196 protein-coding genes, 4 tRNA genes, 1 other RNA gene and 17 pseudogenes (1 of these 218 running past the window's edge) are annotated in these 230,686 nt (G+C 36.5%); 70 read left to right on the forward strand and 148 right to left on the reverse strand.

Features of this window, described 5'->3' with window-relative positions; genetic code table 11:
- The 3 genes and pseudogenes from JO40_RS10860 to JO40_RS10870 all read left to right on the forward strand — a co-directional run.
- Positions 1-97: pseudogene (locus JO40_RS10860) on the forward strand (uracil-DNA glycosylase family protein) (its annotated part extends 110 nt beyond the left edge of the window); the annotation flags it as partial.
- 492 nt (positions 98-589) lie between these two features.
- Positions 590-1,468: pseudogene (locus tag JO40_RS10865) on the forward strand (uracil phosphoribosyltransferase); the annotation flags it as partial.
- A gap of 57 nt (positions 1,469-1,525) precedes the next feature.
- Positions 1,526-2,137, forward strand: a complete 612-nt coding sequence (locus JO40_RS10870; RefSeq protein ID WP_245608863.1) for a tetratricopeptide repeat protein — start codon at positions 1,526-1,528, stop codon at positions 2,135-2,137.
- On the opposite strand, the pseudogene JO40_RS10875 reads toward JO40_RS10870, so the two are convergent.
- The 18 genes and pseudogenes from JO40_RS10875 to JO40_RS15375 form a co-directional block, all read right to left on the reverse strand.
- Positions 2,134-3,119, reverse strand: a pseudogene (locus JO40_RS10875) (SPOR domain-containing protein). The gene JO40_RS10870 and the pseudogene JO40_RS10875 overlap by 4 nt on opposite strands.
- A gap of 20 nt (positions 3,120-3,139) precedes the next feature.
- Positions 3,140-3,493 carry a hypothetical protein gene (locus JO40_RS10880; protein WP_044979814.1) on the reverse strand — a complete coding sequence of 118 codons (354 nt, stop codon included), beginning with the start codon at positions 3,491-3,493 and terminating at the stop codon, positions 3,140-3,142.
- A gap of 94 nt (positions 3,494-3,587) precedes the next feature.
- The gene (locus JO40_RS10885) at positions 3,588-4,556 is read right to left on the reverse strand and encodes a D-2-hydroxyacid dehydrogenase (protein WP_044979353.1); all 969 of its coding nucleotides are present in this window, start codon (positions 4,554-4,556) and stop codon (positions 3,588-3,590) included.
- 106 nt (positions 4,557-4,662) lie between these two features.
- Positions 4,663-5,625, reverse strand: a complete 963-nt coding sequence (locus tag JO40_RS10890; RefSeq protein WP_044979354.1) for a COG2958 family protein — start codon at positions 5,623-5,625, stop codon at positions 4,663-4,665.
- Between the two features lie 81 nt (positions 5,626-5,706).
- Positions 5,707-7,155: an aminomethyl-transferring glycine dehydrogenase subunit GcvPB gene (gene gcvPB / locus JO40_RS10895; protein WP_044979355.1), complete on the reverse strand. Its 1,449-nt coding sequence runs from the start codon at positions 7,153-7,155 to the stop codon at positions 5,707-5,709.
- Positions 7,155-8,459 carry an aminomethyl-transferring glycine dehydrogenase subunit GcvPA gene (gene gcvPA, locus JO40_RS10900; protein WP_044979356.1) on the reverse strand — a complete coding sequence of 435 codons (1,305 nt, stop codon included), beginning with the start codon at positions 8,457-8,459 and terminating at the stop codon, positions 7,155-7,157. Before gcvPA ends, gcvPB begins: the two co-directional genes overlap by 1 nt.
- A 251-nt stretch (positions 8,460-8,710) precedes the next feature.
- Positions 8,711-9,079: a glycine cleavage system protein GcvH gene (gcvH, locus tag JO40_RS10905; RefSeq protein WP_044979357.1), complete on the reverse strand. Its 369-nt coding sequence runs from the start codon at positions 9,077-9,079 to the stop codon at positions 8,711-8,713.
- 52 nt (positions 9,080-9,131) lie between these two features.
- Positions 9,132-10,208: a glycine cleavage system aminomethyltransferase GcvT gene (gene gcvT, locus JO40_RS10910; protein WP_044979358.1), complete on the reverse strand. Its 1,077-nt coding sequence runs from the start codon at positions 10,206-10,208 to the stop codon at positions 9,132-9,134.
- Between the two features lie 67 nt (positions 10,209-10,275).
- The gene (locus JO40_RS10915; RefSeq protein ID WP_044979359.1) at positions 10,276-10,680 is read right to left on the reverse strand and encodes a PH domain-containing protein; all 405 of its coding nucleotides are present in this window, start codon (positions 10,678-10,680) and stop codon (positions 10,276-10,278) included.
- Positions 10,681-10,828: 148 nt separating this feature from the next.
- Entirely contained in the window at positions 10,829-12,190 is a 1,362-nt protein-coding gene (gene lpdA / locus JO40_RS10920) for a dihydrolipoyl dehydrogenase (RefSeq protein ID WP_044979360.1), read from the reverse strand.
- 100 nt (positions 12,191-12,290) lie between these two features.
- Entirely contained in the window at positions 12,291-14,156 is a 1,866-nt protein-coding gene (locus JO40_RS10925) for a site-specific DNA-methyltransferase (protein ID WP_044979361.1), read from the reverse strand.
- A 3-nt stretch (positions 14,157-14,159) separates the two neighbouring features.
- Positions 14,160-17,084: a restriction endonuclease gene (locus tag JO40_RS10930; protein WP_044979362.1), complete on the reverse strand. Its 2,925-nt coding sequence runs from the start codon at positions 17,082-17,084 to the stop codon at positions 14,160-14,162.
- A gap of 72 nt (positions 17,085-17,156) precedes the next feature.
- Positions 17,157-17,229, reverse strand: a tRNA-Thr gene (locus JO40_RS10935).
- 65 nt (positions 17,230-17,294) lie between these two features.
- Positions 17,295-18,791, reverse strand: coding sequence for a citrate lyase subunit alpha (citF, locus tag JO40_RS10940; RefSeq protein ID WP_044979363.1), 1,497 nt, complete (start codon positions 18,789-18,791; stop codon positions 17,295-17,297).
- A 14-nt stretch (positions 18,792-18,805) separates the two neighbouring features.
- Complete coding sequence (locus JO40_RS10945) at positions 18,806-19,675, reverse strand: HpcH/HpaI aldolase/citrate lyase family protein (RefSeq protein WP_044979364.1); 870 nt, start codon at positions 19,673-19,675, stop codon at positions 18,806-18,808.
- Entirely contained in the window at positions 19,665-19,940 is a 276-nt protein-coding gene (citD, locus tag JO40_RS10950; protein WP_044979365.1) for a citrate lyase acyl carrier protein, read from the reverse strand. The genes JO40_RS10945 and citD overlap by 11 nt, the downstream gene beginning before the upstream one ends.
- Before the next feature lie 90 nt (positions 19,941-20,030).
- Positions 20,031-20,075, reverse strand: a pseudogene (locus JO40_RS15370) (hypothetical protein); the annotation flags it as partial.
- A gap of 14 nt (positions 20,076-20,089) precedes the next feature.
- Positions 20,090-20,179 (reverse strand): annotated as a pseudogene (locus tag JO40_RS15375) (BrnT family toxin); the annotation flags it as partial.
- Between the two features lie 180 nt (positions 20,180-20,359).
- Here JO40_RS15375 and polA point away from each other — a divergent pair.
- From polA to rpiA, 5 genes are read left to right on the forward strand one after another with little or no spacing between them, the layout of a single operon-like run.
- Positions 20,360-23,191, forward strand: a complete 2,832-nt coding sequence (gene polA / locus JO40_RS10955) for a DNA polymerase I (protein WP_044979366.1) — start codon at positions 20,360-20,362, stop codon at positions 23,189-23,191.
- The gene (coaE, locus tag JO40_RS10960) at positions 23,191-23,862 is read left to right on the forward strand and encodes a dephospho-CoA kinase (RefSeq protein ID WP_044979367.1); all 672 of its coding nucleotides are present in this window, start codon (positions 23,191-23,193) and stop codon (positions 23,860-23,862) included. Before polA ends, coaE begins: the two co-directional genes overlap by 1 nt.
- A 9-nt stretch (positions 23,863-23,871) precedes the next feature.
- The gene (locus JO40_RS10965; RefSeq protein ID WP_044979368.1) at positions 23,872-24,720 is read left to right on the forward strand and encodes an SPOR domain-containing protein; all 849 of its coding nucleotides are present in this window, start codon (positions 23,872-23,874) and stop codon (positions 24,718-24,720) included.
- A 2-nt stretch (positions 24,721-24,722) separates the two neighbouring features.
- Positions 24,723-26,204, forward strand: coding sequence for a type I 3-dehydroquinate dehydratase (locus JO40_RS10970; RefSeq protein WP_044979369.1), 1,482 nt, complete (start codon positions 24,723-24,725; stop codon positions 26,202-26,204).
- Positions 26,204-26,923: a ribose-5-phosphate isomerase RpiA gene (rpiA, locus tag JO40_RS10975; protein ID WP_044979370.1), complete on the forward strand. Its 720-nt coding sequence runs from the start codon at positions 26,204-26,206 to the stop codon at positions 26,921-26,923. The genes JO40_RS10970 and rpiA overlap by 1 nt, the downstream gene beginning before the upstream one ends.
- 41 nt (positions 26,924-26,964) lie before the next feature.
- On the opposite strand, the gene JO40_RS10980 is transcribed toward rpiA, so the two are convergent.
- From JO40_RS10980 to JO40_RS11010, 7 genes and pseudogenes are all read right to left on the reverse strand, one after another.
- Positions 26,965-27,681, reverse strand: a complete 717-nt coding sequence (locus JO40_RS10980; protein WP_044979371.1) for a hypothetical protein — start codon at positions 27,679-27,681, stop codon at positions 26,965-26,967.
- 227 nt (positions 27,682-27,908) lie between these two features.
- Entirely contained in the window at positions 27,909-28,901 is a 993-nt protein-coding gene (locus JO40_RS10985; RefSeq protein ID WP_044979372.1) for a PASTA domain-containing protein, read from the reverse strand.
- A gap of 26 nt (positions 28,902-28,927) precedes the next feature.
- A complete protein-coding gene (fmt, locus tag JO40_RS10990) occupies positions 28,928-29,896 on the reverse strand; it encodes a methionyl-tRNA formyltransferase (protein ID WP_044979373.1) in 969 nt (322 codons plus the stop codon).
- Entirely contained in the window at positions 29,893-30,402 is a 510-nt protein-coding gene (gene def, locus JO40_RS10995) for a peptide deformylase (RefSeq protein WP_044979374.1), read from the reverse strand. Before def ends, fmt begins: the two co-directional genes overlap by 4 nt.
- Before the next feature lie 92 nt (positions 30,403-30,494).
- Positions 30,495-31,050, reverse strand: a pseudogene (locus tag JO40_RS11000) (hypothetical protein).
- 44 nt (positions 31,051-31,094) lie between these two features.
- Positions 31,095-31,835, reverse strand: coding sequence for an energy-coupling factor ABC transporter ATP-binding protein (locus tag JO40_RS11005; RefSeq protein WP_044979375.1), 741 nt, complete (start codon positions 31,833-31,835; stop codon positions 31,095-31,097).
- A gap of 3 nt (positions 31,836-31,838) precedes the next feature.
- Positions 31,839-32,450: a biotin transporter BioY gene (locus JO40_RS11010; RefSeq protein ID WP_044979377.1), complete on the reverse strand. Its 612-nt coding sequence runs from the start codon at positions 32,448-32,450 to the stop codon at positions 31,839-31,841.
- Between the two features lie 150 nt (positions 32,451-32,600).
- On the opposite strand from JO40_RS11010, the gene JO40_RS11015 reads away from it, so the two are divergent.
- Positions 32,601-33,032: a bacteriohemerythrin gene (locus JO40_RS11015; RefSeq protein WP_044979378.1), complete on the forward strand. Its 432-nt coding sequence runs from the start codon at positions 32,601-32,603 to the stop codon at positions 33,030-33,032.
- Positions 33,033-33,054: 22 nt separating this feature from the next.
- Here JO40_RS11015 and JO40_RS14140 read toward each other — a convergent pair whose 3' ends face one another.
- From JO40_RS14140 to JO40_RS11035, 4 genes are read right to left on the reverse strand one after another with little or no spacing between them, the layout of a single operon-like run.
- Positions 33,055-34,332 carry a hypothetical protein gene (locus JO40_RS14140; RefSeq protein WP_175575940.1) on the reverse strand — a complete coding sequence of 426 codons (1,278 nt, stop codon included), beginning with the start codon at positions 34,330-34,332 and terminating at the stop codon, positions 33,055-33,057.
- Between the two features lie 59 nt (positions 34,333-34,391).
- Positions 34,392-35,012, reverse strand: a complete 621-nt coding sequence (locus JO40_RS14145; protein ID WP_175575941.1) for a hypothetical protein — start codon at positions 35,010-35,012, stop codon at positions 34,392-34,394.
- A 54-nt stretch (positions 35,013-35,066) separates the two neighbouring features.
- Positions 35,067-35,672, reverse strand: coding sequence for a hypothetical protein (locus JO40_RS11030; protein ID WP_175575942.1), 606 nt, complete (start codon positions 35,670-35,672; stop codon positions 35,067-35,069).
- 42 nt (positions 35,673-35,714) lie between these two features.
- Entirely contained in the window at positions 35,715-36,008 is a 294-nt protein-coding gene (locus tag JO40_RS11035) for an RpnC/YadD family protein (protein ID WP_049992362.1), read from the reverse strand.
- 242 nt (positions 36,009-36,250) lie between these two features.
- Here JO40_RS11035 and JO40_RS11040 point away from each other — a divergent pair, with 242 nt between their 5' ends.
- Positions 36,251-37,027, forward strand: a complete 777-nt coding sequence (locus tag JO40_RS11040) for a hypothetical protein (RefSeq protein ID WP_044979379.1) — start codon at positions 36,251-36,253, stop codon at positions 37,025-37,027.
- Positions 37,028-37,122: 95 nt separating this feature from the next.
- Here the strand turns inward: JO40_RS11040 and JO40_RS11045 are convergent, their stop codons facing one another.
- Both JO40_RS11045 and JO40_RS11050 read right to left on the reverse strand, forming a co-directional pair.
- Entirely contained in the window at positions 37,123-37,644 is a 522-nt protein-coding gene (locus tag JO40_RS11045) for a PIN domain-containing protein (protein WP_044979381.1), read from the reverse strand.
- A complete protein-coding gene (locus tag JO40_RS11050; protein ID WP_049992363.1) occupies positions 37,641-37,931 on the reverse strand; it encodes a hypothetical protein in 291 nt (96 codons plus the stop codon). Before JO40_RS11050 ends, JO40_RS11045 begins: the two co-directional genes overlap by 4 nt.
- A 749-nt stretch (positions 37,932-38,680) precedes the next feature.
- On the opposite strand from JO40_RS11050, the gene JO40_RS11055 reads away from it, so the two are divergent.
- Positions 38,681-39,457 carry a hypothetical protein gene (locus JO40_RS11055; RefSeq protein ID WP_044979382.1) on the forward strand — a complete coding sequence of 259 codons (777 nt, stop codon included), beginning with the start codon at positions 38,681-38,683 and terminating at the stop codon, positions 39,455-39,457.
- Between the two features lie 83 nt (positions 39,458-39,540).
- Here the strand turns inward: JO40_RS11055 and JO40_RS11060 are convergent, their stop codons facing one another.
- The 8 genes from JO40_RS11060 to JO40_RS13200 all read right to left on the reverse strand — a co-directional run bounded on the left by JO40_RS11060 (position 39,541) and on the right by JO40_RS13200 (position 46,414).
- Positions 39,541-40,407: an FRG domain-containing protein gene (locus tag JO40_RS11060; protein WP_044979383.1), complete on the reverse strand. Its 867-nt coding sequence runs from the start codon at positions 40,405-40,407 to the stop codon at positions 39,541-39,543.
- A gap of 39 nt (positions 40,408-40,446) precedes the next feature.
- Positions 40,447-40,899, reverse strand: a complete 453-nt coding sequence (locus tag JO40_RS11065; protein WP_044979384.1) for a hypothetical protein — start codon at positions 40,897-40,899, stop codon at positions 40,447-40,449.
- A 266-nt stretch (positions 40,900-41,165) separates the two neighbouring features.
- A complete protein-coding gene (locus tag JO40_RS11070; RefSeq protein WP_044979385.1) occupies positions 41,166-41,564 on the reverse strand; it encodes a hypothetical protein in 399 nt (132 codons plus the stop codon).
- A gap of 23 nt (positions 41,565-41,587) precedes the next feature.
- A complete protein-coding gene (locus tag JO40_RS11075; RefSeq protein ID WP_276324836.1) occupies positions 41,588-42,322 on the reverse strand; it encodes a protein phosphatase 2C domain-containing protein in 735 nt (244 codons plus the stop codon).
- 41 nt (positions 42,323-42,363) lie between these two features.
- Complete coding sequence (locus JO40_RS15100; protein WP_201771184.1) at positions 42,364-42,612, reverse strand: protein phosphatase 2C domain-containing protein; 249 nt, start codon at positions 42,610-42,612, stop codon at positions 42,364-42,366.
- 41 nt (positions 42,613-42,653) lie between these two features.
- Complete coding sequence (locus tag JO40_RS11080; protein WP_044979386.1) at positions 42,654-43,418, reverse strand: vWA domain-containing protein; 765 nt, start codon at positions 43,416-43,418, stop codon at positions 42,654-42,656.
- A gap of 28 nt (positions 43,419-43,446) precedes the next feature.
- Positions 43,447-45,066 (reverse strand): protein kinase domain-containing protein, encoded by a 1,620-nt coding sequence (locus tag JO40_RS11085; RefSeq protein WP_049992364.1) that lies wholly within the window; start codon positions 45,064-45,066, stop codon positions 43,447-43,449.
- Positions 45,067-45,244: 178 nt separating this feature from the next.
- Positions 45,245-46,414, reverse strand: a complete 1,170-nt coding sequence (locus JO40_RS13200) for an ISAs1 family transposase (protein ID WP_245608866.1) — start codon at positions 46,412-46,414, stop codon at positions 45,245-45,247.
- 308 nt (positions 46,415-46,722) lie between these two features.
- Here JO40_RS13200 and JO40_RS11095 point away from each other — a divergent pair, with 308 nt between their 5' ends.
- On the forward strand, positions 46,723-46,977 hold the full coding sequence (locus JO40_RS11095; RefSeq protein WP_044979387.1) for a hypothetical protein: 255 nt from the start codon (positions 46,723-46,725) through the stop codon (positions 46,975-46,977).
- A 540-nt stretch (positions 46,978-47,517) separates the two neighbouring features.
- Here JO40_RS11095 and JO40_RS13910 read toward each other — a convergent pair.
- The 14 genes from JO40_RS13910 to JO40_RS11165 all read right to left on the reverse strand — a co-directional run bounded on the left by JO40_RS13910 (position 47,518) and on the right by JO40_RS11165 (position 61,107).
- A complete protein-coding gene (locus JO40_RS13910) occupies positions 47,518-47,691 on the reverse strand; it encodes a hypothetical protein (protein WP_158506578.1) in 174 nt (57 codons plus the stop codon).
- A 243-nt stretch (positions 47,692-47,934) separates the two neighbouring features.
- The gene (gene citX, locus JO40_RS11100) at positions 47,935-49,374 is read right to left on the reverse strand and encodes a citrate lyase holo-[acyl-carrier protein] synthase (protein ID WP_044979388.1); all 1,440 of its coding nucleotides are present in this window, start codon (positions 49,372-49,374) and stop codon (positions 47,935-47,937) included.
- A 13-nt stretch (positions 49,375-49,387) separates the two neighbouring features.
- Positions 49,388-50,419: a nucleotidyl transferase family protein gene (locus JO40_RS11105; RefSeq protein ID WP_044979389.1), complete on the reverse strand. Its 1,032-nt coding sequence runs from the start codon at positions 50,417-50,419 to the stop codon at positions 49,388-49,390.
- Positions 50,420-50,425: 6 nt separating this feature from the next.
- Positions 50,426-50,989, reverse strand: a complete 564-nt coding sequence (locus JO40_RS11110) for a Fe-S-containing hydro-lyase (RefSeq protein ID WP_002669045.1) — start codon at positions 50,987-50,989, stop codon at positions 50,426-50,428.
- A gap of 14 nt (positions 50,990-51,003) precedes the next feature.
- Positions 51,004-51,849 (reverse strand): fumarate hydratase, encoded by an 846-nt coding sequence (locus JO40_RS11115; protein WP_044979390.1) that lies wholly within the window; start codon positions 51,847-51,849, stop codon positions 51,004-51,006.
- An 80-nt stretch (positions 51,850-51,929) separates the two neighbouring features.
- Complete coding sequence (locus JO40_RS11120; RefSeq protein ID WP_044979391.1) at positions 51,930-52,601, reverse strand: DUF2259 domain-containing protein; 672 nt, start codon at positions 52,599-52,601, stop codon at positions 51,930-51,932.
- A 123-nt stretch (positions 52,602-52,724) separates the two neighbouring features.
- Complete coding sequence (locus tag JO40_RS11125) at positions 52,725-53,936, reverse strand: ABC transporter permease (protein WP_044979392.1); 1,212 nt, start codon at positions 53,934-53,936, stop codon at positions 52,725-52,727.
- Positions 53,937-53,954: 18 nt separating this feature from the next.
- On the reverse strand, positions 53,955-54,416 hold the full coding sequence (locus tag JO40_RS11130; RefSeq protein ID WP_044979393.1) for an FMN-binding protein: 462 nt from the start codon (positions 54,414-54,416) through the stop codon (positions 53,955-53,957).
- Positions 54,413-55,105, reverse strand: coding sequence for an ABC transporter ATP-binding protein (locus JO40_RS11135; RefSeq protein ID WP_044979394.1), 693 nt, complete (start codon positions 55,103-55,105; stop codon positions 54,413-54,415). Before JO40_RS11135 ends, JO40_RS11130 begins: the two co-directional genes overlap by 4 nt.
- 27 nt (positions 55,106-55,132) lie before the next feature.
- Entirely contained in the window at positions 55,133-56,269 is a 1,137-nt protein-coding gene (locus JO40_RS11140; RefSeq protein WP_044979395.1) for an ABC transporter permease, read from the reverse strand.
- A 33-nt stretch (positions 56,270-56,302) separates the two neighbouring features.
- Positions 56,303-57,580, reverse strand: coding sequence for an ABC transporter permease (locus JO40_RS11145; RefSeq protein WP_044979396.1), 1,278 nt, complete (start codon positions 57,578-57,580; stop codon positions 56,303-56,305).
- A gap of 242 nt (positions 57,581-57,822) precedes the next feature.
- Positions 57,823-58,782: a Fe-S-containing protein gene (locus tag JO40_RS11155; RefSeq protein WP_245608867.1), complete on the reverse strand. Its 960-nt coding sequence runs from the start codon at positions 58,780-58,782 to the stop codon at positions 57,823-57,825.
- 392 nt (positions 58,783-59,174) lie between these two features.
- The gene (locus JO40_RS11160; protein WP_044979398.1) at positions 59,175-59,798 is read right to left on the reverse strand and encodes an iron transporter; all 624 of its coding nucleotides are present in this window, start codon (positions 59,796-59,798) and stop codon (positions 59,175-59,177) included.
- A gap of 40 nt (positions 59,799-59,838) precedes the next feature.
- Positions 59,839-61,107 carry an FTR1 family iron permease gene (locus tag JO40_RS11165; RefSeq protein WP_044979399.1) on the reverse strand — a complete coding sequence of 423 codons (1,269 nt, stop codon included), beginning with the start codon at positions 61,105-61,107 and terminating at the stop codon, positions 59,839-59,841.
- Positions 61,108-61,334: 227 nt separating this feature from the next.
- Here JO40_RS11165 and JO40_RS11170 point away from each other — a divergent pair, with 227 nt between their 5' ends.
- Entirely contained in the window at positions 61,335-62,999 is a 1,665-nt protein-coding gene (locus JO40_RS11170; RefSeq protein ID WP_044979400.1) for an ATP-binding cassette domain-containing protein, read from the forward strand.
- Positions 63,000-63,101: 102 nt separating this feature from the next.
- Here the strand turns inward: JO40_RS11170 and JO40_RS11175 are convergent, their stop codons facing one another.
- On the reverse strand, positions 63,102-63,773 hold the full coding sequence (locus JO40_RS11175; RefSeq protein ID WP_044979401.1) for an ABC transporter ATP-binding protein: 672 nt from the start codon (positions 63,771-63,773) through the stop codon (positions 63,102-63,104).
- An 8-nt stretch (positions 63,774-63,781) separates the two neighbouring features.
- Positions 63,782-64,177, reverse strand: a complete 396-nt coding sequence (locus JO40_RS11180; protein WP_044979402.1) for a DUF4418 family protein — start codon at positions 64,175-64,177, stop codon at positions 63,782-63,784.
- Positions 64,178-64,349: 172 nt separating this feature from the next.
- Here JO40_RS11180 and sdaAB point away from each other — a divergent pair, with 172 nt between their 5' ends.
- Positions 64,350-65,012, forward strand: coding sequence for an L-serine ammonia-lyase, iron-sulfur-dependent subunit beta (sdaAB, locus tag JO40_RS11185; RefSeq protein WP_044979403.1), 663 nt, complete (start codon positions 64,350-64,352; stop codon positions 65,010-65,012).
- A gap of 18 nt (positions 65,013-65,030) precedes the next feature.
- Positions 65,031-65,927, forward strand: a complete 897-nt coding sequence (sdaAA, locus tag JO40_RS11190) for an L-serine ammonia-lyase, iron-sulfur-dependent, subunit alpha (RefSeq protein WP_044979404.1) — start codon at positions 65,031-65,033, stop codon at positions 65,925-65,927.
- Between the two features lie 59 nt (positions 65,928-65,986).
- Here the strand turns inward: sdaAA and JO40_RS11195 are convergent, their stop codons facing one another.
- From JO40_RS11195 to ppdK, 6 genes and pseudogenes are all read right to left on the reverse strand, one after another.
- Positions 65,987-66,430, reverse strand: coding sequence for an NfeD family protein (locus JO40_RS11195; protein ID WP_044979405.1), 444 nt, complete (start codon positions 66,428-66,430; stop codon positions 65,987-65,989).
- Between the two features lie 60 nt (positions 66,431-66,490).
- On the reverse strand, positions 66,491-66,694 hold the full coding sequence (gene rpmE, locus JO40_RS11200) for a 50S ribosomal protein L31 (RefSeq protein WP_044979406.1): 204 nt from the start codon (positions 66,692-66,694) through the stop codon (positions 66,491-66,493).
- A 36-nt stretch (positions 66,695-66,730) separates the two neighbouring features.
- Positions 66,731-67,996: pseudogene (rho, locus tag JO40_RS11205) on the reverse strand (transcription termination factor Rho); the annotation flags it as partial.
- 584 nt (positions 67,997-68,580) lie between these two features.
- A tRNA-Glu gene (locus tag JO40_RS11210) sits at positions 68,581-68,652 on the reverse strand.
- A gap of 113 nt (positions 68,653-68,765) precedes the next feature.
- Complete coding sequence (aroH, locus tag JO40_RS11215) at positions 68,766-69,140, reverse strand: chorismate mutase (protein WP_044979409.1); 375 nt, start codon at positions 69,138-69,140, stop codon at positions 68,766-68,768.
- A 103-nt stretch (positions 69,141-69,243) separates the two neighbouring features.
- Positions 69,244-72,033, reverse strand: a complete 2,790-nt coding sequence (gene ppdK / locus JO40_RS11220) for a pyruvate, phosphate dikinase (protein ID WP_044979410.1) — start codon at positions 72,031-72,033, stop codon at positions 69,244-69,246.
- Between the two features lie 95 nt (positions 72,034-72,128).
- Here ppdK and JO40_RS11225 point away from each other — a divergent pair.
- Positions 72,129-73,362 (forward strand): annotated as a pseudogene (locus JO40_RS11225) (CapA family protein).
- Between the two features lie 16 nt (positions 73,363-73,378).
- Here JO40_RS11225 and JO40_RS11230 read toward each other — a convergent pair.
- From JO40_RS11230 to JO40_RS11250, 5 genes are all read right to left on the reverse strand, one after another.
- Positions 73,379-74,821 (reverse strand): lyase family protein, encoded by a 1,443-nt coding sequence (locus tag JO40_RS11230; protein ID WP_044979411.1) that lies wholly within the window; start codon positions 74,819-74,821, stop codon positions 73,379-73,381.
- A 135-nt stretch (positions 74,822-74,956) separates the two neighbouring features.
- A complete protein-coding gene (locus JO40_RS12920; protein ID WP_049992365.1) occupies positions 74,957-76,594 on the reverse strand; it encodes a leucine-rich repeat protein in 1,638 nt (545 codons plus the stop codon).
- Between the two features lie 64 nt (positions 76,595-76,658).
- Positions 76,659-78,248 (reverse strand): outer membrane protein assembly factor BamD, encoded by a 1,590-nt coding sequence (gene bamD / locus JO40_RS11240; protein ID WP_245608870.1) that lies wholly within the window; start codon positions 78,246-78,248, stop codon positions 76,659-76,661.
- Complete coding sequence (locus tag JO40_RS11245) at positions 78,238-78,690, reverse strand: hypothetical protein (RefSeq protein WP_044979412.1); 453 nt, start codon at positions 78,688-78,690, stop codon at positions 78,238-78,240. The genes bamD and JO40_RS11245 overlap by 11 nt, the downstream gene beginning before the upstream one ends.
- The gene (locus JO40_RS11250) at positions 78,671-81,616 is read right to left on the reverse strand and encodes an AAA family ATPase (RefSeq protein WP_044979413.1); all 2,946 of its coding nucleotides are present in this window, start codon (positions 81,614-81,616) and stop codon (positions 78,671-78,673) included. The genes JO40_RS11245 and JO40_RS11250 overlap by 20 nt, the downstream gene beginning before the upstream one ends.
- Before the next feature lie 119 nt (positions 81,617-81,735).
- Here JO40_RS11250 and JO40_RS11255 point away from each other — a divergent pair, with 119 nt between their 5' ends.
- The gene (locus tag JO40_RS11255; RefSeq protein ID WP_044979414.1) at positions 81,736-82,356 is read left to right on the forward strand and encodes a helix-turn-helix domain-containing protein; all 621 of its coding nucleotides are present in this window, start codon (positions 81,736-81,738) and stop codon (positions 82,354-82,356) included.
- Positions 82,357-82,388: 32 nt separating this feature from the next.
- On the opposite strand, the gene JO40_RS11260 is transcribed toward JO40_RS11255, so the two are convergent.
- Genes JO40_RS11260 through JO40_RS11275 form a run of 4 tightly spaced genes read right to left on the reverse strand, consistent with a single transcriptional unit; the run spans position 82,389 to position 87,099 of the window.
- On the reverse strand, positions 82,389-82,829 hold the full coding sequence (locus tag JO40_RS11260) for a response regulator (protein ID WP_044979415.1): 441 nt from the start codon (positions 82,827-82,829) through the stop codon (positions 82,389-82,391).
- 21 nt (positions 82,830-82,850) lie between these two features.
- Positions 82,851-83,315 carry a chemotaxis protein CheX gene (locus JO40_RS11265; protein WP_044979416.1) on the reverse strand — a complete coding sequence of 155 codons (465 nt, stop codon included), beginning with the start codon at positions 83,313-83,315 and terminating at the stop codon, positions 82,851-82,853.
- 23 nt (positions 83,316-83,338) lie between these two features.
- Complete coding sequence (locus JO40_RS11270) at positions 83,339-84,679, reverse strand: CheR family methyltransferase (RefSeq protein WP_044979417.1); 1,341 nt, start codon at positions 84,677-84,679, stop codon at positions 83,339-83,341.
- Positions 84,680-84,696: 17 nt separating this feature from the next.
- Positions 84,697-87,099 carry a chemotaxis protein CheA gene (locus JO40_RS11275; protein WP_044979418.1) on the reverse strand — a complete coding sequence of 801 codons (2,403 nt, stop codon included), beginning with the start codon at positions 87,097-87,099 and terminating at the stop codon, positions 84,697-84,699.
- Between the two features lie 163 nt (positions 87,100-87,262).
- Here JO40_RS11275 and JO40_RS14855 point away from each other — a divergent pair, with 163 nt between their 5' ends.
- From JO40_RS14855 to gap, 4 genes are all read left to right on the forward strand, one after another.
- The gene (locus JO40_RS14855; protein WP_245608871.1) at positions 87,263-87,847 is read left to right on the forward strand and encodes a hypothetical protein; all 585 of its coding nucleotides are present in this window, start codon (positions 87,263-87,265) and stop codon (positions 87,845-87,847) included.
- A gap of 26 nt (positions 87,848-87,873) precedes the next feature.
- Positions 87,874-88,389, forward strand: a complete 516-nt coding sequence (locus JO40_RS14860) for a hypothetical protein (protein ID WP_245608872.1) — start codon at positions 87,874-87,876, stop codon at positions 88,387-88,389.
- Positions 88,389-89,240 carry a hypothetical protein gene (locus JO40_RS11285; RefSeq protein ID WP_044979419.1) on the forward strand — a complete coding sequence of 284 codons (852 nt, stop codon included), beginning with the start codon at positions 88,389-88,391 and terminating at the stop codon, positions 89,238-89,240. Before JO40_RS14860 ends, JO40_RS11285 begins: the two co-directional genes overlap by 1 nt.
- Before the next feature lie 121 nt (positions 89,241-89,361).
- Positions 89,362-90,411, forward strand: coding sequence for a type I glyceraldehyde-3-phosphate dehydrogenase (gene gap / locus JO40_RS11290; RefSeq protein WP_044979420.1), 1,050 nt, complete (start codon positions 89,362-89,364; stop codon positions 90,409-90,411).
- Positions 90,412-90,521: 110 nt separating this feature from the next.
- Here gap and JO40_RS11295 read toward each other — a convergent pair whose 3' ends face one another.
- The 7 genes from JO40_RS11295 to JO40_RS11325 form a co-directional block, all read right to left on the reverse strand.
- On the reverse strand, positions 90,522-91,265 hold the full coding sequence (locus JO40_RS11295) for a YebC/PmpR family DNA-binding transcriptional regulator (protein ID WP_044979421.1): 744 nt from the start codon (positions 91,263-91,265) through the stop codon (positions 90,522-90,524).
- A gap of 92 nt (positions 91,266-91,357) precedes the next feature.
- Entirely contained in the window at positions 91,358-91,672 is a 315-nt protein-coding gene (locus JO40_RS11300; RefSeq protein WP_002668966.1) for a winged helix-turn-helix domain-containing protein, read from the reverse strand.
- A complete protein-coding gene (locus JO40_RS11305) occupies positions 91,669-92,274 on the reverse strand; it encodes a hypothetical protein (protein ID WP_002668964.1) in 606 nt (201 codons plus the stop codon). Before JO40_RS11305 ends, JO40_RS11300 begins: the two co-directional genes overlap by 4 nt.
- A gap of 32 nt (positions 92,275-92,306) precedes the next feature.
- A complete protein-coding gene (locus JO40_RS11310; RefSeq protein ID WP_002668963.1) occupies positions 92,307-92,816 on the reverse strand; it encodes a hypothetical protein in 510 nt (169 codons plus the stop codon).
- Positions 92,817-92,983: 167 nt separating this feature from the next.
- Positions 92,984-93,208 (reverse strand): hypothetical protein, encoded by a 225-nt coding sequence (locus JO40_RS11315; protein ID WP_002668962.1) that lies wholly within the window; start codon positions 93,206-93,208, stop codon positions 92,984-92,986.
- Between the two features lie 109 nt (positions 93,209-93,317).
- Entirely contained in the window at positions 93,318-95,075 is a 1,758-nt protein-coding gene (locus JO40_RS11320) for an aminopeptidase P family protein (RefSeq protein WP_044979422.1), read from the reverse strand.
- Positions 95,076-95,175: 100 nt separating this feature from the next.
- The gene (locus JO40_RS11325) at positions 95,176-96,312 is read right to left on the reverse strand and encodes a hypothetical protein (RefSeq protein ID WP_044979423.1); all 1,137 of its coding nucleotides are present in this window, start codon (positions 96,310-96,312) and stop codon (positions 95,176-95,178) included.
- A gap of 125 nt (positions 96,313-96,437) precedes the next feature.
- Here JO40_RS11325 and JO40_RS11330 point away from each other — a divergent pair, with 125 nt between their 5' ends.
- From JO40_RS11330 to JO40_RS11385, 12 genes are all read left to right on the forward strand, one after another.
- Positions 96,438-96,857: a hypothetical protein gene (locus JO40_RS11330; RefSeq protein WP_044979424.1), complete on the forward strand. Its 420-nt coding sequence runs from the start codon at positions 96,438-96,440 to the stop codon at positions 96,855-96,857.
- 61 nt (positions 96,858-96,918) lie between these two features.
- Positions 96,919-97,920 (forward strand): DHH family phosphoesterase, encoded by a 1,002-nt coding sequence (locus tag JO40_RS11335; RefSeq protein WP_044979425.1) that lies wholly within the window; start codon positions 96,919-96,921, stop codon positions 97,918-97,920.
- 70 nt (positions 97,921-97,990) lie between these two features.
- Positions 97,991-98,533: a hypothetical protein gene (locus JO40_RS11340; protein WP_044979426.1), complete on the forward strand. Its 543-nt coding sequence runs from the start codon at positions 97,991-97,993 to the stop codon at positions 98,531-98,533.
- A 138-nt stretch (positions 98,534-98,671) separates the two neighbouring features.
- Positions 98,672-99,532 carry a flagellin N-terminal helical domain-containing protein gene (locus JO40_RS11345; protein WP_044979427.1) on the forward strand — a complete coding sequence of 287 codons (861 nt, stop codon included), beginning with the start codon at positions 98,672-98,674 and terminating at the stop codon, positions 99,530-99,532.
- Between the two features lie 307 nt (positions 99,533-99,839).
- Positions 99,840-100,697 (forward strand): flagellin N-terminal helical domain-containing protein, encoded by an 858-nt coding sequence (locus JO40_RS11350; protein ID WP_044979428.1) that lies wholly within the window; start codon positions 99,840-99,842, stop codon positions 100,695-100,697.
- A gap of 200 nt (positions 100,698-100,897) precedes the next feature.
- The gene (locus tag JO40_RS11355) at positions 100,898-101,266 is read left to right on the forward strand and encodes a flagellar protein FlaG (RefSeq protein ID WP_044979429.1); all 369 of its coding nucleotides are present in this window, start codon (positions 100,898-100,900) and stop codon (positions 101,264-101,266) included.
- Positions 101,267-101,311: 45 nt separating this feature from the next.
- Positions 101,312-103,273, forward strand: coding sequence for a flagellar filament capping protein FliD (gene fliD / locus JO40_RS11360; RefSeq protein WP_044979430.1), 1,962 nt, complete (start codon positions 101,312-101,314; stop codon positions 103,271-103,273).
- 3 nt (positions 103,274-103,276) lie between these two features.
- The gene (locus JO40_RS11365; protein ID WP_044979431.1) at positions 103,277-103,870 is read left to right on the forward strand and encodes a hypothetical protein; all 594 of its coding nucleotides are present in this window, start codon (positions 103,277-103,279) and stop codon (positions 103,868-103,870) included.
- 14 nt (positions 103,871-103,884) lie between these two features.
- Entirely contained in the window at positions 103,885-104,145 is a 261-nt protein-coding gene (locus JO40_RS11370; RefSeq protein WP_044979432.1) for a hypothetical protein, read from the forward strand.
- Between the two features lies 1 nt (position 104,146).
- Complete coding sequence (tsaE, locus tag JO40_RS11375; RefSeq protein ID WP_044979433.1) at positions 104,147-104,578, forward strand: tRNA (adenosine(37)-N6)-threonylcarbamoyltransferase complex ATPase subunit type 1 TsaE; 432 nt, start codon at positions 104,147-104,149, stop codon at positions 104,576-104,578.
- Positions 104,575-105,240: a tRNA (adenosine(37)-N6)-threonylcarbamoyltransferase complex dimerization subunit type 1 TsaB gene (gene tsaB, locus JO40_RS11380; protein ID WP_044979434.1), complete on the forward strand. Its 666-nt coding sequence runs from the start codon at positions 104,575-104,577 to the stop codon at positions 105,238-105,240. The genes tsaE and tsaB overlap by 4 nt, the downstream gene beginning before the upstream one ends.
- A gap of 19 nt (positions 105,241-105,259) precedes the next feature.
- Positions 105,260-106,444 (forward strand): HD-GYP domain-containing protein, encoded by a 1,185-nt coding sequence (locus JO40_RS11385; RefSeq protein ID WP_044979435.1) that lies wholly within the window; start codon positions 105,260-105,262, stop codon positions 106,442-106,444.
- Between the two features lie 3 nt (positions 106,445-106,447).
- Here the strand turns inward: JO40_RS11385 and hemW are convergent, their stop codons facing one another.
- Entirely contained in the window at positions 106,448-107,623 is a 1,176-nt protein-coding gene (hemW, locus tag JO40_RS11390; protein ID WP_044979436.1) for a radical SAM family heme chaperone HemW, read from the reverse strand.
- Complete coding sequence (gene lepB / locus JO40_RS11395; protein ID WP_245608873.1) at positions 107,623-108,207, reverse strand: signal peptidase I; 585 nt, start codon at positions 108,205-108,207, stop codon at positions 107,623-107,625. Before lepB (JO40_RS11395) ends, hemW begins: the two co-directional genes overlap by 1 nt.
- Before the next feature lie 194 nt (positions 108,208-108,401).
- Here lepB (JO40_RS11395) and smpB point away from each other — a divergent pair.
- Positions 108,402-108,867 (forward strand): annotated as a pseudogene (gene smpB, locus JO40_RS11400) (SsrA-binding protein SmpB).
- On the forward strand, positions 108,867-109,730 hold the full coding sequence (locus tag JO40_RS11405; protein ID WP_044979438.1) for a TP0183 family DNA metabolism protein: 864 nt from the start codon (positions 108,867-108,869) through the stop codon (positions 109,728-109,730). The pseudogene smpB and the gene JO40_RS11405 overlap by 1 nt, the downstream one beginning before the upstream one ends.
- A gap of 54 nt (positions 109,731-109,784) precedes the next feature.
- Here the strand turns inward: JO40_RS11405 and JO40_RS11410 are convergent, their stop codons facing one another.
- From JO40_RS11410 to JO40_RS11445, 9 genes are all read right to left on the reverse strand, one after another.
- On the reverse strand, positions 109,785-111,008 hold the full coding sequence (locus JO40_RS11410) for a DUF459 domain-containing protein (protein ID WP_245608874.1): 1,224 nt from the start codon (positions 111,006-111,008) through the stop codon (positions 109,785-109,787).
- A 144-nt stretch (positions 111,009-111,152) separates the two neighbouring features.
- Complete coding sequence (locus JO40_RS11415; protein ID WP_044979439.1) at positions 111,153-112,625, reverse strand: MBOAT family O-acyltransferase; 1,473 nt, start codon at positions 112,623-112,625, stop codon at positions 111,153-111,155.
- A gap of 28 nt (positions 112,626-112,653) precedes the next feature.
- Entirely contained in the window at positions 112,654-113,280 is a 627-nt protein-coding gene (locus JO40_RS11420; RefSeq protein WP_044979440.1) for a periplasmic-type flagellar collar protein FlbB, read from the reverse strand.
- 129 nt (positions 113,281-113,409) lie between these two features.
- Entirely contained in the window at positions 113,410-114,327 is a 918-nt protein-coding gene (gene hflC / locus JO40_RS11425) for a protease modulator HflC (protein ID WP_420864560.1), read from the reverse strand.
- Between the two features lie 14 nt (positions 114,328-114,341).
- Positions 114,342-114,473, reverse strand: coding sequence for a hypothetical protein (locus tag JO40_RS15105; RefSeq protein ID WP_276324837.1), 132 nt, complete (start codon positions 114,471-114,473; stop codon positions 114,342-114,344).
- Positions 114,474-114,477: 4 nt separating this feature from the next.
- A complete protein-coding gene (gene hflK, locus JO40_RS11430) occupies positions 114,478-115,434 on the reverse strand; it encodes an FtsH protease activity modulator HflK (protein WP_044979442.1) in 957 nt (318 codons plus the stop codon).
- A 48-nt stretch (positions 115,435-115,482) separates the two neighbouring features.
- Positions 115,483-117,609 (reverse strand): ribonucleoside triphosphate reductase, encoded by a 2,127-nt coding sequence (locus JO40_RS11435; RefSeq protein ID WP_044979443.1) that lies wholly within the window; start codon positions 117,607-117,609, stop codon positions 115,483-115,485.
- A gap of 33 nt (positions 117,610-117,642) precedes the next feature.
- Complete coding sequence (nrdR, locus tag JO40_RS11440; RefSeq protein ID WP_044979444.1) at positions 117,643-118,098, reverse strand: transcriptional regulator NrdR; 456 nt, start codon at positions 118,096-118,098, stop codon at positions 117,643-117,645.
- Positions 118,099-118,243: 145 nt separating this feature from the next.
- Entirely contained in the window at positions 118,244-120,007 is a 1,764-nt protein-coding gene (locus JO40_RS11445) for an ATP-binding protein (protein WP_044979445.1), read from the reverse strand.
- Positions 120,008-120,291: 284 nt separating this feature from the next.
- Between JO40_RS11445 and JO40_RS11450 the strand changes: the two genes are divergently transcribed.
- The 4 genes from JO40_RS11450 to JO40_RS11465 are packed head-to-tail and all read left to right on the forward strand — an operon-like array spanning position 120,292 to position 122,850.
- Complete coding sequence (locus tag JO40_RS11450; RefSeq protein WP_044979446.1) at positions 120,292-120,732, forward strand: hypothetical protein; 441 nt, start codon at positions 120,292-120,294, stop codon at positions 120,730-120,732.
- Between the two features lie 11 nt (positions 120,733-120,743).
- Positions 120,744-121,904, forward strand: coding sequence for a hypothetical protein (locus tag JO40_RS11455; protein ID WP_044979447.1), 1,161 nt, complete (start codon positions 120,744-120,746; stop codon positions 121,902-121,904).
- A 20-nt stretch (positions 121,905-121,924) separates the two neighbouring features.
- The gene (locus JO40_RS13980; RefSeq protein WP_044979448.1) at positions 121,925-122,143 is read left to right on the forward strand and encodes a hypothetical protein; all 219 of its coding nucleotides are present in this window, start codon (positions 121,925-121,927) and stop codon (positions 122,141-122,143) included.
- Between the two features lie 11 nt (positions 122,144-122,154).
- Positions 122,155-122,850, forward strand: coding sequence for a FecR family protein (locus JO40_RS11465; protein ID WP_044979449.1), 696 nt, complete (start codon positions 122,155-122,157; stop codon positions 122,848-122,850).
- Here the strand turns inward: JO40_RS11465 and JO40_RS11470 are convergent.
- From JO40_RS11470 to JO40_RS11485, 4 genes are read right to left on the reverse strand one after another with little or no spacing between them, the layout of a single operon-like run.
- The gene (locus tag JO40_RS11470; RefSeq protein ID WP_044979450.1) at positions 122,827-123,429 is read right to left on the reverse strand and encodes an IMPACT family protein; all 603 of its coding nucleotides are present in this window, start codon (positions 123,427-123,429) and stop codon (positions 122,827-122,829) included. The genes JO40_RS11465 and JO40_RS11470 overlap by 24 nt on opposite strands.
- Positions 123,426-125,045: a ComEC/Rec2 family competence protein gene (locus JO40_RS11475; protein WP_044979451.1), complete on the reverse strand. Its 1,620-nt coding sequence runs from the start codon at positions 125,043-125,045 to the stop codon at positions 123,426-123,428. Before JO40_RS11475 ends, JO40_RS11470 begins: the two co-directional genes overlap by 4 nt.
- Positions 125,039-126,211, reverse strand: coding sequence for a hypothetical protein (locus tag JO40_RS11480; protein WP_044979452.1), 1,173 nt, complete (start codon positions 126,209-126,211; stop codon positions 125,039-125,041). Before JO40_RS11480 ends, JO40_RS11475 begins: the two co-directional genes overlap by 7 nt.
- A 9-nt stretch (positions 126,212-126,220) precedes the next feature.
- Positions 126,221-127,330, reverse strand: coding sequence for a PilZ domain-containing protein (locus JO40_RS11485; RefSeq protein WP_044979453.1), 1,110 nt, complete (start codon positions 127,328-127,330; stop codon positions 126,221-126,223).
- 107 nt (positions 127,331-127,437) lie between these two features.
- Between JO40_RS11485 and JO40_RS11490 the strand changes: the two genes are divergently transcribed.
- Entirely contained in the window at positions 127,438-127,857 is a 420-nt protein-coding gene (locus JO40_RS11490; RefSeq protein ID WP_245608876.1) for a CPBP family glutamic-type intramembrane protease, read from the forward strand.
- Here the strand turns inward: JO40_RS11490 and JO40_RS11495 are convergent.
- The 8 genes and pseudogenes from JO40_RS11495 to JO40_RS11530 all read right to left on the reverse strand — a co-directional run bounded on the left by JO40_RS11495 (position 127,833) and on the right by JO40_RS11530 (position 136,812).
- Positions 127,833-129,766, reverse strand: a pseudogene (locus tag JO40_RS11495) (motility associated factor glycosyltransferase family protein). The gene JO40_RS11490 and the pseudogene JO40_RS11495 sit on opposite strands and share 25 nt — an antisense overlap.
- A complete protein-coding gene (locus JO40_RS11500) occupies positions 129,747-131,609 on the reverse strand; it encodes a penicillin-binding protein (protein WP_044979455.1) in 1,863 nt (620 codons plus the stop codon). The pseudogene JO40_RS11495 and the gene JO40_RS11500 overlap by 20 nt, the downstream one beginning before the upstream one ends.
- On the reverse strand, positions 131,597-132,133 hold the full coding sequence (gene lepB, locus JO40_RS11505) for a signal peptidase I (RefSeq protein ID WP_044979456.1): 537 nt from the start codon (positions 132,131-132,133) through the stop codon (positions 131,597-131,599). The genes JO40_RS11500 and lepB (JO40_RS11505) overlap by 13 nt, the downstream gene beginning before the upstream one ends.
- Positions 132,134-132,146: 13 nt before the next feature.
- A complete protein-coding gene (locus JO40_RS11510) occupies positions 132,147-133,694 on the reverse strand; it encodes a helicase HerA-like domain-containing protein (RefSeq protein ID WP_044979457.1) in 1,548 nt (515 codons plus the stop codon).
- Between the two features lie 166 nt (positions 133,695-133,860).
- On the reverse strand, positions 133,861-135,048 hold the full coding sequence (locus tag JO40_RS11515) for a DNA methyltransferase (protein WP_044979458.1): 1,188 nt from the start codon (positions 135,046-135,048) through the stop codon (positions 133,861-133,863).
- Entirely contained in the window at positions 135,038-135,676 is a 639-nt protein-coding gene (locus JO40_RS11520) for an ApaLI family restriction endonuclease (protein ID WP_084224544.1), read from the reverse strand. The genes JO40_RS11515 and JO40_RS11520 overlap by 11 nt, the downstream gene beginning before the upstream one ends.
- Before the next feature lie 130 nt (positions 135,677-135,806).
- Entirely contained in the window at positions 135,807-136,388 is a 582-nt protein-coding gene (locus JO40_RS11525) for an L-threonylcarbamoyladenylate synthase (protein ID WP_044979459.1), read from the reverse strand.
- Positions 136,363-136,812, reverse strand: coding sequence for a septum formation initiator family protein (locus JO40_RS11530; protein ID WP_044979460.1), 450 nt, complete (start codon positions 136,810-136,812; stop codon positions 136,363-136,365). Before JO40_RS11530 ends, JO40_RS11525 begins: the two co-directional genes overlap by 26 nt.
- Positions 136,813-136,951: 139 nt before the next feature.
- On the opposite strand from JO40_RS11530, the gene JO40_RS11535 reads away from it, so the two are divergent.
- From JO40_RS11535 to JO40_RS11555, 5 genes are all read left to right on the forward strand, one after another.
- Positions 136,952-139,564, forward strand: a complete 2,613-nt coding sequence (locus tag JO40_RS11535) for a midas domain-containing protein (RefSeq protein WP_044979461.1) — start codon at positions 136,952-136,954, stop codon at positions 139,562-139,564.
- Positions 139,564-140,487, forward strand: a complete 924-nt coding sequence (locus JO40_RS11540; protein WP_044979462.1) for a hypothetical protein — start codon at positions 139,564-139,566, stop codon at positions 140,485-140,487. The genes JO40_RS11535 and JO40_RS11540 overlap by 1 nt, the downstream gene beginning before the upstream one ends.
- Positions 140,471-142,015: a 6-hydroxymethylpterin diphosphokinase MptE-like protein gene (locus JO40_RS11545; protein ID WP_044979463.1), complete on the forward strand. Its 1,545-nt coding sequence runs from the start codon at positions 140,471-140,473 to the stop codon at positions 142,013-142,015. Before JO40_RS11540 ends, JO40_RS11545 begins: the two co-directional genes overlap by 17 nt.
- Positions 142,012-143,271, forward strand: coding sequence for a motility associated factor glycosyltransferase family protein (locus JO40_RS11550; protein ID WP_245608878.1), 1,260 nt, complete (start codon positions 142,012-142,014; stop codon positions 143,269-143,271). Before JO40_RS11545 ends, JO40_RS11550 begins: the two co-directional genes overlap by 4 nt.
- Positions 143,272-143,539: 268 nt before the next feature.
- Positions 143,540-144,988, forward strand: a complete 1,449-nt coding sequence (locus tag JO40_RS11555) for a diguanylate cyclase domain-containing protein (RefSeq protein ID WP_044979464.1) — start codon at positions 143,540-143,542, stop codon at positions 144,986-144,988.
- On the opposite strand, the gene JO40_RS11560 is transcribed toward JO40_RS11555, so the two are convergent.
- The 4 genes from JO40_RS11560 to JO40_RS11575 form a co-directional block, all read right to left on the reverse strand.
- Positions 144,972-145,211 carry a type II toxin-antitoxin system RelE/ParE family toxin gene (locus tag JO40_RS11560; protein ID WP_084224545.1) on the reverse strand — a complete coding sequence of 80 codons (240 nt, stop codon included), beginning with the start codon at positions 145,209-145,211 and terminating at the stop codon, positions 144,972-144,974. The genes JO40_RS11555 and JO40_RS11560 overlap by 17 nt on opposite strands.
- Positions 145,211-145,477: a type II toxin-antitoxin system Phd/YefM family antitoxin gene (locus tag JO40_RS11565; protein WP_002671306.1), complete on the reverse strand. Its 267-nt coding sequence runs from the start codon at positions 145,475-145,477 to the stop codon at positions 145,211-145,213. Before JO40_RS11565 ends, JO40_RS11560 begins: the two co-directional genes overlap by 1 nt.
- 62 nt (positions 145,478-145,539) lie before the next feature.
- Positions 145,540-146,904: a glycoside-pentoside-hexuronide (GPH):cation symporter gene (locus tag JO40_RS11570; RefSeq protein ID WP_044979465.1), complete on the reverse strand. Its 1,365-nt coding sequence runs from the start codon at positions 146,902-146,904 to the stop codon at positions 145,540-145,542.
- A gap of 1 nt (position 146,905) precedes the next feature.
- Positions 146,906-149,230, reverse strand: a complete 2,325-nt coding sequence (locus JO40_RS11575) for an alpha-galactosidase (RefSeq protein ID WP_044979466.1) — start codon at positions 149,228-149,230, stop codon at positions 146,906-146,908.
- A 150-nt stretch (positions 149,231-149,380) separates the two neighbouring features.
- On the opposite strand from JO40_RS11575, the pseudogene JO40_RS11580 reads away from it, so the two are divergent.
- Positions 149,381-150,581: pseudogene (locus JO40_RS11580) on the forward strand (transglutaminase domain-containing protein).
- Between the two features lie 31 nt (positions 150,582-150,612).
- Here the strand turns inward: JO40_RS11580 and JO40_RS11585 are convergent.
- The 5 genes and pseudogenes from JO40_RS11585 to JO40_RS11605 form a co-directional block, all read right to left on the reverse strand.
- Positions 150,613-153,065: pseudogene (locus JO40_RS11585) on the reverse strand (endonuclease MutS2).
- Between the two features lie 175 nt (positions 153,066-153,240).
- Positions 153,241-154,188 carry a ribosome small subunit-dependent GTPase A gene (rsgA, locus tag JO40_RS11590; RefSeq protein ID WP_044979467.1) on the reverse strand — a complete coding sequence of 316 codons (948 nt, stop codon included), beginning with the start codon at positions 154,186-154,188 and terminating at the stop codon, positions 153,241-153,243.
- A gap of 18 nt (positions 154,189-154,206) precedes the next feature.
- Positions 154,207-155,025: a glutamate racemase gene (gene murI / locus JO40_RS11595; protein WP_044979468.1), complete on the reverse strand. Its 819-nt coding sequence runs from the start codon at positions 155,023-155,025 to the stop codon at positions 154,207-154,209.
- A gap of 175 nt (positions 155,026-155,200) precedes the next feature.
- Complete coding sequence (gene miaA / locus JO40_RS11600; protein ID WP_044979469.1) at positions 155,201-156,097, reverse strand: tRNA (adenosine(37)-N6)-dimethylallyltransferase MiaA; 897 nt, start codon at positions 156,095-156,097, stop codon at positions 155,201-155,203.
- Between the two features lie 12 nt (positions 156,098-156,109).
- Positions 156,110-156,739, reverse strand: coding sequence for a hypothetical protein (locus JO40_RS11605; protein WP_044979470.1), 630 nt, complete (start codon positions 156,737-156,739; stop codon positions 156,110-156,112).
- 110 nt (positions 156,740-156,849) lie between these two features.
- Between JO40_RS11605 and JO40_RS11610 the strand changes: the two genes are divergently transcribed.
- The 4 genes from JO40_RS11610 (at position 156,850) to JO40_RS11625 (ending at position 161,016) form a co-directional block, all read left to right on the forward strand.
- Positions 156,850-158,253, forward strand: a complete 1,404-nt coding sequence (locus JO40_RS11610) for a TP0584 family protein (protein WP_044979471.1) — start codon at positions 156,850-156,852, stop codon at positions 158,251-158,253.
- Between the two features lie 175 nt (positions 158,254-158,428).
- Positions 158,429-159,931 carry a peptide ABC transporter substrate-binding protein gene (locus JO40_RS11615; protein WP_044979824.1) on the forward strand — a complete coding sequence of 501 codons (1,503 nt, stop codon included), beginning with the start codon at positions 158,429-158,431 and terminating at the stop codon, positions 159,929-159,931.
- A gap of 69 nt (positions 159,932-160,000) precedes the next feature.
- A tRNA-Val gene (locus JO40_RS11620) sits at positions 160,001-160,074 on the forward strand.
- Positions 160,075-160,422: 348 nt separating this feature from the next.
- Positions 160,423-161,016: a YqiA/YcfP family alpha/beta fold hydrolase gene (locus JO40_RS11625; protein ID WP_044979472.1), complete on the forward strand. Its 594-nt coding sequence runs from the start codon at positions 160,423-160,425 to the stop codon at positions 161,014-161,016.
- A 24-nt stretch (positions 161,017-161,040) separates the two neighbouring features.
- Here the strand turns inward: JO40_RS11625 and JO40_RS14870 are convergent.
- From JO40_RS14870 to JO40_RS11635, 3 genes and pseudogenes are all read right to left on the reverse strand, one after another.
- Positions 161,041-161,145: pseudogene (locus JO40_RS14870) on the reverse strand (type II toxin-antitoxin system HicB family antitoxin); the annotation flags it as partial.
- A gap of 50 nt (positions 161,146-161,195) precedes the next feature.
- Positions 161,196-163,925: a valine--tRNA ligase gene (locus tag JO40_RS11630; RefSeq protein ID WP_044979473.1), complete on the reverse strand. Its 2,730-nt coding sequence runs from the start codon at positions 163,923-163,925 to the stop codon at positions 161,196-161,198.
- 48 nt (positions 163,926-163,973) lie between these two features.
- Positions 163,974-165,278, reverse strand: a complete 1,305-nt coding sequence (locus JO40_RS11635; protein ID WP_044979474.1) for an NCS2 family permease — start codon at positions 165,276-165,278, stop codon at positions 163,974-163,976.
- A 189-nt stretch (positions 165,279-165,467) separates the two neighbouring features.
- Between JO40_RS11635 and JO40_RS13985 the strand changes: the two genes are divergently transcribed.
- Positions 165,468-166,829, forward strand: coding sequence for a hypothetical protein (locus JO40_RS13985; protein WP_420832877.1), 1,362 nt, complete (start codon positions 165,468-165,470; stop codon positions 166,827-166,829).
- On the opposite strand, the gene JO40_RS11645 is transcribed toward JO40_RS13985, so the two are convergent.
- Positions 166,826-167,881, reverse strand: coding sequence for an aldose epimerase family protein (locus tag JO40_RS11645; protein ID WP_044979476.1), 1,056 nt, complete (start codon positions 167,879-167,881; stop codon positions 166,826-166,828). The two genes, JO40_RS13985 and JO40_RS11645, sit on opposite strands and share 4 nt — an antisense overlap.
- A gap of 114 nt (positions 167,882-167,995) precedes the next feature.
- On the opposite strand from JO40_RS11645, the gene JO40_RS11650 reads away from it, so the two are divergent.
- Positions 167,996-168,991: a phosphate/phosphite/phosphonate ABC transporter substrate-binding protein gene (locus JO40_RS11650; protein ID WP_044979477.1), complete on the forward strand. Its 996-nt coding sequence runs from the start codon at positions 167,996-167,998 to the stop codon at positions 168,989-168,991.
- A gap of 75 nt (positions 168,992-169,066) precedes the next feature.
- A tRNA-Met gene (locus tag JO40_RS11655) sits at positions 169,067-169,139 on the forward strand.
- Between the two features lie 54 nt (positions 169,140-169,193).
- On the opposite strand, the gene rodA is transcribed toward JO40_RS11655, so the two are convergent.
- The 10 genes from rodA to dnaG all read right to left on the reverse strand — a co-directional run bounded on the left by rodA (position 169,194) and on the right by dnaG (position 180,596).
- A complete protein-coding gene (rodA, locus tag JO40_RS11660) occupies positions 169,194-170,495 on the reverse strand; it encodes a rod shape-determining protein RodA (protein ID WP_044979478.1) in 1,302 nt (433 codons plus the stop codon).
- Positions 170,492-172,345 carry a penicillin-binding protein 2 gene (gene mrdA / locus JO40_RS11665; RefSeq protein WP_044979479.1) on the reverse strand — a complete coding sequence of 618 codons (1,854 nt, stop codon included), beginning with the start codon at positions 172,343-172,345 and terminating at the stop codon, positions 170,492-170,494. Before mrdA ends, rodA begins: the two co-directional genes overlap by 4 nt.
- The gene (gene mreD / locus JO40_RS11670; protein ID WP_044979480.1) at positions 172,342-172,851 is read right to left on the reverse strand and encodes a rod shape-determining protein MreD; all 510 of its coding nucleotides are present in this window, start codon (positions 172,849-172,851) and stop codon (positions 172,342-172,344) included. The genes mrdA and mreD overlap by 4 nt, the downstream gene beginning before the upstream one ends.
- A 4-nt stretch (positions 172,852-172,855) precedes the next feature.
- The gene (mreC, locus tag JO40_RS11675) at positions 172,856-173,719 is read right to left on the reverse strand and encodes a rod shape-determining protein MreC (protein WP_044979481.1); all 864 of its coding nucleotides are present in this window, start codon (positions 173,717-173,719) and stop codon (positions 172,856-172,858) included.
- A 6-nt stretch (positions 173,720-173,725) separates the two neighbouring features.
- A complete protein-coding gene (locus tag JO40_RS11680; protein ID WP_044979482.1) occupies positions 173,726-174,760 on the reverse strand; it encodes a rod shape-determining protein in 1,035 nt (344 codons plus the stop codon).
- 16 nt (positions 174,761-174,776) lie between these two features.
- Positions 174,777-175,712: a tetratricopeptide repeat protein gene (locus JO40_RS11685; RefSeq protein ID WP_044979483.1), complete on the reverse strand. Its 936-nt coding sequence runs from the start codon at positions 175,710-175,712 to the stop codon at positions 174,777-174,779.
- Positions 175,713-175,727: 15 nt separating this feature from the next.
- Positions 175,728-176,073, reverse strand: an RNA gene (gene rnpB, locus JO40_RS12955) — RNase P RNA component class A.
- Positions 176,074-176,081: 8 nt separating this feature from the next.
- Positions 176,082-176,912 carry a zinc ribbon domain-containing protein gene (locus JO40_RS11690; protein ID WP_044979484.1) on the reverse strand — a complete coding sequence of 277 codons (831 nt, stop codon included), beginning with the start codon at positions 176,910-176,912 and terminating at the stop codon, positions 176,082-176,084.
- 46 nt (positions 176,913-176,958) lie between these two features.
- The gene (rpoD, locus tag JO40_RS11695; RefSeq protein WP_044979485.1) at positions 176,959-178,818 is read right to left on the reverse strand and encodes an RNA polymerase sigma factor RpoD; all 1,860 of its coding nucleotides are present in this window, start codon (positions 178,816-178,818) and stop codon (positions 176,959-176,961) included.
- Positions 178,819-178,838: 20 nt separating this feature from the next.
- Positions 178,839-180,596 (reverse strand): DNA primase, encoded by a 1,758-nt coding sequence (dnaG, locus tag JO40_RS11700; protein WP_044979486.1) that lies wholly within the window; start codon positions 180,594-180,596, stop codon positions 178,839-178,841.
- A 184-nt stretch (positions 180,597-180,780) separates the two neighbouring features.
- On the opposite strand from dnaG, the gene JO40_RS11705 reads away from it, so the two are divergent.
- From JO40_RS11705 to JO40_RS11730, 6 genes are all read left to right on the forward strand, one after another.
- A complete protein-coding gene (locus tag JO40_RS11705; RefSeq protein WP_044979487.1) occupies positions 180,781-182,529 on the forward strand; it encodes a YifB family Mg chelatase-like AAA ATPase in 1,749 nt (582 codons plus the stop codon).
- 195 nt (positions 182,530-182,724) lie between these two features.
- On the forward strand, positions 182,725-183,285 hold the full coding sequence (locus JO40_RS11710) for a Panacea domain-containing protein (protein ID WP_044979825.1): 561 nt from the start codon (positions 182,725-182,727) through the stop codon (positions 183,283-183,285).
- Positions 183,278-183,658, forward strand: coding sequence for a hypothetical protein (locus JO40_RS11715; protein ID WP_044979488.1), 381 nt, complete (start codon positions 183,278-183,280; stop codon positions 183,656-183,658). Before JO40_RS11710 ends, JO40_RS11715 begins: the two co-directional genes overlap by 8 nt.
- Before the next feature lie 125 nt (positions 183,659-183,783).
- Positions 183,784-185,547 (forward strand): phospho-sugar mutase, encoded by a 1,764-nt coding sequence (locus JO40_RS11720; protein WP_044979489.1) that lies wholly within the window; start codon positions 183,784-183,786, stop codon positions 185,545-185,547.
- The gene (locus JO40_RS11725) at positions 185,547-186,200 is read left to right on the forward strand and encodes a 3'-5' exonuclease (RefSeq protein WP_044979490.1); all 654 of its coding nucleotides are present in this window, start codon (positions 185,547-185,549) and stop codon (positions 186,198-186,200) included. The genes JO40_RS11720 and JO40_RS11725 overlap by 1 nt, the downstream gene beginning before the upstream one ends.
- Positions 186,201-186,228: 28 nt before the next feature.
- Complete coding sequence (locus JO40_RS11730) at positions 186,229-187,974, forward strand: ABC transporter ATP-binding protein (RefSeq protein WP_044979491.1); 1,746 nt, start codon at positions 186,229-186,231, stop codon at positions 187,972-187,974.
- A gap of 132 nt (positions 187,975-188,106) precedes the next feature.
- Here JO40_RS11730 and JO40_RS11735 read toward each other — a convergent pair whose 3' ends face one another.
- Positions 188,107-189,900: a M3 family oligoendopeptidase gene (locus JO40_RS11735; protein WP_044979492.1), complete on the reverse strand. Its 1,794-nt coding sequence runs from the start codon at positions 189,898-189,900 to the stop codon at positions 188,107-188,109.
- Between the two features lie 30 nt (positions 189,901-189,930).
- Positions 189,931-190,527 (reverse strand): carboxypeptidase-like regulatory domain-containing protein, encoded by a 597-nt coding sequence (locus JO40_RS11740; protein ID WP_044979493.1) that lies wholly within the window; start codon positions 190,525-190,527, stop codon positions 189,931-189,933.
- A 58-nt stretch (positions 190,528-190,585) separates the two neighbouring features.
- On the opposite strand from JO40_RS11740, the gene JO40_RS11745 reads away from it, so the two are divergent.
- The 3 genes from JO40_RS11745 to JO40_RS11755 all read left to right on the forward strand — a co-directional run bounded on the left by JO40_RS11745 (position 190,586) and on the right by JO40_RS11755 (position 198,756).
- Complete coding sequence (locus JO40_RS11745) at positions 190,586-194,377, forward strand: SNF2-related protein (RefSeq protein ID WP_245608884.1); 3,792 nt, start codon at positions 190,586-190,588, stop codon at positions 194,375-194,377.
- 16 nt (positions 194,378-194,393) lie between these two features.
- Positions 194,394-195,410: a virulence RhuM family protein gene (locus JO40_RS11750; RefSeq protein WP_044979494.1), complete on the forward strand. Its 1,017-nt coding sequence runs from the start codon at positions 194,394-194,396 to the stop codon at positions 195,408-195,410.
- A 139-nt stretch (positions 195,411-195,549) separates the two neighbouring features.
- Entirely contained in the window at positions 195,550-198,756 is a 3,207-nt protein-coding gene (locus JO40_RS11755; RefSeq protein WP_158506579.1) for an Eco57I restriction-modification methylase domain-containing protein, read from the forward strand.
- Here JO40_RS11755 and JO40_RS13210 read toward each other — a convergent pair.
- The gene (locus JO40_RS13210) at positions 198,746-199,639 is read right to left on the reverse strand and encodes a TaqI-like C-terminal specificity domain-containing protein (RefSeq protein WP_144242288.1); all 894 of its coding nucleotides are present in this window, start codon (positions 199,637-199,639) and stop codon (positions 198,746-198,748) included. The genes JO40_RS11755 and JO40_RS13210 overlap by 11 nt on opposite strands.
- 66 nt (positions 199,640-199,705) lie before the next feature.
- Positions 199,706-200,320 (reverse strand): master DNA invertase Mpi family serine-type recombinase, encoded by a 615-nt coding sequence (locus JO40_RS11765; protein WP_044979496.1) that lies wholly within the window; start codon positions 200,318-200,320, stop codon positions 199,706-199,708.
- A 197-nt stretch (positions 200,321-200,517) separates the two neighbouring features.
- On the opposite strand from JO40_RS11765, the gene JO40_RS11770 reads away from it, so the two are divergent.
- The 8 genes and pseudogenes from JO40_RS11770 (at position 200,518) to JO40_RS11805 (ending at position 211,000) form a co-directional block, all read left to right on the forward strand.
- Positions 200,518-201,168 (forward strand): TetR/AcrR family transcriptional regulator, encoded by a 651-nt coding sequence (locus JO40_RS11770; protein ID WP_044979497.1) that lies wholly within the window; start codon positions 200,518-200,520, stop codon positions 201,166-201,168.
- Positions 201,169-201,259: 91 nt separating this feature from the next.
- Positions 201,260-203,629: an efflux RND transporter permease subunit gene (locus tag JO40_RS11775; RefSeq protein WP_044979498.1), complete on the forward strand. Its 2,370-nt coding sequence runs from the start codon at positions 201,260-201,262 to the stop codon at positions 203,627-203,629.
- 21 nt (positions 203,630-203,650) lie between these two features.
- Positions 203,651-205,495 carry an ABC transporter ATP-binding protein gene (locus JO40_RS11780; RefSeq protein ID WP_044979499.1) on the forward strand — a complete coding sequence of 615 codons (1,845 nt, stop codon included), beginning with the start codon at positions 203,651-203,653 and terminating at the stop codon, positions 205,493-205,495.
- Between the two features lie 106 nt (positions 205,496-205,601).
- The gene (locus tag JO40_RS11785) at positions 205,602-206,033 is read left to right on the forward strand and encodes a GNAT family N-acetyltransferase (RefSeq protein ID WP_044979500.1); all 432 of its coding nucleotides are present in this window, start codon (positions 205,602-205,604) and stop codon (positions 206,031-206,033) included.
- Between the two features lie 3 nt (positions 206,034-206,036).
- Entirely contained in the window at positions 206,037-207,794 is a 1,758-nt protein-coding gene (locus JO40_RS11790) for an ABC transporter ATP-binding protein (RefSeq protein ID WP_044979501.1), read from the forward strand.
- Between the two features lie 95 nt (positions 207,795-207,889).
- A pseudogene (locus JO40_RS11795) lies at positions 207,890-208,676 on the forward strand (outer membrane lipoprotein-sorting protein).
- 39 nt (positions 208,677-208,715) lie between these two features.
- A complete protein-coding gene (locus JO40_RS11800; protein WP_044979502.1) occupies positions 208,716-209,231 on the forward strand; it encodes a hypothetical protein in 516 nt (171 codons plus the stop codon).
- 254 nt (positions 209,232-209,485) lie between these two features.
- Positions 209,486-211,000, forward strand: a complete 1,515-nt coding sequence (locus JO40_RS11805) for a hypothetical protein (protein ID WP_044979503.1) — start codon at positions 209,486-209,488, stop codon at positions 210,998-211,000.
- On the opposite strand, the gene JO40_RS12930 is transcribed toward JO40_RS11805, so the two are convergent.
- From JO40_RS12930 to JO40_RS11910, 21 genes and pseudogenes are all read right to left on the reverse strand, one after another.
- On the reverse strand, positions 210,990-211,445 hold the full coding sequence (locus JO40_RS12930) for a hypothetical protein (protein WP_049992367.1): 456 nt from the start codon (positions 211,443-211,445) through the stop codon (positions 210,990-210,992). The two genes, JO40_RS11805 and JO40_RS12930, sit on opposite strands and share 11 nt — an antisense overlap.
- A 113-nt stretch (positions 211,446-211,558) precedes the next feature.
- Positions 211,559-211,981, reverse strand: a complete 423-nt coding sequence (locus JO40_RS11815; protein ID WP_044979504.1) for a hypothetical protein — start codon at positions 211,979-211,981, stop codon at positions 211,559-211,561.
- Positions 211,982-212,101: 120 nt separating this feature from the next.
- Complete coding sequence (locus JO40_RS13915) at positions 212,102-212,263, reverse strand: hypothetical protein (protein ID WP_158506580.1); 162 nt, start codon at positions 212,261-212,263, stop codon at positions 212,102-212,104.
- 244 nt (positions 212,264-212,507) lie between these two features.
- Entirely contained in the window at positions 212,508-212,906 is a 399-nt protein-coding gene (locus JO40_RS11820) for a transposase (protein ID WP_338065269.1), read from the reverse strand.
- A gap of 231 nt (positions 212,907-213,137) precedes the next feature.
- A complete protein-coding gene (locus tag JO40_RS11825; RefSeq protein WP_049992368.1) occupies positions 213,138-213,998 on the reverse strand; it encodes a DMT family transporter in 861 nt (286 codons plus the stop codon).
- 519 nt (positions 213,999-214,517) lie between these two features.
- Positions 214,518-214,850 carry a hypothetical protein gene (locus tag JO40_RS11830; protein ID WP_044979506.1) on the reverse strand — a complete coding sequence of 111 codons (333 nt, stop codon included), beginning with the start codon at positions 214,848-214,850 and terminating at the stop codon, positions 214,518-214,520.
- 174 nt (positions 214,851-215,024) lie between these two features.
- Positions 215,025-215,453, reverse strand: coding sequence for a hypothetical protein (locus JO40_RS14875; protein ID WP_245608885.1), 429 nt, complete (start codon positions 215,451-215,453; stop codon positions 215,025-215,027).
- 305 nt (positions 215,454-215,758) lie between these two features.
- The gene (locus JO40_RS11840) at positions 215,759-216,367 is read right to left on the reverse strand and encodes a hypothetical protein (RefSeq protein ID WP_044979507.1); all 609 of its coding nucleotides are present in this window, start codon (positions 216,365-216,367) and stop codon (positions 215,759-215,761) included.
- Between the two features lie 3 nt (positions 216,368-216,370).
- Positions 216,371-216,679: a hypothetical protein gene (locus JO40_RS14085; RefSeq protein ID WP_245608886.1), complete on the reverse strand. Its 309-nt coding sequence runs from the start codon at positions 216,677-216,679 to the stop codon at positions 216,371-216,373.
- Between the two features lie 160 nt (positions 216,680-216,839).
- A complete protein-coding gene (locus JO40_RS11850; protein ID WP_044979835.1) occupies positions 216,840-217,157 on the reverse strand; it encodes a hypothetical protein in 318 nt (105 codons plus the stop codon).
- 12 nt (positions 217,158-217,169) lie between these two features.
- A complete protein-coding gene (locus JO40_RS11855; protein ID WP_044979509.1) occupies positions 217,170-217,757 on the reverse strand; it encodes a hypothetical protein in 588 nt (195 codons plus the stop codon).
- Positions 217,758-217,867: 110 nt separating this feature from the next.
- A complete protein-coding gene (locus tag JO40_RS14880; RefSeq protein ID WP_245608888.1) occupies positions 217,868-218,278 on the reverse strand; it encodes a DUF3997 domain-containing protein in 411 nt (136 codons plus the stop codon).
- Positions 218,279-218,336: 58 nt separating this feature from the next.
- Positions 218,337-219,384 (reverse strand): annotated as a pseudogene (locus JO40_RS11865) (hypothetical protein).
- 135 nt (positions 219,385-219,519) lie between these two features.
- Entirely contained in the window at positions 219,520-220,767 is a 1,248-nt protein-coding gene (locus JO40_RS11870; RefSeq protein WP_044979510.1) for a tetratricopeptide repeat protein, read from the reverse strand.
- 517 nt (positions 220,768-221,284) lie between these two features.
- Positions 221,285-222,268, reverse strand: a pseudogene (locus tag JO40_RS15270) (RHS repeat domain-containing protein); the annotation flags it as partial.
- A complete protein-coding gene (locus JO40_RS14090; protein WP_173402617.1) occupies positions 222,258-222,887 on the reverse strand; it encodes a hypothetical protein in 630 nt (209 codons plus the stop codon). The gene JO40_RS14090 and the pseudogene JO40_RS15270, both read right to left, overlap by 11 nt.
- Positions 222,888-223,642: 755 nt before the next feature.
- Positions 223,643-225,476, reverse strand: a pseudogene (locus JO40_RS13735) (RHS repeat domain-containing protein); the annotation flags it as partial.
- Positions 225,466-226,185 carry an SEL1-like repeat protein gene (locus tag JO40_RS11895; RefSeq protein ID WP_044979511.1) on the reverse strand — a complete coding sequence of 240 codons (720 nt, stop codon included), beginning with the start codon at positions 226,183-226,185 and terminating at the stop codon, positions 225,466-225,468. The pseudogene JO40_RS13735 and the gene JO40_RS11895, both read right to left, overlap by 11 nt.
- A 4-nt stretch (positions 226,186-226,189) precedes the next feature.
- Entirely contained in the window at positions 226,190-229,585 is a 3,396-nt protein-coding gene (locus JO40_RS11900; protein WP_245608891.1) for an RHS repeat domain-containing protein, read from the reverse strand.
- Positions 229,586-229,658: 73 nt separating this feature from the next.
- Positions 229,659-230,114, reverse strand: coding sequence for a hypothetical protein (locus tag JO40_RS11905; RefSeq protein WP_044979843.1), 456 nt, complete (start codon positions 230,112-230,114; stop codon positions 229,659-229,661).
- Positions 230,115-230,176: 62 nt separating this feature from the next.
- A complete protein-coding gene (locus JO40_RS11910) occupies positions 230,177-230,551 on the reverse strand; it encodes a hypothetical protein (RefSeq protein WP_144242289.1) in 375 nt (124 codons plus the stop codon).
- Positions 230,552-230,686: the final 135 nt, after the last annotated feature.

A 230,686-nucleotide genomic window follows, 5' to 3' on the forward strand; every position in this document is an offset into this window, starting at 1 on the left:
AATCCGTGTTATCCCATTGCATACTCCCGCAAGAAAAAATGTAGCAATAGATATAAAAAAAGCACTATATAAATATATACTAAAAAATAATAAGTAATCTTACCCCGCTACTCCGAGAGTTTGCGCTTGCCGCAAACTCTAAACTAAAAATCGGACACGGATGTCCGATTTTTAGCGAACTACTTGAATTTTTACCGATTTTCTTTTATACTTCTCTGATTTTAAATTAGGAGATGTGATAAACAGTTCGGCAGAAATTCAGCCTCCCTGTTTATCTGTCGAGTTTTGTACATTAAGTACAAAACATCGCAATATTATATATGCTTTTTCACTTCGTTGCAAAAGCATGAAAAAAACTTTTTTCGCAAATTGCTATTTGCTGCAAAAAGTTTTTATGGGAGCCGATATGGGTAAGGTAATTATGGGGGCGGAAGCTCTTGACGGGTATTTAACTGAAGACGATCTAAGGCATCTTAACGAAATGAATGTTCTTTATCAGGAAGCTATTGAAAATTTTACTGTTTTAGAAAAGGAAAACGGCGAAAAAAAGAAAAAGGCCAAAGATGAGATTATAAGGCTTTATACCGAGATGGGGCATCTTATGCAGAATATATGCAAAGAAATACCTCAACTTAAAGTTTTTTCTTTTGATACTGAACATGAAAATCATGCTGAGGCTTCAAGGGTTATTGCAAAACTCCGCTCCATAAAAACCGAGCACAGCGAATTTTTATACTATACACAGCGTTCTTTTGAAATGCTTTTTAAACTTGCTTATAAGGGGCACCAAAAAGACAAGAAAAACTATCTTGTAGTAAAAACTCCGGTAAAGGTTCCTGTTCAAAACTATGCGGTTCACAAGATAACCGACATTGATCATAAAATTGAAAATACCGTTATGTGTGTTATGTTGAGAGGAGCCCTCCTCCCATCTATGATTCTTTCAAAAGAAATTGAAGAGTATTCTTCACACGGCTATGTAACACCCTTTGCCCTCTTTAAGATTAAAAGAGATGATTCCCGCAAGGAAGACGATATGCAATACATCCTTGATTTGGATAAGTCTTATTTTAATCTAAAAGATTTGGACGGAAAGGACCTTATCTTTGCCGACCCGATGAATGCGACCGGAGGAAGCCTCGTAACCGTTGTAAAACACCTAAAAAAACTGGGCGTAAAGCCGAAATCGATAAGCTGTTTCCATGTAATTTCTGCCTTGAAGGGAGCCTTACGCATTGTGCGTGCCTTGGATAACTGCACACTTTACACCCTTTGGATGGACCCTGCCCTAAATGCTTCAGCCTATATCATGCCGGGCCTCGGCGATGCAGGAGACAGGATAAACGGAACCGATACCGATGAAACACCCCGAAACATCATTCAGCTCCTTGCAGACTACGGCTCAAATATTGCGGGGCTCTACCGCTCTCAGCTGCGGCAGATAGAAAAAACCGTTTTAGGAAATTAAAACTTTTTATGGGAGAAAAAAGGTGAGAAAAATATTTTTATAGTTTTTGTTGGAGTCTTGTTTTTTCTTTGTTTTACAAAAGCTTTTGCAAAAGGAGCTGTTGAAGAAGACCTTGCAGGAGAGTATTTTTCTATAGCTCAAGGCTATACAGAGTTAAAAAACTATTCTAAGGCTGCAGATTATTATCTTAAAGCCGAAAAGTCTGAAAAATATAAAAATGCAGCTCAATATAATTTGGCACAAGTTTATGCCCTTCAAAATGAATGGGAAAGCTGCCTAAAATATATTGAACCCCTCTATAAAAAAGCTCCCGAAAACATAAAAATATCTACAGCCTACGCCTATGCTCTGGCCTCATCCGGAAAAGAAGAAAAAGCTCTTTTAATTTATGAAAAGATTTATTTGGAAGATAAGGAAACTCCTGAATATTTCTTTAACTATGTTAGGATTTTAATTATAGTAAAAAAATACGAAAAAGCAAAAGAACTTCTTAACGAATCCAAGGAAAAATTTACACAAGAAGATGATAAAAAAACTATTAGTGAACTTGAAAAAGAAATAGAAAAACTTTTAAATCCGCCTGAACTAAAAAAAGAAGATAAAACAACAGAAAAAAAAGATTCAATGCAAGATGATAAAAAGTCTAAAGGAAAAAAGCAAGAAACCTAATCAAAGATCGGAACGGCTTCATAGCCCTCGCTTTTTAGCCGGATAACCATATCTCCCTTGCCGTCATCCTTTACTAAAACCGAAAAGAAAGCCTCCTCCCCTCGCTCTTCTTTTTTTATTGTTACAGTAAAGCCCTTTTTTTTAAGCTCATCTGCAAGGCTTTTTGCAAAATTTTCGGTTTTAAAAAAACCTGTTTGATAAAATTTTGCAGTTTCATTCTCATGATTCTGTGCTAATGTTCCGCCTTGGTTTAATAAAACCGATTCAGAGCCTAAGTCAGCAAAAGATTCTTTCAATCCTCTATTTTGAGGCATTAAATACCAAAATGTTTTAGGGCTCAAAAAAGCCTCACCCCGGACAACAGATGCCTCAATGCTGTTAGGGAATTTTTTTATGAGAGTGTTCTCAGCCTTCTTATCTCCATCAACCCACCAAAGAGTCAAAAGCATCGCAGGATGAAATTCTGCGAATTTTGAATCGGTAACATATTTTTTTATATTTTCAAGTGAAGCCTTTTCATCCGATTTTAATTTAAGCCATTCAAAAAAAACAAGAATTTTTATATCCTCTTTTGAAAATGGAGCCTCAATGACGGGCAGCAAGCGGTTACGACAAAGTTCTGAAGCCTCGGTTATGTTATCGGCTAAAAGGAATGCTCCAAAAGCCTTGGTTAAAAGAGTTTTTCTTCCGGTTTCGGGAGAAAGTTCCGCAGCTTCAAGATAGTGTCTTCCTGCTCTCAAAAATAAATCAAACCTCTCTTCATAGTCAGCCAGCACGGCAAGAGCAATAATTTTTTCAGTATTTAAAGACATCTTACTTATTTCGGCTTCCATAAACGAAGATGCCTCAAAAGGAGTCTTTTTTGTAAAGCCTGTCTTTATAATCTTTTGAACATTTTGAGGCAAGGAATTTTGAGCAGTCAGGCTATGCAAAAAAAAGAGAAACAATAAAAAAAATAGTATTTTTTTATCTTAAATTCCATAAACCTTTTTATCTCTTACCTCATTTGATCTCAGAATTACTTTCAGAAATTGAAGTCTTAGATTCTTTTTTACGTTTAAACCATGATTTTTTAGGCTTTTTTAAGTCCACAGTGTCTATTCCGACACCATCGCTTGCAGTAAATGTTTCTTTTTTTTCGTTTACAGGCTTATTTTTTTTCTTCTTATTTCCAAAGAAAAAAGGAATGGTTAAGATAAGTCCGATTAAAAACGAAAAAATATTGCTTACATAAACAGGTACGTTTTCAAATGTATAAAAAATTAAAGAAATATCGCAAGAATTTTTCATATTAAAACCTGCAAACAAGCCTAAAAACAATACTATCAATAAAAAATAAATCAGTTTCCAGTTCATATAGTTCCTTTTAAGAGCATTTCCAATGCTCAAAAGAATAGTATACATAAAATGTAAAAAAGAACAACAGGGGTAATAAAATCTACTTAACCGCCTAATTAACCCTGTTTATTTCTTTTCCGGCTATAAAGGCTTTTACATTAGCGGCGGCTATTTTTATAAGTCTCTCTCTGGCCTCAAAGGTTTGCCACGCTATGTGGGGCGTAATAATACAGTTAGGAGCTTTAAGCAAGGGATTATCCTTAGCCGGAGGCTCTACACTGAGAACATCGCAGGCAAGACCTGCAAGTCTTTTTTCCTTTAAAGCCTCTGCTGCATCCTTTTCGTTTATAAGAGGACCCCGTCCCGTATTGATTATAATAGAAGTTTTCTTTATTCTTTTTAAGGACTCGGCATTTATAATTTCTTTTGTTTCCGGCGTCAAAGGACAGTTTAAGCTTATTATATCGGAAGAAGAAAAAAGCTCATCTAAAGAAACTTGTTTTGCTTCTTCTAAGCCCTTAATATTTTTTTTAGAGCGGTTAAAATAGATTACCTTCATATTCATGGCAAGGGCAATTTTTGCAACGGCTTGGCCTATGCTCCCGAAGCCGACTATACCCATAGTCTTATCGGAAAGCTCCCTTATATCAAAACTGTGATAGCAAAAGTGAGGAGAAGCCGACCATTTTCCGCCCATAACCTCATCGCTATGCTCTTTTACATGCCAATAAAAATGAAAAATAAGGGCAAAAACGAGTTGAGCCACGCTGTCGGTGCTGTAAGAGGGAATATTCGTTACGCAAATATTTTTAGCTCTTGCAGCCTCAACATCGACAACATTATATCCCGTAGCTAAAACCCCTATATATTTAAGACGCGGCAAAGAATCCATTATTTCTTTAGAAAAAACCACCTTATTGGTAAGAACGGCATCTGCCTCCTTACACCTTTCAAGAAGTTCATCTGCACTTGTTTTATCGTATATTGTAAGATTTGAAACCGATTTTAACTCATCCCAAGAAAGGTCTCCGGGATTGGAAGTAAACCCGTCAAGAATAACCAAATTTAACTTTTCACTCATAAAAATACCTCTGTATGTTTATATTTATCAACATTAATCAATAAGATCAGCTTTGCTGATAATGTAATTTCTAAAAAATCAATACATTTTTAAAGATAGTTATTTATCAAATAATACTCTTTTCTTTTAAATAATTTTCAAATTTATCATCTGTAATTACTTTATCATAAGTACTTTTTACTTTTCCTAAAGCAATATCTTCAGTTAAGTCTGATATAAATTTATTAAAATCAGGATTATCTTCTGAAAGTCTTTCCAAAGTATCCCAATCTATATTTTCATTATATCTAGCATTACAAATTATTTCTGACTCACTTATACTTTCCGGATTCAGCTTTATAATTCCAATTCCAAAAGCATTAGATAATCTTTGAAGCTCATTTTTAAAATTAGGGTCTTCATCGATTTTCAAGCAAACTAAATATCCCTCATTAGCCCAGCTTGAATTTGAAACAGCCTGAAAAAAATACTGTCTTAAATTAGAATAATCTATATTCTTTTTCATTTCAAAGGAAAACAGTTTTATTGAATTGACATTCAATGAAGTTTGAAGTTTCATTGTTTCTTTTGAATAGTCTTTAAACGGAAAATATACACCTACTAAATCAGGATGCAGCCATTCATTAGCCCCTTTTACTCTTTTTACTGAATTTTCCTGATAAATAGTTTTTGTGTAACAATTAAAATGCGGGTTTGAATAAACATATTTTACTAAAAGCGGATGTAAATCTCTTTCATTAAAATTACTTTCATTATTTTGTTTTAATTCTGCATTTTCTTTTTTCTCGATTTCCCGTTTTATTTCACTTCCGCTTATATTTAAACTTCTTAAAATAAATCTTGAAGGACGTTTTGAAACTTGAATAAAAGTACTTTTTTCAGCCTTTTCTTTGGCATCTACATATAATCTTGCTCCTACTGTAGCGGCCGGAGTTTTACCTGAGCTTCCTAGTTTTTTATCAAAAGAAAACTCAACCGCTTTTTCCCAAACTTCTTCTGGAGTCATTGGCTTTTTTACTTTTTCAAAAACTTCTATAATCAAATCAAAAAAAGTATATTGTTTCTCCATCTTATTCCTTTTACATAACTAATAGCTTTCAAAAATCCCCCTCTAAAAACATCAGTCTTTAGAGGGGGCGTTTAAAGCTGTTTATTTACAGCAGCAGCAAGCCTTGTACCTTAAAACAGGTTCACGGGCAGCCTTTGTTTCGTCTACTCGTCCGATGGGGCGTGTATAGGGATAGCCGTGAAGCTTTTCGGGATTTGAATAAGCTTCTTTTTTGAGTTTGATCATAACTTCGGCAGTAAAGTCCAAGGTGGACTTGCTTTCCGTTTCCGTAGGCTCAAACATCAAGGCTTCGTGTACGATGAGCGGGAAGTACATCGTCGGCGGATGGATACCGTCATCGATTAAGCCCTTAGCTATGTCAAGGGCGCTTACACCGGTTTCTTCCTTAATCTTTTCAAGAGTAAGAACAAATTCGTGCATACAGGTTCTGTCAAATGCAACATCGAATTCTTTTTCAAGTTTTTTCTTTAGATAGTTTGCATTTAATACGGCATAGCCTGAGCTTTCCCTTATACCCTCGCTTCCGAGTGTAAGAATATAGGCATAGGCACGCAAGAAGACAAGGAAGTTTCCGTAAAAGTTTCTAACCCTTCCGATTGAATCCGGGCGGTTATAATCGAGCTTATAGCTTCCGTCCGATCCTGTAACTACGGGAACAGGTAAGAATTCTTCAAGGATTTTTTTACAACCGATTGGGCCGCTTCCGGGACCTCCGCCTCCGTGAGGAGTCGAAAAGGTCTTATGCAAGTTAAGGTGAACTATATCATAGCCCATATCTCCGGGTCTGAGTCTTCCCATAATTGCATTAAGGTTAGCACCGTCATAATACAATAAGCCGCCTGCTTTGTGAACGATTTCGGCAATTTCTTTGATATGGGTTTCAAAGAGACCGAGGGTGTTCGGGTTTGTAAGCATGAGGGCAGCAGTATCGTTTCCTACAGTCTTTTTTAATTCTTCGATATCTACGTTTCCGTCCTTATCGGAAGGAATGTTTACGATTTCGCATCCGACCATTGCGGCACTGGCAGGGTTTGTACCGTGTGCCGAATCGGGAACCAAAATCTTGTTTCGGGCATGGTCGCCGCGTTTTTCGTGATAGGCTCTGATTACCAAAAGGGCTGTGAACTCTCCGTGAGCACCTGCTGATGGCTGGAGGGAGAAAGCATCCATTCCGGTAATTTCACCGAGTTTTTTACCTAAATCGCCCATAGCCTCGATACAACCTTTCATTGTATGTTCAGGCTGCAATGGGTGAATATTGGTAAAGTTCGGAAGAGCCGCAACTTCTTCGTTGAGTTTGGGATTGTACTTCATCGTACAAGAACCTAAGGGATAGAAACCGTTATCTACACCGTGAGTACGCTTGCTCAATTCCATATAGTGGCGTACAAATTCAAGTTCCGAAACTTCAGGAAGTTTTGCATCGCTTGCTCTTAAATATTTTGAATCAAGCTTATATTCGGGTACTGTCAATTTTGCTTCGGCAAATTTATGACCCTTTACGGATTTTTCAAAAATCAATTCGCTCATTACAATACCTCCTTAATGATTTTTACGGCCTTATCAAGGTCGCATTTGCAAAGAACATCGGTTGCACACCAAAGAATGGCATCATCACAAATCTTTAAACCGCCTAAAATGCCGTTTTTTTCAAGATTTGAAAGAATTGCATCGGCCTTTCCTTTTCCGTCAGTTACGAATTCATGAAAGAATTCTCCGTTATTTTTTACGGTTAAGCCGATCTTTTTAAGCTCATCTGCAAGATAATGTGCATTGCTTACGGAAACATTTGCAACGGTTTTTAAACCTTCCTTTCCGTAGGCTGTCATAAACATAGAAGCTCTTAATGCACAAAGAGCCTGGTTAGAACAGATACTGGAGCTGGCTTTTTCGCGCCTGATATGCTGTTCACGGGCTTGAAGAGTTAGAACAAAGGCTCTTCTGCCGTCATGGTCTGTTGATTGACCGATGATTCTTCCCGGGATTTTTCGCATATTGGCTTCGATTGTAGAAAGGAAGCCGAGATAGGGGCCGCCTGCACCTAAAGGAAGTCCTAAAGCCTGACCTTCGCCTAAGGCTATCGAAGCACCGCATTCTTTCGGTGTTTTTAAGATTGCCAAAGAAATAGGATTGCAGCTCATTACAAACTGAGTTTTAGTGCCTTCTACAAGTTTACCGACAGCTTCGCAGTCTTCGATTGTACCGAAACGGTTCGGTTGCTGCATAACTACTGCTCCGACACTTTCATCCAAAAGGCCCTTAATCTTTGAAATATCGGTTTTATAGCCGTCTTTTGGAATCATTACGAATTCTACACCGCTGTGCTTTAGATAGGTTTTAGCAATTTGAATTGAACTTGGCTCAACACATTCCGAAATCAAAACCTTGTTTTGTTTTCGTCCTAAGGACATAACTATAGCATCTGCTACTGCCGTGCCTCCGTCATAAACGCTGGCATTGGAAACATCCATTCCGGTAAGCTCACAAATCATTGACTGATATTCAAAACCTGCCTGAAGTTCGCCCTGATTCATTTCGGGCTGATAAGGTGTATAGGCAGTCAAAAACTCTTCTCTGGAAGCCATGTGCCTTACAGCTGCAGGAGCATAGTGGTTATAAGCACCTGCACCTCGTAATATCGATTTAAAAACAGTGTTTTCACTGCTTAAATTTTGAAAAAACTTTTCAACTTCTGCTTGAGTTTTCCCCTCGCCTACATCGACTGTTTTACAGTCCTTGCTGTCAAAACCGTATAAATCATCAATCGATTTTACGCCGATGAGATCAAGCATCTCTTTTGTTTCCTCAGCGGAGTGAGGAATATAATTTGACATAAATTCTCCCATAAAAACTTTTTGCAGGAAACATCAGTTTCCGAAAAAAGTTTTTTCATGCAGTTTTGCTTGCAAAACTGCATATAATAATGCGATGTTTGCCTAAAAGGCAAACTCGGCAGATAAACGGTGAGGCTGAATTTCTGCCGAGCCGTTTATCGACCCTCCTAATTTAATTTTAACATCTGAAAGGCGGCAAATTAAATCGGTTCAACAATTTTTTTGCCGCTTTTACAAAGAAGAAAAATTACTTACTTGCAGAGGCCCTTGTATGCACCTGCATCCATTAATTTTGAAGATTCCCCTTTAAGTTCTACCTTAAAGAACCATGAACCGAAAGCGTCCTCATTGATTTTTTCGGGAGCATCCAAGAGCTCTTCGTTTATTTCAACGACTTTTCCTGTCATGGGGCTGATGATTTCAAAAACGGCTTTTACCGATTCTACTGTAGCACAGGCTTTATCGGCTGTAACTTCATCGCCTACTTCAGGAAGCTCAACGAATACGACATCTCCCATTTCACCTTGAGCATAATCGCTGATTCCGACAATACCGATGTTTCCTTCTTTCTTGAACCATTCGTGTGATTCCAAGTATTTTACATCTTCTTTAATTTCCATATCTAACTCCTATATTTTATTTTTAAGTTTTTTAAAAAACTTACAAAACTTTTTAATTGCCCTTAATTTCCTTTAAAAAGCTTGTGGGTACGACTTTAGCCTTGAGTTTTTTACCGCGTACTTCAATAAAGACTTCTTCGTCTTTAATGCCTCGGTCAATTCTCATGTGTCCGATACCGACCTTTAGTGAAGGAGATGAAGTTCCAGTTGTAACATAACCGATTTCCTTATCGCCCAAGAAAACCTTGTCATGATCTCGGGCAATACCCCTGTCAATCATCTTAAAGCCTTTTCTGATTTTTTTGGCTTCATTGGTTTCAAGAGCTTTTTTACCGATAAAGTCTTCTTTTTCGAGCTTGATAAAGGGTTTTAAGGTTACTTCGGTTGCCAAGGTGTCTTCGGTCATTTCATGGCCGTACAAGGGCATTCCGGCTTCAAGACGCAATGTATCCCGGCAGCCTAAACCGCAAAGCTCTATTCCGAATTCTTCTCCGGCTTTCATAACTTGATTGAAAAGCTCGAGAGCCCATTCTTTGGGACAGTAGATTTCGTATCCGTCTTCTCCTGTATAACCTGTCTGAGAAACTATTACCTCTCCCTTGGGGCACTGGAATGTCTTAAATGTGTAGTAAGCCGGAGGTATTGCTGAAGGATCAATAAACTTTTTTACCACAGCAGGAGCATTAGGCCCTTGAATTGCAAGCTGGGCAATTTCAGAAGAGCGGTCAGTAAAGGTAACACTCTTATCCAAGTGTTTTTTTACCCAGTCATAGTCCTTGTCGTGGTTTCCGGCATTTACAACCAAAAGGAATTTCTTTTGATTATAACGGTAAACAAGGAAGTCATCTACAATTCCGCCCTTTTCGTTACACATAAGGGTGTAGCGTACATCTCCGTCAGCCATTCCGCGAATGTCGTTTGTAATAAGGGCATTTACGGCAGCTTCGGCATTGTCGCCTTCAATATAAAACTCTCCCATGTGCGAAACATCGAAAAGTCCTACATTATTGCGAACTGCAAGATGCTCTTTTAAGATACCGGCAAACTGAATGGGCATTTCATATCCGCCGAACTCAACAAACTTGCCGCCCTTGGCGAGCAAAGTTTCATAATAGGGTGTTCTTTTCATCTCATCCTCCTAAATTTATTTTAATTTGTAATGGATAATGTGTAATTTTTTGATTACAAATTATTAATTATAAATTATCTTGCAGCTTATTATAAAGCTCTTCATTTTTTTCCTTGCCTAAGCCTATAAGAATTTTTTGTTCATCGGTTATAACCAATATATAGGGAGCTTCGTTTTTTAGTATACATAATTTTACAGGACCTAATTCCTTATATCTAAAATAGCCTATCTTAATCGGCCCCAGACCTATGCCGTTTACCCGACTTACTCCTAAAGAAGGCAGAGTTTCAAGTTTTTTGACCTCTCTGATTTCGGAAATCGGTATGCTGACACCATAAATTCCTTGAACTTTTAATAATCCTCTTTCTACAGATGCACCTGCAGTTTTTATAACAACAAATGCTGCTATAAAAATTAAGAGCAGCAATCCTATTGTAAAAAACATTTTAAAACTGCTTTTTTGTTCTTTCAAAACATGCCTCCCAATTAACCATATTGTACACCAGATGTAAAAGAAAAGCAATAGCAAATAGATAAAAAAATATTGCTTTAATTACAAAATCAAAGCTGTCATGGAAAGCCTTTACAAAACTGAAGTTTTGAAAGGCTCTCTCTTATAATTATTTTTTATAGATCATGTGGGTAGCCGATTTTTCGACGTCTTCTACAGCTTCATAAAAGGCTTCTACTACCGTGGGATGAGGATACATGGATTTTAAGATATTTTCCCTTTTAGCCTTGTTTGTTACAAGAGTTCCGATAGCTCCTATCATATCCGTAGCCGAATCGCACATCATCTGACAGCCTACAATCCTGTCTTCTTCATTAAATAGAACCTTAATAAAGCCTACATCCAAGCCTGAAAGCACCGACTTTCCGTTTGAGCCCATAGGAACTTTTCCGATTTTTACGGTAATTCCCTTGGCTTCAGCCTCTTTTTCCGAAAGGCCGACTCCTGCAATCTCAGGTGTGGAATATACACAGGAAGGAATAACATCTTGTTTTTCATGTTTTGTGTTATTTACAAGATTTTCTACAACCAGATGACCTTGATTTTCGGCATTGTGGGCGAGCATTACGTTTCCTTTTACTGCATCCCCTATAGCATAAATACCTTCAACATTTGTCTTCATACAGGCATCGGTAATTATACCCCGTTTATCGTATTCGATTCCGGCGGAATCAAGGCCGATATCCTTTATTTCGGCAATTCGGCCGATACAGACGATTACGGCATCGGCTGTAATGTGTTCTTCTTTTTCTTTAAGGGTAAAGGTACAGCCGGTTTTTTCTATTTTAGTTACCATGGCTCCGTTTATTATCTTTACTCCCCTCTTTTTTAGAACAAGGGCCTGCTGCATTGCAATATCCCTGTCAAAGGGAGGGAGGATTGTTTTTTCGAGTTCGACGATGGTTACTTCCTTACCTAAATTTGCATAGACTGTGGCAAACTCAATGCCTATAACGCCGCCGCCTATGATGATAACGCTCTTAAAATCGACAGGCTCTTTTCCTAAAATATCGTCAGAGGTCATAGCAGTTTCGATTCCGGCTATCGGAGGAGCAAAAACCGAAGAACCCGTTGCGATGATGAGGTTTTTAAATTCAAGCTCTTTTCCATTTACACTTACGGAAGATTTTGAAGTGATTTTGCCTTCCCCATTATAAAAATCAACTCCGGCGTTTTCAATGAGTTTTTCGATACCGCCTACAAGTTTATCCACAACAGCATTTTTTTTCTCGTAGATGGCCTTAATATCGTATTTTAAGTTTTCACCTGAAAGACCGAGATCGTTTTCGGCAAAGCTTCCGAAAACCTCGGCTGTGTGAAGAAGGTATTTTGTCGGAATACAGCCCTTGTTCAAACAAGTTCCTCCAAGCCTGTTTTTTTCGATAAGAGCGGTTTTTAGCCCTGCCCTTCCAGCTTTTATGGCAGCAACATAGCCGCCCGGGCCTCCGCCCAAAACGATTAAATCATACATACTAATCTCCCTAAAACAGCTTAAAATTTTAAGCATTATAATGTTTGTTTTCCAAAGTATACACGATGATCTTAATAAAAGCAAGGGGAGAATGATTGTATCAAAACACAATCTTAACATCTTCTTTATAGTTTTGCAGAGTTCCATTTAAACTTGCCGTCCAGCCGTCGATAAAGACTTTACCCCCTGTTGAGCCCTTTTTGACGGCATCAGCAAAGTCATCCTTTTTTATTTTATCACTGTTGGTAATGTAATAGTGATTGCCTATTTTGTAAATGCAATCTTTTACTACTTCTTGCGGAACTTGAGTCGGCTCATCTAAACCGACAGCGAAAATCATATTGTAGATACGGCTTAATGCGTCATTATCATTAAAAAGAATTGAAATCTGTCCTCTTTCGTCGAGTTTCAATTTCGGCGCTTCGACACTGTCAAAAACTTTAAAACCAACGTCAGGCACTTGTTTTTTGTCTCCTTCAAATAAACCTGATTTATCTTTCTCTGCTTCAGTTTTTTTTGCAATTTTTTCACCTGCCCGTTTCAAGCGTTCTATAGTAATGCTGGAAATAACAGTGGGCAGATTATTATCTTTACAAAACTTATAAGCAGGCTTGTCTTTTTTGATAGGTTCATCTATTTGACAGAGAATAAACTTGCGGTTACCCCCGTCTTCCGCATTGAGCTGCATAACGGCGTGTCCAGTGGTGCCTGAGCCGGCGAAGAAATCGAGGATGATAGTATCTTTTTGCATTAAAATATTTATAATATGAGCAATTAGCGTAACTGGTTTAGGATTATCAAAAATATTCTGCTTAGATTGCATACTAAATAATTTATTCAATGTGGTTTGTGCTGATAGGGTTGTACCGTAGTTATTCAGTAAGTTAGTCGGAATAATTTCATTTTCATCAAATGTAAATATCTTTTTCCGTGGGACATTTTTATAATCCGGAGCTGGTCCAAAATATATCCTATTATCTTTTAGTAATTCATCCATTTCTTCTTTTGTCTCTACTTGCCACTGCCTTGTCCATTTAACTCCTGAAGGAGATATTATAGTAAAATAAGTATCACGGGTTCCATTACTCCTTTTTTCATCAAAAGAAATACTGCCGGAAAACCAATCGCCGCGTGGATCATTATCAGGATTTGAGAATTTTCCTTGAGCTGATTGAATTTCTAAGAATGCAGGTAATAGTGATTTGTTTTTTGCATAACATAAAATATATTGTTCTGTAGTCCTTGACCATGTATCTTTTTTCCCTTTTCCCGTCAGCCAAATAAAATTATTGATAAAATTCTCTTCACCAAAAACATCATCACACAATAGTTTTAGATTCGCCTGTTCATTATCGTCAATACTTATAAAGATAACTCCGTCATTGCTTAATAAATCTCTTGCTAAAAGCAAACGGGGATATATAAAGCTCAGCCATCCGTTATGGCTCCTTTTAGTTTTAAAACTAAAATCCATACGGGCAAAGTCATCTTCGCTTAAATTTACCAACCCCAATACTTCAGCCTCTTCTTTGTCGAATTTGTCAGGATAAATGAATAGTTCCTCTGTTGAACTATTAGTATTATAAGGCGGGTCTATATAAATACATTTTATCTTACCGGTGTAATAACTTTTAAGTATTTTTAAGCTATCCAGATTATCACCTTTAAGCACTAAGTTTTGAGTCGTGTCGATATTTTTACTTAATTGTGTATTGAGATGTAATTCTTTTGTGGTCTTTTGTGCGTATTTTCCACGTGCAAAATTCCTGCCTACAAAGTTTAATCCGTAACCGTTTACCCTTTCGTCAATCGGCAAACAGGCAATAGCCTTTAGTTCGTTAAGGTCTATTTCATTGTCTTTTATAATACTCGGATAGTTTTCTTTTAGAAAACGCAATAACTTGTTCTCATTATTGTCTGTGCCGACAACCGTGAATCCTGCTTGTATAAAATCTTCTTTCTTCATTTTTTATTTCTCCATTATTAATGCGGCTAATTGCGTATTGTTTATCCGTTCTTTAAATGATACTTTAATTTTTTCGTTCTTATAGTGCTCAGCCAATGCTTCAAAATACTTTTTAGCAAAATCTATTTTAGCTTTTTCATCTATCGGTATTTCCGCTGACGTTTTATATCCTTTAGATTCCACAATAAGAAAGAGTTTTTGTCCTTCCTTACTTTTAATTGCATAACAAAAATCGGGATTATAGTCCCCCAAAGGTGTTTTGATTTTTAATCTAGGCAGCTTAGCGAATATTTCAATTTCTTCAATATCCGGGTCTTGTTCAACAATTTCCAATTCAAAATCACTGTCGTATTCTACTACTTTCTCAAAGACCCATTTGTTCTTTAAAGAAAAATCATTTGTAATATCTTTTTGGAATTTTCCGGTACTTCCTATATCTAAGTAAGTTTTTCCATAGCCTGAGCCTGTAGAAGTTTCAGTTTTAAATATATTCGGTAATCCTATGCCGTTAATACCGTCGTATTTTATATTTGCTTTCAGCATCGCGATTAAGTTTTTCTTAATTATTTCGGTAATTTCTTTTTGTGCCTGTTCCGGATTGTTGCAAAGCATTTTATTTTTAAAATCATCGCTTAACGCATTGAAAATTTTTACAACAAATGCAATAGGAGTTTTTGTGCTGTTTGACAAAGAGCGAACCAACTCCAAATAATCAACATTACTTTTGTACGAGACTGTATCGGCAAGTTTTTCCGTAATTGCACCTTGTTCTCCAATTTTATTTACATCAAACTCCGCCTTGAGTGTCTGTAGCAATATTTGTTCAATGTTTACAGTTTCAATTTGCACCTTAATGTTCCGTATCAGTTGATCTTCCTGTTCTTCAGTCAAGGTTTCCAAAACATAAAAAGCATTTTTATTGATAGTATTCCATAGCTTTTGAAATTCTTTAAGGTGTGTTTCTTTTATAAATATTTTCTTTTTCTCTTTTTTCTTTTCCGCTTTTTGAACATAGGAGTCTGTATCTGTTGCAAATAAATTCTTAAGGGCTTTTTCTTGTTCTTCGGGTAAATTTTGATCTTTCAGAATTGCAAAAAAATCAGGGGATTTTTCATAAACTCTATGCCCGTCAATAATTGCCTTGCGGACAATCATTTTCTTATCTTTCAAAACATCATCAACCAAAGTAACTATAGTATCATCATCAAATCCTAATTTTTCTTTGAGAACCTTAATGAGTTCTTGCTCTGTAAATGTTTCGGAAATAAGAAATGAATTACTTAAAATTTCATGTTGAATTGCTTCAACAAAACCGTGCTCTTGACCGGAAACCAGTACATCAAGATTATTGACTTTCCAAAAAGCTTCTTGGTCGTCATTCAGCTTTTTAAGTGTGGCTCTCTCTAACTTCTGATTGACACAAATGCGTAAACCGCGCCCAATCTGTTGAAGCTTTGATATTTCGCTTCCTTGATTGGAAAGTTTACAAATAGTAAAAACATTGGGGTTATCCCAACCTTCTTGCAAAGCCCATATAGAAAAAATAAAGCGGGTCGGACTATCAAAAGAAAGCAACTTCTTTTTATCTTTTAAGATTTCGTCCACTCCTGCTTTTATTTTTTCGTCAGCGTTACCTTTATCCCCCGAAAAATATCCCTTATGAACGAGCAGGTTATTGTCGCTGTCAAAATCATTTTGTAAGTATTTATAATACTCGCTTGATTGGTCAATATTGTTTATAATTTCCTTGCGTTGTTTTTTGTATTCTTCTTCAAAAAAGTTTCTGATTTTAGGATTTTCACCACGGAACAAACTGATATCACTTCCCATAAAAAAGAGTGTAAGCGCTTTTATGCCCTGCTCAAATAACATTTTTTCTTTTTCAAAATGTATTTTGATTGTTTCTTTAATCATTCCTTTCAATGACTCGTCCGATAAAGAATAATCAATTTTTTCGATAGTGCCATCTGCCAAAATTACAGTATCTTTGAGAATTTTTTTGATACTTTTACCGTTGAAAACCGCACCTATGCCTAATTCACGTCTAATTATAATTCCATTGATTAAAGTACTTACTATAGCTTTTTTATTATCAATGCCGATGAGTGTATCGGTATTCGTAACAACATCTTGTGTATAAACAACGATTTTCTTAACTAGATTCTGTCGAAATGAAGAAATACTGTCCAGCACATAAGCTACATTTGATAAAGGTAAATCATCTTTTTTCTTTGGAAATGTAGCACCAAAACGCAAATAGTAGTTGTTAAAACCATCAAAATAAGTCTTAAAGGCATTGCCTTGGAATCGATGAGGTTCATCCATTATCACGATTGGATTTAAGCGTTTTAAGCATTCCAAATACGATTTTGGCGGTTTGTCGGTATATAAAAATAATTCAGGTTGATTCATTTCGTTTTCGAGCAGACGATTTAAAATGTTATCCTCGCTGTTAAAGGAACTTGGTGTCATTACCAAAACCGACAAATGTACAGTACCGATAAACTGTTTAACGGCAGAAATATTTCCGCCTTCATAAACAAAGGTTTCAATTTCTTTTTCTTTCTCATTGGCATAAAAACTTTTGAAGTAATCTTTTGTGTCGTTTAAGTTGGTTTTAGTTCCTTCACGGATAGGCACACTAGGAACAAGAATAATAAATTTTTTGTATCCATAATGACGGTTCAGCTCAAAAATCGTTTTGATAAAAGTAAAGGTTTTCCCCGTTCCTGTTTCCATCATTATATCTATGTTTTTAGTATCTTGCACAGGAAAATTATATTTGTGTTTATTTTTGTGTTCTGTAAGCACTTCAACGAAGTTGTTATTCCATTGCAATGCTTCAAAAATATCAACAATATTATTTACGCACGTTTCTTGATAGTCTTGTATTTCATATTGAAACTGCTTCTTGTCTGAATTTACCATACCTTCTCCATTTAAATTCTTATCCCTACGTGAACGGCAAATATCATTATAAACTATTTAGAAATAAAAAAAAGCCAACTCTCGGACTTGAACCGAGTACCTGCACGTTACGAGGGTGCTGCTCTGCCGGGTGAGCTAAGTTGGCAAGTTGATTTTTGATAAAGAAACTTTACCAAAAATCAACAAAAAAGTCAATAGGAAGAATTTTGCTTAAACCTTATTTATGACATCCAAAACGGTGCCGTCACGGTAGGTGCTTATTCCCACCACTTCGCCGGAACGGGGCTTAACTTGGGGTTTTCCCGTAAAGGATTCTGCAATTTCCTTTAATTCTTCGATGGTTTTAATTTCAAGATTTGTTTCCGCCTTCAGCTTTTTAATTAAATCTGCATGGCGAGGATTAATTGCAATACCTCTGTCAGTAACAAAAACATCGATTGTTTCTCCCGGAGTGGTTACGGTGCGTACCTTATCGACGAGGCAAGAAATGCGGGCATTAAATAGCTTTGAAACGATTATCGAAAGTTTTGCTCCGGCTGCCGTATCGGCATGTCCTCCCGAACCTCCCAATATAATCCCATCGGAACCGGTGGTTACGTTTACGTTATAGTCCAAATCTATTTCGCTTGCACCGAGAATAACGACGTCAAGCTTTCCTGCAACATGGCCGGGATTGTTAGGGTTTGCATAAAGGTCGGCTGAAATCTTGTGATGGTTTGCATTTTTTTCGGTAGAATCTACGGCCGAAAGGTCAAAGCACTGAACATCATAAAGATCTTCAAAAAGACCTTCTTCAAGCATCTTTACAAAATAGCCTGTAATTCCGCCGCAGCCGAAACTTCCCTTTATGTTTTTTTCTTTCATTGCTCGGTGCATTTCATCTGCAACGGCAAGGGAAATGCCGCCGGCTCCCGTCTGCATACTAAAGCCGTTCTTAAAAAGACCTGAGTGTTCAATAAGAGTGCGGCAGTCGCGGGCTATCTTTAAGCCGATCGGATCTTTTGTAATCTGAGTTGTTCCGCTTACAATACCTGCAGGATCTCCTATTTTATCTACCTCTACCACCATGTCTACAAAACGGCCTTCAATGTCTGCTTTTTTAACCTTTGAAACCCTTGTATCGGTAATGGCTATAGTTTTTTTTGCCATTTGAGCATCGGCTACGGCATAACCTAAGGAACCGCAAAATGACCTTCCTTCGGAGCCCGAAATATTTCCTTGATCGTCTACACAAGGCGAGGCTAAAAAGGCAGCGTCTATCGTAACCTCTTTTTCTAAAATCATTCTGGGCCGTCCGCCGTGTGTCGTCATAATTACGGGCTTTTTACACTTACCGTAACTTACAGCCTTTGCAACAGGCCCTGACATATAGGAGGTCATAAGCTGAGTAACCGTTCCGTCTTCCATAAGTTCAACTAAAATCTCATGGCAGGGAAAAATAGAAGAAGCCATCACGGTCAAATCTTTGATTCCTCTTTTTTTAATTTCCCTCATTACCATGTCAAGAACATAGTCGCCGTTTCTAAGGTGATGATGGAAACTTATAACCATTCCGTCATGGAGTTTAAGCTCATCAAGGGCACCGGATAAGGTCTTTCCGAAGACGGGTTTTACATTTTTTGTAAGATCGTATTTTGCATTTTTTTTATTTACAAAGGCTCCCTTAAAAGGATTATCCAAGCCTTCTCTTCCAAGTATATTATTCATATCATTTTCCTCATTTATTTTATCAAGCCCCAGTTTTTAGCAGAATCATAAAGAGCTTGAGCCCTCTTGATAACCGGTAAGTCGACCATCTTTCCTTTAAAGCTGAATACGCCTAAGCCTTTTTGCTTGGCTTCTTCCGCCGCCTGCAAAATAGCTTGGGCTCTTTCAATTTCGGCAGCTGAAGGAGAAAATATTTTATGAATCTCTTCAACCTGACGGGGATTGATAACCAAGCGGCCGGAAAATCCTATGCTCTTACTAAAGGCCGTATCGAGCCTTAGTCCCTCAAAGTCTTCGACATCAGTAAAGGGGGTATCAAGAGAATCCAAGCCGTATGCATGGGCGGCTGTCGTCAAACTAAAGCGGGCATATTCCAGTTCTTTTGAAAGGCGGGTACGCTGAATTCCCATATCTACCGAATAATCTTCGCCGCCTAAAAGAAGACCTTGAATTAGCGATGAGGCCTTGGCTATCGAATTTACATCCATAATTCCGCGGGCGGATTCTACCAGCATAAGAAAGCTGAAATTCTTAGTGATATTATGTGCCTTTTTTATCTCGTTTATTTTTTGCTCGACAGAGTGAACTGCATCGACCGAAGCCTTAGGGATTACGATTCCGTCCGGAAGAACCGGAATAATAGCTTCCAAGTCCTTTTCCCAATAAGGGGAATCGATGGGATTTATTCTGACAGTAATTTCGGAATGGGTAAACTTTAAAAAGGAAAGAGCATTCCGTACCAGCGTACGGGCCGAATCTTTTTCATCGAGTGAGACGGCATCTTCCAAATCATAGATGATGGAATCAGCTCCTAAAATATCGGCCGATACCAACATTCCCGGGTTATTACCGGGCATAAAAAGCATACTTCTTCTATTTTTCATTTGCGCGCCTCAATGCTGTTTCTACACGGGCCTTGATCGTACAATCTAAAGCACCCTTGTCTTCGATAAAGAGTTTGGCATTTTTTACTTCAAACTCATCCAAAACTTCCTGCACAATTTTTTTTATTTGTGCACCGAATTCGTTTAAAACAGAGCTTTTTAAATCAAGCTCAATACCGTCCTCCGGTTTTAAGGACGGTTCAACACGGACAAGGCAATCATTTGATTGGAGTGTTCCGCAAACCGCTTCTCGTTTTATTTGCATAGATACCCCTTAAATTTTGATATGACAAGATTATATCAATATAAAAGGAATAAGTCAATCTTGGGAAAGGAAGACGGTTTTAATATAGAATCAGCCGAACGCGTAAGAGCGTAAAACAGCATTGATTTTTGTTTTATAACCTTTACCTTTTTTTCTATACGCTTACTGTCAAGAAACACACGAGCAGCTATTTTGAATGAAATACCGTCATGCTTTTTTATGTTAGCTTCATTTTTGATCTCACCTCATTCAAAAATCACTTCTAAACTCCCTTATAATTTATAGTATATATGCTATTGTACACATAGTCAAGAATTACAGGGCTTTTCTAATAAAAATAACAATATAGCCTGCATTTAATGCTTGCATTTAAAGGCTTTTACATAGTATAATTCTTTCCCGAACGGAGGTCTTAATTTATGAAAGATACAATCTATGTTTTGGATGCCTACGGGCTTATTTACCGCTCCTACTTTGCCTTTATTTCAAGACCTCTTACAAACTCTAAGGGCGAAAACGTTTCGGCCATTTTCGGCTTTTTTAAAAGCCTTCATTCCATATTTACCGAATATAATCCTAAACTTTTTGTTACCGCACTCGACTCGGTTACACCCACCTTTAGACATGAGATGTACAAAGAATACAAGGCCACGCGGGATAAAACGCCCGATGACCTACATGCTCAAATAGACAAAATAGAAGAAATTTTAAAAACATTTAAACTTCCTACAGTCCGCTGTAACGGTTTTGAAGCCGATGATGTAATCGCTTCCATAGCCGCCCTCGCCGAAAAGGAAGATCGGGAATGTGTGATTATTTCAGGCGATAAGGACTTGATGCAGCTTGTTTCAAAAACCACGACTATGTTGAAACCAGGGAAGATAAAGGCTTGGGAAGGCTTCGATGCCGAAAACGTAAAAGAAGAATGGGGCGTTTATCCTGCCGGAATGTTAGACCTTCTTTCCCTAATAGGCGACAGTGCCGACAATGTTCCCGGCATAAAGGGGGTCGGCCCGAAAACAGCCGTAAAGCTCCTTGAAGAGTATAAAACCCTCGACGGCATTTACTCAAATACGAAAAACTTAAAAGGGGCTTTAAAAACAAAAATAGAAGAAGGAAAGGAATCGGCTTATTTTTCTAAAGAGCTCATAAGGCTCCGTTTCGATGTTCCCGTCGAAAAAGACTTAAACGCCTACTCCACTTCGCAAATGGATTATGAGGCGGCCGCCCGTCTTTTTATCAGCGAAGAGCTTCCCAATATTGCAAAACTATATTCCGAAAAAATAATTGCCGAAAAAGCCCTGTCTAAACATGAAAAAAATGAGACTTCTTCAAAAGAAAACTTAAAACAAGAAACCGGTCTTTTTGAAAATTCTGAACAAACTTCTCCCGAAATGCTCCCGCAAGAATTAGGAACAGGAGAAGAAATTTCCCTTCCTCAAAACAAGGGTGATTACAAACTTGTAGACGAAGCGGAAGAACTTTTTAAAATAGTAGACGAGGCCTTAAAACAGGGGCTTGCAGCCTATGACTGTGAAACTACAAGTGAAGATCCTCTAAATGCAGAAGTCTGCGGATTCTCCATTGCCCTAAAAGAAGGAGTGGCCTATTATTTTCCTTTAAAGGCTCCCTGCCCTGAACTGGGAGAAGAAGCCCCAAAACTAATAGCCTTTAAGGATGCAAAAAAGGCGGTAACAAAACTATTTGACTCAAAGATGACCCTCATAATGCATAACGGTAAATTCGACATTCAAGCCGCCCTTTCGTCAAAACTTGCAAACTGCATTTCGGCAAATCTTTTTGACACAATGGTCGCCGCATGGCTTTTGGATCCCACCCGCTCTTCTTACGGTATGGATAAACTTGCAGAAAGCATTTTAAATGTAAAAACCATCCGGTTTAAGGAAGTCGTAAAGGACAGGCAAAACTTTTCGGATGTTCCTTTAAAAGAAGCCTGTCCCTATGCTGCCGAAGATGCCGACATAACATTCCGGTTTTATAAAAAATTTTTACCCCTCTTAAAAAAGAATAATTTGGAAAAGCTCTTCTTTGATCTTGAAATGCCCATAACAAAACTTTTAACCGAGATGGAAATAAAGGGTATCTTTTTAAAGGGTGAAGAACTTACTGCCTACTCAAAAGAATTGGGAATAGAACTTGAAGAATGTGAAAAGGATATTTACCGGCTTGTAGGCCATGAATTTAATATAGCCTCGCCTAAGCAGCTTCAAGAAGTCTTATTTGAAGAAAGAAAACTGCCCACCAGCAAAAAAACCAAAACGGGCTATTCTACGGATACTTCAGTCCTTGAAAACCTTGCTTCGGAGGATCCCGTACCTGCAAAAATCTTAGATTACAGAGCTCTTGCAAAGTTAAAATCCACATACACCGATACCCTTCCCAAGATGACGGACAAAAACGGAAGAATCCATACAAGTTTTATTCAAACAGGAACAGCCACAGGCCGCCTTTCAAGCCGAGACCCTAATTTACAAAATATCCCCATAAGAGGAAACGAGGGGCGGAAGATAAGGGAAGCCTTTCAGGCGGAAAAGGGGCGGGTTCTTATCTCTGCAGATTATTCGCAGATTGAGCTTGTAATCCTTGCCCATCTTTCAAAGGATCAAAACCTAGTAGAAGCCTTTAATAAAGGAATCGATGTTCACGCCAAGACTGCAAGCCTAATCTTTGCTGTAGACATAAAAGATGTAACTCAGGATATGAGGCGCATAGCAAAGACCATAAACTTCGGCGTAATGTACGGGATGAGTGCATTCCGCCTCGCTTCTTCTTTAAGAATTCCCCGAAAAAGAGCCGATGAGTTTATAAAGGCCTATTTTGCAACCTATTCGGGTGTATCCGGCTTTATGGCTAAAGTTTGTCAAGAAGCCGAACAAAGAGGCTATGTAGAAACCATAATGGGAAGAAGGCGATACCTTCCGGCTATAAACAGCAAAAACAAGGTGGAAAAGGCCGGAGCCGAACGAATCGCGGTAAACACCCCAATTCAGGGCACAGCCGCCGATATAGTAAAACTTGCAATGCTTGAAGTCGATAAGGCTTTAAAAAAACAAAAACTTGATGCTTCCATACTTTTACAGGTTCATGATGAGCTTATAATAGAGGCCGCCGAAACCGAAAGAGAAAAAGTTATGTCCCTCGTAAAAGAAAAAATGGAAGGCGTCATCAAACTTTCGGTGCCTTTAAGGGTAAGCATAGAATCGGGAATGAGCTGGGGAGAGTTCCACTAATGGATAGTGTTTCAAACAGCAGGCAAAGTCGGCAAAGCCTTGGTGTACCCTCAGAACCGATTTTAATAGGGCTTTCAGGCCCTTCTTGTTCGGGTAAAAACACGGCAAGTGCTATTTTAAAAGACTACGGCTTTTATTGTATTGATGCCGATGCCGTTTCAAGAAAAGTTTTTGCAGAAAATCAAAACGAAATTTTAAATCTCTTTCAGGCTGAGGCCGAAAAACGAGGCATAAATTTAAAAAATGAAAAAGGCATCGACAAAAAAGCCTTTGCCCTCTTGGTCTTTTCGGATGAAGACCTCTTAAAAAAACACGAAGCCTTTATTCTTCCGATAATTGAAGAAAAAATATGGGAAGAAATTAAAAAGGCCTTTAGTGAAAAACCTGAGCGTCCTATTCTTTTAAACGCTCCGACTCTTCACAAGACGAGCCTTATCAAAAAATGCCTTTTTATATTGTACATAGATGCTCCTTTTATTTTAAGGCTCATAAGGGCAAAAAAAAGGGACGGGCTTCCCTTAAAAAATATAAGGCTAAGATTTTCAAAACAAAAGAAATTCTTTTCTCAATACTTTTTTTTAAATGCCGATACAATAGTAGTAAAGAACTCTTGGTCTTCTTCAAGTTTAAAAAGAAAGCTATTGAAAGAAGTGAAAAAAAGAGGTTTTTGAGGTTGATTTATGGAACAGAAAAAAATTTTATGGATAGTACTTTTTATTTCATTGTTTGCTTTAATTATCTTCGGTGTAGGTTTATACCTGTATGCTCCATTCCGTAATAAAAGCACCATGACTGCGGCACAAGTATCCGATTTAGGCAGAATAGAAGCCGACAAAACGGATACAAATGTTGATCCTCTTCAATGGACACGAAATCCCGACTCAATTCCTCCGCTTGAATCGGAGTCTCCCACTCTTGTAAATATTGCAAACAATATAACCGTTGTAAACGGTGAGGGCCAACCGGGGAAAACTGAAACTTCAATAAATGTAAGCGACTTAACGAATCCTCAAAAAGATGAAAAAACGGCAAGTTTACCAGATAATCTCGCAGAAAATTTAAACATAAACCAAGACGCCGGCAAAAACCAAGAAAGCGGTAAACAAACTTCCGAAACCGAAACTCAGGCTTCTCCTGCCAAAACAGATAATAAAAATACAGGTGTAGCTTCGGTAAAAGGTCTTAGCTCAAATACAACTCAAAAGCCTAAAGCCGAAACCACGACGGCTAAAAAAGCAGAAAAACCGGTTGCCAAAAAAAGCCCTGAGCAAAAGACGGTTTCCACACTGTACTGGGTTCAAACAGCTTCTTTGACAAGCCGCTTAAATGCAGAGGCGGCAAGAGATACTCTCACTTCAAAGCATATGAAGGCGGAAATTTTCACCAAAGAAACAGCTACAGGACTTACTCACCGTGTAAGAGTCGGCCCCTTTAAGAACAAAACCGAGGCTGAATATTGGCTTAAAAAAATAAAAGAAATTAAGGGTTTTGAAGGCAGTTATGTAACACAAGACAGAAAAAAAAGCTGATTATGTCTACAAAGGTATGTCTTGTTTTAACTGAAAAAACTATCGAAAAAAATCTTTCTGCACTGGAAAAATATAAAAAATTTATCGATATTGCAGAACTTCGCGTAGATTATCTCAATCAAAGCGAAATACTCTCTTTAAGAAAATTTCCGGAGCGGGCCGGAATCCCCTGTATTTTAACCGTAAGGCGTAAGTCTGACGGAGGAAACTTTACAGGGGGAGAAGGATCCAGAATGACGATCTTTGCCCGCGGTCTTGCCTATGCAAACTCCGACCCGATAAAAAACTTTGCTTATATCGATTTGGAAAGCGATTTTAACTCATCGGGAATCGAAGAAGCGGCAAGAGCCTTTGATATTAAAATTATAAGAAGTTTACACTGCAAAACTCCGGTAAAGAATATAGTAAAAACTGTAGAGGGTCTAAGCCGCTTTGAAACAGACATTCCCAAGTTGGCATTTACTGCGAATTCCATAAGCGATGTTTCAGAACTTTTTAAAGCTTCAAAACTGATAAAAAATGAACAATATATCTTATCAGTAATGGGCCCTTACGGTTTAACTTCTCGTATTCTATCAAAGAAATTAAATTCCCAAATTGTTTATACATTTACTCCGGAATATATAAAGAAAAACAAACTTGAAAAAGAACTCATAGATCCTGAAACCTTAGAAGACTTATACGGCTTTTCAAAAATTAATAATAATACAAGCATCTATGGAGTTATAGGCAACGATGTAAACACAAGTTTAAGTCCGAAAATTCACAATAATGGTTTTAAAAGAAAAGGTATTGATTCGGTTTATATTCCCATATCGGCACTATCCTCTAAGGAAGCTCTGGACTTTGCAAATATTCTTAATATAAAAGGTCTTTCGGTTACGGCTCCTTTTAAAAGAGAAATTATATCCCAAATAAATTCCATATCCGATGATTCAAAATTTGTCGGCGCCGTAAATACCCTGATAAACGAAAACAAAAAATGGTTCGGCTATAATACCGATGTTGACGGCTTTCAGCAGGCTTTAATAGAGTTCTTAAATGAAAAAGACTTACGCAAATATAAGGTTGCTATTATAGGAGCCGGAGGAGCTGCCAGAGCTGTTGCAAAAGTAATAAGCTCTCTCCATGGAAAAGCCTGTATCTTTAACCGTACGGCCGAAAAAGCCAAAGATATAGCCGAAAAATATAAATTTAAATGGGCTCTATTGGACCCGATAAATATAAAACAGCTTTATGTTTTTTCGGAACTGATAATTCAAACCACAAATGCAGGTATGGAGCCTGACATAGATATAGACCCTCTTAATTTTTATACCTTTACAGGAAAAGAAAAAGTATTTGAGTTAATTTACAGACCCGAAACTACTAAGTTATTAAAAAGGGCAAGGACGGCCGGATGTCAGGTTTGTAACGGCTATAAAATGCTTGAGTATCAAGCCTATCATCAGTTTAAAGCCTTTGCAGGAAAGGAGTATTTATAATGGATATCTCGGAACTTAAAAAAAAGGTTGCCTATCATGCAATCGACACTCTTTTTTCCGAAGGGAAAATTTTTGACGGAATAAAAATAGGACTTGGAACAGGTTCGACGGCTTTGCCGGCTGTAAACCGTATAGCCCAATTATTGTCGTCAAAAAAAATAAGCACAATTTTTGCCGTACCGACAAGTTTTCAAACCTCAATCGAATGTGAAAAATTAGGCATTCCTGTCTATTCTTTAAGCTCAAAAAAAATAGGAGGTTCCTTAGACCTTGCTATAGACGGAGCAGATGAAATCGATCCCGATAAAAACTTAATCAAGGGAGGAGGAGCTGCCCTTCTTAGAGAAAAAATAATAGCATATAATTCAAAAGAATTTGTTGTTATTGCCGATGAAAGAAAAAAAGTTAAGTCCATTGGCAAAGGATTTGCCCTCCCTATAGAAATTATACCGGAAGCACGTTTAAGTATTACTAAGATTCTTGAAGCTCAAGGCATCGAAGTAGTATTACGTGAAGGTGTAAAGAAAATGGGCCCTGTTGTTACCGACAACGGAAACTTTATAATCGATGTAAGATGGCCGAAAGAAGCCGGCGTAGATCCCAAAGTCTTGGAAGAAAGTTTAAATAAAATTACCGGTATAGTAGAAAACGGATTTTTTACTAAAAATACTCCGCGAGTCTTTATCGTACATCAAGACGGAAAAATAGAAGATTTATAAAATAAGCCCTTGCGGTTTATATTCAGGTTTATTTTCGTTTATTAAAAACCGTCATAATTTACCTTATCCTCTTCAGAATTTTCAGTATTTTGGTTTTCAGTTTTTTGTGAAGGCTCAAAACGTTCAAAATCTTTTTGCATATCTTCTACAATTTTAACAAGATTTTCTTGTTTTAAAAGTTCAATAAAGTCCTCGCATTGAGCAGGGGAAAAAGCCAATCTTAAAGCAGGGCTGCTTGCATCATCCTTCTCTCCTACCGCTTTTGTACTGGCATTACCTAAGATAAAATAAGGCCGATTTTCCGATAACAATTGATATTCAGCCCTCAATGTAGGTTCTGCCTCATGTGCGCCTCCGCCGAAAAGTCCCCAAGTCATATAAACCTTTGTCTTCCCGAAAAAAGCTTTTTTCTTAGCGTTAGCGGCACTCAAATTTTTATCATTATAAGAAGACAGATAGGTTTCCATTGCCTTAATCAATATTTCCCTATCTCCCTGATCTAAAAATATTTCAACCTTATCAACCATAAATTTATGCTGAATCGATATAATATTTGTACGTGGAAAAAAAGTAAATTTAAATTCGGTAGGCTTTATCTCTTCCTTTATTCTTGTAACGGTTCCGGCCATAATGGTTCCCAATTCTACAGGGGAAAAATCTCCTAAAAAATTAGGATCATTTTTGGGTACTGTTTTACATGAACCCAAAATAAGCAAAAACATAATTAAACTTAAAATACTTAAAAATTTTCTATTCATTCTATACCTCTAATAAAAACTTTTTGCAGCAAATATCAATTTGCGAAAAAAGTTTTTTCACGCAGTTTGTTTACAAACTGCATACAATAATGCGACGTTTGCCTGAAAGGCAAACTCGGCAGATAAACAGAGAGGCACCATTTGTGCCGAACTGTTTATCTGACCTCTAATAATTTATTTTACAGAATACTCTTCATAAACAATATGAGCTATACCTTAGTTACAAGCTATTGTTTTACTTCAAACATTTGTACCTGTTTATTTAATACAGTCAGGACAAGAACCGTTCCTTGGGGAAGTCCATAAGGAATATCGCATTTTCCGCCCTGATGATTAAAACTTATAAGCTCTGCCCTTTTTCCGTCAGGATATACGGCATCTACCGTAACTTTTACAGGATAAGGGTACTTCGGCAAAATAGGAGAATATAGACCGTAAATCATTTTCTCAGTCGACTCAGGAAACTGTAAACCTAATTCTATTTGAGAATAAGCATCTACAGAAGAATCGGCAGGTTCACTTTGGCTTACAACTAATGGAGTTTCCAAAGCGGAATTTATTTCAGCTTTTATAGTAAACGAAATTTTATTTTGAGATATTGCAGAATAAATATCGTTAAGTTTAAAGCCTTCCATGTTAGGAACGGAAACTTTTTCATTTTCAGGCCCCTTGCTCACTATGAACTCTATTAAAATTTCTTCCGAAATCTCAGTGTCAGGAGAAGGATTTTGCTCCAAGATAGTGCCGGCAGGAATTGAACTTGCTTTATACATAATAGGTTCTTTTATGGAAATTAACTGTTTTCGCCCCGCAGTAAAAAGAGAAGCAAAATGCTGTTGTACATCAGATATGGTTTTTCCTACATAATTTTCTACCCTGTCAAGAACGGCACCGCTGCTTACAACGATATTTATTCTTTTACCTGCTTTAACGATAGTACCTGCCGGAGGACTTTGCTCTAAAACTTTTCCGGCATCCTCAGGATTATCTGAAAATCTTAGTTGAAGACGGGGATAGAGTTCTTTGACTTGAAGTTTAAGAACCGCATCTTCAAATTTTTCGCCTTCAATATTAGGAACCAAAACTTGATCGGCAGTTTTTACCGACATAAAAAACACTATTGTGGAAATAAGGATAAAAAACAAAACCATTACCAAAGAGGTAACAACTATTACTTTTCCGTTACCCTCTATACTGTCTGAAATATTATCGAGTCCCATTGATTACACCATCCATATCTTAAAATTTATGTTTCAAAACCGCCGTCCAAAAAATCGGATGAGCCGTTTAAAAAGTCTTTCCATTCAAGCTTTTTTTTAGCCTGTTTTTGCAATACCGAAACAGCAAGTATTCCATTCCCTGTTTGAACTAAAATACCCCGTTTTTTATCTGTTCCCAGTATTGTACCAAATTTTTTATTTTTTGTCATTTCATTTGAAGCCCCATCATATAAATCGGCTTCAATTATGTTTATTTTTTCACCCTTTTTAAAGGTAAAGCAGCCCGGCCATGGGGTAAAGGCTCTTATTTTTCTTTCAATTTCTTGGGCTGACTTTGACCAATCTATAAGCCCGTCTTCTTTTTTTAGCATTGAACAATAAAGAGCTTTCGCCTCTTCTTGAGGTTTTGCCGTTTTTAATTTATTTTCAAAATCAGAAAGCACATCACGCAAAAGCGGGCAGCACTTACCGGAACAATCAGCTAATAGGCTTTCGGTAGTTTCGGAATTGTTTAAAGGAATTTCAAGCTGTCCTAAAATATTTCCCGAATCCGTTTTTTGAGCAAGGGTTTGAATTGTTATCCCGGTAACTCTATCTCCCGCCAGTATAGCTGCAGGAACGGGAGCAGAGCCCCTCCACCTAGGTAAAAGAGAGGGATGAATATTTATTCCGCCCAGCGGAAAAACGGCCATAGTCTTAGGCCCGAAAATTTTACCGTAGGCAAAACAAACCAAAAGATCGGGCTTTAAAGTTATAAGCTCTTTTCTAAATTCTTCATCAAGTTTTTGGGGCATCAAAACAGGAAAATCTTCCGGTAAGGTCCCTTCTTTTATAAGCTCTTTTACTGCAGCCGCTATTTCGGAATCCCGTATCTTTTTGTTCCGCCCTGCCGGAGCCGGAGGATTTGTCAAGACTCCGCAAAGGTCAAATTCTCGAGCTATTAAATTTAAAGCCGGAACGGCACAGGAAGGGGTTCCTGCAAAAAAGATTTTCATCTCAGACGGATCCTCTTTTTTAAAGAAAGAGCCTTTTTATGTTCAAACCTTTCGATCGCCTCGGCTTTTTTTTCTTCACTTAGACGGTCTATAAAAAGGATTCCGTTTAAGTGATCATTTTCGTGTTGAATAACTCTGGCAAGAAGGCCTGATGCATCTATGGTTTTTATTTTGCCCTCAATATCCAAAAACTGAACTCTTACCGAAGACGGACGCATAACATTATCATAGACATTCGGTATGCTCAAACAGCCTTCTTCCATCAAACACATTTCCTGAGATGTTTCGATAATTTCAGGATTTATAAAAATATATTTTTGTTCGTTTATAAATACGATAAAAAGTCTTATGTTTTCTCCTACTTGAGGAGCGGCTAAACCTATTCCGTTTTCTTTTTTTACGGTAACAAACATTTCGTCCACAAGTTTTTTGATATTTTCATCTATTGTTTCAACAGGTTTGGATACTTCCCTTAAAGTTTCCACTCCTAAATATAACACTTTCATAGAGTATAATTATACAAAATAAGAGCTAAGCCGTCAACTATGCGGTAAATTTTTTATCGATGTAGAAATAACGCTTAAAATTTTCCAATCCTTCACTCAAACCCAAAACTCTGTTTCCTATTTTTTAGTGCATATAAAAGTTTTTTCCCCTTATAAAGGGCTTCGGAAATAAAAATCGGAAAAAGTTTAAAAATTTTTAAAAGGCTTTTTTTACCTCCCCTTGCCTTCCAAGAGTAATCCAGCTTTGTCCAAATAGAAAACAAAAGAGGAATGAAAAACAAGAAAAGAGAAAATAAAACCGACATCCTAAGGGGTAATTTTTTTTCCAGAGTTTCCTTTAATTGAAGAGAGCTTGTGGTATTAAAAAAAAGGGAACTTATCTGCATAAGGCAGATGAGTTTTAAGATAAGAAATGTCAAATCTTTTATGCTGCTTTCCGTTTTTATAAAAACTGAAAAAACATGGAGGCTTACAAGAAGCAGACAATAAGGCAGGATAGGTTTAAAATCCCGTAATTGCTCTAAAAACGTGAAGCCTATAAAACGGGCAAAAAAAACAAAAAAACCGAAAAAACGGAACATAATTAGGAAAAAAACAGATCAGGGCTGTAAACCCGAAAAGAAAAAACAGTTTTAAAAGAGGGGACATCTTATATAAAAAGCTCGTTCCCCTCCGGTAAGAAAATAAGGGTCTTATATCCAAATTAAATCCTCCCTCTTTGTATATGAAGTAAGCGGAGGTCTTATACTCCATTCTTTTAGGTTTTGCTTTAAGCCCTCTTCAGCAGTCCCGTCAAAAACCTTTTTCCCCTGATGGAGAACTAAAAACCTATCGGCAAGGGCATAGCATTTTTCAAGCTCGTGGCTTAAAAGAAGAAGGGTATAGTTTTCGGTCTTTAATTCTTTAATAAGGGTGTTGACCTGCACTACCCCTTCATAATCCAAATTTGCATAGGGCTCATCAAAGATGATTACGGGAAACTTCATAGCTAAAATTCCTGCAACACAAAGCCGCCTCTTTTCTCCTCCAGACAAGGAACGGGAAGAATAATAGCGCTTATCCTTTAAGCCGGTTTTTTCCAAGGCTTCTTCCAATCTTTTTTTCCTTTCTTCCTGCGGCAGTTTTATATTTTTTAGCCCGAACATAATATCTTCCTCAGGTGTTTCTCCCAATATCTGTAAGCCGGAGTCCTGAAAAACTATGCCGCATCTTTCTTTTACGTCTAAAATTCCTGATGAGGGTCTTATAAGTCCTGCAATAATCGACATAAGAAGAGTTTTCCCCGAACCGTTTGCCCCCGAAATAAGAAGGCACTCTCCCTTAAAGGCGCTCAAAGAAATTTCGTCCAAGGCCTTAAAATTAACCGTTCCGTCAAAAGAGCTTTGAACAAAGGTCTTGGTTATATTTTTTAAGCTTATAATTTCTTCTTTCATAGTTTAAGAAGATGCCTCTAAAAAATATCTTGCCGTTACGGGACGCAATTTATAAATTAAAGCGGAAACCAATATCATCTTGATAAAATCCCCCGGCAAATAAGGAAGGCAGGCAAGGCTCAAGGCTTCAAAAAGCCCCCTGTTTGTAAGCTGCATAAATCTTGCTATCCCAAAAACATAAATAAGAGCAAAGCCCGAAAAAGAGGCTGCAATTATTTTTAAATAGTTTATTAACTTAATGCTCTTACTTTTCCCTGAAGAAACTAAGGCAAGGTCTTTTGCCCCCGGCCTTCTAAAAAAAATAATCAAAAAAGCGGCTGCTGCGAGATAACCTATTAAAAAGCCTCCCGTAGGCCCTACAAGATGAGCTAGGCCTCCCCTGCCTCCAGAAAAAACTGGAAGGCCGATCAAACCGGCAGTCAAAAAAAGAGCTGTTGAAGCCGTCCCGTAAAGCCCTCCTAAAAGCCCCGATGCCAAAATAGGCATCATGTTTTGAAGCACTATGGGAACGGGAGTCCCGGGGAGCGGAAATGCTATAAAACCGCTTACGGCAATAAGGGCCGCAAAAAGCGGAACAAAAACCGGCATAATCGATAGTTTAAAATTTGAGCTCATATTTTCTCCAAATCAAATTGATAACCAAAATATATAACTAGGGTAACAATTTAAGAGGCCTATGTCAAGGCCATCTTAAGATTTTTATATACACGGAAATCAATATGATTCTTCCCTTGACTTTTTTTTGTAATAGGTTAAAATACCTTTATGAGTGAAATTAAAAATTTTGAATGGGAAGACTCCTTAAGCGTAGGTTATAACACAATCGATTTACATCATAAAAAACTTTTGTCCATAATGGGGCAGTTTAAAGATTTACTTGAGTTGCCGCAAGAAGAATATAAATTAAAAATCGGTAAAGTGATAAAAAATTTATCCGACTACACATATTATCATTTTACCGAAGAAGAAAAAATTATGAAAGAGTATGAGTATCCTGAACTAAAAGAACATACATCCATACATAATTCTTTTATAAAAAAAATAAAGGAAGCGATTGTGCCTCTAGCCTCAGGAAATATCGAAACAGGACGCCAATTCTATGATTTTTTAGGCAGGTGGCTTGTTGAGCACATCGCCGGAGCGGATCATAAGTGGTCGGAATACATCCACCGGAACAATCCTGAAGCCGAATTTTAATCATTTTTCTTGTATTTAAGCCCTACTTATACTCATCCTTTACATAAGAATCGGGTGAGTTTTTTCTTTGTTCCATTAAAGTTTTAAACCAGTCGGGGGCATTCGATAAATCGACCATGCCGGGTAGCTTTTTTTGATAGATATTTAAAAAATCTGCACAGTAAAGGAGCCATAGAACATTACCGTTTTCGCCGACTATTGAAGCATAGTAATGGTGATGTTTATTTTCTGTTTTTAACACCTTTTCCATTCTGGTCCAAAAAATTTCATCATACTCCATCTCTTCCTTGGTGTAGTCAAAAATATTTTCACCTTTTAAAAACTTATTGGGAACCAATATCATTGTACCGTCTTCAGAAAATAAAATTTTATTTACGCTCTTACCATAATAATAGTCTATCTTATAGGTTTCAGGAAGTAAAAGTTCATATTTTGCATTTACAAAGTCGGAAGTTCCTTTAATATAGTCCTTATTTTTATCCCCGCTTCTAGGTGTTGCCCTCAGCCAATATATTTCTTTTATAACTTCGCCGGAATTATCTGCAAAAGAAATTTTAAACTCATAAGATTGAAGGTTTTGTAAATCTTTAAACACATATTTTGTACTTCCATCTGTTATAGTAACTTTCTTAGGATTATTATAGTAACTATCATCAAAACGCTCAATAATAACACCCTTTAAATATTTATTTGTAGTCCATGAAACAACGACTTCCTTGTTTCCGGCTATTACCTTGGCATTTAATGTATTTATGTTAAGCTCTTTTTCGGTTTTACCGTAATTAGGAACGGTTTTGCGGTATGCCAATACTTCTTTAAACCAGTCCGGTGCATTTGTCATATCTACCACTGAAGGAGCCTTATCTTCATAAATATTGATAAAGTCTGCAAGGTATAAAATATAAAGAACATTGCCTCCCCAATCATTAGTCTCAGCAGCATCCCAAGGCCATGTTTTTTTATTTGTGTTTAAGACCTTATTCATTCTGATCCAAAGTTTATCATAAGAATCTGAATTTAGCGATTCAATTTCTTCTTCATCAAAGCCAAATATTTTTTCGGCTTCTTGATAAGACACGGGAAGCATAAGTCTTTTACCGTCTTTTGTAAATTGTATTTTCTCTGAAAGCCCCTCGGTTGTAAACCTTATTTGCTGCTCAGGTCTAAGAAACTTTTGCTCATTTTTTTCGCTAAAATAAGGTTGTTTTTCTCCCTTTCCGCTTTCAAGTGTCTCACATCCTGTAAACAAAGTACCTATAATAATTGTAAATACAGCCAAACTAAAAAAATATTTTTTCATATAAAAACTCCTTATCCTCCCCGCCTGTATTGACAGGCGGAAAGAAGCATTTTTAAAATCTATTTATACTCATCCTTTACATAAGAATCGGGTGAGTTTTTTCTTTGTTCCATTAAAGTTTTAAACCAGTCGGGGGCATTCGATAAATCGACCATGCCGGGGAGTTTTTTTTGATAGATATTTAAAAAATCGGCACAGTAAAGGAGCCATAGAACGTTACCGTTTTCGCCGGCTGATACAGCAAAGTAACTAGTCTGTTTGTCTTCAGTCTTTAACACTTTTTCCATTCTTGTCCAAAAAATATCTTTATACCCCATCACTTCCTTGGTGTAGTCAAAAATATTTTCAGCTTTTAAAAACTTGTTGGGAACCAATATCATTTTTCCGTCTTTAGAAAAGGCTATTTTATTAACATCCCTGCCCCAGTCATAACAACTTATATGATAATCTTCAGTAAGTAAAAGTTCATATTTTGCATTTACAAAGTCGGAAGTTCCTTTAATATAATCCTTATTTTTATCCCCGCTTCTGGGAGTAGCCCTCAGCCAATATGTTTCTTTTATTATCTCGCCGGAATTATCTGCAAAACTAACTTTAAACTTATAAGGTCTAAGATTTTGCAAATCCTTAAACACATATTTTGTACTTCCGTCAGTAATTGTTATTTTTTTACGATTCATATACTCATCATGATACCATTCAATAATAACACCCTTTAAATATTTATTTGTAGTCTATGAAACAACGACTTCCTTGTTTCCGGCTTTTATCTTTGCATTTAATGTATTAATGCTAAAATCTTTTTCGGTTTTACCGTAATTAGGAACGGTTTTGCGGTATGCCAATACTTCTTTAAACCAGTCCGGAGCATTTGTTATATCTACCATTGAAGGAGCCTTATCTTCGTAAACATTGATAAAATCTGCAAGGTATAAAATATAAAGAACATTTCCCGTTCCGTTGTTGGCCGAAGCAACATCCCAAGGCTTTTGTTTTTTATTTGCGTTTAAGACCTTATTCATACGATACCATAATGGATTTCCGGTCGAGGTGTCATTGAGGACTTCAATTTCTTTTTCATCAAAGCCGAAAACTTTTTCGGCTTCTTGATAAGACACGGGAAGCATAAGCCTTTTACCGTCTTTTGTAAATTGTATTTTCTTTGAAAGCCCCTCGATCGTAAACCTTATTTTTTGATCCGGTTTAAGAAACTTTTGCTCATTTTTTTCGCTAAAATAAGGTTGCTTTTCTCCCTTACCGCTTTCAAGTGTCTCACATCCTGTAAACAAAGTACTTACAATAATTGTAAATGCAGCCAAACAAAAAAAATATTTTTTCATCTAAAAACTCCTTTTTGCGGTAATTTTAACCGCAGACTAAACTTACTGCTTAATTTTAAGTCTTTCTATTTCGTTACAACTTAAACCTGTAGCTTTTGAGATATTTTCAACAGATAAACCTATATCAAGCAAGTTCTTTGCAGTTTGCATTACCCCTTCTGTAAAACCTTGTTCTCTTCCAACTTGCATTCCGGCTTGTCTACCTTCTTTCAAGCCCTCTTGTCTACCTTCTTCTAAACCTTCTTGTCTGCCATAATAGCGGGCATCCATTTCAAACCCTGAGATAAAGCGGTATTCGCTTCTCGCTTGTTCATTGCTTTTTAATTTTTCTATCATATTTTCTATCCTATTTTATCGGCTAGAGTCATTTCAAGAAAGGTTTTACACGTTTCTTCATCCTGCATGATTTTGCAAAACATAAAGTCGTCTGCGATGGTTAAATCATCAAACTTTTTCCGCATTTTTAATTACCCCTGTAAATTGATTATATCATAGAATAGGATATTTTTCAATTGTCAGGATAGACTTATTCTCATAGTATTAAACAATATGGTATAATATCGTCATTGGAGGTCTTTATGGCAACAGGAAAAGTACATGATGAACACATCGCAAATATCCTGGGAAAGGAATTTTCTTTAAAAAGACCGGAAGAATTAAGGCTGATTCAGGATGCGGTCTATGTTTTGATGGATGCAACAGTAAAGGATAAAAACGGAAAAAGGCTCAATGAGGCTTTGCAGCGTTTTAGGGATTGGAATATAGCCGACATAAATCCAGATGAAATTGTTGCTCCCGAAAGCTCTGCAAGTACCCACCAATACTATGCCCACAGGGGCTGGGATTATAATTACGAGGTTGAAGGGCTTGCCGAACAGCTAAATACTCAAGAATGGCAAATTTGGAATCTCAAACAAAAAGAGGAATTTAAAACTCATCTTTATAAGAGTCAGCTCCGGTTTAAGCTGGGTAAGGAAATTCTAATTAAAAGCATAAGAGAAATATTCCCGTCTTTTAATATGCAAAAAACAGAGGCTCTTGCCCGTATATTTTATTATACCCATATTTACGGAGACCTCCGCTGGAATTCCCGCTTGGATTATTTGATAGATGTTCCAGAATTTCGTGACGGCCTTATCGGCGGTTTAAGAGATTTTGCAAGTCCTAAGGATAAAGAAAAAATAAATAAGCTCATAAGTAAAATTATGCAGGAATTGCCTGACGGGCTAAAATTCACAATCCCTGCTGACGGCGACAATGCCCCAATCGAAGACTGGAAACATTGCCTGCCGCTGGATCGAGCTATGGAAGCGGTGTTTGAGTATTTTAGTCTGTGTCAAGTTTTTAAAAATTAACCGCAACGGACGCATGTCTTTGCCTATCGAATCGAAAAGACAAAAAAATATTATGTAGCTGTCATTTAGGCGGCATTTGCAGCTCGTACGCAATGTCAGGTTGAAGCGGGTGTTAGACGATTATTAGTTTCAATAAAATTTAACAATTGTTCATAAAGCCGTTTGCTAATATGCCGACCGGAGTCTCTCAAAATCTCTATAGCCTGCTTGATTTCTTCTTTTGAAATAAGAGAATCTTCATAGGCAAGTCCTAAAACTCCGATCGTTCCCATAATTTTAATACCCATGCGAATTGCAACCTCTCGCCCCCTTGCTTCATCCATTAAAAGTAAATCCGCCTTTTTATTATCGGAAAGATAAATCGCTTCACTTTCACCAAAATCAAGACCGGCAGAACGGCGAAGAAGTGAAACATAATTCTCATCTATATCGTCTATCACTTGAATAAAAGTAGTATTTTTTATTATTTCTGCTTCATCTCTATATTTAATATTTCCTGTAAGTTCTGCAAAAACACTTCTTGGAATTTGAACAATTCCAAAAAGTGTTTCAAGCAAATCCAACCGATCAATCTTTAAAAATGAAATAACCGGTGTAGTATCTGAAATTACTATCATACTAGTATCTTTTTAAGAGAACGAAATGTTTGAATATCTTTCATAATATCAGTTATATCCATATCAAAATAGGGAAATCCCATATCATCATATAAATCAATCAAATCAAGTTTTTTTATTCCCAAAATTTCAGCTGCACGACCATGAGAAATTACATTTTTGTAGACATAAGGATATAAAAGGAGTGCATTTCGCTTAAGTACTTCGTTTGATTCACAGCTATAATTGTCTGTAAAATAAATTTTCATATCCTTTGGAACTGTTATCTGAATTGTAGCATATTCCATAAAATCTTCCTCCAAGTAAAAATTACAATATAAAACACATAAGACTTTTTCATAAAATCGCTCAAGTAAGTTTACAATTGAAAAACATATTTTTCACCTTTTGCTTCTCTCCTTAGCGGTGTTTTGCACCGTCCGCCTAACTGTTATTTAGGCCTGCATAATTTTGCAAAACATAAAGTCGTCTGCAATGGTTAAATCATCAGAGTTTTTCCTCATTTTGTACCTTCCCACAGGTAGATTATAACATAAAGTATAGATTTTTTCAATTGTCAAGTTATTTATTCCTCCCCAAGTAGACAATGCCCCAATAGAAGAGCGGAAACACTGCCTCCCGCTGGATAGGACTATGGAGGCGGTGTTTGAGTATTTTAGGAGTTTGCCTCTTGCCGTTAATCAATTTGCCATACTATTTGACAAAAGGGTTCCTTTTTGTTAATATGTAATAACCATTTACACAGTTTTTTGGACAAGGCTTATAATTTTTTTTAATCCATTGACATTTTTTTAATTTTTTACTATACTATATCTAGTTAATATTTTTTAATAGACTACTAATACAGAAAAATCAAGCTTTTGATTTTTCGCCTTTAAATAATAAAAGCACCAATAGAATTATTCCCATAATATTAAACAATGTGTTATAATATTGAACTAATAGCGCTATGCAGGGTTTTCTACCTGCATAGCCTGATTTTAACACACTTGTTGTAGAAATTTTATGAAACAAGCAATTTTACTTGGAGGTATTTATGGCAACAGGAAAAGTACATGATGAACACATCGCAAATATACTGGGAAAAGAGTTTTCTTTAAAAAGACAGGAAGAATTAAAGCTGATTCAGGATGCTGTCTATGTTTTAATGGATGCAACCGTAAAGGATAAAAACGGAAAAAGACTCAATGAGGCTTTGCAGAGTTTTAGAGATTGGAATATAGCCGACATAAATCCAGATGAAATTGTTGCTCCCGAAAGCTCTGCAAGTACCCACCAATACTATGCCCACAGGGGCTGGGATTATAATTACGAGGTTGAAGGGCTTGCCGAACAGCTAAATACTCAAGAATGGCAAATCTGGGATCTCAAACAAAAAGAGGAATTTAAAACTCATCTTTATAAGAGTCAAGTCCGGTTTAAGCTGGGTAAGGAAATTTTAATTAAAAGCATAAGAGAAATATTCCCATATTTTAATATTCAAAAAACGGAGGCTCTTGCCCGTATATTTTATTATACCCATATTTACGGAGACTTGCGTTGGAATTCCCGCTTGGATTATTTGATAGATGTCCCAGTCTTCCGTGACGGCCTTATCGGCAGTTTAAGAGACTTTGCAGATCCTAAGGACAAGGAAAAAATAAATAAACTAATAGATAAAATTATGCAGGAGTTGCCTGACGGGCTAAAATTCACAATCCCTGCTGACGGCGACAATGCCCCAATCGAAGACTGGAAACATTGCCTGCCGCTGGATCGAGCTATGGAAGCGGTGTTTGAGTATTTTAGTCTGTGTCAAGTTTTTAAAAATTAACCGCAACGGACGCAAAGATGCTTGCCGCTTTTAGGTGGCAAGCTACGCAAAGGGGGATTGGAATGATATGTTTAAATTAAATTTTAGACACTATTAACCATGTCTTGATATTTTTTCACTGTTTTTTGTATATTTTCTTCTAATTCTTTAGATGATTTTTTATCAGGAAACATGGTATATTCATTAATCCCTTTTTTATATAATGCCTTTAAAATATTTTTTTTAGCATTTTTATCAATAATTATTTTGTAGTCTTTTATAAGCCAATCGTTATAAATCTTTTTTTTAGCGGTAAATAAAGATAAACCAAAAAGAAAAAAATACCCCTGTTGCTGAATTATTCTTTGATTATTTTGTTTTGCCTTAACACATAAGACAGTATTTAGGTCACTGTCTTCAATATCGTTGTCAAAAAAATTAGTTTTTTCTTCTTGTATTACATGAGTCAATTCATTTGTGTTAGATTTTCGATATGAAGGCATTTTACATAAATTACTTAAAATAGAGACTTTATCACTGTCATAATATTTTATCTCATCATACGGTATAGAAAAAATGAGAACTTCACCATCCTTATTATAATTACCACAACATGCAAAGTAAAGAGCAATTAAGGGATCCATAGTTATATCCATCAAACGGGTAGGTAAACCAAAATGTTGCATTTTGACAAGTTTTTCCAGAGCTGTTCTATCATTTACAAATTCATTGTGATTTTCAATGACAGTATCTTTAAAGAGTCTATCTTCCACATCCAATAAACCATTCTCACGCAAAAGACTTGGTACAATTTTATATTTTCGATCCCCATGTCCCCTGAAAAAGAGCTGATTAAAAGGATTACAATAGTTAAAATCTATCATGTTCAACTCAGCTTCAAACTGAAATAAGGATGAAACTCTATGCTCTTTTTTGCACAGAGCTTCTTTTTCTTTTATTAATTCAAACATACTTATACCTCAGTTAATAAAATATCAAATACATCTTTTTTATTCAATTTCAATATATACTATATTTACAATAGGAGAAAACCCTTTATTAGATCTTTTTATCTTTAATCCATTCATAACGCAATTTTTTATATCATCAAATGTATAATATGTTTTATCAGTTTGTTTCTTATATTTATTTGTTTCCATTTTTTTATTTTGCAAACAAAAAATTTTATCTTCATTAAATTGAGTTAAGAATATTTCCTCATACTTACGCGATATAGTAATGGATAATACAAGGATTTTTTTGTTAGTTATTTCCATCCAATCTATAAATAATTGTTCTCCGATATCCTGTGTCCAGCTTTTATATTCTTTTTCATTCACATCATTCATCAATATGCTCTGTGTTTCTTTATTTTCAAGTAATATTGTAAGTATGTCTATAGGAATATTAAATGAATTTTTTGCAGATAAAACAGTATTTTTATATAAATCACATACACGCAATATAGTATCTATGTACGTTTTATTAGCAAGCAAGATTTTTTTTTGATGTATTATTTTTTAATAAATTTCTAATTAGTGTCATATGTATATTATATTTTTCTATTAATGACAACTTATTATAATTATAACTCTCACATATTTCTAATATTTTTTTAACACAGATATCTGGAGTTTTCAAAGAACGATCAAGCATTTCATTTATTTTATTTTCAATAAATATTTCAAAATCAATTTCTGTAGATAAAATATTATTAATTATATTTTTTTTACAAATTTAAAAATGAACTTTCAGTTATTAAATTATCTGTAGGATTTTTTATAATATATTGTATCTTTTTTGGAACATGATTTATAATATTTGTTTCATCAAAGCTTGCATTTTTATTACATTTTGTATAGGCGGCTATAATTTTTTTTTCCTCAATATTTGAAAATCGGATGTCAAAAACCATGATTAATTGCATTGCCAAATATAGATCACACTGATTTATATCAATTTCTACGATTTTTTCCAAATAGTCCATAAAACCACCAGCGATAAGCCATTTTTCCAATTTTTTATTTTTGTATGCTTCAAGTATATAGTCTAAAGAAAAATTTTCTTTCAAAGTTGCTATATCAGTTATATTTTTACCATTAATTTGAAGATTGATATCTAATGTCATAAACACCTCAAAAATAATATAAATTATTCTTTTTCCAAAAAAATCAAAGTTTTATATTTAGAATTACTTATTTTTATAAAATTTAACATCAAAAGTTTATCAATATACTTTTTCTGTGTATATTTAGGTTTTAAATGTATGTGTTTTGAAATTTCTTTTAAATCCTTTTCTTGTATCATGAAGTTTAATATTGTATCAAACCGTTTTAATCTTTTTCTTACCCTTATATAATTAAATTTTCTATCATAGTTGATATTTAAATTAAGTAATTTACATTTTTCAGATTCCGTCAAATTTCTATATCCTTTAAATAAATCTAAGTCTTTTACTAGAAATACAATACTACAATCATCTATAGTTGCTTGACATATAATAGATTCAAATGTTTTTACAAGCATATTTTCTAATTCATTTTTTGGTATTAAAATTAATAAATTCATTATCTTCTTTATACTATTTGAAATCTTTTTTTCAGCCTTTTGATACAAAGAATTTTCACTTCCATCAGACATTAAAACAAAACCTTCTATATCATTAATTGAACCTTTTATTATTTTCATTGAGTCCATAACATTAATGGATGTTGTAAATACAGTAGTATTGATAAATTCACCATTTTTTGGCTCAGAGGCAACTTTTAGTTCTTCTTTTTTTAAATATCCTATGACACCATCACCTATATGACCAATTATATATAGCCCTTTCTTTATAGCAACAAATAATAAAGTTGATGCTAGATCATTTATATTACAATTCAATGTATCTGCCTTATGTTGTAATTTTATCAATATATCATTAACTAAGTTTTTTTTACTAGCATACCATTTGATTCAGAAAAATACTTGTCAAATTTATCGCATAAATTATTACAAATATATTCTGTTATAAATTCGGCACCATAGTGAGAAAGTCTAGCAGAACCAGATCCATCTGCTAAAGCAATAACATATGTATCTTTATCATACAATGAGAAGATTTTATCTTGACAAGGTATATTATTTTTTATATGACCTTTACCTTGCACAGCACATGACAATGAATTCCACATAATTATACTCCATAAATAAATGTTTATTTATATGATCTTTGTTAATCTAATATACCCCAACCATCAGTAGGATCAAGCTTTACACTCTCACCCGGGATTGATTGTGAAACTTTTGAAATGCTCATACTTAGCCATAAAAAAAATTCTTCGAATTTAAGAGTTTTTAATTTTAAAGCAGAACGTTTTGGCGAGAATTTATTAAGAATTTGCCTATCAACCTCATTTCCTATGGCAATTGGAAAAACCGTAAGCTTTCCTTGATTAACCATTAAGGATGTTCGTTCTATAGCACTATTTAACTCATTTTCATCTCCATTAGGCACACCATCTGTCATCAAAACAAGCCATGGTTTATAGGAGTCAATACCTTTATCTTTATACTCACGTTTTCTTAACTCCAACAAGTCAAGAGCTAAATTTACTCCTTCCCCCATTGCTGTATTCCCAGATGCTTCAAGTTCCAATATATCATTTTGCCTCTCAATGTTTTCAAAATCTAAAATACATTTTGCCGTATCATTAAAAGTAACAATACAAATTTCTGCAGAATATAAAGCGATTTCATCATTACGAATAGAAGAAAAAAAACACTTAATTCCATCTAACAATGCAGATATTCTAGTTTCACCACCATCTACCACACTCCATTCTCGACCATCCTTATATATTGTTTCTCCTGTTTCAATATACGAACCACCTTCTACAGCATTCATAGAATCACTTGTATCCAAACATAAACATATAGGAATACGTGCTGTTGGATTATCCACTAAATCATCAATAATTACCATTCCATCATTTTTCATATAAATCTCCTATTTTATTAAAAAATATTTATAAATTTTGTATTTTTTTATATCTTGTTGGAAAAAGTTCTTCTGACATTTTATCTTGTTCTCCATATTTACCACTATCAAGCAATGATAAATAATATTTAAAAAGAGATAACCACTTATCTACAGAGAGCCTATTATACTCTGATGAATAGTCTCCATTTTTTCTAAAAGTATTATAAAATGCATATTTTAAATCATATGTTAAATGGCTCCATATAAATCGCCATGCTCCATCCGGAGTTTTTTTGTTTGAATTATCTCCAAGAGGGTAGGAAAAATCCATATTCATTATATTCGTTATAGGATCATCTCCTCCTTGTTGTGAATATGGTGGTTTACCTGGAAGCATAATCATAAATAATAGTGTTGCTACAGCAAAATTTTCATTTCCTATAGTTCTTAAAAAATCCGGAAAATGTTTTCGCTGTATTTCAGGAGCCGTATAATTAATAGTACCTACAGGACATGGAAAATTTGCAACTTGATAACTATCCACATCTACAAAATATACTTGAGTAGGTGAAACAACTAAAATATTATTTGGGTTAATATCTCCTATAATTACATTTCTATCATGAAGATACTTAATTTTTTCTAATATAGTAATACATAATTGTACCGTATCTCTCTTTCTCCAATTAGGAAAATATTTAAAAAAAAGAGGCTTTATAAATATAGACTTTTGCAATTCTTTCCCTTTTGCATATGGCATTAAGTATCCTACAAACTCTACACTTAAATTTAAAATCATGCATATCGGATAACATATCCCATCATATTTTATTTTCTTAGTTAACATCAATTTAATTTTTTCAAATTTTCTTATTGTAATTGCCTCTTTTCGATATATTTTAGCAACATACCTATCATCATTTACAGTATAAATGGCCCCTTCTCCTCCATAAGCTATTTTTTCTTTTAACGTCAGTATCACATTTGAGTTTTCTAAATAAATATTATCATTTTCCTTTGGAATATAAGATATATCTAGCTGCGTTGATGGTAAATTTGTCACACTATCAAATGCTGTAATATTGTCATATTTATTATTTTTTTTTCGCTTTGCATGATCTTTTTGGATATTGTTACCTCTGCTATTATTTTGCCATTTAAACGAATCCAATAAGCCATCACTTCTTATTCGTTTTACAAGCACCTTATATGCATTCACCGATCTATCTTCATTACGACGCTCAATATCTTTTGCAAGATTATTATCTTGTGTAATTAATAATAATGGATATTGTATACGATGTTGCGTAAGGCGTGTCAAGAATAAGTTATCAGCAAAACCATCTCCTTTATCATACCGTATACTAATTAATTGTTTTTTCTTTAGCACACCAAGTAATTTTTTAGTTTCTTTGGCTTTTTTTGCAAGAGATTGGTTGTCTAAATTTTTTTCATGTCTTTCTATTTCTTCAATGCATTTATACGGTATTGTTATTTTTTTATTATACTTCTCAAGAAACTCCATCGCATAACTCCAAAATATATATGATGAAGGTTCTAATAAACTACATGTATCTATAAATATATATTTAGTTTTAATATAATTTTCAAGTTTTCTGATAGCTTTTTTTCTTTTACTATCATCTACAGAATTAGAATTTATCATAAAAATAGTCTCCTCATAAATTTACCCCTAAATATAAATAAAATTTCTCAATATGAATAAAAATACTCTTTTTTTTATTATTTTGAAGTAATAATTACCTATATAACTAATATAATACGACACTAATCACCAATCCTATAGACTACCTAAATACCATATTACCACACCGCCATGGAAATCAATTTTGTAATATTTTTTTGATAAAAGATATATCCATGAGAGCTTTAAACATAATGTGTGACAAAGAAGATTTAGGTGCATTTTTTTGTTTGTATCGCGAGACCAAATTTAACGCCACTTTCCGTCCTATGTTCAAGGCTTGTTGTAGATTTTTATCTAAAAGCCGACAAAAGTCTTCTCTAAAATGAACATCTAATAACCAATGCATGGTTTCTACAACCCATTCTTTTCTTGCTATATCCAATAGCTGTTGAGCTGTAAGTTTTCTGCTCGAAATATAATAATGCCATTCATCACTCTTTCCTTTCTTACTCTTAAACTCTGAATGAATAGCTCCAATACAGCTTAACCCCTCCCATTCATCTGTATTATCCATCCAACCTAAATTAGTTGTGCAGAAGGCTGTTCGCTTTTCAACTCTTTCACGATTTTTTTCACTTTTACAAGCTGTTTCCATTTGTTTTCTTAAAATTTCATCTTGAACATATTCTTCAATATCCGTTTTTAGTAAAGGCTGGTTCCTTTTTACCGACAGTAAATAGTCCCCTTTTCCCTCTTTTATGATTTTTGCCGTTTCTTTTTGACAATTTAAGGCATCTGCAACGATTATATGCCCTTTTATATTAAGAGTTTTTATAAGAGCTTGAACCGTAGGTATCTCGTTTGTCTTTCCTTTAACACATTTTTGTGCCAATGTTATACCAAATTCTGCAACTTGTGCAGAGACTATGTGCAGCGGACTTTCATAGCTGCTCATTTTATCTGTTGAACGGATAGTTTTTCCGTCTATCGCTATTGTAAGAGGCTTTTCTGTACCGTATTCTTTGATAAGAGCTTCAGCCATATTCATAAAACATTCGTTTAATGAGTCTATGTTTATCAATTTAAGTAGACAGGTTAGCCAATAATAGCAAGGTATTTTCTCTATTCCGAATTCTTTACGAAGTTTTTCTTTTATAATATCTTCAGTTGCCCACTCGTGTATCTCTCTAATATTTTTACGTCCACAAAGAAGTCCAAGTAGTAATATTTTTAAAGCTTCCTTTACGCTGTAAAAATATCCGTCGTGATTGCTAATTATTTTGATGTCGTTAAAGTAATCAAATATATTTTCTATTTCCATACCTTCATTATCGGCAGTTTTTAGCAAAATTGATTTCCGTGCCACACCGCTTACTGTAATAGACACAGCATTTACTAACATATTTTGATAAATTTTACCTTAAATTGTATAATAAATCAAATTATATTCATTTTTGTAAATTCTGTCAAGCAAAAATCTCTGATTGTCAAGAACTGTATAAATTATAAGAGGTATTGCCCAAAAATACCATTTTTTATTAAATTCAGGTATATATTTGATTGTCTGTTTTATAGCCAAATATCCCGTATAGGATAATGATTTATCCAATCCTTTAATTGACTTTTACCTAAAAATATAGTAACATATCAGATATACATACAGGAGGCTGAAATATGAGCTTTTTGAGTTATAATTTCCCTTTGAATGATAATGAGTTGGTTTATTGTAGCGAATGTGGTTGCCATATTCCGCCTGAATATTTTGAAGACGAGGGATGTTGCGATTGTTGTGATAAGACACTATGCGATGATTGCTATAACGAATTATACGGAAGATATAATGGCCGGACTATTTGTAAAAGTTGTTTTTATGATATGAATGGACGTAACCCCACGGAAGAAGATTATGATGACGATGATGATGATTAGGATTGATGTTAGGTATATGTATAACTATAACAACTTTGAAGATTTGTCTATTCTTTAGAATGTAAACGCCACTCTTCTAGTGTTTTTTAGCAAATAATATTATATATGATTTATAAACATAATATTTGTAATAATTAAATAATACTACAGGGATTAAAACTTAAATATTGAAGTATAAATAAAAATAACATATGAAATGGATCAGATTAAAAAAAATTATAAAAAAAAGCCATAGTTGATTATAAATCAACTATGGCAAAGTATTATTTTATAATAAATTACAAGGTATTACCATGACCTATCACTTTTCTCAGTTGGAGCCCCCCTTCTTCGCTTCTCTTCATCAGAAAACTCATATGGCATCCAAGTTTTTTTGCTTTATGACCAATAATCATAACCAAATGGCCTTTCTGTAGCATTACGATTTTTTGGATTAAAAATCTCTTTTTCTCCAAATGAATTTATAAATTCTATTAAATCCATAACGCAAATCCCTCCTAAAACTTTTCTAGCAACTTTTAAAGTAAATTAGACAAACCATCAGATGTTGGTCTTTTTGGGGGTTCGTTTATATATATTCCCTCTACCAAACATAGGCTCCCAAAGTTTATTAATCTCATCAAGAGGTTTTGTTCCATTTAACTTAGCTTTTTTCCATCCTGTATCAATAATCCGATTACCGATGTCATTAAGGCACTCAGTATACTTAGCCATTATAGACTCCTAAAATATTATATAGATATTACTATCAATATTATAAAAAAGTATTAATACGACTATTATATATATTACATTATATGTAAATAAACGAATTTTGTCAATAGAAAATTATAAAATTTCTCCAAAATAATTTAAATTTTAAAATTTATTGTCTATGCGGATAGAAGTTTTTCTCAAAATATATTATACTCATACTGTCTATACTTCATATTTTTTATAAATTCTTCAGGAGTCTTATCAGTATATATAGCTTATACTTTCTAAATCACTTTCATTTATAATACCGGTTAATTCTTTAACAAGAGGAGAAATTTCCGGTATTTTGACGGTTTTACTTATTAAATCTTGAAAAATCTCCCTTATCAGTGCCAGATTGTACAAAATGATAATCTTATCGGCGGTGCCGCCTGTCGAGATATTGTTTTTTTCGCACCATTCGGAAAATTCTTTTATAGCTCTTTCTTGAGCCGGTTTATCCTCTATGCAAAGGAGACTGTAAGCTTTTTTTTGTACCTCAAGTAGGGCTTTTTCGCCCTTGCGCTTTATAATTGTAGTATCGCAGGTAGTTTCAATCATCTTAACAATAATTTTTACAAAGTCCCCGCCTTCTGAAAAAGTTTTTTTATAGAGGGGTAGCCAATTTTGAAAGTGTTCTGCAAAGCCTGAAAGGGCTAAGCCCCTCACTCCCCCGCTCCCTAAATTATTAAAGGCTTGTAAAGAAGCCGGGGAGCAGGCTTTAAGCTCAAAATCTTTTTTTAAGGGACGAGAAAAATCTGCAATTTCTTTGCTTAAATCGGTGAAGGCTTTTTTTTCTTTTATTATACGGAAGGTGCAGGCATTTAAGATAAGAAGCAAAAATAAGGCACCCTTATAGGTGTTTACCCCGCCCGTTAAATCGAAAAGTTTTTTTTCTTGTTTTTTTCCGTATTCACGCAGGGCTTCAAAGGATTCGCAATCTTTTTCACTTAAATTTTTAATTGCACTCCCTATTAGGGGAATACATTTTAGCATGAGTAAAAAATCCATATCCTTGTGGGAGCCTTGAGAATTAGCTGTAACACAGCCGAAGCCTAATGGACGGCAAAGCTCTGCAAGGAGGGAGCTTTCGGTTAAATTACCCAAAAGCTCAAAAATATCCCCGTCGTAAGACTGGTCGTTAGACAGGTCGTCGTCCGATTTTTTGAAAGACCAATCTTCATGAACTTTTTTTAAGATAAAATTCATTATTTCTTTTTGGGAATGAGCACGGCTCCTCGCACAGATCACGGCATCTTTTTCGCATAAAAAACATTTCCGCCTCTTATTATTTTGGGGGAAATCATTACGCGAAAAAAGTTTTTCCGCAGTTAAAACATCGATATCGGCAAGACGGCCAAGGGATTCATCATCTTCAATTTTTATGCTCAAAGCTTTCACTTCCAAGGGCGGAGCATCTACAATCAAAAAAAAGATTAAGCCTTCTTCATCGGTGTAGGAATGAAAAATTTTTATAGGGGCCATCTTTTTTTTACATTCCAAAAAAATGCGGTATACAATCCAATTCGATTCGATTGAGCCCTTTTTTCCGCCCGGAATATTGGCCCTGATTACTACAAGTGTTTTAAAAGGAAAACGGCTTAAAAGTTCTTTTTCAAAGGAGTCGGTTTTTTCTCTTTTTTCCAATAAAGATAAACTCATCTTTTCTCCGGTATCAATTAGTCTTTTGTTTTAAAGACCTTAAAAAATTATAAGTCGTTTCGGGTAAAAAGGATCGGACATCTTCAAGACTATTATTTTGAAATGCCTTTCGAACTTGCGTTGCGGAAATAATTTGCTGATTTTGAGTTTTTTTACGCTCAATTATTTTTACCTCACATTGAGGAGGAAGCTCATTCAATAAAGTTTGATTATATATTTCGGTACTCGGGTCTAAGGGTTCTTCTCCCAAAAAGCGAATTTTAATATTAAAAAGAGGTACAAAGTATTTTAAAAATATCCTTGCATCAAGCTGGGTTTGATTTTTACTTATTAAACTTTTTTCTTTTAAAAAATAGGACGGAAATGTCGCCCCGCTTATTAAAAATTGAGATGAGGGAAGCACTACTACATTTTTTAAGTCTTCCGTATTTTTTTTGATAAGCATAAAACGGTCATTAAAAGAAAAAAAACTTTTGTCGGTCTCAACGGCAAAAACAAAAAGGAGGCTCTGGCTTCCGCAATAGTCTAAGGCTTTTTCTATTAAATATCTGTGGCCGAGGGTAAAGGGATTTGCATTCATAACTATGGCTGCATTTCCCTCATCGCTTATACCGTAAGGTATACCGTCAGGGCAATAAGGAAAAAGCTCATTCTTTAAAACCTCCTCTACGGTTTTTTCTCCCCTGTATAATAAGGAAGAATCATCCGATGAGGCTAAGTTTATAAAACCTGCCCCCGTAAAAAAAGAAACGCTTGATCTTTTTGTAAATATAAAAAAGAACTTATAACCTTCTCCGTAAGCGTCTTTTAAGAGGGCAGAAAGAATCTCATCGGTAAGACCGAGGCCTTTAAATTCATCTTTTACGGCAAAGCATTTTAAGATATTTTTTTCCCGCCCTCCGCAGGCGGCCAAATTGTCGGCTTCATCAAAAATGCCGTAAACACTTTCAAGGGAGTCCGCAATAAGGCCGTTTTCTTTTAAAAGAGCTGTAAATTTTTCTTTTTGACTTTTAAGCTCTAGGTTAATTTTTTGTAAATTAGTCATCTACCTTTAGTTTAGGCTTTTTAGGTATTCTTCACGTCCCAGTTTATAAAGGTTGTTCCCCTTGGAATCGATTATGCAGGTTACGGGAAAGTCTTCAACATAGAGCTTACGGACAGCTTCAGCTCCCAAATCTTCATAGCAGATAACTTCGGCCGATTTAATTCGGCTTTTAATCAAGGCAGCGGCTCCTCCGATGGCGGCAAAATAACAAGCTCCATGTTCTATTATTTTTGCAACTACCTCATCGTTTCTCTTTCCTTTTCCGACCATAGCCATAAGCCCCTCATCTAAAAGCTGAGGTGTATAGGCATCCATTCGGTAACTGGTTGTAGGCCCTGCAGAACCTATGGGCTCTCCGGGCTTTGCAGGACTCGGACCTACATAGTACATGACAGCCCCCTTTACATCTATGGGGAGTTTTTCTCCCTTTTCTAAAAGTTCGCATAGGCGTTTGTGAGCTGCATCTCTTCCCGTATAAATATAGCCGTTCAATAAAACAATATCTCCGGCCTTAACATCTTTTAAATCTTCCCTTGTAAATGGTGTTGTAAGTTTTTTCATCTCAGACATTTTTCCTTCCTCCCTTATAAAGTAACTTCCTTATGGCGTGTTGCATGACAGTTTATATTTACACAAATAGGAAGACCTGCAATATGTGTGGGATAGGTTTCGATTAAAACCCTTAAAGCCGTAGTCTTACCTCCGTAACCTTGGGGGCCTATACCTAAGGCGTTGACTTTCTCAAGCATTTCTTTTTCGAGGTTAGCATAGAAAGGATCGGGATTATAACTATCCATCGGTCTCATCAAGGCTTTTTTTGCTATTAAGGTTACCTTATCTACGGTACCGCCTATTCCGACACCTACAACTATGGGAGGACAGGGGTTAGGCCCTGCAAGTTCTACAGTTTCCAATATGAATTTTTTTACCCCCTCAAGGCCGTCGGAGGGCTTAAGCATTGCAAGGCGGGACATATTTTCGGAGCCGAAACCCTTGCCTGCAAACATAATATGAAGTTTATCGCCGGGTACAATATTATAGTGGATTACTGCCGGTGTATTATCCTTTGTGTTTACCCTATTGTAAACTGGATCGGCAACAACGGATTTTCTTAAATAACCTTCCGTGTAGCCCTGTCTTACACCCTCATTTATAGCATCTTCAATGTATCCGCCTTCAATGTGAACATCTTGCCCAATCGTAACGAAAATTACAGCCATTCCCGTATCCTGGCACATGGGCGAATTCGTATTTTTTGCAATATCGGCATTTTCTATAATTTGATCGAGTGTATCACGGGCTAAGCTCCACTTTTCGGCTTCCCGCGACATCTTTAAACTTGTCAATACATCTTGCGGAAGATAATAGGCGGCCTCAATAGCCATCCTCTTAACTTCTTCCGTAATTTTTTTTGCTTCTACAATGTGCATACTCAAAAATACCCCCAAAAGTTATTCTTGGGGGTAATTATAGAACATTAAAAGTTTACTGTCAATTGATGCGGAAATACTTATAGCTTAATTGTTTCTACCATGTAGCGGATGGAGTTTCCCATTTTATCATATTGATGTTTTTCTATTACAAAGATGAGGCTTGTGTTTGTGTTATCGATAATTACCTTTTTTATTGCGTAGTCCCGTACACCTGATCTGGTTTTTCCTTTTAGGCCGGCTTCTTTTTTTATCTTATTACCGTTAGGTTTTATGATTTCAACTTCAATATAAAAAGATGCTTCTAAATTGGATTTTTTATCCTTGTACAGCATGACCTTATACTCATCATTGGTTTCAAAGTCCTTAAAAATCAAGGTTGTTTCGTTTATTGTAGAGTCTGTAGCCGAATAAATAGCCCTACCCTCATTTTTATCGCTTATCTTCCATTTTAAAAGGGAAGGATTAGCCCTATCCAAAAGGCTTAAAAATATATTTTTACTGTCTTTATCGGCAGTCTCAGATGTCGGACTTGTTATAAAGCGTCCTGAAGGCAAAAAGTTGTTTGCTTCTACATCAATGCAATATATTTCTGCATAAGCACGATAGGTTTCATCGGTCAAGCCGTATTGGCCGAAAGCAAATTTACTTCCATCAGGTGAAAAACCTAAATTCGAAAAGGTTGCAATATCGCCTGCAAACAGAAAAAAAGAACAAAGAATAAAACAAAAAGAAATCAGAGCTTTACGCATAATACACCTCTCATCTATTCTAAAATATCGGCTTAAAAAAAAAGAACTTAAGAAATCATTTGGATAAAGCGGCTTTTAAAATTGAGATAAAGCCGGCTTTCAAAATTTGGATAAAGCCGGCTTTTAAGATTTTGATAAAGCCGGTTCTTTTTTTGTAAAGCTGTACATAGTTTTAAGGGCTGCGAGGGGGCCGATTACCGAAATAAGGGCAAAGGTCAAAAGAAAGCAAACAAATGTCCAAAGAAAAGAAGGGTTTAAAAAAGGCATCTTCATTCCTGTAACAATTGCCTGATTAAATAAAAACATAATCAAACATGAAAGAACCGTTCCTATAATTGCTCCCGACATACTTATCATAAGAGATTCTAAAACCGCAAGTTCAAATAACTTCTTTTTGGTACTTCCTATTATCCTCAACATTCCGAATTCTTCTTTACGCTCATTAAAAATCGAAGAAAAAGAAACAGCCAACACGATAAATGAAAGAAGCCATAAGATCGCAATAAGGATATAAACATAGACATTTAAGCTTGAAATACTTGAAGATATATTCGTCATCATCCTCTTTGATATTAAAGGATAAATTTCTTCTCCCTTAAATTCTTCTCTTATCTTTTTAGCTACCTCACCTGCATCGTATCTCGGATTAATCCTTACCATGACACTTGAAATCAAATTTTCATTTTTTGCAACAGGATGCTGCATAATTCTTTCGTACTCTTTTGCAAGCTTCCTTGCATTTTCTATTGTCATAAAAATGGAATTATCAAAGCCCATTCCTGTTTTGCTCAAACGTCCGGCAATTACAAAAGGCTGATTAAAAAATTTTACTTGGGAATTATAATCACCTGACACATTACTTCCGGCTACAATTTGATTATCTAAAAGGGGTAGTTTTATCTGTTTTTTAAGCCAAGGCTTTACATTAAAATCGGAATCAAAATCGATACCGATAATCTGCAAAGGAAATGAACAGCAGCCTGCAGAGAGGGTTGCAATAAAAAGCTGAGGAGATGCAAGTTCGACTCCTTCAATTTTTTTTACTCGTTCTACAACTTCAGTATCAAAATAAAAACTATTAGGCTCCCCCCTCAATAAGGCATTTTCAATCTTTGAATCATAGCCTTGGGGGACGACAATAATATCCGCACCAAGGCGGTTTGATAGAGACACCATTCCGCCCTTTAAACTTTTTACCAAAAAACTGCCTGCAAAAAGGCTAAAGGCTAAAACAGCAGTAAGAATAATTAGGCTTGCAGTTCTAAAAGGTTTTCTTTTGATATTCAATTTTGCAAGCTCATAGGCGGTCAGTTTTTTTGTTTGTAAATTCTCCATAGTTTTTTAGAGGTTTCCTTAATTTTCTTTTGCATTTTGCATTGCATTTTGCATTGCACCCCGTAATGCATTTTCAACTGCGTCCTTAAATAGTTTATAAGAAATTGAAGCACCGGCTATTACATCAACTTCATCGATATTTTGAGTTTCAACCAATTTTTGACCGTACTCCGCCGATCTTAAAACAGAGGCTTGAGCAATTTTATAAAGGCCTATATTTTTTATAACTCCGTCAACTTTTCCGTATTCAGGCCCTTTTAGATTTCCGTTTTTTTCATAAGACAAAAACGTACACTCAACAATCTTACCCTCTTCAATTTTTATTTTAACTTCGGCTGTTCCGCCCCAATCGTCTTTAATACTTGAAAGAGCCGTATAAACACCGTCTTTATATTTTATGCTTTTCTTTGTTTCCGTTTTTGAACAGGAAAAAATACAGATAACACATAGTGCAAAAAAAATAATTTTATAATTTTTCATACATTATCTCCTCTTGACGACCTTACCCTGCTCATCTTTTCAATTCTTGCTATTTTACCGTGCTCAAGAACAACCATCCTTTCAGCCTGATCTGCAACCTCAGGATCGTGGGTTACAACTATGATTGTACTTCCTGCATTATGGAGTTTTTCAAAAATTTCCATTACAAGTTTTTCATTTTTTTCGTCTAAGTTCCCCGTAGGTTCATCGGCAAGCAGGAGCTTTGGATGATTTATTAAAGCACGAGCAATGCAGACACGCTGCTGTTCTCCTCCCGATAATTGATTGGGCAGATGCTTGGCTCTTTCTTTTAAGCCCACACTTTCAAGGGCTTCAAGAGCTTCCTTTTCATCGGGAATACTGTGATAGTACTGAGCCATCATTACATTTTCAAGGGCTGTAAGATAGTTTACAAGATGAAATTGTTGAAAAACCAAACCTATCATATCCCGCCTGACTATCGTCAATTCTTTAGAAGAAAGTTTTGAAATGTCTTGACCTGCCAAATCAATTTTTCCTAAAGAAGGCTTATCCATACAGCCGATTATGTTCATCAATGTGGTTTTACCTGAACCCGAAGGCCCCATTATCGAAAGCCACTCTCCTTCTTCAACCGTCAAATTTATTTTATCAAGTGCTTTAAGATCTCCATATATTTTAGAAATTTCGGTTAAGGTTAAAATATTCATAAATTCAAATTCTCCTTAAAATTAAGATTACTCTCCGCGTAAAACAAGAGCAGGATCAACATCCACAGTCGCCCTTACCGGAAAGAGGGATGCAATAATAGTGATAACTATGGAAGAAATTACGGTAAAAGGAGCCAGCCTTACGGGAAAGGAAACCTCTCTTGCAAAAACGCTTATACTTACATTATTTGCAAATAAGTAGCCGAGGCCTATTCCTAAAATACCGCCCATAAGCCCAAGCATAACCGCTTCTCCCAAAAAATCTATAACAACACTTTTATTGGAAGCACCTAAAGCTTTTTTTAAACCTATTTCTTTTCTGCGTTCCACCACTACTGCCATCATAGTAGTGGTTACACATATCATAGTCAAAAACAAAACAATAATGGTAACAATCCAAACAAGGGCCTGTAGTTTACTTAAAACCGTATCCTGAGATTCGGTAACACGCTTAACAAGACGGGGAGTAATACCTTCCGCATTTTTTAAAACTTTTTCGGCAACCGAATTAAGATAGTCCCTATTTCCGTCAATACTGCACTCAATTACATCGAAGGCATCATTATAGCCTATAATATTTTTTATATCCTCAAGGCTCATAAAGATAAACTCTTCTTCGACACCACCTGTTGTAACGATGCCTGAAACTTTGAATTCGTTTACGGTTACATCTCCGTCAGGTTTTGGAGTATTTACAATAAAATTGTCTCCTACGGATAAGCCTATAGCCATACTTATTTCATGACCTATTAAAACTTCTTTTTTTTCTTTAGGCCATTGTCCTCTCACAAGCCAATAGGGACTATTGTTCTTTGCACTTATAAGATCGGTAGCAGCTATCATATAAGGCTGTTCGTTTACCTTTGCAGGTTTATAAATATAAGGAGCAAAACCTACAAGTTTTTCAGAGTCAATTTCTTTTTTAATTTTATCTATCTGATCTTTTCTTATTTTCGTATCGCTTTCGGAAGGCAAAAATATCATATTTGCCCCGTATGAGCGGAACACCGTTCCCATTTGACGCGGAATGTCGTAGTAAATAGTCAATAAGCCCGATAAAACGGTTGCACCGATTGCAATAGCCAGTAAAGCCACCAACATTCTTGAACGGCGCCGCAATAAAGAACTCATTATCATTTTAAAATACATCTTATTTTTAGTCATATCTTACATCCTTAACACCTTGAACTGGAACATTTATTTTCCGTGTAAAACTTCCGTAGGATTTAGTTTTAATAAATATCTTACAGACGGAAGACTTCCTAAAAGGGTAATCAAAAAAATAATAAGAACCACAATAGGAATGACCATGGGGGCAGGCGGAATTGCAGAGCCGAAAACGCTTCGGCCTATTATTTGCGTTAAGCCCAATCCTATAAAATATCCGGCTGTTCCTCCTATAATTCCTATTACCATAACCTCCGTTAAAACCGAAACGGTAACGGCAATGTTGCTTGCACCTATGGCTTTTTTTAAACCGATTTCCGTCCTTCTATCCATAACGCTGGCCGTTACCAAGTTTGAAATGCCAAGAGCCGAAGCAATCAAACTTAAAATAGTAATTAAAAGCATTAACAAGGTTGTCTTATTTAAGATAGCTCCTTCGGATTCGGCCACCTGTCTTATCGGCTTTGCAACCGCATCCGTTATAACCTCCTGAATCTGATAACAAATACTGCTTACATAGGCAGTACAATACCATATTTCCATTTCTTTTATCGTTAAACTTAAAGGACTTCTTGCAGCCTTTCTTGCCAAATCATTGTCGGGAGTTGTCAAAGCACTTACCTCAATACTTTCGCAAACATTTGTCTTTCCTAAAAATTCTTGAGCGGTATGTAATGTAGTAAAAATTACCTCATCTTCATTGCTTCCCGAATTAAAAATTGCGGAAACTTTTAAGGTTTTAGATGCTGCAGCACTTGTAAGTTTGATCTCATCTCCTACTTTTAAGTTATTCCTTCCTGCAAAAAGACTTCCTACCATGCATGAAGAATTATCATCATCCGAAACCCAGTTTCCGTTTACTTCCCACCAAGTACGCATCCTTCTTATTCCGGTTATAACTTCCTGCCCGGTATGAAGATCTATTTTAAAATCAAACCATGTACCCGACAGGCGCACGGGTTTATCCCCCCCGTCATAGTTTACTTGCACATTTAAAAAAGGTGCATAATCGACAATATTGTATGCCCAAAATATGGTTTTAATTTTATACAATTCATCTTCTTTTAAGAATTTTTTTGTATTTCCCGACTCTTCACCGTAAATATCATCCAAAAGAGAAGATTCCTTATGGGCAACATTGATATTAGCTCCATAGGTTTTAAGCTCTTGGTTTACCTTATCCCCTACACCAAGCATTGTGTTAAGCATCGAGGTTGAAAGACTTGCACCTAGGGCAATGGTAAAAGCTATCATTACCATTTTTCCCTTTTGTCTAAAAAGGGCACCCGCTATCATTCTCCAAAACATATCTCCTCCAATATCTATAAACAGTGAGGCAGAATTCCTGCCGAGCTGTTTATCATATCTCCTATAAAAACTTTCCTTAAAATTCGACAACCGTAGAAATCTTCAGATTTCGAAGCTGTCGAATTCCGCCGTTTCGTAACGTCAGTAAGAAACGGCATACAATAAGCGACGTTTGCCTGCAAGGCAAACTCGACAGCGTTTTTAGACAATGCCAACTGCATTGTCTAAAATAAGCCTCCTATTTATTTAAAACGATGAGCCTCGGACTCAAGGTCTGATATTTTTATTTTAATATTCCCGGCATGTACAATATAAGGAATCGGAACCGGATTACATCCTCCGGGAAAACCTATCGTAGCCTTATTCATAACTACATCGCAAAGTTTACAGATTACCTCATTATTCCGCTCAAAATAACCGCTTGGACCGCAGATATCGCAGGCGTCAAGGCCTACACCGTAAGAGCCTTCACTTTTTTTTATGGCAATAAAACGCATACTGATTCCTTGTTCCGTTATATATTCATAACGGTGGAGTCTATCATCCTCCAACTGCTCTAAAGAAATAACAGCCATACCGTCTTCAATAGTATAATTTTCAGGCGGAGATAAAGGAACTTCTCGGTCTACATAAAAGCGCAAAAAAGACAAAGAAAAAACCGAAATCAATAAAAGACTTAAAGAAAATCTAGCCCACCTTTTTGCATTCCTTTTTTTTGCTTTTATTTTTCTTAATTCGGCATTATTATTGTACGGTTCGGTAATTTTAATATTTTTTTTCCATAAAAGAATTGGAGCAAACATTATAAACACAATAACGGCAAAGATAAAAAAGTTTCCGTTATTTACTACGCTTGCAATAAACCAAAAAATAAAATCATTCCGCGGAATTATCCTTAAAGAATACAAACGTTGTAGTATAACCACAATTTGAGTTATCCCTAAAATACAAAGAGAAGCTATTACGGTAACTTTTAATTCAATATCGGATAACTTTATTAAGGTTTTATAAATTGAAAGACTTGCAAGAATAATAAAAACTATTCCGAGTAAGTAACCTATAAGTCTGTATAAAACGAGGGTACTTACAGCACTTTCCCCGTAATTAACTAAGGTAGTGGAAAGAGTTATTATGACAGGAAGATAATAAAATATCGTTGCTGCCGTATATAAAAAAAACTGCTGTGCTGAAGAAATTTTCATACAATAAAGAATTTTTTGTTTTAAACAGCAAAAGAAAAATTAAAATTAAAAAAAATATACTGACGGGAATCATCGACCAAAAGGCAAAGTTAGTTCTATTTATGTAATTAGGAATAGATCTTAATATTGCAGAAACAATGCTGCCGATAAATCCTGTGAGTATACTTAATAAAATAATATACCGTTTTTTTTCGGGCCTTTGGGTTCTAAATGAGGCAAAAACAACTGCAAGGACTAAAGCGAATCCAATGCCTGCTTCAATAACCCTTATATAAAATTTTAAAATGATGCACCTCCCAAAAACAAAAACGTCAAAAGTAACCGCCGAAGTTTTAGCTTCGGCGGTTACAAATTGAATGAGTAATTAGTATTATACTACTACTTGGACAAGTTTACCACTGAGGTCCTGCCCATTCAAAATCTTTCCATTCAACAACGATGGGTTCCGTCCAGAAGCGTCCGGTAACACCTGTTTCTTTATCAACATGGAGAAGATAGTCATTTCCCGGTGCCTTAATTTCAAACTTGATATTGTACTTGCCTAAGCCTTCTTCAAATTTTACGTTAGCACCATAGTGAGGTCCGTCGCTGGCATTCATCGGCATAAATGCAACTTCCTGTACCTTTGAAGAACCTACTTTTTGGATGTAAGCCTTAACGTGTAAGTAAGGAACAAAGTCGCCTGCACCGTAACCCAATGTTGAACCTTTATCATTGGCGGCAATATCGGCTTCCATGTGGCAATCGGCTTCGTTCTTTGACAAGCTGTTACCGGCAGGCTCCATATCTACAGGTTGAAAATAAACACCTGCAACCGTTAATATTCCGGCATCCTGCTCATCGCCGATGGGGAACTCATCAAATCCTGCAGCACCTTCTTCTTCGGGTTTCGGAGCAGCAGGTTTTTCTGCAACGGCTTCAGGCTTTTTTTCCTGAACCGTTTCATTTTTTTCGCATGATGTAATTACAAAAGCAATTGCAAGCAATGCAAAAATACAAGATAAAGTTTTTTTCATTTAAAAACTCTCCTTTTATATTTAATTTTTTTGGCCCAAATTAATTATTCTCGCCTTCTTTTTTCTTTAATTCGGCAAGAATCTTTTTATTTTTTTTGACATATAAACTGGAAAATACAATAATAGCAACTAACACGATTATTTGAGGTATTAAACTTTCATAAGTTGCATATATGCCTAAAAAATCCAACTCAAAACTTTGCATCCACGGAATTATGGTCTTACTTACCACACCTGCAGCCTGCAATTCCGAAACACCCTTTCCGGTAAATGAAAAACAAAGTATGTACATCAAAATACTTGTTACCGTAAAAAACGGTTTTAAGGGCAGTTTTACACTTAAAAATCTAAAGGCAAGGAAAACACCTGCCAAAATTACTACGGATAATACGACAGCTAAAATCATAGCTCTTTGGCCGCTTGCACCTTGAACGGGAACACCTTGAAAAAACAAAATAAGCTCGGCTCCTTCCCTTGCAACGGCAATAAAGGCGGCAAAAATCAAGACCCACTTATTACCGGTCGATACCGAAGACTCAACCTTCTTTTGAATATATCTTTCCCATGCTTCAGTTTCAGACTTTGAAATCATCCAGTTGCTTACATAGAATAAAACTATTACGGCAACAAACATTCCTATGCCTTCAAAAACTTCTTGAGCTATGCCGCTTTGTGCACCTGCCAATAAACCGAATAAAAAGGCTAAAAGTATACTTACAAGAATACCTGCAAGAGCTCCGATGTAAACGGAAGATATATACTTCTTTTTTCCGGTTTTTACAAGGTAAGCGATAATAGCAGCTATAACCAAAATAGCTTCCAAGCCCTCACGCAATACAAGAACAAAGCATGAAATAAAGGTAGCAACGGCAGCCGATTTTCCGCTTTCCCCCTTGTCATTGGAAGTACCGTCAAGTTCGGCTGCATCATGGTAGAGCATTGCAATAAGAGCATCCTTATGTGCTCTTATCATTTCGCTATCCTTATCGCTTTTTACGTTTTTTCTGTACTCATAAAAAGCGTTTTCAACAGCTGTCTTACGTGCACCGGAAAGGTAGCTCATCGTTATCTTTTCCATTCCCTTGGATTCGTAATATCTAAAATAAGCGGCATTTACCTCATCATAAGCTTCACGGGTTTTACCCTGTGTATACAATTCGTAGGCATTATTCAGTCGGATTTCCATTTTTTCGACTATTTTAGTCCAAGAACTCAAATCTTCTTTTTCTGTTGCAAAAAGAGATAAACAAAGAGAAAACAATAAAAAAAACACCAAAAGCCTTTTTGAGCCTTTCTTTATTACTTCCATAATAACTCCAAAATTGTAATAGATAACTTACTACGTAAGTATACTTACTCAAATAAAAAATGTCAAGTATCGCATACATATTTAAAAAATAAATTTCAAAAAAATACCGCAAAAAATGCCTCTTTTTAAGGCAATTTTAAGGTGCTGGAGCACAGGTGCTGGAGCACTGATTGATAAAATAGGTATACTATGGTATGGTTATAATAAAATAGGTCTCGGAGGAAAAAATGAAAATTTTTAAAAATTTTTGGGAAGCGGCTTTGGTTTGTTTACTTGCACTCGGTCAAGCAGCATTGGATGCTTCCTTTTCTCTTATTCTTGCCCGCTTAGCCGATATTGCAAATACCGGTACACTCGAAACACTCCTCAAATTTTTGGCAGTATGTGTTATCTATGTACTATTTTTGATTATAATTACCTACATAGTTAAGAATTACTTTCATAAGATTGTATGTCAGTATATGCTTAGATATAAAAATGCGGTTTATTCATCGGCTCTCCTTACAAAATACGGAGAAAATGTAGATTCCGGTGAATATATAAACGCCTTAACAAATGATGCAATGCAAATCGAGACGCTCTATATTACTTCCTTTTTGACCGCTCTGCAGCAAATATTTCATTTTATATGCGGCACGGTTGTCGCTATCACAATTCACCCCTTATTGTTTGTTTTAATTTTTGTTTTCGGCTGCATATCGGCGGCATTTATGAAAGCAAGAAGCAAGGCGATGGTACAAGCTACTGAAATTTTATCAAAGGATAATGAAGCCTATGCACAAAATCTTAAGTCTCACTTAGAAGCTAATTTGCTTTTACGGATGGAAGACTTATTGGGCTGGTCTCAAAGGCTGATTTTTAAAAGTACCGATACGGCTTTGTCGTCTCACAGAAAACAAAAACAGGCAATGACAAAAACGGAAATAACGATGATGAGTATAGGCCTTCTTGCGACAATTATCGTTATGGGTACCGCTGCGGTTTTATCAATTTACAAAATAGTTTCTATCGGAGCGGTACTTGCTGCCGGCAGTTTAATCGGAGCAATTACTTCGCCTATCGGAGAACTGGGACGGTTATACACAAATTACAAAGCAGGAAAAGAATTAAATAATAAAATTAAAAATAAGTTTCATCTAAGCGATGCGGAAGTGAATTTCGATACCGGCAATGCTGTGCATAAAATACACATTGAACACATTAGCGTATCGGATTTGAATTTTTCAGTTGAAGAAAAACACATTTTAAAAAATATCAACTTTAATTTTGAAGGTGGAAAAAAATATGCGGTTGTAGGTCAAGCCGGTTCAGGGAAAAGTACGCTTTTAAAACTGATCGCAGGTATTTTAGATTCCGGCTCACACATTACATACAATGGAAAAATTTTAAGTACTTCTGAAATTTTTGATAACATCTGCTATATTCCGCAAAACATCACAATTTTAGAAGACACGCTTGAAAAAAATATTTTCCTCAATAAAAAAGATTGTTCCGGCAGCATCATAGAAAAACTAGCTTTAAACGAATTGGCAAAAAAACGGAAAGCTGACGGTAATAAGATTGATTCGACCGTTTCAGGCGGCGAAAAACAAAAAATTGCAATGGCTCGTGCATTAGTAAAAGATGCTTCAGTTTTTCTACTTGACGAATTCAATTCCGGTTTGGATAATTACAGCATTAAACTTATCGAAGACATAGTTACGGCACAAAAAGATAAGCTCGTTATTTTTATCACACATCGGTTAAATCCTGAAACCCTAAAAAAATGTGATGAGATTATTTATATGAAAGACGGCAAAATTGCAGAACACGGAAACTTTTCCGCCTTGCTGGAAAATAAAAATTCTCTATTTAAAAAATTTTATGAGAACGATGCCGAAAAAATCAGTTAAGGTCCACTAAAATCAACAACCCCGACGCAGAGCATTAGGGTACAATGCTAAATGTTTCGCATTGTATGTTCTTATAAGGTGGTTGCAGTCGGCTCATGTAATTTACGCAGATTCTTTTTTCAGCTTACCGTTATCCATCCGGTAAATATTGCTTTTCTTTTCTAAAATTTCCGAATCGTGGGTTACAATCAAAACGGCAGTTCCCATCTTGTTTACATTATACATAAGGCTCATAACCTGTTTTGCCGTTTCAGTGTCAAGATTCGCCGTAGGTTCGTCTGCAATGAGTAATTTTGGAGAATTCATAAGAGCCCTTGCTATCAGCATTCTCTTTATTTCTCCCCCGGATAAATTTTGAGGCATCTCATTCTTTAAATCGGCAATATCCATCAAATCCAAAAGACTTAAAGCCCTTCCTTCACTGTCGCCGTCCCTGGTAAATAAAAAAAACGGAACCCTTACATTATCAAATACCGAAAGGTTCGGCAAATACGTTAAAAACTGCGGAACAAAGCCTATTGACTCGTTGCGGTAAAAACTCTTATCGGTATCGTTCATAGATGAAATATCCTTATCTTCAAAAAAAACCTGCCCTTCAGTAGGATCTAAAATACCTGATATCAAATTAAGAAAGGTTGTTTTTCCTGAACCCGAACGCCCTACAATAAATACAAAGTCGGACGATTCAATGTTAAAGTCAACATTTTTTACGGCAAAAAAAGAGTTCTTACCTCTGGCAAAGGATTTGGAAAGAGATTTTGTTTTTAAAAGCATAAGTCTCCTCAGTTATGTTTTTCTTTACGCGAAAGAAAAACATAAACAATGCTTACTGTAATCAAAGCAATAGCCAATAAAATAACTATAGGCTTTGTGTAAACATTGCAGTTCATATTTAAGTTCTTACATGTGCCTATAACAAGAGTTTCAAGCAAAATGAGGCTGCCCCCGATTCCTATATTGTATACGGATATTCCGAAACGGGATTTTTTACAAATAAAAAAAGCAAGGCCGGATAAGGTAATCAGACCGCCCAACAGTCTTACAGCTTCTCCCATCCAATGGCATTTCATAAAACTGCCGTCAGCCTTAGGAGAGCACACATGCGCAAATCCGAACGGAGCAAATAAAACCAATAAGCCGATTATAATAATGAAAATGCTGAATATGTATCTTTTCATTTTTTTCCTAAGTCTATAAAAATTTAAAACACAATCTTGAGTATATACACATCAAAAAAAATGTCAACCCCATATTACATAAACAATCTTATTTTTATATAAAAACCGGCAAGGTTTTTATATTTACCCTCATATTGACTTCAATAATTTTTTATTATATAATACGCCGAATATGGATGTTTTCGATATTATAGGCCCGATTATGATAGGGCCGTCCAGCTCACATACGGCAGGAGCCGTCAGAATCGGCTATTTAGCAAGAGTGCTTCTCGCAGAACCGGCTGTAAAAGCAAAAGTTTATCTGCACGGTTCCTTTGCCTACACCTATAAAGGACACGGTACCGATAGGGCAATTGCAGCAGGTATTATGGGAATGAAACCTGAAAACGAGCGTATAAGAAACAGCCTAACCCTTGCAAAAGAACAGGGCTTGGATATATCCTTTGAACCTATAGATATTCCTAATGCTCATCCTAACACTGCCTTAATTGAGCTGACAGGGATTGACGGAAAAGAGCTTTCCGTTCAAGGCTCCTCCATAGGGGGCGGGAATATCGTAATTACCAAAATAAACGGAAAATCGGTAGAAATTAGCGGTAAAAGCCCTACAATGGTAGTGGAATATCAGGATATTCCGGGAAGAATAGCTGCAATAACAAGTGTAACGGCAAAATACAAGATAAATATTTCGCAAATTCATATAGGCAGGGACTATCGAGGAGGAACCGCTACAATGTGCCTTCAAATGGACGGTTTAAGCGTCGGTCCCGAATTAAAGGAAGAGATTTTGCAAATAGAACACATCTACAATGTCATCCTGATTCAGCCGGTATAATTTTAAAAGGATTAAGCAATGAAAACAATAGAGTATAAAAAAATAGAAGACCTTATACAAAAGGCATCGGAAAATTCTGTAAGAATTTCGGATATTATTTTAGAAGACCAAAGCTCAGCCCTTGAAGAAACTAAGGAACACTGCTTTGAAAGAATGCAGGAGCATTTAAACGTGATGCTTGAAGCAATCGACAAAGGCACAAATCCGGATATACGCTCAACAAGCGGTCTTACAGGCGGAGATGCCTACAAAATATACGAACGATCGGAAAACGGAAAAGCCCTCTGCGGCCCCCTCCTTGCAAACGGAATAAGAATGGCTATGGCCGTTTCGGAATTAAACGCTTCAATGGGAAAGATAGTGGCAGCTCCCACTGCCGGTTCCTGCGGTATTCTTCCAGGTGCAATCGGAGCAGTCCTAAAAACAAAGGATGTAAAAAAAGAAGATGCCGTTATGTCTTTGTTTACGGCTGGAGCTATCGGGATGGTTATAGCTAACACGGCTTCCATTTCTGGAGCTGAAGGAGGATGTCAAGCGGAATGCGGTTCTGCTTCCGCCATGGCAGCAGGAGCTATAGTAGAAATGTGCGGAGGAAGCCCTGAAATGGTAGGCCATGCGACGGCTATTGCCCTTAAATGTATCTTAGGTCTTGTATGCGATCCTGTAGCAGGCTTGGTTGAAGTTCCTTGCGTAAAAAGAAATGCATCAGGTGTAAGTTTGGCTTTTACGGCAGCGGAGCTTGCCTTAGCAGGAATCAAAAGTGCTATTCCGGTAGATGAGGTTATAATTGCCATGAAAAAGGTCGGAGATTCTATGCCTTCATCCTTGCGTGAAACGGCCGAAGGCGGCCTCGCCTGCACAGCTACAGGTAAAAGGCTCCAAAAAGAAATATTCGGACAAAATTTACAATCTTAAGGAAACTTTCTTCAAGCTGACTTTTTTAAAGGCTCCCAAAAACTTTTTAAAAGTAAAAGTTATTTTTCAGTCTTTTCAACAATGTAGGTAAGCCCTTCACGCTTTAGCACCTTTACTACTGATCCTCGAGGAATTTCTTCCGAAAGGGAGCGGGCATTCCATGTTGTACCTTTATACTTTATTCTTCCTTCTTTATTATGAAAAACCGTTTCAATAACATCTGCAAATTCATCATCGGGCTGACTTTTCTTTTTATCGGGATAAAAAACAGTTCCTTTAAAAACAGGAGTGAATTTTTTACGCAAAAAAATCAAAGAAAGGACTGAAAATGCAATGAAGATTATTATTTGAAGCCAGAGAGCTTGGTTAATAAAAGGAATTAAACTGAAAACAGAAGTAAAAATAGCCCCAAAACCGAAGAAGATAATAACAAGACCGGGAATTATAAGTTCCAAGCCTATGCAAAGAACACCAACCAAAAGCCATATCGACCACCATCCCATAAATTACCTCCTAGAAAAAGCATAAGCACGAGAAAACCCGTGCTTAGCCTATAAAGACAATCAGTCTTTAATATTGTAGCGTTTTTTAAAGCGATCAATTCGTCCTGCAGTATCAACAAGCTTTTGTTTTCCTGTAAAAAAAGGATGACACTGCGAGCAGATTTCAACCTTGATATCTTTGGCTGTGGAACGAGTATTTATTACGTTTCCGCAAGCACAGGTAATGGTTGTTTCTTCATATTTCGGATGAATATCTTTTTTCATACAAACCTCCCAAGGTAGTGTTATAATATACAATATTTAGTCTTTTTGTGCAAGACCGGCATTCATTGATTTTAAAAAAGCTTCGTTATTCTTACTTTTATTCATTCTATCGATTAAAAATTCGATAATATCGGCATCATCCATTGAACTGATGAATTTGCGTAATATCCACATAAGCTGCATTTCAGCTTCGGTTAATAAAAGCTCTTCTTTTCGAGTTCCCGAGCGCTTTATATTGATTGCCGGGAATAAGCGGCGGTCTGAAAGTTTTCTGTCCAGGTTTACTTCCATATTGCCGGTTCCTTTAAATTCTTCAAAAATAACCTCATCCATTTTGCTTCCGGTTTCAATAAGAGCTGTAGCTATTATCGTTAAACTTCCGCCTTCTTCGATATTTCTTGCAGCACCGAAAAAACGCTTGGGTTTATGGAGAGAGTTTGAATCCACACCGCCTGATAGTACCTTACCCGAAGTAGGCATAGTCTGGTTATAAGCCCTTGCTAAACGTGTAATTGAGTCTAATAGAATAACAACATCCCTTTTGTGTTCTACAAGGCGTTTTGCCTTTTCAAGTACCATTTCAGCAACTTGGACGTGACGGGTTGCCTGTTCATCAAAGGTAGAAGAAATAACTTCCGCATTTACCGTACGCTCCATGTCGGTAACTTCTTCAGGGCGCTCATCTATCAAAAGAACTATGAGATAAACTTCAGGATGATTGGCAGTAATTGCGTTGGCTATTTTTTGAAGCATTATCGTTTTTCCCGTACGAGGAGGAGCTACAATCAATCCCCGCTGTCCCTTTCCTATAGGACAGAACAAGTTCATAATTCTAGTAGATATTTCCTGAGTAGTTGTTTCAAGGTTTAATTTTTCTCTAGGATAAAGAGGCGTAAGGTTATCAAACGGAATTCGGCGCTGGGATTTTGCAGGCTCATCAAAGTTGACCGTTTCTACTCTTAAAAGGGCAAAATATCTTTCGCCCTCTTTTGGTGAGCGGATTTGACCGTAAACAGTATCTCCCGTTTTAAGGTTAAAAAGCCTTATCTGACTGGGAGAAACGTAAACATCATCCGTTCCCGTTAAATAGCTGTTTTGAGGCGAGCGTAAAAAACCGTACCCGTCGGGAAGTGTCTCTAAGGAGCCTGAAGCAAAAATACTACCGCCTTGATTGGTATGATTTTTGAGAATATGATAAATAACATCCTGTTTTTTCATTAAGGACAGCTCATCTTCAGGCACACCGTATTTTACAGCCATATCTCTTAAATCATGCATACGCATCTTTGTAAGATCATTTATAATGATTTTAAAAGAAGTATCTGGTTCAGGGATAATTTCATCTTTTTCATCTTGTATATCCCTAGGTAAGCGTTTTTTTGCAGGCAGGCTTGTTTTTTTTGCAGGCTTGGTTTCAACTTCATCAGAAGAATTTACCGTTCTTTTTCTTCCTCGTGAACGGACAACAACTTTTTTTTCAAGAATTTCATCGTCTGCTTCTTTGTTTTGCTCAATTCTTGTTTGTTCTACAGCAGCTTGAATCTCATTTGCCGTATTAACAGATAGGTCATCAGTCTGTTCATCGGATGTACTAATAACCAAATCTTCATTAGAGTTGCTCCCCGTATCAAACAAGGAATCCTCAGAAACTTGCGGCAAAGCTTTTCTCTTTCTTATTGTCATCGGATTTTTCTCCTCTGCTCGTAACTTAAATATATCATTCTAAAATTCAGTATTCGGCCAAAGGAACCGAAAAAGATATGTAAAAATGATGAATTGTTACTATTGACTAGATTTTTAGCTTAACAAATTTATTTTTTTTGTCAAGTAAAGCTTTTTTAGTTTTAAAATTGCTAAAAAATACCCCCGATATTATCGAGGGTATCCATCTCCTAGGGGAATTGAACCCCTGTTGTCGGGATGAAAACCCGATGTCCTAACCACTAGACGAAGGAGACAAGGTAAAACGCATAGCGTTGAAACGCATCGCGTTGCTGGAATTGGACTATACCATATTTTTATAATTATGTCAAGTAAAAATTAGAGCAAAATTACATAAATTGTCAAGAATTTAGCCTATATTTCTTATCAAATCAGGTCTTAAAACCTCGGCTCCGCCGATATAAACAGGCTGCGGACTTCTCCTAGAATAATAATAAATTAAAATCCTAATAGTTTTGGGTAAACTGTCTTCCATGCAAGGTTCTAAAGCACAAAACAGGGCTGTGTTTTTGGCAAAACCCCGTTTACGTAAAGCCGTTGCAGGATTTAAGGCCTTTATGTCACAGGTAACCGTAAATTGTATTGAAACCATGTTTTTTTCAGATATGGAATTTTCTTTTAATATTTGGCTATAAAGATTTACAACCGCCGAAGATATACCGGCTTCACTGTCTTCACAGCATACGGCCCCGCGCACTGCTCTTAATTTTTTTATCAAAGTCATTTTTATTTAAATCTTTAACTAACAGCACTTACAAAAGCACTGCAACAGCACTGCACAAGCACTGCACTTTGCTTATTAACAAAATGCAGTGCCTCAAAACTAATTATTTTTTAGCAGGTTGTTTAGCCGCTTTAGCTTTTGTTTTTTCGGAAGACTTTGAAGTTTTAGCAGCCTTTGCCGGTTCTTTTGCACCGGTCTTAGGTTTCAAAGCTTCAACTTCGGCCTGAGCTGCAGCAAGCCTTGCTATAGGAACACGTAATGGCGAGGCTGAAACATAGTCCATTCCTGCCTTACAGAAAAACTTAACCGAATTTAAGTCTCCTCCGTGTTCACCGCAAACGCCGATTTCCAAGTGTTTTTTAACTTCCCTTCCCTTTTGAATAGCGGAAGCTACCAGCATACCGACCCCTTCTTGATCCAAGGACTGGAAGGGATCAGCCTTAAATACGCCGGCCTTGTTTTCATCTACATATTCAGGTAAGAATTTACCGGCATCGTCACGGCTTATACCGATAGTCATCTGTGTAAGGTCATTTGTCCCGAAGGAGAAAAATTCAGCATATTCTGCAATTTTGTCTGCAAGAAGGGCGGCTCTCGGAGTTTCAATCATAGTTCCGACCATGTATTTAAGTTTTTTATCCTTAGCCTTTTTCTCTATTATGTCATCTGCTACCTTGCGTACTTGTTTTTCCAAAATCTTAAATTCCTTTGCATCTATTGTAAGAGGAATCATTATTTCGGGTAAAACATCTATTCCTTTCTTTTGAACCGTGCAGGCTGCATTTATAATGGCGGTAACCTGCATCTCAAGAATTTCAGGATAGGTGATGCTCAAACGGCAGCCCCTGTGTCCCAACATAGGATTAGCTTCGGTAAGCTGATCTACGCGGTTTTTAACGCTGGCAAAACTTATATTAAGCTTTTCGGCTAGTTTTTGCTGGCCTTCCTTATCATGAGGAACAAATTCGTGTAAGGGCGGATCTATTAAGCGGATTGTTACGGGATAACCGTTCATAGCTTTAAAGATGCCTTCAAAATCCTTTGTCTGATATGGAAGCAGTTTTTTTAAAGCCTTTTCTCTTGCTTCCTTGTTTTCGGCAATAATCATCTCGCGGATTGCCTCTATTCGGTTTTCATCACTAAAGAACATATGTTCTGTTCGGCAAAGACCTATACCTTGAGCACCATGTCCTATAGCGATCTTTGCATCTTCGGGTGTATCCGCATTTGTTCTTACTTTAATTTTGCGGATTTGATCAACCCATTCCATAATTTTTTTATAGGCTGCAGGAGGTTTAGGCGTAATTAAGGGTAATTCGCCCTTATAAACAGCACCCTTTGAGCCGTCCAAGGTTATATAATCGCCTTCTTTTAAGACAATGCCCTTGGCCGAAATTTCCTTTTTTTCATAGTCGATTCTTAAATTCTCGCAGCCTACTATACAGCATTTACCCCAGCCTCTTGCTACAACAGCTGCATGGCTGGTTTTTCCGCCGGTTGCGGTTAGAATACCCTCTGCCGCATGCATACCGCCTACATCTTCGGGGCTTGTCTCATGGCGCACTAATACGGCTCTTTTTCCGTCCTTTGAAGCAGCCTCTGCAGCTTCTGCCGAAAGACAAATTATACCGCAGGCAGCACCGGGAACGGCGGGAATACCGTCAACAAGGTGAGAGCTTTTTATTTCGGCGGCTTTAGAATAATCCAAGGCCTTGTAGAAGACGCCTTCAATATCCGAAGCCTTAATACGGGCAACAGCATCTTCCTTTGTTATAAGTTTTTCTTCAACCATATCTACAGCCATCTGGAAGGCTGCCGCAGGAAGTCTCTTACCGGTTCGGCACTGGAGCATGTATAATTCTCCCTCCTCAACGGTAAATTCCATATCCTGCATATCCTTATAATGCTTTTCAAGTATTTTGCGGGCATCGCAAAGTTTTTTATAAGCGGCGGGATCCTTTTTTGCGAATACATCCAGTTTAATAGGAGTTCTGATTCCTGCAACAACATCTTCTCCTTGTGCATTAAACAAATATTCGCCGTAAAAATCGTTTTTACCGGAATTCGGGTCGCGTGTAAAACAGACTCCCGTGCCTGAATTATCTCCTTTGTTTCCGAAGACCATCTGCATAACGTTTACAGCCGTACCTCTGATACCTACAATGTTTTCAACCCTTCTGTAAGTAACAGCCTTATCGGACATCCAAGAACCGAATACGGCTCCGATAGCTCCCCAAAGCTGCTTTATAGGATCTTGCGGAAAAGTAGATTTTATTTCTTTTTCATAGAGCTTTTTAGATCTGTCAATAACTTCTTGTAATTCGGGTTCATTAACATCGGTATCCGAAACCTTTGCCGTTTGAGCAAGATTAAGGCGTTTTTTTGTCTTTTTTTCTTTTACGTCATCAAAAATTTTATCGAATTTTTCCCGTTCAATATTCATTGCCGTAGAACCGTACATCAAGATAAACCTACGGTAAGCATCCAAGGCAAACCTTAAATTTCCCGTCTTTTCGGCCAAACCTTGAACGGATTGGTCGTTTAAACCTAAGTTCAAAATTGTCTCCATCATTCCGGGCATCGAAACGGGAGCTCCCGATCTAACCGAAACCAAAAGAGGATCTTTTTTGTCCCCAAGTTTTTTTCCGGTAATTTTTTCCAGTTTTGAAAGATAAGATTCGACTTGAGTTTTTAGTTCTGCAGGATATTTTCTGTTATTTTTATAATACTCTTCGCAAACCTCGGTTGTAATAGTAAATCCTGCAGGAACGGGAAGGCCTATAGCCGTCATTTCGGCCAAACCGGCACCCTTGCCTCCCAAGATATCTTTCATAATACCATTACCTTCGGCGCTACCTCCGCCAAAAAAATATACATATTTTGACTTTGCCATTGCATTGTCCTCCTTGAACATTGAACAATTATTACAATATATTGATATATTGTATCTTGTATAATATCAATTGTCAATGTATAATCATAGTAATTATGAAAAAAAATCTTAAGTATTATTTATTTTTATTTATAACAGCAGCGGTTTTTATTTTAAATTCCTGTAATTCAACTGAAATTCCGGAATCGAAATTACCTAAAAAAGAAGATGATATAAGCAAACTTATTTTAAGCTTTTCAGGTGATATTATGGCTCATGATGTCAATTTTAAAATGAAAGACTATAATCGAATTTACGATGATGTCAGGGATATTCTTTTAAATGATGATTTGAGCTTTGGAAATGTGGAAACACCGGTCTGTGAAGAAAGGCCTCTTTCAACCTTTCCATGTTTTAATATACATAAAGATTATCTAAAGGCTGCGGTGGATGGGGGCTTTGATGTCTTTTCCTTTGCCAATAATCACACCAATGATCAAGGTATTCAAGGAATAGATGGAACAATTAAAAGTTTTAATGCTTTAAAAGACGAGTACAAAAATAAGGAAATTTTTTCTTCGGGTTTAAAAAATAAAGAGGATGAAGATTTTAAACCTGTCTTAATCGAAAAAAAAGGCTGGAAGATTTTATTTTTATCCGTAACGGAGCTGATAAACTCACACGGCAAATCAAAGAATAGGCTTTATTACTCCGAGCCCACAAAGGCAGGAAGGGAAAAACTTCTTTTATCCATAAAAAAAATGAGGGAAGAAAATCCTTGCGATGTTTTTATTCTATCTCTTCATCTAAACGAAGCGGAATACGGTCTTAAAGTTTTAGAGAGTAAAAAGGCATGGTTTAAAGCTTTAGCCGCCGCCGGAGTAGATGTAGTTTGGGCTCATCATCCCCATGTTTTACAGGATTGGGAGCTTTCAGAGGTGGAAATCTTAACCGATGATTCCAAAAAAGATATTATTCAAATCAATAAAGGAGAGAATAATGAACCTCTTGATTCTTTGCTCACACATAAAAAAAATGCTTTTTTTATGTACTCTATGGGAAATTTTATTTCAGGCCAAAGGTGGAAGGTAAACTACGCCGATCCGGCCTATTACAGGGAATACACGGGAGATTCAATAATAATGCAGTTAAGCTTAAAAAAAAATCAACGGCATCTTGCAGTCAGAAATGGACGCTGCCCCTATTTTAATTACAAACTATAATGAAAAAGATGCACCCGTAATAAAACGCTTTACACAAGAATGGGTTGAGAGTCTTCCTGAAAAAGAAAAGGCCTATTATCTTAAAAGGCTTGAACTTATGAGGGCATACTTACCTAAGTTAAAATAAAAAGTTTAGATAAAACTTACATTAAGGCCTTATATTTTTCGGCCAAAGCTTTTGCCTTTACGTTTGCAAGGCCTCGGTAACGTTCAGGGTTTGCAAAAAACTCTTCAGGCTTATCAAAGTTAAGCTCTTTTAGTCTAGCCGTAACAAGGGCAAATACCTTTTCTTCGGCTTTTAAGGCCTCATAAAAACTTAACTTTTGATTTTCGGCAGCAAGGGTAATCTTACGTATTACCTCATGCGCATCGGAAACACCGCATTCCGCCAAAAGGATATAAGCGGGCTCAGCCATAACGCCTCCCCTAACCTTTCCGCCGCCCTGTAAAAGGTTTTTAAGCATGTTTTCCCTATCGGCCTGTAAGCCCTTCAATATTGAATTCATTCGGTTAAAGGCTAATGCAAGACCTGTAAGATAATCGGCTATAAACCTCTGGCTTGCAGAGTTGGATAAATCCCTTTGGTGCTCCGAGATTTGGTCCATATAAAAACTCATCACGCGCGGAGAAAAGGTCTTCCACAAGCTTTTCACATGCTCGGAATTCCACGGGTTACGTTTTTGAGGCATGGTGGAAGAACCTACCTGTGTTGCACTAAAATATTCAAAAACCTCCCCTATCTCGGTTCTTTGCAAATTGCGTAAATCGTCTGCAAGGTTTGCAATTATGCCGAAGGAAATATTTGCTTCAAGAAGGAGGCGGAGCATGTATTCGGGCTCCACAAGCTGATGAGAATATTCGGAAGGCTTTAAACCGAGGTAATCAAGATAGATTTTTTCAAATCGCATTGGATCGGAAACTATTAAAGAAGCCGCATTATAGGCCCCTACGGCTCCGGCAAATTTTCCGCGTAAATCTTTTACAAGCTCTTCCATTTTTAAAATCGACTTGCCTAAACGGGCTACATATTCTGAAACGGCGTAACCGAAGGTAATAGGAACCGCATGCTGACCGTGAGTACGCCCGACCTGAGGCGTTTCAGCCTCTCTTTCAGCTATATCGCAAAGCAAAAGCTCGGTTTTCTTTAAAAGAGGAATTATTACCTTTATGACAGCATCCCTTATCCTCATAGAAAAGGCCGTGTCGAGGATGTCGGCACTGGTAGCCCCAAGGTGAACCAAAGGAGCGATATTTTCCGGAACTTTTTTCTTTAAGACATTTACCAAGGCTCTTATATTGTGCTGGGTCTTATGTTCTTCTTCATAAACTTCGGAAGGATCGATATTTAAGGCAATATCGTCCAATGTTTTTTCAAGCTCGCTGCTCAGTTTTGGAAGTAAAGAGCCTTTTTTTTCTTCTGCGATTTTAAGATGAGCCTTTACGAGAGCCATTTCGGCCATGGCACAATAAACGATACCTGCTTCTTCCGATAAAAAAACCGACAGTTCATCATAAAGACCTCCTTGCGGAAGGGAATAACGGTGATCTATCGGCGATATATTTTTAAAAATACTTCTAGTTTCCATATCCGATATAATGACCTAAAGAAGATGTTTAGTCAAGCGGTTTAAAATCGGCTTATACAAGTTTTATTCATCATAAGAACTAGGAGCATCAACACTATCTTTGAGCAGTTTTTAACCTTTTCTACTTTTTTGATTCTAAAAAGACTGTTCACCGACTTTGGTAAGATTTGTACAGCCGTAAAAAGCCTCTTCACCGATTTCAATACGATTTGTACAAGCAGAAAAGTCTACTTTTGCTAACTTAATACATCCGGAGAAAGCCCATTCACCGATTACGGTAAGATTTGCAGGTAAGCGGACCTCAGCTAAGCCGGTACAACCGTCAAAAGCCCATCCTTCGATTTCGGTAACGGTATCAGGTATGAAAATCTGTGTAATGCCTCCGGCGGCACATATAAGTTTTTTCATATTTCTTGTGTATATCACATTATCCTTACTGTAATAGGTTGTATTTTCCGGGGCGACTATCAACTTACGTAAATTGCCACAATCTGCAAAAGCCCCTTTACCTATTGAGTTGAGGCTTGCAGGTAAGCGGACTTCAACTAAACCTGTACAGCCGTCAAAAGCCCAGTAACCGATTTTAGCAAGACTTGCAGGCAAGCGGATTTCAGTTAAGCCGGTACAGCCTAAGAATGCCCATCTGCCAATGTCTACAAGACCTGTACAGGCAGAAAAATCGATTTCCGTTAAAGCAGTACAATCATAAAAAGCATTCTCAGCAATTTTTTTAACCTCGGGAGGAAGCACAAGCTTTCCTTGCAGTTTTGTTTTATCGGTAATTCCGGTAAGCGTACCGTCTTTATCGATAACCAGTAAGGGGTTATTTTGTGCTTCTAATTCTTTAAGCCTTGCTTGAGCCTCAGCCAGTCCCTGATCCGCAGCTTTCCCAAACCATTCGGCAGCTTTTTTATAATCTTTTTTTACTCCTATTCCTTGATAATACAGCCAGCCGAGACTAAACTGTCCTTCAGCATCCCCTTTTTCAGCTGCTTTACGGTGCCAGTAGACGGCTTTTTCATCATTTTGCTGAACTCCAACACCATTGTGATACATCCAGCCGAGTTTATTCTGAGCCTTAGCCAGTCCTTGTTCCGCTGCTTTAAGGTACCATTCAGTGGCTTGTTCATGATCTTTTGCAAGGCCTAGACCATCGTAGTACATATTTCCAAGATTAAACTGAGCCTCTGCAAGTTCCTTTTCAGCAGCCTTACGATACCAATAAACGGCTGACTCATAATTTTGATCTATTCCTCGTCCTGTTTTATACATAAAACCAAGATTATTCTGTGCCTCAGAAAGTTCCTGTTCAGCGGCTTTACGGTACCAGTAGACGGCCTGTTTATAATTTTGCTCTACACCCCATCCTTCCTTATACATAAACCCAAGACTGTTTTGTGCCCATGCATGTTCTTGTTCAGCGGCCTTGCGGTACCAGTAAAAGGCTTGTTTATAACTTTGCTCTACGCCCTTTCCTTCTAAAAACATATCTGCGAGATTGTTCTGAGCTAATATATGCTCTTGTTTGGCTGCTTTAGTATACCAGTATGCCGCCGTTTCGTAATTCTGAGTTACACCCTTACCCTCAAAATATAGGCCGGCAAGTTTGTTCTGTGCTTCGGCAAGTCCTTTTTCAGCTTCTTGCTGAAGTGCCCGTATTTCATCAGTTTCATCTGCAGTAAGAGGGCTTACACATAACAACGGCAGCATAAATACTACCGTCATAATAAAAACCTTTATAAAGATTAATTCTTTTTTCTTTATTTGTTTCATTTTAAACACTCCCCAAAAGTCCATATACACATGATAACTTTTTACTTTATATCCATGATAAGTTTTACTTTATATCGATATAGAATTTTTTGATATATCTTATTCTTGCATCTGCCTTGTCCCAGAATTTGCTTTCAGGATAGGCCTTAGTCAGAGTCTGATAGGCTTCTAAAGCTTTTTTTACATTTTTATTGGAGCCGTTCAACTCATAGGCTTGGCCTCGTAAAAATAAGGCTTCATCCAAATTTTCCGAGTAGTTTTTAAAAAAATCTTCTGCCGAATTTAAAGCATTTGCTGCATTTCCTTCAGAAATATAGCCTCTTATCGTGTCTAATAACTCGGAAGCCGATTTAAGATTCTGTCCGGTTGATTCGGGTTTTTCAGCTACGGTTAAAAGATCGGGAGAATCATAAACTTTTGAATTATCATTTTTTGTAGATGAAGCCTCAGATTCCTTTTTAGATTCGTTTTCACTCCCAATATTGTTTTTTTTATCAATAAGACTGTCTTTCAGACTGTCTTTTTTTTCAAGTTCTTTTGCCGTGTTTACCTCTCCTTTATAGTCCGGAGCCTTAACCGTATTATTCAGTTTTGTTTTTGCCTTTTCAACATGAACTGCAATAGAATCCGAAATAAAATTATCCGAAAAAACATCAAAATGCGAAAAATTAAGAATATATGAACCTTCATCTAAGGCTCCAAAGTGGAATGTAGAGGTACCGTTTTGAAGTTTTCTTTGCTGATATTTTATACCTTTTTGTGCAGATGTTTCACCTAAGTATACCCAACCCTCTCCGGGGTATACAACTTCAAGCCTCTGTCCCGTATACAGCTTTACTGAACGGGAAGCTCTTTCTTCTTTTGTTTCATCGGGTTCGGTACTTGGAAATTCCGAAAAAACACGGGAAGGTTCTAAATCTTCAGCCTTTTCTTCATTTACAACATCCATATTGGAATTATCTTTATTGGAATTGGAATTATCCTTATTGGACATATCGGAAGTTTCTAAAGAAGATTCTGAAATAGGGGCTGAAAGAGCAGAATCCGAACTTATTACAGTTTCTTTATCATCCGGTAAAACAATCTTATTGGAATCACCGGCAGGTTCTAATTTTTGTTTTTCATCCTTATCTTTTTCGTTAATATTTAGTAAAGTTTCCGGATTATTTTTAGGTCGACTGCTAGGCCGACCGTCAGGTTGACCGTTCGGCAGGTCTTGTATACTTATGACCGTCTTATCGGAGGCTTGAGAATCCGAAGTTTCAGCTTCTTTAGCATTGGACTCACCACTAGGTAAGGCCGGCTCATCTTCAGCATCAACTATCAACTCCAAGGCCGGTTTATCGCTGATAGGTTTAGAGTCGGAAACGGAAGTTTCCGAATCGGCTTCAATCTTTGGTACGGAATCCTTGAGAGTACCATTATCCTCGGCAGAGTCGGTATGGGCTTCATTGGCGGTTTTAACATCCTTGACTGCCTCAATACCTGCCTCTTTATCCGTTTCAGTTTTGGGTTCATTGACTGCAATATCTTCAATCTTTTTATCCTCTGCCGAATTTTCACCCGTATTTTTTTTGTACTTGCACAAGAATTTAAAAAAATAAAAATCAAAAATAAGACTAATATAAAACGCATTGAAAATTTCACGGGGCATCCTCCAATATCTTATCGGTAAGTTTTTTATTCTGTTTATGCAGTTCCTCCATATCTTTTTCGGTAGGAGGTTCATACCAATAATCCGCCTCCTCTTTTTCCCATATTTTACGCTGTTCCCGTGAAAACTGAATAGGAGGAAGGTGAAGGGGTTCATCTATAATTTGCAGTTTATCGACATCTATTTTACCGGACTTAAAATCTGAAGTATCGGATGATAAAACAGATCTCTTCATTTCAGAATATGATGCATTATCATTGTATGAGCCATCATCTTTGTATGATGCATCATCTTTTTTTTGTAAAACTAAAATCAAAAGGAGACTTAATATTAAGATAAAAATCAAAACACATACAACTATTATAACCGTTTTTCTGTTATGAAAAAAAGAAGCTTTTATGTTTTTTAAAATACCGCTTATTTTACTCTTGAGGTCTATCATCGTTTTCTGGAATTTCCTCCTCATCGTTTACCGTTTTTATCCTTTTAGGCGGATGAGGCGGTATATAGACACCCTCCTCCGGTTCAACATCTTCTTCTACAAAGGGCTCGTCAACCAAGTCCATAGTTTTTGATTCGAGGTCTGATTCGTTATCCAGCCTTATAGCTATAACCTTTGAAACACCCGATTCTTCCATCGTAACACCAAGCATGGCATTTGCCCCCAAGACAGTCTTTTTATTATGGGTTATAACTATGTATTGACTGACATTCGCGAATTCACGGAGAGTCGTAACAAAGCGGGTTACATTTTGCTCATCGAGGGCTGCATCAATTTCGTCAAGAAGACAGAATGGAGACGGCTTTACCATATAGGTTGCAAATAAGAGTGCTACGGCAGTCATAGATTTTTCTCCGCCTGATAATAGGCTGATATTTTCAAGTTTTTTTCCGGGAGGCTGTGCAAAAATTTCTATTCCCGATTCAAGCACATTTTTAGGATCGGTTAAGCGTATTTCCGCCCTTCCTCCGCCAAAAAGTCTCCTAAACATATTATGAAAATTCTTTTTAATCTTGTTATAGGTATCCAAAAAAAGTTCAGTGGATTCGGCCGTAATCTCGTCCGTAATTCTTTGTAAGTCTGCACGGGCCTTATCAAGATCGCTTATATGTTTAGTTAAAAATTCATAGCGTTCTTTAACGCTTTCAAATTCTTCAGGAGCCATAAAGTTTACTCTTCCCAAGGAATCAAGTTTTTGTTTAATATTTGAAAGGCTATCCCTCAGTTCACTTACAGAAGAAGTAAGAGTAAACATTCTCTCTTCAAACTCCATAAGCTCTCTGGAATGTTTTTCCCTGAAATTTTCTTTTGTATTACGGATATCGGCTTCGATCCCTGCAATATCTAAGTGAAACTTTTCCAAAAGAGAGTTTGCTTTTGAAAGCTCTGCAGTAAGTTTGTCAACCTTTCCTCTCTTACTTGCAAGGTCGGAGTTTTTTATCGAGATTTCGTTTTCAAGTTTTTCAAGCTCGGCATTTATTTTTCTTCCCTCATATTCCAAAGAATTTATCTCGCCCTCAAGTTCCGAAATATCTTCTTCCGTTTGCTTTAACTGTTTTTCTTCGGTAAAAAATTCGTTTTCAAGGTCATGAAGAGTTTTTTTCTCTGAAGAAAGTTGACGTTCTAAAAGCTTAACCTGATCTTCTGCATTTTTTGCCTGAGCATCTACCTTTGCCCTATTTACACGCAAGTCTTCAAGTGTCTTACGGTAATCGTTTATCTTGATGGAAAGTTCATTATTTTCTTCGATAAGTTCCGCAATCTTAGCACGGTTATTTTCGATAGATTGCCTGTTTTCCAAAATAGCGGTATCGACGGCTCTTTTTTTTGTAATAATACCTTCCGGAGCCAAAAATTCGTCAATAAATCCGGCCGAAGATTTTTTGTATTTTTCAAGAGAATTTTGAATTTCATCGCTTATGGATAAAAGTGAAGAAAAACTTTGAACGGAGTCTTCTGCGAATTTTTTTACATCATCTGCAGAATGATTTTCTATCGACGCAAAGTCGGAAAATATGGCTTTTTTTCCTGCAATTAAAACTCTTAACCGATTTAAAGTTTCATCCAATTCTTTTTCGGCCTGCAACTTATTTGCAGAAGAATAACCGGCCGATCTCAAATTTTTATCAAGCTCAGTAACAATATCTTCGGTTATGGATTTTAATTCAAGCTCCATGTCCCCTCTCATATCGTCAAGCCGTTTGATATCGTCTTCAAGAACTTTTACGGCCGCCTTGTTTGAAGTAATTTTATGACCTGCTAAATCTATATTTTTTTCAAAGTCTTCGGCATTTTTTTCTATTGCAGAAACTTGTTTTTTAAACTCAAAAACATCGGCATTTTTTTCCGAAATATCGTCTTCAAGGCTTTCAATATTTTCCTTGATTGAAGAGGTCTTTGCCTCAAGCTGATTAAGCTTTAGTTTAAGTTCCGAACGGCGTTTATTGTAAATTTGGACTTGTTCTTGTTTCCCTTTTTGCTCTATAGCTAAGTTTAAGACCTTTGTCCTATAAGCATTAAACTTCTCTTCCATTTCATTTACAATATCCATATTTTCGGAAAGGAGTCCGTGAATACCGTCAATTTGAGCCTGTATTGAATCTCTTTTTTCAGAGGCTTCTTTTAAGCTTTGTTTTTTTGCTGCAAGGCTGTCCACAAAACTTTTTAAGCGCAAAAGCTGAATATCCCTTTCATGTTCAAAAACCGAATCCTTTAACTCACGGTATTTAATCGTTTGTTCCGACTGAATTTTTAAAGTATCATAAGATCTGCGGACTTCGGCCAAAGCAGCTTCAATCTGTTTCATATTTTCTTGGGTTTTTTCAAGCTTTCTTTCCGCATCCTGTCTTTTTATCTTAAATTTGGTTATACCGGCAGCTTCTTCAAAAAGATAACGCCTTTCCTCAGGTTTGCTCGAAAGTATCTGATCAATTTTACCCTGCTCCATAACGGAATAAGCAGCCTTTCCGACACCCGTATCCCAAAAAAGCTCTCTAATTTCGCGCAGTTTTGCCGATTGATTATTTATAAAGTATTCGCTTTCCCCTGACCTATAAAGCCGCCTCTTTATCGCTATTTCGCTTAAGTCTAAATTCAAAAGGCCTTTTTCATTACTTATTGTCAAAGTTACTTCTGCAACATTGAGTTGATTCCTTTTTTCGGTACCGTTAAAGATAACGTCTTCCATTTTGTCGGCCCTTAAAGTACGGGACGATTGCTCCCCAAGAACCCACTTTACGGCATCTACTACATTACTCTTTCCGCAGCCGTTGGGCCCCAGAAGGGCTGTTATACCATCTGCAAATTCAATTTTTACTCTATCGGGAAAGGACTTAAATCCGAAAATTTCAAGACTTTTAAGAAACATAAACAGAGCATCCTTTTAACATATACATATAAAGGATTATACAATTTATTTGCTTGTTTGTCATTAGGAATTGAAAAATTTTTAAAGGATAGGAGAGTTTTTCCGATAATGAAAACATTATGAAAGTATTGATTTTTGATAGAAAAATAGAAACTCTGGCTTTTTTATGTGAAAAGCTGGAAAATCATGGTATTATAACTATTGCTGCAGAAAACGGCAGTAAATTTATATGTAATTATTTAAACAGTGAATTGGATGCAATTATAGTAGCCAAAAAAGAATTGGATCATTATGGTTTAAATGTCTCTCAATTAATAAAAAAAATACACAAAGATATTACAATTTGCAGTTATCTTCATGAAAATTACCACAATATAACAAAAATCCACATATCAAGTTCTTCTAATACGTCCGAAATTATCAGAGGAAACGAAAAAACTCTTCAAGTTGTTCTTTCAAAATGTAAAAAAAGAGCTAATCTTAATAAAGACTATATTTATAGCTTACCTAAAAAATCAGGAATATTACTCAAACATTTAATAATCAACAAGGCAGGCGGCCTAAGCGACGAAGATATAAACATCATATTCTGGGGAGAAAAAAATCCTTTAAAGAAAAACAGCATTTATAATCATGTCTATAACTTAAAAAAATCATTAAAAAAAAGTTTTAATAACACATACACTATTCTCAAAACAAATAAGCGTTATAGACTGATAAAAATAAAAAAAGAGGCTTAAATAATCATAGTCAAGCCTCTCTTTAAATAAGGTTAGGAAATGCCTAAAACACCGGCAACACGCTCTAAAACCTTTTTACGGTCAAGCGGCTTTACGATATAGTTCTTTGCTCCAAGCAGGAGGGCTTTTTTTACAAGCTCTTCCTTTCCTAGAGCACTTATCATAACTACTTTGGCATTTTTATCAAAGGCCATAATCTGCTCTAAAGCGGTCAGACCATCCATTTTAGGCATTGTAATATCCATTGTTACCAGGTCAACATTGGGACATAACTCTTTATATTTTTCAACGCCCTCAAATCCGTCAACAGCCGTAGCAGCAACTTCATAGCCCTCACTAGTCAATATTTGTCCTATTTGCTTTGTAACAAATATAGAATCATCAACAACCAAAATTTTGTAAGGTGTTCCATCCGGTTTTTTCCCTTCAGGTGCCCTCTCGTTAATATTCGGAAAATCTTGTTTCGATATCATAATAAAACTCCTTTAATTTTCTTATACTCGGTCACGAATTGCGACGTTGATTTCTACTTTACCCTGAGGAGCAGTCATCGGCACAATTAAAGCTTCGATATCGTTATTGGATATCTTCATATTTTCACCCGTAAAAAGAGCCGGCGGAGTTAAGTCAAACTTAAATCCCAAATCATGAAGCTTTGTAACAGCCTGCGCCGTAATAAGATTAGCTAATTCCGTGATTGTTGCCCTGGCAAGTTCATCAAATTCGGCCAACTCTTCATTATTCATAGCCGAAGCAATCTTCAAAGCCGTATCTAAAGTCATGTCAAATATAACACGCCCCTCTACATCGCCGGCAAGACCGACGATTGCAGCCACTCCCATAACCGGCATACATGTCGATTTTAGGTACAAATCTCCGCGTTTCACATCTTCACTTAAAACTTGTGAAAGGATATTGTACGCAGCTTCGCTAAACGGATTAATATACTCTACACGCATTTATTTCTCCTTATCCTTTATATTTATTCTTTTGTAAAAATAACAATATCACCGGCACTGTTTCTAAGCCAACCATCCTGTTTAGGCATTGCTTCATTATGACCTAGGATTATAAGGCCCGAATTCTTTAATTTTTCCCTAAACTCCTCTATAAGAGTTCTTTGAACATTGGGATTTAAAAAAGAAAGTACATCCCTTGCTACAATTATGTCTATATCGGGAACGGAATTTTGATGAGAACAGTCATGATACTCAAAAAGAATCATATCTTTTATTTCTTTTGAGAATGTCAAACTGCCCGAAGCGGTCTTAGTAATATAGGATTCATAGATTCCCGACGCAATATCTTCAGGAACCGGAAGCATTGGAGCATTGGAAATAGCCAACAAATCAGAATCATTTGCAAAGATTTTTATATGTGCACGCGGATAACGCATTCTCAATAGAACGGCAAGGCTATAAGCCTCATATCCAGGTCCGCATCCTATGCACCACGCATTGATTACGGCAGAAGTATTCTCGGGAAGCATTTTATAATAAGCATTTATATAGGCCTCGCTCCAAAAACTCTTTGTAAAAGGCGATAAGAAAGAAGATAAGAAATCTCCCGCATCTTTTTCGGATTGAATCTGCAAATTTCCTGAAGTACGCATATCCTTCCATTCCAAATATCTTTCTTTTACCCAAGCTTCATTAATGGCAGAAACATAAAATTTACCCATAGCCGACAAGGTATCACCGATAAATTTTATATCCAGATTTTCAGCCGATTGATTTACCTGTGCTTTTACAGGTTCTTTTACCGTACCGGCTGTAACAGGAGGCAAGGTTTCTTCAACTTTCTCTTTTTGACGTGAAGCAAATATCTTGTCTACATCAAGAAGAATGTACAAATGGCCTCCGTTTTCCACTACACCGTGAATATATTTAATATTTATATCACCGAAAATAGGATGGGGCGGCTGAATAGTACTGCTGGATACTCCGACAACCTTATCGATAAAATCTACTACCACTCCGAAGGTTTGATCCTGCACATTTATAATTACCATACTTTCAGGTTGATTTTTTTTACGGGCAGGTACGGGAATATTAAAGAAAATACGCAAATCAATTATAGGGATAATATCACCGCGCAAATTATATACACCCAGCACAAACGGAGAAGTATTGGGCACATAAGTAAAGTTTCCGGCCTTTGCTATTTCCTTAACACGCATAATATCTATTGCATAATCCTTACCGGCAAGCGAAAAGGTTACCATCTTAAAATCAACAACAAGAACCTGTTCATGAAGAGAATCGGCTTCGCCGCTGCTTATATCCGTATTTGTTTTTAATTTTAATTCTTTTGTTTCTTCCATAACAAATCCTCCTCAACCTACCAAATTGAAGCCTCACGGCGCTCTCTGGCCTGCATTTCCTGCTTTAACCCGAGCTCCAGCAATTGGGCAACATCTATAATCAATGAAACAGAGCCGTCACCCAAAATTGAGGCACCGGCAATTCCCGGAGAATTAGTAAATTGATCTTTTAGCGGTTTTATTACAACCGACTCTTCACCGATCAAGCTGTCCACCATCAAGCCTACTTTTTTTTCTTCGGTTCCTACAACTACTATATAATTATATCCGTCATCATCGGTTTCAGCCGATGTAATACCGAATAAGCGGTTAAGCCTTAGAAGGCTGTATACCTCATCCCGGACATTAAAAACTTCATAATTATCTATTCGGTTAATTTCACCTGGCTTTACCCTGTGGCTTTCAATAACGGAAGTAATCGGAATTGAGTAAACTTCATCCCCTACCCTGATCAAAAGTCCCTGTATAATAGCCAGTGTCAACGGAAGTTTTATAATAAAACGGGTTCCTACATTAGGTTCCGATTCTACCATAACCGTTCCGTTTAGTTTTTCTATATGAGTCTTAACTACATCAAGCCCTACGCCTCGGCCGGATACACTGGAAATTGTTTTACTTGTAGAAAAACCGGGTGCAAAGACAAGCTGAAAAGCTTCAACATCCGTAAGACTTTTATTCGGGTGTAAAATTCCTCTTTCAACAGCTTTTTGCTTTACGGCTTCGACATCAATTCCGTGTCCATCATCGGAAACCTCGATAACTATCATATTGCCTTCATTGCTTGCTTTAAGCAGAAGGATACCTTGTTCCGGCTTACCAAGGTTTTTTCTAACATCAGGAGATTCTATACCATGATCTAGAGAATTTCTTACACAGTGCATGATAGGATCGAGTAAGTCTTCAACAACCGACTTATCAAGTTCCGTATCTTCACCTTCAATTACAAGTTGAACATTTTTATTCAGATCCCTTGATAAGTCTCTAACTACACGCGGAAAGCGGCTGAAAATCTGACTTATCGGAACCATTCGTATCTTCATGACCCCTTCTTGAAGCTCGCCTGAAATGCGGCCGAGGTTTTGAGATGAGGATTTAAACTTTGTAACAGAGGCCTTCATTAAAGAGTCAAAATCGCCGAACACATCTAAAAGGCTTGAATATTCGTTTAAAATATCTTGTTTTATGGAATTTATATCATAACCTTGCTGAATCTTTTCAAGATATTCAGGCATCTTATCCAATAATTTTCTTGTTTTGTCTTTATAAATAGTACTGGAATTTTGAAACTTATCATAGAGCTCCGCAAATTCAATAGTACTTTGATTTAAAGACGCCTTTGTTATAACGGTTTCACTGACCAAATTCAAAAGATAATCTATTCTGGTTGCATCTACACGTAAAATAGAACCTGAGGAGTGGCCGCTTCCCTGCGAACTTGCCTGAGGCTGTTTTTTCTCGGGCTTTTCGGCAGATTTAGCAACGGATTCTTTATGTTCTTCTGCTGCTTGTTCTTCAGGTATTTTCGATTCGGAAGCTTTTGGTGATGATGCCTGCACCGGTGCAGGCTGAGGCTGTTCTTTTACTTGCATTTCTTCCTTAAGTTGAAGCTTTTCCGCACTTACAGAAAGAGTAACGTCCCCTATAAAAGCCGCCTTTTCCAATATGTTTTTGTCTGAAGACGAAGATAAAAAATAAATTACCGTTTCATGAAATTCATCTTCATATAAGGCATCAAAATCCGGAACAGTCTTTAGGACACTTCCATAATCCTTTAAAGCTGCAAAAACTTGAATGCCTCCTACGGAATTCATTAAATTAGACTCATCAAATTTTACTATAACGGCGTATAGCTCCTCTCCCTTTTTGACGGTTTCTGCCAGCTCAAGAATCTCATACTCGGAAAAATAATCGCTAATCTTCAAACTTGAAACAGGGTCATTCTGTTTCAAAGACACAGCCGGCTGAGACGATGCAGGCATCTGCTTTTTAGGCGCAGAAGTCTTTGACGCTTTTTTATCAGCTTTTTGAGGAATATAGGAACGAAGTTGGTTTACAATACCGGATACATCATCCGAATAAACCGAACCAGATGCCCTGGCGTCAAGCATAAGTTTTATTATATCTATAGACTTTAATAGAAGGTCAACAGTTTCCTCTGATACCTTAACAGCGCCGCTTCTAATCTCATCGAGCAGGTCTTCCATAGCATGCGTAAACTGAGACAATTCAGTCATTTCCACAGTAGCAGAGCCGCCTTTTAAGGTATGAGCAGCCCTGAATATCTCATCTATCGCATTTCTATCCTCAGGATTTTGCTCTATAACCAAAACATTACTTTCCAGTACTTCAACTTGCTGTTCGGCTTCACTGAAGAAGTCTTTTAAGAGTTCTTCGTTATTTATGTCAAGATAATCACTCATATAATACATTCTATACTATTTACAATATTAGTCAAGAAGAAAATCGCTTTTTTTTTACTTTATTTTATTTATAAGAGCTTTTTTTTTAACTTAGCTAGATTTTTTTTAATTTTTATTGTAAAATATACGGGTATGAGTATAAAAATAAAAAATAAAATTTTTATTGACCATATTTTTAATAAATGGGCATCTTATTTTTGCACAAAATTTTTCGGTTCCTTATTTTGAAAATACGAATATTTTATATGGGCTTAATGATTCTCCTTATGTAACAGGCAATTCTTTATTGACATGTAAACTGAGGATTGAACCGTCTCACATACTCTATTTTGATATGGACATTGATGCAAATATCGATAAACTTTTCAGCTTCTTTTCTTCGGTTGAAGATCCTAAATTAAATGGAAATTTCCGCTTTAAAGGGGCTTCTATTAATTTTCCTCAAATAAAAAATAAGCCCATTTCTTTAGGTATTTTTACCGGCATTTACGATACATTGGGTTCGGATTCCATTTTGCAGGAACATCTTAAAATTAAGATGCCAGATCCCGAATTTAGAAAATACTATCCTGTATCTGCTTTCCGTCCGCAGAATTTTGTTAAAGGAACGGGTGCCGGTGTTTACGGAACTTTTTCTTCAGGGTTTTATATGGGAGCATACATATCTTGGAATGAAAAATTAAAAGATGATTTAAAAATAAACTCGGATTTTAGAATGGGTGGAGCATTCGGTTTATTTGCTTTTTGATTTTTTTTGCAGGAGCTGCATTTCCGATGAATGTTTCTAAAACAAAACTAAGAACGGGAATTGCGGCTCTTTTTCAGGCAGATGATGATTATGATTTTTTTACGGAAGCCGGCGTAGCGGAGATAAAGCTTGAAAAAATGGATATAAAAGATTTTACTTCAAACTTTTATGCATCATTTGAAGCAAGAATAAAAAAAGACTTTTTTAACTCAGCTATAGCATGTTTTGTTTCTCCTATTTTTTTACTGCCTCAAAGTATTCAGCATCCATCATTAAAAGATTCCTTCTTTACGGGTATAAGCACAAATATAAGTTTTGGAAATATTGAAACATATAATATGCAGGGCGGGCTGTTTATTATGGGCTCTTTAAATCCATTAAAACCCACATTAATCACCCCTTTTTCTCTTTTAATAAGTCCTTTCTATACTGTAAAAATTAAAAATTTAGAATTGGATTTTCGTTTTCCTATAAATCCTTTAAGTTATAATGAAACTGCAAAAATAATTTCAGGACAAATATCAATAAAGGCGGTGTACTAATGAATTTGTTTAAACATATGTTAAGCATTGTAATTTTTTTTACATGCATAAGCAGTGTGTTTTCCCTTGATATTGAAACATCAATAAGCTCAGGGAATACACATTTTAATTCTTACGGCAGTGCGGGAACAATGCCCGATTTCGGTTTTAAGTTGATTTTAAATGAAAATCTGGGTAAAAATGTAAACGGAACACTATCTATTCAAAGAGATTTAGGTATCGGCAACTCAATTTGGGGAAGAATTGCCTATACAACCGATATGATAAATATATCGATAGGCCCAACTTTGAGCGTATTTAATGCAGGATTTGACAATAAAAATGTAAGCACGATCTTTCAGCCGGGTTTGGGAACCTCCCTATCTTTTAAATTACCTATAGGATTCTTTACATCATTGGATACGAATTTTTCGATTCCCGTAAACACGGCGACAACCAAAAATGTATACTTGCAAGACGGATTGTTCGACATAGGTTGGAGATTTCCAAACATAATTGCATCCATAAAAATCTCTCAAAAAAATAAAAGCATTGTTGAGGCTGCGCAAGAAACCCATATTTCAATAACTGATTTAGGTTTCTATACATTATCATACTCAAAACCTTCCCGAATAAAAATTCCTGTAAATATAATTTGTAGAATAAATCATTTTCAAAAAACAGGCTCACTAAATGAAAAAATAGCTAATATTATATTGGAAACGGGCATAAGTCATGCCATATCAGGTGATATTGAGTGGTTTTCAAATTTCGGTGCTTCGGTATTTTCTTTTTCTTTCACGCAAAAAGGAAGCCCTATTAAAAAGTTTTTTTTCAGTGCGGAAGCAGGTGTAAGATTTATTATACAATAGGATATCTTAAAAACTAAAACTTTGAGAGTATAGCTTTAACTTGTAAAAATCACTTTAAACAAAGTTGACATAGAACCTAATATGGGTTAATATAGAAAAAATAAAAAATAAGGAGTTTTTTATGAAAATAGCTATCAACGGATTCGGAAGAATCGGAAGGCTTGTTTTTCAAGCTTTGGTAAATCAAAATTTGCTTGGAAAGGACAAATTCGATGTTGTTGCAGTTGTCGATCTTTCAACGGATGCAAAATATTTTGCTTATCAATTAAAATATGACTCGGTACAAGGCAAAATGGATGCAAAAATAAGCACTGAAGGAGATGATGTCCTTGTAGTAAACGGTCATAAAATTAAGTGTATATCGGGAAAGGGATTAACTCCTGCACAATTACCGTGGAAGGAACTCGGAATCGAGGTAGTAATCGAAAGCACAGGCATTTATACAAACGAAAAAGCCTATGAACACCTTGAAGCCGGAGCAAAAAAGGTTATTATCTCCGCTCCCGGAAAAAGCAAGGATCCTTCAAAACCTATTAAAACATTTGTTATGGGTGTCAATGAAAACGAGTATAAGGCATCAGAGCATCATGTAGTTTCAAATGCAAGCTGTACGACAAACTGCTTAGCTCCCGTAGTTCATGTTCTTTTAAAAGAAGGCTTCGGCATTGAAACAGGTCTTATGACAACTATTCACGCCTACACGGCAACTCAAAAAACAGTAGACGGTGTTTCTCTCAAAGACTGGAGAGGCGGACGGGCAGCAGCAGTAAACATTATTCCCTCAACGACAGGGGCTGCAAAGGCTGTAGGAGAAGTTCTTCCGACTACAAAGGGAAAACTGACAGGTATGTCCTTTAGAGTTCCTACTCCTACAGGTTCCGTTGTGGACTTAACAATCCGCACCGAAAAAGATACTTCCATTGAGGAAATTGATAAGGCTATCAAGAAAGCCTCAGAAAGCTATCTAAAGGGTGTTTTGGCATACTGTGATGAAGAAGTCGTTTCTACCGATATTATTCACGATCCTCATTCTTCAATCTATGACAGCAAGGCAACTTTACAAAACAACCTGCCGGGTGAAAAGAGATTTTTTAAACTTGTTTCATGGTATGATAATGAGTGGGGTTATTCCAACAGAGTAATAGATTTACTTAAATTTATAACAAAGTAAAATTCGATTTAAGTAAAATAAAAAAGCCCTTGCAGTTTTTGCTTAAACTAGAGCTTAAGATGCAAGGGCTTTTCTTTTAGACAAGAGGCTGTCCAAAATATTTTCAAACATTATTCCGGCATTTCAAAACCTTCAGGGATTTCTATATTTGAGGAAACGGTCTGAACATCATCGTCTTCTTCCAACCTATCGATCATTTTTAAGGCTTTTTGAGTTGTGTCGGCATCCAAAGCTACATAGGTATCCGGAACCATTGAAACGGAAGCAGAGACCGATTCAAAACCTTTTTCCTGTAATGCTTCCAAAACCGAAGCAAACTCGTTAGGATCGGTTGTTACGGTAATAACACCGTCTTCAGTTGCAATGTCTTCGGCTCCCGCCTCAAGAGCGGCTTCCATAATTGCTTCTTCACTTACCGCCTCTGCATCATACTCTATAACACCTTTTCGGTTAAACATATAAGCTACGGAACCTGTTGCTCCAAGGTTGCCGCCGCTCTTTGTAAAAATATTTCGAACACTGGCTGCTGTTCTGTTTTTGTTGTCCGTTAAAACTTCAACCAAAACGGCAACTCCGCCGGGGCCGTAGCCTTCATACAAAAGCTCCTCATAGTTTACAGCTCCAAGCTCTCCTGTACCCTTCTTAATTGCTCTTTCTATGTTGTCTTTAGGCATGTTTGCAGCACGAGCTTTTAAAACAGCTGTTCTAAGTCTTGGGTTAGTGGCCGGATCTCCGCCTCCCATCTTTGCAGCAATTGAAATTTCTTTGATAAATTTAGTAAACAGCTGACCTCTTTTAGCATCAGCTGCGCCCTTGGCATGTTTAATTGTCGCCCATTTACTATGTCCTGACATGAAAACTCCTTACTCTCTTTCTAAAAAAAATAGATTTTAATATTACACAAAAAGACAAAATATGTCAATGGAGCCATGAAAAAAAACACTACCTATTCTATAAGGGATGTAAGCTGTTTTATATAATTTTTTACGGCCTTACGCCCCTCATCCGTCACAGAATAAAGGGTAAGGGGCTTGCGGTTTACAAAAAGTTTTTCAACCTTCAAATATCCTGCATTTTCCAGCTTTTTACAGTGTGCGGTTAAATTGCCGTCGGTTGCATTTACCTTTTCCCTTAGCAGGGTAAATTCTATTTTTTCACAGCCGATTAAGACGGACATTACCGCAAGCCTAAGACGAGACGATAGCTGTTCATCAATAAGACGATGATCAAAAGAAGTTTCCGTATTATCGGGTATACTCATTTCGCTTTTACCGTTTTTTTCCGTTTACCTATAACTATAGCAACAGCGGCAGGTAATCCGAGCAATATGAAGGTTGCCACTCCGATTATAAGAGGAGCCGTATATTGTGCGGCAAAAAGGCAGACAACTCCACATCCTGCCCAGCACAAAGCTTCAATACATAAAAAAAGGCGCAGTTTTTTTTGTACCATAGCTGCGGTTGCGGCATGACCTATGGCAAGACAAAGGCCGATATTAAAAAAGTTTGTATTAAAATCAAGTTTTCCTAAAATACCCAGTATCATGCCTAAAATAAGGCCGGCACCGATACTTCCCCACAAGGCAGCAAGAATCCTGTCGGTAGCCCTTTTAATCTTTATTTTTTGCTTACGCTTCATAAAAAGAGCTAAAAACAATTGACATGCCGTCATTATAAAAAGCCAAAGCAGAGGGATAAACAAACTAAAACCTGACTTCGCCAAAAAATAGGATATAAAAGTGCCTACAGGAATCGTAATTCCGTACAGTAAAAAAGGCACTATCATATCTTCAAGCCCTTCTTGAACATCTTCAGTTAATGCACTTATTAGAGCCAACCTTTCTTTTATCTCTTTATCATTCATAAAAGTTCCCTTACAATACTAAAAAGTTAATGCTATTTTTCACGATACAGCATCGGAAACGTATAACGTAAACCGGTCTTTGCAGTAAAACCGAAGCCTCCGCCGCCCATTTCTATAAAAAAGCTCAAACCAGCCGGGCTTTTTCCCATAAAAAACTCAAAACCGAAAAATCCTTGTCCCGTTACAAGCACCTTGGGCTTATTTTTTTGAACCGGAAAAATTAATATGGGACCTCCTCCTCCGTAAACTCGGATGTTTGCTGTTTGCATCAATGACCCGCCAAGAACAGAAAAATCAAGCACATAATATGGAGTTCTTCGCTGTGAATTAGGAAAAAAACAATCAGCATTTAAGTGTAATGCAAAGGCATTATGAAAAAGCCAAGGAGAAGTAATGGCTAGCGATATACCAAAATCACTTTGCCTGCCGATAAGCCCATACTCTAATGCAAGGCCGGTAACATCACGGTTTTCCTGCTCCGCATGAATAAAGGTAAGAACACTTAAAAACAAACAGATAGATAGAAAGAATATTTTTTTCATTATGAACCTCCTTAGATTCCTATATGATAATAGCATACCTACTTTATTTTGTAAAGTACTTTATTTTATAAATTTATAATTCTACCCTGTTGTGATTATTTTTATTAAAGGTTTAATCAAAAAAAAAGACCCGATTACATATCGGGTCTTTTTCAAACCATAATCTCTTATGGGCGTCTTGCAGCAACACCTTTTTCAATAAGTGCTATGAACTCATGTTCATACCAATCTTGAGAATAAGGAAAATGCTTTCGGATAATGGGTTTTAATTTAAATTCGATAGCATCTTTACAAGCTTCGCAGACGTCATATTCGCGGATATGCCAGTAAGTCATTCCCGTAACAGGATTCACCAGCTCTTTTCTACAAATATCACAGTTTAATGTCTTCATAATAATACTCCTTACTTTGTTTATATCAGTATATAACATTCTATATCATTTTTCATACTTTGTCGAGTAAAAAAATGATTTTTTTCAATTTTAAAGCATTTTTTATAGCTTAAATTGCCTTTGTTCTTTCTTTTAAGAAAATTTTATGATCTTCATCCAAATAAGGCATAAGCCTTTCACAAACCTCTTTATGATACTCATTAAGCCATTTAATATCCTCATCCGAAAGAATTCCTTGTACAATAGGTCTTGTATCAATTGGACAAAGAGTTATTGTTTTAAATTGATAGAATTCTCCGTCTTCGGTCGTTTTAAATTCGGTGGTAACAACTAGACTTTCAATTCGGATTCCATGGCTTCCGGCAACATAAAGGCCGGGCTCATTGGATGTTACCATACCAAGCTTCATAGGAACATCCAAAAAACGGCTTGAAATAGATTGAGGTCCCTCATGAACTGAAAGAACATAACCTACCCCGTGACCCGTACCATGTTTGTAGTCCCTTCCATAAGCCCATAGATGCTCTCTGGGGATAGTATCTATGGCATGGCCTGTAGTTCCGGCCTTAAACTTGGCCCTGGCAAGAGAAATATGAGCTTTTAAAACAAGGGTATAATCCGTTTTTTCCTGTTCTGTAAGTTCTCCAAGTTTAATGGTTCGAGTAATATCGGTTGTACCGTTTAGATACTGACCGCCGCTGTCCAAAAGCAAGAAACTTTTAGCTTCAAGTTTGGCAGAATTTTCAGGGGAAGGAGCATAGTGAATAATAGCTCCGTTCGGTCCGTAACCTGAAATAGTTTCAAAACTTTCTTCCAAAAAATCCTTGCCTTCGGCACGGAATTTTAAGAGCTGTTCGCTTACATCCCATTCGGTAATACCCTTTCCGGCATTTTCTTCTACCCATTTTAGGATTTTTACCATGGCAGCGCCGTCTTTTTCCATAGCATAATCGAAGTTTTTAAGTTCAACTTCATTTTTTATTGCTTTAAGAGTTGAGGTTAAGTTTAAGCCCTTTTCGGTTTTAGCTTTTATTTGGTTGTATAGATAAACATTTGTTCTTGCAGGATCTATGTAAACTTTCCCTGTAAGTTTTGCGGCTTCTGCAAATATGTCTTCATATCCCATCACCGTAATACCTTGCGAAGCAAAGTAGGACTTAACATCATCAGTTAATTGCTTCTCCGAAATAAAAATAACGGCTCTTGCTTTATCTACCAGCGCATACGCAGTAACTACGGGATTGCATCTTATATCTCTTCCTCGGACATTAAAAAGGTAACAGACGTCCTCCAGGGCACCGATAACCGTAGAATCTGCCTTTTTTTCGGCAAGCATTGAGCGGACTTCTTGAATCTTTTCTTTTGCCGATTTTCCGGTATATTTTTCATCAAGTATAAAAGCCTTGCTTAAAACTGCCTGAGGACGGTTTTCCCATATTTCGCCTATTAGGTCGAGATTAGTAACAAATTCTATACCTTCAAGCTCCTTTTTCATGGAATCAAAATTGAACACTGAAACAACCTTACCATCCATTCCGAGTTTTTCACCCGATTTTAAGTTGGATTTTAAAAACTCGTTTATGGTAGGAACACCGGGTTCAAGCATTTTATAAAGTTCAACAACCGAACCTTTAAGCTGTTTTTCAGCCTGTAGAAAATACCGGCCGTCAGTCCATAAAATAGCCTTATCCTTTGTAACAAGGACGGTTCCTGCCGACCCTGTAAAACCTGAGATAAACTCCCGTGTTTTATAGTTTTCAGGTAAATACTCGCTCTGATGGGGGTCAGAAGACGGAATTAAATAAGCACTTAAAGAATGCTCTTTCATCTTTTGCCTTAAAGCGGCAATTCTATCATTTACAGTCATATAAACCATCCTAAAAATTTATTCTATATTGAGTATAATACTATTTACACTTTATGTAAACCACTTACGGTTAGAAATGGCAAACAATATCAGCAACATTTTATCGATTTAAATGATATTGGTAAATTCTATAAACTATATCCCTCACAGCTCCGGTTTTTTCAATATCGGTAATCATAGGAATATTGTACTCCCAAATAGTGGAACCTTCGCCTTCCAGATAACCTTTTTTTATAGCCGCTTGGTAAAGACGGGAATAAATAGCTGCCGAAACACCTTTATTGTGATATTGAGGATCAACAAAGAGAACAAAGGTTCTAAGACGCTTCATCTTACGTTTATAATAAAGGAATTTAAAGATGCCTAATGGAAAAAGTTTTCCTTTAAGGTGCTTTAATACATCATTATAATCCGGAAGGGTAATATTAAAGCCGATGGGTTTACCTTCAGTACTCCTTGCTATAAAAATTAATTCTTCATCTGCAAATGAAATAAGCTGTTTTACAACCATATCTATTTCTTTGCGGGTCATAGGCATAAAATCCTCCCACTCTTCAGGCTCGGAATTAAGGAGGATTGAATGAATATCACCGGCATCCCGCTCAACGTTCTTTTTTAAATCGATATTATCTACATGAAAGCCGTATCTTTTTTCTACTAAGGGAGCCAAACGGACATAGCGGCTTGCATCTACATCATTAAAACGGGCATGATAGGCATAGCAATCCCAATATTTTTCAAAACCGAACTTTATAAAAAAATCGTTATAATATTTTTTATTATAAGTATTCATTATGTATGTACGGTTTTTAAAATTATCGGTTATAAACCCGCGGTTATCTTCCCCTCCCGGAAGAGAAATGGGCCCCTTAATTCTATTCATCCCTTTTTCAAAAAACCATTCCTTTGCTGCATTAAGCATTTTTTCGGCAACGGAATAGTCTTCAATGCACTCAAATTGAGATATGTAACCGACTTTCATTTTTTTATACTCATTCAATTTTTCATCAATACCGTACAAAATACGCCCGACGGTTTTGCCTTCAATTTGAGCAATCAGTTTTACGTGAGGGCCTACATCGCATAAAGAATTGTCGGCTCCGGACACGTACTTTTTATACTCACTTATAATTGGCGGTACCCATGAACTATCATCCTTATAAAGATCAAAAGGTAAAAGAGCAAATTCATTTAAAAGTTTTGAACTATTAACTTCAAGTAATACAATTTTATCCATTTTTTATTCCTAGATGAGACAAAATAGCATTTTTTGTAAGCCTTTGTCAATATTGTAAGATTTTTACAGGTTTACGCTTGCAAAATTCATAACTTATGTGTATAATGGGGTAACTGGAGGAACATATGAAGAAATCGATACTGAGCTTAGTCTTTCTTGTTTTAATTTTTTCCCTTTTTATGATTGTTCCGGCTTTTTCACAAAAGGTTGATGAAGCGGATGTTTACTATGTGAATGTACAAATTTTAAGAATATTTACACATTCAGACGGTTTTTATGTTATTTACCGCAGAGCCGGCCTAAAACATGCGGAAGTTTTTATTCCAAAATCTTGGCTTGAACCTAAGGACGGAAGGGCAAGAATGGAATTGGTAAATACCAGAGTCAATCCATACTTATCTTTTTATATAAAAGACGGTAAATTTGATCACATAAAAATAGCCGCTCCAAGAGATTTAGGTAACCCTGTCTGGGGTACATTAAAAGCTCCCAATGAATATGACAGTAAATTCGAAGGCATAGAAACTCTTGAATTAAAATTTTAAATTTAAAAAATACCCTCCTCTAAGGAATAATTTGTCTTTAGAGGAATTTTAAGAGGAATACATGCATCAGAAAAACAACTCAAGAATCGGCAAACCTTTAATTCCGAAAGGTTTGCTTGAATTTTTAAATAACTATGACAATTTTATTATCGCAGGTCATAAAGAACCGGATGGAGACTGTATTGGAAGCTGTCTTGCAATGTCTTTATTTTTAAAAAGAAAAGATAAACATTGTATTTTAATGTCTGCAGGGCCTTTTAAGCGTACCGAAATAAAGGATTATGAACATCTTTTTACGGACAAGTTGGAAATATCCGATAAGATAAACCCTAAAACAACAGGGCTAATAATCCTTGATTGTTCAAGTTTTGACCGTGTAGGTGAAATTGCCGAACTGATTAGCGGTTTTAATTACATTATAATTGACCATCACGCTACCAATACTGAAAAGTCCGATGCGTTTCTTATAATGCCGGAAGCCCCTTCTACCACCTATCTGATTCAGTCAATAATTGAAGAAATAGGAGAAAAACTTACAAAAAAAGAAGCTGATGCTCTATTTTTCGGCCTTTGTACGGATACGGGCTTTTTTAGGCATCTGGATGAAAGAAGTGCAGAAGTTTTTGCCCATGCTTCCCGTCTGATTGAAGCCGGAGCCAATCCTAAACAAACCTTTATGCAAATGAATGGAGGAAAAAAATTTGAATCCCGCCTTCTTATATCCAGAATTCTAAGCAGAATGAAGACCTATTACAACGGAAAACTTGTTATTTCGTATGAAACTTATGACGACTTACTGGAATTCGGACTTGAAGGCAGGGATTCTGATATATTATATCAACTGATTCAAACAATTGAAGGAGTTGAAGCTATATGTATCGTACGCCAAGAATCTCCAAGCCACTGTTCGGTAGGTTTTAGGTCATTGGATAAAGTTGATGTAAGTAAGGTAGCCTCGTCATTTGGCGGCGGGGGACATAAACAAGCATCCGGCCTATATATTGAAGGAAAATTCGATGAATTAATTCCCAAATTTGTTGAAGCTTTTAAAAGTCAAATGTAAAACTGCTGCATTGTCTTTTTTTAAGACAATGTGATAGAATATCCCGATAATAAATCATAGGAGAAAAGTTTTGAATAATGAAGAAATTTTATACCCGCTTTTAGAAAAAGGTGATATAAAGCACACAATGGAACTAGCCTCTGCAGAAAACAAAAAGCCTTTTGAAATAGTAAGTGAAGGAATGAATATCGTTACGGCATCCATCTTAGCCGATATACCTTCAGTATATAAAATGGATTTAATACGAAAGGTAGGAGCTCTTTTTTCTACACAAGAATATTGCGAGCTCCTTAACCAAAAAATGTTTACTCTTAAACCGGAAGAAAGAGATAAACTAAAAGATCAAGGGATCCTTATAAATAGGGACACAACACTGCCCTATTGTCAGTGGTTTAACATATTTGAAATAGCCTTTCCGTGGCTTCCTCTATCCGTTTTTGAAGATTTTGCAATTTATCTTAGGGATGAAAAGAAGCTAATTCTTGATAAAGAAACAATCGAAATAGTAAGAGAGAATTTTTCAATATCTAAACGGTATTCCGAAAGAGAACTTTCCCGCCTTTTTGATTCAAATATATTAAAAGACCCTGCAGATATAGATGATGAAGAATAAAACTGCTTTTTTTAATTTTTTTTAAAAAAAAGCTTAAAGTTTTAGAAATACCCCGCCGATAATAGATAATGAGGATTTTCTATCCTCAAAGCAAAGCAAGGATGCTTTGTAAACACATTATTCCATGGAGGAATATCTATGATTATCAATCACAACATGAGTGCGATGTTCGCACAGAGAACGCAGGGTGTTACCAATGTACGCATCGGTAAAGACATCGAAAAACTTTCATCAGGTTTGCGCATTAACCGTGCAGGCGATGACGCTTCCGGTCTTGCAGTTTCCGAGAAGATGAGAAGCCAAATCAGAGGTTTAAACCAAGCTTCTGCAAATGCTTCAAACGGCATTAACTTTATCCAAGTAGCCGAAGCTTTCTTACAGGAAACAACTGATATCATGCAGAGAATCAGAGAGCTAGCTGTTCAGTCTTCAAACGGTATTTATTCTGCTGAAGACAGAATGCAGATTCAGGTTGAAGTTTCTCAGCTTGTTGCCGAAGTAGACCGAATTGCAAGTTCAGCCCAATTCAACGGTATGAACATGCTTACAGGCCGCTTTGCACGCGAAACAGGTGAAAATGTCGTTACCGGTTCTATGTGGTTCCACATCGGTGCCAACATGGATCAGAGAATGCGCGTATATGTTGGAACAATGTCGGCAGCAGCTCTCGGTATCCGAAATGTCGGTGACGAAAAAATCATGACAATCGAAACAGCTGATGCTGCAAACGCCAGCATTGGAACAATCGATGAAGGTCTTAAAAAGATCAACAAGCAAAGAGCTGACCTTGGCGCATACCAGAACAGAATGGAGCTGACGGTTGTCGGTATCGATATAGCCGCCGAAAATCTCCAAGCATCTGAGTCAAGAATCCGTGATGCAGATATGGCAAAACAAATGGTAGAATATACCAAGAATCAGATCTTGGCAAATACCGGTATTGCAATGCTTGCTCAGGCTAATAACAACAGCCAGCTTGTAATGTCTCTTTTAAGGTAACAAATTTATAAAATACTCTTGTATTTTTTTAATTATAAGAGTATAATGTATTAAGCGTTGCGGGGGTATTTCCCCTAAACGCTTAAATGATCTTTGAAAAAAGCCCTTAGACGGCCATTTGAGAATAACCGTCATGGGCGACCCTTATGAAGCCCTGTATCGCAGTATTATTAACAGTTTGAAAAAATTGTTAATAATACTGTGTTTATAATTTGTATAAAAGGCGCAAAATTTTATGCAAAATTATAAAATACAGGTGTATTTTTCAGCAAAGGATGCTGAAATATAGGACTTCAGGGAGGGTCATATGATAATTAATCACAATATGAGTGCAATGTTTGCACAGAGACAGGGAGGAGTCAACGAACTTCATCTCGCAAAAAACATCGAAAAACTTTCCAGTGCGGAAAGAATCAACCGTGCAGGTGATGATGCTTCAGGTTTGGCAGTATCCGAAAAGATGCGAAGTCAGATCAGAGGTTTAAACCAAGCCGGACAAAATATTCAAAACGGTGTTTCTTTTATTCAAGCAACGGAAGGTTATTTGGGTGAAACTACAGATATAGTTCAGAGATTAAGAGAGTTGGCTATACAAGCCTCTAACGGCATTTACTCCGCAGAAGACAGGATGCAGATTCAAGTTGAAGTATCACAGCTAGTTGATGAAGTAGATCGAATCGCAAGTCATGCTCAATTTAACGGAATGAATATCCTTACCGGACGCTTTTCGCAAGATTCAGTATCTGGTCCCATGCAACTCCATGTCGGTGCAAATATGGATCAAAGAGAGAGTATTTACATAGGTACAATGACAGCCACAGCACTCGGTATTATTGGAGCTCAACAAGGCGGAGAAGACAGGATGATTTCAATGTCTTCAGTAGACGGTGCAAACATGGCATTGGGAACCCTTGATAATGCTCTTAAGCAGATTAACAAGCAGCGTGCAGACCTTGGTGCATATCAAAACAGGTTTGAAATGGCATATAACGGTATAGCAATTGCTGCCGAAAATATGCAGGCTGCCGAATCAAGAATCCGGGATGCAGATATGGCTAAAGAAATTGTAGACTATACAAAGAACCAAATCTTGATCCAGTCAGGAACTGCTATGTTGGCACAGGCAAATACACAGCCTCAGGCTGTTGTTAGGCTTCTTCAATAACAAAGCAGATCTTGTAAAGGCCGATGATAAAAGAGATAACCGGATGTCATCTCTTAAAATTGAAAGCCTTTAGAATTTTTAGGAAGAAAGAAGATGCGCCCTTCTTCTTCCTTTCTTTTACTGCTAAGAGTTGATGCTTAAACGTTATAACTATATTTAGATGTCATGGACGATGTCTATTTTAAGCCAAGGAGGTTTTTATGAGTATAGAAATACACGGCATAGGGCACCAAGCAGCATTACAAACAAGAGACACCATGGTTAACAGCTCAATGAGAGCTGCATCCGATGTAATAGTGGAAAAAGAAGCTGCTGAACAAGCTGAAAATCAAAAAGTGCTTGCTGACCCTAATGAAATCTCAAAAGCGGCTGCACAGATCCAAAAGCTATGCGATATGTGCGGCAGAAAGTTGCAGTTTAAAGTAAACAAAGATACAAACCGTATTGTTGTTAAGGTAATAGATACAAATACCGACAAAGTAATAAGGGAAATTCCATCAGAAGAAATACAGAGATTGCAAGCAAGGATACGCGAAACAGTCGGCCTTTTATTTGACGAAACCATATAATTGGAGATTTTCCCGTTTTTATGAATTAAAAAAATAGGGGTTTAGATGTCCGATTTAAGTATACCGGGAGTCAACAGTACATACGAAAAGCTGGTTGAAGCTTTAATGAAAAAGGAAAGAGTTCCTCGCGACAGGGAAGCCGAAAACCTTGAGCGCCTAAAATTGCAGGATGATTCATGGCGTCAGGTTAATAAATTTTCCCTTGAAGTAAGAAATGCGGCAAGGGACCTATATTCTTTTAATAATCCCTTTGTAGAAAAAATAGCCGAATCCTCTAATGAAAGATCATTTACGGCGACAGCCTCTCGAGGCGCAAAAGATCAAAATGTAAAACTTAATGTTGTTCAAACTGCAGAAGCCGATAAATTTTTAACCAAAGAAATAAATAAAGATTTTGAAATAAAAAATGGCAAATACACATTTAAAGTAGGCGAAAAAAGTATTTCAATAAACTGGAAGGGAGGCAAATATAAAGGTTTTATAGACCTTGTAAACTCCAGAGCAAAAGAAATTTTAAACATAAGTGAAATAAAAATAACGCCGGATACAAAATCCATTTTATTTTCATCGAATATAACAGGTGAAAAAAACAGGCTGGAATTTGCCGATGATGCCCTTGGACTCGCCCTTGAGATGGGACTTATCAAAAAAAACGACACATCAGCCATAAAGACTTCAGTTTCTTCAATTGAGGCAAAACCCGAATCCTCTCAAAAAATAGATTTTTCCGAAGCTGTAAGAGCCAAGGGACAATATGTCATGGAACTTACCGTTTCAGTTAAGGAACCGGAAAAAACTTCTATACAGAAAGAAGAGGTGAGCGAAAAAATTTATGAACAAATAGGCTCAATATCATACAGGGGAATTGTGGTGCAAAATGAACCTTCAAACGCCGGTCTTGAAAAAATGGAAACGGAACCTAAAAATAAGCCGGAACCGAAGATTGATATGAATGTTTTAGCCTTAGAATCAACACGAGGAGTGCTTATTCCCCTGCCCCCTCTTTCGGAAAATGCCGAAACACAGACAATCACGATTCCTTTGGCTGAATACGGGGATGTAAAAGCCCTTGCAATAAACAATAATAATACCGAAAAAGCCGTTTTTATCGAAAATATTAAAATATTTGATCCTAAGGCGGCCGGAGACTATGTACCGGTAAACCCTGTTTCGACGGCACAAGATGCGATAATCAACTTTGAAGGCATTCAAATTAAAAGAGATAAAAACGATATCGACGATTTAATCCCCGGTGTAACGCTTCATGCCCATGAAGCTTCAGAAAAACAGGAGAAACTTACCATAAAACCGGATGTAGATGCCGTCAAAAATGCCATTATTGAGCTTGTAGCAAAATATAACCGCGTTTTTGCTCAAATAAATATTTTAACACAAAATAAGCCCGAAATCATCGAAGAACTGACCTATCTTTCCGAAGCTGAAGTGGAAGATGCACAAAAAAAGTTGGGAATAATGTATGGAGACACAACATTGATGAGTTTTAAATCCAATTTAAGGCAAACAATAAACACTCCGTATAAGGCATCCGAAGATTCAACAATATTTATGTTAGCTCAACTGGGAATTTCTACAAAATCGGATTCTTCGGGCGGCATAGACATGTCACGCCTGAGAGGTTATTTGGAAATCGACGAAAAAAAACTTGATGAGGCCTTAAAAAATAATATGGAAGAGGTAAGGCTTTTTTTCGGTTTTGATTCTGACGGAGATATTTTAATCGATTCAGGCTTAGCCCATGCGATGTACGAATATATTAACCCATATACTCAACGAGGCGGTATTTTAGGAGTAAAAACCGATGCTTTAAAATTAAAAATGGATGCTTCACAAAAAAGAATAGAAAACTATGATAAAAAACTGGCCGAAAAAGAAGCAGCCCTTAAAAAGAAATACGGCATAATGGATGGAACATTAAAAAGTTTACAAAAACAATCTCAAACAATGCAGAATTTTACGGATTCTCTTAAAAAAAGTAATAAGGACTAATAAATGAATATCAAATTAAACGGACAAGAAATTGAATTAAAACCGGAAAATGAAATCACAATAGGCGATGTTCTTGGAAATATAGAAGAAGCGTGCAGGCAAAAACAAAACACAATAACGCAAGTATGTGCAAACGGCAAAGAATTGACCTTGAATGAGCTTGATGAGCTTTTTAAAAAAACTATTCAAGAGGATATACGTATTGAACTTTTTACAACAAGCGGAAATGAAATAAAAGAACTTTTAAAAGAACTTGGGCAGATATTTATAAAAAATTCCGATGAAATTGAAAATATCCCCATAAAACTTCAAACGGGTAATGATGTTGAAGTCATTAAAATAATCGAAGAGTTTTCGCTTAATTTGACAAAACTTTACAGTACGGCAAAATTGTTTGATATAACCGATATCAATGAGGATTTTCTTTTTGGAGATATGACCTTAGGCGAATATCAAAAAGAGATTGCTTCTCATTTGGATTCTATTATTCATGCAATTGAAGATACCGATACGGTAGAAATTTCTGATATTGCAGAATATGAATTGGCACCGCTTGTAAAAAAGTTGGGAAATGGATTATTATCAATAAAAGCATAACCGGAGAATAAAAAATGATTGTTTCTGAAATAAAAAATATCGAAAAAGAAGATACTCACATATATTACCGCCAAAAATATGTCGGAACGGCAATATATGCAATATTGGGCAAAGAACAAACAGGTAAAGTTGAATTTTTTGTAGAACATAAACCTACCGGTGAAACGGAAATACAAGTACGAATGATAGATAAGATAGACTATCCTATCTTACAGATAATAATGGAATTAAAAGCTTGTGTACGCCGTTTAATTGAAACAAGGAAATTACCGTAATATGGAATTTATAGTAAAGACCGAAGAAGATACTATCAGTTTAGGAAAAAAAATAGGAAAAAAATTAAAACAAGGAGATGTAATAACTCTTGACGGTTCTTTAGCGGCCGGCAAAACTTATTTAACAAAGGGGATAGCACAAGGCTTGGATATTGAAGAAGATATTACAAGCCCTACTTTTACCCTAATATCCGAATACTCAGGCCGTCTGCATCTATATCATATGGATGTATATAGGCTTGAAGGAGTTGAAGATTTTTTAGACTTAGGTGCCGAAGAAATGTTATATGGTGAAGGAGTTTGTGTTATAGAATGGGGTGAAAAAGTAAAGCAGGCTTTACCTGCAAATACTATTCATATTAAAATAGCAGTAAATGAAGATAATTCCAGAAAAATTATCATCAATAACAAAGAGTTTTGTGAGGCTTTATGAACATACTTTGCATTGATACAAGTTTTTCCTCTATTGCAATAACGGCGCAAGGAAATGCCGGTACATTTACCTCTGTTTTTACACCGGCTAAAGCCAGACATTCTGCTATCCTTATTCCTGCAATAGAAGCTGCCGTAAAACAGGCAGGATTTGACGTAAAAGAAACCGATGTCTTAATATGCCCTCAAGGACCGGGAGGCTTTACAGGTCTAAGACTCGCCTACTCCACTGCAAAAGCGATTCAGCTAAAAACCAATGCTCAGTTTTTTTGTGTTCCTATTTTGGAAGCTCTATGCTATAAATACGGCGATACAGCCCAATTTTTATCCATCATTGATGCAAAAAGAGACTGTTTTTATGCTCAAGCATTTGAAAACAAAAAGGCCATCTCGAAAGCCCTTGATATAAGGGCGGAAGAGGCACTTAAGTTAATTGACAAAAATAAAAAAACTATTATTTGCGGTTTTGGAACCGCAAAATTTAAAAAAGATATATCTTTATCTATTAACCCTGATAATTTTACATTTATAGAAGCAGCCGTTGAGAACTCTTCTAAACTATTGTTTGATTGTTTTATAGCAGACCAAAATTGTTTAAAAGTTGAAGATCACGAAGGCCCTATATACATAAGAAAGAGCGATGCAGAATATTTAAGCTGTTGAAATAAAAGGAATTAAACCTATGAAAAAAAGTAAAAAGAAAAAAAATCGTAATAAGCCTGAAATCGGTCTTAATGAAAAAGACGTGCTTACCCTTGATGATTTGGAAATGCTTGATGAGGTAGAAGATAATTTAGAGGAGCTATGTGATGATATTTATCAAAAAGACAGCGATCCGGACGGCTTGCTTCATCCTATAGACCTTAACAATAAAGAAATAAAAACTGAAACTTTAAAAACAGCAGTTGACTTACTTGCAACGCCGACAGTCTGTTCTATGCTGTTAGATAAAAATTTTTTTATACTATACATAAGTGATGCAGTAAAACATCTTTTCGACGGTTATCATAATATCGAGCAAAAACCGTTTTTTAATATATTCGGCAGTACTCTTGAAAAATTTACCCTCGATGACCTTTTAGCAAAATTAAGAAGTCCTAAAAGAGGCTATTCATGGTCAGGAGTTTTAAAACACAAAACACGCTACCGAAAAACAATGTATACAAAAACAAATATATTTCCATTATTTGACAACAATGAACTCAACGGTTATTGGGTTATGTTTGAAGACATAAGCAATTCTTATTTAAGTCAGTATAAGGGTATGATGGAAAGTCTATTAAATGCCTCAAAGCTAAAGGATAATGATACGGGTTTTCATAATGAAAGACTTAATTATTACTCAAAAGCTCTGGCTGAAGCTCTGTTTAAGGAGAATTTGTTCCCTCAAATAGACGCAGATTTTATAGATAATATTTCATCTCTTGCCTCTATCCATGACATAGGAAAAATCGGAACGCCCGATTATATTTTGCAAAAAAAAGGTTCTCTTAACGATGTGGAATGGTCAATTATGCGAGAACATACCATTAACGGGACTCTAATTCTTGCAAACTATCCTATTCCTATGGCAAAGGAAATTACATTAAGCCATCATGAACGCTGGGATGGTCAAGGCTATCCTTACAAACTTGCAGGCGAGATGATACCTCTATCAGCACGTATAGTAGCCATAGCTGATGTATATGATGCTCTTCGAATGAAAAGGTCGTATAAAGAAGAAATGCCGCATGACGCTACTGTTGAACATATTATAAATGGAGCCGGTGCCTATTTTGACCCTACTATAATTGAAGTATTCAAAACCATAGATAAAGAATTTTGTTATATATGGGATCAAAATAATGACCAAAATCAAGCGAAATAAATTTTAAAATAACGTATCAATTTCTTGAAATAGTTCCTGCAAAAATAAATTTAGATAAAGAAAGCCTTTTTCAGTTAAAAAAAAACTTTTTTCCGTTAAAACAGCATCGCCCTTATCCATCCATTTTTGAATTGTTTTTTTTGCAAATGATGTAATATCTTTTCCGAATCTTGATTTAAAAAAAACTCTATCCATACCCTCAGTCAGCCTTAATCCCATCATAAATGATTCTTCAATAAATTCTTTTTCGCTTATAGTTTCATAATCATAAACATCCTCCCTATTTTTTAGGGCCATCCATTTGTTTATGTTTTTAATGACGGAAAATCGTAACGCATATGCATGTGCAGGCACTGTATGAAGAGCTTTTTTTTCAAAAAAAAGAGAACCGAATGCTCCTGGACCGACTCCTATATAATCTTTAAGCTTCCAATATTTCTCATTATGTATGCTTTTGTATGAATTTTTGTATGAAAAATTAGACACCTCATACTTATTGTAGCTATTTTTCTCCAAGATGTCCTTACCATAACTCCATAACTCGGCTATTTCATCATCTTTTTCTGCTGATAATTTTGTGTTTGAACATAGGGCATATAGAGAAAAATGCTCTGGCTTAAAATTTAATAAAGTTTGAATATCATCCTTTAAAATACCTAAAGTCTGTTTATTTAGGCCCGCGATTAGATCACAGGAAAGGATTAAACCTTTTTGACTGCGTAAAAGCTCAATGGCCGAAAGACTCATTTTTCTATCTCCCCTCCTCTTACAGGCCATTAAAACCTCATCCGATAAAGATTGAATCCCTACCGAAAATCTGTTAATTCCGCCTTGAACTGCGGCAGATAAAAATTCTTTAGTTAAGTCTTCCGGATTAATTTCGACAGTAAATTCTTTAGGGGGATTTTTTTGACCATTAAGTATTTGTGATGAAAGGTAATAAATATCGTCAGGGGATAAAAGCGATGGGGTACCTCCGCCTATGTAAACAGTGTCCCATTCGGCTATGCAGTGTTTATCGGCTTGAATTTTTATGTCTTCGGCCAATCTTAAAACAAACGGACTTAAACAGCCTGATAAAATATCTTTAAATTGAGCTGTCCGAACTGAGAAAAAATCGCAATAACTGCATTTTTGGAGACAAAAAGGAACATGGATATAAAGACCGGCTTTTCGCATCAATAGGACTTAAATTCTTTTAGCGGCCAATATTTTAAAATAATCTTACCGCTTATTTTTTTATCGGCTGATATAGCGCCCCAAAGACGAGAATCATCAGTGAATATTCTATTATCACATAATACAAAATATTCATCTTCTTTTAAAAGTGTTTTAGGATATGAGCCCGAAAAAGGCAGAGAAGAATCCCAGTGACGAGGAAGGTCCTTAATCTCAATATCATAATTTTTTTGGGCTAACTCAAATTCAGTTAAAAAATGCTCGGAATCCTTTGTCTTTATGTGTAAAACAAAATTTTCCATGTATACGGTATCTCCGGGTAAACCTATAATCCTTCTAATGGAGTAAAAATCAGAGTTTTGCAGATCAAAAGGTTGAAACAGCTGGAATGTAAAAAATCCCACAACTGCGTTTACCGATCTTTTAAAAAAGGGAGACTTTTCCGAAGCAGAGTCTTTTATAAGAACCAAATCTCCTCTTTTTGCAGAAAAAGAAGGATTGTAAATAGGCGTTCCTAAAATCATATCACCTGATGAAATTGCAGGATACATTGCGTCTGTTTTTAGCCTATAAGTTTTTAACAAATAAGATGTAAAAAGAGTGTATACAAAAAAACAAAAACTACCAAAAAAATAATAAACAAAACCTTGTTACGGTATTCCCTCTTTGCCGTATATGAAAAATTCCGATATTTCGCAGTCATCATTAATCCTCGCTGAATAATATCATTTTCTGACATCGTTGACAAGTATTTAATCTATGAATATAATGTATATTTATGGAGAAAACACCTATAAAAATTATAGCAAGAAATAAAAAAGCCTTTTTTAATTATACTGTTGAAGAAAAGATAGAATGCGGTCTTGTTCTTAAAGGGACAGAGGTAAAATCCGTGAGGGAAGGCAAAATATCTTTTCCCGATGCCTTTGCCGAAATTAAAGATAACGAAGTATGGGTAAAAAATTTTCATATTTCGGAATATGTTTATTCTTCAATTTTTAATCATAATCCTGAGAGGCCTAAAAAAACTTCTTTTAAAAAAAGAAGAAATAAAACGGTTAAAGCGCAAAGTTGAAGAAAAAGGCTATACCCTAATCCCCTTGGAATTCTATTTTAAAAACGGTATCGTTAAGGTACTCTTAGGTGTTTGTAAGGGGAAAAAGACCTTTGATAAACGTGCAGACATAAAAGAAAGAGATATTAAAAAGGATATGCAAAGGGAACTAAAAATAAGGAGTAAATAATGAAAGTAAAAAAGTTATATATATTTTCAAGATTTTTTCCCCTAATTTTTGTATCTATTATCAGTACAAACTTAGATGCGAGTCCCACCGTTGGTGTTTTTAAACTTGAATCAAAAAATATAACTGAACAAACAACCGTAACAATAAGCAATGCTATTTTTAACTTTGTAAAAGAATTAAAAAAATATGATATTATAGATATGCGCTCTACTCCGGTAAGTGAAACAGATGCACGGCAGCGTTTTGATTATGTTTTTGCAGGGAAGGTGACGGGCTTGGAAAACGGTATACAGCTTGAACTTATGCTAAAAAATGCTTCAGATGATATAACAAGGCGTATATCGAAAATTTATCAAAGCGTTAATTTAATCTTATTGGACTCGCGAGTCCTCGTATCGGATATTTTTGATAAATCCGTAAATTTATCGGAAGCATACAATTCCGAAGACATAACCAGTAATGATAATAATAATGAGGAAGTAGGAGAAGTAAAAAATATCGATATCCTTTCGGGCTCATGGCAAGGCGAAGAAGGCATTGAGAGGGTTGAAATTATGAGAGGCGGAAGGGGAATTGCCTTACTTTCAAGCGGAATAACCATTTTACTTCAAATAAAGGTAAATGACGGCTATTTGACAATCAATCAATCCGGAAAACCTTCATCAAGACAGTTTATCAATTTACCGGATGAAATAGCCAAAAAAGCAGCAGAGACAGGGAAAACCCCTTCATGGAAATTTCTTGTTTCCGCCAACAATAAAATTTTAGTTGGAGAAAAAATAGATATTGAAATAGTTTATCACGGAAGCAACCTTGTTTCGGTAAATGAAGTTATAAAAAAAGTGCGCTGGGTAAAAAATTAAAAACGGCCTTGTAAAAAGATTTGCCTAGAGTCTTTTATGCACCGTTTTATAAGCTCATTTACACGGCTCTACATCCCAGTCCCTATAAAGGAGCTCTAAAAACGGCTTCATAATATATTCTCCGCCGGAAATAGTGTAGTGATTTCCGTCATCTTTCATAAGCCTTATTTCTTTGCCGTCAGAGGTTTTAACGGTATCGCTGTAAGGAACTCCGTCTCCCGGAGCTACACTACTGAGAGAAAATTTTTTAAGAATGATTTCCGAATATTCCGATGCTATTTTTTTATGTAAGTCTTCAATATAAAGTAATTGAGCATTATATATTTTATTCCGGACAGTCGGCATACCCAGCCAGTAAACTTTTTTTGTATTCTCAAGTAAAATATTCAAATGAGTTTTTATCTTATCTTTATAAGCCGACTCCCAGTTTTCCGTTTCCTTTACAAGAACTTTTCCATTATCTGCATAAAAATTCTGATAATCATTCATTCCCAAAAAAATAACGGCAATATCATAGGGTTCATTTTTACTTTCTTCAAACACTTGCTTAAGTTTTTTAGGCCAGTTATAATAATCGCTTCTTATAAAACCTGAAGAGTGAACGGAAATTTCTTTTACACTTATGGAAGAGTTTTGACCTGTAAGCCTTAAAAAACCGGAGGCTATGCTCTGCATCTGAGAATCGCCTATCATTAAAATACGCAAGGGTTTTTCTGCATTATAGGTATAAACCTTTTTAGGCTCATCAGCTTGCTCTGCATTCGCACCTTCTTCGTCAGCGGCAGTATCAGATACATCTTGTTTTTTTAATTCCAACATTTTTTGCGTGAGTCTTATTTTTTCAAGTTCTGCAATCCTAGCCTGTTCAATGTCTTTTAACCTATCCAAAACCGTATTTATATTTTCAAGTTTTGCCTCAAGCTCATCTACCATTTTTCTGGCGGCGGCAGTGTCTTCCGAGTGTAAATCTGTATGAGGCAAACTCTCTATTGTTCTTTCCAAATCATTTGTAAACTTATCGATCGAAGATTTTTCATCTATATGACTGTCTATAGACTCGCCCGTATTTTCAAGATAATAAAAAGAATCCCAATCACTCAAACCTTCAAGCCCTGCATAGCGTAAAAAAAGAATTCTTGCAGATGGAATCAGATTATCAAGTTTAAGTTTTTGAGACAGCTTTGAAACAGGTTTAACGGCAGCATTGATTACGCCGGCCGCATAAGGATTTTTTATTTTGGAAGAAACCCCGTCTAAGGATTTTCCTAAAAGCAGCATAAATAAAAAAATAGAAAGTAAAAAAACAAAAGGCTTTTGTTGGCAGAATAAAAAAGAGTTTTATCTTTAGATTTTATTTTAAAAGAAAAGACATCATTTATTTTCTTTATCATTGTATCTTTTAGTTTCATATATCAATTTTACCTAAAATGAAAAATAAATAAACGGGGGTATACCCGAAGTTGAAACCGCATAAAGAGCAGCTAAAAAACTTACGGTGATAACGGCCTTAATAATCATCGGAAGACGGCTATATATTGTAAAAGTTTTTTTTCTTAAACTTTCCGAAGGAAGCTGCAAAAAAAGACCTGCAAAAAATATTATTAGAATAAATGGGCGTATAACTTGGAAAGGTTTTGAGACGTTGGCAAGAGACCTTAAATATAAACCCAACTCCGACAATGAAGGCGAAAAAAATACAAGCCAGCTGATGTTTACAAATATAAAGACCGGTATAATTCTTAAAAAATCAAAAGTTTTTTTTGTGTCTTTTTCTTCATCTAAAATTTCTTTTCCTATAGCATTACGTTCTTTTATTTCTGAAAAAATCTTTTCGATACAAAGCATCGCTCCCTGCATAGCTCCCCATATTAAAAATGTCCAAGATGCTCCATGCCAGATACCTGCAATGAGCATTGTAAAAAAAAGAGCAAAAAGCGCACGTCCAAATCCAAATCGGGATCCGCCTAAGCCGAAATAAAGATAGTCTCTAAGCCAAGAAGAAAAACTTATATGCCACCTTCTCCAAAACTCTGATATTGACTTTGAAAGATAAGGACGGTTAAAATTAACTGGCGTATTAAAACCTAAAAGAAGGCCTATACCTATTGCCATGTCGCTATATCCCGAAAAATCTGCGTAGATAATTATCGTATAACACAGTACCCCGAAAATAAGCTCCCATGTATTATAAAATGAAGGATTTGCAAAAATTTTATCGGTAACGAGTATGGTCAAAAAATTTGAAATTATCATTTTTTTATACAAGCCTGAAATTAAAAACACCATTGCACGATCAAAGGCTATAGGTTTTGCTCCTTTTTCATTATCACAGTTGAGAGCCCTAGGTAAATCTTTAAAAAAATACTCAGCCTGAACAATCGGGCCTGAAGATAGTTGAGGAAAAAACGAAACATAAAGTAAAATATCCCAAAAAGATTTTACATGCCTCATCTTACAAAGATAAATATCAAAGATATAACTCATGCACCGGAATGTATAATAAGAAATCCCTACAGGAACCAAAAGAGACCAAGAGCGCAGAGCTAAAAAAGTAGAATTAACAAACATATCGGGAAAAAATTGGTTTAAATAGGAGAGCAAACTATAAAAGTATTTAAAAAATCCCAGATATAAAATATCAATAATACAGATAATAATAAGAATAGCCTTTCTGGGAGCATAATTTTTTTCTTTATCGAGAAGAAAGCCGTAAAAATAATTTATAAGGGTAAAAACAAAAAGCAGAATACAAAAACGCCAATTCCACATTGCATAGAAAAAATAAGAAGCTACGGTCAAAAGGATCTTCCGTTCTTTTTCTTGCCTAAAAATATACCAATACAAAAAAAAGACTGAGAGAAAAAATAGGGCAAACGAAATCGTCGGAAAAAACATTTTTTAACTTTAAAACTTAAATTTCCGATTACGGGAATGTTACGGGTTTATTTGCCATTTTACGCTGAATCTCCGCAGCCCTGGAAGCAGGCATCAAAGAAAACCAATAGGCAACCGAAGAGTTTTTACCTTCTTCTTCAGCTATTTTTTCTACAGCCCTCAGCACATCAATTATATCCTGATCATCCATAGCTATAAGATTTGAAACGGCTTTTTCAGGGGGCATACCGTTGATATATCTTGCGATTTGGATTATGTTCGCCTCACGTGCATCCCTTTCCACCATCAAAAGATTAAAGTTCTTTTCTTTTTCTTCTATAGCATTACGCCGGTCATCAAGCTCTTCTGCAATCTGCTTATTTTCATTTTCCTGTGTTTGAACATCTTCTTCACGCTTATCCAATTCTTGGGAACGCACTTCAAGAGCCAGCAAACGCTTTTCATAGCGGTCATTTTCCAAGTTGGCCATATCATCATCATCTACCGGAGCAATGCCCTCAGCAGTTTTTAAGCCGAAAAGGGAGTAAATAGGAGAAAACAAGCTCCTTGAGCTTATTAGGCCTAAGTAATCAAACCACAATAAGCCTCCGAAAACAAGTAAAATAATCAATATTAAAAGAACAATTATCCGTCCTATAGTTCCGCTTCTTCTCAAAATTTCTACCTCCCATAAAAACGATGTTTTGTGCTAAGCACAAAACTCGGTAGATAAACAGCAAGGCAGAATTCCTGCCGAACTGTTTATCACTCCTCCTATACAATATCGGAAAAACTTTTTTTAAGGTTAATGCTTATATAGGTATTGAAAGTATTCCATATCCGTTGAAAGTATTTTTTCGGTCTCAGGCAAGGAATTTCTATAAATCTCCATGCTCTTCCAAAAACTGTAAAATTCAGGGGACTTGCCGTAGCTTTCGGCATAGATTGCAACTGCCCTTGCATCCGCATCGCCTTTTATTCTTTCGGCCTCGGCATAGGCCTGCGATAAAATAGTCCGCTTTTCGTTTTCCAATTCTCCGAGTATTTTAAGCTTTTCACCGTCGCCTGTAGACCTAAATGTTCCGGCAATCTGATTTCTTTCTTTTATCATGCGGCTGAATACGGAATTTTCAAGCTCATCCGAATACTTAATTCCTTTAAAAATTATGTCAACCACCTCCAAGCCGAATTCTCCCAACTGGCTATTGGCCTTTGCCAGAATTTCATCAGCCAGAGTTTCCCTGCCCTTTTTTATCACAGGAAAGTTTACTTTTTCCGTTTTTAAGGAACCGAGGTCAACTTCTGCATTCTCAAGGTTAAACTCTTCAGTAGTTTTACTTTCATTTATAATATTTGAGCTTCGTACAACATCGGCAAGACTGTTTACCGAAATAATATCTCTAACCGACGAATCTACAATATCCGAAAGACGGGAATAAGCGCTATCATAGGTTGTTAGGGATTCATAAAACTTTTTTACGTCAACTATACGCCATCGGCTGGTGGTATCTACTTTAAGATACTGTTTTTCTAGGGTAAGAATCTTTTGGGGATCGCCGTCCAGACGCAGAAGTTTTGAAGTATATTTGTTTACGGTATGAATCAAGGGCATCTTAAAATGAAGACCTGCTTCTTTTTCGGTTTTTACTACAGCTCCGAACTTTGTTATGATAGCGACATTGCCCTCATTTAAAATATAAAAAGGTTTTAAGAAAAAAAACAAAACGACAAGTATAACTACAAAGAAAAACCAGCCGAAACTTTTTTTGTCTTTTGTGTTTTTTCCGGTTTTATCTTATTTTTTGACGAAGGCTGTTCAAATTTTACATCTTCATTGTTTCCGTTTTCGGTATTTTCATAGTTTTCCATAAAATCAGTTGCCTCCCTTATTTAATTCTTTTAAAGGTAAAAAGTTTTTTAAGTTTTTGTCTATTAGAGTAATATTTTCATTATTTTTAAAAATAGAATCAAGAGTTTCAAGGTAGAGTCTTCTCCTCGTAATATCGGGAGCCTTTACATATTCCGAATAAACGGCGTTAAAACGGGCAACATCTCCGTTTGCCTTGTTTATTCTTTCGGAAGCATAGCCTCTAGCTTCTTCAATCATTTTTTGAGCCTCACCCTTTGCCTTAGGAATCTCTTTATTGTAGGCTTCCTTTCCCTCGTTTATGAGCCTGTTCATATCTTGAATCGCTATATTGACGTCCTCAAAGGCAGCTTGAACTTCATGAGGCGGAACAATATTTTGTAATTGCACCGATGAAACGGAAATTCCAATGCCGATCTGCTTATATTTTTCGTTCATTTTTTCTTGCGCTAAAACTGCAATGCTGTCACGATCCAAGCTGATTATGTCCATTATAGCCCTGTCGCCTACCAGGCTGTTGACAACGGATTTTGAAATATCTCTGACGGTTTTATTTCTTTGATCTTCTTCAACATTAAAAAGCCAAGCCTTAGGATCCACTATTTTATACTGAATAACCCATTCAACATTTATGATGTTCAGGTCTCCTGTGAGCATTGAAGATTCACTTAAAATGGAATTTTGGTACTCGCTTCTTTCACTCGATCTTGCAGTTCGGAAGCCGAATTCTTCTTTTTGAACGGTCTTAACCGGAACCTTATAAACCTGATCTACAAATGGAATTACAAAGTTAAGTCCCGGTGAAAGGGTCTTTGTATATTTACCGAAACGGGTGACAATTCCGTTATCCGTTGTAGGAATAACCTTTATTCCCGAAAAAGCTATAAGAGCAATTACGACAAGTATTATCACCGTGCGTAAAACTCCTAACATCTTTGAAGGATCAACCTTTTTTTGCTTCATTTTTTCCTCCATGAAGAATTTATTTTTTTAACATTCTTTCTAAAAACATTAAATTTTAGAAGAAACACTCAAGACCTCGGCCCTTTCTTTTTCAAGCTCGGCCAGTTTTAGTTCAAGTTTTGCCTGTTTTTCACGCTTACAATAAGGGCACTCAAAATGCTCGCCCTCAAGATAGCCGTGAACAGGACATATCGAAAATGTCGGCGAAATTGAAAAATAGGGAATACGGTAATTGTTTGCAACAGCCTTTACCAAATCCCTACAAGATTCCCAATCCTTGATAGCCTCGCCCAAGAATATGTGAAAAACCGTGCCTCCCGTATACTTACGCTGTAAACTTTCTTGATGATCCAAGGCTTCAAAAACATCGGTAGTATAGGCAACGGGAAGCTGGCTTGAGTTGGTGTAATAGGGCTCGGCATCTCCCGAACTTATTATATCGGGGAACTGATTTTTATCGTGGCGAGCCAGTCTGTAAGAAGTACTTTCAGCCGGAGTTGCTTCAAGATTGAATAAGCTGCCGGTTTCTTCTTGGAAGTCGGCAAGACGGTTTCTCATATAGGTTAAGACCTTTTCTGCAAAGGCCTTTCCCCTAGGGCTTACAATATCCTCTCCTAAAAAGTTTAGGCAGGACTCGTTCATGCCGCAAATTCCTATAGTCGAAAAGTGATTATTTAAATGATGTAAATACCTTTTTGTATACGGAAAAAGACCGCCTTCCAAGAGTTTTTCGATTACCTTCCTCTTCATCTCAAGACTTTGCTTTGCTATGTCCATAAGATAGTCCAAGCGATCAAAGTAGTCCTTTTCGGTTTTTGATAGGTAGCCGATTTGAGGCATGTTTATCGTAACTACCCCTATGGAGCCCGTAAACTCATCAGAGCCGAAAAGACCGCCTCCCCTTTTACGCAATTCCCTTTTATCTAGTTGAAGACGGCAACACATGGAGCGCACATCCCCGGGATTTAGGTCGGAATTTATAAAGTTTTGAAAATAAGGCGTACCGTATCGGGCTGTCATCTCAAAAAGAAGTTTTGCATTCGGACTTGACCAGTCAAAATCGGAGGTTATATTGTAAGTGGGAATTGGATATTGGAAACCTCGTCCTGCGGCATCTCCTTCAAGCATAAGTTCAATAAAGAGTTTATTTATCATATCCATTTCTTTTTGGCAGTCGCCGTATGTAAAATCCTGTGCTTCGCCCCCGACAACAGCCTTTTGGTTTGCAAGGTCGGGCGGGCATACCCAGTCCAAGGTTATATTTGTAAAGGGAGCCTGAGAACCCCATCGGCTGGGAGTATTTACTCCGTAAACGAAGCTTTGAAGGCACTGTTTTACATTGGCTTCACTCATCTTATCCTTTTTTACAAAGGGAGCCAAATATGTATCAAAAGAGCTGAAGGCTTGAGCTCCCGCCCACTCGTTCTGCATAATGCCTAAAAAGTTGACTATCTGCTGAATAAGAGTCGATAAATGCTTGGGAGGCTTTGAAGTAATCTTATCAGGAACTCCGCCCAAACCTTCGTGAATAAGCTGTCTAAGGGACCAGCCTGCACAATAACCTGAAAACATTGAAAGGTCATGAATATGAAAGGCTGCCGTTATATGGGCTTCGGCAATAGCCGGTGTATAAATATTTTTAAGCCAATAGTTTGCCGTAATAGTACCGGAGTTATGAAGAATAAGGCCGCCTAAAGAAAAGTTTACATTGGCATTTTCTTTTACGCGCCAGTCGGATTGGCTTAAATAGCCGTCCATGGTGCTGTTTATATTCAGCATGAGGCTTTCCGCATCGCGCACGGCCTCCCTCTTTGCCCTGTAAAGGATATAGGCCTTTGCAAGACGGGCTTCTTGCTGTTCAATTAAAACAAGCTCTACCACATCTTGAATCTCTTCTATTGCCGGAATTGAATGGGCATAACGCGATGCCATAACCGATTTTAACTTTTCTTCAACTTTATCGGTCAAAAATGCAGCTTTTTCATCATTCGGACAGCCTTCAACTGCGGTGATAGCCTTATTGATAGCTTTTTCTATTTTTTTGCGGTTATAAGCCTCAATTTCTCCTGAACGTTTTACCACCGAGCGCAAAATTTCAGGCTTTGCCTTCTCCATAGTCCCTAAAAAGGACTTCCATTCAGGAAAAACCGTTTGATTTGTACTTTTTTCCTCCATAACTTTTAATACCTCCCAATTTATTTACATCATTTATTTTCTGACTTTTTTTACCTCGTTTACAAATTCATCCAAGTTGCTGAATTGCTTATAAACGGATGCAAAGCGGATATATGCTACTTTATCTACGGAATATAAATGAGACAGAACCATTTCGCCCAAAGCGGTAGTTTCTATTTCTTTGTTAAGACCTGAATTTAAAATTGCCTGATCTTCGATTTCGCTTACGATGTTTTCAATTTCATTTGAAGAGATAGGCCTCTTTTCAAGGGCGCGCTCAATACCTTTTTCAAGTTTTTTTCGGTCAAAGGGTTCTCTTCGGCCGTCTTTTTTGATAACCATAAAAGGTTTTTCTTCAATGTGTTCATAACTTGTAAAGCGGTAACCGCAAGAAATACACTCCCGTCTCCTCCGTATACAGTCACCTTGAGCCAGAGTTCTTGATTCCATAACCTTATCATCGCAGCTTCCGCAATGCGGACATCTCATATTTAAATTACCGGATGCCTCAGAACGGCACCCTTCCCTCCCAAAAATAGCGTATCTGAATACACGATATAGAATATCACACTATATATAGCGTGTCAATAGCCAAACGGTGTCATACGGTGTAAAACAGTGTCAAAACGTTAAATTATTTTTCTCCTAAAAGCTGCTTTATCTCGAAAATTTCAGAGGACATAGCAGATCGCTGCATTGATTGGTACTTTTTAGGAACCATCTCTTTGCTGGTACATTCTATTGCAGCAACAAGGTTTTGCAGTTCTATCTCATAAGGATAAGAAGGCGGAATAAAGTCGGCTATAGTTTCTTCCAAGTCCTTTTGTATTATCATTGCTCTGCCTTCTACAGTTGCGTTCATCTTTGCACGTACAAGCATGGCTTCTATATCCGCACCGGATACATCGAATTTAATCTTTTTTATTATCGAATTTAAATTTACATCATGAAGCTTGATGCGGAGCTTTCTTTGGAGGGTTTCAAAAAGATCAAGTCTTTCGGCATCGGTTTCGGGATAAAAAAGGGCTAAATGTTCTTCGGCCCTGCCCTGTCTTTTTAAGTCGACGGGAATCAAATCGGGCCGACAGGTAATCAAAAACCAGATTATCTTTCCTCTGTAAGCGGTATTTCCCATAAAATTTGCTATTTGAGCAAAAACCCGTCCCGAAGTACCGGATATATCGTTCGCGGTGCGGTTTCCGAGTACTACATCGGCCTCATCTATCATTACCGCCACAGGAGACATAGCCCTCAAAATATTCAGAACCTTTTCAAGATTCGATTCGGTTGCCCCCTGCCATTGAGAGCGGAAATTGCGTAAACGCACCATAGGAATACCTATTTCGCCCGCAAAGGCTGACACTATAAAGGTTTTTCCTGTACCGATGGGGCCGGAAATAAGATAGCCCATAGGAAGAACGTCAGTCCGAGCGGCCTTTAAAGCCTTCGCCGCAATTTTAAAACGCTTTTTTACAAAATCATGGCCTGAAACGAGGGAGAGGTCATAATCCGTATCTATAAATTCCAAAAGTCCGCCGGCCTCATTTTCGATAATTTCCCTTTTTTTTGTTGCCAAATAATCCAAACTTATAGGCTTGTCATCCTGATAAGACTCTCCCACAAGCTGATAGAGGTTTAATAGGTTTAAGCCGGAGGTTAAAGCTCCCATTTTTTCAGAGCTTAAGCCCCTTTCCGTTAAAAGAATTTCCTCGTTGCGTCTTAAATGTTCTAAAAAATTAACCCTTACGGCTGCATCCGGCAAGGGAATACGCACCTTTATTGTAGAAGGAGAGGCAGTGAGGCGTGGATTTAGATCTGTAAGGTTTTCGGTAAGCATTATTACGGAAATATCTTCCCTAGTAAAAGAGGGCTCATGGGACCATCTGTTTAAGGTAACAAGGCAGTATCGGTCTATTTCATCCAAATTTCCGATCTCATCGGCAGGAATTATGGTTTCGGCATAATCTATTATAAGAACAATCCTCAAATTCTTGCCGAAATTTAAAACAAAATACCTTTCGAGATAAGAAAAGGCCTCTTCAGGGTCGCGGGACAAAAAGTTTTCGGGAGGCACATCAGGATAAGTCATATGCATTGTTTCAAGATAAGATTTTTCCATATCGGAAGTACAAAAAGAAATGCCTCCCGACTTATCGTAATACACTATTATATCTTGATTGCCAAATAAAACTTCTGAAATATAGTCTCTTATTTTTACAAACAAAAAATTATGCCCGTATTCGGTTATTTGATGGGGCAAAAAATCTCTTATATTTCCATGAACAAAATAAAGGTTTGCCGTTTTTGAACAATATTTTCTTGAAAGCTCTTGTGCCCATTCCGGTAAAATATCGATATAGGCACTATTTTCTTTAATCAGCTGTTTTCCTGCTGCCATAATCCCTCCCGCCTTATAAGTTACCATACAACAAAAAAAATAAAATTTCAAGAAGAAAGCATAAAAAAGCCCCGCTCGGATGCGGAGTATCCAAACGGGGCTTTAATGTTAACAAGGTTTTTAGCGTTTTGTCAAAATTTTATTGCATAATTTTTTAACAAATCCCGCCTAAATTTATACGAGATTCAATTTTCCAATTTTTTTATTATTTTGATTGTTTTTTTTTATTGTTTGTGATATACTTGTGTATAAATAAAGAACTGTAATAAATATAGGGAGGCGGTATGAAAAAAATATCTTCAATTCTTGTATGTTTAGCTGTCGGGGCAATTCTTTTTGCTCAGTCGGCAGAAAAGATGGATGAAATTTTAGCTTCAAATGCCCTAACAATGGGGCAGGCCTGTTATCTTGTAGGTACATCTATCGGGAAAGTCGATGATAAGGAATCCTATGAAACGGCCTTTAACAAATTTAAAGAACTTAAAATGTTTAAAGACAAAAAATATGATGAGCCCATAAGGTTTGATGAGTTTTCTAACTTGGCCTTGCAGTATTCTTCTATAAAGCATGGGCTGTGGTATGGAATTACAAAAAATCCGCATTATGCTTTTAGACAGCTTAAAATAATGAAGATAATCCCTCATAAAACAGTTCCGTCTTCACATATTAAGCCTTTTACAGCAATTAACCTATTAGCAAAAATAATGCCTAGCGAGGATAAGTAAGGGGGATGATGATGAAAAAAATAAAATTATTTATATTTTCGTTTTTAATTATTACGTTAAACCTTTCGGCCTTTGAAGGAGGCGGAATGTTTAAAACGGGTCTCGGCATTGACCTTGGTAAAAACAAAGCAAATTTATCTCATTTTGATAGTCTGTCTCTTTGGGCCAAACAAAATCTTGATAAAGAAGGAAATTATAACTTTGCTATTCAGGCTTCATATTTACTTAATTTAAAAAAGCCGATAAAACCTAATGGAGAGCTGAATTTAGATCATATCGCTAATTTGGATATGCTCAAATTCTCATTTTTGTTTCCTATAGGCAATGACAGTTTGACCATTGATGCAGGCAGGTACAATATATCCGACATAACCGCTGTAATTTTAAATCAAAACATTGATGGTGTGTATGCAGCATACAAAAAAACTAATTTTGCAGCATATTTTAATTTAGGATACACAGGGCTTTTAAACACCTATGTGAATCCTATCAATGCAGCGGATATAGCATCAATATCAAAGAAACAAACAAAAATTTACAATCTTGCGCCCTCTTTTGTACATATGTCAGCTTTGTTTCATATTCCTTTTCAATCATTACGCCATGCAGTTGACATTGATTTGAACTCGTTCATTGCAACACAAACCCCAAAGGCAACAAACAATTATGTTTCAATATCAGCAAACGGTCCTATAGTCAATAAGCTGTTCTATCTTGCTTCAATATCAAGTTCCATATTAACACGGGACAAAATAAACGCGAGAATAGGTTTTTTCTTATCAGGAGGGCTGGATTACTATTTTGAAAAATACAGTTCAAAAATAGGTTTAAAAACACAATTTTTCTCAGGAGGAAAGAATAGTTTTAAATCTTTTACGCTTTCAAATGTGTCAAAGGTTAATTTTATTGAGTCTACGGATTTATGGAAAATAGGTTTAAATGGAAGTATAAAGCCGATACAGGATTTGTTTTTAAGTACGGAAGCAGCTATTATGACTTATGCAGAAGCTCACCCTAAGGGCAAAAGTAATTTTGCCGGTTTTGAGTGGGATGTATCTGCCGATTATACAATACTTCAAGATATATCTATCAACACTGATTTAGGTATGGTTGTGGGACAAAACGGTAAGTTTGATGCAGTTTTTAAGTTAAAGGGCATCATTTCGTTCTAAAATGTTTATAACTAGGAGGTGTGATAAACAGTTCGGCAGGAATTCTGCCTCACTGTTTATCTGCCGAGTTTTGTGCTTTGCACAAAACATCGCATTATTATACGTGTGTGCTTTCCAGCACACACTTGAAAAAACTTTTTTCGGAAATTGATTCGCTATCCGCTTTAGCGGATACGATGGAAAATTTCCTTGCAGAACAGAACCGCAAGGGTCTGATATTTCCTGCAAAAAGTTTTTAGAGGAGAAAAAGATGAAAAAGGTATTTCTTATTATTAGTTTAGTTTGCTTTATACTAACTCCGCTTTTGGCAATTAGCGGTGAAGTTGTTGCAGTCAAGGGAAAAGCTGAAATAAAGCAAGGTGAAAAATGGGTTCCTGTAAAAGCAGGGAACAAAATAACATCGGGGATTATGATTTCGACAGGGTTTAAATCCGAACTGACTTTAAAAATTGACGGCTCCGTTATTACGGTTAAGCCTATGACAAGACTTACAATTGAAGAAATCGCCGAAAAGAATGAAACCGTTTCTTCAGAAGTCTACTTAAATGTAGGTTCCGTAAAAGCTGATGTAAAGCCGGCTTCAACAAAAAAGGTTGAATTTAAGGTAAAAACACCTGTTGCAACAGCTTCCGTTCGAGGAACATCGGGAGAAATCGACTCTGAAGGGCTTTTAGTCGGAACAAGCGGGTCATGGTCATATGCCAACAATAATGGAATTGAAACAAGGGTAAATATCGGCGAGTCGGTTATTATAAGCGATACAGGTATGGTAACTCCGGCTCAAAACATTAAAGCAAATGAAGTTTTACCGGAATCCGTAAAAACTCTTGCCGAAGCGGAAGCTAATTCTCCTACGCTTACTAACCAATCACTAAGTATTGAAGATGCAGTAAGCACAGCCGCCTCAGTTTCAACAATCGCGCTAAGTGTAGGCTGGAAAGACTAACTTTACACCCCCCTTTGAAGCATTTTCAATAAAGGCTTCAAAGGGGGCTTTGTTCTCTGTCGGTATTTTAGCTTTTACTGTTACCCGTTCGCCGAAACTTACTTTTAGTGCTTCAACCGAAAATTCATCAAGACAGCGTTTTAAATTTTCCCACTCGGCATAAGAACATTCAAATTGAAAAGGCTCTTTTTTGATAAGTTCTTCGGTTACAGCCTCGGTTAATACAAGTTTTGCAGAATCCGAATAGGCTTTTACCAAGCCTCCCGTTCCCAAAAGGGTGCCGCCGAACCAGCGTGTAATTGTAAGCATTATGTTTGTGATTCCTGAACCCGTGAGCACTGCAAGAGCCGGCCGGCCGGCAGTTCCTGAAGGCTCCCCGTCATCGGAACAGCCTAAAACCTCTCCGTTTGCGCCCGCAACAAAGGCATGGACTACATGGCGGGCATCTTCATATTTTTCTTTTTGACTTTTTAAAAGCTCCCTAGCTTCGGCGGCCGAATTTATCGGAAAAATTTCCGCTAAAAATTTGGAGTTTTTTACGTTTAGTTCATTTGAAGCGTATCGAACTAAAATTTTCATCTTAAAAGATTCTCCCTCTTTTTTAAGATTCTATCGGCATACATCATACAAATTAGACCGGCTGCAAAAGGTACTAACGCAAAAACAAAACTATCAAACAAGCTATAAGATTTTATGGGCGGTACTAAATTAAAAAGCCGGATAAGAAAAAATATTAAATTATAAAAACCGTTCAATAAAAAAGAAAAGATAAAGCCTGTAAAAGGAAATAAAACGGAAATAAAAACCGCTGCAAGCCCTAAAATTAAAAAGGCCGATATAAGAGGACTTATAACCACAGAAGCAATTATACCTATCGGTGCTAAGACACCTATTTTACTTATTACAATAGGGGCTGTAAAAGTTTGAGCACCTATTGAAGCCGAAAGACTTCCGGATATTTTAGGAGGTATTTTTCCGTTCAAAATATCGGATACGGCACTTCCGAAAATCAGGATACCGGCCAAGGCACCGTAAGAAAGCATAAACCCAAGACTTAAAGCATCATCAGGTTTTACGGCAATATGAAAAATGAGCATTGCACATAAAACCGAAATCATAGGAGGTTTAAGACCTAAAGACTTTCCTACAATAATTAAAATCATCATACCGAGGGCTCGGTTAAGAGACGGAGCGGCTCCTGCAAACCAAACAAAAAGTATAATCGAAATTAGAGAAAACTTTACCGCTAGACTTTTTTTTCCGAAGATTGACCCCAGCTGGACGGCAGTTAAACTTACCAAAGAAACATGCATACCGGAAAGAGCCAAAACGTGAGCAAGCCCTGCATTTTTAAAGGCTTCCGAAACAGGAAGAGCCAAAAAGTCCCTGTTTGCAGAAAGAAGAGCTAAAAGCAAGGCACCTGCACTTTCCCACCCTGATAATAGCCTCATAAGATAAAACCGTAAAAATGCTCTGAATCTTAAAATACCTGACATCCAGCCTAAAAATTCGGGAACGGATTTATCTCCAAAAAAGACTAAAGGACTTGCACCGTTTTTCTTTGCACCGAAACGGCCTGAAGCTTCAAATATTACGCCTTTAGAAAAATTAGTTAAAGATTCTTTTCTGGAATCGGCCTTATAGGCGTCCTTGTAGGCGTCCTTATACGCGGCCTTGTAGGCGGCCTGATCGGCAGTTTTATAAACCGAAATACCGTAAGCATTATTTTGTAATACCATCTCCGAAGGAAAAAATATCTTTATATTTCCGCTTGCAGAAAATTTAGATCCGTTTTTATAAGAAAGAGAAAGAATTTTAGCATTTGCAGCGTAATATTTTTCGCCTGCAGGGTAAGCTTCGCTTACAAGCACGGCTTTAAGTTTTTCAACCTTATTTAATTCGGCAAGGCTTAACGGTTCTGCATAGATAAAAAAAAGCTGCAAAGCTGCAAAACATCCTATAAAAAGACCGGCAAATATAAAATGAGCCTTCTTTTTTAAGAAAAAAAGAATAAAAAATACGGTTAAAAAAAATAAAGTAAAAAAACTAAAAATAAAAAATACCGAAGATTCGGTAAAATTGCTTTCAATAAAGCATAAAAAGTAAAATGACAAAGCTGCCGCTGCAGCAGATGTTACAATAGGCTTTACAATAAAAAAATTGTAAAGATTTTTTAATTTTTTTTCATTTACCACTTTAACTCCTCTATGGCATTTCGAGAAGCTTGTTTAACCGTTTTAGAATAATTTAAGTATTCAACATACAATAGATAGTCAAATGCGGTTTTATCACCAAGCTTTCTCAAAGCCGTAATTACACTGAGCACTAAGGGCTCATCGTATTGCTTTGTTTTTTCGGTTTCCGAATTTAACACACCTAAAAATATTGACAAATTTTGCGAACATTCGATTGTACCTAAATTTCCCATACAATCGATTATCGAAATAAGCAGATCATTCACCCTATTAGTTGATTTACGCAAACCTTGAGCATAATAGAAAAATTTATTTACTTGCGGCGATGCCTTGCTCCACTTTAATTCAGATAAAACAGGCAAAGCCGCCTCAATCAAATTTTCTGCACTCTCAGCATCTGCATCTTGTAGATTTTTAAGGCCGTAATCAACTATGAGCTCACTAATCCTTCCAAGTTCAGTACTATCAAGCCGCTTATTTTCTTTTGCCAATAAATACAGTGTCCATATATATTGTATGTTTTTTTCACCCGTTTTGGCTAAAATTTCATCAAAATAATTAAAAGAAATATTATTTAATGCAGTTTTTACGGTATCTTTTAAGTTATCGCTTACAGGATAAAATAAAGTCTTAATTAAAATATTAAAAGAAGAAGGATCGGCAAAATTTCCTAAAACTTCGGCATAAACGCTTAAGAGATTTACGCTAAAAGTTTTTCCCGAAATCAAATCGGACAGCCCCGCCTCATAAAGAGAATTTAAATAATCCGTAAAAGCCGAATCTTGCTGAATAAGTCTACTCAAACTTTTTAAACAAGCAATTTGAAAGTCCTCATTTTCAACCGTAGAAAACAAATAGCGTATACTTCCGGAAGACTTTATTTCATTCAGCTCACCTAATTTTGTAACCGAGATTATTCCTATATTAAGCAATCTAGGATCATTTTTTAATATATCATAAGAATTCTTAACATACTCCACTGCATCTTTATAAACCGGAATTAAGCCCTCATCTTCCGATTGTGAAATTGAACGCAAAATCATAAGTTTTACATCAATTCCTGCACTAATAAAATCTTTACGTAACTTTAACAGTTCTTCTTTATCCATGGAAAAAATAGAGCCGGCACAAAAAATTAAAAGAAAAACAAAAATAATCTTTTTCATACAGAACCTTTACCTTCTTTCTTTCAAATCGTAGAGGACAGGATACTCCTCTTTTAAATTATCATTTAAAGAGTTATTATTTTCATCCTCTAAAATATTACTTAAAAAATCCGTATTATCATCATCAGCGATATTATATATGTAGGATAGAATAGCATTTTTCATTTTTTGATCTAAAAACTCGCATTGAAAATGAACCCTTGATTTATTCAAAGGCTGATCATAAATAAACCTTACTATTTTGCCGCACATTACAATCTCGGTATTTTTTAGCTTAAATTGCAGCTTCATACGGATTCCCTTTGCGGCCTTACCCTTTACATAGAACATAGCTCCATCCTCAGATATATCCTTTACGGTAGACTTTACACCGCCTTCAGTCTCATAGTTGGAATTATAAGGATCTCCTACACGCAGAGGAAACATTAAGCCTTCAATATTGCAGGAGGCTCTAACCGACTTTCTCTTTTGTGTGCGTACCATTTTTTTTGAGTGTCTAACATAGATTTCTATATGGTCATCAATTTTTTGCGATTTTATAGCTTCCGACTGAAATACATATCCGGCATCATTTTGTTTCCAAAAATATACCTTTATTTCCTTATTTTGCCAATTTACCTTTTCTGCCCGTTCAGCAGATGCATCATAAAGAGCAAAAACCAATTTTTCTTTTGTATTTGCCGTAAGCTTACCGTAAACCGTTGTTTCTCGCGGAACAAAGAGAATACAAATCTGACCTATATAAATTTCATGTGTAGATTCCAGTCTTCTTTTTCTTTGTACCTCTTCCAACTCAATCTTTGTGCGGTAATCATAGAGCTTGTTAAGTAAAATTTGCATTTTTTGGGAAATGTCGGCATTCAGTTTATTTTCAATCTGGCGTGAAATAAATCTGATACATTCATCTAAGGCTGAAACCGACCAAAAAAGACGGGTTTTATCTTCAAGGCCTACATAATTAGCGGTACGCCACAACAGCAAAAGATTAGAAAATAAAAAGCCGCGATCCTTTCCTTCAGTAAAAAAACGGATTAAAGCCAAAAGATGTCTTCCAGGAAGAGTAAATGATAGAGCAGCGAATAAAAGAAACAAAATTACAAAAACTATAACAATATACATACTTATCTCTTTGTGATATAATACCATAAATTATGTGTTTTGATAAGAAGAGTATAAGAATTTTATTGGAATTTATCTTCATTTTCACCGTTTTTGTTATCCCTCCAATGTTAAACACTAGAGCCTTTATTCCTCCGAATAAGCCGGAAGGTTTTTTTTATAGTTTAATCTTTATATCAAAAATAGTTTTTTTTGCAGCCTATGAAGAAATTCTATACCGAATATATTTACCCTATAGGATAAAAAGCCTTTACGGGCAAAGAGCCCATACCATTAAGTATTGCTTTTGGAGTTCAGAAATTTTTCCCATAATTTTTTTTGCACTGGCTCATAGGTATTTGGGTTTTCTTAATGTGCTTTATGCTATGGCAGCAGGTATAATTTTTAGAATCTTATACGTTCTTATACAAAAAAAATTCGGCACCAAATACAGTCCGGCAAGAGCAAGCATAACAGCGGCTGTTTGCGTTATATTTATACACTCCGTTCACAACTGCATCATCTATCTTTTGATTTTTAAAGGATAAATGAAATTGAAATGGCACAGGCTTCATATATGTTTTTATATATTAAAAAATTTTCTTCATAAACGGAGGTAAAAGATTTACTCTGAGGAGGCTTATTTAAATCTTCATCAAGCAAAAGATCAAAGCCTATTATGACATTTGTCTTATTGGTTCTTATTTTTTCATCGATAAGGTTTAAGTTTTCTATACTTTTGTTTATAATAGAATCTTCAAGAGGCTTTCCGTTTTTTAAAGGACTTAGGATATTTCGGCATATATCCATACCATCCCTTGCAAGTTTCATGGTTTTGTCCAAATCAAGGCTTAATTCTTTTAAGGCAGCCGAAAGGCTTTGAGAACTAAAGCTATCTTCTTTATGAGAAAATAAGTTAGACAAAGGACTTATTTTCTCGATTTTTATTTTTTTTGAAAGAAGCGACGCTTTTGCTTTAATTAAAAATTCTTCAACACTTAAGGGCGGCATATTCGTTATTTTTAAGCCCTGCGGTAAAAGATTATAAGTTTTAACACTAGGAAATTCGGCAATCTTACTTTCAAACCACCAAGCATACATCTCCATTCTTTTGTCGCTTAACACCTTTCCAATATAGCCTTCCTTTAATTGGGGCGAGGCGGAATAAAGGCTTAGATGAGAGGCCGTTTCCGAAGGAAAAAAACGGTTTGAAAAAGCATTTACATCTTCTTCAAAGCGGCTCCCTTTAAAATGGGTTTGAAAATCGGGAAAGGCTAAATCGAGGCCGGCAAAAATAATTTCAGGACAGCCCAATATCCTTGCAAAATCCCAGCAAGCCGTTGCAACGGAACCGCCTGTAACAAGCTTCCCCTTTTCGCCTATAGCTTTTTCTATATATTGAGCGAGAGGAAACATAGAAGTGCATAAAAACTTGGCTCTTGTTTTAAGACGAAAAACGGCCGGATATACGGAAGACTCGGTAATAAGAATAGAATCCGATATATCAAGGTCTGCCAGATGAAGATAGTTCCAATATTGAGCATCCATCAAAAGAATAAAGTCCGGGTTTATTCCCCTCCTAAGACAGGCCCTAACTGCCGTATCGGCTGAAATGATAATGAACTTATCTTCATTTTCTTTTACAAGATTTATCGTGTTATCCAAGCCGGGTCCGGCAGCAATTATTACACAAGGATAAGAATTAAAAAGATTTTTTAGGTGCAAAATACCGGGAAGATTTTCAACTTGAGTTTTGTTTTTAAAAAAATTTTTAAGCCAAAGTTTTCCGAATTTCTTTAAGGTATTCTTGTTTAAATTTGTCTTTTCATTTCTCCGCTTTTTTAAGGCCTCAAATTCAAAAAACCAAGAAGAACTTACATCAATCAAAGGCTGAATTTTAAAAGCGGGAATATCAAAAAAAGATTTGCTTTCAAAAAAATCCAACACATCTTTCGGATAAAGACCTAAAAGAAGTATAAGATTTTCGTGCATAAAAAAATCATCCAAGGGGCGGCTCTGCAAAAAAAGAAAAAAAACAAAAAGGTCGGGCTCAATTATAATCAAAGAAGACTTAGGATTTTTCTTTGCATAAAGCTCTTGAGTATAACCCAAACCAAGACCGTAAAAAACACAAGAGCTTTTAGCCTTTTTATCTTTAAAAAAATCAATGGATATATTTTTTTCGGCCTCGCTTATAGGATTATATTTTGAATGAAGATATTTTCCGTTTATGCGTGCAGTAAAAATCTTTTTATCTTTTTCTTTTAATTTTGCTTCTTCGAGATAATAGCTTTCAGGAATTCTTTCGGCAAATTGTTTAATACCGATTTCGGAGTCAAGGCCCAAGGCAGCAGAGAGCTCAGGAAACCGACGAGAAAAAAGTTCCGCATTATGAAAAAGATTCTTGTATAAAATTTCACGATTACCGGCGTTTTCTTTATTCAAGAGTGAGCTCAATTTTCATTCCTTTTTTAAGGGGGGTACCGGGAGGAGGAGTTTGAGACACTACATAGCCGTCACCTGTAATTTTTACCGAAAAGTCTTTTTGCAAAAGAAGCTCAAGTAAGAGCTTTTTGGGAACTCCAGTTAGGTCGGGCATCTTATCTTTTAAGACAACAGGTTTATTCTCGCTTATGGGAATCCGTCCGGTGTGTTCAACGGTGGGAGCATTTTCCCTTGCAAGCCCGAGATAATCTATAATTTCATTCGAAGCCTCTGAAATTGCCGGAGCTGCAATAACGGATCCGTATATTTGCCCGACAGGCTTTATAACAGCCGTATATAAAATAATCTTTGGGTCATCAGCCGGAAAAATTCCTATACAGCTTGAAATAAAATCGGTCTTACTGTAGCCCCCGCCCTTCTCGTTTGCCATCTGTGCGGTTCCGGTTTTTACGGCAATTGGAACACCGTTAATGGATGCCCTCCAAGCTATTCCCTCTATGGAACCTGTCCTCATATAGCTTAAAAGCAGCTCGGCATTTTTTTCGGATATAACCTTGTTTAAAACCGAGGGCTTATGAAGATAGACGATGTTTCCTTCCTTGTCGGCAACCTTTGAAATAAGAGAAAGGCGCAAAGTGGAACCTTTATTGGTAAAGGCCGTTGCAGCCTCAACCAGCTGCAACGCTGAAACTCCGATTTCCTGTCCTATAGCAATTGTGTGCTTTGTGCGGATAGACCAATTTTGAGGGTCGGCAAGAAGACCAGCCGTTTCTCCGGGAAGTTCTACATTGGTTTTAGAGCCGAAACCGAAAAGTTTAATCTTTTCATAAAAAGCATTTTTTTCGGTAATATCGGCAATTTGAGCAGTCGCATCATTACATGAAAGGCGGATTACATCTCGCGGACTTACCCTTCCATGGGGCTTTAAACAGGTAATGGGCTTTACATTGGGCCTATTAAATTCAAAAAGAGCATTACAGTCATAAATATCCCCATCCTTAGTAGTGCCCAGCTCTAAGAATGCCGCCATAGAAAATATCTTAAAAACCGATCCCGGTTCATAGACGTAGTTTGCAGGACGGTCAAAACGCTGTTCAGGAGTGCTTTCGGTAAATTTTGCAAGAGAAGCGGAAGGGGAATTTACATAGGCGAGGATTTCTCCGGTCTTTGCATCAACTGCAAGAAAAACAGCAGATTGAGCCTTTGTTTCTTCCATCATTTTAGATGTAATTTTTTCAAGAATGTATTGAATGTTTCCGTCTATGCTAAGGTAAACATCGTACCCCTTGCCCGTATAGCCCTTTGTTTCTGGCGGAGGAGAAAGAATATTTTGAAGGGAGTATTCTACTCCTGTTTTTCCTCTTCCGTCATCGCCTAAAAAACCTACAACCGTTGAAGCTAAGGTATTTTCGGGATAGGTCCGGTTAAATACGGACTCAAACCTAATACCGCTTAATTTATTTTCATCTATAACGGTTTTAACCAAATCCCTTTCACTTTCGCTCATTCTTTTTTTTAAATATAAAAAATTTGATTTGGAATCTTGAATTTTTTCTAAGAGCTCGGATTCGTTTTGCATTAAAACGGGGGATAAGGCCTTTGCCGCTTCGGCAGGATTTTTCATCAGAGTCTTATCGGCATAAAGATTATAGATAGTTGTCTGAACCGCAAGGATTTTTTTATTTCTGTCATATATAGTCCCCCTTTCGGTCGAAACCTTAGGAGTAATCACTATAGGTTCTTTCATTATCATGTACTTTGCAAACTGTAATATAAGCAAAATGACAAAAATAATTACAAAACTTATAAAAACCCAAAACCGAGGCCTTGAAATAAACCTATCTACTTCTTCCATATAAAAACCTTACCGTAAATACCGTCAGCCGCAACAAAACCGTAATCGCGGGAATCATAAGATTCTTTTAGATTATCGCCCAAGGCTAAAACATAGCCCGCCGGAACCCGCACTTTTTTTTCATCGGACATACCGCCTAAATTGCGGAATTGTACAGCCGTTAAAGGTATATCTTTTCCGGAAACCTTCATCGAATAATCGTAATTGTACCCTAATTTTTTAGAAAATTCTATAGGTTCTTCCGAAATAGCTAAGCATCTTTTTACGGTAAAATGCCCGTCTTTTAGGTACACGATTATGTCGCCGCTTTTAGGCCTTGCCCAACGGAAAATATACTTATTCTTTAAAGGATGTTTTATACCGTAAGCAGCCTTAAAAATCAATACATAGTTTCCGGCTTTTAAAGAAGGCTCCATAGAAGTGCCTGAAATCTTCTTTACATCAAAAACACAGGCTTTGATAAAAGCAAAAAAAAGTATAATGGAAAAAAAATAAAAGAGTTTTCTTTTAGTTTTTTTTAACACCTTTAGCCTTAACCTATCTAAACATCTTTTTTATAGAACCGAAAACTCCGCGTGTAATTTCTCTGCCTACCGTACGGGTCATACTGTCAACTAAGACCCTGCCCAGCCTTCCGGCCTCGCTTCTTTGTTTTTTATTTTGACTCTCTTCCAAACGGCGTCTTGCATTCTCTGCCCTTATTCGGGCATTTTCGGCCCTGATTAGGGCTGCCTCTTCTTTTGCCTTTGCAGCGGCCTCCTTAGTCAGACGTTTTTCTTCAAGTTCCCGTTCGGCAACCAGCTTCTTTTCTTCAAATTGACCCATAAGAATTTCATAGGCCGATTCCCTGTCGATTACATCCTTGTACTTATAAAGAAGAGGAGATTCTTCAACAATAGCTTTAAGTTTTGCATCCTCTACAGTGCCTATCTTACTTCTTGGGGGAGCTATTAAGACTCTTTGACTTATAGAAGGGCTTCCGTCTTCCTGTAATAGGGAAACAAGGGCTTCTCCCGTTTTAAGTTCGGTAAGCACCTTAGCCGTATCGAATTTAGGATTTTTCCTAAAAGTTTCGGCTGAAAGTTTTATAGCCTTTTGATCCTTGGGAGTGAAAGCCCTGAGAGCATGTTGAAATTTATTTCCTAACTGGCTTAAAATACTTTCAGGCAAATCGGCAGGATTTTGCGTAACAAAAAAAACGGCAACACCCTTTGAGCGGATGAGCCTAATCATAGTCTCTATCTTTTCGATAAGAACTGAAGATAAATTATTAAAAAGAAGATGGGCTTCATCAAAAAAGAAAACGATTTTCGGTTTTTCCGTGTCTCCGGCTTCAGGGAGATTCTCGTAAAGCTCCGACAAAAACCAAAGCAAAAAAGTAGAATAAAGATTAGGCCTTTGATAAAGGGCCGTAGAATTTAAAACATTTATATAGCCTCTGCCGTCCGAGGTAAGTTTAAAAAAATCGGCAATTTCCAATGCGGGTTCTGCAAAAAAATTATCGGCTCCCTCCCCTTCCAAAATGAGGAGAGCCCGTTGGATTGCTCCTATTGAAGAAGCTGAAATGTTGCCGTATTTAAGTTTTAGCTCTTGGCTGTTTTCGCCTATATAAACCAAAATCGACTTTAGGTCTTTTATATCCAAGAGAAGTAATCCATCCTCATCCGCCACCCTAAAGGCAATGTTTAGAACACCCGCTTGAACCTCATTTAAATTTAAAAGTTTGGATAAAAGAAGAGGCCCCATCTCAGATATGGTCGCACGCACAGGATGGCCTGTTTCTTTTAGGATACTCCAAAGGCGTATAGGATAGGATTTAAACTCAAAGTCGGAAAGGCCTAAAAGACTCAACCTTTCGTTTATTTTTTGGTTGGCCTCGCCCTTTTCGGCAAAGCTGCACAAGTCTCCCTTTACATCGGGCAAAAAAACGGGAACACCCACGTCGCTAAAGGCCTCTGCAATTACCTTTAAGGTAATAGTCTTTCCTGTTCCTGTTGCCCCCGCAATAAGGCCGTGCCGGTTTGCACGGTTAGGTAAAAGCTCTACCCTGTCCTCTCCTACTCCGATAAAAATTCCTTTTTCCATATAAACCTCTCAATAAATCGGCCTTAAAACCGGTTTACTCCGATTTTAGGTATTTGTATTTTAAATCAATTTAGATATAATATCAATACTTAAGGAACTTTTCTCAATGGACACATTCGATTCGGACGATGCAAAAGGCTCTAAACTCTCGATTATGAACATTGTGTTAGACGGCATTTAATAAGTTTTTTATTTGCAAATCTACATATTTTATAACTTTAACATCAGTTTCTCTTTTAAAGAAATCAACAGTGTGCTTTTCATTCGTTTGAATTAATATTTTTATGGGAAAATTTTTACCCTGAACTGCATTTTCTAAATTGGTGATTGCATCATCTATAGTTTCCGTGTCTTTTTGAATTTTTATCGGAATCAGCGAATTATCATTTTTAATGAAGCCATCTATACCTTTATTTCTTTGAACAGGAATGGCATTCAATAGAAATAATAAAGTACTTTCAAAAGAATTCTTTTCAATATATGAATCAATACCTTTTGAAAGCACTCCGGATTCTGATATTATCATTTCCGAAAGGCGTTTTTTAGAAATTTCAATAGCATCAGTATTTTTATCAATGCCGATAAATTTTCTATTTAATGATTTCGCAGCGACGCAAGTAGTTCCGCTTCCGCAAAATGGATCCAGTACAATATCTCCTTCGTTTGTAACAAGTTCAATTATTCGTTGAAGGAGTTTTACCGGTTTTTGTGTAGGGTAGCCGCATCGTTCTTTTGCTTTTGGATTTAAAAAAGGAATTTCCCAAACATCGGATAAAGGAACTCCTTTTTTTTCTGTTGTAAAAACAACATCGCCTTTTACATCTCTTTTGTATTCGGATTTTCCTTTTGAATTTCTTACCCGTTTTTGCAAGATTTGGTCAATATTTGTTGATGGAGAGTATTCTGTATAAAACTGATTGAATTTAAAATCTTTTGTTTTACTATAAAAATAAATATTTTGATGGGCATTAAGGAGACCTTTCTTTGAGTTAGACCATCTTTTATATGCCCATATAATCTCACTTTGAAAGTTTACCTCGCCAAAGACTTTATCAAGCTCTTCTCTCAAATAATGAGAAGCATATCTATCACAGTGAAGAAATATTGAACCGTCTTTTGTTAAAACACGCTTGATTTCATTCAAAACTAAAGACATAAAAGAAATATATTCATCTTTTGAAGAAAATTTGTCATCAAATGAATACACTTTCCCTTCTGATCTGGAACTTAATTCATGTTCTTTTTGCGAAAAAAAAGGAGGATCTAAATATACAAGATTTACAGAACTATCGGGAATTTTTTTTAATTCTTCACAGGAATCTCCAAAGATGACAGTATTTAAATCATGGTTCATATTCTACCGTCCTTTCATCTGCAATTTTTTTAAGAATTTCTTTTAAATCAAATCCTGTATATTTTTTTATGAAATTCCATGCATCATCGCCTGCATAATATTCACCTTTTATACCTCCATACAAAGTTTTTAATGTTTCTTGTATACGGATTGCCTGTTTTCGTTGAGGATAATAGAACATGACACGAATAGGCTTGTACCCTTTTTGATTTATTACTTTAACACGGGTATGTTCTTTTGTGATATGATCTCCATCAGTCGTCGCATCACGCCATTTTATCTCTAAAGCATCTGTATTGTTTAAAAAATCAATTTCGTAAGTTTTGGGTCTTTTTCCTAGTGTATTTGGAATTCGAGTTTTACCACCGGTTGGATATTTATGTTTCAAGCATAAAACCGCCGCTTCTTCAAGAAATGCCCCCGCGTATTTGTAAAAAAAACGCCCCTTATTTTGGTATATGTCGATTAGATTCCCTTCCGATTCCGATATTCCTAAAACCCTATAAATTAAAAAATGCGAATTATCATCTGATTTCATTTCTTCTGTGCGGCCGTCAATTTTTGAACGCAAACCGTTTGCATATTTATCTGAAAGAGTTTTTATTTCATTATATAATACCGTTTTCATAGCTTAAACTATACTATATTTTAGCAAAAAATTCTATATACAGATTACGGGACAAGCGCCTCTTATTAGGGCTCTATAAAAAAGTTTTTACCGTAAAGGCGATAGCCTGCTTTGCCAAGGTTTCTGCTATCTATTTAGACAGTTTTTCTGACGAGGTCAAAAAACTTAGATTTAAGGATCCTTGCCTGATTATGCATGGCTCCTTATCGATTAAACTGACAATTGTAGACGCTAAGCCCTTTTGCTCCCCTCCGTCAATTATCAAAGAAACCTTATCCTCAAACTCTCTTATTATATCCCCAATATTACTTAAAACAGGCTCTCCCGAATAGTTTACGCTCGTAGAATAAATTGGCGAGCCGGTTTTTCCTATTAAATCTCTAAGCCATTTATCATCAGGGCATCTAAAAGCTGATGTTCCGCCCCCTGTCCTATCTTTTACGATTATACTCAATGGAGCAGGCCAAAGCTCCAATATGTATGACGGAATAAACGTATCCGTATATTTATAAATATCTTGAGGCTTTTCAATAAGGCCGATAAAACTCTTTTCGGCCCCTCTTTTTTTGATTTTAATGATTTTTTCCTTCGTAAAAGGAATAATACCCGAAAAGCCGTAAACGGTATCGGTGGGAATTATGATTATTTCGCCTTTTTTTAGAATTGAAACCGCTAATTCTAAAGCCTTAGGGTCTTGCTTTGAAATAACCATCTTTTTTTACCGCCAGCATTTCAAAAATAATAATAATTATACCAAGAGATACTGCTATTGTCTTACATATATAGTCCGAAAGGTAATAGGGCTTTTCAATTTTTAAGATAGTGCCCGGGTTTAAACTTTTTCCAAACCCCGAATTAAAGTTCACCAGCTTGATTATACCTTCATTATTGTATATATAACCAAGCTCATGTGCATAAATGGCAATTGTTTCAGGGTCATAGGTAAGATTGCGTATGTGACTATCCAAATCATCTCCCATTTCCTTAAGAGCCCGGACATGGTCTACGAGTGTATTCCGCTGAATTTCCATAAACCGCGTTGAATATACCCCCTTAGGTCCCAAAAATACGGACAAGACAGTATAAGCAAAAACAGTAGTAAAAATGGGAATAAGTACTCTAAAATAGATTTTCATAGCCTAAATATATAACGGCATTTTATGTTTTTTTCTTGAATTTTTTCTCAAAATTCTTTAGAGTAAATAATTTAGGTTATTTACAAATTCTGTCGATATATAGTATAATTATAGACATGAGTTATATGGGAGAAATAGCATGGCATTAGATTTTAACAAAATAGATGAACCGGATGATTCGATTTTTCCGGTAAAAGAAGATGATTCAAATCTTGATATGTACGGCGTATGGGTCAAGAAAAGGCCTGAACATAAAGACGGCTATGAAAGTGTGTTACCCATAAAAGATGATATTACAGAAAATACTCTTAAAAGCGATTTTATCGAATTTGATGATCATGATATTATAGATTTAGATACTTCCGAAGACGAACTGGAATTTGAGGAATTGGCGGCATTGAATGACTTTGAAAATGTTGATACTGTCGAAGAAAATGTAATCGCTGAAAAGGATATTACCAACAATACCGGCATTTACGAAGATGAATTTGATATTTTCGGCGAATCCGATGCCGTTGAAATTGAAGAAGAAAGCAATCTTGATAATATTGACTTTGAAACAAATATTGATGAAATATCCATTGAAGATGAAACTTTAGATGAAAATAAAACTATAGAAAATGAAGTCCCTCAAAAAAATGATGTAAATGATTTTGAAGCGCTTGATATCGATGATTTTTTAAGCGATAACGAAACTGACTCCCCTATAACAGATGAAAAAGCCGAAAATAAAGACGAACCTGACAATTTAATGCCGGAAAATGATATAAAACTTGACCTTTCATTCGATGAAGATTATTTGGAAACAAAAGAGAGCGATGCTATAGACTTTGAGAGAGACGATAATTTTGAAATAACGGATGTAACGGGAGTTTCATCCGGAACTATGGATGAAAAAACGGAAATCGAAAATTTACCTGAGAGAACGATTGAGGACATTTCAGACTTTGATGAAATTTTTGATGAACTTGAATCCAATGAAGAAGTTGAAAAAAATACGCCAAAACAAACAAATGATATTCCCCTTAATATTACTATCGACGAATACTCCGATATAACAAGCATTGCCGGTAAGACCATGGAATCTGATGATGATCTTGAAGATGTCGAAATATTTAGCGATATTTCCGAATTTGAAGAAGTCGAAGATGTAAACAATGAAGAACAAAATAAAGATGACGGTTTAGTTATTGAAAACACAATAATTGAAGCGGGAAATATAGAAGAAATCAGAAAAGAAAATCAAAAAATTATGAACAATTATTCTTCATCGGAATTAGAAGAACATCCTTCATCGGAATTAGAATCTGCATCGGAAGTAAAAGAAGAGAAGACCGCAACAGAGGAAGATGATTTTGATGCGATGCTGGACAATGTGATGGGCGAAGAAACTAAGGACAATGAAATACAAACAGAACAAAATAATTCAGATATGTTTTTTGATGATATTGGAGCCTTTGAAAATGATCTTTTGGACACTGACACAAACTCAACAAAATCAGAAGAAGATATAAAACCGGAATTGAAAAAAGAAACTGAAAAAGTTGCGGTTACGGCACCCAGTGTTTTTGCAAATGATAAGGCTACGGAAATATTGACTCAAATTGCAAGTGAATTGGTAAATATCAAAAATGAACTTGCAACGATGAAATTTGAAATGGCTCAAACACAGCAAAAGATTGAAGCAGCTAATATTCCAGATCCCGGGCAAAATGCAGCCGGAAATGTATCAAATGATTCCAAGGCAAGCGATGAAACAGGTTTTTTTACCGATGATGACGGAGATGAGACCATAGCTCTTACAGGTGATGAACTGAATAACATATTAATTACGGCAGACTTTACCGAAGAAAACGCTGAAAAAGATTATGAAATCCCCGAAACTTTGGATGAAATACATGAGGTATTCCCCGATGATGAAAATTTAGCTGAAGCTGACATAGAGGATACCGGTATTGAGATGGAAAACGATGATAAAGCGGATATGGCTATTGATATGAGTGCTAACCTTGAAACCGAAACATCCTTTGATAACAATTCTGAAGTTTCTAAAGAGGAAGATTTATTAAGTGCAGTAGAGCCTGAACATATAAACGATTTAACGGATGATATCGGCTATCTTGATGAAGATATAAAATTAGAACTCGAAAATGTCCCGTCCCCTGAAGGTGAGGACTTTATATCCGATGAGACAGAGAATCCGTCAGAAGAAAGCGGCTTTGAGGAATTCTCCAATGATGATTTAAGCGCCATTGAAAACTTTGATATGCCTATAACCGAGCTTGAACTTCCAGATGGACAAAGTATTCCTTTAGGAGATGAATACAGCGATTTTGAAGCAATTACAAAAAATATAGAAGAAGGACAAGATGTAGCTGCGGTTTTTGAAGATACGGATTTTGGAAATGAAGTTTTAGAAGAAGATGTCCTTGAAGATTATACAGAAATTGATGAACCTTTAAGCGATGAGCCTTCAGACAAGGATGAAAACGAAAAAAACATATTTTCGTCCGAAGAACTTGATAAAGCCGCACAAGATATTCCAAGGATTGAGTTTGAAGAAAGTGCTGCTGAAAAGCAACAAATACAAACGGAAACTCTCCCAATCCATCTAAAAGATGAAATAAAATCGGTTCTGACATATATGGACCAGCTTCTGGAAAGTTTACCTGAAGAAAAAATTGAAGAATTTGCAAAGTCCGAATATTTTGATACCTATAAAAGACTCTTTGATGAGCTGGGGATATCTTAATGGGATTGAGGCAGAGGGCTGAGGCTGTTAGTATAAACAATTACCGGCCTCAGAACGTTCCGGCTGAAGATTCTCCTTTTTTTAATGCAAAAAAATATTTTGAAGCCTTTCTTAAAGAATTACATATAGGAAAAGGAGGCTTTTTAATAAAGACCAATGAAGATTTTTATAATCTTTGCTTTGCATCGGGTTTTGACATAACTACTTTTCATAGGTGCATGATTCTTTCACAAATAATAGAAGGTCTTCAAGTTAAGGAAAATGAGTGGTTTTCAATTTCAAATATAGCCTTAATTAAGAATTTTTTTTCCTCACAAGAATATATAAGCATTACGGATATTATTCTATATTCTATTGAAAAAGAAAAAGCTTTTTTATTTTTAGTAAGATCACAAAAAGATATTTACAGAGATAGCTTTGATTCTAAAAAAGCCTATATAAGCCTAAAAAAAATTATACCGATATATGAAAAACACAGATCAATTATCGAAATAACAAGGCCCGTCTATCCTTTTCAACACGGAACAAATACGATAATGCTTAAAATAAAATCGGCTCTTAATTTTAATAATACTGCTCACCTACTGAAAATTGCTTTTTTTCATATTTTTCCCGATACCGTAAAACTGCAAAGCAATTTAAATATTTTGCAACTTTATTATTCGATGACAAATAAAATTCTTAGCCTTATAGGTAAATCCAATATGGCAATTTTAGGGATGGATAATTGCCTTTACATTTCGATATTTTCATCGGAAAACCTGCCTATAGATATTTATATAAAAAAGATAACGGCAAGTTTAGCTAATATTTATGGAGAAGACTTATGTGCAAAACTGTTAATAGATTACACGGGAACTTCTAAAAATATAAACGAAATAAAAGATTTTTTTAAGGCTGTAATCAATGATAAAACAAGTTAAGCTTCATTCTTCTTATAATCCGCAAAAAGAAGCTGAACGATTTTGTGCCGCAATACAGGGGAATCCTAAAATCATAGTCATCACAGAACCGGGAGAATCTTATCTTGCGCCTATTTTGCGTAAACAATTTCCATACACAAAGTTAATCGCAATGCGGTATACGGATAATTATTTTTTAAACTCGGATCAGCTTTGGGATAAAGTATGGAGACCGGCAACAGGAAATCCTGCTTTTTTTTTAATAAATAACATTCCCGATGAATTTTTATCTTCCAGTCTTTTTTTACCATGGAAGGCGGCCGAAAATATTTGGCCTGATTCTGCCTCTTGGGTTTGGAAAGAAATATCCGAAGCTATAAGGATAATGCAAAGCGTAATAGCAACAAGAAGTTTTTTCGGTAAGAAATGGCTAAAAAACATGGGCGAAAACTTTATTTTTACAAAAAGGCTTGCCTATTTAAATTTGTTTGCCGAAAAAAAAGAAACCGATAACGAAAATTATTTTTTTGCAGGTGCAGGTCCCGGCTTAGATAAAGTTTTAAACAATTGCAGTAAAACAATCGATACAATTTTTACTATAGCAGCAGCCTCAGCTCTGCCGGCTCTTGATGCAAGGAATATAAATGTTAATCTTTGTATATCCACTGACGGAGGATATTGGGCAGGCAATCATCTAAAATATTTAAGTAATGATAAATTTAATGAAACAGCCCTAGCATTTCCTCTTGAGGCAAAAATTCCTTTCAATATTTTAAAAAAAAATCCCTGCATTTTTTTAAGCTACGGTTCATCGCTTGAATCTCTTTTTTTTAAAAACTTAGGAATTGAGCCTCTTTATGCAAAAAGAAACGGAACAGTTTCAGGTACGGCCATAGACTTGCTTTTAGACCATACTAACGGAAGAATCTTTATAGCAGGTTTAGACTTAAAAGGTTCAAAAGGGTTTTACCATTGTACGCCTCATGAAAGCTTAAGGCAAAAAGAAACCAAAGTAAACCGTTTGGACCCGATATCTAATTTTGCAGCTATATCGAATTTTGATCTGAGATCCTTAAAAACTTATGAAAAATGGTTTGCCAGAATACCAAAAGAAAGAGCCGTCCGTCTTTTTAAAATAGGGAACAATATTCAGCCTTTGGGAAATATAAAGGCCGTAAGTGAAGAAGAATTTAAAATTAAAATTTTTACCGGAAAAGAAGAAGGTAAAAGCAGCAATAAGACGGAAGAAAAAAAATTAAAAATTTTGGAATCTAAGCCTTTAGAAGAAAAAAAAAGCCTTTTATCGGAAATTTATAAAGATATAAAACAAGAAATAAAAAATGGAATCTTTTTTGACAAAATAATAGTCAATGCCAAAGGAAAAAATATAAGCACACCCGAAAAAGAATTATGCGAATTTATTTCTTTTCAGAATTATATAATCTTTTTAAAAGAAAAAGATACACATAATGAACAAGAAATTAAACTAAAACTTGAAAACGAAATAACCTCTTTTTTAGACAATCAAATTAAAAGGCTTAGACCATGAATTTTTTTGATAAAAATATAAAAAATTTAAAAAAAAGAAATCTCAAACTCGCTGAAAATATTATATCTGCCGAAGATAAAACGGATTACCCGCATACCGAGTATTCTAAGACGGGCATTTTGCTTCCTGTACTCAAAAACGGTAAACATCTTCATTCGAAATATGACCCAATAAAAGAAGCGTCGAGGCTTTTTACAGGAAATGAAAATTTTGTACTTTTTTGCGGATTAGGCGCAGGTATTCATATAGAGTATTTTTTAAACAATTTTAAATCAAAACACTGTGCCGTAACCGAAACGGATTTTTCAAATTTAAAAACTTTATTTAAAATTACGGATTTTTCAAAACTTATTGAAAATAATAATTTATTTTTTTTGCCTCCATTGGAATCTGAAGACTTTGAAAGAGAATTTATTAACGCTTATATCCCTGCCATACACGGGAATTTTGAATTAAAAATCTTAAGACCTTGGGAAGACTTTTATAAAGAAAAAATTCAAAAATTTGAAAAAAAAATTCAAAATTCATTAGAAAAAATACAAGCCGATGTTTCAACTCAAGCAGCCTTCGGTAAACTATGGATGCGTAATATTTTGCGGAATTTAAGGATAGCCTCTTTAATAAATCCCAAAATCCCAAAAATCGACATAAGTAAAAAAGCCTGTATTTTAGGGGCTGGGCCGAGCCTTGAACCGGCCTTAGAAATCATAAAAAAAGAAAGGGAAAGGCTTACTCTTTTTGCTTCCGATACGGCTTTTCCCGTTTTAAATACAGCCGGAATTGAAGCGGATTTTTTTATAACTATTGACCCTCAAAATATTTCATATGCACATTGTTTTAGACCCTTTACAAAAAATACCGTAGGTATTTTTGATCTTTGTTCAAACCCAATCCTATCCGAAGAATTTTTAAAAAACGGCAATACTTTTTTCTTTACAAAAAGTGCTCATCCTTTTGCACAATATGCCTCATTATTTTCTCCCTTTCCTTATATGGAAACGGGAAGCGGCACAGTTGCACTAGCTGCAAAATCGGCGGCTATTTCACTTGGATTCAGAAATTTGGAATTTTTCGGTCTGGACTTTGCTTATACCGGCGGCAAAGCCTATGCAAATGGGACATACCTTTCTAATCAATTTCAAAAAACTTCTTCTAAAACTTCTCCATTAGAAACAAAATTTTGTGATCTAATGTTTAGAACACCGGTAAAAAAAACGGAAAAAACGGAAAAATCACTTATAGCACGGCTCTTTTAGAAGGATATAAAATTTTTTTTAACTCAAAAATTAAGTCTCACAGTCAACCGAATATACGGAATTTTTGGAAAAAAGAGGAATTTTCAACATTTCCGTATCTGGATTTTATCCTTCATTTAAAAAACCCGAATCAACATAATAAGACTGAGCTTACAACCGCTCTTTTACCTTATTTTACATATTTAAGTAAAAAATTATCTAAAAATATCAGTGATTTTGCCGATTTAGAACTTGTACTATCTCAAATTCTGGAGTATACTATAAGACAATGAAAAAGATGTATATTGGCATATATGCCGCAATAATGTTGTTAATTATATTGGGAACCTTTTCATGGTTTGTATATGGTATTGTAAGAGACTCGAATACCGGAACAGCAGAGGCCAGATCTACATTTGCTTATTTTGCAAAACAAATTATAATCTTGTCGGAAAAGGAAAATTTTGCTCAAAGCTCGTATAATCAGAAATTATATGCACTTGCAGATGAGCTGGAAATCAAGGCTTTTATCATTTCAACTCCTTCTAAGAATATAATCCTTTCTTGGCCGAAGGACTCTAGCTTAATAAGCTATGATGAAAAAGGTGATTTTATGATAAAGCCGGCCTCAATGTTTGTAATAAACCATAGCGGTAAAATTAATGTCAAAACAATGCAAAGCCATGATACGGAACTTATTTTAACGGCTTCAATACCTACCTTAAAGCCTGCCGTAATTTATTTAAGGCTTAGGAGTGCTTTTTTTATCGTTTTAGCCGTAACTATTTTAACTGTCATAGTAATACTCATTACAAATCTTACAAATGCGAAAGAAATGGTATATGCAGACATCAGAGAAAAAGATTTAAAAAAAGAGGAGAATTTAAACGGAAGCACTTATTATGCAGAAAATAAATATTACGCCGAACCTCAAGAAGAAACTTATCCAAGTATTGACGATTCGATATCTGATGAAAAATTTGATAATTTAAACAGCAATTTAAGTACTCAGACCAAGGCAGATGATTTAGAGAAAAAAGACGAATACATCTACGGTCTTGAAGATTTAGATGATTTGAATATTACAAAACAATTTCCATATGAATCCGGAAATGAATCAAAACATAAGGAAGAAAAAAATATTACTTATGTAAGTTCCGATTCGGAAGAGTACACTGAGCTAAAAAATACCGAAGAAAGCTCTTCACCGAATACAGGAAATACCGATATAAACAAGGTAAGAGGCCTTTACTCCCCCATTACGGGAATAAGCTGGCAAGAATATTTACCTGAATATTTGGAATCTGAATTACGAAGAGCCGCTTCATCGGAACAAGATATAGCCTTAGTTATTATAAAACTTAATGATTTTACCATTGAAAGCATGATTGGAAAAAAGATTGCAGCTCTTTTGATAGATTTTATCAAATTCAGAGATATGATTTTTGAATTTGATAAAAACGGATTTGCAGCCATTCTTCAAGACACAAACTTAGATGAAGCTATGAAAAAAGCCGAAGAGATCTTTAAGGGAACCAAGAGCATTTTAACGGAATATGATGTATTAAAACCGATTTCAATAGGTATAACAACAAGAACATCCCGACTTATTTCTTCAGAAAGAATGATTGAAGAAGCCCAAGCGGCGGTAAATAGGGCTATAAAAAATAATGAAGACCCAATAGTTGCCTTTAGGGTCAATCCCGAAAAATATAGGGAATTTATTTCGGATAATTAAATAGTTTAATCATATACCTATAACCGAAAATATCATGTATTAGAGGTTTTATGGGTGTGTAACAAGGGGCAGAATAAGGAAAATCTTTAAGTAAATCAACTTGCTTAATAATTTCATGCAGTAAATTCTCAGCAGCTTTTTGATTTTGTAAGGCGTGAGCAATATAACCTATAATTTCTTTTAAATCATCAAGAGCTGACGGTAGATATTCAATTTTATACATTATTCACTAATAAGCTTTTGAATTTCTTCAAATACATCTTTTGATGAAAAACGTTTTCCTGTCAAAGAAGCTTGTTTTTCAGCTTCTTGTAATTTAGAATAAATATCACTTTCAAATTTCATATCTTCAAAAGTTTCCATACTCATTACAACCATATCTCCGTATCCGTTTTTTGTTAAAAATACCGGTTGTTGACTTTGATGTACAATCTTTGAAATATCGGCAAAATTATTACGCAAATCTGAAACAGGCCGTATTGTATTCATAGTAAACCTCCCATACTTAATTTATCATAATTATGATAAAATTTCAAGAATTGTGTCTTTCTTTACTCCTTTTTTACCAGCTCGCCCCGCTCTTCAAGTTCCGTTAAGATATCGGCATAGGTTTTTTCATCGATTTTATAGCGGAGGCGGTAGAGGATGTAGCTGCCGACTATACAAAAAAGAGGGAAAATAAGCATAGCCGACTTCATCATCAAAAGACCTTCTTCGGTAACTTCAACAGCGGATGAGGCTTCTTTGATTCCTGAAAGGATGACCACTGCGCTTACGATGCCGTTTCCGATAGCTCCTGAAAGTTTATTGATAAAGGGTTGAATCGAAAAAGAAATACTGTCATTCCGTTTGCCCAGTTTCCAATGACCGTAATCAACGCAGTCTGCTAGGAACATGAGCATCATAAGCTGGATAAAGGCTTGTCCCACAAAAATAAGAACTCCCGAAATACCGATAAAAAGCATGGTATTTGTAGGAGCAAAAAAGAAAAGGGCATAACCGGCCAAAACCATTATTATCGAAGCCGTATATATGTTTTGCCTTACAAAAAATTTACTTAAAACCGGAAAAATAATCAGGGCTGAAATTTGGGAAAGGCCTAGGATAACCGCAAAGACGGAATACATGTTTTCATCTCCGTAGGCATACTTAAAAAAGTAAAGGCCGAAGCCGGTCGTCGTCATATAGCCTATCATAAATAAAGTCATGGCTATTGCGGTCAAAAGGAGCTGGTCGTTTTTTATTATAACGCTCAAGAGCTCTTTAAGGGATGTATGCTTTTGAGGCTTTGTTATTTTGGGCTCTTTTACGCCGGCTAAGGTTATAATTTGGCCGAGCCACATAATTACGGTAACCATAATTGCAAAGAAAAAATATCCCTTTGCAAGGCTGCCCGTCTTATTGCCCAGAGCGGTTGTAATAGGCACTATTCCTGCAACAACAAAGAAAAGACCCACATTTGCACAAATACGGGCAATCGCCCCTATTTTTTCTCTTTCCTTTTGGTCTACACTTAAAGAAGGGAGCATTGACCAGTAACTTATATCGTTTGTAGTAAAGGCAACACCCCATAAAAGATAGATAATGCCGAAGAAGGCAGCATAGGCGCTTCCCTTAATCCCGAAATCCGTAAAAAGAAGGATTGTAAAAATCCCTGATGTCAAGGCTCCGAAGGCTATCCAAGGCTTAAATTTTCCGTATTTGGTTTTGGTATTATCGACTATCAAGCCCATAACCGGATCGTTACAGGCATCAAAGATGCGGGCTGCAAGAACAATAACCGTAATACTCCACAACACATTTGTCGGAACATAAATTACATCGGTCATGTAAAAAATAAGGTACATGCTTATCAAAGAGTAAACCATATCGCGGCCTATAGTGCCAAGGCCGAAAGTCCATCTGTTTTGTTTCATTTTAAATGACCTCCTTTGTTACAAATAAACAGGAGCCGAAATCTCCCCAAAGGTGGGTCTTATCATTATAATAAGTGCCCATAAATTGATTATTTAAAAGAATACCGTAGTCCAAGAGCTTGCCTGAGGCTCGATATTTTTCTACACAATCTAAAAGAGCATAATACTTATTTACTGTTCTTAAAACAAGCCCCTCAGGATTTAAAGAAATGGGAAGCACATGCTTAATTAAACCGCCAAAGCGTTTTATATAGAGCCTTTGGGGTTTTGTTTCAACCTCGTATAAGGCATCTTCTTTCATTCCTTTAACTTTTAAAATACTGTGCCCGTCGGCAGTCAGGGCTTTCATCTGAAAAAGGCCTGAGACGGCAGTCCTGCCGTAAGAACATTGCCAATGCCTTTGATTATCCTTATGTGTGCCTATAACCGAAAAAGAGCCGAACTGAAAAATTTTTCTGTATTTTTTATAAAAAGAAATCTGCTCTTTTATTTCTTTTTTTTCTGCATGGGTTAAAAATTTTAAATCCAATTCATAACCTAAGAGCCCGAAACAGGCAGTATTAAAGCGGGTGCTTAAAGGAGTTTGCCTTAGGGTCTGCTGATGAGGCGAGGCCGAAACATGGGCACCCATAGTCGAAAGCGGATATAGGAGACTTAAAGCGCCTTGTATTTCTTGTCTTTCCACAGGATCGGTATTGTCCGATGTCCATATCTGGGGAGAAAAGCAAAGCATTCCAAGATCAAAGCGGTTGCCGCCTGAGGAACAGCTTTCAAGCAGAATATGAGGACGGGGAGAAAAAATCCGCGTTAAGACCTCATAAAGACCTAGAATATAGCGGTGATAAAACTCTCCTTGATTTTTTAAGGAAGAAGAAAAGGCGGCCGATATGTGACGGTTCATATCCCATTTTACATAAGAGACATCCGCCTCATCTACAATTTTTGAGACATTTTCAACTATATAATCCCTCACATCTTTAAGGCAAAGGTCAAGCACTAGCTGGTGCCGCCCCCTGACCGGCTCCCTAAAAGGCTCTTTTAATGCCCAGTCTGGATGAGAGCGGAATAAATCGCTGTCCTCGTTTACCATTTCAGGCTCAAACCAAAGCCCGAAGTCAAGCCCTATTTTACGCACCTTATCGGCAAGTTTTTTAATTCCTCCGGGAAGTTTTTTTGTATTTACCCGATAGTCGCCGAGACCTGCACTATCGTTATTCCGGTCTCCGAACCAGCCGTCATCAAGCACAAAAAGCTCAAGCCCTAACTTTTTTGCCTTACGGGCAGAGCGTAAAAGGCTTCGGCGGTTAAACTTAAAAAAATCGGCTTCCCAATTGTTTATTAAAACCGGTCTTTCTTTTTCTTTCCATTCTCCCCTTACAATGCACTTATTTATAAAGCTATGCATATTTGAACGAAGCCCGTTAAAGCCTCTATCCGAAAAAGAGAGAACGGCCTCAGGCGTTTCAAAGCTTTCTCCTTTTTTTAGGTTCCAAGAAAAACAATGAGGGTTTATCCCGATACCGATGCGGATTAAGTCCAAATGGCTTTTTTGAACAAAGCCGAAATGATTTCCGCTGTAGATCAGGTTAAACCCGTAAACCTCTCCCCTATCTTCATCTATTCCATGGGCTGCAATAAGAAAACCGGAATTGTGGCGGTTAGAGCTTGCTCCGGTTGTAGACTCGTTTACCCACATCCCATAGGAAATTTCTTTTTTATGAAGATGGGCTTCTTTAATCCAGCCTCCGTCAAGGGTGAGCATATCAAAGCCCCTGTCAGGCAGATCGATCATCATGCTCATAAGGCGGCGTATTTCCAAGGAATTCTCATTATTATTTGTCAAAACGGCACGCCTTGTTATAATATTAAAGGATGGAAATACAGTATAGTAGAGATCAAGACTAACATCGTTTATATCTTTTAAATTTATGATAAGGGTTTCGGCATCTTCATTTCCGTCAATGGCGGAAGGAAGAGACTGCATAGGTTTCGAGCCTTTTTCTATCTTATGGTATTGATAAACAAAATCGTGCGTAAAAGAAGAATCGGGCATTCTTATTTCGCAAGGAGAATAACGGTAATCCCCCCTGCCGTTTCCCGACCATTGCAAGGGGATATTATCAAGCACATAGAGGGGATCTTTTTCATCATAGCAAACGGAAGAACCTGTCTGTGCCGTTCTTTTTACAATGAGCCCCTGTATATCGCCTCTTTCCATCTTTTTACCGTAATGCACGGTTTCCAAGTGACCGTAAGGACTTATACGGAACCAATAGCTTGAACTCTCTGTTTCCAGATAAAAAATATCATTTTCAAATTGAATCATAACCACAGTATAACATAGTTTTGAAGGATATGCAAAGTAAATTCAGTATTAAAACTATAGTATTATTATTAAAAATAAGTTATAATCTAAGGTAAACCTCTAAAAAGTTGAAGTTTTTAGAGGTTCCCTATAGGTAATATGAGGAAAAAAATGAAGAAGAAAAACGTTTTACTATTTTTTTTGTTTTTAAGTTGTTTCTTTTTTTTAAGTGTTTCTCTTTCGGCGGAACAAATGTATTCCCCTTCATTGGGGCTATGCACTCGACCTGCCGGAGGATTTTGTTTTAGCCGATAGAGAAGGAAATGAAAGATATCTTTTTCAGCATGCCATTCTGCCGGTTGATTTACAAATTGCCTTGTATGAAAAGACTCAATTTAATACCATAAAAGAAGCTGCCGAGCATGTTTTTAAACAGCTAAAAATGACTCATAAAGACGTTCCATTTATCTGGAGAAATAAGGAAGCTCTTTTATCATCGGTATCTTTTTTATATTCGCCTTCAGAAAAATATAAACCTAAAGAGCTTTCAGGCTGGGTTTTAAGCCTTGAGCTGCCTAATAAAACCGGATGGCTGCTGCTTCTTACCTATACCGACAAGGATAAGGCAAAGGAGTGTGAAAACCTCATGATCTCTTCCCTTGACACGGTTTATACGGATACAATGTCCTATTTTGAATCGGGGCCGGTTACAACAGCCCTCTATCCTAAAACAAAAGAAAAAACTATCGATTATGCTTTTAACAATAAAAACATATCCTTTACGATAGATGAATCCGATGCAGAAGCGAACCAATCGGTAATTGACAGGGAATTTTCGGTTTTGACTATGTATTTAAATCATGATAATTTAGTCGCAGCTTGGCAGCGTTTTTACAAGGTAATTTTTAGGGATGCATGGAGCCGAATAGCCCCCGCTTCCTTTGCCGTATATACTTCGCTCTTTGATGAAAACAATCAAAACGGATTTGCCGAAAAAGCGGCAAAGGAACTGCTTTTTTTAGTTCAAAATTTTAACTATGAAAGAGACAGAAAAGGAAGCGATTTTATAAACCTGCCCCAGGCCCTTACGGAAAAAAGAGGAGACTGCGACAGCAGGGCTCTTCTTATGGTGCTAATGCTAAAACAGATGAACATAGATGCCGTCCTTTTGGTTTCTCCGAATAAGTCCCATGCCATTGCCGCAGTAGACTGCCCGGGAAGCGGAACCTGTTTTACTCATAACGGCAGAGATTACCTTGGCTGTGAAACTACGGCCCATGTACCTATAGGAGAAATAGCTGATGAAATAGCAGCTCCTGAAAATTGGTTCCCCGTAGATTTTTACGTAATAGAAAATTTTGAATCAAATTAGCCGCGCCGGCAGCGTTATCCGCAGAATGGACTTAACCGAGGCTTACTATCGTCTTTCCCGATCCTCCTTCTTCCGGCTTTGCAAAACGGAAGGCCTTTACATAGGGACTTCTTTTTAAAAATTCGTGAGACAATTCTTGAAGAATTCCATGGCCCTTTCCGTGAATTACGGCAAACTCGGTGATACCGTGCACCAAGGCAAGATCCATCTGATCCTGCAAGGCCTTTTGAGCTTCCTCAGCCCTCATTCCTAAGAGGCGAAGCTCAAAAGAAGGACGGGAAGAAGGAGCACTTGTGTCGCTTATAAGACTGACAATGGGTTTGGAAAATTTAAGCTTTTCTTGATTTTCGCAAATCTCCATGTCGTCCTCGGCAATAGTAAGTTTTAAGTTATCGATAGCAACGAGCCACTTTCCTTTTTTTTCTTCACGGATAAGCTCTCCGTTGCGGTTGAGGCTTTTTATTATAACCCTCAGCCCCTCTTGAAGCTTAAGATTTTGAGGAGCCTTATTTTCTTTTGAAGTATGAAGTCTTTCATCTATTTTTGTTTGCTCAAGTTTTATGGCCTCATGTTCTTTGCTTAAATCTTTTTCAAAATCATCAATCCATTTTTTGACGCTTAAAGTTTTTTCACGGCTCAGCTCTCCCTCTCTCAACTCCCGAACAAGGTTTTCAAGAAATTTTCTTTTTTCTTCAAAAAAAAGATCGAGCCTTTTTATTCCGTCTTTTTTTAGCTCCAATTCTTTTTGTTTTAGCTGAAGCTCTTTTAAATCGGAACGACGCCTATCCTCTTTAAGTTTTAATTCTTCTTCTTTTTTTTGAAGTTCAAATTCGTTTAGGTCTTCATGCTTTTGAATAAGCCCCTTGATAAGATCTGAAACGTCAGCCCTATTGTTCCCTAAATAAAAGCGGGCCTTGTCGATTATATTTTCGGGAAGACCGTTCCGCTTGGCTATATCAACGGCATGGCTTTCTCCGGGGACACCCATTAATATCCGATAGGTGGGGCTCAAGGTGTTTTGGTTAAATTCGACCGAAGCATTTACACAAGAGTCCTTACTATAGCCGTAATTTTTTAAGGCACCATGATGGGTTGTAACAAAGACAAAGGCTTTTTTTTCTAAAAGGTCATCAAGAACTGCCATTGCTATTGCACAGCCTTCTTGAGGATCCGTGCCGCTTCCAAGCTCATCAAGAATTATAAGACTTTTATCCCCTGCTCTCCTTATAATTTCGGAAACATTTTTCATGTGAGCCGAAAAGGTAGAAAGGGATTGATCCATAGACTGCTCATCGCCTATATCGCAGGCTATAAAATCAAAGTAAGGAAGACGGGTCAAAGGGCCTGCAGGAACGGGCCAGCCCGTTTGGTTTATCAGCGCAAAGAGAGCTGCCGTTTTTAAGCTTACGGTTTTTCCTCCGGTATTCGGGCCGGTTATGATAAGAACCCTATCATCTTTAGATAATTTTAAATCTATAGGAACTGCCGATTTTCCAAGCAAAGGATGGCGGGCTTGATGAAGATAAAAAGAAAGAGGGGCTCCTTTTGAATCAGAGCTGCCGCCCCTGCCTATTGAAGGGCCTACCCCTAAATCTATACTGCCTGCAAAGACACAATTATTGGAATATGCCCACCGAGCCGCGGCCGCAATACAATCCAATTTTGTGATTGCTTCACATGCTTCTTTTATGTTTTCGGTATGTTCTGCAATTTGAGAAGTCAAGTCTTGCAAAAGCCTTAAAAGCTCGCGTTCATATTCGGCATGAGCGGCGATAAGGTCATTATTCTTTAAAACTATTTCTTCCGGTTCAAGATAAAATGTTTGTCCCGATTGAGAATACTCATGAATGATACCCGGAATTCTTCCCTTAAAATTTGACCTTACGGCTATAACCTGTCTTCCGTCTTTGACCGTAGGCAGATTGGATTGAAGCATTTGACGGGTTGAATCATTTGTAAAATAATTCCGCATAGTTTTATCTATATCGTCCTCGATAGAGCGTATCTTATTTTTTATTGTCCTCAAAGAAGGAAGGTCTTGTAATTCTCCGTTTTCGTCTATAAAAGAAAATACAAGTTTTTTTAGATGGAGCATATCGGGTATTTTTTTTACAAAAGAAACAATCGAGTTTTCATTTATTTCTTCATTTTCTAAAAAGGGACTTAGCCATTCATGTAAAGAAGAAACCGACAAGGCTAAAAGTCCGACCGAATAAACGCCTTCAATATCAAGAGCAGCACCTTCAACTTCTATGCCTTCAATAAAGGGAAGAACGGGAGGCCTGTACTTTATTGGAGGAGCCTTATATGCCCTTAAAAGACTTAAAAAATCAATCCCCAATTTTTTTCTTCTTCTATTTTTTTAATATCCGTATCGGGATTCTTTTTTAAGCAAAATTCTTTTCCCTCATCAGTTACACAATAGGAGGCAATAATTTCTCTTATCCTCGAAAACTGTAAAACTTCCAGCGTATGCTCTGTCATATTTACTCCAATAAAAACTTTTTGCAGCAAATATTAATTTGCGAAAAAAGTTTTTTCAAGTAGTTTTGCTTTATGCAAAACTACATACAATAACACGATGTTTTGTGCTTTGCACAAAACTCGAAGATAAACATGGAGGCTTGTATTTCAAGCCGGAATGTTTATCCAACTCCTATTAATACTTTCTTACCGTTTCTTGTAATTCTTTATATATAAGCCCAAAACTAGTGTACCTGTCCTTATGAATGTCTCCTTTCTTAAGAGCTTCCAAAATGGCACAGCCTGATTCATGGCTATGGGTGCAGGAAAGGCCGAATTTACATGAGCCTATAAGCTTTTCCATTTCGGGAAAGTATAGGGCCGTATCCTCAGCTTCAATGCCGTAAATTGCAAAATGCCTCACCCCAGGTGTATCAATTATGTTTATCGAATGTTCCTCACCCTTTGAAGTAAGAACCTTTATTTTAAAATACTCCCCTTGTGTTGTCGTGTGGGTACCTCGGTCATACTTATCAGAAATTGCAGAAGTTTTTAAATTTAAACCGGGTGCGATAAAATTTAAAAGAGTGCTTTTACCCACTCCTGACTGTCCTACGAGGGCAGAAGTTTTAGCCGAAAGGTTTTCAATTAAGCTATCCATTCCTCTACCCTCCTTTGCCGATACTTCAAGGGTTTTATAGTCCAATCTTTTCCAGTCTTCAACCCGCTCTCTTACATCAGCCGAAAGTTTTAAATCACACTTATTTATAACAATTAAAACCGGAATCTTTTGAATCTCGGCTTGCACTAAAACCCTGTCCACAAAGCGAGGGCGGAAGGGAGGGTTTGCAGCAGAGGCAACGCAAACAAGTAAGTCAATATTTGCGGCTAAAAGTTGAGGCATATTCAGTTTTTGGTTTAAACGCAAAAAAGAATTTTTTCTTGTTATCAAACCCGTTACCAAGCCTTCATCCTCAGAGTGAGTATCGGGCTCAATGTTTACAAGGTCTCCCGCTGCAAGAGGATTATAGTAAAGGGCAGAATCTTTTAAGACCTTCCCCTTAATGGAGCAGTTCCTGAATTTTCCGTCTTCACATTCAACATAAAAAATATTATTCGATCCTTTTAAAACCAATCCTTTCATTTTTAAACCAACAAGTTTTTAGAAGTAACCTAAAGTCATATTAAAAAGTTCCGCATAGGCGGAATATTTTTTTGTATTTTTTTCAGTTTTTTCCGAGGTGATATAAAAAATATCTTTTTGAATATTTTTTAACTTTGAGTTTTCATCCTTTAGTTTTTGAGGCGGAGATAATTTTAAGGCCTGATTTACAACCCCATCCAAAGAATCCACAATCTTTATATCCGGCTCACACTCGGATTTAAACTCATCCCTTAGGTGGAGAAAATGAGTACAGCCTAGAATAGCAGTATCTGTTCCTGCCGATTTAAAAAATTCAACCGCCGGACGAATTGCAGCCTTCTTATCTTCCTCACCGGCTGACAATAAGGTGTTCTCTATTTTAGAAACCAAAATGGAATCTGCACGCATAAAAAATTTACAATCGGCTCCGAATTCTTCAATAAGATTTTGCACATAGATATCGTTCACCGTTCTTTCGGTTGCAAGGACGGCAATTTTTTTATTTTTACTTGTTAAGGCCGCAGGCTTTATAGCAGGAACGGTGCCCACAAAGGGTATCTCGAATTTTTTACGCAAATGTGAAAGAGCCGAAACCGTCATCGTATTACAGGCTATTATTATAACGGAGGGTTTAAGTTTTTCGATTATTTTTTTTACAAGGTCTTCGGTAAATTCTATTACCTCTTCGAGTGTTTTTTCTCCATAAGGAAAATGTTTTGTGTCTGCGACATAGGCACAGGAACTTTGAGGCTCCAATTCTTTTAAATGCCTTAAATAAGGCAGCCCCCCTATGCCTGAGTCTATAAAAACATATTGAACATTTTGTTTTAAAGTCAAGCTAATTCTCCCATAAAAACTTTTTGCAGGAAGCCTCAGCTTCCAAAAAAAGTTTTTTCACGCAGTTTGTTTACAAACTGCATACAATAACGCGACGTTTGCCGAAAGGCAAACTCGATAGATAAACAGTGAGGTTGAATTCCTGCCGAACTGTTTATCACACCTCCCATAAAAATTACTTCAATATCCAGTTTATTTTTACCCCGTTTTTTTCCATGCGGCGAAACCAAGTTTCCTGCCGTTTCGCAAACTGACAAATGGCTCGGTAAAGAGAATCAATGTACTCTTCCCTAGATTTTATTTTGCCTTGAAGATATTGGGCGGTAAATTTATATTCAAGCCCCAAACTTTCAAGCCTTTCCCAAGAAAAGCCCTCCTTGTGAAGGCTCTCGGTTTCTTCTATCATTCCGTCTTTTATGCGCTCTAAGAGTCTAAGCCTTATTCTTTCTCTTAAAATATCCCGCGGGTATTTAAGGCCTATTATAAGGGGGCGGATATCGGGGCGGTTTGCGTTTAAGATTTCGGCAGCATCGGGATGTGCCTTTTTATATTCCGCAATTTCAATAGCCCGCATAAGCCGATCCATATTTTCAAGGTCGGTCTTATTATGCATCGGAACTTTGTATTCAAAAAAGACCTTTTGCAGTTCCGTCAAATCCTTACCGGCCAAAGAAGCCCTCAGTTCTTCATTTTTTGGAACAGGAATGAGTTCATATTCCCTTATAAGAGCATCAAGATAAAGCCCCGTTCCTCCCGCAAAAATGGGAAACTTTTTTCTCCTCTTTATATCTTCAAAGGCCTTGTAAGCATCATTTTGAAAATCAAAAACATTGTATTCCCTTTCCAAGGTGCAAATATCGATTAGGTGATAGGGCACATCGCCGTACTCGTCTAAGTCTTTCCCCGTACCTAGGTCAAGCCCCTTATAAACCTGCCTTGAGTCCGCAGAAATAATCTCTCCGCCAAGCTCTTTTGCGAGGCCTACGGCATAGGAGGTTTTTCCCGTAGCTGTAGCTCCCAGCACAACTATGGAATTATGTTTATCAGCTAACGGCAAAAAATCACGGTACATAAAATCAAAAGTTTATAACCTGTTTCGGACAATATTTAAAGATACTCCCAATAAGAGCACACCGCAAGAAATAAAAATATACATAGTGGAAGATACGGATAAATACCAAGCGGCAAGACTATATGACCCCAAAAAAGTAAACACAATAAAAGAAATAAATGCTATTGCATAAATTATAAAATCCATAGAAATAGTCAAATTTGAGGATAAAATATAGTATACAAAATCAAAAATAAGGATTGAGCCTATTATTATTGTAAGGAAAGATATAAGCTCGGTTGAGTCGGGAGTGTTGATATTTTTGTAGAATAAATAAGCAAAAACGGAGCTAAAAATACCGAAAATAGCCGAGAAACTATTGCTTAAAGTTTCTTCAGAGAGAGAAAATGAAACCAAAAAGAAAAAAATCAATCCGAACAAGGCGTGTAAAAAAAAGTACTGAAAGAAAAAGCGCCATAAATGAGCGGCAAACGAAGAGGAAATTTGTAAATCTGAAAGGGGGAAAAAAGAAACAATTATCAACGAAACTATTCCCCCTAGTATGCCCAATAAAAAGGCAGTAAACTTGCCTCCCTGTTCTTTTGAAAATAAGGCATAGAGTAAAAAAACTAAGGGCAAAATCAAAATAAAAACAAAATTCATGTGAATATTTTATCATAAAAATGTCAATATATCAAGTATTTTGTATTAACAGCATTTAAGATTTTTTAGTATATACTTAAAAAAAGAAAAAAAATGCCGATAAGTATGATATGGAAAATAGAAAAAACTTTGTTGAGGAGCTTTCGGTAGTTCTTGAAACAAAAAGAAACGAATTCAATACTAAAATTCTTCCCAAGGTCCAGGAAAATTACAATATTCAAATAAGTGCTCTTCATGCGATTAGAAGCACTCTTTTAAAAAAACGAGTAATTCACGACGATCCATACAAATATGACAGTAAAATGACTGAAGTTGAAATTCCAAGCAAAGAAAACTTTGCAGACTCGGAAAAGGCAAGCGTCATAGGCACCCGCCTGGCACACTATGAAACAATGCTGGACTTTGTAAACAATTATTATCAGTTTAATACCGATTTTTTAACTCCAAAAAGGATTTCCATCCTTCTTGAATTAAACAGTACCTTTATCTGGTCGGATTTTACAAATACATCAACACATACAAACACAAGAGCAATTGCAGATATAATCAATAACCTTTTTAAAGGGCCTGATCAGCTATCAAACAGCCTATTGCGGGATTCGGTAGCTCATATGGGAAAAAGTGAAGTATATATAAACACACAGCTTAAAAGTCTTTCCTTTTTTCACCGGGAAGAATATAAACTTTTGATGCGCCGTGAAATTATGCCCTCAGTAAAGGTAAGCAAGGCGGATTGTTCAAATCCGGCAAATATTTTAAGAGAAATTAAAAAGATATTTTCAATAAAAATGAAAAAAAAGCCCTTTTATACGGACCTCATAGTCGAAATAATAAGGGAAGATTACGGAGAAGATTCAAGTATCTTACAGCAGGAAATTTTATCCAAACTCGAAATTAAAGAAAAACAGGACTCTTTTTCGCCTCAAAAAGTTAATAATAGGCCTATTTTAATATCAGGCCTAAAAATTCTATCAAATTCCGCACCTCACTTAAAAGCTGCATTGGAAAAAATAAAATCCAATCAAGAAATGGTATACAAAGCCGAAAATACGGTATTTAAAAAATTAGCGCAAATTTTTAGACAGATTTTAAAACTGGACCCTCCGGAAAAGCACATAACAATCATTATCACAGATACTATCAATCAAAATACAAAAAAACAAACAATCAACTATTCTGTTTTTGAAAAAGAAGTACTTCAAAAAATATCCTTATTCCAAAGTATTTTGATGCCGAACTCAGCCGTCAATCAAAAAATAAAAACAATGCCGGATGAGTTACTCTTTAAAAGCCTTACAAAATACATAAGTGACAGCAATGAAATCTTAAAACAACTTGGAGGTCTTGACGAATTCTATAAAAACGTAAAGCCTGAACTTAGAAGCAAAATAAGAGGAATTAAGATAGAAATTACAACAATTACAAATTCGATTATAAAAGCCAACCAATATAGGGCTGAATATCAAGCTCTCAGCGACGAAGTAAACCAAATGAAAAAACTTGGAGTTATCTAAAATTGCGTCGATACTAAAGTTGCGTCCGATTGAATAATAATAAAAAAAGCAATATAATACCGACAATATGAAAAATAAACTATCAGCATTATTTTTGATTTTAATGTCCTTTTGCCTTTTTTCACAAGAAGATCAAAAAAAGGAACTTAATATTTCCATAAGCTCAGGAATACCAATGCTTCACCCTCATACAGCCTACGATGCAGGAGAAGCCCAAATCTTAACAGCCCTTTGTGAAGGCCTTTTTGTATATGACCCCTATACATTGCAGCCCGTTTCGGCACTTGCCGAAAAATACAGTGTTTCAGGCGGCAGGTTATGGCGTTTTACAATCAGAGAGGGTGCAAAATTTGAAAACGGAAAGCCCATAACGGCTCAAACCTTTGTCGACTCATGGCTGAATCTTTTAAACCCAGCCGGCAATCATCCCTATGCCTCACTTTTAGACTGCATAGACGGAGCTTCCGATTACCGTAACGGCAAATTAAAAAATAAAAATCAAGTCGGAATAAAAGCCGAAAGTGAAAGAGTCCTTTTGGTGTCCACAAATACCGAAATTGAATATCTTCCCAATATTCTATGCCATCATGCATTTTCAGCAGTTGAAACATCTCAACTTGAAGCTGCCTTAAAATTTTCCAATATCGAAAGAATCGAAAAGTTAAAGGACAGCTTTAAGCCCATATCAAGCGGGGCATATAAGATAAAGAAATTTTCCGAAAAAGAGCTTGTTTTGGTAAAAAATGAAAACTATTGGGATAAGGATAATGTTCAAATACCCCAAATAAACCTATTCCTTGACTTAAGCAAAGAAGATGCCATCGAAAAATTCAATATAGGAAAGATTGATTGGCTTTCAAGAAGTGATGTGATTTCCAAAATAGGAGATCAGCGTTGTGTAAATATAGACCCTCTTTTTGCAACGGATTATTTTTTCTTTAAAACGTCGTCGCCGAATATTAAGGATGCAGATTTTAGGAAAGCCCTTCTTTTGGCCGTCCCCTATGAGGAATTGCGCAAGGGCTATCCTATAAAGGCAGAAACTTTGATTTTTCCCCTTGCCGGCTATCCCAAAATTCAGGGCATAACCGAATATAATCTGCAAAAAGCCCAAGAAATCATAAATAGCCTTAATTTAGACGAAGAACAAAAAAAGATAGTAATCAAAATACCCGAAAACACATATTATCAAGAATTAGCCGAAATTTTATCGGCTTCATGGTCAAAAATCGGGGTAAAAACCGAAGTTAAAACAGTTTCTTTGAATAGTTACTATAACAGTCTAAAATCAAATGATTTTGATTTAGGAACAATTACATGGATAGGAGACTTTGCAGACCCTCTGGCCTTTTTGGAAATGTTCCGGCCTAATTCCAGCCTCAATGACTCGGACTGGAAAAATCAGGAATTTGAAAGAATAATTCTTAAGTCTCATTCCGAAAAAGACTTTAAAAAACGGTATGAAATGTTGAGCAAGGCAGAAGAGCTATTGCTGGGAGAGAGCGTGATTATTCCGATATCCTATAGGCTGAGTGTAAATATTATAGACATTTACTCCATAGGAGGCTGGTATTCGAATGCAATAGATATACACCCCTTTAAGTTTATAAAATTCATCAAGCCCCAGCCCGTGCCGGGGCTTGTAAAATTAAATAATAAGCCCAAACAGGCCTCTTAAAAAAAATTTTGACATTTTTATAAAACAGTATTGACATTTTTTGTAATTTGTAATATTATCTGTTTTATTGGGCGCTTAGCTCAGCTGGTACGAGCGTCTGGTTTACACCCAGAATGTCGGCGGTTCGATCCCGTCAGCGCCCAATCTTTCCTTTTAAAATAAATTAATGAAAAATTTTCGTTTCACATATGCCGATTGTTTTGTTGCAATAGTCTTAGTATTTATTCGTGCGGATGGTTTAATACCCTGTTGTTGCGCAGCGTACGCTTGCGTCGGGATATGTTGATTTTGCTATTACGCGTTTTATATGCTTGTCCAAAGACCTTGACAACAATTCATGCAGATAAAACTTTTATTACTAAATCGTTAGAAGGAACCGAGTATTTATTCAGCAATACACAAATCCCGTCAATAACGAGGTATTTACAATAGCTTCCGTTTTACTTTATAATTAGCTATTATAACAAAACTAATTTCATATGGAAGATGATATGCAAAAAGCTCTCTTTATCCATGGCCTTAATTCGGGGAAAAATTCGAGCACAGGGCAAGCAGTAAAAACGCTCTTGGAAAAAAACAGTATCCAACTTATTGTTCCGTCACTCGAGATACTCAATCCCGAAAAAACTTTACAAGAAGTTAATTCTTTGATAAAGGAACAGGAGGTTTCTCTAATTATAGGGCATTCAATGGGAGGTTTTTATACTTTAGCCTCCCTTAACGGTCCGATGAAGATTTATATAAATCCCTGTCTTCTTCCGGCAGAAATACTCCCTACCTTGACAGACGATGTTGACCAAGAACTCATTAAAATTTTCCGCCGATTAACAGACGAAGCTTTTCGTAATATTGATCGTGAGGTTTGCATTGCCTCTTACGGTATATTTGCAAAAGAAGATACTCTTTTTTCTTTTTATGATCTTTTTAAAAAGAATTTCGGCCAAAGATGCTGCTATATCAATGGAGGTCATAAACCTTTAAAAGAAGATTTAGCCCAAGCTCTTGATTTTGCATTAAATTCAATCAAAAGCGATATATCACGCTTTTTAAAGGAAGATGATATTTTAGGCGAATTACTATTGTAAGGCTAATCCAAATTACATTTTCTTTTACACCCCAAACTGCAGTTTTGCGTTAAGAGCATTTTGCAATTCTTGAGAGAAATTCAAATTGGCATTCTCGGCCTCGTAATTTAACCAAATGGATATATAAACACCATTAAAATTCTTTGCGCCCATTGCGGTTAAAAAGAGTTAAGTGTCTTCTACTTCATCCCTTCCAAATAGCCCTTTAGTTTTTCGATACGGCGCAAAAATTCGGCGTGTTTTTCTTTTTCGCCTTCGATGACTTCGGGAGGAGCGTTTTTAACGAAGTTTTCGTTTTTAAGCTTAGAGTCTATCTTTGAAGCATTTTGTTCATTTTTTTCAAGCTCTTTTTCAAAACGCTTTTTTAATTGATCGATATCTATTGCATCTCCCGTTATCAAAAAAGCCTCAAAGCCCGCTCCTACTACACCGATTGAAGAGGCAGGTTTTTCTTTAAGAGAATCGATAAAGTTTAAACCGGAAAGGCCTGAAAGCATTTCTATTATTTCGGAATTTTCACGGGCAGCTTCCGCAGGAGAATTTTTCTCGATATAAAGAGAAACCTTAAGCTTTAACTGAGGGTCAATACCGCATTCGGCCCGTAAGGCTCTAATGTTGCGGACAATTTCCTGCAAGGTTCTAAACCGGATAGAAGCTGCCTCATCTATGCGTTCTTTTTTTTCTTCGGGGTAATCGGAAGTCATCAAAATTTTAGCACGGGGCAAGGCACCTTCAGCACAATTGTCGGGCAGCTTTGAATAAATCTCTTCGGTAACAAAGGCTAAAAACGGATGAAGCAGGCGTAAGGATTCTTCCAAGACGGCAAGGAGTACCGAAGCCGCCCTATCCTTCTCTTTTTCGTCCCCGTACTTAAAAGAAAGTTTAGTTCCCTCAACATACCAATCACAAAAGTTATTCCAAAAGAATTCGTAAACCTTTTGAGCGGCTTCATTATAACGGTAAGAATCGAGGCTTGAGCGAACCGTTTGAGCCGCCTCGTTTAGTTCATGATAAATCCAGCGGTCAAGTTCTTTTAAGCTGTTTAGACTGCCGTCCCGTCCGACAGGCACAATGGTTCTGCCTGCAAGGTTTCCTAAAATATATCGGGAAGCGTTCCAAACCTTGTTTGCAAATTTTGAGCCGAGCTTAAAACTTTCCATGTCGATTAAAAAGTCCTGACTTTGAGAACCGCACATAAAGGTAAGGGTGAACTTCATAGCATCAGCCCCAAACTCTTCGATAGCTACAAGAGGGTCAATACCGTTTCCCAAGCTCTTACTCATCTTGCGGCCTTGTTTATCCCGAACCAAACCGTGAATAAAAATATCTTTAAAAGGAGCCTTGCCCGTAAACTGCAAGGAGGCCATTATCATTCTTGCTACCCAAAAGAAAATTATATCGTGTCCCGTAACAAGGGCCGATGTCGGGAAAAAGCGTGCAAGGTCTTCGGTCTTTTCGGGCCAGCCGAGGGTTGAAAAAGGCCAAAGCCAGCTTGAAAACCAAGTGTCCAAAACGTCCTCATCCTGCTTTATGTTTTTTGACTTACAGTGAGGACATTCCGTAATATCCGTGCGGCTTACAATAGTTTTTCCGCAATCGGCACAATACCAAACAGGAATACGATGCCCCCACCAAAGCTGACGGGAAATACACCAATCGCGGATATTGTTCATCCAGTGAGCATAGGTGTTTTCCCATTTTTGAGGATAAAAAACAACATCGCCTTTTTTCCATGCATCTAAGGCTTTTTGAGCCAAGGGCTGCATTTTTACAAACCATTGTTTTGAAACGTAAGGCTCTATACTTGTATGACAGCGGTAACAGCAGCCTACTGCATGCTTTATTTTTTCTTCATTTTTAAAAAGTCCAAGGGCTTCCAAATCTTCTATAACAGCCTTGCGGGCCTTTTCGGTAGAAAGCCCCCGGTATTTTTCGGGAACGGCATCGTTTAAGGTTCCGTCAGGGTTTAAGATATTTAGAACCGGAAGATTATGCCTCTTACCTACCTCCCAGTCATTGGGGTCATGGGCAGGAGTTATCTTTACAACCCCAGTTCCGAATTCTTTATCAACATAGGAATCGGCAATTACAGGAATCCTTCGATTTGCTAGAGGGAGAATTACTTCCTTTCCTATGATGGATGCATAGCGTGGGTCTTCAGGATGAACGGCGATAGCGGTATCTCCCAAAAGGGTTTCAGGGCGGGTGGTTGCAATCTCTATTTTATTTATCTTTTCGCCGGCTTCATTTTGTAAAACAGTTCCGTCTGCCAATTCATAATAGATATGGTACATTCCCCCTTTTTGGTCTTCATGTTCAACCTCATCATCCGAAATTGCCGTACCGCATGAAGGGCACCAGTTTACAAGGTAGTTTCCCTGATAGATTAGCCCCTGTTCATACAAAGAAACAAAGACCTCCCTTACAGCCTGAGAAAGCCCTTCGTCTAAGGTAAAGCGTTCCCTATCCCAATCAACCGAAACGCCCATTTTTCGGAGCTGCTTTGTTATAATCGAATGATGTTCATTTTTAACTTCCCAAACTTTTTCAACAAAGGCTTCCCGCCCAAGATCGTGGCGGTTTTTGCCTTCGGCCTTTAATTTTTTTTCTACAACGGATTGGGTAGCAATGCCTGCATGATCGGTCCCGGGAATCCAAAGAGTCTCGTCCCCTTTCATGCGGTGATAGCGGACAATTACATCCTGCAAGGTTTCATCGAGGGCATGGCCTACATGGAGAACGCCCGTAACATTGGGCGGGGGGATGACAACCGTAAAAGTATTTTTAGTGTTTTTCTTTTTTAACGGGCTAAAACACTTATTGGCTTCCCAAAAGGAATAAATACGCTCTTCAAATTCTTTAGGATTATAAGATTTTTCCAATTCAATCGCCTGCAATTTTTCGCTCATTGTTTTCTCCAATCGTTTTAAAGGGTTACTTTAATTTTAAAATAAGTATTAAAATTTAACAAAAAATCTTAACATAAAGATAACAAAAAGTATCCATGTAACTACCGGAATTTCTTTAAATTTTCCTTTAATACATTTTAATATAACATAGGACAAAACTCCGTATACAATACCCTCGGCAACACTGTAGGTAAAGGGCATCATAATCATAGTCAAGAATGCAGGAATGCCCTCAGTAGGATCCTTATAGTTTATTTCTCCGGCTTGAGCCATCATCAAAAACCCTACTATTATCAAAGCAGGGGCTGTGGCAGCAGAAGGAATCAGTAAGAAAATCGGAGAAAACAGCAAGGCAGCTATAAACATAAGGGCAGTAACGACAGAGGTTAAACCGGTTTTGCCCCCGGCTGCAACACCGGCTGTACTTTCTACATAACTTGTTACTGTTGAGGTTCCGAGTACGGCACCCACCACGGTTCCTATAGCATCCGATAAAAAGGCTTGCTTAATTTTTGGAATATTTCCGTCTTTATCTACAAGTTTTGCCTGAGTTGCAACTCCTACCAGTGTTCCGACCGTATCAAAAATATCGACAAAAAGGAATGAAACGAATACAATAAAGAACTTAAAGGAAAGAACATTTGAAAAATCAAAATTCAATACGGAAGGAGCGGAAGGAAGGCTTATCGGAGACCATTCTTTCCAACCACCGAAAGGAACCGTAATTTTTAAGGGAATACCTATAATAGTTGTAATTAAGATACCTATTAAAATTGCTCCGGGAACTCTTAAAATAAAAAGGGCACAGGTTATAATTAAACCTATCAGTGCTAAAACAGCCGGAGACCCCCAAGTAAATTCACCTAACCCTAAGAGAGTACTGGGATTATCAACAATTATGCCCGAATTTTGAAGAGCAATAAAGGTAATAAAAATACCTATACCTGCGGCAACAGCTTTTTTAAGATTGTTCGGTATGGACTTTACAATAGCTTCACGTACATTTACAACTGAAAGTAAAATAAAAAGAATACCTTCTAAAAAAACGGCCGTCAGTGCAGTAGCCGGGGAATAACCTAAACCTATAACAACGCTATATGTAAAAAAGGCGTTTAATCCCATTCCTGAAGCAAGAGCGACAGGCAGGTTAGCTAAAAAGCCCATAGCAAGAGTTGCAATAGCGGCAGATAGAGCGGTCGCAGTAAAAACGGCACCTCGCTCCATTCCGGCTTCACTTAAAATTCCCGGATTTACGGCCAAAATATAGGCCATCGCCAAAAAGGTAGTAATACCCGCAATAACCTCGGTACGCACAGTAGTGTTGTGCTCTTTAAGTTTAAAAAATCTTTCCATAATTAAGAAATTCTCCTTGGCGCATTTTAACACAATTTTTTATTTACAGCAATAACAAATAAGATAATTTTAAATAAAAATCAAATTTATAATTAAAAAAATTAGTCTTTAATACAAAAAAAACTATATATTAGTATGAAAACAAAAAATATTTTTATCAAATTTCTTAAGACTTGTTCAATCCTTATAATGGTATGCAATACCTTTATATATGCGGAAATACCTGTGCAAAAATCGGCTTTCTCTTTTACACAGAGTATTGATTTTAACCTTAATTATGAACTGAAAGCAGAAGCAAAAAATCCTTTTTTTGAGGTCTATACGGCAGCAAAGACTAGGGAACACCGGCCTAAATTTGCTCTTATACCGCAAGGTTTTAGCTTAAAATTTACACCTCTTCTGTACATGGAAAAGAAAAAACTTTATCCTGCCCTCTCATTTCTTTATGGAGGCATTACAAAATCAAGTTTTTTAAACCGGATGCTTTTTAAGGAGAATTTCGAAAAAAAGCCCTTTTATACAGGAATAAGTCTTTCCCCTAAATACCTGATAGGAATCTCAAAATCGAAATTCGATGCAAGTCTAGGTACCGAATTTGCAATAAAAAATTTTAATTTAGCATTTTTTTTAGAACAAAAGCCGAAAGAGCTATGGCCGGACATTTCATTTTGTACGGCTTATAAAAAAGAAAATGAAAATATATTGCTCAATATGAGCCTTTTTTCTTCTTTAACGAATTCCGCCTACTCTCAATTTAATTTAAAAGCACCCAATTATGATCAGTTTTATTCTGGAGAATTTATATTAGCCGAAAAGGGTACGGTATCTTCTATGCTTTTATCGGCAATAGGAATAAAAATTCCTTATGGAAAAAGATCGGGAACAGGTAAATACGGTTTAGATTTTTTAGGTAAGGCTGAATACAATTTTCAAAGCGAGTATTTTGCGGCTAATGCAGGAATTATGTTTGAAAATGACGGAACTTTAAAAACTTTCTTTCAGCCTAAAATTTCAGTTGATGTTTTGGATCTGGGCTTCTCTTATAATTTTTTAAGAAAATATTTTGAAAAGAAAAAATTGTTTCAAAATTTCCATTCAGGAGGAATGGGCTTAGGTCTTAGCTTTACAAAATTTAAATTTACCGGAGAAGTTTATTATAATGATTTATCATGGGATCTTAAAGGACAAGTGAAAATTCCTGCCAAACTTTTTCTTAATACTATCTTTTCAATAAAAGGAAATGCAGAGTTAGAAGAAAAATCTCAAAATCCGTTTATAGTAAAAAACTATTCTTTTTCATCGGACATTAAAATAAAATTTAATAAAATTTTCGATCTAAATTTTTCAGCATCTTTTATGCAAAAAAATAAAATAGTAAAAAAGAATAAAAAACCATATATAGTTTGGGAAAAAGGCGTTTTCGACTTTTCCGCTCAGGCAGAGTTTAGGAAAAAAACAAGACGGACATCAAACTCTTTTAAGGGCGAAATAATATTGGAAACTGCTAAGCCTTTTATAAAAGGAAGCCTTGCATATAAAATAAGTTTTTAAAATGCAAAGTGCCAAAGAGTCTCATGTTCATAAACTTCGCCAGGTTTAATTACAGTATTAGGGAAATCAGGCTGATGCACCGAATCGGGAAAGGCTTGACTTTCAAGGCAAAGCCCTGCAAATTTATTGTACACGTCTCCGTTTTTACCCAATTCATTGTCAAGAAAACCTCCTGTGTACATTACAAGAGCAGGTTGAGTTGAGTAAACTGTTAATGTCCTCTTGGTAACCGGTTCTTTTACTATCGCCGCCAAGGTTTTATGGTCACTGACTTCTTTTTTTATAACCCAGCTGTTATCAAAACCACCGCCTATTTTTTGCACGCCCTCGCTCAAAAGTCTGGGCTTTCTAAAGTCATAGCCGGTATTTTCTACATTTAAAAATTTACCCGTCGGAATAAGCTCTTGATTGGTTTCAAGATATTGCTCTGAAAATATTTGAACCTCATGGTTTAATACCGAAACATAGGAACCGTTGGACTGCATTCCGGCAGGATTTAAGTTAAAATAGCTGTGATTGGTAAAATTAACCGGTGTTGTTTTATCGGAGACGGCCTTATATCTTATAATAACCTCATTATCAGGCGTAAGAGAATAGCTTACTTCAATTTTTAAATTTCCGGGAAACCCCTGCTCTCCATCGGGAGAGGTACGCAAAAAAACAACACCGGCTTCTTGCTTATTTTTAAAGGTTTTCGCTTCATACTGCATTTTATCATAAAACGGATAACCTCCATGAAGACAGTGTTTGCCGCCGTCATTAGGTGTTAAAAGATATTGCTGATTTCCTAAAGCAAATTCCGCATTTGAAATTCTTCCTGCATATCGGCCTATAAAAGATCCGAAATGCGGAAAATTATTTATATAGCCGATAAAACTTGAATATCCTAAAACTACATCATCAAAACCGCCGTTTTTTGACGGCAAAAGGATTCCTGTAATACAGCATCCGTAATTAGTACAACAGAGCATCATTTTGCCGTTAAAAATCGTAAATAATAAGGCCTTATTTCCGTTTGAAAATATTCCGAATTCGGTAGTTGTTATCTTCATATCGTCCTCCCAAAGATTATTATAGGGAACCTCTAAAAACTGAAGTTTTTACAGATACCTTATAAGTATAGCACATTATTGTATTATATGATAGAATGCGGTGCGGAGAATTTTATGAAATACAAAATTATATTATTTTTGGCAGCTTTATGCCTCCTTTTAGGTTGTACTAAAAACGAAACACAAAAGCCGGTTACCATGGTATTTTTACCGAATGAATCAAGCGATGCCATGAAGGATGCGCGTCAAGCTTTTATGGAAATAATAAGCGAAGCTGTAGGCCGCCCCGTAGAAATCAAAACTACAACGGATTATAACATAGCCTTAGAAGCAATTATATCCGGAAATGCAGATATGGCCTACATAGGTGCGGAGGGCTATATAAATGCCCATAAAAGAAATCCGGCCATTGTACCTGCAGTAACAAATTCAGGGCCTAGCGGTACATTGGAAGATGCTTTGTACTATAGTTTTATAGCAGTAAGAACGGAAGATGCAACCCAATATAAAGATGGAAACAGTTATGACTTGAACCGCTTAAAAGGAAAAAGTCTTTCATTTGTTTCTACAAGTTCGACATCGGGCTTTGTGATTCCTGCAAATCTGCTGGTAAAAAAATTCGGATTAAACAGTACCGATGAGCTTATTTATGACACCTCGGTTTTTTCTAAGGTTTTGTTTGCCGGTTCCCATCAAGGCTCACAGGTTAATCTTTTTAGAAAAGATGCGGATGCTGCAGCTTTTGCAATTCCTCAAACAATCGGAGTCTATGATTTGATTTCAGGAGAAGCCTACCAGACAGGAGCCTCTTACAAGGTTGTAGAAGGAGCTGTCGAACCCTTCGGAAAATTTCCGGGAAGCGAAATTACGATTATACAATCTATTCCGGTTTTAAACGCCCCAATAGTCATGAACACAAAGACCCTTTCCCCCGACGAACAGAACAAAATACAGGAAGCCCTTACCTCCGAAAAAACGGCAAATAATCCAGGTATTTTTAAAATAAACGGATCAGATAAAAAAGGAATGTACCCAAAATACACCGAAAAAACAAAACTTGTTAAAACTACGGATGATTGGTATGACAAAATAAGAAATTTGACAAAATAAGTTTGTAAAAATTTTGACAAAGTTTGTAAAAAGTCTTGACATAACGCTGCTTATATGCTATACTCCTCCCCACATCGCAGGGTAGAGCAGTTGGCAGCTCGTCGGGCTCATAACCCGGAGGTCGGAGGTTCGAGTCCTCTCCCTGCTAACCTTTTTTAAAGGCACTCAAATGAGTGCCTTTTTTTGTGGTTAGCCGTTTTAATCACAATTGACGCAAGTTTATTCCGATAACAACTCCAACGGAAATCATAGCCGTCCAAAGGGAAGAACCGCCATAGGATAAGAACAGGAGGGGTATTCCGGTAATAGGCATTATACCCATTACCATGCCTACATTTACAAAAAAATGGAAAAAGAACATTGCCAAAATACCCGAAACAATCAACTTTCCAAAAAGGTCATCACAACGCTTAATCGAAAGAAAAAATCTAAAAAAAACTATACTGTAAAGAAAAAAAACAAAAAGGCCGCCTAAAAGGCCCCATTCTTCAGATAAAATACTAAATATAAAGTCCGTACTTTGTTCAGGTAAATAACGGTAATGGCTTTGAGTGCCCATAAGGTAACCTCGTCCCGTTAAGCCGCCCGAACCTATAGCTGTAATTGACTGAATTATATTCCAGCCGTGTTTTAAAGGATCTACTTCCGGATCTAAAAAAATAATTAAACGCATCATCTGATATTCTTTTAAAGCCCTAACCCCTACTATGGAACCTGCAAATGCTATGGTAACAAGCGAAAGAACATAGGCAATCCAATAATAATATCTTCTTTTTAATAAAAGATTCCCTATAATAGCAATAACGGTTGAGATGCTCATCGCAAAAAGTATAATAAGCGATATTTGTGAACGTTTTAACAAGGTTGTCATAACATTGCTTGTTTTTAAAATTACTTCTTCCCAAAGAGGCATAAGAGTAAAAACAATAGTCAAAATTCCTAAGAAGAATACATATAAAATAAACCTCAAGGGAATACCTGCAATAAAGCACATTATCAAAAAAATCGGAATATATACGCTTGCTGTTCCAAGGTCAGGCTGTTTTAAAATAAGGGCAACAGGTACAATCATTATAACCATAGCCTTTATAAACCGCTTCAGAGGTTCTTCATTTTGCGACTTTTCCAAGTAATAAGCTAAAAAAAGAATAAAAATAAGTTTTATAAATTCTGAGGGCTGAATACCAAGATTCTTTAAACCTATCCAACTCCTTGCATTATGCCTGACCGTTCCGAAGATACCGGTGTAAAGAAGCAAAAGCATTCCCAACAAATAAATTAAAAAGGTTCTATCCTTTATCTTTCTATAATCATAAATACAAGAAAGTAAAAGAAGAACAATACCGGTACAAACCCATAAAATCTGTTTATTGTACTCTTTAGAAACAAGCTCTCCTGAAGAATTTACGCCTGAAGAATAAATAAAAAGTATACCTATAAATGACAAAAGAACAACGGCTAAAAATAATAAATAATCGAAATTTGTAATTTTACGTATATTCATTCGCTCCTCCTTGTAACCGCAGGAAGATGCTTAAATCCCAAATAGTCTATAGTTTCATCATAGTTTTGATTTGCAAGTGTTCCATGCAATATTATATTGGCAGCATAAGGAGCCCACCACTCCCACTCGTTTGCAGCCTCAACAATAACACAGACAACAACCATATCTTTAGGAGGTGCATCATAAGGACCATAAGCTACCATCCACGAATGCCACCTATCCTGTAAACCAACTTCAGCCGTTCCGGTCTTGCCTGCAAAGCGAAACATAGGATTTTTCATAGGATATCTTGCTTCTCCCTGTATTGTAACAAGATTCATAGCCTGCCTAACCTGTTCAAAAACTTCCTTACTTATATTTTCTTTGTGCAGAATTTCAGGCTCAATTGTTTTTATTACCTCGCCGCTTGAAGGATCCCTTATTTCTTTTAAAAGATGAGGCTTATAAATTATTCCGTTGTTTATCACCATACAAGCCATATTTGCTATTTGGAGAGGAGAAGCAAGAGTAAAGCCTTGGCCTATAGACATATTCATTGTATCCCCGTTAAGCCATTTTTCATGATAACGGCGTTCCTTCCATTTAGGATAAGGAACAAAGCCTTCGGATTGACTGGGTAAATCTATTCCAGTAGATTGACCTAGGCCGAACCGCTTTGCATAGTCAACAATCTTTTCAACACCCAGATAATCACGGCAAACCGTCCAATAATAAACATCGCAAGATTTTGCCAGAGCCTCATTTAAGGCTAACTTTCCATGACCCGGTTTTCTTATATGGCAGCGGAAGACTCGGTTTCCGTATTCAATTTCACCTAAACAAGTAACCGTCGTTTCAGGAGGAAAAGCTTTTTCATTCAATATAGCCGTGTTCATTATAACCTTAAACGTAGAGGCAGGAGGATAAGAGGCATCCACGACCCGGTTTAAAAGAGGTTTATTTGTATCTTTAAGCAGTTCTGCTACAAGGGAGCCGGCATTTTCCTTACCGAATATATTTTGGTCAAAAAAAGGATAGGAAACCATTGCCAAAACCTCGCCTGTTGTAGGCTTTAATACCACAGCTGCCCCTATTCTAGGACCCAAGGCATCTTCGGCAAGTTTTTGAATTCTTTTGTCGATCGTAAGAACAAGGTTATTTCCCATTTTAGGAGGCGTTACAACCGTAGTGTTTTCTATGTATTTACCTTTAGCATCTACAGTCCGGAATTCCACCCCATCGGTGCCCCGTAAAATTTCATCATATTGTTTTTCAATCCCGGCCTTACCGATTATACTGCTTGAAGTATAGCCCTTGTTATAAAATCTAGTCAATTCGTCTGCAGTAATATCTCCGACATATCCTATTATGTGAGAAAAAGAACGGGTATCTACATAGTTTCTAACAGGCTTTGAATGCCATGAAACGCCCGGAAGAGAATCTATATTTTCTGCAATTTGTACAACCGTAGAATAATCTACATTAGATTTTACTTCTATAGATCTAAAATCCCTTCTGACACTTGCCGGTAATTTTTTTTCTATTTCAGAAACGGGAATTTTTAATATTGAGCTTAATCTGTTTATTACGGTATCAAACTCCTGACGCGGAACTTCGCCCGGAACAATATCAACAGCAAAGGAATCGATATTTAAAACCATCGGCGTATTTGCTTCCCTATCAAAAATTTCCCCCCGCTGAGCAGGTATAACAGCCGTCCGTTTTGAAATATTTTGAGATTTCCTCTTAAATTGATCTCCATGAATAATCTGCATTGAAAACAATTTATAAGAATAAGCAATTAAAATAAAAAATACAAAAATCGAAAATAACCTAAGTCTTGAATTTAAACTGTCGTCGTTATCTTTCATATTGAACCATACTCCTTTGATATAAAGGCCTGAGGAAAAAGATTAAAAAATAAAAATACCAGAGGAGAAAAGAAAATGTTTACTGCCGACTCTATAGCAAAATTAAGAGAAAAGATATTGTATGTATGAATATTTTGCCCAAAGAGTATCTTTAAAATAAATAGAAGTAAAACTTTAAATACAAAGCCTAAACCTCCTAAAATGCAAGGGAAAATTACCTTATTTAAATTATAAAGACCGTAAAATTTTCCTACAATGTACCCTGTTAAAGTAAAAATAAAGGAATGTAAGCCTATGGGAGCTGCCGAGAGAAAATCGGCCAAGAGGCCGGCAATAAATCCGCAAATCAAACCTGTAAGAGCTCCGTTTGAAATTGCAATATAAATAACGATCAACAAAACAAAATCAGGTAAAACCGTAAAAAAAGATATATGAGAAAAAATAGCCGTTTGAAGCAAGGTTATAAAAAAAACACTTAAAGAAGTCCACAAAATAACTTTTTTCAATTTATTAAAACTCCTTTTCTATTTTTGAAGTATCAAGCACAAAAACATATTCCAAACAGGAGAAATCTATTATAGGCTTTACATATAGTTCAAGCGAGGTTTCATAATCATGTGTTTTAATGTTAGAAACAAATCCTATGGGAATATTTTTTGGAAAAATCGAAGAATCATCAAAACCCGAAGTAATTATTTTATCCCCGATCTTAATGTCATCTCCAGCCCTCTTCTTTATGTACTTCATAACTAGGGGAGAGTCCTCTGAACCTTGTCCGCTTACAACACCGCGATGATTTACAAGGTCTACTTTCGCAGCAACATGACACTGATAGTCATAGATAGGAATAATCATAGATGACCCCCTTCCTACCTGCAAAATTTTTCCTACAAGGGCCATATTTCCGTTTTGAAAAGCAATAACAGGCATGTCTTTTCTGACACCATGCTTTACCCCTCTGTTAATAATCATCCCCGAATAAAGAGCATTAGGATCATATCCTATTATCTCTGCTGGAATATTTGCAATTTGGATGGTATCCGTAAATTTTAGAAGGGTACGTAGTTCATTATTCTCTCTTTTTATATCGGCGTTGGAACGCTCCAGAAGCTCGTACTTTTCAAGTTGTTTTGTAAGCTCATTATATTTTGCTTTTAGATCCCATAATTCTCTTACGGAAGCAACACTTTCCCCCACAAAGGAAGAAACATTGTATACAGCCTTCTCCGTTCCCGCACTTACCGAAAAAGCCAAGCTCTTAAAATCCAAAATGAAAGATCCTCCGGAAAAGGCCATAAAAACCGATGACATGAGAAGAAATAAAATTAAAAGAAAAACTTCAAGATTCAGTTTAAACGAAAGTTTTTTCTTCATGAGCTCTTAATTATTTAAACTATCATAGAGGCTGCGGTCAATAGTCATATCTCTAAATACTTCGTAATACCTGCCGGCACCTATTGCAACACAGTCCATAGGATTTTCGGCCAAGATTACAGGAACGCGTGCTTCTTTTGCTATAAGTTTAGGCAATCCCTTTAACAAGGAACCGCCACCCGTCATTACAATACCCCGTTCAACAATATCTGCCGTAAGTTCAGGAGGAGTTTGAGCTAAGGTTCTTTTAATTTCTTCGACTATTTGTGTAACAGGCTCTTTTAGAGCTTCTCTGACTTCGACAGAATCTATTTCCAATCGGCGGGGAAGTCCTGTAATAGCATCGGTACCCTTAATTTCGACCTTTTCTATTGTTTTTTCAGGAGAAGCATTGCCTATGCTTATCTTTACTCTTTCGGCTGTTTGCTCCCCAATGATGAGGTTATCAACGGAACGGACATGCTTAATAATGGCTTGATCAAACTCGTCGCCTCCTACTCGGATTGCATTCGTTACGACCATACCGCAAAGAGAAATAACCGAAACCTCTGTAGTTCCGCCTCCGATATCGCAAACCATATTTCCGGCAGGCTCGTGGATAGGAATATTTGCACCGATGGCTGCAACTAAAGATTCTTCTAAAACCTTAACATCTCCGGCCCCTGCCTTCATAGCACTTTCATAAACAGCCTTGCTTTCAACATCCGTAATACAGCTGGGAATGCCGATGACCATTCTGGGTTTTATCAAACGGTGTCTCGGCAAAATTTTAGAAACAAAGTAGCGGATCATCTTTTCGGTAGTGTCCATATCCGCAATAACTCCGTCCTTTAAAGGCCTAATCGCAACAATGTTTCCCGGAGTTTTCCAAAGCATTCTTTTAGCCTCGGAACCGACGGCAACCACTCTCTTCGTCCCCCTTTCGACGGCAACAACAGAGGGTTCATTTACCACGATACCCTTTCCATTCACATAGATAATAGTATTGCAGGTACCCAAATCTATTCCTATATCTGTTGAAAATCTTTTAAAAAAGCCCATTTCATCCCCCAAATATTTATAAATTTAGCTTAGCCCGTGTCTTTACATGAAGCGGATCAAATTTTAATGCCCTGCGCCATTCTGCACGTGCCTTTATCATATCACCCTGAAGTTCATATATAACACCCAAACCGTAGTGAGCATCGGCAGAGGTCATATCCTTTTCGAGGATTGTATTGAATTCTTGTAATGCATCTTCTATTTTGCCTTCATCAAGAAGTAAACTACCTAATAAGTATCGGCATTTTAACTCTAAAAGTGTATCCTTTGTTTTATCGATTGTCTCAAATAAATATAACTTAGCATTTTGCTGATCCGAAACTTTGATATAATTTTCTGCAAGAGCGAAAAAAAGTAAATCCGAAGGGTTATCTGAAAGGGCTTCAGAAAAAGCATCTATGGCTCTTTCCGGTTCTCCCAAAACAGAAGCCGCCATTCCTCTAAACTCGGACAAATCTTTAAATTTCTCTCCGGAATTATATGCCATATCCAAATACTTTAATGCAAGGTCTGCATAATAATAACCCTTTTGATAATAAGCCTTCCCCAAAACATAAGCAATCTTAGCTTGCTGAGATTTTGACACACGATACAAGGCCTGCCTCAAATTCAAAATAGAATCATTTAGATAAGAATAACTTAAAGAAAAGTCGGTTTGCTCGGCAAAAATATAATAAGAGGCAAAACCTCTCAAGGCTAAGGCTTCACCGTCATATGCCCTCTTTTTTAAAATAACTTCGGTTTTTTGATATACATTTTCATAGTTTTTTTCGGACCAATCGGCATAAATTTCCTTCATAGAAGGAAGCCCCTTATAATTTTTTATATAATCATATAAAAGGAAGGAAGCCGTAGACAAACACAAAAATATAAGAAGAACTATAAAGAATTTCTTAGTTCTTCTTTTTTTTATTGAGAAATTTTTATTATGCCTATCTCTTCCAAATTCCATGTTATAATACCTTAAAAAAGGGATTAATAAGCCGGATTCTGTTTCTGTAAAACAGACGGAACCATCTTTCTTAAGCCTGCTTTACAACAGACTTTTATTGCGGTTAACCCGTAAATTAAGAATCGGAGATTCTTTACTGCTTAACCTTGCTCCCGATGAGGTTTACATTGCCGTTTCCGTTACCTAAAACGCGGTGAGCTCTTACCTCGCCCTTTCACCCTTACCTAAAAATGCGGCGGTTTACTTTCTGTTGCACTATCTGTAGACGAAAACTTTTATTTCCGCCCCCCGGCCGTTAGCCGGCATCGTTTCCGAAGGAGTCCGGACTTTCCTCTGCAAACGCAGCGGTTCCCTTAATCCCAAAATTATTTAATCCTCGTCTTTACCGTTTTCAAAGCTCGAAAGGAATTCCTCATTTGACGAATCATCAATATCAAGCAATCCTTCCATATCGGAATCATTAAAATATGCATCCTGCTCAGTCGTTAATTCGGATTCTTCATAGAATAAAATACGGCTGCAGTAGGGGCAAAATTTTATATCATTACCCGCTCTGACTTCATTTACAAATTGAGCAGGAAGAATCATATGACAGCCCATACAAACATTTCCTTGAATGGAAACTATACCTACTCCCTGTTTATTTTTAATAATTCTATCAAATTTAAACATAGTCTCATCGCTTAAACCCGGGGACAGTCTTTTTTCTTCACGCTTTAATTCTTCAACTTTATTTTGTTTTTCAGTGACTTCAGAATCTAAAAGCTGTTTGTGCTCTTTAAGCTCATTTTCGGTTTGCTCGATAAGTTCTTCTTCCTGTTTAATATTTGTATCTAAAATTTTAAATTGGCTTTCAAGCCTTTGAAGTTCTTTTCTTATAGTTTCCGTTTTTGCAGTAGAATCATCGATTTCCTTTTGCAAGATTTCATATTCACGCTGAGTTTCAATATTATCCATTGCTTTTTCAGCCTTTTCTCTTTTTTGTTCAGCTTCAAAAAGATCGGCCTTTAAAACGGCAATACCTTTACGCAGCTCTTCATACTCGCTGTTCTTTTCAATATATCCGAACTTTAGTTTTTCCAAAAGCTCCTCTTGAGTAGTAAGAGCTTTAGGCGCATCCAAGATTTCGGTTTCAAGTTCATTTTTTCGAGCAAGAATATCCTGTAAAGCTCTCAATTTTTCCAATACATCATTATCCATAAATCACACCCCTTTAATTATCAAGATAAACGATTATCAATGATTATCAATTATCAAGATAGTCTTTTAATTTTCTGCTGCGTTTGGGATGGCGTAGACGCCTTAGTCCCTTTGCTTCTATTTGCCTTATTCTTTCGCGTGTTACATCAAAGTAAAGACCTACTTCTTCAAGAGTAAGAGGATAGCCGCCCTCAATACCGAAGCGCATTTTAAGAACTTCCTGTTCACGTTCCGGCAGACTTGAAAGTACCATTTCAAGCTGTTCCTGTAAAAGAGTAAGCTCTGTTCTATTTGAAGGGTTTTCAACCCCCTTATCCTCGATTAAATCTCCCAAAAGCGTATCTTCTTCTTCACCTATAGGTGTTTCAAGCGATATGGGCTCCCTTGCGACATTTTTAACCTGTTTAACCTTTTCGATTGACCAGCCGAGCTGCAACGCTATTTCATCATCATTAGGTTCGCGGCCGAGTTTTTGCATGAGCTGGCGGGATTCCCTATTTACCTTGTTTATCTGTTCAATCATATGAACAGGAACTCGGATTGTACGAGCCTGATCCGATATTGAACGCGTAATAGCCTGCCTAATCCACCAAGTAGCATATGTAGAAAATTTATACCCTTTACGGTATTCAAATTTTTCGACAGCCTTTATAAGACCTATATTTCCCTCTTGCACAAGATCAAAAAACTGTAAACCTCTGTTAATGTACTTTTTTGCAATAGAAACTACAAGGCGCAAATTTGCATTTATCAGTTTATCTTTTGCACTTTTAAGCATCCTCTGGCCGTTTTTTATTTCCGAAGTAAGCCCAATAACTTCATCGACTGTTGCCTCAAAATCGTATTCAATCTTGCGAATTTTACGGGTCAATACTTGAATTTGAGTATATATATCCTTTACCTCATTAGCGGAAATTTTAAGCTCTTTTTCAAGTTTTTCTCTTTCCCGAGGAATTGCAAGACGTTTACCAAGCTTTCTTAAATCGGCATAAGTTTTTATGCCAAGCTGTTTTTCTTTTCTTTCTTTTTTATTTTGATAGTCCCGAACTTTTTCCGTCGCTTCAATAAATCTGTCCGAAATTTTTTCAATTTCTTCCGATTCAATGTAAATACGTTTTAAATTATTGAAAATTTTTTTTCGTAAATTTTGAAGTTCAGGATTTTCCAAAAAACTTTCCAAAACTTCACGATCATAACAGTGCTTTTTTAAGGACATATATTGCTTTATTTCGGAATATATGTTCCTTAAACTATCGCCGTAAACCTGCTTGAGACGTTTTTTTTCGGCCATTTCTTCACTTAATTCTTTACGTGGTTTATTGGATTCTGCAGGATCCAGCTTTGAAAAGGCTTTTTGTCCGATTACAAAAAATTCGGGAATTAAAATACCTGAATTCTTTATAACCTTTTTTATGATAGCCTCTCCGTCTTCCATACTTTTAGAAAGAGAAACTTCCTCATCGGCAGTTAAAAGGTCTTCTTTGCCTATTTCTTGAAGATAAAGTTTAATCGGATCATCAACTCCGGCTTCATGAGAAGTTTTAATCAGCTTTTTTATCGGTTCATGCTGAGGCTTATCTTTTTCTTGATATAGAATTTCAATATCATCCGAGTAAGAAGTCTTTATATCATCAGAGTCATCTTCATACTCATCATCCAATAATTGATAGTCGTCATTCCCATTGCCTTGAAACTCGGATTCCGATTCCGAATTAGCTTCAGATATCCCTTCATTTTTTATTTGAACGCCGGCACCTTCCAAAATATCCAGAATATCCGGTATAGTTTCCGGAGACATTAAGTCTTCGGGCAGTAGATCGTCAAGATCACTCAATCCTATTGTGCGGTTTCTTTTGGCATATTCCAAAAGTTTAATAACCGCAGGATTCTTTTCGAGATCAGTCATACACCTTTCCCTTTAATTTTTTAGTTCAATGTCGATACTCTTTTTTCTTCCATAAGTTCTTTTGTCAAGTTTACGGTATCGGCACTTCCTTCTCCATGCAACAATCTCAGTTTGCCTATGATCTTGTCTTTTTGTTTTTGCAGAATATTTTGTTTTATAAAATTTATGCCGTCATTGACTACCTTCTCAGAATTGTCGGCGAATTCACCTTTAGAAATTGTTTGAGAAACAACATTCTTTAATTTTTCATCACCGCATCTGTGCATTAGATTTGCATAAGTATAGGCACCATCTCTATAACATTCTTCTAAAACAATGAACAACTGTCTGGCATAAAAATCCTCAAAATCATCAGAATCCAATTGTGAACGCAACCGGGAAAACAGATCAGGGTTTGCAGCAACTGCAAGCACCAATCGTAACTCGCCGTTCATTTTTATATCTACCGGTCTTTGTTTTACTTCGTCAACCATATGCCTTAAAGCCTTTTTTTCGCGGTTAGCGTAATCGCTGAAAATAGATTGTTGACTGACACCAAAGGCCGATGAAAGTTTAGAAATTGAAGACTCTCTTTGAATATCGGATTCCAAGACCTCAATATACGGAAACAAAAAGGCTATAGCCCGTGCCTTCCCTTCCGGACTGCTTACATCAAATTTCATGGACGCAATTTGTATAAGATAATCATCGTCTAATATAGCACATTCCAAAAGAAATTTCAAGCCTTCTTTTCCTTTTTTTTGTAGAATTTCAGAAGGGTCTTTTCCGTCTTTTATGTATAAAACGCGTACATTTACTCCCTGTCCTCGGCAAAGTTTTATAGCCTTGTATGAAGCCTCCTGACCTGCCCGATCGGAATCAAAGGAAAGATAAAATGTTTCGGCAAAGGACTTTAAGAGTTTTACCTGCTCTTCGGTAAGAGCCGTCCCTAAGGGAGCTACGGCATTCTCAATTCCGGCCTGAAAAAAGGCTAAAACGTCCATATAGCCTTCACATAAGATTACCGACTTCAATTTTCTGATTTCGGGCAAGGCATGATGAAATGCAAAAACCGTTTCTCCCTTCTTGTATTGAGGCATGTCGGAAGAATTTAAATATTTTGCTCCCTCTCCTTCCAAAATCCGTCCTCCGAATGCGATAGTTTTACCATGTCTGTCACAAATCGGAAACATAAGTCTGTCGGAAAAAAAAGCCATATTTTTATACTTTTTAGAAAAAAGACCTGTTTTGGCTAATAAGTCTTCAGAATAGTTTTTTGACAATAAAAATTTATAAAGCCAATATCTGTCTTGAGGAGCATAGCCCAGATTAAATTTTTCTATTATTTCAGGAGAAACGCTGCGGGAAAGGAGGTAATCAAGGGCTTTTCTCCCTAGATGATTTTGAGTTAGAAGAAAATGAAAACTGCCCGCTACTTTGTCATAAAGCTCTAAAATATCATCCTTAAGTTTTGAATCTTCATCAGGAACATAGGTACCGCCTTCATAGATAACCTCGATGCCTGCATTTTTTGCAAGCCTCTCTACGGCTTCCATAAAGGAAAGTTTTTCCATTTCCATCAAAAAGTTGATTATTCCCCCGCCCTTGTGGCAGCCGAAACAATAATACATCTTTTTATCGGGAACGACATTAAACGACGGAGTTTTTTCGTTATGGAAAGGACAGCAGCCCCACCAGTTTGTTCCCCGTTTTTCCAAGCGGGTATAGTTCTCGACAAGGGATACAATATCCGTCATTTCGGTTACTGCATCGATTGTTTTTGAACTTATTCTAGGCATTTATCCCTCCTTAACTTTTATAAGCAAGAGATTTTACTATAAAAAGGCTTAAAAATCAAGGACTCGAAAATTTCGAAAAATTTCCTCAAAATTTACAAACTTTCTTAAAAAATCTTACTATATAAATCATTTTTTTTATAAAATAATAGTAGAAAAGTCTATCTGCTATAGGAGAGATGTAGAAATGGAAATTTTAAGTTTTTCGTCATTTGGGTATGAAGGAGAATTGATTAAGGTTGAGGCTGATTTAAGGCGGGGATTGCCGGTTATCGACATAGTGGGGCTCCCCGGTTCTGCCGTAAAGGAAGCAAGGGATAGGATGAGGGCGGCTATCAGAAATTCAGGACTTGAATTTCCTGTAAGCAGGATATTGATAAATTTAAGCCCTGCCGACCAAAAAAAAGAAGGAAGCGGCTTTGATCTTCCTATTGCCGTCGCAGTCCTAACGGCAAAAGAAGCGGAGAAAAATTCGGAAACAATTAAAGCAAAAGCCCAAACTATCATCCTAACAGATTATCCAAAAGATAGACCAACTGGTGTTCCAACGGATGATCTGACGGATGACTCAACAGACAAAAAATCCGTTATGATTATGGGTGAGCTTGAGCTTTCAGGCAGAGTAAGACCTGTAAGGGGTCTTATAGGAGCTATTTCGGCCGCCCGTTCTCAGGGCATCAAATATTTTATAGTTCCAAAAGAAAACGAAGCCGAGGCACTCATAGAAGACGGCATCAACGTATTCGGCGTATCGGATTTAATCGAAGCTTTAGAATTTTTCTACAAAATAGAAAACGGAGAGCTCAATAAAAAAAATCATATCGAAAAAAAAGAGACCTTACACAATACAGGCACAGCGCCTCTTTTTGTATGGAGCGGTACGGAAAAACAGGAAGATTTCGATTTTGAAAAAGATTCAAAAAAAGGACTCGGCTTGGTAAGAGGCTTTGAAGATATCCGCGGGCAGGACGGCCTAATCCGTGCACTTGAAATAGCGGCGGCAGGAGGGCATAACCTGATAGCCTACGGCCCTCCAGGTTGCGGAAAAACCCTCTCTTTGAGCCGTTTTCCACTTCTCCTCCCCGACATGGATGAAAAAACCTCCATGGAAACAACCCGCATTTACAGCATCGCAGGCCTTTTACCTCAATCCATTCAAAAGGATAGGCTCTTAAAAAGGCCTCCCTTTAGAAGCCCATCCCAAAATGCAAGTATGGAGGGCATCATAGGCGGTGCCGGAAAATGTATGCCCGGTGAAGTCTCCCTCGCTCACGGGGGCGTTCTTTTTTTGGATGAAGCGGCTCAATTTAAGGCAAGCGTTTTACAAAGTTTGCGCGCCCCCTTAGAAACAGGAAGCGTAACCTTAAGCCGAGCCGGAAGAAGCAGCACCTTCCCTGCCCGCTTTCAACTCCTCCTTGCAATTAACCCATGCCCTTGCGGAAACTTTGGAAGCTCAGGAAAGATCTGTACCTGTCTCCCATACGAAATCGAAAAATATTGGAAAAAACTCACAGCTCCCCTCTTGGACAGAATAGATATAAGAGTTCCGGTTATGCCGCCCAAGCCTGAAAATATTTTAGCGGAAGCAAAATATTCTACCGAAACGATGAGACAAAAAATAAAAAATGCAAGGCTCATTCAATGGGAAAGATTAACATTCGTAAACAGGGAGAAAAAAGTGCAAAACATAATTTATGAAAACGCAAAGCTCTCACCGCAAGAAACGGCTGAAGTTTGCAAAATGAGCTGTGAAGCGGAAAGATTTTTTTCTGCAATTGTAGAAGCAAAAAAACTTTCAGGCAGGGGAAGCCATGCCCTCTTAAAAATATCCCGCACAATTGCCGACATCGAATCGAACCAAAATATCTCATTAGCCCATATCGAAGAAGCGGCAGCCTTAAGACAGTGGATAAAGTATCTTCCGGATTTTTTATAACCGGTTTTGACAAACCGGTTTTATTGCTGGGATTTTTTTACATTTTAAAAATAATCGATAAATAATTTATAGAGCAGACATTTAGAAGTAGATTAAGAGTTTGACTAGACAATAAAGAGCTTTTATATGGTAATAGCAAAAAAAGTATTGACAAAAAGCGGTCTAGGTGTTAGATTAAAAATAAGGGGGTATTTTATGAATATACATAAACTTATTGAAGTTGTAAATTATATGCTCAAAAAATATGAGTGTCGGCTCAATTATACAAAGCTTCTTAAAATGCTCTACCTTGCAGATCGTCAATCATACAATGATACAGGCTCTTCTATTACGGGCGATACCTACACAGCCCTAAAAGCAGGTCCTATATTATCAAATACATATAATCTTATCCGTAATAAAGGCAAGCAAAACGATCAGAGCCTATGGAATAGCCGCTTTTTAAAAGACGGGTACGACCTTGTGGCTCTAACAGATAAGATACCCTGTAATACACTATCCGACTACGAAAAAGAAGTTTTAGATGGTATCGACTCTAAATTTCATAATTACACATTTACAGATCTTATCGAATATACTCATGCAAACTGTCCCGAATGGAAATCCCCTAAAGATTCCGCCATTCCGATAAGTATTGAATCTATTCTGCAAGCCCTAGGCAAAAGCCCCGATGAGATATCTTTTCTTATTGAAGAGGAACTATCTTTTGCTCAAGAAGAAGCTGCCCTTGCCCAACTATCGGAATTAAATGCCTAAAAAAACAGCCTTTTTAAGAAAGCCTGAAAAATCTAAATCCGGCGAAGAATTTCGCCATTTGCGTATTGTAGTCTCCGATTCCGATAAAAATAATGAGCAAATAGTGGTATCCGTTACTTCTTTAAAATTTGATAATCAAGATACAAGCTGTATAATACATCCAGGTGAGCATCCTTTTATAAAGCATAAATCTATCGTAGATTTTAAACGTACAAAAATTATGTCCACAATAGATATTATAAACGGTATCAATAAAGGCTGGCTAATAAAAAAAGAAGATATATCCGATACACTTTTAACAAGAATACAAAATGCCTTAAAGCAATCTAAATTTATATCTGCCGAGATTAAATATCTTTTTCCGTATCTGTAACAATCCAAGCAATAAAGCAGATTTTTTGAAGTACTTATTATAAGCTTGTCAATACTTTTTTCACACCTTGCAGGAAACCGCTTAACTGTGATATAATTATAAAGTCATAAACGGAGGTTTTCTGTATGGATAAAAATGAAATATTAAATAGAGCAAAAAAATATGTTTTCGAAGAAAAGGAAGTAAAATTCGCAGAAGAGGTTAAGGCTTTAATCGAAAAAAACGATGAAAAAGAATTGTATGACCGATTTTATAGGGACTTGGAATTCGGAACGGCAGGTTTAAGGGGAATTATAGGGGGCGGCACAAACCGCATGAATCCTTTAGTAATAAAAAATGCAACCCAAGGACTTGCGGATTATCTGATTGAAGCAAAGCCTGAGAAGGCCAAGGCCGGCTCTTTAAGTGCCGTAATTGCCTATGATTCAAGACGCTTTTCGGATGTTTTTGCAAAAACGGCTGCTCTGATTTTTGCGGCAAACAATATCCGCTGTTACCTTTTTTCGAGCCTCAGGCCTACGCCGGAACTTTCTTATGCCATAAGGGAACTCGGCTGCGATACGGGAATTGTAGTAACAGCCTCGCACAACCCTCCGGAATACAACGGCTACAAGGCCTACTGGTCGGACGGAGCCCAGATTACCCCGCCCCATGATTCCGGCATCATTAAAAAGGTAGGCGAGGTTTCTTCAATCAAAATGATGAGCGAAGAAGAAGCTCTTAAAAATGGAAAGCTCGTAATAATCGATAAAGAAATCGATGAAAAATACTGGGCTATGCTTAAAAAGAAAATCAGCCGTCAAGAAATTATTAAAAATATGGCTTCCAAGGTAAAGATAGTTTACACTCCCCTTCACGGAACGGGAGCTATGCATGTCGAAAAGGTTCTGGGAGAAATGGGCTTTAATGTTATAAGCGTTCCCGAACAGCGTGAACCTGACGGAAATTTCCCGACGGTAAGCTATCCCAATCCCGAAGACCCGAAAGCCTTAAAGATGGCCATGGATTTGGCTATAAAGGAAGGAGCCGATATTTTGATGGCCACCGATCCCGATGCCGACCGCTTTGCCTGTGCGGTAAAAAACGATGCAGGCGAAATGCAGCTTATAAGCGGCAACCAGATGGGAGCCCTCTTTGCGGATTATATCTGTCTTACATTAAAAGAACAAAATAAGCTGCCTCAAAATGCCGCAATAGTACGCTCGATAGTAACCTCTCCCTTAAGCGATTTGATTGCTGCCTCTTACAATGTGCAAAGCGAAGAATGTCTTACCGGCTTTAAGTGGATATGCAGTGCTGCCGAAAGGATGGTAAGCACGGGCTCCCACACCTATCTTTACGGTTATGAAGAAAGCTTCGGCTACAACTTCGGAATCGAGGTAAGAGATAAGGACGGTATTGCCTCTTCTGCAATTTGTGCAGAGATGACCCTCTATTGGAGGAGCAAGGGAAAGAGCCTCTTAGACAGGCTGAATGAAATCTTTTCTAAATTTGCCTTCTACGGAGAAAAGACCATCAACATGGTATACCCGGGAGCAGAAGGCTTAAAGATTATGCAGGATATGATGCTCAGGGTGAGAGAAAGAAATTTAAGTGAAATTGCCGGTGTGAAGGTAAAAACCATCAGGGATATTCAAGAAAGCGCGGAATATTCTCCATTAGCGCCGGCAAAAAAAACTACAGTTACTCTGCCTAAAAGCAATGTTCTTCAATACTATCTGGAAGACGGCTCCATAATCTGCATAAGACCCAGCGGCACCGAACCTAAGATAAAGATCTACATAATCCATTCCGAAAAAATTGTTTCATCGGTTGAAGAAGCAAAAAAACAATCGGATAAAAAGATTGCCGAATTTGAAAAAGAATTTAACAGGGTACTAAACACATAATGAGCTCTTACGATTGGATTAGTGCCGTCTATGATAAGGCGGTTTTTACGGCCTTCGATACCGAAACAACGGGAACGGAGGCCAAGGCAGAAAGGGTTGTTGAAATCGGCTGCGTAAAATTCGACATTCGCGGAGTTATCGCCCGTTACAATGTTTTGATAGACCCCGAAAAACCCATGCCTCCCGAGGCGGGCAAGGTAAATCAGATAACCGATGAGATGCTTGCAGGCCAGCCTAAATTTACAGAAGTTTTACCCGACTTTTTGGACTTTATCCGCAACACGGTTTTGGTAGCCCATAATGCAAGTTTTGATATAAACTTTATAAACTGCGAGCTTGAAAGATGCGGTAAAACAAAGCTTACAAACAAGGTTTTTGACACCCTAACCTTTGCACGCGAAACCCTGCCGGGCTTACAAAGCTATGCCCTGCAAAACCTTGCAATACAGTTCGGCGTTCAAGCAATAAACGCCCACCGAGCCGAGGACGATGCCAGAGTCTGTATGGAATTCTTCAAAATAGCCCTAAGCCATTTCTTTGAAAAAAACAAGGATATGCTTGACTATTATAAAAAAGATGTCGATATTTCCGAATATTTAAGCACCAAGGATCCCGAAACTGACGGCGGAAAACTCGTTCAAAATTTGTTTTAATTAAACTAAGAAGATGGTATGAGTATTTATGATTAAAAACTTTTTTCGTCTTTATTTTAAGAGTTTATCGGTTGTGTTTAAAGCCGATAAGTTTCATTCCGTTTTGCTTTTGACGGTAATTCCACTTCAAGCACTTATGCCCTCGCTTCTTATTTATTCGGCAAACAAAATCATAAATGCCGTAGCGGAAAAAAACATAAATGGGGTTATCTTCATTTTAATTGTATGGGCTGCCGCTTTTTTGTTATCAAACATTTTACAGCCCGTATATACCACTATACAGGGCTTTTTAACCGACAAACTTACACTGTATTTAAATACTTCGCTTATGAATAAATCGAGAACAATATCGGAACTTACGGTTTTTGAAGACAGCTCGTTTTATGATGACATTGATATTTTATGCCAAGAAGCAAGTTGGCGCCCCGTAAACCTACTCGTTTTCGGTGCAAGCATAATAAGCTGTATAATCACGGCAGTTTCTATGCTTGTTTTACTTGCCGATTTCAGTCCATTTATTTCACTTTTAATGTTTATCGCAATTATTCCTCAAAGCATTGTTTTTTATAAAATACAAAAAGAAGCCTTTGAAGTGTTAGTATCAAATACACCGGATTCAAGAAAGCTAAGTTATTACTTAAGTTCATTACTTTCAAAAGAGAATATAAAAGACGTACAGTTATACAGTCTCTATGATTTTTTCATCGATAAATACAAAGATACCTTTAAAAGAATAAATAAGGGAATAAAGTTAAACCGTGTTAAAAAACTTGCAGCTTCCGTTTCATTTTTAATTGTAAGTACGGCAATCAGTGTATTCGTCTTTAATACAATTATAAAAGGCACATTTTCCGGAGCTTTTTTAGTCGGAAGTATTTTAATTTTTTCGTCAAGTATCTTATATACAACGCAAAGCATTTCTCGTTTGGTAGAAGATTCAAGTTTATTGTATGACACGCTTTTATATATGCAAAAGTATTTTGATTTCATCAATTTACCGCCGAGTAGTAAAGGACAAAATAAAATAATTAATTCAAACTTTAATAAAATTATTTTTGATGATGTTTCATTTAAGTATCAATCGAATGAAAATTTTGCTTTACAAAATATTTCTTTTTCAATTACTAACGGTGAAAAAATTGCAATCGTAGGTGAAAACGGAAGCGGTAAAACCACGATGATGAAATTGCTTTGTAAATTCTATAAACCTTCTTCAGGTGCAATAAAATTTGATGAAACTTCAATTGAAGACTATGATGTTATTGAGTATAGAAAAATTATCGGTGCTGTTTTTCAAGACTATGCAAAGTTTGATTTAACGGTTCGTGAAAATACGGCTCTTTCCGATTTAAGAAAAATTACAGACGATGACGAAATTTTGCTTGCTTTAAAAAAATCCGGTTTTGATGAAACCGAAAATTTAGAACAGCTGTTAGGAACTCAATTTGAAGACGGGCGGGATTTATCGGGCGGTCAATGGCAAAAGCTTGCGATAGCCCGTGCGTTTTTCGGCAATTTTGAAATTCTTATTTTGGATGAGCCGACGGCTTCTCTTGACCCTCGCTCCGAATTTATCATTTATGAAAAATTCTTGGAGCTGACAAAGGGTAAAACCGTTTTCTTTGTTACGCACCGTTTATCGACTGTAAAAAAAGCTAATAAAGTTTTAGTTTTGCAAAACGGTAAAATTGTAGGCTTTGACAGCCACGAAAATTTAATGCAAACCAACAAGTATTATGCCGAACTTTATACTATGCAGGCAAGTGCATTTTGAAATTTTCTATAATAAAAAAAATATATAAAGATTTATAAAAAACTCGACGGGCGTATATAAAAATCCAACAAGGTTTTTATATACGCCCTAAAATCAATCGAGGCTTATAAATATTTTATCAAAACAATAAGGCTATTTTTTCTTTGCTTTTTTTACGAGCTTTTCGAATTCGCTTATCTGATCCGTAAAAATCTTTATGCCTTCTTTCCAGAAGTCAGGCGTTTCGATATTAAAGCCTGCACTCTTTGTTACCTTAACGGCATCCATCATACCGGTCTTTCTTAAAATATCCTCGTAAACGGAAGTAAACTTTTCTCCTTCCTTTTTATAGCGGTTATAAAGACCGAGAGCAAAAAGCTGTCCGAAAGCATAGGGGAAGTTATAAAAGCCCAAGTCGGCAGAATAATAATGTCCCTTAACAAGCCACATATATGGATGAAGCAATTTAGAATCAAGCCCGTTTCCATAGCTTTTCTTTTGAGCTTCAAGCATCAGACGGCAGCAGTCTTCAGCAGTAAGTTCATGCTTTCCCCTTTCTTCCATAAAGGAGCGTTCAAAATAAAAACGAGAAAGAATATCGATCAATACCTGACATCCGTCTTGAAGATGAATTTCCAATAGAGCCGTCTTTTGCTCTTCATTCATTTTTTTAATTTCGCTTTCAAACAAAATGGTTTCTGCAAAAATAGAAGCTGTCTCGGCAAGGGTCATAGGATAGCTTTGATTTATTACGGGCATATCCTTTACAACATTAAAGTGAAAGGCATGTCCCAGCTCGTGTGCTAAGGTACTTACAGAAGAAAAAGAGCCGTCAAAGTTACAAAGAACTCTGGGTTCCTTTGTTACGGGAAAATGAGTACAGTAGGCTCCGCCGACCTTGCCGTTTCGTACCTCACCGTCTATCCAGTTGGAGGCAAAGGCCTTTTTTGCAAAGTCTCCCATGTTCTTTGAAAATGAAGAAAAGTTTTCGATTACCAATGCCTTTGCTTCTTCCCAAGTATATGTCGGAAATGATTTTGAAACCGGGGCAAAAAGGTCATAAAAAGGCAAGTCCTTTTTGCCTAAAAGCATAGCCTTAGCCTTTAAATACTTTCTCCATGCAGGAAGAGAATCTTCGATGGCGGAAATTAAGGAGTCAAGAGTTTTTTGAGTTATATTTGCCTGCTTTACAGATTTTTCGATTGTGCCGCCCTTCCAGTTACGCCTTTTATTTAAGGTGATGGAAGTACCCTTTACGCCGTTCAAGGCTGCGGCAACGGGCTTTTCTATGGACTTGCAAAGCTCAAGTTCTTTTTTAAAAGCCTTTTCGCGGACAGCCTCATCCTTATCGTAGGCCATCGCTCTAAGCTGAACCAAGGTTTTTTCTTCCTTAGTTTTTTCATCCCAAATACATGAAGCTGTGGAAGTCATCGTGCTCTGTAATTTGCTCCAAGCCGAAGCACCGGAGCGGGCAAGATCGGCAGCCAAGGATTCCTCTTCTTCGCTCATCTGTTTTTTTTGCCAAAACAATGTATCTTCCAAATAAAAAGAAGCATATTTTAAATCCTTGTCGTTTTTTATCAAGGCCTTTACCTCTTTAGAAACGGAAGCCAAGATATTCGAAAAGCGCACTCCAAGGGGCGTAAACGGAACAAAGAGAGCCGATATCGAGTTAAGCTCAGATAAAGCTTCCTTGTTTTCGGTATCGGTTGTATACACGGCCGAAGCATAGGCATAAAGAGTTTCGGCTTCGGCATTAAACTCGTTTAAAATATCCAAAGCTTTTACAAGCCATTTTTTTAAGTCCTTATCCGAAAAAGCCTTTAAGTGTTTTTCAAACTTGGAAGTCAATGCAGGAATTTTCTTTTTTGATTCCGCATATTCTTTTGATTTAAAATCGGGATAAATATTTTTTAAATCCCATCTCGGTGCAGTTTTGTTTTGCATTAGTATCTCCTTATAAAATTTGTAGAAAAATTAAAGTTTAAAGAATATTGAAGCTTCTCCATAGTCTCCGTTCCTATCGGTTATGCTAAGTTCAAGTTTATTCTTACCGGAAAATTTTACCCCATCCGTTGAAATCTGTATAAGAAAGGATGTCATTTGGGCATCAGGAAATTGTTCTTCAACACGCGAAAGAGTCAATATTTCGCAAAATTCACCGTTTACAGATACGGTTAAAGATTCTTTACCTATATCGGGAACAATATTTTTTTCGTTTGCCTTAAACTTACTTAGGCTCATGGGTCTAAAGTAGACCATTAAATAGTTACCTGCTCCCTTAACTTGAAAACAGTGTAAACCGTATATCTCAATCACATCCATTTTAGGATTAATTTCCAAATCCTCATCAAGGTCTATATTTTGACTCCAGTATTCAAGATAATTTTCTTTGTACTCTTTTACAGCAATAAAAAACGGATAATACTTCGGCTCAGCAGATAAATTGAATTTTCCTTCATTATTTGTTTCATCGGAATACTCAATTTCGAATTTATTGTTAAGGAGGGCTACGAGGGCTTTTTCAAGAGGATTGTTATTCTTATCGTAGACCGTTCCGTATATTTCTTTCATAAGTCATTCTCCGATTTAGCTATAAAAGCTGACATAATTGTATAATATAAGAGAGCTTATGTCAATACGAATAGAACGCCGCCGGCAGCCTAAAAAGCGTAACCACCCCGCTGTTGTTCGAAAGCAAAAAATTAATAAAAAACGAGCTTTAAATTCGTATGTGCAGTCTTTTAAATTTACCCATACTGTGATATACTGTACCCATTGTAGAGGCTTATATGTTAAATTCAAAAGATACGATAAAATTCATCCTGAAAGACAGAAATGCGTAAAGGAAAAAATGCAAAGTACGCTGATTGACAATTCCGAACATTTAAAACTGACTGATACACTCAAAGAACTGATCAACATCCCCGGTATTACCCGCATTGACATTGCAACCGGCTACTGGGATATTCCCGGCACACAGCTGATTGCAGAAGAACTTCGGGCATTCTTAGAACGCTCAGAGGATGCGCACCTGCGTATACTTATCGGGAAGGATCCGTATCTTTTTGCGCAATACAGTGCCGACGTTAAATATAAAGACGCCGATTATCCTCAAGATTTTATCAGAACCGATCTTGCCGATTTAAAAGTGAAATCGGAATATATTCCCGCTGTGCAGCTTTTACTGGACTTTTGCAAGGAGCAGCATGAAGGTCAACATGACCCCAAAATAGAAATTCGTATTTTCCGCGGTCTAAGCGCGGATGATAAGCAGCAATTCTTCCATTCAAAGTGCTATATTTTTTACGGTGAAGGAAGAGCTTTCGGCATTATAGGCAGCAGCAATTTTACAGGAAAAGGATTACAGGAAAATTCCGAACTGAATTATTTGGAAACGGTACCCCAGATTATCACTGCAAAACCGGATGAAATAAACAGGTCGAAAGGTCATATCTCATGGTTCAATGAAAAATGGGCATTAGCTTCCGATTGGACGCAGGAGTTTTTAGAAGAAGTGCTAAGAAAATCGGAGATAGGGATAGAAAGTGAAAAAACAGAACGCCCCTCACAATCTCAACATGAATTACCGTGTACCATCCTTTCTCCCTATCAAACCTATATTAAATTTTTGATCGATCAGTTTGATGAAGTAATAAACGGAGACGGCAAAATCACTCCTGATGAATATATCCCTCATGATGAGGAGTTCAAACAGCTTACCTATCAAAATCAAGCTGTCAATCAAGGTTTTGCAATTATGAAGAGGCACCAAGGCTTTATCCTTGCCGATGTAGTCGGACTAGGAAAAACTTTTACTGCATTGATGATTGTGAAACGGCACTTGATAGAAACGAACTTTACTCATCCGGTGTTAATTATCACCCCGCCAGCTATTCACCAGAGTTGGCTCGATTCAATCAACTATTTCGACAAAAACGAAACTTCTCAGAAAAAAATTAAACAGCGTATTAACCTTACCACAATCGGGCGTCTTGATGACAGCGGAGAAAGTGATGATTATGCTGACGGAAATGATTTTGATTTAGTATTAAAAAAAGAACAATACGGAATGATTGTAGTTGACGAAAGTCACCGCTTTAGGAACAGCAATACGCTCATGTATCAAAAACTTGATAACTTAATAGGAAGTATAAATCCTCAGCCCTATGTTATGCTTCTTTCGGCAACCCCGCAAAATAATGCTCCGTATGATCTACGGAATCAGATTTATTTATTCCAGCGTGAACATAAAAATGCAACCCTGTGTAACCTCGGCGAATTTGGAAATGATCTTGAACGCTACTTTAAAGAAAAACAAGACCGATACAAGCAGTATATTCAACGGTATAAACTTATGAATGGGATAAAAATTCAAAAGACACCGGAAGAATTAGCTCAAGATAAAAAAAATCTTATTGCGGACAATAAAGATATACGGAAACATATTGTTGAACCGTTAATAATCCGCCGAACAAGAACGGATATTGAAAAATATTATCAAGACGATGTAAAAACTCAAGCATTGAAATTTCCTAAAATAAATAAACCGATTGAAATACCCTATGAGATGAAAGGCGAATTAGGAAATCTTTTTAACAGTACGATAAATATTATTGCCCCGCAAGTTAGTCAAATTGATACGGATGAGGCTGGAAATCAGATTTTTTCACTCGGTACGGAAGCAGGAAAAGACGGCCTCGGTTATTACCGCTACAGAGCGATTGAATTTCTGAAAAACAAAGAGCATCGTGCATTATACGAAGTAAAAAATTTAACGGTAAGTAATACGGCGGAACGGTTAGCCCAGTTGATGGAAATGTTGCTGGTTAAACGGCTTGAAAGCAGCCAAGCAGCCTTTAAAGAATCTTTGCATAACTTATCCCGCTATACTGAAAATATGATTAGGATGTGGGAAGTAAATCGTATTTTTATTTGTCCCGATTTGGATGTAAATAAAGAACTCGGCAATAATGCTATTAAAAACAACGATGAATTTAAGCAGTGTCTTGACATGCTAGCAGATAAAGCGAAAAAAGCGAATAAAAGAAATTCCGGCAGCGAATATGAAGGTTCTAATAAAGAATATAAAAGAGCTGATTTTGATGAAAGCTATATAACCTTGTTGCGCAATGATTTACAGCTTATCAAAAACTTATGTTCAAAATGGGATGTTCAAACAGCTGATCCTAAAATGAGTACTTTTATTTATGAAACAGCTAATCAATTCTTAAATAAAAGAAGAAATAAAAATAGAAAGTTAATTATTTTTACCGAATGTATTGCAACTCAAAAAGCATTGGTTCAAAAATTATACGAAATGCCGATACCGCATTGCAATGTTCTTTCAATTACGTCAGCAAATCGTGATGATATGAAAGATATTATTGCGGCAAACTTTGATGCAAATTACAAAGGTGAAAAACGTGATGATTACCAGATACTTATTACCACCGATGTCCTTTCCGAAGGCGTAAACCTGCACCGTGCTAATTCAATTTTAAATTATGACTCGCCGTGGAATGCAACGCGGCTTATGCAGCGGCTTGGGCGTATTAACCGTATCGGTACGGAAGCAAAAGAAATATGGAATTATAATTTTTATCCTTCAACATTGGGTGATGCACAAATAAATATTAAGAATAGAACATATATAAAATTGCAAACCTTTCATGAATTATTCGGTGAAGATTCACAAATTTATTCAACAAAAGAAGAAGTAAGGCATTTTGATCCGGTAATATACGAAACATCCGATGATGAAGAATCTCCGCTTATGCCGTTTATTGCAGAATTACAAACATTTCAAAAAGAGCAGCCGGATGAGTATGCCAAACTAAAATCGATAGACAAGCCTGTTATTTCCGCCATACAAAATCAACAACACGGATCATTTGCTGCGATGCACGAATATAACGATCGGCATGAGTATATGCAATCATTATTATATTTTTCGTCCAACATTAAGACTCAGCAAGTTAGCCAACTGGAGTTTTTTGAAGCCTTAAAACCGCTGATACAACTTGAGACACAACAGTCTGAAATAAAGATAGATACCATAACAGCCTGTAAAAGATCGATTATGGAATGCTATGAAAAAGATAAACAAAACTCAGCATTGATTATTAGGCAAAGAAATAGCAAACAGAACAAAGAGATAACGCAAGCGCGAACTAAAATACAAGAATTATACACAAGTATTAACTCCGTTGAATTGCATAACATGCTCGATGCCATTTCTGATGCCATTATGCACCATAATTCGGCATTAGCAAAAAAAGTATTAAAAATAGACTTTGACAATACTGGGCTATTCGATAATAAGGCAGATGTCATTAAAGAACTCTATCAATTAGCGCATCAAAATAAACCTGAAACCGATACATACACTGCATTATCAATAGCACTTATAACGGAAAGATAGAGAGGAAAAAACTTGTATGCTAGAAAAAAAAGATGAAATAATTATTTATAATACTGAAGACGGTAAGACCAATGTAAAATTATACGCACATGACGGTATGATATGGATGAATCAACAGCAGATTGCTTTACTTTTTGAGAGTTCTAAACAAAATATCAGTTTACATATTGCAAATATTTTCAAAGACAAAGAACTGGATAAAAAAGCAGTTGTCAAGGATTACTTGACAACTGCCTCTGACGGCAAAAACTATGAAATTACGTATTATGCGCTGCCTATGATTTTAGCTATTGGTTTTAGAGTTCGCAGTAAACGCGGCACACAATTCAGGATGTGGGCAAACCAAAATTTGACTGAATTTTTACATAAAGGTTTTGTACTAGATGATGACCGCCTTAAAAATCCGGATGGAAGACCTGATTATTTTGACGAACTGCTGGAGCGTATTCGTGATATACGAGCATCTGAAAAACGCTTTTATCAAAAAGTTCGTGATTTGTTTGCCCTTTCTTCTGATTATGATAGTTCGGATAAAGCAACTCAAAATTTTTTTGCTGCTACTCAAAATAAGCTCATTTATGCAGTTACACATAAAACTGCTGCTGAACTTATTTTAAGCCGTGCTGATAGTTCAAAGCCTAATATGGCATTAACAAGTTGGAAAGGTAGTATTGTTAGAAAACAGGATATCTATGTTTCAAAGAATTATCTTACAAAAGATGAACTTGATGTATTAAATCGAATTGTCATTATTTTCTTAGAGACAGCTGAATTGCGTGCAAAGATGCGCAAAGATTTGACAATGCTTTATTGGAAAGAAAATTTCGACAAAATTTTAGTTGATAATGGCTTCTTACTGTTAAATGACAAAGGCGTTCGTTCTCATCAACAAATGGAAAAGAAAGTTGAATCCATATATCTTGAATTTGATGCAAAGCGTAAGGCTTTTTATGCTTCTGAAGCCGACAAAGCGGATGAGCTTGAATTAAAGTCTCTGGAAAATCTGGAAAAAAAACTAAAAGAAAAGAAATAATATTGTTAAGGAGCACACTATGACTGACTTTCGCACTATTTTTGAACAAACCTATCCCGGAAAAGACAAAATCTACGAAGATATAATCCTTCCTATTTTCAAAAACGCAACGGATTTACGGAAAGCAACACCGATTGCATTGGCAGAAGCCGATAAAAAGAATGTTTTACAGGCTTCAATCATAGCACAAGTTGCAGGGACATTTCCCGTAACATTTGCCGATGTAGAAGTACAGTCGTCGGTACACCTCAAACGCAACCGTGTTAGTATTCAGAATTGTATCCGCAAAATTATGGAAGATAATAGCTCAGCGCTTATCTTTTTCCATTTTGCTGATAATCAAAATGAATGGCGGGTAAGTTTTGCACACCGAGCAGAGACACTGCAAACGAGCACAAGTGCAAAACGGTATACCTATCTGTGCGGGATAGAACATCCCTGCCGGACTATTGCAGAGCGTTTCCAATATTTGGCAAAAAAAGCCGATTCTGCTGCTATAACCGTTGAGGATATGTTGAACGCATTTAGTGTAGAGGCATTAAGTAAGGAATTTTTTGCCGAGTATAAGGTTTTCTACGAAGATTTTGTGCAATACATTACCGGTAAACGCTATATCAAAGCAAAAGGAAAATCGGGCTATGAGAACAGAGCTGTAGCCGGAGCAAAAGTTCATACAAAAATCTTTGCGCACTTTCAACGAATAGGCAATGGGGATGAACAAAAGGCAGAAAAGAAAGTCCGTGATTATATCAAAAAGATGATGGGACGGCTCGTATTTATTCAATTTTTACAGAAAAAAGGATGGCTCGGTTGCACGGACGATAACTGGAATGACGGCGACAGAGATTATTTACAACATCTTTTTGAACGCTCAAGCGAGAAGCAACAAAATGATTTTCTTTCTACCGTACTTGATCCGCTCTTTTTCGGTATGCTGAATACTAATCCCGAAGATCGAGCTCGTCATTTTAAGCAAAAGGGTTGGGATAAAACACTACTTGATCGTTTTGGGAAAGTACCGTATTTGAATGGCGGGCTTTTTGAAGAGGATCCGGAAGACAGTGTTCCGGTTATTTTTCCGGCGGTATTGTTCGGTAATCCTAAGCAAAGGGAAATAGAACGTACTTTCCGCATCGGTCAAAATAACGACTATCCGTATGATGCAAGCTGCGGTCTTTTAGATTTTTTTGCCCGTTATAATTTCACTATTGACGAAACCGATCCTGAAGATCGGGAAGTCGGCGTAGACCCTGAAATGCTCGGAAAGATTTTTGAAAATCTTCTGGAAGATAACAAAGATAAAGGTGCATTTTATACTCCGAAAGAAATTGTACAATATATGTGCCGAGAAAGCCTTATCGCATACCTTGCCGAAGAAATACAGGATGAACCGGCAATGCGTGATTTAGTTCTAAAGCATGAAACGGCTAGGATAAAGGATAAGAATGCGGCATTATCGGCACTTAAAACAGTTAAAATCTGCGATCCTGCAGTAGGTTCGGGGGCTTTCCCGATGGGTATGCTGAATGAACTTTTTGCATGCAGAATGTTACTGGAAGGAGATAGTTCAGATGAAGAAAATCGCTCACGCATTAAAAAAGACATTGTTCGTGAGAATATCTATGGAGTCGATATTGAAAAAGGAGCCGTTGATATCGCCCGTCTGCGCTTTTGGCTTGCTATCATCGTCGATGAAAAAATACCGCTCCCTCTTCCCAACCTTGACTATAAAATAATGCAGGGTAACAGCTTATTGGAAAGTTATGAGGGGGAAGATTTGAGTAATCTTACTCAGAGTAATGGTGAACTTTTTGACAGTGAAGAAATGATTGAGGAGCTTTTAGTTGCTATTAATGGATATTATATTCCGAAAGATAATATTGCTAAATCTAAAATTCGAAAACAAATAGAAGAAAAAGTCATTCTGCTTCTAAAAGAAAGGCAGCTTCCACCAAAAATAGTTAAAGCACTTGAAAAAATTGATTTGCATGAAAATAATAACTTCTTTTTATGGCATACATGGTTTAGTGAGGTATTTAATCGACCGGCTGATTGCAAGGGTTTTGATATTGTAATTGGTAACCCGCCGTATGTACAATTGCAAGATGATGGCGGTAAGCTGGCAAAAATGTATAAACCGGCTAAGTTCAATACTTTTAATAGAATGGGTGATATTTATCAACTTTTTTACGAAAAAGGCATTGCCATGCTGAGAAAAAGTGGACACATTTGTTATATTACCTCTAACAAATGGATGAGGGCAGGATATGGGGAAACCAGCCGTAAATATTTTGCAGAACATACTCAACCAAAGATTCTTATTGACTTAGCCGGTGAAAAAGTTTTTGAAAATGCAACTGTGGATGTAAATATCTTACTACTGCAAAAAGCTGCATATACACAAAACACGTATGCCTTGCGGGGAGGATTGGAGTGTCTAAAAGATAGGAGCGGTTTAGCTAAACAACCAGTACAAGCAATTGAATTTCCTAAAAACGGCAATAGCTGGGTTATTCTTTCAGATATAGAGCAGCGTATTAAGCAAAAAATTGAAGCAGTCGGAACTCCACTGAAAGAGTGGAATATAAAAATATATCGAGGCATTTTGACCGGTTGCAATGAAGCATTCATCATAAACAAAGAAAAACGAGATGAACTAATAAAAAAATGTCCTAAAAGTGCTGAGATTATACGCCCGATATTAAGAGGCAAGGATATTAAAAAATATGGGTATAATTTTGCCGATAAATATTTAATTTTTATTCCATGGCATTTCCCCTTACATGGTAATTCTGAAATAAAAGGTGCTTCGAAAGAAGCAGAGCGAGCTTTTCAACGAGAATACCTAGCTATTTATAATCACTTATTACAATATAAGGATCAGCTATCCAATCGTAATCAAGCAGAAACCGGTATACGATATGAGTGGTATGCTTTGCAGAGATTTGGTTCAAATTATTGGGACGATTTTTCTAAACCAAAGATTTGTTGGAATAGAATAGCAAGTAAAAAAGTTTTTGCTCTGGTTGATGAAAATATTTTAATACAAGATAGTATGCATTTTTTTATAGGCGATAAATTAAAATATTTATGTGCAATGTTAAATTCAAATCTATTTAGATGGTTTTTACTATTACTAGTTGGTAATGCAGCGGGAGGTAATGCTGGTAATTCAGATAATATTAAGAATTTAAAGCTTTATATTCCATGTCTAAAAGAAGAAAATCGTATAGAAAAACTAATGGAATATAAAAATTACAAAGAAATAGATAACTATATTTATGACCTTTATAAGCTAACAAAAGAAGAAATTAATTTAGTGGAGGTATACACATCTAGCAATTAAAATTATTTCTTATGTAATTAATCTCATTTTTAGTTAAGCCATATAACTGATATACTAAATTATCAATCTCATTATTATTTGTAAATAAGTCTTTTAGCTTTTTACATATTTTATTACTTTCATCAAATAGTACAATAGGTAAAAGTTCTAATCTATTAGTTTTCAGTTCTCCTTCTATACCACCACCCATATAAAATTTTCTTAGTGCAAAATATAATAAATTAGAGCATAACATGTTTAATAAATATTCTATATTTTTTCCTGTAATAATATTACCTGGAGCTACTGTAAAATATTCACCTGCCTTATCAAGACAAAATTTAGGCTCATCAGCCATAATACATGGATAAATAATCTTCTGCTTAGAAAAATCGTCCATATATGCACAATTTCGTAAATTATACGGGGTTTTTCCACGGTCATCTCTGACGGATATTTTATCCCAATAGTGATCTAAGTGTGCTTTAACAGCCGGATAGTCATCAATATTAATGGGAGGAATATCTTTCTCTCGGATACCATTATGTACATTGAGTAAATATGTATCTGCAAAATCATAGCTATACCGCTTTATATCTCTGCCACGAAGAATCGGGCGTATAATATCGACAGAATTAGGCGATTGCTTTATAAGCTCGTCTCTTTTAGTCTTATCAATAATAAAAGCTTCATTGCAGCCTGTTTTTATTCCGTAATTAATTTGGATATCCCAGTCTTTTAACGGTACTCCAACTTTTTCAATTTTTTCTTTTATTCTTTGTTCTATTGGGCTTAAAATAACCCAAGAAGAATTGCGAGGAAAAATAATGTTTACAGCTTTGTTTTTTCGTTCAAGTAAACCGCTGAAAAATAATAAATAGTAACCGATAAGAAAAAGCGGAATAAAAACTAGACGATATAATTATTGGAACCGTCATGTACAGGCGGCTCCAAAATCGCAGGATAGAAGCTATTCTGCTATTACCGGATTGTTAAGGCGCTCTTTAATAAACTTATCAACCGTTATACGGTGCACATCAAAGATTCTACCGATTGCAGCTTTTGAAATTTTTTTATTGAGCAGTGCTTCAACTTCCTGCTCTTTTCCGCTTAATTTCAATAAAGAATTTTTACGCCCCTTAGGTCTGCCTAGTACGACCCCTTGCGTTTTCCGCAAAGCTAAGGCTTCTTTTGTACGCTGACTAATAAGCTGCCGCTCAATCTCCGCTGCAAGCGAGAAGGCAAAAGCCAGCACTTTTGAGTTAATATTATCTGCAAACTCAAAGTTTTCTTTAATTGAAAAAATGCGGACATGCTTTTCAATGCAAGCATTCAAGAAACTCATTACATTTAAAAGACTTCTGCCTAACCGTGAAAGTTCCGGTACAATCAGTAAATCATTTGCATGTAACTGTTCACTTAAAGCACCCAACTTACGATGCCCAATCGAAATTCCGCCGGACATAACTTCTTCGATAAACTCATCAATAGTAATGTTTCGTTCTTCAGCCCAACGGCATACCTCAAACCGCTGATTTTCCAGCGTTTGTTTTTCTGTACTAACCCGCAAATATGCGTATATCATAGATTACCTCCGCTTTGTAGTATACGCATTAAAGCGATAGTATGCACGGCACCTCAACTTTTATTTTTTTCTATACTATATATTTCTTCCTGTGTTAATCCGTATAATTTATATATAAGTTGATCTATCTGAGCTTCAAGCCCCCTATTTTTAAAGATGCCCCTTTGACAATTTTAAAACTGATGCCTATAATATAAATGATGGAAGAATCGAAAAAAAAGAATGAGACCTATACGGAAATCCTCAAAAACGCAAAAACGGAATTTTTGCAAAAGGGCTTTGAAAAGGCATCCATGCGTTCCATTGCTGCAATGACGGGTATAACGGCAGGAGCCTTGTATAAGCACTTCCTTTCAAAGGCGGCAATCTTTGATGCCCTCGTACAACCGCTTATTACGCAAACCTTAAGCATCGGTACCGATTTTTCCAAAATAGCAATGCATTTATACGAAACTAAAGACTTTTTATCAACAAAGGAAGCAATACGCGACTCTTTGCAGAATTTATGTACACTTGTGTACAGCCGCTTCGACGAATTTAAACTTTTGTTTAACCGCTCGGCGGGAACAAAATACGAAAACATCCGCCACGAATTCGTAATGGCGGATGTTACAGCGTGCAAAAAATTCATTGCCGACTTAAAAAAGCGAGGTATAAATATAAACCCTTTAGACGATGACAGGCTTCACTTAATTTACAGCACCGCATTAACACCGCTTTTTGAAATCATCACACATGAATATTCTTATAAAAAAGCCCTATCCTTTATAGATATCTTAACCGATGTAATGTATTTTTGCTGGAATAAAATTATGCAACCGGAGGCGGAAATAAACAAAGAAAATTGATTTTTCCTCTTGACAAATTTTTAATGTATGGCTATACTAACAATTAGTAAACAATGTTTACTAATTGTTAGTATTCCAAGGGGACTGTAAAATGAAACTGGAACGTTTGCATATATTTTTTAAGAAAATCGGTGAATTTCAATTAAAATACCGATGGCTTTTACTCATTTTATTAGCAGCTATAACAGTATTTGCAGCGATGGGCTTAAAAAAGTTTAGAGCCACATCAATGACCGAAGAAGTTTTTGTAAACCTAACTCCTCAAATGAAAGAAAATGAAGACAGGTTTAAAGAGCTTTTTGGAAGCAACGACACTATAGTCCTGCTTATAGAATCCGATGATGTTTTTAAACCTGAGGTTTTAAAAATGATTAAAGAAATCGGAAGTGAACTTTTAGAAAAAATTCCGTACTCCGATTCGGTTACTTCCATTACCGATATCGATATAAGCGTCGGAACGGAAGAAGGAATCGAAATAAGAAATCCCTTTAAAGACGGCATTCCTGAAAATCCTGCCGAGCTTAAAAAGGCAAAAGACTTTATCCTATCCAGAAAATCCATCGTAAATAAACTTGTTTCAAGCGATGCAAAAGAAACTTGGCTTATTCTTTCGCTTAAAGCAACCCCGAGCAGAGAAGAATGGATGAAAACTTCGGATAAGGAGCTTATGTATATCATGGGAGATATCGCTATCGATATTGTAACAAATCCCAAATATAAAAGCTCTGCCTACACAATAAAGCCTGCCGGTCTTCCCTACACTGAAACGGAAGAGAAAATTGTTATGAATGCAGACATAAGAAAATGCGTAAGCCTTAGTTTTATGTGTATGATAATTCTCCTAGTTATTTTTGCACGTTCATTCCGAGGCACTATAGTGCCTATCATCGCCACTACAGGGGCAATAGTTTCAGTTTTAGGTTTTATGGGGCATTTAAATATTGAAGGAAGTTCAGAGATGCTTTCAGTTCCAATTATTCTTGCGATGGCTCTTTCGGTAGGCTACGCAATTCACCTTGTAAATTCTTTTAGAAACAGTTTTTACGCAATAGGAAAACGTAAAGAAGCCGTTATCGATTCGATAGAAAATACGGGCTGGCCTCTGTTTTTTACGGTTGTTACAACAGTTGCTTCCGTTTTATCATTTTTGACGGTTGACCTCGAACCGATGCATTGGATGGGGCTTACAAGTGCAGCTATGGTTTTTGCAGTTTATATTTATGTCAGCATCTTAATTCCCATTTTGATGAGTTTCGGAAAGGACTGTCCGCCTGAACAAAATAAGAGTGCAATAAGATATAAAAAACTGGATTCTTTTTTTGAAAAGTTCGGCGGTTGGGTATTAAAAAAACGAAAACCCATTTTGATTGTTTTTGCACTTGTAACGGTCCTTTGCCTTCCGGGTATTTTTATGATAACCGTAAACATGGACAGCTTTAACTTTATGGGAACCAGAATTCCTTATGTAAAACGTATTTATGAAATTACACATTCCCAATTGGGAGCTTATTTTAACTACAATGTGATGCTGACCTTTAAGGAAGAAGATGCAGTAAAAAAACCGGAAAACTTAAAAAAGCTGGAAGAATTAAGCCGCCACATATCGGGCTTTAAATTAACAAAGCTGAATAACGGAGTACCTAAAATATTTTCGATATTGGATGTTGTAAAAGATATGAATCAGACCATGCATGCCGACGATCCGAAATTCTATTCCATACCTGAAGATGAAGACCTTTTAACCCAACTTTTATTTTTATACGAAATATCCGGAGGAGAAACTTCCCGCTGGGTTGATGAAGAATTCCGGACTCTCCGTATGACCGTCGATGTTGCCGCTTTTGATGGAAATGAACTTGCTGCCAATTTGAAAAGCGTGCATAAAAAATGTGCTGAACTTTTCCCTGATGCCGAAGTCTTTTTAACAGGAGCTGCAGCTCATGCCGCAGAGATGAATAATAAAATAGTATATGGGGAAATATATTCCTTTTTTACCTCCCTTGCGGCAATCGGTGTTTTAATGATGATTGTATTTGGAAGTATTAAAATGGGACTGATAGGTCTTATACCTAACATTATGCCGATTATTACAACAGGTGCAATTATGGGATATTTCCATATTCCTCTCGATATGGTAACAATGGCACTTATGCCTATGGTTCTCGGTATAGCCGTAGATGATACCATCCATTTTACTAACCATACAAAGTACCTATTTGAAAAAGAAAGTTCTTATGATAAAGCGATTATAGGTTCTTTTTATTCTATAGGAAAGACACTTGCCATGACTACGATAATTTTGTCAGCTACTTTTTTAATGTACATGGCAAGCATAATAGATGCATTCCTGCGTTTAGGAATATTAGCGGCAGTAGGTCTCTTTTCGGCCCTCGTTGCAGACTATCTTATGACGCCGGTATTGATTTATATAAGCAAGCCGTTTGGAAAAGAAAAAAAATAATTACTTATACTAGGAGCATTTATGGATATTTTAAAAAAACATATCGGTGCAATTATCTTTCCGGTGATTGTCGCAATTATCGGAGTCGCGTGCGGCATTGTTCCGTACTTTGCGATTGCATCCATTGTTACTCAGCTTATAAACGGCGTAAAGGATTACCGCGTTTTCTTACCTTATGCCGGACTTATTCTTGCAGGCTTTGCAGGTTCAATTATCGGACATTCGATATCGACTATAGGTTCACATAACCTTGCATTCAGTGTTATTGAAGACACACGGAAACGGGTGGTCGAAAAACTTAGCAGGCTTTCGATGGGGACGATAGAAGAAAAAAGCAGCGGTAAGTGGTCGCAATTTGTGGTAGAAACGCTTGATAAGATGGAAAAACCGATTGCGCATGTCATACCTGAAGTATTGGCAAATGTGCTTATTCCGATTGTCATTGTCGTTATCATTTTTATATTGAATTGGAAGATCGGTCTTGCAAACCTTGTAACACTGCCTCTCGGCATACTCTTTTCAATGCTGATGATGAAGGATTACGAAGCAAAGTCCAAGCGGTACATTGAAGCGTCCAAAAAAATGAATGCCGCCGCCGTCGAATATATTCAGGGCATCAAGATCATCAAGGCATTTAACAAATCGGCCTCCTCTTATGACAAATTTCAAAAAGCGGTGGAGAATAACAGGGATTCGATGCTCGACTGGTATTTAAGCGTATGCTTTGCCATGATAGCTGCGATGGAAGTTCTGCCGTCTACGCTCCTTATCGTATTACCGGTAGGGCTTTACCTCTTTATGACCGGAGGGATTACAATTCCTACCCTGATTATGTGCGTGCTGCTTTCGTATGCGTCGTACAAACCGCTTTTAAAAGCGATGACCTACACGGATGCGATGGCAAATGTTCGTGTCGTATTCGGGGAGATACAGTCGGTACTCGATTTACCGGAACTGGTTCGGCAGGATACCGCTCCCGCTCCTCAAGGCTATGATGTGCGGTTTGAAAATGTCGTGTTCGGGTACGGCGGAACGGCGGAGAAAACAGCAGGAGCCGCTGCCAAGGGTAACACAGCAGCCGGTGCTAAAGACGGCACCACCAAGGATGGAGCTGTCAAAAATAGAGCTGCAGGTAGTGCAGCAAATGGAGTAACGTCAACAGTGAACAGCATTAAAGTCTTTGACGGATTGAACTTTACAGCAAAGGAAGGAGAGCTGACTGCGATTGTCGGCTCTTCCGGCGGAGGCAAGTCTACCATCGCAAAACTGCTTGCAGGCTTTTGGAATATCGACAGCGGGCACATCACAATCGGCGGTGCCGATATCGGCAGTATGAGCTTGGAGCGGAACATGCAGCTGGTTACCTACGTGTCGCAGGAAAACTTTTTGTTTAACAAGAGCATTCGGGAAAACCTCAAAATGGCAAAAGAGGATGCAACTGACAAGGATATTGAATCCGCATGCAAAAAAGCAAGCATTCACGATTTTATCCAAAGCCTTCCTAACGGATATGACACCAATGCGGGAAACGCAGGCAGCAAGTTTTCAGGCGGTGAACGCCAACGGCTCACCATTGCCCGAGCGCTCCTTAAGGACAGCCCCATTGTCGTACTCGACGAAGCAACCGCTTATTCCGATCCGGAAAACGAAGCGATTATCCAGCAGTCCATCGACAACCTCGTAAAGAATAAAACCGTCATTATGATTGCGCACCGGCTTTCCACTATTGTCAATGCCGATAAAATCATTGTACTGGATAAAGGCAAAATCGCCGCAGAGGGAACACACGCAGAGCTGCTGCAAAATTCCCCGCTCTATCAAAAAATGTGGCAATCCCATATCAATAGCAGGGATAGCGCAGAGTGAAAAATAAACCGCAAAACGCTAAGATCGCAAAGAGAAATCTAAGAGGTGCCCTCTTAAATCTTTGCACCCTCTGCGCCTTTGCGGTGAAAAATAATTGGAGTAATGCATGATACGAAATATACAATTAACGGATGCAAAAGCTATTCGGGATATAAGCGAGTTTTCGCTCGGGTATAAAACGACGGAAGCGGTAACCGAAGGGCAAATAGCAAAGCTCTTAAAAGATACACGGCACTTTATCCGTGTATATGAAGATGATGTAACACATACGGTTGCCGGTTTTATTCATGCCGAAGCGTATGAACTTTTATACAAAGAACCGGGTTTCAATATTTTGGGACTTGCGCTTTTAGCCGAGTATCAGCACAAAGGCATCGGGAAACAGCTGCTGCAAGCGCTGGAGACTGAAGCTCGTGCACGGAATTACCGCTTTATCCGCCTTAACTCCGGCGAGCACCGTACCGAAGCCCATGCGTTTTACGAACACTACGGCTACTCATGTACAAAACTGCAAAAGCGATTTATAAAGGAATGGTAATATATGTTTGATTTATTGAAGAAGATTTACGCGATTGCGGGGAAGCAATCAAAGCGCATAACGGCGATGTTTATATGTGATATGCTGAAAAGCATGTTTGAAGGGTTGACGCTCGGCGGGCTCTGGTATTTTTTGCTGACGGTAAGCCGTGCAGTCTTTCAAGTACAGCCGGTTACCAAGAGCAATATCATCACGGTATTCTGTATTATGCTGATGAGCATAACCGGAAAAATTATCTTCGGGTATATTTCCGACCGGAATAAAAATATCGCGTCCTATACTATGGGAGCTGAAAACCGGCTCGTCATCGGGGATAAGCTAAAAAATGTGCATATGGGATATTTTTCCGAAAGCAGGCTCGGCGATATTTCAGGGGCATTGACAACGGTTATTACCGATGTTGAAACAATCGACATGATGATTCTCGAAATGATGCTTGCAGGAAGCATTCAAACGGTTATCATGGCACTGTTTGTATTCCCCTATGATATGGTAACCGGATGTATAATCTTTATCACCCTTGTTACAACGATTCTGTTTAACAACCTCTTTCAAAAAAAGACGGATGCGGTAACGGCAAAACTGACGGAACTGAAATTGCAGCTCCGTACCGATATTTTGGAATATGTGCAGGGAATCGGCGTGGTAAAAGCATTCGGAAAAACAAGCGAAGCACTCAAAAATGTGACGGAGAGTATTAAAAAAAGCAAAACCGGTTTTTTTGCCGTAGAAAAAACACTGACTCCTTCGCTGATGTTTTTTTCTTTGCTTTTGAAACTTGGAACAACCGCCATTATAGTGAGCGCCTTATACCGCTACTCCATTGCGGCTATAGACTTTGAAAAAGCGCTGATGCTGATTGTAGCGAGCTTTGTAGTATTCGGCGGTTTTGAAATCGCAGGCACTATGCAGCGGATGCGAGGTATGGCGGTGCAAAACTTGGATACGCTCTTTAAGGTTAAAAATATTCAAGCCTTGCCGGAAGGTTCTCTGCTGCCCCAAGGGAATGATGATATTACCGTCAAAAATGTTACCTTCGGATACGGCGGAAAAGAACAGTTTGAGGAAAAACTATTCCGCAACTTGGATGTGTATATTCCGAAAAACAGCACAACCGCCTTGGTCGGCTATTCCGGTTCGGGAAAGACAAGCCTTTGCCAGCTTATTGCACGATTTTGGGATGTAGATTCAGGGGAAATCACACTCGGCAATACCAATATAAAAGATTTTGCTTACGATGCTTTTTTATCTCATTTTACTTTTGTATTTCAGGATGTGTACCTCTTTGAAGACACGATAAAAAACAACATCAAGTTCGGAAAACCGGACGCAAGCGATGAAGAAGTAATTGCTGCGGCAAAGGCTGCTCAGTGTCACGATTTTATTATGGAGCTGCCCGACGGGTATGATACCGTGCTGCAGGAAGGCGGAAGTAATCTTTCAGGCGGAGAACGCCAGCGTATCTCCATTGCAAGGGCAATGCTCAAGCCGAGTTCCATCGTGATTCTCGATGAAGCGACTTCCAGCGTCGACCCCGAAAATGAAGAAAAGCTGATGAGTGCCCTTGATGAACTATTGAAAAATAAAACCGCAATAATTATTGCACATCGGCTTTCTACCATTAAAAACGCCGATCAGATATTTGTCATGGATAAGGGAAACATAGTACAGCACGGTAAACATTCAGAACTCGTGCAGCAAGAAGGTATCTACTCACACTTCGTCGGTATGCGGGAAAAAGCTGCATCGTGGCAGGTGTAGATAAAATATACAGAGGCAATAAGCCGGAGAAGATAATTCGGTTTAAAGTACAGTGATTTCAATAATTAGGAATTATAAATTATTTGGAGGTTGATATGAAAAGAATAAAACATTTGATAGCTTTTGCCGTGTTTGCGGCAGCAGCTGTGAGCTTTGCGTTTGCACAGGAATTGACGGGAAGAGAAATCATGCAAAAAGCAAGTAACAGGGAAAAGGCCGTAACCGATTCTTTTAAGATGAGGATGACCCTTATAAACTCAAGCGGGAAAAAAAGAGTTCGGGAAGTTACAGCCTATTCAAAAGATTACGGAAAGGAAGAAAAAACAGTTATGGTGTTTTTACTTCCTGCAGATGTAAAAGGCACAGGTTATCTTGCATACTCTTATGATGACAGTTCAAAAAGCGATGACAGATGGCTTTATATTCCTGCATTAAAAAAAAGCTAAGCGCATAAGCGGTTCATCAAACCAAGATGACTTTATGGGAACGGAATTTACATACGACGACATGGGAGACCGCAAAGTGGACGATTATAAACACACTCTTTTAGGCGAAGAAAAAATCGATTCCAAGGACTGCTGGAAAATAGAATCCGTTCCTGTAAAAAAATCCATGTACTCAAAATATATTTCATGGATAGACAAGGAATCTCTTTTAAACATAAAGGTAGAATTTTATGATGAGCAAGGTTCTATTTTAAAGGTGCTTACCGTCAGCGGTATCGAAAAAAAAGACGGTTTTTGGACTGCAAACAAAATGGAAATGAACAACCTGCAAAAAAAACGAAGTACAATAATTGAAATTTTAAAACATGAATTTAACAAAGAGATACCGGATTCTTATTTTAGAGTCAATTCGCTTGAGGAAGGGAAGATTAGGTAATACTTTTACAAAAGGCTTTTTTTAAAAGGAGGTGTTCATCTGGATATAATCAGGGCAATATTGGACGGCATAGCGATGGCGGCCATATTTAACGGTTCGGCGGCAGCTCTTGTAATAGCTAACCCAAGATATTTGATGGATTCATATCCTAAGGGGATTCAAAAAGCTGCACCTGAACCGATGAGTAAAAAAGAAAAACGGGTAAATAAAATATTTACGGTTATAGTAATGGGATCGTGCTGGCTTTATGGAGTAAGCAGTACATTATATGGCGGAATTCATACATTTAGGCTACTATTTTGTACCGCATATATTCATTGGATTATTGTGAATTTCGGTGATTTTTTCTTGTTGGATTGTCTTTTATTCCAAAAGTGGACTAAGTTGATTGTCATTCCGGGAACAGAAGATAACCCAATCTATCAAACAAAAAATTGGATGAAGGTTATAGGAATACCGGAGCATTTTTTGTTGTGGCCGTTTATAATAGTGCCGTTTTTTTCTCTGGTTCAAACAGGCATTGTAATGCTAATACAATTTCTGTTTTCCTTCTAAGGCTTAAATAAAAGTATACAGCAGAAAACGATTTCTTACGGTAAGCTGTATCGAAAAAACTTTTGCAAAAGTTTTATAGGAGGTGTGATAAACAGTTCGGCACAAATAGTGCCTCACCGTTTATCTTTCGAGTTTGCCTCATCGGCAAACGTCGCATTATTGTATGTAGTTTTGCATAAAGCAAAACTACTTGAAAAAACTTTTTTCGCAAATTGATATTTGCTGCAAAAAGTTTTTATAGGAGGTATAAAGATATGAAAACAATACGAAAATACAGACAAGCGTTCTTGTTAAGTACTACATTCTGTATGTTATTTTTTGCATTAACATTTCCGTGCGGTGCGCAGGAAGCAGGAGGAACATTATCCGAATATCAAGCAGCCGATAATTCAAATGATGAAGAATTTACTGATGATTTGGAAGATGACAGCGGAAAACCGGTATTTACGGTAAGCGGAAAACTGGAAACAGCCCACGGTCTTAGATGGAACAAAGGAGCCGAGTACAGTCTGTCCCGTTCTATTGCTCAAATAAAAGGAGAAGTCCTTGCAGGTTCGGCCTATGCCTTTCTTTCAGCCTCGGCAGAATACAATTACCGCAATCCCGCACGCACGGGCTTTAAACTTAATGAAGCCTATTTCCGCTATTCGGGCGAGATCTGGGATTTAAGTTTCGGAAGACAGCTCATCAACTGGGGACAGGCAGACGGCTTTTCCCTTACCAATGTGCTGAGTGCAAAAGATTCTTCCGCCTTTTTAGCTCTTTCTTCCGATGATACAAAACTCGCGTCGGACAGTATCCGCTTGCGCTTTTTCCACGATATTTTTACATTTGAAGCGGTCGCCGTACCGTTTTTTACACCGAACAAATTACCCCTCTTCCACTTTGAAAACGGAGCAAAGGATGACCTATACCATATCGATACGCCGGACACTTACGATACCAAGACACCTCTCGGCTCAATTCCAATTAAGTACACAAAAACCGAAAGCGCTAAGCCTAAGATGTTTACCGACACGGAAGCTGCCGCCCGTTTTTCTTTCTTCTTACCCGGCATAGATTTTTCGGTTTCAGGTTTTTACGGCTGGGATAAAAACCCTCGCTTTGTAAAAAGCGGCTATGCGAAAAAAGGGCTTTTTAATCCTGCCGCTCCGTTCGGACTTTTAAATCCGTATGTACCGAAAGAACTACACACCAATTTAAACGAAGAATATTACCGTATCGGAATGGCTGGCATTGATGCGGCGATTCCTGCAGGCGATATAACGATTAGACTGGAAACTGCTTATATCGGAGGCCGGTATTTTGAACCGAAGAATTTGCTTACAGAAAAGTCTATCAATGATTTAAAAATACAGACACCTGATGATGTTACGCTTGAGTTTAATTCAGCAATTAAAAAACACCAGCTATTGGCTCTTGCAGGCCTCGATTGGATTAAGAATTCTTGGACGCTCAGTGCACAGTATTTTGAAGACCTCATCCTCGATCATAAAGACGATATAGAAAGGCCTATGCACAAGGGTTTTGTCAGCCTCAATATAAGCAAAACATTTTTGCGGGACACGCTCAAAGTTTCTGCAAGCGGAGCAGTCGATATAAACTACGGCAGTACATTCAGCACTTATGCGGTTGACTATTCCCTTACAGACAACATGCATGTAATTTTGGGCGGAGACCTTTACACCAAGGGCTATGACGGCAAAGGAGACTTTGCACAATTAAACAAGATAAGTTCTATATGGGTGAAGGGACGATTTAACTGGTAATATTTCTTTTGAAAATATACACGCTGTCTGCTGCGTCGCTACGTAAAATGAGCTCGACGTATACCCGATACGCCTCCCCGCCACGGATGGCGGTGGTTATAACTTCGAGAGTTTTGCGTAAGTAAAACTCTGAGATAAAAAAGGTACAAGGACGTACCTTTTTTATCGGCCTATTTTCAAAAGTCCTGTCAGTGGGGATTTCAGATAGTGATAGCTTTTTGCGTAAGCAGCTTTGAGCGGCGGACTGCTCAATTTTGTTTTTCCAATTTCTCTCCGCCACGGACGGCGGTGATTTTAAGCGTATAAGTTTTGCGTATGCAAAACTTATTATCAAAAACTGTACAAGGAGGTACGGTTTTTGATGGAGCACCGCGCTTTTCGCTTCAATCGCTGTCCGAGAAGTGAGATAGCTGGGGTGTAAATAAATGCAAAGTTTTGGTTTCATGATTTTTCTTTAACAGTCTTATCAATTAGTTTTTAATTTTACCTCCAAGTTTTCTACCTTTTACCTGTTATATTTTTCTATTACTATATCATATTTCAATAATATTATATAATTTATTTTACAGAGCCATTTATCCAAACAAAGACATACTGTGGAAACTCTTTATAAAACTTCTCTAATCTATCATTTGAAATTGTATCCCAATTTATAAAAATTTCATTGAGATAGTTTTTTGTTTCGTTTTCAAAATTTTCTAGTAAGTCTTTATCAGAAGAATACCATCCTCTTACTATTTCTTTATGATGCAAATATTTATATACATTAGAAATACTCCAGAAATTATTTTCAACCTTTATATCAATTTCCAAATAACCTCTTTCAATTATCACTTGAATATCCGGAAAACCTAGTTTTATAAAATAATATTTTGAATACAAACTTCCCTCTTCATTATTCTTTTCAAACAACTCATATTGGAAATATGTTTTTAGAAAACAAATCAATTGTTCATAGTTTAGATTTTTTCCTGCAAACATTATTTTATACCCTCCCAGCATTCAACTTCTTTAACTACTGTTTTTACAAATTCATATCCGTTCTCTGCTAATTTTTGAACTTCCATTGCATAAGCTGAATTTGCAGTAGCTTTTGTAGGGTCAGAATTTAATAAAATTCTTGCACCTGATTCTATTTACTCCATCAAGCCTTTTTTCATTAATAATTTTTCCAAGATTAGAATTTCCAATTTTTATTTTTTCTAATACATTAAACATTTTTGATGGAATCTGGAAATAACTACCTCCTATTTTTTCAGCCATTTTTGTACATCCACCACAAGTCCCTTCTGAATATCGCCGCATGAGCCGCATATTGTGTATAGTCATATCCAAAATCTAAATTGATAGCAAGTATCACATCATCTTTAAATTGCACCTCTAAAAACCTGTTTTTTAGTAGCCATAGCCATTTTAGTAGTTTTTTTATAAATTGTCTAGTGTAAAAATTGGATTTTTCTCTTAGCTTTCTTACTTTTCATTTTTATGCCAACTATTCCCTCTTATTTTATTTCTTTAAATAACAATATCGGCATAAATTATATGTTAGGTTCATCATTATTATCGAGAATGTTGCACGAGCTAGTCCTATCGTTCTTACATAGATACCTTTCATTGAGTTTGTTATAAACCCAAATACATGTTCGACTCTCGCCCATATTTTTGATTTTTTTCTGTTACTGATTTTTTGTTTTTTACTAAGAGCTCTGCCTCTTGCTCCTCTTTCACAAATTTGTCCTGCTATTCCTTTCATTTTTAAAATCCTCTCTATTTCTTCTCCTATATAAGCACTATCTGCGTATAATCTTTCATCTTCTTTTTCAACTAAATTTTTTAACTCTTTACTATCATGAACATTGGCTGCCGTTACACTTGCTTTTAATATAAGTTTACTTTTTTTATCTATTTTTACTCAGATCTTTATAACCGTAATATGAGCGTTTATGCTTTTTTGCCCACCTAGCAATCATAGTCTTTTTGTGATAATTTTGTCTTATTTTGTTCCTCTTGCTACTCTTAGACGATCTTCTTCATCAAATAATCCTTTTTGTTTCATACCTCAGTTTATCATCTTTTTAATACTTTTTAAAGGGAGTTTTTAGAGGTACCCTTCAGTTTTTTGAGGTTTTCATTAGATTTATTTGGCTTTTTTTAGCTTAATAAGCATAAATGCAGCAAAAACAATCATGCCGACAGCAAGAACTTGGATGTATGTCATGCTTTCTTTTAAAAATAAAAGGCCGATCGTGAGGCTTGTAACCGGCTCTAAGGTGCTCAAAATTGAAGTGTATTTTGCCCCGATTTTGATAACGGCTCTTTGATATAAAAAAGTCGCTCCTATGGTTAAAATACAGGAATAGAAAATAAGAAGCCCAAACTGAGGAAGACTAAAATTAAATGAAATTTTTTCCGGCAAAAAAAGAGAAAAAATAAGAATCATAAAACTGCCGAATAAGTTTACATAAAACAATACTTTCACAAGATTAATCTTTTTAGCCTTCTCCAAACTAAATGAATAAAAGCTGTAAGTAAAAGCAGAAATACCAGCATAGATAATACCTCTTGTACTTGAAACATCTTTAAAATCGCCGAGAAAAAATAAGCCTAATACCGCACAACTTATACATATAATTTCAGATATTAAAGGCCTTTGTTTTAAAATAAAGGCAGAAAAAATAAAAATTATTACGGGATATAAAAAATGTATGGAGGTTGCAGCTCCCGAATTTATATATTTGTATGAGGCGAATAAGGTTATACTTGTAAGAGCAAAAAATATAGAAGAATATAAAAGAACAAAAAAATCTTCTTTATTTAATTTCATATCAATTTTTGAAAATTTTGAATAAATAAAGATAAAAATCAAGGATAAAGACATCCTGTAAAAAGCGGAGCCTATAGGATTTAAACCTAAATCGAATAAAATCTTTGTAAAAAGCGGCATGAGCCCAAAGATAAAGGCTGAAGCCGCAGCATCTATAAAACCTGATATTTTAATTTTGGATACCTCCTGCTTCTTTTAAAAATAGAGCCGCCTGCTGAGGCGTTTCAAAAAAATTAAACCTCAACGTACATAAAGTACGCCTGCGGTTAATTTTTTCTCTCTCTCCGTCACGGATGGCGGTGATTATAGCTTTGAGCTGCGGACTGCCAATACTTGCTTATCATTATAATATAAAAGTAAACAACTATCAACTCCGCCATGGATGGCGGCGGTTCAAGCTTGCAAGTTTTGCTTATTCAAAACTTGCTATCAACATCCGCACTTCCCTGTACGGATGTTGATGACACCGTAAAAAGGATCTCCGCTTCAATCGCTGTCCGAGTGAGATAGTTGGGTTGTGAATAAATGCAAAGTTCTGGTTTCATGCTGTTTTATTATCTCCGAGCTTTCTATTTTTATGTATATACGCAGTTTATTAATTTGATACTTGCAGAATTATTATAAAAAATTCTAAAAATCTCTATATGCATTCCTACTTAAATTTCTCTAATAAAAACAAAATAACGGTAAATATTATAACACTAATAAATAAGAAGATACAGAATCCAATAAATCTTTTAATACCCAATTTTTTCCGTTTAAATGTTTTTGTTTTAAACTATTTAAAACTTCATCCTGCGTTATTTTTTCATAAAAATTATTTAAAGCTTCATGTGTTGCAGGACTAGATATACCGTATACACAATCTTCAATTATTTTTATCTCTTCTACCATATTTTTTGAATATAAATACTCCAGCATTTCAGCATACGAACGTTTCCAAAATCTATATGTCGGAACTGCATATATGATTGCAGAAACTAAGAAATAAATAAACATAATTACAGTCAAAATATTAGAAATCATTTCATTTTTACTCCTGTTAAAATTTAAATTTATCTATAGTTTCTGAACTGATTAGCGAGCATACCTTTATCAAGAGGAATACTATATTCGCCACCTATAGAAAACGGTTGTATTTTGGCATTACCACCAGAACCTCCAACTGATAAAGCAGTACCGCTAATATCAGTAATCTCCTTAGACATAGGCGTAATAGTTATGGATAAGTTCCATGTTCACATACCCGATAAATGACCCCATGCCTTCTTTTGAATAAAACCCAAAATCAACCCCTTTATCTTTATCATAAGAAAAACAGATTCCGACTTCAGCAGTAGCAGCAGTTCCACCTGCAAGAGTTCCGCCTGTACCTAATTGAAATGTGAATTTCCCATCCGGATCCACATACTTAACAGGATTATATAGCTCGAAGCTGCGCTGCGAATACCCCGCATAGTGATACACATGCAGATTGACGGTATTAAACACGCCTCCCATGCCCGGCAAATTCTCATTATGTTTCTTAGCATCATCATCTATCAGTGCCGTTATTAGGGGAGGAAAGACACTTTTGTCAGATAAAAGTGTCTTTACCTCGAAACGTTGTTGGTTGTTACCCTTCCCCATAACCCTTCCTATCTTCAAAACTACTGCTTAAGGGCTCTGCCCTTAAGAATCCCGAAGGTTCCTTATAACTTTTATTATTGCACAAAAGATAAAAATAAGCAAGTATCGGCACCACTCATTCTGCTTCAATCGTTGTCCGAGAAGTGAGATAGTTAGGTTGTGAATAAATACAAGGTTTTAGTTTCATAGTTTATGTTAACTCAATAATTTTGTAAAATATTATCAAAACACAAAGGAATCTATTCAGTGATAAACATTTAAGCTGACTGTATGATATATTTCACTAATTGGTTACAAAAATAATCTTACTCTTTCTTATATAAATCTTTGAAAGGCAAAGTCCAATTTTCCCCATAATAATGGGTATATGAAATTTCAAAATCAATATTTTCCAAAGTTGATCCTGACAATTTTTCGATTTGAATAATTGCTTCACATTTTAAAATAATCGTACTGATAGGAATAGGATAAAGCCCCGCTTTTTGTCCATTTAGTTTTAAACACATTAAAATTCTATCAACATAATTAAGAAATTCATCTTCAAAGACAAAATATATATAAGTTCCGTCTATAGTATATTCAAATTTTGGTTTATACAAAGAATCTTGAAGCTGTCCGTTTTCTATTTTTATAATATGAAAAATATTACTTTCATCTTCATACAGTAAACAATCAGAGGATTCTGCAATACAGTGTATAAATGATGGAATTAATGAATTTCCTTTTATCCTTTTAAATCCATTTATAATTTCTTTTGGTGCTATATGCTCCTTAAAATCAAAATAAGTGTCCTCAGATAATAATTTTACATATACCGCATTTTCATGGACTTCACATCTGCTCATAATAAACAAGATAAGTATGATGAGCATTATAATTAAAAGGAATAATTCTTTTTTTATATTTTTATACATATATTATCTCTCATACTCCTCAATTATTTGACTGAGTAAATCCAACGTATCCTTATCTATACCGGAAGTTGTCGGAACTTGCCCCTCTGCTTTTGAAGATAAATGATTAAATAATCCATCTGTAAAATTAGCTTCAACAGGATTTAGAAAAAAAACCAACCCAAAACTTATAGCAGCAAAAACTAATTTGTTTGTATCTTCTCCTTTATATTCTTTAATCCATCCAACAACTTTTACTGTTATATCGGTTATGTCAATTACTTTTTTACCGGACAATCCGGATACGACAAAAAGAAATAAAAATGCTATCATAATTATTTTCCTACTGTAATTCATCAAAACTAGTTCTTTCATAGCACCTTGCCCTTAAGAATTCCGAAGCTTTCTTATAGTTTTTATTATTGCATAAAATATAAAAAAAACAAGTGTCGGGCACCATAGCCAAACTGTTTATTCTAACAACACACACAAATCAAGTTTCATCAAATATATGATCGTATTTTTTATACCAAAAATAAGGCAATACATGGCACCCCATTACATATAAAAATAATAACCCCGTTAAAACCCATAATACTAATAAAATACTAACTACCATGTTAGTATAGTACCACCGTAAAACTGATACCTGAACATCTTCCATATTCTCTTTAGTAGTTAAATAATAATTACCATTTATAATATCTGCTGTATCAAAAATTAATTTTTCACTGGCATAGTACTCATCTGTTCTAGCAAGAATTACAAATACTATAGTCAATATTACAATGCATATTCCAATTTTTTTCATAATTTTACTCATTCAAAACCTCATAAAATCATTCTTATTTATTAATTCATATACTTTTTCCATAGACAAGTTATAATAAGCAATTACAATATCTCCATTATCAAGAAACTTAGTTTCTTTCAAATCAAAAAGTAAATATTTAATTGCAGTGTTATCATAATTACGATTTATATAAAATATCTTTTTTCCTTTGAATATATCCAACACATAAACATCCTCTTCTCCTACAAGTGTATAGCTTCCGGTAATATCTACTGCCATCACAAAATTAACCTGATTAGATATTATTCCGTCATTCACTGACACAAAAATAGAATAAACGCCCGGATTACCTGTATGAATTTTAATTTCGAAAATTTTATTCTTAAACCATCTAATAGCATCTTTTCTCAGTTTATAACGTAATTCAAGTGAAAAAATCATAAGCTCATTTTGAGTTTTCTTATTCCATATAAATCCTTTAGTTACACCGCCATGCTCGGTAAATTTAAAATATGAGCTTCCATCATCAGAATAATATTTTCTATCAGGAAGAAGTTCTTGAGATGATAGTTTTATCAAAAAAAGAAAGATCAATATAATAACAAAATATTTTTTCATAGTCAAACCCTTAATAATCTATTTATTTAGACAAAATTAACAAAATTATATAATAACGAAATAAATACAAAGTTTTACTTTCATAATTTACTATTTTAATAACCTAATTATTAATATTTCTTTTGAAATTTATACATTTCTGAACTCAACACCCATGTTACATTTTTTACAACAGGTATATTTGTTTCGATGAAAAGCTCTTTTAGATCTTTATATGGTCCATAACTTTTCCTTTCCTTAGAATCAACTAAATAATAATCTTTTTCTACAGTCTTTCCCTCCTTATAATCAGCTATATCATCAGGGAAAATATGACGCGCAATAATATATCTGTCATCATGCCATACAGCTGTAACATAAGACGGAACACCTATCAATTTATCGTCTAAATATGTTTTCAAGGTTAAACCATCTTCTGTAAAGCCTATATGTATATCATCGCCATTAATATGCCACACCTCATACCCATTAACCAATACAACTGTAATTGTACAATCTTTTTTGTCTATTTTAACAAACATCGTAATTCTATAATAATCTTAAAGCCTCCTCAGAAATAAAATATAAGTTAATCAACTGTCATTCATAATACTCAATATCGCGGAAAATAGTAAATGAACAATTCCCATCGTGATTATAATAAATATCAGCTTCAAGCCAATTTCCAAAACTATCGTACTTTTTATAAATGGTTTTTAGTACATACTTTCTATCATCATATTTACTTTCAATTAATTCACCATTTTTATATTTTGCATCAAAAAATTTTTTATTTACTTTATTATTTGAAGTTTGCACAGCCTCAAGTATTTGTCCATCCTCATTATACAAAAACTTCCATACACCATTCTCATCTTTTATTTCTTCAAGCCGATTATTTATTAAAAGAACTTTCTGATTATTATAAAAAAAATAATCTTCAGTTTTTCCTTCTTTTATTGTAGAAATTAAATCTTTTTTTCCGTCAGAGTGAACATAATAAGATTTACATTCTAATACATCGTTTGTTTTATTTATGGGAGTATACTCCTTTGAACCTTCCTGCGTTATAATGCAGTTTTCAGCCTTTTGATCATACTCAGCGCTGTAAGGAATTAAATCAATTTCAGGAATATACCTGCTATATGAAGCAGTACATCTATGATATGAGTCATACTCATATAGAGTTTCCATTTGCCCGCCTTCACCGTAAAGGATAGGTTCTATACTTGATACAAGGCATCCGTTTTCATTATACTTGCAGCCTGCAACAAGCAGCTTTTTTCCTGCATTATCTTTTGTATAAGACTGACCGCCCATCTCTCCTCCTTCAGCATAACTTTGAAGCAATTTATCCATTCCGTATTCGGTATATGCTTTCCATATAATCAAGGTTTTTATACTTTACCCCATGTTTAGTATAACTGTATGATGAAGGGAGAAAATTACTGTTACGCCCCTTAGGTATAAAAGAATTCCAATCAAGCAAAAAGCTTCTTTCATAAAATTTGTCTTTATCAAAACCGGCAGTCTGTTTTGAAATTTCTTTTTCAGTATTAGTTGTAATTACTTCAGTTTTTTTAGAAACTTTACCTGAAAGTTTTTCTTCATCGCTTTTTTTGCATGAAAAAAGCAAAGCAAAAACCATTAATAAAATATAATAGGTTTTTTCATAATCAATCCTCCAAACCAATTAGGTATTCATTCCATTCGGCTTGCTGCACCAATACCACTTTCAATCGCTGTCCGAGTGAGGAGATAGTTGGGCTGTACACTACAATAACTAGTTTTCATTTTCTTCCAATACTTTTGCATCCTTGACGGTTTGCTGAGTCGGAGTCTCATGCAATTTTAGCGGAGGCATAATAAACATATAGTCTGACATATTTGAATTTAATGCCATATACGCTTCTTCCCTTCCTTGCCTTGTCTCAAAATCATTAGGGTCTAATTTTATGCTTTCATCAAAATCATTTATCGCTTCTCGATATTTTCCCCAATTTAAATACGCTATCCCACGCATTTTATGGATCTTCTCATCCATCGGTTTTAATTTTAATGCCTGATTAAAATCCTGTATTGCTGCTTCATATTTTGCTAAGTAAGTTAATGCCATACCACGTCCCACATAGATATAAACGGACGGATATATTTTTTCGGCTTTTGTAAACGAATCAACCGATTCTTCATATTTTCCCATATTGTAATAAACCATCCCACAACCAATATATGCAGCAGTAAGACGACTTTCCAATATTAACGCCTGAGTAAAATCATTGAGTGCTTTATCATATTTCTCTAAAAGATTATAGGCATTACCTCGTTCAGCATACACTTCGGCAATGTCAGCTTTAAATTCTATAGATTTTGTAAAGTCATCAATTGCCTTTTCATAATCCCCCATAACACCATACGTACGACCTCTATTAAGATAATATGCGTCTTGCGATCCCTGCACGATCTTACCAAAATGTATTGCTGATGTATATTCTTTCAATGCTTGCTCGTATTGTCTCAGATTAAAATAAGCAAGTCCCAAAAAATTATAAGCGTCTGCATAATATGGGTTTATTTCTATTGCTTGTGAAAAAACGAATATTGCCTGCTCATAGTTACCGAGCTCATAATGGCAAAAACCGTACAGAACATATGCCATCATATCTTCAGACTTTCTGGGATTAGGCTCAGGGGTTAATTTTACTGCTTTTTCCAAATCTCCCAATGCCTTAGTATATGCTTTTATTCTTATATAGAGCATTCCTCTATACGTATAGGCCGGTGCATAAGAGGGATTTATTTTTATAGCGGTATTAAAACAATCCAAAGCCTTTAGACTATCTCCATTTTCGCGATATTTTTCCCCTAATTCAATCAATCGTTCCGGAGTTAGCGCCTCAAGTTGTGTAGAAAGTTTTTCCACCTTAATTTCGTTTTGTGCATGGCTATCAGTTGTTTTACAACTTATCAAGCACAATACACCCGTAAAAATTAAAAATAAAATCTGTTTTTTTAAAACTATAGGGTCAATCATTTTATCTTTCTCCTTGTTTTTATAATTGTAATGTATATAAAAAAGAAAATTGCATATTTGGCATCGGCTTAGACGGAATCGTAAAACTGGTTAAAATTCCAAATGAAAGAGAGTGCTTATCACCAATCGTCTTATTTAAATTTCCCGTGAGATTTATGACGAGATTAAAGCTGTCGCCAAAGCTTGGTTGAAATTGTGCAGCATACTTAAAGTTTTCACTGGAAGATAAGTTCATAGAAGCTGAAAAGTTCATCCCCATAATATCAATACCTGTTTTTTTTAAATCTATGATAGAATCTACTAGTCCTGAATCTAAAGCAATACCAGCACAAAATCCTTCCAGCGTAAGAGTTGCAACAAAAGTCGCAAAATCTTTTTTTGCAAGATCTGCCATATTAGTAAGTAATCCTTTTATATCGTTTGCCTTGTTAATTGCTGTTGCTTCAGTCATCAGATTATTTGGATCAGGTTTTTCAAATAAAGGAGCCAACTGTTTACCCAAATCTATAGATATTTTTATAGTTTCTTTAACAGTTTCTATATCCCTTCCATCCGGATCTACATATTTAATCGGATTATTCCCCGCATAGTGGTACACGTGCAGATTGACTGTATTAAACACCCCGCCCATGCCAGGCAGGTTTTCATTGTGCTTTTTCGCCTCATCGTCAATGGGCGCTTTAGGAATGTACTCACCCAACGCCGGATCTCCGCTCAGCCACCTCGAATATTTCGGATCTAAATACCGCGCTCCATAGTAATACAGTCCTGTTTCCTCATCTAATTCCTTTCCCGTAAACCTAAACGGTAACTTATCGATTCCGGGAGCAGTCTCCTCTATCCAGAGTTCCCCATACGGCGTATACTCAATATGCTCATACTGCTCACCCTTAGCGTTTGTTATAAACTGCGCACTCTGTAGATGGTCGGCGTGGTAGTAGTATCTTTTCTCTGTTTGTTCCGTTGTGTCTCCATTATTATCAGTGTGAGTCATAGCGGTTACTAAACGAGAGTTTCCGACAAAGATGTGTTTGCTTACTCTTAGTCCGTGTTCGTGTTCTTTTGAAAATATGCGGGCATCTCCTGCGTCGCACGGCAAAAAAGTGTCCTCGACGTATACCCTATACGCCTGCGGTACTTTTTTGCCTATCTCCTTGTATCTGCTCCACCTATTTTCAAAAGTCCTGTCAGTGGGGTTTTTTAGTAAATTTAAAAGTTTAGTCCCCGATGTTTTGCCGAATGGCAAAACTCGAAGCTCAAAGAGGCGTAAGCAGCTTTGAGCGGCGGACTGTCGATACTTGTTTATCTTTATAATATAAAAGTAAACAAGTATCGACACCGCGCTTTTCAGGGCTCCGCTATCGCTTCGGTATCTTTCCGCAGAAATTACTGCGGAAAGATGTACAGCAAAAGCAATTTTTATAAATTGCTTTTGCTCCCTTTCAATCGCTGTCCGGGTGAGGAGATAGTTGGGCTGTACACTACAATAACTAATCTTCATTTTTTTCTTCTTCAGTTTTTTCCCTTATAACTATATAACTAGAATTACTAAGGAACTCTCTTTTAAAAAATTTTTTATATTTTTGATCGATGTCAATTTCTTTCTTCAAATTAAATACGGTAAAGTATATATTTTTCTCATTCAAAATATCTTTTTTGGTATATAACAATTCTTTACCACTTTCATTAGGTACAATCTTATACACATTCATTTCAATAAATACAGTATCTAATGCTTTAATAATTTTATCCATATCTATAAATTCTTTACCATCTTCATCTCGTGAAATAGAAATACCAAAGCCCATACTAGGCAGAATATCCAAACTACCGGCTTTACTAGCTAAGCTGGTAAACTCTGAAGGTTTTAGGACTATCGGAGCCAATGCTACAGAAAGACCAAAAGTAGAACTAGTTTCTTCTTCCTTTTTTAAAAACATCATCCCATTGTATTGAACTTTAACATCATAGAATTTATCACTTGATACCTGATATATAGTTTTTACTTCCACTAAAATATGGTCATCAGTTGCATTAAGTATATAAAGCCTAGCACTAGCAAGACATGATGTTAAACTCATCGTTATTACGGCTATACATATTATGTATATTTTTCTCATACAGCACTCCTTATTTAGTATTTAGAATAAAATTATTAGAATAATGCTCCCTATGGTTCCCAAAATCAACCACATAAAGAAAAACCACCCTAAAAAAATATTTATCTTTCGTAGTTTTTCATTATTTTTATACTTTTCATTAAGATGTTTAAAACCACTTGATAAAAAATATAATAACAATCTAATTTGTACTATAACTCCTAAACCAAGCAATATTTTATCAAATAAAAACTCATTCATCTTCTTTTCCTATTTATCATCAGTTTTTCTTTATATTTTGAATACTCCTCACCAACACTTGCCTCGATAGGCATAAATATAGATTTTATATCTTCTTGTATACTATTTTTATTAACACCCGATACTCGTGTTAAACCATGCGCAAATAAACCAAAACCTAACAACAAAGAATCTTTTACCCATGGCATTTCTGCTGTTGGAGGAGCTTTAGATACAATATATATAGTTCCAGCAACTATTCCAATGCCAATAAACATTTCTACTATACCATATAAAATATTTTTATTTGTATTATTAGTACTTTTATTTTTATCAGGAGTATCATAACCAGAAGATAATATATTTCCGTCAATACTCTCAGTTGTTAGTATATTTTCTACAAGTTCATTATTTTGTTTATGCTTTCCATTAGAATCAGTTTTCTTCCCAACTACTTCACCTGGTTGTAGTGTACGAGGGTCTCTATCAAAACCAGATTTCTCTTTCCAATCATCTCCATATAAACCATATAATGTATCTCCTTTTTCTGCAATGTAGGTTCCGTCCCCATTATTAATCCACATTCCATTTGGATCTATATATTTAATCGGGTTATTTCCGCCATAATGGTATACATTAAAGTTTACCGTATTATATATACCGCCTTCACCTACAGAAGAACCAGCCATATAATCATTTAACGCCGGATCCCCACTCAACCATCTACTATACTTCGGATCCAAGTACCGCGCTCCATAATAATACAATCCTGTTTCCTCATCCAGCTCTTTCCCCGTAAACCTAAACGGTAACTTATCTATCCCCGGTGCAGTCTCTTCTATCCATAACTCTCCGTAAGGTGTATACTCTATATGTTCGTACTGTTCTCCTCTGGCATTTGTTATAAACTGTGCACTTTGCAGGTGGTCTGCGTGGTAGTAGTAACGTTTTTCAGTTTGTTCCGTTGTGTCTCCATTATTATCAGCGTGAGTCATAGCAGTTACTAACCGCGAGTTTCCGACAAAGATGTGTTTGCTTACTCTAAGCCCATGTTCGTGATTAGGTTCATGGGCAACTTGGTGTACCGAGTAGAAATTGTTAAAGTATAAAGTTTCGCTATTTGATTGCTGTGTAAACTTTAAGGCTCTCCGTCCGTCATCTCCGTAGCGGTATATTACTGTGTTTAACTTATCGTCTGATTTTATCAAGAGATTTCTTTCGTTCCATGTGTAGTCCCGTCGATAGCCTCCTGTAGGTGTAGTACTTGTTGTGCCTACTTCTAGGTTTGCAGGATCATCTTCAGGGGGTTCTAGGTCAAAGCCGTAATCTACTCCGTATACGTCATGTTCTGCAAAGTAGGAGTAGGTAAACGTAAACTCTTCCTTTTCTGTAAAGGGGCCGTCTTTTTCGGCCGTTATGTTGCCGTTTGCGTCGTAGCGATAGTATCGGGTTCCGGCTCTTATTAAGCGGTGGGCGTATTTACTGTCATATTCATAATCCAGTTCATAGTTTAATTTTGTGTCATCACTGCTTATTGAGCCGCCTTGAATGTTCGTAGTACTGCTCTTATTCGTCATATTCCCTATTATGTCGAAAGCAAATGTTTGTCTGTATTTATTTGTGTGTAAGGGATTTGAAGGATGCGGGTTATCGGGGTTAGGGTTTATTCCTCCGTATTGTTTGTGCGTTCCTTCGGCTTTTATAAGTTGATAGAGGGCATCGTAGCTGTAGCTTTGACTTGTTTCATATTTGCTTGAAGTATTTATATACCCTTCTACATTACCTACGGCATCAAAGTTATAGTTTATTTTTTGGAATACCAAATTCTTATCTTTGTTTTCTGTCTTTATGTCTTTTAACCAACGCCGTGCAGGGTCATAGTTGTATCTTGTTTCTACTCCGTTTCCGTATTTGATGTAGACTCTTTGCGCATGTTCGTCATTTTTTTGAAAATATGCGGGCAATTACTGCGTCGCACGGCAAAAAAGTGTCCTCGACGTATACCCGATACGCCTGCGGTACTTTTTTGCCTAACTCCTTGTACTTACCTCGCCTATTTTCAAAAGCCATTGTTTTTCCGCTTCCTACCATAAGCGGAAAAACCTCCGATAAGATGCTTTTATTTAATAATAACTTTCTTTTGGCGGACTGCTGACACTTGTGTATTATCATAATTATGTAAAAGTACATAAGTGTCAGCACCGCGCTTTCCGCTACAATCTTTTTGCTGCATTTGTCTTCACGGGCAAGGCTCTTCCCTCCGGTCAGAGCTTGCTTTTTGATTAAACAAACCGCAAAAAGGATTTTCGCTTCAATAGCTATCCGAAAGAGGAGATAGTTAAAATGTTTTAATAAATAGCTAATGTTCATTTTCTTCTATTTGTTTTAACAATTGCTGTGCTTCTTTACTTGCATTAAATACCGCTTTTTTTATCCAAAATAGCCCCCTTGTTTTACTATCTTTATCATCTTTTGCCAGAAGATATTTACCATATTCATATTGACACTTTTTATTGCCATTTTGTGCCCCTATCTGCAGCCAATACCAAGCACTTTCATCATTCTTATAGGTATAATATTGATATAAATAAAAAGGTGCATGTTTTCCACCATTCAAAGAAAACTCTTTAAACTCTTGCAATGTTTTATCGGAAATATGATAAGATAGTAAATCATCTCCTCTTTGCACATAGGTGACAGTTGTAGGATACATATCTTTAATTTTTTCTTCAGAAAATTTACATAATTCATAAAATTCAAGAAAGCCGAAAGAATTAAATTTCATAATAGCACAATAAATACTTAAATTGGACAATTCAATACTATCATTATAAACAGCAATATATATCTTCTTTTTTTCATTTCTAATTTGGAGAATTTTTATTTCTACTTTTATTTTAAATTCAACAGTTTTATCCCGTTCATAGTCAAAATGATAGTCTAAAAAGTCAGTCTTTAGTCTATCTATCATATGATATGTATTTTCAAATTCATTTATATCAACAATATCAATCTCTAAACAATAAATATTAATAAGATATAAAAATATTATGCTAAAACTAAATAATTGTTTTTTCACTTTATCACTTCCTTTTATCTCTAAGTTCCGATAAAATTATTTTAACTTGATTTTTAGCACTTATTTCTCTCGGACGATCTTTATAAGGTAATTTATTTTCCTCTCGAGCAATTTTATTCCATTTTTCTGAACCAACTTTTGTTATGTCAGATGCATGCACCACCTCTTCCGCTATAATATCTACTAAGGGTAAATCTTTATTATATACACGATCTAGATCTATATTAATATTAATAGCCATTACCATATCAGTAGTAGCTTGCATTTTTTTATTCACACGATTACCTTTATTATCAAGCGTTTCTATATCCGCTTCAAATATCACCGGAGAATCATTTGTAACAGTATTCCCAGCATATTTCCCTAAATCAGTAGTAATAGTTACTAAAATTTTTTGACCATTAGGTGCTTTTTCAGCCAGTAAATTGTCATAATGTTTTTTAAATGTAGGACTATCATTATATAATTTATCTATTATAGATTTAATTTCAGAATCGATTTCTGCCCACACACTTCTCCCATCCGGATCCACATACTTTACCGGATTATTCCCCGCATAATGATAAACGTGAAGATTTACGGTATTAAACACTCCGCCCATTCCGGGTAAGTTCTCGTTGTGCTTTTTGGCTTCGTCATTTACCGGCGCTTGCGGTATGTAATCATTTAACGCCGGGTCTCCCGATAACCACCTACTATATTTCGGATCCAAGTACCTCGCTCCATAGTAGTATAAACCAGTCTCTTCATCCAGTTCTTTTCCCGTAAACCTAAACGGCAGTTTATCAATTCCCGGTGCAGTCTCTTCAATCCAGAGTTCACCGTATGGTGTATACTCTATATGTTCATATTGTTCGCCTTTAGGATTTGTTATAAACTGTGCACTCTGTAAATGGTCTGCATGATAATAATATCTTTTTTCGGTTTGTTCCGTTGTGTCGCCGTTATTATCAGCGTGAGTCATAGCAGTTACTAACCGCGAGTTTCCAACAAAGATGTGTTTGCTTACTCTTAGTCCGTGCTCGTGGTTGGGCTCATGGGCAACTTGATGTACCGAGTAGAAATTGTTAAAGTATAAAGTTTCGCTATTTGATTGCTGTGTAAATTTTAAGGCTCTCTGTCCGTCATCTCCGTAGCGGTATATCACTGTGTTTAACTTATCGTCTGATTTTATCAAGAGATTTCTTTCGTTCCATGTGTAGTCCCGTCGATAGCCTCCTTGTATTCCGCCTCCTGTGGTTGTGCCTCCACTTTCTAGGTTTGCAGGGTCATCTTCAGGGGGTTCTAGGTCAAAGCCGTAATCTACTCCGTATACGTCATGTTCTGCAAAGTAGGAATAGGTAAATGTAAAATCTTCTTTGTCGCTGAACTTTCCGTCTTTTTCTGCAGTGATGTTGCCGTTGGCGTCGTAGCGGTAATAGCGGGTTCCGGCTCTTATTAAGCGGTGGGCGTATTTACTGTCATATTCATAATCCAGTTCATAGTTTAGTTTTGTGTCATCCGTAGTTCCTATTGAGCCTCCTGAGATGTTCGTAGTACTGCTCTTATTCGTCATATTCCCTATTATGTCGAAGGCAAAGGTTTGTCTGTATTTATTTGTGTGTAAGGGATTTGACGGGTGAGGGTTATCGGGGTTAGGGTTTATTCCTCCGTATTGTTTGTGCGTTCCTTCGGCTTTTATAAGTTGGTACAAATTGTCATAACTGTAGCTTTGGCTTGTTTCATACTTACTAGCCGTGTTTATGTATCCTTCTACATTGCCTACTGCATCAAAGTTATAGTTTATTTTTTGGAATACCAAATTCTTATCTTTGTTTTCTGTCTTGATGTCTTTTAGCCAACGCCGTGCAGGGTCATAGTTGTATCTTGTTTCTACTCCGTTTCCGTATTTGATGTAAACTCTTTGACCGTGTTCATCGTATAAGATATTGTCTACATACCTATAGGTTTCTATTCCTTTTTTACCTATAACTCCTTTTAATTGTCCGCCCTTGTCGTAACTGTAGCTTAACACTTCTCCGTCGGGGTAGCTTATGCTTTGCATTCGGCCTAAGTAATCGGCTTCATAGTTAAACACGGCAGTTACGGGCTTTTGAAATTCTCTTCCCCTCTTTATTGTCCGTGTTTCTACCTTTACTTCGTTTAGTAGGCCGTAGCTGTACATTGTCTCTCCTGTCTCATCTTTTTTGCGGATTACCTCTCCCGCTCCTTTTTCTCCCGGTACTCCGTACTCATATTCTACATCTTCACTAAAAGGATAGTCTATTTTTATGATTCTGTCCAGTCCGTCGTATTCATATTTTATTGACGCTAATTTTGATCTTAATACGGAGTCGTTTTCATACTCCAAGCGGCCCTTATCGTCATAGTTCCATTCTTTTCTTCCCATATCAAGGCTTTCTAAACTTATGCGCCTTCCGAGCATGTCATAGTTTACTGCCAAAAGGTTGTCCTTTGCGTCGTAGGCTTTTAACATTTCTCCTAATACCGAATATTCGTATCGGGCTTTGGTTAGTAAGGTATTGTTTTTATCACGTCTTTCTACTTCTTTTATGTTTCCTCTTATATCTTTTTTACTGATGTTTATGTTTTCCAATGGGTCGGTTGTTTTTGTTATTTGAAGCGAAGCGTCTATCGAGTATTCATTTCTTTGTGTGTGTCCGTCAGGCAAAACCGTTAATATGTTTCGGTCTATGTCGTCATACTCGTATTTTGTTCCGTTTCTTATCGTTGTAAAATTATTTAGTTCGTAAAAAGATTCAAGGGCTTCATAAGAGTTTTTATTTACCAGTTCTTGTTCTAAGTTCCCTCCGTAAAAGAAGGGCATTCCTTCTTCCGTCTTTCGTCCTGCCTTGTCGTAGTTGATTACACTTGAGATGTTCCAGCCCGTTTGGGTTGTGTTCTCTGTTCCGTCAATGTACACTTCTCCTTCTTTGGCCGTGTAGCTTATGCGTCCTAAGCCGTCATGGATTACCTCTTTTGAAAATATGCGGGCATCTCCTGCGTCGCTACGTAAAAATAAATGCTCAACGTATACCCGATACGCCTCCGCTTTATTTTTACTAGGCTCCTTGTATCTGCTCCACCTATTTTCAAAAGCCATTGTTTTTCCGCTTCCTACCGTAAGCGGAAAAACCTCTGATAAGCTGTTTTTATTTAATAATAACTTTCTTTTGGCGGACTGCTGACACTTGTGTACTATCATAATTATGTAAAAGTACACAAGTGTCAGCATCGCGCTTTTCAGGGCTCCGCTATCGCTTCGGTATCTTTCCGCAGAAATTACTGCGGAAAGATGTACAGCAAAAGCAATTTGTATAAATTGCTTTTGCTCCCTTTCAATCGCTGTCCGAGAGGTGAGATAGTTGGGTTGTATGTAAAAGTAAGGTTTTGTTTTCATTTTATCATTTATCTCAACTCAATAATTTTTATAAAAATATTATCAAATTGTATATTCGATTTTATACAACAATTTAATAAAATATTTTACGTGTCTCTTCCCTTATAAAATTACCATTGATATCATATAAGTCAGAAGTATATGTATCAACAACTTCTAACATATAATTTATTTTCATAAAATAATGTCTTTTTCCTTCATGCATTATTGGAATCCATACCATAAAGTTTGGATCATCAGGTTTGCTTTTATCACTTATAAGACGCAAAGTAACATTATCAACTTCATAGTAATGACAGGATATTACTCCACGTTTTAAAGGCTCTTGATATACAAGATAATATACAGTTTCAATAATATCAGAAAAATCAGGATTATAATTAACTTCTGACCATCCATGCGATTTCATGTATTTCTTTAAACTTTCATATTTTTTTCTTTGGGGAAATGTAGAACATGAAACCATCATAAATCCTAACACAACAATTAATAGCAAACTAAATTTCTTTCTCACTTCTTTATCTCCCATATTATTTATACCTGTAACTGTAATAAAACTCAAAATCACATCTCAACAAATTTAATTTAATCTTAAATTTTCCGGTACATAAAACTCATCACACAGCCTAATAAACTGACTATATTCCAATGGGCCGAAAACTTTTTTCTCTTTTTTTTAATAATCCAATAATACTCCGAATCCAAGCCTTTAGAATATTTATAGTCTTCATTATAAGTATAATTGAACTCCTTATACCGTCTAGGTTTTTGTTTTGCAACTATAAAATTATCATCATACTGATATGAAAGTATTTTAGGCGGAATATCAGTTAAATCTATATTATCATTCATAACAGCCGCTAAATCTTCATAATAACAAAAGTCATCTCCAAGTTCGTACAAACCATCATCAAACACTGTAAAAAATAAAAGAAATATAAAAGATAGAAGAAGTCCATAAATCAATATTTTTATACTCCTATATAATTTGCTTTGTCTTGTAATATACACAATAATTAATATAGGAATCATAAGTACAATAACAAAAAAATAATAAGACATCGAAATACGCATCTTAGTTTTTCCTTTTTAACTGAGCAC

It is taken from the genome of Treponema putidum (assembly GCF_000755145.1).
In the GTDB taxonomy this organism is placed as follows: Bacteria; Spirochaetota; Spirochaetia; order Treponematales; family Treponemataceae; genus Treponema_B; species Treponema_B putidum.

Excerpts from the sequence above, each read along its gene's own strand:
- JO40_RS10880 (WP_044979814.1), bottom strand. The coding sequence starts at position 3,493 with ATGAACTGGAAACTGATTTATTTTTTATTGATAGTATTGTTTTTAGGC.
- JO40_RS10885 (WP_044979353.1), bottom strand. The coding sequence starts at position 4,556 with ATGAGTGAAAAGTTAAATTTGGTTATTCTTGACGGGTTTACTTCCAAT.
- JO40_RS10890 (WP_044979354.1), bottom strand. The coding sequence starts at position 5,625 with ATGGAGAAACAATATACTTTTTTTGATTTGATTATAGAAGTTTTTGAA.
- gcvPB (WP_044979355.1), bottom strand. The coding sequence starts at position 7,155 with ATGAGCGAATTGATTTTTGAAAAATCCGTAAAGGGTCATAAATTTGCC.
- gcvPA (WP_044979356.1), bottom strand. The coding sequence starts at position 8,459 with ATGTCAAATTATATTCCTCACTCCGCTGAGGAAACAAAAGAGATGCTT.
- gcvH (WP_044979357.1), bottom strand. The coding sequence starts at position 9,079 with ATGGAAATTAAAGAAGATGTAAAATACTTGGAATCACACGAATGGTTC.
- gcvT (WP_044979358.1), bottom strand. The coding sequence starts at position 10,208 with ATGAAAAGAACACCCTATTATGAAACTTTGCTCGCCAAGGGCGGCAAG.
- lpdA (WP_044979360.1), bottom strand. The coding sequence starts at position 12,190 with ATGTATGATTTAATCGTTTTGGGCGGAGGCCCGGGCGGCTATGTTGCT.
- JO40_RS10925 (WP_044979361.1), bottom strand. The coding sequence starts at position 14,156 with ATGAAGAAAGAAGATTTTATACAAGCAGGATTCACGGTTGTCGGCACA.
- JO40_RS10930 (WP_044979362.1), bottom strand. The coding sequence starts at position 17,084 with ATGGTAAATTCAGACAAGAAGCAGTTTCAATATGAAATACAAGACTAT.
- citF (WP_044979363.1), bottom strand. The coding sequence starts at position 18,791 with ATGAATAATATACTTGGAAGAGAAGGCTTGGATAATCCTTTTAAGGGA.
- JO40_RS10945 (WP_044979364.1), bottom strand. The coding sequence starts at position 19,675 with ATGAAAAATAGAAGAAGTATGCTTTTTATGCCCGGTAATAACCCGGGA.
- citD (WP_044979365.1), bottom strand. The coding sequence starts at position 19,940 with ATGCAAATAAAACGAGAAGCGGTTTGCGGAACACTCCAATCAAATGAT.
- polA (WP_044979366.1), top strand. The coding sequence starts at position 20,360 with ATGAAAGATACAATCTATGTTTTGGATGCCTACGGGCTTATTTACCGC.
- coaE (WP_044979367.1), top strand. The coding sequence starts at position 23,191 with ATGGATAGTGTTTCAAACAGCAGGCAAAGTCGGCAAAGCCTTGGTGTA.
- JO40_RS10965 (WP_044979368.1), top strand. The coding sequence starts at position 23,872 with ATGGAACAGAAAAAAATTTTATGGATAGTACTTTTTATTTCATTGTTT.
- JO40_RS10970 (WP_044979369.1), top strand. The coding sequence starts at position 24,723 with ATGTCTACAAAGGTATGTCTTGTTTTAACTGAAAAAACTATCGAAAAA.
- rpiA (WP_044979370.1), top strand. The coding sequence starts at position 26,204 with ATGGATATCTCGGAACTTAAAAAAAAGGTTGCCTATCATGCAATCGAC.
- JO40_RS10980 (WP_044979371.1), bottom strand. The coding sequence starts at position 27,681 with ATGAATAGAAAATTTTTAAGTATTTTAAGTTTAATTATGTTTTTGCTT.
- JO40_RS10985 (WP_044979372.1), bottom strand. The coding sequence starts at position 28,901 with ATGGGACTCGATAATATTTCAGACAGTATAGAGGGTAACGGAAAAGTA.
- fmt (WP_044979373.1), bottom strand. The coding sequence starts at position 29,896 with ATGAAAATCTTTTTTGCAGGAACCCCTTCCTGTGCCGTTCCGGCTTTA.
- def (WP_044979374.1), bottom strand. The coding sequence starts at position 30,402 with ATGAAAGTGTTATATTTAGGAGTGGAAACTTTAAGGGAAGTATCCAAA.
- JO40_RS11005 (WP_044979375.1), bottom strand. The coding sequence starts at position 31,835 with ATGAAAGAAGAAATTATAAGCTTAAAAAATATAACCAAGACCTTTGTT.
- JO40_RS11010 (WP_044979377.1), bottom strand. The coding sequence starts at position 32,450 with ATGAGCTCAAATTTTAAACTATCGATTATGCCGGTTTTTGTTCCGCTT.
- JO40_RS11015 (WP_044979378.1), top strand. The coding sequence starts at position 32,601 with ATGAGTGAAATTAAAAATTTTGAATGGGAAGACTCCTTAAGCGTAGGT.
- JO40_RS14140 (WP_175575940.1), bottom strand. The coding sequence starts at position 34,332 with ATGAAAAAATATTTTTTTAGTTTGGCTGTATTTACAATTATTATAGGT.
- JO40_RS14145 (WP_175575941.1), bottom strand. The coding sequence starts at position 35,012 with ATGAATCGTAAAAAAATAACAATTACTGACGGAAGTACAAAATATGTG.
- JO40_RS11030 (WP_175575942.1), bottom strand. The coding sequence starts at position 35,672 with ATGAAAAAATATTTTTTTTGTTTGGCTGCATTTACAATTATTGTAAGT.
- JO40_RS11035 (WP_049992362.1), bottom strand. The coding sequence starts at position 36,008 with ATGATAGAAAAATTAAAAAGCAATGAACAAGCGAGAAGCGAATACCGC.
- JO40_RS11040 (WP_044979379.1), top strand. The coding sequence starts at position 36,251 with ATGGCAACAGGAAAAGTACATGATGAACACATCGCAAATATCCTGGGA.
- JO40_RS11045 (WP_044979381.1), bottom strand. The coding sequence starts at position 37,644 with ATGATAGTAATTTCAGATACTACACCGGTTATTTCATTTTTAAAGATT.
- JO40_RS11050 (WP_049992363.1), bottom strand. The coding sequence starts at position 37,931 with ATGGAATATGCTACAATTCAGATAACAGTTCCAAAGGATATGAAAATT.
- JO40_RS11055 (WP_044979382.1), top strand. The coding sequence starts at position 38,681 with ATGGCAACAGGAAAAGTACATGATGAACACATCGCAAATATACTGGGA.
- JO40_RS11060 (WP_044979383.1), bottom strand. The coding sequence starts at position 40,407 with ATGTTTGAATTAATAAAAGAAAAAGAAGCTCTGTGCAAAAAAGAGCAT.
- JO40_RS11070 (WP_044979385.1), bottom strand. The coding sequence starts at position 41,564 with ATGACATTAGATATCAATCTTCAAATTAATGGTAAAAATATAACTGAT.
- JO40_RS15100 (WP_201771184.1), bottom strand. The coding sequence starts at position 42,612 with ATGTGGAATTCATTGTCATGTGCTGTGCAAGGTAAAGGTCATATAAAA.
- JO40_RS11080 (WP_044979386.1), bottom strand. The coding sequence starts at position 43,418 with ATGAAAAATGATGGAATGGTAATTATTGATGATTTAGTGGATAATCCA.
- JO40_RS11085 (WP_049992364.1), bottom strand. The coding sequence starts at position 45,066 with ATGATAAATTCTAATTCTGTAGATGATAGTAAAAGAAAAAAAGCTATC.
- JO40_RS11095 (WP_044979387.1), top strand. The coding sequence starts at position 46,723 with ATGAGCTTTTTGAGTTATAATTTCCCTTTGAATGATAATGAGTTGGTT.
- JO40_RS13910 (WP_158506578.1), bottom strand. The coding sequence starts at position 47,691 with ATGGCTAAGTATACTGAGTGCCTTAATGACATCGGTAATCGGATTATT.
- citX (WP_044979388.1), bottom strand. The coding sequence starts at position 49,374 with ATGAGTTTATCTTTATTGGAAAAAAGAGAAAAAACCGACTCCTTTGAA.
- JO40_RS11105 (WP_044979389.1), bottom strand. The coding sequence starts at position 50,419 with ATGACTAATTTACAAAAAATTAACCTAGAGCTTAAAAGTCAAAAAGAA.
- JO40_RS11110 (WP_002669045.1), bottom strand. The coding sequence starts at position 50,989 with ATGTCTGAGATGAAAAAACTTACAACACCATTTACAAGGGAAGATTTA.
- JO40_RS11115 (WP_044979390.1), bottom strand. The coding sequence starts at position 51,849 with ATGCACATTGTAGAAGCAAAAAAAATTACGGAAGAAGTTAAGAGGATG.
- JO40_RS11120 (WP_044979391.1), bottom strand. The coding sequence starts at position 52,601 with ATGCGTAAAGCTCTGATTTCTTTTTGTTTTATTCTTTGTTCTTTTTTT.
- JO40_RS11125 (WP_044979392.1), bottom strand. The coding sequence starts at position 53,936 with ATGGAGAATTTACAAACAAAAAAACTGACCGCCTATGAGCTTGCAAAA.
- JO40_RS11130 (WP_044979393.1), bottom strand. The coding sequence starts at position 54,416 with ATGAAAAATTATAAAATTATTTTTTTTGCACTATGTGTTATCTGTATT.
- JO40_RS11135 (WP_044979394.1), bottom strand. The coding sequence starts at position 55,105 with ATGAATATTTTAACCTTAACCGAAATTTCTAAAATATATGGAGATCTT.
- JO40_RS11140 (WP_044979395.1), bottom strand. The coding sequence starts at position 56,269 with ATGACTAAAAATAAGATGTATTTTAAAATGATAATGAGTTCTTTATTG.
- JO40_RS11145 (WP_044979396.1), bottom strand. The coding sequence starts at position 57,580 with ATGTTTTGGAGAATGATAGCGGGTGCCCTTTTTAGACAAAAGGGAAAA.
- JO40_RS11155 (WP_245608867.1), bottom strand. The coding sequence starts at position 58,782 with ATGAAAATTTCTTCAGCACAGCAGTTTTTTTTATATACGGCAGCAACG.
- JO40_RS11160 (WP_044979398.1), bottom strand. The coding sequence starts at position 59,798 with ATGAAAAAAACTTTATCTTGTATTTTTGCATTGCTTGCAATTGCTTTT.
- JO40_RS11165 (WP_044979399.1), bottom strand. The coding sequence starts at position 61,107 with ATGGAAGTAATAAAGAAAGGCTCAAAAAGGCTTTTGGTGTTTTTTTTA.
- JO40_RS11170 (WP_044979400.1), top strand. The coding sequence starts at position 61,335 with ATGAAAATTTTTAAAAATTTTTGGGAAGCGGCTTTGGTTTGTTTACTT.
- JO40_RS11175 (WP_044979401.1), bottom strand. The coding sequence starts at position 63,773 with ATGCTTTTAAAAACAAAATCTCTTTCCAAATCCTTTGCCAGAGGTAAG.
- JO40_RS11180 (WP_044979402.1), bottom strand. The coding sequence starts at position 64,177 with ATGAAAAGATACATATTCAGCATTTTCATTATTATAATCGGCTTATTG.
- sdaAB (WP_044979403.1), top strand. The coding sequence starts at position 64,350 with ATGGATGTTTTCGATATTATAGGCCCGATTATGATAGGGCCGTCCAGC.
- sdaAA (WP_044979404.1), top strand. The coding sequence starts at position 65,031 with ATGAAAACAATAGAGTATAAAAAAATAGAAGACCTTATACAAAAGGCA.
- JO40_RS11195 (WP_044979405.1), bottom strand. The coding sequence starts at position 66,430 with ATGGGATGGTGGTCGATATGGCTTTTGGTTGGTGTTCTTTGCATAGGC.
- rpmE (WP_044979406.1), bottom strand. The coding sequence starts at position 66,694 with ATGAAAAAAGATATTCATCCGAAATATGAAGAAACAACCATTACCTGT.
- aroH (WP_044979409.1), bottom strand. The coding sequence starts at position 69,140 with ATGACTTTGATAAAAAAATTAAGAGCAGTGCGCGGGGCCGTATGCTGT.
- ppdK (WP_044979410.1), bottom strand. The coding sequence starts at position 72,033 with ATGGCAAAGTCAAAATATGTATATTTTTTTGGCGGAGGTAGCGCCGAA.
- JO40_RS11230 (WP_044979411.1), bottom strand. The coding sequence starts at position 74,821 with ATGGAAACTAGAAGTATTTTTAAAAATATATCGCCGATAGATCACCGT.
- JO40_RS12920 (WP_049992365.1), bottom strand. The coding sequence starts at position 76,594 with ATGAAACAAATAAAGAAAAAAGAATTAATCTTTATAAAGGTTTTTATT.
- bamD (WP_245608870.1), bottom strand. The coding sequence starts at position 78,248 with ATGCCCCGTGAAATTTTCAATGCGTTTTATATTAGTCTTATTTTTGAT.
- JO40_RS11245 (WP_044979412.1), bottom strand. The coding sequence starts at position 78,690 with ATGATAGACCTCAAGAGTAAAATAAGCGGTATTTTAAAAAACATAAAA.
- JO40_RS11250 (WP_044979413.1), bottom strand. The coding sequence starts at position 81,616 with ATGTTTCTTAAAAGTCTTGAAATTTTCGGATTTAAGTCCTTTCCCGAT.
- JO40_RS11255 (WP_044979414.1), top strand. The coding sequence starts at position 81,736 with ATGAAAGTATTGATTTTTGATAGAAAAATAGAAACTCTGGCTTTTTTA.
- JO40_RS11260 (WP_044979415.1), bottom strand. The coding sequence starts at position 82,829 with ATGATATCGAAACAAGATTTTCCGAATATTAACGAGAGGGCACCTGAA.
- JO40_RS11265 (WP_044979416.1), bottom strand. The coding sequence starts at position 83,315 with ATGCGTGTAGAGTATATTAATCCGTTTAGCGAAGCTGCGTACAATATC.
- JO40_RS11270 (WP_044979417.1), bottom strand. The coding sequence starts at position 84,679 with ATGGAAGAAACAAAAGAATTAAAATTAAAAACAAATACGGATATAAGC.
- JO40_RS11275 (WP_044979418.1), bottom strand. The coding sequence starts at position 87,099 with ATGAGTGATTATCTTGACATAAATAACGAAGAACTCTTAAAAGACTTC.
- JO40_RS14860 (WP_245608872.1), top strand. The coding sequence starts at position 87,874 with ATGAATGTTTCTAAAACAAAACTAAGAACGGGAATTGCGGCTCTTTTT.
- JO40_RS11285 (WP_044979419.1), top strand. The coding sequence starts at position 88,389 with ATGAATTTGTTTAAACATATGTTAAGCATTGTAATTTTTTTTACATGC.
- gap (WP_044979420.1), top strand. The coding sequence starts at position 89,362 with ATGAAAATAGCTATCAACGGATTCGGAAGAATCGGAAGGCTTGTTTTT.
- JO40_RS11295 (WP_044979421.1), bottom strand. The coding sequence starts at position 91,265 with ATGTCAGGACATAGTAAATGGGCGACAATTAAACATGCCAAGGGCGCA.
- JO40_RS11300 (WP_002668966.1), bottom strand. The coding sequence starts at position 91,672 with ATGAGTATACCCGATAATACGGAAACTTCTTTTGATCATCGTCTTATT.
- JO40_RS11305 (WP_002668964.1), bottom strand. The coding sequence starts at position 92,274 with ATGAATGATAAAGAGATAAAAGAAAGGTTGGCTCTAATAAGTGCATTA.
- JO40_RS11310 (WP_002668963.1), bottom strand. The coding sequence starts at position 92,816 with ATGAAAAAAATATTCTTTCTATCTATCTGTTTGTTTTTAAGTGTTCTT.
- JO40_RS11315 (WP_002668962.1), bottom strand. The coding sequence starts at position 93,208 with ATGAAGACATTAAACTGTGATATTTGTAGAAAAGAGCTGGTGAATCCT.
- JO40_RS11320 (WP_044979422.1), bottom strand. The coding sequence starts at position 95,075 with ATGACTGTAAATGATAGAATTGCCGCTTTAAGGCAAAAGATGAAAGAG.
- JO40_RS11325 (WP_044979423.1), bottom strand. The coding sequence starts at position 96,312 with ATGGATAAAATTGTATTACTTGAAGTTAATAGTTCAAAACTTTTAAAT.
- JO40_RS11330 (WP_044979424.1), top strand. The coding sequence starts at position 96,438 with ATGAAGAAATCGATACTGAGCTTAGTCTTTCTTGTTTTAATTTTTTCC.
- JO40_RS11335 (WP_044979425.1), top strand. The coding sequence starts at position 96,919 with ATGCATCAGAAAAACAACTCAAGAATCGGCAAACCTTTAATTCCGAAA.
- JO40_RS11345 (WP_044979427.1), top strand. The coding sequence starts at position 98,672 with ATGATTATCAATCACAACATGAGTGCGATGTTCGCACAGAGAACGCAG.
- JO40_RS11350 (WP_044979428.1), top strand. The coding sequence starts at position 99,840 with ATGATAATTAATCACAATATGAGTGCAATGTTTGCACAGAGACAGGGA.
- JO40_RS11355 (WP_044979429.1), top strand. The coding sequence starts at position 100,898 with ATGAGTATAGAAATACACGGCATAGGGCACCAAGCAGCATTACAAACA.
- fliD (WP_044979430.1), top strand. The coding sequence starts at position 101,312 with ATGTCCGATTTAAGTATACCGGGAGTCAACAGTACATACGAAAAGCTG.
- JO40_RS11365 (WP_044979431.1), top strand. The coding sequence starts at position 103,277 with ATGAATATCAAATTAAACGGACAAGAAATTGAATTAAAACCGGAAAAT.
- JO40_RS11370 (WP_044979432.1), top strand. The coding sequence starts at position 103,885 with ATGATTGTTTCTGAAATAAAAAATATCGAAAAAGAAGATACTCACATA.
- tsaE (WP_044979433.1), top strand. The coding sequence starts at position 104,147 with ATGGAATTTATAGTAAAGACCGAAGAAGATACTATCAGTTTAGGAAAA.
- tsaB (WP_044979434.1), top strand. The coding sequence starts at position 104,575 with ATGAACATACTTTGCATTGATACAAGTTTTTCCTCTATTGCAATAACG.
- JO40_RS11385 (WP_044979435.1), top strand. The coding sequence starts at position 105,260 with ATGAAAAAAAGTAAAAAGAAAAAAAATCGTAATAAGCCTGAAATCGGT.
- hemW (WP_044979436.1), bottom strand. The coding sequence starts at position 107,623 with ATGCGAAAAGCCGGTCTTTATATCCATGTTCCTTTTTGTCTCCAAAAA.
- JO40_RS11405 (WP_044979438.1), top strand. The coding sequence starts at position 108,867 with ATGAAAGTAAAAAAGTTATATATATTTTCAAGATTTTTTCCCCTAATT.
- JO40_RS11410 (WP_245608874.1), bottom strand. The coding sequence starts at position 111,008 with ATGCTGCTTTTAGGAAAATCCTTAGACGGGGTTTCTTCCAAAATAAAA.
- JO40_RS11415 (WP_044979439.1), bottom strand. The coding sequence starts at position 112,625 with ATGTTTTTTCCGACGATTTCGTTTGCCCTATTTTTTCTCTCAGTCTTT.
- JO40_RS15105 (WP_276324837.1), bottom strand. The coding sequence starts at position 114,473 with ATGGAAAACTATGAAAATACCGAAAACGGAAACAATGAAGATGTAAAA.
- hflK (WP_044979442.1), bottom strand. The coding sequence starts at position 115,434 with ATGAAGCAAAAAAAGGTTGATCCTTCAAAGATGTTAGGAGTTTTACGC.
- JO40_RS11435 (WP_044979443.1), bottom strand. The coding sequence starts at position 117,609 with ATGGAGGAAAAAAGTACAAATCAAACGGTTTTTCCTGAATGGAAGTCC.
- nrdR (WP_044979444.1), bottom strand. The coding sequence starts at position 118,098 with ATGAGATGTCCGCATTGCGGAAGCTGCGATGATAAGGTTATGGAATCA.
- JO40_RS11445 (WP_044979445.1), bottom strand. The coding sequence starts at position 120,007 with ATGGCAGCAGGAAAACAGCTGATTAAAGAAAATAGTGCCTATATCGAT.
- JO40_RS11450 (WP_044979446.1), top strand. The coding sequence starts at position 120,292 with ATGAAAAAAATATCTTCAATTCTTGTATGTTTAGCTGTCGGGGCAATT.
- JO40_RS11455 (WP_044979447.1), top strand. The coding sequence starts at position 120,744 with ATGAAAAAAATAAAATTATTTATATTTTCGTTTTTAATTATTACGTTA.
- JO40_RS11465 (WP_044979449.1), top strand. The coding sequence starts at position 122,155 with ATGAAAAAGGTATTTCTTATTATTAGTTTAGTTTGCTTTATACTAACT.
- JO40_RS11470 (WP_044979450.1), bottom strand. The coding sequence starts at position 123,429 with ATGAAAATTTTAGTTCGATACGCTTCAAATGAACTAAACGTAAAAAAC.
- JO40_RS11480 (WP_044979452.1), bottom strand. The coding sequence starts at position 126,211 with ATGAAAAAGATTATTTTTGTTTTTCTTTTAATTTTTTGTGCCGGCTCT.
- JO40_RS11485 (WP_044979453.1), bottom strand. The coding sequence starts at position 127,330 with ATGTATATTGTTATAGTTTTTGTAATTTTGTTTCTTTTATTCGCTGCT.
- JO40_RS11490 (WP_245608876.1), top strand. The coding sequence starts at position 127,438 with ATGTTAAACACTAGAGCCTTTATTCCTCCGAATAAGCCGGAAGGTTTT.
- JO40_RS11500 (WP_044979455.1), bottom strand. The coding sequence starts at position 131,609 with ATGGAAGAAGTAGATAGGTTTATTTCAAGGCCTCGGTTTTGGGTTTTT.
- JO40_RS11510 (WP_044979457.1), bottom strand. The coding sequence starts at position 133,694 with ATGGAAAAAGGAATTTTTATCGGAGTAGGAGAGGACAGGGTAGAGCTT.
- JO40_RS11515 (WP_044979458.1), bottom strand. The coding sequence starts at position 135,048 with ATGAACCATGATTTAAATACTGTCATCTTTGGAGATTCCTGTGAAGAA.
- JO40_RS11520 (WP_084224544.1), bottom strand. The coding sequence starts at position 135,676 with ATGAAAACGGTATTATATAATGAAATAAAAACTCTTTCAGATAAATAT.
- JO40_RS11525 (WP_044979459.1), bottom strand. The coding sequence starts at position 136,388 with ATGGTTATTTCAAAGCAAGACCCTAAGGCTTTAGAATTAGCGGTTTCA.
- JO40_RS11530 (WP_044979460.1), bottom strand. The coding sequence starts at position 136,812 with ATGAAAATCTATTTTAGAGTACTTATTCCCATTTTTACTACTGTTTTT.
- JO40_RS11535 (WP_044979461.1), top strand. The coding sequence starts at position 136,952 with ATGGCATTAGATTTTAACAAAATAGATGAACCGGATGATTCGATTTTT.
- JO40_RS11540 (WP_044979462.1), top strand. The coding sequence starts at position 139,564 with ATGGGATTGAGGCAGAGGGCTGAGGCTGTTAGTATAAACAATTACCGG.
- JO40_RS11545 (WP_044979463.1), top strand. The coding sequence starts at position 140,471 with ATGATAAAACAAGTTAAGCTTCATTCTTCTTATAATCCGCAAAAAGAA.
- JO40_RS11550 (WP_245608878.1), top strand. The coding sequence starts at position 142,012 with ATGAATTTTTTTGATAAAAATATAAAAAATTTAAAAAAAAGAAATCTC.
- JO40_RS11555 (WP_044979464.1), top strand. The coding sequence starts at position 143,540 with ATGAAAAAGATGTATATTGGCATATATGCCGCAATAATGTTGTTAATT.
- JO40_RS11560 (WP_084224545.1), bottom strand. The coding sequence starts at position 145,211 with ATGTATAAAATTGAATATCTACCGTCAGCTCTTGATGATTTAAAAGAA.
- JO40_RS11565 (WP_002671306.1), bottom strand. The coding sequence starts at position 145,477 with ATGAATACAATACGGCCTGTTTCAGATTTGCGTAATAATTTTGCCGAT.
- JO40_RS11570 (WP_044979465.1), bottom strand. The coding sequence starts at position 146,904 with ATGAAACAAAACAGATGGACTTTCGGCCTTGGCACTATAGGCCGCGAT.
- JO40_RS11575 (WP_044979466.1), bottom strand. The coding sequence starts at position 149,230 with ATGATTCAATTTGAAAATGATATTTTTTATCTGGAAACAGAGAGTTCA.
- rsgA (WP_044979467.1), bottom strand. The coding sequence starts at position 154,188 with ATGAAAGGATTGGTTTTAAAAGGATCGAATAATATTTTTTATGTTGAA.
- miaA (WP_044979469.1), bottom strand. The coding sequence starts at position 156,097 with ATGTACCGTGATTTTTTGCCGTTAGCTGATAAACATAATTCCATAGTT.
- JO40_RS11605 (WP_044979470.1), bottom strand. The coding sequence starts at position 156,739 with ATGAATTTTGTTTTTATTTTGATTTTGCCCTTAGTTTTTTTACTCTAT.
- JO40_RS11610 (WP_044979471.1), top strand. The coding sequence starts at position 156,850 with ATGGAAAATAGAAAAAACTTTGTTGAGGAGCTTTCGGTAGTTCTTGAA.
- JO40_RS11615 (WP_044979824.1), top strand. The coding sequence starts at position 158,429 with ATGCTTCACCCTCATACAGCCTACGATGCAGGAGAAGCCCAAATCTTA.
- JO40_RS11625 (WP_044979472.1), top strand. The coding sequence starts at position 160,423 with ATGCAAAAAGCTCTCTTTATCCATGGCCTTAATTCGGGGAAAAATTCG.
- JO40_RS11630 (WP_044979473.1), bottom strand. The coding sequence starts at position 163,925 with ATGAGCGAAAAATTGCAGGCGATTGAATTGGAAAAATCTTATAATCCT.
- JO40_RS11635 (WP_044979474.1), bottom strand. The coding sequence starts at position 165,278 with ATGGAAAGATTTTTTAAACTTAAAGAGCACAACACTACTGTGCGTACC.
- JO40_RS13985 (WP_420832877.1), top strand. The coding sequence starts at position 165,468 with ATGGTATGCAATACCTTTATATATGCGGAAATACCTGTGCAAAAATCG.
- JO40_RS11645 (WP_044979476.1), bottom strand. The coding sequence starts at position 167,881 with ATGAAGATAACAACTACCGAATTCGGAATATTTTCAAACGGAAATAAG.
- JO40_RS11650 (WP_044979477.1), top strand. The coding sequence starts at position 167,996 with ATGAAATACAAAATTATATTATTTTTGGCAGCTTTATGCCTCCTTTTA.
- rodA (WP_044979478.1), bottom strand. The coding sequence starts at position 170,495 with ATGAATATACGTAAAATTACAAATTTCGATTATTTATTATTTTTAGCC.
- mrdA (WP_044979479.1), bottom strand. The coding sequence starts at position 172,345 with ATGAAAGATAACGACGACAGTTTAAATTCAAGACTTAGGTTATTTTCG.
- mreC (WP_044979481.1), bottom strand. The coding sequence starts at position 173,719 with ATGAAGAAAAAACTTTCGTTTAAACTGAATCTTGAAGTTTTTCTTTTA.
- JO40_RS11680 (WP_044979482.1), bottom strand. The coding sequence starts at position 174,760 with ATGGGCTTTTTTAAAAGATTTTCAACAGATATAGGAATAGATTTGGGT.
- JO40_RS11685 (WP_044979483.1), bottom strand. The coding sequence starts at position 175,712 with ATGGAATTTGGAAGAGATAGGCATAATAAAAATTTCTCAATAAAAAAA.
- JO40_RS11690 (WP_044979484.1), bottom strand. The coding sequence starts at position 176,912 with ATGGATAATGATGTATTGGAAAAATTGAGAGCTTTACAGGATATTCTT.
- rpoD (WP_044979485.1), bottom strand. The coding sequence starts at position 178,818 with ATGACTGATCTCGAAAAGAATCCTGCGGTTATTAAACTTTTGGAATAT.
- dnaG (WP_044979486.1), bottom strand. The coding sequence starts at position 180,596 with ATGCCTAGAATAAGTTCAAAAACAATCGATGCAGTAACCGAAATGACG.
- JO40_RS11705 (WP_044979487.1), top strand. The coding sequence starts at position 180,781 with ATGGAAATTTTAAGTTTTTCGTCATTTGGGTATGAAGGAGAATTGATT.
- JO40_RS11710 (WP_044979825.1), top strand. The coding sequence starts at position 182,725 with ATGAATATACATAAACTTATTGAAGTTGTAAATTATATGCTCAAAAAA.
- JO40_RS11715 (WP_044979488.1), top strand. The coding sequence starts at position 183,278 with ATGCCTAAAAAAACAGCCTTTTTAAGAAAGCCTGAAAAATCTAAATCC.
- JO40_RS11720 (WP_044979489.1), top strand. The coding sequence starts at position 183,784 with ATGGATAAAAATGAAATATTAAATAGAGCAAAAAAATATGTTTTCGAA.
- JO40_RS11725 (WP_044979490.1), top strand. The coding sequence starts at position 185,547 with ATGAGCTCTTACGATTGGATTAGTGCCGTCTATGATAAGGCGGTTTTT.
- JO40_RS11730 (WP_044979491.1), top strand. The coding sequence starts at position 186,229 with ATGATTAAAAACTTTTTTCGTCTTTATTTTAAGAGTTTATCGGTTGTG.
- JO40_RS11735 (WP_044979492.1), bottom strand. The coding sequence starts at position 189,900 with ATGCAAAACAAAACTGCACCGAGATGGGATTTAAAAAATATTTATCCC.
- JO40_RS11740 (WP_044979493.1), bottom strand. The coding sequence starts at position 190,527 with ATGAAAGAAATATACGGAACGGTCTACGATAAGAATAACAATCCTCTT.
- JO40_RS11745 (WP_245608884.1), top strand. The coding sequence starts at position 190,586 with ATGTCAATACGAATAGAACGCCGCCGGCAGCCTAAAAAGCGTAACCAC.
- JO40_RS11750 (WP_044979494.1), top strand. The coding sequence starts at position 194,394 with ATGCTAGAAAAAAAAGATGAAATAATTATTTATAATACTGAAGACGGT.
- JO40_RS11765 (WP_044979496.1), bottom strand. The coding sequence starts at position 200,320 with ATGATATACGCATATTTGCGGGTTAGTACAGAAAAACAAACGCTGGAA.
- JO40_RS11770 (WP_044979497.1), top strand. The coding sequence starts at position 200,518 with ATGATGGAAGAATCGAAAAAAAAGAATGAGACCTATACGGAAATCCTC.
- JO40_RS11775 (WP_044979498.1), top strand. The coding sequence starts at position 201,260 with ATGAAACTGGAACGTTTGCATATATTTTTTAAGAAAATCGGTGAATTT.
- JO40_RS11780 (WP_044979499.1), top strand. The coding sequence starts at position 203,651 with ATGGATATTTTAAAAAAACATATCGGTGCAATTATCTTTCCGGTGATT.
- JO40_RS11785 (WP_044979500.1), top strand. The coding sequence starts at position 205,602 with ATGATACGAAATATACAATTAACGGATGCAAAAGCTATTCGGGATATA.
- JO40_RS11790 (WP_044979501.1), top strand. The coding sequence starts at position 206,037 with ATGTTTGATTTATTGAAGAAGATTTACGCGATTGCGGGGAAGCAATCA.
- JO40_RS11805 (WP_044979503.1), top strand. The coding sequence starts at position 209,486 with ATGAAAACAATACGAAAATACAGACAAGCGTTCTTGTTAAGTACTACA.
- JO40_RS12930 (WP_049992367.1), bottom strand. The coding sequence starts at position 211,445 with ATGAAACCAAAACTTTGCATTTATTTACACCCCAGCTATCTCACTTCT.
- JO40_RS11815 (WP_044979504.1), bottom strand. The coding sequence starts at position 211,981 with ATGTTTGCAGGAAAAAATCTAAACTATGAACAATTGATTTGTTTTCTA.
- JO40_RS13915 (WP_158506580.1), bottom strand. The coding sequence starts at position 212,263 with ATGGCTGAAAAAATAGGAGGTAGTTATTTCCAGATTCCATCAAAAATG.
- JO40_RS11830 (WP_044979506.1), bottom strand. The coding sequence starts at position 214,850 with ATGATTTCTAATATTTTGACTGTAATTATGTTTATTTATTTCTTAGTT.
- JO40_RS14875 (WP_245608885.1), bottom strand. The coding sequence starts at position 215,453 with ATGGGGAAGGGTAACAACCAACAACGTTTCGAGGTAAAGACACTTTTA.
- JO40_RS11840 (WP_044979507.1), bottom strand. The coding sequence starts at position 216,367 with ATGTATAAAAATATAAAAAAAGAATTATTCCTTTTAATTATAATGCTC.
- JO40_RS14085 (WP_245608886.1), bottom strand. The coding sequence starts at position 216,679 with ATGATAGCATTTTTATTTCTTTTTGTCGTATCCGGATTGTCCGGTAAA.
- JO40_RS11850 (WP_044979835.1), bottom strand. The coding sequence starts at position 217,157 with ATGAAAAAAATTGGAATATGCATTGTAATATTGACTATAGTATTTGTA.
- JO40_RS11855 (WP_044979509.1), bottom strand. The coding sequence starts at position 217,757 with ATGAAAAAATATTTTGTTATTATATTGATCTTTCTTTTTTTGATAAAA.
- JO40_RS14880 (WP_245608888.1), bottom strand. The coding sequence starts at position 218,278 with ATGTTTGTTAAAATAGACAAAAAAGATTGTACAATTACAGTTGTATTG.
- JO40_RS11870 (WP_044979510.1), bottom strand. The coding sequence starts at position 220,767 with ATGATTGACCCTATAGTTTTAAAAAAACAGATTTTATTTTTAATTTTT.
- JO40_RS14090 (WP_173402617.1), bottom strand. The coding sequence starts at position 222,887 with ATGAGAAAAATATACATAATATGTATAGCCGTAATAACGATGAGTTTA.
- JO40_RS11900 (WP_245608891.1), bottom strand. The coding sequence starts at position 229,585 with ATGAAAACAAAACCTTACTTTTACATACAACCCAACTATCTCACCTCT.
- JO40_RS11905 (WP_044979843.1), bottom strand. The coding sequence starts at position 230,114 with ATGGGAGATAAAGAAGTGAGAAAGAAATTTAGTTTGCTATTAATTGTT.